Origin of the sequence: Bacillus sp. F56, from assembly GCF_001748205.1 — a bacterium.
Classification (GTDB): Bacteria; Bacillota; Bacilli; order Bacillales; family Bacillaceae; genus Bacillus; species Bacillus stercoris.
Genome location: NZ_BDFC01000005.1, coordinates 1 through 230,686, shown reverse-complemented (window position 1 = coordinate 230,686; position 230,686 = coordinate 1). Strand labels below are relative to the sequence as shown.

The following is a 230,686-nucleotide window of genomic DNA, read 5'->3' as shown; positions in this document are numbered from 1 at the left end:
GAACAGTTGAATGATACGGATTCCGGTGACCAGAAAGAAGATAAAGCGGATGACCAGACTGATAAAAGTGATAAAGATAAAAATGTAAAGGAATCAGATGAAAACACAAATACCGAAAAAGATGGGGACGATGAGCAAACCCCAATACAAGATCCTCAAGATAAAGGAAATGAAAATAACAGCGCTGACAAAGGTCAAAGCCAATACCACAGGGACTGGAACAATGGTGAACAAGGCAAGAATCGTTCTTCATCCAGAAGGGATAACGCTTCAGACCGCCGTAATCCAAACGGCTACAGCAGTGATAATAATTCAGCTCAAAATGAAGATTCGCCGAGTGCCCCCGGCGAATAAAGACCTGAATTTATTTAGTTGTGCCGTTTAACTGAGATTGTGCTTGCTGCACCAGCCGCTTTGTCATTTCTCCGCCTACAGAGCCGTTAGCGCGTGCGACTGTATCAGAACCAAGGTTCACACCGAATTCTTGAGCCACTTCGAGTTTAAATTGGTCTAGTGCCTGCTCCACCCCTGGAACAACGAGTTTATTTCTGCTCGCCATCTTTTTCATCTCCTTTTTCTATAAAGAAATTCTTAACGCGTATTTAGTTTGAAATATACGGGGATTATTTATGCTGGCAATTGTTGTGGAGAAAAATAAACCCCCGGCCTCTGAGCCGGGGGTGCGCAGACTATAAAATGTCTGCTGTCATTTTATGAGCGGTTGCCTGAATATGGAACGTTAAAATGGAGAGGACTGTAATGGCGATAATCTGTCTGATTTTAAGCCATTGGCCGTCATTCAGTTCTTCAAAACGGTAGCGGAGACGTTCTGTCTCCTGTTCGACGATCACCTGCAGATTTGATTCTTTCATAGAAGGAGTATCTTGGTGATGAACGGCATCAAGCACATATGCACAACTTTCATAATAAGCAATCGGGCTAATGACATCATCAGATCTGTCTGAGATTGTGTTAAAGGCCACTTTTAAAATAGCACGTATGTGTTCAAAGTCATAAATGGATTTTAAATCACGTACAATTAAAAGAATAACTGCTTGTTCAACTGAGTATTTTTTGCCCAGCTCAGGGTGTCCGATCAGATCCTTGATATCACGCTTTACCCAGTTTTGAATCGCGGTTGACTTTAATGAAGTCAGTTCGCATAAGTTGCCGAGCTCTACGATTTCATTTGTAGAGAGGCCGTATTCTTTTTTCTGTTTTTTTCGTTCGTATCTTGTAAGAAATTCAGGAATTTCAAGATGATTGGCTGCTTTTTCTGCTGACATGTTCGCTGATTGGACGAGAATGTCGAGCGGGCTATGTTCTCCTTGTCCTTTTAGGGAATAGAGCAGCCGCACCATATCGGTTCGAGAAAGTTTAAAAATGTTCATTGTTCACCTCTTTAAACAATTTGACGCGGATAAGCGGTTTATGTATAAGTTCAAAATTGAAGCGTCAGCAAATTACATTAACATCATACGTCGAATTCCTTGCATTTTCAAATGGATGTTTTATAATTTAAATATACAGGTTCTTTTGAACTTAAAATAACGGAGGTTGTTATGGCGAAAAGAATTTTTCTGTTTATTTTAACGAATATTTTGGTGCTTACAACAATCGGGATTGTTTTGTCTATTTTGAGCTCTGTTACCGGAGTAGGGACATACTTTACAGCTGATGGCGGTATCGATCTAATGGCGCTTCTTGTGTTCAGTTTAGTCGTTGGCTTTGTCGGTTCCTTTACGTCTCTTGCGATGTCCAGATGGATGGCAAAGACGATGATGGGCGTGAGAGTGCTGAATCCGAAAAAACACTCACTCAGCTACGAGGAACAGCAATTGGTTGATCGTGTCCATAGATTAAGCCGTTCTGCAGGGTTAACGAAAATGCCGGAAGTCGGGATTTACCGTTCACCTGAAGTAAACGCGTTTGCGACTGGACCGTCTAAACGCCGTTCTCTTGTCGCAGTATCGTCTGGGCTCTTGGAGCAGATGGATGATGCGGCGGTTGAAGGAGTGCTTGCCCACGAGGTCGCGCATATCGCTAATGGTGATATGGTAACAATGACGCTTTTACAAGGTATCGTCAATACCTTTGTCGTCTTTCTATCACGCATCGCAGCTTGGATTGCAAGCCGTTTTGTCAAAGAAGATCTAGCGCCGATCGTACATTTTATTGCAATGATTGTCTTTCAGATTATCTTTTCGATACTTGGCAGCCTGGTTGTGTTTGCGTATTCACGCCATCGTGAATTCCATGCTGACAGGGGAGGAGCGGATCTTGCCGGCAAGGATAAGATGATTCATGCGCTTCGGACGCTTAAAGGCTACTCTTCCCGAATGATGGAAGACGATCAGACAGCTGTCCAAACGTTAAAGATCAATGGCAAGAAGCGCTCTTCACTTTTCTCTACTCACCCTGATTTAGATGAGCGTATCAGACGGCTGGAAGCTAAGTAATACAAACACATTGTTCCTCTGAGGAAATTCTCAGAGGTTTTTTTATTTTATCCATTGATTAAAAACATAAAAAAATAAGCAAGTTAAGAAAATGTTACGTAAAAGCCTTTAAAAATGGACCTAATATCTTTAGAATAATTACCGTACTTAAAAAGAGAGGCAGAAGGATTTTACATGAAATTAAAGTTTGGAAAATTGATACAGGCCCTGTCACCGGCCCAGCTAATCGCATTATATTATTTTCTTGCAGTTACTGTGGCCGTTATATTGCTGAGTTTGCCGGCGGGCCATAAACCGGGGGCGGACTGGACGTTCATTGATGCGCTGTTTACCGCCGTCAGTTCAGTCAGCGTAACAGGGCTGACGGTCGTTGATACAGCTGATACATTCAGTACAACAGGCATTTTTATATTGGCATTTGTTCTGCAATTTGGCGGAATCGGGATTATGACGCTCGGAACGTTCATTTGGCTGATCATGGGAAAACGAATCGGGCTGAAAGAACGGAAATTGATTATGGTTGACCAAAACCAATCCCAGTTTTCCGGGATTGTCAATCTGATGAAGCAGGTTCTTTTTCTGATCTTGTGGATTGAATTTTTTGGCGGGCTTATACTCGGCACTTATTTCTTAACCTACTATGATTCCTTTCAGGAAGCTTATTTACACGGGTTTTTTGCCAGTATCAGCGCAACGACAAATGGCGGATTTGATATTACCGGTAATTCGATGATTCCATTTCGTCACGATTACTTTGTGCAGTTTATTACAATGCTTTTAATTATATTTGGAGCGATTGGATTTCCTGTGCTGGTTGAAGTAAAGGATTTCCTGTTTTCAAAGCATCGCCGTTATCCATTTACGCTTTTTACGAAGATCACAACGATTACGTTCGGCTCGCTTGTCTTGTTTGGAGCCATAGGCATCTTTGCCCTGGAAGCAAACCATGCGTTCGCAGGAAAATCATGGCATGATATTTTGTTTCTGTCCCTGTTTCAATCAACGGCAACCCGAAGCGGGGGTCTTGCCACAATCGATATCAGCCAATTATCAGATCCCACACTCTTTTTTATTTGTGCGCTGATGTTTATCGGAGCGTCGCCAAGTTCAGTCGGGGGAGGCATACGGACAACGACTTTTGCCTTGAATCTTCTTGCGCTGTTTCATTTCGCCCGCGGTAATAAGTCCGTAAAGGTATTCAAACGGGAGCTGCATCCTGCTGACCTGATGAAGTCGCTTGTTGTCACAATGATGGCGATCTTGCTCGTTTTTGGCTCGACACTCATTCTGACCATTACAGAAAAGCATTCCCTGCTGGAGCTTTTGTTTGAAGTGTGCTCGGCATTCGGTACAACCGGTCTGTCACTTGGAATTACGGCTGATTTGAGCAGTGTTGGAAAATGCGTCATTATGATTGTTATGTTTATCGGGCGAATCGGCATCCTGACCTTCCTGTATCTGATCGGTAGAAAGGAAATTGAAGCGAATTATCATTATCCGAAGGAAAGAGTGATTATCGGATAGACAAAACACCGCCAATTTAGCGGTGTTTTTTGATTGCCAAAAAAAAGATGTGTGCCTCCTGTTCAGTTGGAGAACCTAACTTCGACAGGTGCAGTTTAATGCCCCTGCATCTTTAGCCGAAATGTGTGAAAACTGGCGAGGAGGATTCGAATGAAGCGTAAAGCTGAAGTAAATGAAGCCATTAAAAATAACAATACACCTACTGAGAGCATGGACCCAAATTCATATAAGACACAATATCATGACGACCCCAATTTTAGAGGGGCAAACCGCAATTCCAAACAGGGTAAGCAGGGAGGCATGTGATTGTGAAGAAACACCGTCATAGCAGAGATATGCAAAATCATAAAAAGCCTATGAATAAGAAGGTGCTGGAGGAAGAATTCTCAAGTGAATTTGGGGATTACAATGCCGGAAAGATCATCGAAACGCTGGAAGTTACAAAGCCTGAAAAGAAAAATGAAAAAAACAAAAACAATAAACAGAAATAAAAAAGACCTCTTAGGCGGTGTCCCGCTTAAGAGGTGCTTTTCTATTTTAAATAAGCATTTTTGCCCGTTCCTCTGACAAATTGCAATAAGCTGGTCATCCTCAGCTCAATGAAAGGCTGAGCGACTGTCTTAACAAAGTTGCTGGAGAGTACTGATGTCAGTGCTGCTGTTAAAAGCAAGAGGATCACTAAGCTTTGATAGTCAGTAAGCCAATCCTCAAGACCGACCTGCCGCAGCGTTTTAATAATAAACCCGTGAAGCAAATACACGTAAAATGTCCGGGTCCCCCATTTGGTAAAGAAATACCGTTTTTGCGGAACGAGCGCTAAAAAGCTAAAGGTTGCCGCAAAGGCGAGTACATACCAGCCGATTCGGGATAGTCCGCTTACCAGGGTAACGTCTCCAAATGAAGAATACGGTTTTGAACCAAACAGAAATGAATAGTCAAAATCGATGCCCCAGCAGATGACGAATACGGCGGCAAGCACTCCGAGCGCAATTTGTTTGCCTCGTTTTGATCTCAATAAATCAAAATGATGTTTATTTAAATAAAAACCGACAAGGAACATCGGTAAGAATACGAATGTCCGTGACAAACTCAGCGTGCTGCTGACAAAGTCCAGATAACCGATCAGCACGGCGAATCCGCAGCTGACAAACAGCGCTCCCAGCTTTGAAAGCTTTGAAAAAGGATATAGAAGCAGGTTCCAAAAGAATAAGCTTACAAGAAACCATAACGACCATTGCGGATCAATCGGGTTCACATTTGCCATGCTTTCATCTTGCATAATGTAATAAAAGACGGAATAAATGATTTGGAAAATCAAATACGGAATAATCAGCTTGGCCGCCAGCTTTTTTACATATCCCTCCCGTTTAAAGCCTTTTGCGAAATAACCGGATACAAGAATAAATGCAGGCATATGGAATGTGTAAATGAACTTGTAGAGGTAGAGCATAAAGTGATTATCATTAATAAAGGAACGAAGAATATGACCGAATACAACAAGGAATATCAATAAAAATTTTGCGTTATCGAAATAACTGTCCCGCGATTTACTCATAGCATCACCTTCTCTTTCATCAGTCACTAAGAGATTATTCCCTGCTGGTACATATTTTAAAATAAAAGATGAAAAAGGAATCTAAAAAAATGCTGATTGTTAGGACGATGTAAAGTGGCGGTAAGGATCGTAGAAAATGTCTTCGGAATGTAATGGCGCTGAAATTTTCTGAAATTTATAGGGCAAATGAAGGAAGTTCCCGCATTTTGTAGAAATATTGAGGGATAGGTTTTGAAGAAGGAGTGTACATGCATGGAAACTCTTGATGTCCAGACAAACTCGGAGCTGCGAGAGGAACTGAATCGCCTCAAAGAAGAAAACGCGCGACTGAAAAAGGAATTGAATCAGCATCAAGTGATTGTCAACAATACGCTCGATGCTATTTTTATTTGTGATAACGAAATGCGAATCGTTAAGGCGAATGAAGCAACAGAAAGGATGCTTCAAGTTGATTCGGAAGATTTAAAAGAACGTTCTGTTTTGGATTTTTTGTTTTCAATCCCAAAGGATGAACTGAATCTTGCCGTAAAGAAGTTTTTTAAAAAAGGTTTTCTGTGGAAGGAGGTCCCGATCAGGCTTGATTGCGGGGCGACAAAATACATAGAATTTCTGGCCAAAAGAGGCATTGGCGAGGATTTCTTTTTTGTTGTCATGAGAGACATATCTTCTAAGAAGATTTTGGAGCGGGAATTCTCTATGAATGAACAGCTTTTTAAGGACTTGTTTGACAGAGCGGTTGATGGAATCGTCCTGTTTGATAAAGATGGCGGTTTTATTGATGCCAATTTGTCCTTTTGTAAAAGCTTCGAAATCAATCATAATGAGCTGTCTCATTTATCGTTGTATGAGTTTATAGACAGCGGCTCAAGAAAAGATTTCGACAATATCTGGAAGACGCTCAACCGCAAGGGAAAAGCGAAGGGGGAGCTGCCTGTCAAGCTTCGTTCAGGAGTCCAAAAGCTATTTGAATTCACGATTACATCAAACATCATCAGCGGTTTTTATATGTCTATTATGAGGGATATCACAGAGAAGCGGTCTATGGAGCTTCAGCTCTTTAAAAGTGAGGAGCGGTTCAGAGAAATCTTTGAAAATGCGATGGACGCCATCATCATTTGGTCGAATGACGGAAGAATCGTTAAGGCGAATCAATCAGCCTGCAAAATCTTTGAGCTGCCGATGAACTTGCTGTTGAAAAGAAAGCTGTGTGATTTTCTCGTCGACTCGCAGCAGAAATACAGCATAACGAAAAGGAAATATGCAAAATACGGAGAGATCAGAGAAGAGCTGCTGTTTCAAATGGGGAATGGGCAGTTCAAAGAGCTCGAATTCACTTCAAAGCGGACCATACTTGAAAACCAGCATTTGACGATCTTAAGAAATGTCAGCGACAGAAAGCGGATGGAGAAGGAGCTTCGGGAAAGCGAGCTGAAATTCAGAAAAGTGTTCAACGGCTCAATGGACGGCAATGTATTGTTCGACAATCAATACAGGATTATCGACGCCAACCCATTAGCAAGCCATATTTTGGGGCTGTCACATGAAGAGATCAAACAGCACAGCCTGCTAGATATTATTTCTGCTTATCAAATTGAAAATCTGGCATCACCGGCAAGGCAGATTAATTTTGATGAAATGGACAACGAAATTCCATTTTTGCTAAGCAGCAGTGACAATCGAAAACTCGAATTCTCATTTAAACGGAATATTATTCAAAATATGAACTTGGCTATCTTTAAAGACGTTACAGAGCGAAAAGAATTGGAGGAACGCCTGCGCAAATCAGATACCCTTCATGTTGTCGGCGAACTCGCAGCCGGCATTGCCCATGAAATCAGAAATCCGATGACTGCTCTTAAAGGCTTCATTCAGCTCCTGAAAGGAAGTGTCGAGGGAGACTACGCCCTTTACTTCAACGTGATCACCTCAGAACTAAAGCGCATCGAATCCATCATCACCGAATTTTTGATTTTAGCCAAGCCCCAGGCCATTATGTATGAGGAAAAACATGTTACCCAAATTATGAGAGACACGATAGACCTTCTAAACGCGCAAGCCAATCTCAGCAATGTACAAATGCAGCTTGATTTAATGGACGACATTCCCCCGATCTACTGTGAACCGAATCAGCTGAAACAGGTTTTTATCAACATATTAAAAAACGCCATCGAAGTGATGCCTGACGGCGGAAACATTTTTGTGACGATAAGGGTACTGGATCAAGATCATGTCCTCATCTCCTTAAAAGACGAGGGGATTGGAATGACAGAAGATAAATTAAAGCGCCTTGGTGAACCATTTTATACGACAAAGGAACGGGGAACTGGACTTGGTCTTATGGTAAGCTATAAAATTATTGAAGAACATCAAGGCGAGATTATGGTCGAAAGTGAAGAAGGAAAGGGCACCGTTTTTCATATTACGCTTCCCGTCAGACAGAATGCTGAAGAAAGAAGGAATGATGAGTGAATTACTATATGACAGCTGAAACGCCGCTCGGTGAATTTATCATTGCCGAAGAGGAGGGCAGGATCACCCGTCTATTTCTCAGTCAGGAAGATTGGATGGATTGGAAAGAAACCGTTCAGAAGACAGAACACAAGGAAACACCTCTTCTTGCAGAAGCGAAAAAACAGCTTCATGAATATTTCGCCGGAGAAAGAAAGACATTCTCCCTGCCGCTCAGCCAAAAGGGCACACCTTTTCAGAAAAAAGTGTGGGAGGCGCTGGAGAGGATCCCATATGGTGAATCCCGAAGCTATGCTGATATTGCCGCTGCGGTCGGGAGTCCGAAGGCGGTGCGCGCTGTCGGACAGGCTAATAAACGTAACGACCTGCCGATTTTTGTTCCGTGTCACAGAGTGATTGGCAAAAACAGTGCGTTAACAGGCTACGCCGGAAGCAAAACTGATATCAAAGCATTTTTGCTGAACATCGAGCAAATCTCCTATAAAGAAAAATAAAACATATGGCACGTTCCCTTTTTTCACTGACGACATATCATTTTATTAAGTTAAAAAAGTTGGTCTGATGAAAAAGGAGGACAAAGTAATTGAAGCCGAGCCGCTCTGAGAAAATTGCCGTTTTTGCCAAACTGTTTGTAAAACTGCATATCATATCAAGCGCTCAAAAAGATGAAATCATCAATGTTAACAAAAAGAAACAAAAAAACCGCTGACTCAGCTCCAAATGAGCAAAGTCCAGCGGTTTTTTAATGCACCTTTTCACCTTTAAACAACTGTTCAATCTCTTCTGCATAGTTACCGGTCATAATCCCTTTTTCTGTGATGATTCCTGAAATGAGATCATGAGGTGTAATGTCAAAAGCGGGATTAAAGACAGGCACATCTGATGGAGCGGTCCGTACTCCGGAAATCTGCCTGACTTCGTCGGGATCCCGCTCCTCTATCGGGATATCAGCGCCGCATTTGACCTTCGTATCAAATGTAGATAAAGGTGCGGCGACAAAAAACGGAATATCAAAGGCGTTTGCTAAAATAGCAAGGCCGTATGTGCCGATTTTATTTGCCGTATCACCGTTCTTTGCAATTCGGTCAGCTCCGACGATAACAGCGGAAATTTGTTTTTCCTTCATCGTATGGGCGGCCATGCTGTCTGTAATTAGCGTGACATCAATGCCTCCCTGCATCAGCTCCCAAGCAGTAAGGCGTGATCCTTGCAGGACAGGCCTTGTTTCGCAGGCATAAATGTGCAATCCCAAATCTTTTTGTTTGGCCAAGTAAAACGGAGCTAGCGCCGTTCCATAGCGGCTTGTCGCGATTGAGCCGGCATTGCAGATCGTCATGATCCTGTCGCCTTTTTTGAAAAGCTGCAGGGCGTTTTGGCCGATCAACCGGCACGTTTCCTCATCCTCGACCTGAATCTGAATTGCTTCATGGACAAGGTTTGTTTTTGCTTCATTTACGGAAATCGCGTTTTCGACCGAATGACTCAGTCTCTCAAGTGCCCATGACAAATTAATGGCTGTAGGCCGTGAGCTGTTTAAATATTGTTTGATGTCTTCCAGTCTGCGCCGGAATTCTGTGACATTCTCTGTTTCAATGTCTTTAGCAGCAAGCGCTAGTCCGAAGGCAGCCGTAATGCCGATCGCCGGAGCACCCCTTACTTTGAGTGTGACAATCGCATCAAATACATCCTCTTTCGTCGTCAGCTCCAAATTTTCCGTCTCATCAGGAAGCTTTTGCTGATTTAAAATGGTAATAGCTGTTTCTTTCCATTCAACAGAACGTGGAACAGCAAATGAATGGGTCATGAATGGATCATTCCTTTACAAGTAACTTAAATAATTCAATCACATCTGTTATCGTTTTGAATTCCGAACGTTTTTCGATAAAGGCTGTGCCGGTTTCGAGCGCCAAGCGTTTTCTGCCGATTCGTTTATCAACCGGCACGATCGTATCCAGGTCAGCTACATGGGCAAGGCCGATCGTGCGTCGTATCAGCTCACAGCCCGCAAATCCGATTGCTTCTTCAAAAATATGGCTGAGCGTATCAGTGAGGTAACCGTCGATGTTGGCGTAAACATCCAGACTGTCCTTCTGCCAGGCTTCACTAAACGTCTCTTCAAACGTTTCCCAGACCTGGTTGACATGTTCATATAACGGCTCTCTGTCAGCTCCGTCACGGCTGAGTGCGTTCAAAAATAAGTTGGCGATAAATTGCCCTACATCAAAGCCGATCGGTCCGTAAAAAGCAAACTCAGGATCAATCACCTTTGTTTCGTGCTCATTTGCGAAAATGCTTCCTGTATGCAAATCACCATGAATCAACGTTTCCGCAGACGTTAAAAATGACTTTTTCAGCTTAGCGGCTTCGATTTTAACGTTGTCATTATTCCAAAGCTTCTCGACAAAAGGACGAAGCTCTTCTTCAAAATCATTTGTGTCATGGTCGAAGAAAGGATCTGTAAAAACAAGTCTTTCCGTAATGTCGCATAGCTCAGGGTTTGTAAACTGTTTAACAAGCTGTTTTTTCACCTTAGGTTCAAGCGCGTAATCTGATGAGTAGAAAAGTGTTTTTCCTAAAAATTCACCGATGTGCCGTGACAGGTGCGGATAATTTTCACCCTCAATGAGTCCTTTTCTTGCGATTTTCAGGTGAGAGAGATCCTCCATGACGGTAACCGCCATTTCCGTATCAGAGTAAAACACTCTTGGAACCAAGTGAGGCACATGCTCGCCCTGACGGATGAGAGCGCTGCTTTCGATTCTTGCACGATCGATTGTGAGCGGCCAGCTTTCTCCCACCACTTTTGCATAAGGAACCGCCTGTTTAATGATCAATGCTTTGTCATGTTCTTGATCATAAATATGAAAAACGTAATTTAAGTTGCCATCGCCGATCTCCTGACATGTCAGGGTGCTTTTGCTTGGAAATAAGCCGAGCTTCACAGCCAATGCCACAGCGGAACTTTCATTTAACGTTTCGTATAAAGGTGTTTTTGTGACTGCCATCATCATAACCTCCAATTATGTAATCACTTAATATGTGGCCGTAAAAAAGCCTCCTTCTCAGAGAGAAGGAGGCTTAACATCTATGTCCGCCTCTCTTATCTCTCAGATCAGATCTGAATGGAATTAGCACCGTGCCTTAAGAGACAAGCGTCTCGGCGCGAAAAAGATGCGCCCCATTTCACAATGGAATTACGGTCGGTTGCTGTTGGGGTCAAAAGGCCAAATCCCTCGCCCAACTCTCGATAAGAGAATATATTCATTTGTTAAACAATTCTAATTTATCAGTTGATGAACATACTAACAGGTGTTTTAATAAGTTGTCAATATATTTTTTAATATAAATCTTTTCTGATATCATCGAAAACAGGGATGCTCTCCCGTACTTCGACGCTTTTATGAAGGTCGATTTCCGCACGGACTATGCCTTCCTCACGGCCGCCTTCAGCAAGTACACGCCCCCATGGATCAATAATCAGGCTATGGCCTGCAAATTCATTATCTGGATTTGAACCAGTGCAATTGCAGGCTGCGACAAAGCATTGATTTTCAATGGCACGGGCAATAAGCAGGCTTTTCCAATGATCGAGTCGGGGGAGAGGCCATTCCGCGGAAATAAACAGCACGTTGGCACCTTTTGTCGTATGTTTTCTGATCCACTCCGGAAAACGGATATCATAGCAGATGAATCCTGCGCTTTTGACGCCGTCAAGCTCAAAGCATCCATCTTCGGAACCGGCTGATAAATACAAATGCTCATCCATCAGCTGAAAAAGATGGGCTTTTCTGTACTCTTTAATGATTTGCCCTTCCTTATCCGCGATGTACATTGTATTATAAACATCAGAATCCTTTCTGGCAGCGACCGATCCGGCGACAATATGGACTCCATGTTTTTTTGCCGTTTTCTTCAGCCAGCTCTGAACAAAATGGCCGTCTTCATCAGCGAGTTCATCAAGATTGGCCAGATCATATCCGGTCGTCCATAATTCAGGCAGAACAAGAACATCAGCATGTTTGCTTTCTTTTTCGATCAAAAATTCAGCCTTTTTTATGTTTTCCGAAGGTTTACCATATGAAATATCAAATTGAAGACAAGATATCGTCCATTTCATCTTTTTAACACCCCAAATTTTTCTTTACTTTTTTCATTTAACCATATATGATGATGGACTATCATTTCAAGATTTTTTTAGAAGGTGAGAATAGATGAAATTTGAACAGTCTCATGTATTGAAGACATTGCCTAAACAATTCTTCGCTTCGCTGGTGCAGAAAGTGAACCGAAAGCTCGCAGAGGGACACGACGTTATCAATCTAGGACAGGGAAATCCAGATCAGCCGACTCCGGAACATATCGTCGAGGAAATGAAACGAGCTGTTGCTGATCCTGAGAATCATAAATATTCGTCTTTTCGCGGCTCATACAGCCTAAAGTCAGCGGCTGCTGCATTTTACAAAAGAGAGTACGGCATTGATCTGGATCCGGAAACCGAAGTCGCTGTATTATTTGGCGGAAAAGCCGGCCTTGTCGAGCTCCCGCAATGCTTGTTGAATCCCGGTGATACGATCTTAGTTCCCGATCCGGGCTACCCTGATTACTGGTCTGGTGTCACACTCGCGAAAGCGAAGATGGAAATGATGCCGCTCGTAAAGGACAGGGCGTTTCTTCCCGATTACAGCAGCATCCCCGCTCAGGTGAGAGAACAAGCGAAATTGATGTATTTAAATTATCCGAATAATCCGACTGGAGCTGTTGCTACCTCTAAATTCTTTGAAGAAACCGTGAGCTTTGCAAAAGAAAACGGAATCTGCGTCGTTCATGATTTTGCTTACGGCGCTGTAGGGTTTGACGGCTGTAAGCCTTTAAGCTTTTTGCAGACTGAAGGTGCAAAGGATATTGGAATTGAAATTTACACGCTGTCAAAAACGTATAACATGGCAGGATGGCGGGTTGGCTTTGCCGTCGGAAACGCTTCGGTCATTGAAGCAATCAATCTTTATCAAGACCATATGTTTGTCAGTCTTTTCAGAGCGACTCAGGAGGCTGCAGCAGAGGCACTGTTAGCTGATCAGAGGTGTGTGGCAGAGCAAAATGCCCGATATGAGAGCAGGCGAAACGCTTGGATTGCTGCATGCCGTGAAATTGGCTGGGATGTGACAGCTCCGGCAGGGTCATTTTTTGCATGGCTGCCTGTACCTGAAGGCTATACTTCTGAGAAGTTCTCAGACCTTTTGCTGGAAAAAGCGAATGTGGCGGTTGCGGCTGGAAACGGCTTCGGTGAATACGGAGAGGGCTACGTCAGAGTCGGACTTTTAACAAGTGAAGAAAGGCTCAAGGAAGCCGCTTATCGAATTGGCAAACTAAACCTGTTTACCCAAAAAACCATTGACAAGACCCTATAACGATGGGATAATTCAAAATAATTTATAAAATCTATATTTTCTTATCAAGAGCAGGCAGAGGGACGAGCCCGATGAAGCCCGGCAACCGACTTATAAAGCACGGTGCTAATTCTTGCAGCTAGCGGCTGAGAGATAAGATTCGGACGAGAAACGAAACCTCTTCAGACGCGATTGCAGTTTGAAGAGGTTTTTTGATATGGATGAAAATGAAAGGAGCTCTGGGATGAGTGAGTTATTAGCAACATATCTTCTAACAGAACCGGGAGCTGATACAGAGAAGAAAGCAGAACAAATTGCAACAGGATTGACAGTAGGCTCCTGGACTGATCTCCCCCTTGTAAAGCAGGAGCAAATGCAAAAGCACAAGGGGCGGGTGATAAATGTTGAGGAGAGAGAGGGATCTTCTGTATCAGAAAAACAAGCCGTCATCACAATTGCCTATCCTGAAATCAATTTCTCTCAGGATATTCCGGCTTTGCTGACAACAGTGTTTGGCAAGCTGTCCTTGGACGGAAAAATCAAATTAATCGATCTTCACTTCTCTGAAGCATTTAAGCGTGTACTTCCGGGACCAAAGTTTGGCGTATACGGCATCCGGAAGCTGCTGGGAGAGTTTGAAAGGCCGCTGTTAATGAGCATATTTAAAGGTGTAATCGGAAGGGACCTGAGTGATATTAAAGAACAGCTTCGACAGCAGGCGCTTGGCGGAGTTGACTTGATTAAAGACGATGAAATTTTCTTTGAGACAGGTCTAGCGCCTTTTGAAACAAGAATTACAGAAGGAAAGCAAATATTAAAAGAAACGTATGAGCAAACCGGACATAAAACGCTGTATGCGGTGAATTTGACTGGACGCACGGCCGATCTGAAAGACAAAGCGAGACGTGCTGCCGAATTGGGGGCTGATGCGCTTTTGTTTAATGTCTTCGCTTACGGCTTGGACGTTATGCAAAGCCTTGCGGAAGATCCTGAAATCGCAATTCCGATTATGGCGCATCCAGCGGTCAGCGGGGCCTTTACATCTTCTCCGTTTTACGGATTTTCTCATGCACTTTTACTCGGGAAATTAAACCGATATTGCGGTGCTGACTTCAGCCTCTTTCCGTCTCCATATGGTTCGGTTGCGCTGCCAAGAGCTGATGCGCTGGCCATTCATGAAGAATGTGTGAGAGAGGATGCTTTTAACCAAACATTTGCCGTTCCGTCAGCAGGCATTCACCCCGGCATGGTTCCGCTATTAATGCGTGATTTCGGCATAGATCATATCATTAACGCCGGAGGAGGCGTACATGGACATCCAAACGGTGCCCAAGGCGGGGGGCGTGCGTTCAGAGCCATTATTGATGCGGTCTTAGAAGCCCAGCCGATTGATGAAAAAGCCGAACAATGCAAGGATCTTAAGCTTGCGCTAGACAAATGGGGAAAGGCTGAAGCCGTATGACGACTCGAAAACCTTTGATTATATGTGATTTTGACGGAACCATCACGATGAACGACAACATTATAAATATCATGAAAACATTCGCTCCGCCGGAGTGGGTGGCATTAAAAGACGGCGTACTTTCCAAAAAGCTGTCGATCAAGGAAGGTGTCGGGCGGATGTTCGGCCTTCTGCCCAGCCGTTTAAAAGAAGAGATTACAAGTTTTGTATTGGAAGATGCAAAAATCAGGGAAGGCTTTCGGGAATTTGTAGCGTTTATCAATGAGAATGAGATTCCGTTTTATGTCATAAGCGGAGGAATGGACTTTTTTGTATATCCTTTGCTTGAAGGCATCGTGGAGAAAGATCGCGTTTATTGCAATCATGCGTCATTTGACAACGACTATATTCATATTGACTGGCCTCATTCTTGCAAGGGAACATGCAGCAATCAATGCGGGTGCTGTAAGCCGTCGGTTATCCATGAACTTTCTGAACCAAACCAATATATCATCATGATCGGTGATTCGGTTACAGATGTGGAGGCAGCAAAGCTGTCTGACTTATGCTTTGCAAGAGATTATTTATTAAACGAATGCCAGGAGCAAAACCTCAATCATCTCCCGTATCAAGATTTTTATGAGATAATAAAAGAAATTGAGAATGTAACGGAGGTACAGGAATGGCTGCAAAACAAGAACGATGGCGAGAGCTCGCTGAAGTAAAACGGGAATTGGCAGAGAGAGATTGGTTTCCGGCGACTAGCGGCAATCTGTCCATTAAGGTTACTGATAAGCCTTTAACATTTCTCGTCACTGCAAGCGGAAAAGATAAACGCAAAGAGACGGATGAGGATTTTCTTTTGGTCGACCAAAATGGAGAGCCCGCTGAAAGCGGGCATTCTCTGAAACCGTCAGCGGAAACACTGCTTCATACACATTTGTACAATAAAACCAATGCCGGATGCTGCCTGCATGTCCATACGGTAAACAATAATGTGATTTCAGAGATATACGGAGACCAAAAGAAAATCACATTCAGAGGCCAGGAAATTATAAAAGCACTCGGCTTATGGGAAGAGAATGCAGAAGTGACCATTCCGATCATTGAAAATCCGGCTCATATTCCGACGCTCGCGGCACTGTTTGAGAAAGAAGTTTCAGAAGATTCAGGAGCTGTTCTGATCCGCAATCACGGTATTACCGCATGGGGGAGAACAGCATTTGAAGCAAAAAGAGTGCTTGAAGCGTTTGAATTTTTGTTCAGCTACCATTTAAAATTGAAAACCCTTCAGCATCAGCTGGTTAAATAAAAGGAGGAATTGAAATGGCTACAATTCGAATTCATGATGAGGCAAATACAACGATTGAACATCAAGAGGAAGTAGCAAACTTTCTGGACAGTCAAGAGGTTATTTATGAGCAATGGAATATCGCGAAGCTTCCGGAACATCTCTCAGAGAAATATGATTTGACAGAAGAAGAAAAACAGCAAATTCTTGATACCTTTGAAACTGAAATTAAAGACATCTCAACCCGCCGGGGCTACAAAGCACAGGATGTTATTTCATTGTCAGACAGCAACCCGAAACTTGATGAACTGCTTGAAAATTTTAAAAGAGAGCATCACCATACAGACGATGAGGTTCGTTTTATCGTAAGCGGACACGGTATTTTTGTCATTCAAGGCAAGGACGGCACGTTTTTTGATGTCCGTTTGAACCCTGGAGATTTAATCTCCGTGCCTGAGAATATCCGCCATTACTTCACGCTTCAGGAGGACCGCAAAGTTGTCGCGGTGAGAATTTTTGTCACAACTGAAGGCTGGGTTCCGATTTATGAAAAAAACAGCGTGAGTCAATAAGCATGAGAAAGCCCCGTTCACCGAACGGGGCTTTTTATATTTATTGCAAACGCCACTTTTCATACTGTGACAGTTCTTTTTTAATTAGCATCCAAATGAAACCTAAGACAGCTGCATCGTCAATAAATCCAAGACCTAGTATAACGTCTGGAATGATATCGAGCGGCATGACGATATACAAGATGGCAGCAGTTAGCAGCAAAAGTGTTTTAACCTGTGAACGAGGGTAATTGCCATTTCGCCAATCGCGAAGCATCTGAAAAAAAGTAGTGATGTGCTGGATACATTTTTTTCGGTTTTTCCTCTTTAAAATCGCTTTTCCGCCTGCGGCTCCGAGCATTATTGCTTTCTTTTTCTTCATTGGGCATACCTCCTGCCTGGCGGCGTGTTTAAGATATTCTTCACCTGGGTATTGTTCTTCTAATCCTATCAATATATCTATTATACCTGAAAAATTAACTTATTTAATGAAAATATGTTTACAAATAAAGTATAATCTGTAATAATGCACAATAACCCAATCAAACTTGTTTCCTATTTCTTAGCGGCGAGGGGTGAAGTGAATGGGCGGTTCTTCTGAACAAGAAAGATTGTTGGTGTCTATTGATGAAAAAAGAAAGTTAATGATAGATGCCGCTAGAAAGCAGGGATTTACAGGGCATGACACGATCAGGCACAGTCAGGAGCTGGATTGTTTAATAAATGAATATCACCAGCTTATGCAAGAAAACGAACATTCCCAAGGGATTCAAGGTCTTGTAAAGAAATTAGGCTTGTGGCCCCGCAGAGATGTTATGCCAGCATATGATGCAAATAAATAGCGGCCTATCAGATGCATATATAAAGAGAGAGAGCTTTTCAGAAGCGCTCTTTTTTTCTGGAAAATTTCATATGAAAGAGGGAACTAATGAAAGAACTGGCGATTCTTATTACTGAAATGGTCAATGAATTTCATGATGCTTTTATTTCTATATGTGGAATATTCGGCATTCATTTAACTGACAAAGAAATGCATTTTTGGGTGATCGGCATTTTTGGCATTCTTTTTTTCGGTTTCACTCATGTTGTGTTTACGTGGCTTTCTAAATGGAGTATAACAGCCTTGTCCTTTATCTATACTGTTACAGTTATCATTGTGATCGTATTTGCGATTGAGATTCAGCAAAAAGTGACGGGGAGAGGGAATATGGAATTTTTAGATGCCACAGAAGGCATAAAGGGTTTTTTAGTATTTTTTATGTTTTTTTGGCTTCTGAAAATGCTGCTGCGTTTCATCAAAATCCTTTTTTCCGGCAGTCCAGCAGGCAAGTCGAATGGCAATGCCCGGTCGCGAAGATAAAAAAACCCTCCTGACAAGGTCAGGGGGGTTATGAAGCGGACACGGGGAGGGTAATTGTCACCTCTGTGCCTCTTCGCACTTCACTTTCAATATGAATAGAGCCTCCGTACATCAGCACGATCCGTTTACAAACGACAAGGCCGAGACCGGTTCCTTTTTCTTTAGAAGTAACAAAGGGAAGGAAGATGTGATCCAGCATTTCCTGAGAAATCCCTTCACCGTTATCCACAACTTTGATTATGGCTTTTTTATCTAAAGCTCCTAGGGAGATCGTCAGTTTGCCTCCTTCAGGCATTGACTCGAGTCCATTTTTTGCCACATTTAAAATCACTTGTTTAATATGGTCTTTTGTACATTTTACGAGTAAGGGCTGCTCGGTTAAATACTGTAATTCGACTTCAACATTGTATAGGTTCCCCTCAGAATAGATGATCGGCATAATTTCTCCGATAATGTCCTGAAGCGAGTTCAGTTCCCATTTTTCAGCTGTCGGCTTGCCGAGAACGAGAAACTCACTCACAATTTGATTGATGCGCTTGATCTCCTGTTCGATAATGGAGAAGTAAAGCTGATCTTCCTCACCTTTATATTTCTTCTGCAACAGCTGAATAAAGCCGCTTATCCCTGTGAGAGGGTTACGGATTTCATGGGCTGTGCTGGCAGCAAGCGTCCCGATCAGCTCTAATTTTTGCGCCTCATTTTCTGAGCGCTCCAGCTGGGTCTGGCGCTTCAGCAAATAATACAGCACGAGAATAAAAAGGATATTCAGCAGCACAATACTGCATGAAAGCGGAAGTACAAGGCTTTTTGTCAATTCTTCTATTGTGACAGGGTTCGGATATACTTTCATATTCCAGCTAATATCATCCAGATATCCGCTGACAGGTTTCTGATCTTTTACACGGGAGGCCTGTCCGCTCGCAAAAATCATTTTCCCGTCTTGGTTCACGACTTCAATATAAACATCAGGGCTCAGCAAGTTAATGAGATTTTTCAAATAATCAATTTGAATAGCTGCGACAAGATAATCTGTCACATTTTGTTTTGAGTCCAAAACAGGGACACAAATTGTAAAAATGGGCTGGCCTGTAATTCTGCTCGAATAACTATCTGAAATGACTGTCTTTTTTGTTTCCTTTGCTTTTGTAAAAAAAGATCTGTCGGCCAGGTTTACTTTCGTTTTTAATTCGGTTGTGCTTGCGGTGACGTCTCCTTTGGCATTTAGAAAATAGAGGCCGGAAAATCTCGGCTCTGAATCAAAGGTCTTTTCCAAAATCGACTGCATTTTCTTTATATCAACCGGTCTGTCAATGGCGATGGACAAGGAGGTCATTCGTGCCATCGTTTCTCCGATTAAATAATTGATTTTATTGCGGTGAAGGTTTAGCAGGACACTTGCTTCTTGCTTATGTTCTGCAGCTATTGTATCTTTTTCTTTTTCATATACGAAAAAGCTGATGACGATTGCCGGAATCACGACTAGTATGATATAAAGTTTGACTCTCCCGCAGGCGCCTTTTAGTATTTTCAATTTGCATCGCTCCAACATACACCTGATTAGAGGTATTATATCATTGTTTCTTCTTCTTTAATAAGAAAAAATAACCAAAAAAATTAGAAAAAGATGTTGAGCAGCTAACATTTTAAAAAAGAAGAGAAATATTGGAAAGATTTTTATTGACATTTTGGTCTTTGTTTATTAATGTTTCTCTGTAACGGTTTCTAAAAGGATGATTGAGACATGACAGAAAAATCACTGAAGTTATTTATCGTGCTGTCGCGCGCGTATCGGTCTATTAATGATCATATGAATAAGCATATTCATAAGCACGGGCTGAATCCGACTGAATTTGCTGTACTAGAGCTTTTATATCATAAAGGCGATCAGCCGCTGCAGCAGATAGGGGATAAAATTCTATTGGCTAGCGGGAGCATCACATACGTTGTAGATAAGCTGGAGCAAAAAGAACTTCTCATTCGGAAAGCTTCTCCTACAGACAGACGGGTGACATTTGCACAAATTACTGAAAAAGGCATCGGTCTTTTGAACGATATTTTCCCTGATCACGCTGCTGAAATTGATGAAATGATCAGCGTATTAAGCGAAGAAGAGGTAGAGATGTGCACTGAAATGTTAAAAAGAGTAGGGTTAAACGCAAAACAGTTTCACAATAAGTAAAAAAAGGAAGCCTGATATGTCACAGGGCTTCCTTTTTTTCTATTTTTCATTTGTTTCCGCTGCGCCTCTTGGCAGGATGAGAACTTCAACCCGCCGGTTTTTGCTTCGGCCTTCCGCAGTTTTGTTGGAAGCCACCGGTTTGTACTCGCCATAACCCTTGGCACTGAACACTTTAGCATCGAGCTTGGGGTTTTCAATCAAAAGCCCCATAAAGTTTACCGCTCTCATGACGCTTAAATGCCAGTTTGATTGGAATTCAGAATTTTTAATTGGCATATTATCAGTATGTCCGCTGATAATGATATTTCTTGGCGGGTTAATCACAAGAAGATTTGAAATCTCCTTTGCAAGCGGTACGTCTTCCTTACGAATGGTCGCTTTTCCAGAGTCAAAGAAAATGCTGTCTTTAATCGTAATCAGGAGGCCTTCACTAGTCATCTTCGTCTCAAGCTGATGTTCCAGCTTTTTATCTTTGATGAATTTTTCCACCTGGCTCTTCACATTTTTAAGTTCTTCTTGATCAGCTGCTTTTTCTTTTTCTTTCTTGTTTTTCTCTTTCTCTTCTTTTTCCTTTTTCACTTCATCGATGCCGTCTGACTCGTTTTCAGGAGGAGTGACACTGGAGTAGTCCAGTACGCCGGTGCCGCCTGTAAAGACTTCATTAAATGATTTTGAAAGCATTTGAAACTTAGCTGCGTCAATTGAGCTGCTCGCGTACAGCACAATAAACAATGCCAGGAGAAGAGTAAGGATGTCGGCGTAAGGCACGAGCCATGATTCATCAACGTGCTCGTCCTCATGCTTCTTCTTCTTTTTTCTCGCCATTTTGCGCCTCTCCTTGTTCTGCAAATTTCAAGCGGTCCTTCGCAGGAAGATACATTAAAAGCTTTTGTTCGATGACTTTCGGTGCCTGTCCTTCTAAAACGGATAACACACCCTCAATCATGACTTCACGCAGTTTTACTTCTTGTTTTGATTTTCGCTTTAATTTATTTGCGAAGGGATGCCATAACACATATCCTGTGAAGATACCAAGAAGTGTGGCAACAAAGGCAGCACTGATGGCGTGTCCAAGCTCATCTGTGTTATCCATATGAGAGAGGGCGGCAATTAGCCCGATTACAGCGCCGAGTACTCCAAGTGTTGGCGCGTACGTTCCCGCTTGTGTAAAGATAGCGGCTCCGGCTTGGTGCCTGTCCTCCATTGCTTCGACTTCCTCTGTCATGATATCTCTGATAAATTCCGCGCTTTGCCCGTCAACAGCCATGCTGAGCCCGTTTTTCAAGAAAGCATCATCTACATCCTCAATGCTTGCTTCTAAAGCAAGCAGACCTTCACGGCGTGCAAGCTGGGCCCATTCAGAGAACATAGGAATGAGTTCCTCTATTGTCAGCTGTTTATTTTCCTTAAATAGCACTCGGAACAGCGCAGGCACTTTTTTAATTTCTTTTGTTGGGAACGCAATAACGACTGCTGAGATTGTCCCGGCGATAATAATTAAAATGGCGGCGGGGTTTGCAAGCGCGTTGAAGCTGACGCCTTTCAGAACCATTCCCACACTCAATGCCACAAAAGCAAGAATAATACCGATTAACGAAGTTTTATCCATAGTTTTCACCAAATCCTTTTTTACTAGCTTGTCTATGGTTAATATCGGTTTTGGTGCCCGGAACTTTAGGGACATTGTGAATTTGTTCATGAAATATTCAAGGAAGAGGCATAGAAGGGAGAAATAAACAAAAACGGACTTTTCAAAATTGAAAAGCCCGGGGGTTTAATGAAATTGGCAGTTTGTTTGCAAGCTGTCCTTCAGACTGTATTCATATAATAGTAGAAATACATATTCACTATATATAAACATGTTCCATCCCTCCTTAAGAAAAGTGTAAAGGATGAAAGGAATCAGCGCTTCAGGGGAAGGGACTGTATTTTCTCAGTCAAGAGTATGAATGCATAAAAAAGCGGCTTCCTAAAAGGAAACCGCTAATTGTTATTTCGCTTGCACTTTGATTTTATCATCTTCTAAAATGACGTGGAAACTTGTGATCTCGCTGTTATCAAGCAGCAGATCAGTCATTTCATCCTCAATCCATTCTTGGATGGTTCTTCTAAGCGGACGTGCACCGAATGAAGGGTGGTAGCCCAGCTCAGCGATTTTTTCTTTCGCTTCAGCTGTCACATGCAAGCTGATGCCCCGTTCAGCCAATGTATCTTCAAGTTCTCCAAGAAGAAGGCTGACGATTTTGACCAGATGTTCTTTTTCCAATGAGCGGAACTCAATAATGCTGTCAAAACGGTTGAGGAACTCAGGTTTAAAGTACATGCTCAGTGAATCAATCAATGTTTGTTCTTCGATGACACTGTCATCTGATTGGAAACCGACTTTCGTTTGTTTCTCGCCAGCACCCGCATTGCTTGTCATAATGATCACAGTGTCTTTAAAGCTTACGGTTCTGCCTTGGCTGTCTGTCAGACGGCCATCTTCCATAATTTGCAGGAACATATGCTGAACGTCTGGGTGTGCTTTTTCAATCTCATCCAGCAACACAATGCTGTAAGGATTGCGGCGCACTTTTTCAGTTAATTGTCCAGCTTCCTCATGGCCGACATATCCAGGAGGTGAACCGATAATCTTAGATACGGCGTGTTTTTCCATGTATTCGCTCATATCGAGACGGATAATAGCGTCTTTTGTGCCGAACAATTCATCCGCCAGTGTTTTAGAGAGCTCTGTTTTCCCTACGCCGGTAGGACCGACAAAGAGGAAGGAGCCGACTGGTCTGTTTTTGGATTTTAATCCGGCGCGGCTTCGTCTTACCGCTTTTGCCACTTTTTGAACAGCGGATTCTTGTCCGATCACGCGTTCATGAAGTTTTGCTTCAAGCTCTTTCATTTTTGTTTGTTCGTCTGCCTGCAGTTTGCCGACAGGAATGCCTGTTTTTTGTTCAACCATTTCCTGAATGTGCTCAGCTTCCACAGTGACAGCGGTTTGAGCGGAGGAGCTGTTCAGTTTTTTCTCCAATGCGATTTCTTCATCACGGAGTTTTGCCGCCAGTTCGTAATTTTCTTCTTCAAGGGCTTTGGTTTTTTCGGCTTCAATTGCAGTTAAGCGTTCAGCCGCATCCTCATCATTCAGTTCATCGATTAACAGGTTGGCTTTTGAACCTGCTTCATCTAATAAATCAATTGCTTTATCCGGCAGGTGTCTGTCCTGAATGTAGCGGGATGATAACGTGACACATGCTTTGATTGCTTCATCACTGAATGTCACGCCATGGTACGCCTCATATTTGTCTTTAATCCCTTGCAGAATGAGGATAGCTTGTTCAATTGAAGGCTCCTGCACCATGACAGGCTGAAAACGTCTTTCCAGCGCAGCATCTTTTTCGATTTGACGGTATTCTTTCAGTGTTGTCGCCCCAATGACTTGCAGTTCGCCTCTGGCTAGGGCCGGTTTGAGAATATTGCCGGCGTCCATTGATCCTTCTGCAGAGCCTGCGCCGACGAGAAGATGAATTTCATCAATGAAGAGAATGACATTTTTTCGTTCCTTCAGCTCAGTGATCAGCTGTTTCATTCTCTCCTCAAATTGGCCTCTGATACCTGTATTTGCAACAAGGGATGCAACATCAAGCAAGTATAGCTCTTTGTTTTTCAGTTTGTTTGGAACATCGCCTTCAGCAATTTTTAAAGCGAGTCCTTCAGCGATGGCAGTTTTCCCTACACCCGGCTCCCCAATAAGAACCGGATTGTTTTTGTTGCGGCGGTTTAGAATTTCGATCACTCGTGCCACTTCATCATCACGGCCGATGACGGGATCGATGAGACCGGCTTTAGCACCGTTTGTAATATTTTGAGCCAGCTCATCAAGCAGCCCTTTTTTTTCGCTTTGTTTTGCTGCGCTCTGTTCTTTCGGCTGGAATGCCTGTTCAAAAGGAAATCCGAAAGATTGAGGACCCATACTCATTGAAGGTTTACGGGTCAGTTCGTTATAACAAGTTTCACATAGAACCATCTGTTTATGAACGGAATTTATTTGCATGTTAAGGCGAATCGTCGCCTCGTTTTGATGACAATGTTGACAACGCATTTGCCAAAACCTCCTTAATAATTTGATCTTCTTTGACCAATAAAAGTGAATAAAAAGGTCTATTGAATTTGACCTTCTTTGACTATTAGTATATGGCAAACGTAACGGCATTCAAAACAATATGCTCAAAGCAACTTTACTTTTTGACTATCTTTGACCAAATGTTTTTTAAAAAAGGCCGGTTTGTTTGACCAACTTTGATTAATAGTATACTCTGACCATCTTTGACTTTCAAGTCTTTTGCACAATATTTTTTAATTTGTTACAAAGTAAAACATGTTTTCTTCGTCTTTTCAAGGAACTTGTCTCATAGGTTATAAAAAGGCATCTATGGACAAAACTGCGGTTCGTTCGGAGGGGAGAAATGGAACAATCAAAAGGGTCTGCAGGTCAGCTTGCTTTTGTGTATGTCGGCACAGTAGTCGGAGCTGGATTTGCGACTGGCAGAGAAATTGTTGAGTTTTTTCTGAAGTTCGGCTGGTTCGGTTTATTCGGCATTCTCGTCAGCGGCGGAATGTTTACGTTACTGGGCGCCAAGCTGATGATCATTTCAAAGCGAATCAATGCCAAGTCATATCAAGAAATGAACATCTTTTTGTTCGGGGCGACGGCTGGGCGGATTATCAATGTATTTATGCTGTTTGTTCTCCTCGGAGTTACATCTGTTATGCTCTCAGGAGCAGGGGCGCTTTTTGAGGAACAATTGGGGATGTCCGCTCAGATTGGGATGCTCATTACAATCGGTCTGAGCTTAATTGTGATGACCAGAGGAGTAAAAGGCATTTTCGGTGTCAATGTGTTTGTTGTTCCCCTTTTAATCATCTTTTCAATGATTGTAGTGGCCGACTCTTTTATATTCAGTGAATCACGAAACGCAGCTCAGTGGGTCTGGCCGCATCGCTGGGATTGGCTGTTATCAGCCTTTTCTTACGGGGCTTTGAATTTATCGCTTGCCCAAGCGGTTTTGGTTCCTCTGGCGAATGAAATGTCTTCGGAGAAAGTGATCAAAAAAGGCGCTTTAATCGGAGGCACGATGCTGACGATTGTGCTGTCCGCGAGCTTTCTGTCTTTGTCGACTCTTCCGGATGTATTTTTGTATGATATACCGATGGCGCAAGTGGTTTATCTTTTTGCAAGATCTGTCCATTTGATTTATTTACTCATTATTTTCGGAGAAGTGTTCACATCAGTTATCGGTAATTTATATGGATTAGAAAAACAAGTACAGAGTTTTCTTCCAATAAAAAGCAAATATATCTTTGCAGCCATTATGATCACGGCTTATATCACGAGCCAAATAGGGTACGGAAAGCTCATTTCAACTATTTATCCTTTGTTTGGCTATGTGAGTCTGGCCTTCATAGGCGCCTTGATTTGTAAAAAGGCTCCTCGGCGGCGCAGTTTATAACTATATATAATGAAGCGAACCGTCACAATAGATCTTGAAGCGGGGACTGACTTTTTTATTGTCAAGAAAAACAACATTATGGTAAGATAGCAGAAGTGAAAAAATTGAAGAAAATCCGTGCGGTATGCGGGAGAGGTTCTAGCTACACCCTCTATAAAAAACTAAGGACGAGCTGTATCCTTGGATACGGCCTTTTTTATGTTTTTCTAGAGCACCTTCCGAAAAGGTGTTTTTTTGCGTAAATCAGCTGTAGCGATGTCTCTCGCCGATGTGTTTATTGCGGAGAAGGAGAGGAATCATGAAAAAAGAAAAAGCAATTGTCGTATTTAGCGGCGGTCAAGACAGCACCACATGCTTACTGTGGGCTTTAAAAGAATTCGAAGAAGTCGAAACGGTGACTTTTCATTATAATCAGCGGCATTCGCAGGAAATTGAAGTGGCAAAATCCATTGCGGAAAAGCTTGGTGTGAAAAATCATTTGCTTGATATGTCACTTTTAAATCAGCTTGCACCGAATGCCCTGACTAGAAATGATATTGAGATAGAAGCAAAAGACGGCGAACTGCCATCCACATTCGTTCCAGGCCGCAATTTGGTATTCTTATCCTTTGCGTCTATCCTGGCATACCAAATTGGCGCGCGCCACATTATTACAGGAGTTTGCGAGACAGACTTCAGCGGTTATCCTGACTGTCGTGACGAATTCGTGAAATCTTGCAATGTAACGGTAAATCTGGCGATGGAGAAGCCGTTTGTGATCCACACGCCTCTCATGTGGCTCAATAAGGCGGAAACATGGAAGCTTGCAGATGAGCTTGGCGCGCTTGATTTTGTGAAAAACAACACGCTGACATGCTATAACGGCATCATCGCAGACGGCTGCGGCAAATGTCCGGCATGCCATCTTCGTTCAAGAGGTTATGAAGAATATATGGTGATGAAAGGAGAGCGTGCATAAATTGTTATCTCAAATTTATCCGCAGGTCCAGCATCCTTATTCGTTTGAACTGAATAAGGACATGCACATCTCAGCCGCTCATTTTATCCCTCGGGAAAGTGCGGGAGCGTGCAGCAGGATTCACGGGCATACGTATACCGTAAATATAACCGTTGCCGGCGACGAACTTGACGACTCCGGCTTCCTTGTCAATTTCAGCGTGCTCAAAAAACTGGTGCATGGAAATTATGATCATACGCTATTAAATGATCATGAAGATTTTTCTCAGGACGACCGGTATTCGCTGCCGACAACTGAAGTCGTGGCGAAAACGATTTATGACAACGTACAGGCTTATTTAGACACTTTGGAGAATAAGCCGGCCTGTGTACAGGTGTTTGTCCGTGAAACACCGACAAGCTACTGTGTCTACCGTCCGAAAAAGGGTGGTTTGAATGGCTAAAGGGATTCCTGTATTAGAAATTTTCGGCCCGACGATTCAAGGAGAAGGCATGGTGATTGGACAGAAAACGATGTTCGTCCGGACAGCCGGCTGTGATTATTCCTGCAGCTGGTGTGACTCCGCCTTCACTTGGGACGGGTCTGCTAAAAAAGATATTCGCTGGATGACGGCAGAAGAAATTTTTGCAGAGCTTAAGGGCATTGGGGGAGACGCGTTTTCCCACGTGACCATCTCAGGCGGTAACCCGGCTCTGTTAAAACAGCTGGATGCTTTTATTGAACTGCTGAAGGAAAATAACATCCGTGCAGCGCTTGAAACTCAAGGGACCGTTTATCAGGATTGGTTTACGCTGATTGATGATTTGACAATTTCTCCAAAACCGCCAAGCTCAAAAATGGTGACGAACTTTCAAAAGCTTGATCACATTTTGACTTCACTTCAAGAGAATGATAGACAGCATGCTGTCAGCTTGAAGGTTGTCATCTTTAATGATGAAGATTTGGAATTTGCCAAAACGGTGCACAAGCGGTACCCCGGGATTCCGTTTTATTTACAAGTCGGCAATGATGACGTGCATACGACAGATGACCAGTCACTGATTGCACATTTACTTGGAAAATATGAAGCGCTTGTTGATAAGGTAGCTGCCGATGCGGAGCTGAATCTCGTCAGAGTGCTCCCGCAGCTGCACACCCTGTTATGGGGCAACAAACGCGGAGTATAATAGAAAGGAAGATGAACATGACGACAAGAAAAGAATCAGAATTAGAAGGTGTAACACTGCTAGGCAACCAAGGCACAAATTATTTGTTCGAATATGCGCCGGACGTGCTGGAATCCTTCCCGAATAAACACGTAAACCGTGATTACTTTGTAAAATTTAATTGTCCTGAATTCACATCTCTATGTCCAAAAACAGGACAGCCTGACTTTGCAACAATCTACATCAGCTACATTCCTGATGAAAAAATGGTTGAAAGCAAATCATTAAAGCTGTACTTGTTCAGTTTCAGAAATCATGGTGACTTCCACGAAGACTGCATGAATATCATCATGAACGACTTGATTGAATTAATGGACCCGCGCTACATCGAAGTATGGGGCAAATTCACGCCAAGAGGCGGAATATCCATTGATCCGTACACAAACTACGGAAAGCCTGGCACCAAATATGAAAAAATGGCCGAATACCGTATGATGAACCATGATTTGTATCCGGAGACGATTGATAATCGTTAATTATTCCGTTGTGTGAAACGGAGTGTGAGACGAAGTGCAGTCACGGTAAAATCCGAACATTAAGCGTCAGTTTTAAGCGAAAATGTGACCCGGTCACAATTTGGCGGCCCTCTTGTGACCACGATCCTTGTCTTTTTAGACGGGGATTTTTTAATGCGTTCGTTTTAGTTTTTCAACAAGATTACATGAGGTGATGTTTAGTTATTGTGCGATATTTGCGGCGCGATTTGATTCGTTAACTCCTCGGTAGCGTCTTCGTGCGTTAGTTCGTCGTATTGTTAGTGAATAGCTTCGTTCGTGTTTCGTTAAAATTAGTAATATTATACTGTTTTTTATTCGTGTTTTAGATATAAAAGGCAACTTTTCTTTAGTTATATCAATTTAATTTTCGTGTTTTTGTTGAAAATGATTATTTGAATGCCTATCCTTTCTAATGAAAGGAGTGTTTGAAAGTGACAAAAAAGAAGGATATTTTCACTGTCAAAGAGGATTTAACTGAGTTATCTAATTTAATACATAAATTGAGTTCATCCAATTCTTTTAAGGGCCGTACAAAGATTGAAAAAGCTCTTATTACTGTATTGAGGCAAATGGAGGTTGCGGGGAGTAGGAAGCGGACCATGAGTGATTATCGTCTTCACGTAACAGACTTCATGAAATCAGAAGGCCTGACGTTTTTAGACGAAATAACTACGGAATCAATTTATTTATGGCTTGAAAAAATGGATGTCAGCTCACAAACAAGACTAATACGTCTAAAGTGTCTTAAGGCTTTTTTGACCCGCTGTTTTGATAATGGATGGCTTGAAACGAAGTTTTGGAAGAGCATTAATATAAAAGTTGACAAACAAATTAAAGAAGGGGCGACAGAGCAGGATATAAAAATACTTTTATCCGTACTAGATTTAAAAGACTTTGTCCATTTGCGCGATGCTACGGCTGTTCTCCTTATGTATAAAACGGGGATTCGCGTAAGTACCCTGACAAACCTCGAGGAAAAACACATTGATCTCTCGGATAAATTACTAAGATTGAACGGAGATATTCTTAAGAGTCGCGAATCTTTATTGCTACCGTTCGATGATGTACTTACACGCATGCTAGACGTTTTAATGAAGCAAAACAAAGCCATCAGATATCAGTACAAAAGGATAATAACTTCGTTTTTATTACGAAACAAGGTGGACCTATCGCGAGGGGACCATCAAACAACAACATACAGAAGCGTTTAAATAAGTACGCTCGTGAGTATGGATTGAAAAATATTAATCCGTATTCTTTACGAAGGGGTTTCGCTAAATCATTACTTGATAAAGGCGCTAGATTAACAGATATATCAAAAGCGCTCGGCCATAGCGATCTTTCCGTAACAACACAGTATTTGTCTCTAGATAAGAACGAAGTAGTAGAAAATCTACGGGAATTTTTATAAAAAGACGCCGATTTATTCAGCGCCCTCTTCCGTTTCTTTTACTTCGAATAATTCTTCGTATTTGGCTCCGGTTGTTTTCATTATCGATGCGACATGCCAGTCGTAGTGCCTTTCGGAATTATCAAACCGAGATATCGACGCCTGTGGAACACCAGATCTCCGCGATAATTCGGATTGCGACCAGTTTAACTGCGAAAGAACCGCACCAAGACGAGGCTTTACCGTAAGTTTCATTTCGATCACCTCGTGATAATTATAACGGAAAAACTGTCCGAAATGTCAGCTTTCGCAACCTCACGTGCGCCCTCCAAACGCTTTACAAAACTAAATAAAGTCATTATGTTGGGAGAATACCGAATAAAGATAGCCTATAAAAAAAGAGAAGGAGGCGGGGGAGGGGGAGGTTGGAGCCAGAACCGGCATTCCAGACGGTATTTAATTGCGTATATCAAAAAATCACTTTGACTCTATGAAAAAAAGACGCCGATTATTCAGCGTCTTCTTCCGTAGCTGCTTTTATTTCGAATAACTCGTCTACTTCTACCTCGAGCGCCTTCGCAATAGAGAAAACATGCCAATCTTCGTGGCGGCTGTTTTTATCGAATCGCGAAATCGAACCTTGCGGAACGCCCGATGCTTCAGCGAGCCTCACTTGCGTCCACCCTTTGTCCTTCATAACGGCGTGTAGGCGTGGTGTAGCGTTTAACTTCATTTCGATCACCTCTGCGATGTTAAATTTTAAGTTACTCAATTTATCTCTTCACTAGAGCTGCTTTGTGTGTTAATCCTAGAGAAAGATTTTCTTGAAATTATAACAAAAATAATTGAACTTGAAAGTAATACAAATAGAGCTACTATTAAAAATCGTATCTTGTAGGAAAAAACTAATACGGAAAGAGATATCAACATAATAAGTAAGGGTGTAACAGATCTTTTATTAACAATGAAGTGTTTCTTTTCAATCAAATCATCCATACTCGCTATGAATAAGAAGAACCATAATACAAATGAAATGAGTTTAGTTATTTGCCAGAAATTATGTGCTGAATTTGTAACTATGAAGAAAATCCATAAACCCAATACACTCATAAAGGATAAAAAAGGAGGTTTTACAATAGCCAAAAATTTTCCCCCATAGTACTCCATAGTTCCTGATAAAGTTACGTTATTCAAAGGTCGCTCTGATAATTTAATAAGATTGGTCGATTTTAAAATCTCTTCTTCAATCTTTTTAGCCATCTCATTATTTTCTATGTTTTTTCTATTCAAATATTTATTAACTTCTATGTAAGTTTTTGAATCTAATAAAGGCAATTTAGTATAAACAAAATTAATAAAATCTTGTTTATCTGTATTACTATAGTAATTCTGTAATATATCAGAATAAAGTTGAAGAAATGCTTTCATTTCTTCCTTTTTGTATGCTTGTTCATTATCTAGAGTAGATTTAAATTGTCTGTTAAACCATATAAAAATAAATAAAGATATCAACAAGCTTAGAAATAATAAAGGTTGTCCTTCAAAATATTTATCCATTATTTGAATTATATGATCAACTATTTTATCCAAATAACCACTCCTTACTGTGAAATCGGTTCAACTTATAAAGATTATCATTTTTATAGAATTAGATTGATAATTAAAGTGGCTTTTTATCTCGTTTTAAAGCTATTAACGAATGTTTCTCCGTCGTTCTCGGCGTTAACGACAAGCTGGGCACTTTCACTAATCCGCTGAGCGAGTGCTTTTTGCGCTTTTCCCTCGAAGCTGTATAAAAGGGCTGAATAAACATCATTTAATTCTTCCTGTAGCGAATTCATTTCGAACTTAGGTTTAAGATTTTTTCGAACCGTCTCTAGCTTAGTATTTGCCACTTGCGTCATACCTGATTTTAACATTTGACGCTGCAGCTGTTTTCGCATTGGATCATCTTTATGTTCTAAAAGGTTATCTAACGTTGGCATTGCTTTGTCACTCCTATAATCTCAGCCAATTGGCAAGCATCTGATCTTTTTCTTCAAAATCGTCGGCGATTTTATTCAAGAAGCCGCCTATTTCTTCAAGGTCTGTAATCGCTGCTTGTAGTGAATCTATGAATGATTGTTCAGCTTGTGTGTCGTAAAATATCGGTCCTTTATCGTAAGACTGGGCTAAATCTTCTAACGTATTGGTTACATCCTGCGAATTAAGCTGATCATAAAAGCCATGCCCAACTTGACCGTAAAATTCCGTTTTTAGTTCAGCAACTTTTTCGTCGTGCTCTTGATAGGCATTCTGCGCTTCTTTTTTCATCGTTCTGAGATCCTCGACCATCGCGTCAACTTTTTCGGCAAGTTTTTTTGCACTTTTTGGCGTTACTTTAATGGCATCCCCGCCTCCGATCGCGCCAGCCGGCAGCATTGCGTTTAAGTTTTTATCGTACACAAGCTCATCGCCGTTTACGTTCGTGATATTTCCGTTTTCATCAAATGTAAAGTTGGCTTCATTTAGACCGTGTGTATCAGGATTACGAAGAATAACAGTATCTATAAAGTAGACGAGGTTCTTTTCGATTTGGTCACCCCATCTTCCACTCAGTCTTTGTTTGCGATTGATCTGTGAAAGTACAGGGTTTTTTGTGTAAATTGTGGTCCCGTTGTGGCGGTCATATTCGTTCCAATAACCAGCTCCGACCATATCATCCGGGTTGATAATAGACCTCACGTAAGGGTCGTACAAGCCATCGTTTATTTCTTCTTGCTTATTATCAGTATGTAGTTTGACGACAGAAGGGCTGTTAAACGCGACCCCATAAATATCATTGTTTACCGCACTGTATTCAGCCTCTGCGCCTCCGAGTGAATGACCTGTTGTTGAAACAATCGTCGATGTTCCGTTATACTTTCTTTTAACTTCTTTAATGAGTTGGTCTGCTTGGTCGATTTGCGTTGTTTTCGTAATGAGTTTATAGTTTCCGGTTGTAAGCATCGCGTCTTGGGAAGGTGTACCGTTGTATTCTCCGAGTGTTTTAGACGTGTCTTTCGCGTCCTTTTTAACGATATAATGAGCTTCTTTTTTGGGGTCGCTTCCAAAAACAATGTTGCCGCCGTCAGCTTTTGCGCCATCATTGATCGGGTCTTTTCCGATATCCGTTCCCGCAAAGGATACGACAACATTTTCTGGATTTTTGGATTTCACCCATTTGCCGTTTTTCTGTTCCGCTTGCACTAATACAACCGCGTCAAGCCCTGTGTCATCGTCTGATTTTATTTTGTCGACGTACCAATAAGTAGGATTTGAAATGGAAGAATTAATACGTATATAATCGTTGTTCTTTAATTTCTTTTTGAGATAATCATAGTTATAAGCACGCTGACTCATCCTATAATATGTTTCATCCGTAAGGCTTGAAGTCCTAATTTTCTTGCTCAAGATATACAACACCTTTCATGTCATGTAAAATAATGAAGGGAAAGGGATGATCTTTTTTTGAAAAAATACCTTATTATTCTACTATTGTTAATTATAACTGTTGGGGGACTGATTATGAAGCATCAATATGATGTGAAAAAGGAAGAAAGTGCTCTTTTTGAAAAAGCTAAAAGTAAAATGACTGAATACCTTCATAGTGAATACAAGGGTATAGAGAAAATTTCTTATTCCGAGGAATATTTTATTGATCCAACTGGTGGAATTACCGTTGAGGGATATCTTAATGGCGATAAAACAAAAGAGTTTGATGGTTTATATGATCCTGTTAGTGACAAAATAGGAAGCTCTTCTGTGGACGCAGAAGAAAAATCTTAAGACGCCACGCTGGCGTCTTTACTTTTGTGTTATACCTTCACTTGCCTCAGATAACGTGGACCATTTTTCTAAACCGCGAGCTACATGCGTACCTTTGTCTGCTATTGTCGCGTATGCTTCATATATTATGGCTTCAAACACTCTAACCGATAGATCCTTCTCTTTAAAGAATAGTCATACTTGTTTTTCTCTTTCAGTTAACATTTTCGGAATGGAAATATCAGTTCTTACCGTGCGTTGCGACGAGATCTTGGGGCTTGGGTGGTCAGACGTCGATTTCGAGCGGAAGATCCTAACGATTCGCCAAACCCTTTCGAAGATAGCCGATAAAGCTAATTACGGACTGGTTCCGGAAGCCAAGACGATAAACGCGTTTTGTACCGTTAATTTGCCGGATCGTTAGGTGGTATCACTTATTGCGCATAAGGGATAATCGATCATGAGCGGATCGTGCTCGGTGATAAATACGACGACAACGACCTGGTCGTATGTACGAAAAACGGAAGCTGGGTGCATCCGAATAATTTCCGGAGTTCATTTAACGTAACCCGCGATGGTTTAGGCTTACCGAAAATACCGTTAAAAGGACTACGCCACATTCACGTGACATATCTCGTTAGTATAAGAACGGTTGGGTCACGCGAATATTAAAACGACGCTCGGATCGTATAGTCACGTCTTGCCTTCTGCAGCGCTGAGTAGTCGAAAAGCGAGATCGTTTGATTGCGGAGTGTGACCGCAGTGTGACCGTAGGATTGACGCGGAATTTAAGCCCCATATATCCACGAAGACTGCATGAATATCAACATGAATGACTTGATTGAGTTAATGGACCCGCGCTACATCGAAGTTTGGGGCAATTTCACGCCAAGAGGCGGAATTTCCATTGATCCGTACACAAACTACGGAAAGCCTGGCACGAAATATGAAAAAATGGCCGAATACCGTATGATGAACCATGATTTGTATCCGGAGACTATTGATAATCGTTAAAGGTACAAGATGTCCTTACATAGACGTGGGTAACACTACGTCTATTTTTTGTTTTTTAAAGCATCTTAGTTACTCGTTCTACACATCCTGATTATATAAAAAAGACGAGCGAATCCGGGGGGAATTCCACTCGCCGCTTTCTAATGAAAAGACGGGATGCTGGATGGCAGCTCGTCTGTTTTATTATAATTTAACGAACGTATGTTTGTAAAGGTGTCTTTTCTAAAGAAATGGTGAACATAACGATCAGAACAGATTTATTGTGAAAGTTCGTTAAGGTATGCTAAGATGCATGAACCGTAAAGGAGCTGATAAGAAGTGAAGACACTGCGATTAAACAATGTAACATTAGAAATAGCAGCATATCAAGAAGAAAACGAGCCGAAGCGCAAAATTGCATGTACCCTAAACGTTACGAGTGAGACTTACCATGATATCGCCGTCCTGTTGTATGAAAAAACGTTTAATGTCGAGGTTCCGGAACGCGATCTTGCTTTCCGAGGTGAAATGACAAATTATTCAACGTCATTGACCAACCTGTACGAACCAGGGGCCGTCAGCGAGTTCTATATAGAAATAACGGAAATAGACCAAAACGCCGATTCATAAATCGGTGTTTTTTTATGTAAAAAAGCTGCCGGCCGGCAGCTTTTGAGAAAGCGAATTTCATATGTAAGGTGTTTAATTGTCCGTCTTGCAGTTTTTTTGAATCAATGTGGAAATAAGGAGGTTTTAATAGGAGTCTCTGATGATCTTATAATTTTTATGATTAACAACTGTCAATGAATCTAACTCAAGATCCCGATAGTTATCCATGATCGTCACATCAACGATAACAGAATTCTCATTTACTTTTTCAACAACACCGGTTAATCCGTTTTTAAATTCAATGACATTCCCAACCTTAGCGATTTTCACAAGCTTCCTCTCCTTTAAACATAATAATGCCTTTTGAAAGTATTTTGCAGTATTTTCATTGAGAAGTAAAGCGATAAGGAGTTTTATCTCCCTTATGAATTGTCCTGTCGCATTAAAGATGATATATTGATTTTCGTCAATAGAAAGAAAAGGGGGGGAATTTTCGTTGCATCCCGAAGAGATCACAGAAATGATTGAACAGCTGCGCACCGGCGCCATAAACGAACTGAGAGTCCAAAAAGAGCATTTCCTTGATTTCAGGGCTGTGTTATCTAAACAAGATGATTTTAAACATTTCCGAGGAATTGCCCAGCAAGGCGGAGATGTCATATTTCAATACTTAGAACAGCCAAGAAGCTGAAGGTTTCTCATATGTGAGAAGCCTTTTTATCATATATGACAGAATACAAGCCTTTTATTACATCCGTCTGTAACAGATGTAAATAAAATGTAAAGTGTTATAAATGGATAAACATGTATCAATTTGACAAGATTTATAGAATTTCAGGCTGTTTTTCTGCCAGTAAGCAGTGAGTCATCCTCTTTATTCCATCCTGATGCCTCCTTGGGAGAGTTGGAAAATCTTTTTCCGTGAAAATGAATGGATCTCTTGTTAAGGTAATGAAGTGTTTTTTTGAGCACTTTAAGGAGGAAATTGTATGACAACGAAATTCACTGCTCTGGCTGTTTTTCTTCTTTGTTTCATGCCTGCAGCCAAAATTGAGCATACACAAGCTTCACTACTGAGCGCAAAGAAGACAAAACATGAAGAAGCGAAATGGCTTACACATATAGATCGAAATACGAATGAATCTTTCCCTTCACTGTCTGCTGATAAGGACAAGAAAATAAAACCGATTAAGCTATCAGCACACACTGAAAAGAAAGAGAAAGATAAACCGGACAAAACAAATGATGAGAAAGAAACGTATACACAGTCTGAAAAAGAGTTGCTGTCCCGTCTCGTTCACGCAGAGGCCAAAGGAGAATCATATAAAGGCAAAGTCGCTGTAGCAAGCGTTGTACTGAACAGAACGGAGAAAAAAGGTTTTCCTGATACGATTAGAGGAGTTATCTATCAGAAAAACGCCTTTGAACCGGTCGCAAACGGCAGCATTAATCAAAAGCCTGACAAAGAATCGATTGAAGCTGCCGAAGAAGCACTGTCCTCAAAAAATAGAGAAACAGATGCCATCTTCTTTTATAATCCGAAAACAGCGTCAGATAATTGGATTCGTTCAAGAAAAATCGTCGAAAAAATCGGCAGACACGTTTTTGCCGTTTAAGCATAGAAGAGACAATAGGTCTCAACTGTGCTTTTTTTCATATAAAGAGTAAAAATAAAATAATTTTTTGACTTGTCTCATATGATGTTGGTAGTACAAGAGACAAGGAGAGACATCATGAATCGATTTGTGAAAGGGATCATTCTTCTATCCATTGCCGCCTTTTTCGCTGAATGCCTTGAATTTGTCGTAAATATGATTTTGGCACGGGAGCTTGGCGAGCATGGGATGGGGCTTTACATGAGTATTTTGCCCACGATCTTTTTAATTATTGTCATCGCGAGCCTGGAACTGCCGATATCCATTTCTAAATTCATTGCCGAGTCAAATCCTAAGCTTCATGAAAGCATGCTAAGGCACGCTTTTAGAATGACAGCCATTTTCACCGCTTTTTCTACTGCCGCCGCTAGTATTGCGCTTCCGTTTATTCCGGTATTTGATACATACCACCCGTTTATTAAAGGGATTGTCATCGGCTTAATTCCTGTAGTCGCCTTTACTTCGATCGCCAGAGGCTACTTTATGGGTGTGCAGAAAATGGGGAAAATCGCAATTGCCAATGTGCTGAAAAAAATCATTCAGCTCTTGTGCTTATTCATCTTCTTTCAATGGTACTCATTTGAATTGGACATGGCTGTGCTGATTTCCTTGTTTGTTTTAGTCGTGAGTGATGTGGTCGTGCTTGTTTATTTATATTCACAATTTATTATGGCAAGGCGTGCGGTATCCGGCCAGCAGCACATTCATTTGCGCGGAAAGGATGTAAGAAAAAGGCTGCTTGCCGTTTCAATTCCTACTACAGGATTGCGCATTTTTCATGCCGTTGTCAACGCAATTGAACCCTTTTTAGTGAAAGGAGCGCTTTTGGCTGCGGGCGTTGCCGGGACAGCGGCGATCGATCAATACGGAATGCTGGCTGGAGTGGCTGTGACGATAGGTTCGTTCCCTGCATTTATTGCCCATTCGTTAATGGTTGTCATGATACCAAGTATTTCGGAAGCTTATGCACTTTCACAGTATGACATCGTGTTAAAAAGGCTGAAGCAGTCGATTTTCATTACATTAGGTTACGGTATACCGGCTGTCTGGATCATGTTCCAGTTTGCGGGACCTCTCACACATTTGTTTTTTCACTCTCCTGAAGCGCAGTATTACTTGCAGCTGTTGTGGCCTTACTTTCTCTTTCATCTGTTTGTCATGCCGCTGCAGGCATGCTTAATCGGAATGGGCTTTGTGAAAGAGGCTTTTTATCACAATGTGTGGAGCCATATCGTTGCGCTGAGTATGATGTATGTACTGGGGTCAATGGAGAATCTGCAAATGCTCGGGATTATCCTCGGGATGAACACTGGCATGATTCTTTTGACGAGCCTGCACTATGCCACGATCTGCAAAGCACTGCAAGTATCTGTATTGCTTACGGGAGGGAACAGGGCGCCGCGAATTGAAGGATGATAAAGGAACAGCAGGGGCAAGCTAATTGAAAAGCATGAAAGGAAGATTCCATGTTGACGAAGCGCTTGCTTACTATATACATTGTGTTATTAGGGTTGATTGCATGGTTTCCAGGTTCGGCACAAGCCGAGGGAAAACAGCCTGCTGTTCCCGCTGTTTTTCTTATGAAAACGATAGAAGGGGAGGACATCTCGATTCCGAATAAAGGGCAAAAAACAATTCTCCATTTTTGGACATCATGGTGTCCGCCCTGCAAAAAGGAGCTTCCACAGTTTCAGTCGTTTTATGATGCCCATCCATCCGATAGCGTAAAGCTGGTCACGGTGAATTTAGTGAATTCGGAACAAAATCAGCAAGCCGTTGAAGACTTTATTAAAGCAAATAAGCTGACGTTTCCGATTGTCCTTGACTCAAAAGGGGAATTGATGAAGGAGTATCATATCATCACGATCCCAACATCATTTTTGCTGAATGAAAAGGGAGAAATTGAAAAAACAAAAATTGGCCCGATGACGGCGGAACAACTGAAGGAATGGACGGAAGAATAGCTGAGAGCATAGACTCTCAGCTTTTTTCATTAAGGGAAGAATTGAGAATGCTAATGATAATTATTATCAAAAAGAAATTAAAATAATTATAATTGAAATTCTATTCTTACGTGCTATAATAAAGGAAGACATCAAGAAATAACTGACGATAAAGCTGCCTTTTGGGCGGCGATTTTGTTTTTTATAAGAGAAATGAAGATGATTTACGTTCTCAATTAGAGAGGAGAATTCGATATGAATGAACAAGTTATCGTTCAACGCGATCCGCACGAGCCATTGAAAACAGACAAGAGAGAAAAAAACTGGGCGCAGCACGCAGAGCTTATTGCAGCACTTGTATCAGGCGCCCTTATCTTGGCTGGCTGGCTCTTATCCGGCCATCAAGTATTATCTGTAACACTTTTCTTGCTGGCTTTTGTGATCGGCGGATTCGCTAAAGCAAAGGAAGGAATCGAAGAAACGCTCGAATCCAAAACGCTGAATGTAGAACTTTTAATGATTTTCGCTGCTATTGGCTCCGCCTTGATTGGATACTGGGCAGAGGGTGCTATTTTAATATTTATTTTTTCCTTAAGCGGAGCTTTAGAAACATACACAATGAATAAAAGCAGCAGAGATTTAACGTCTTTAATGCAGCTTGAACCTGAAGAAGCAACATTGCTGATCGATGATGAAACCAAAAGGGTTCCAGTTTCAGACTTGCAGGCCGGTGATATGATTGTGATCAAACCTGGAGAACGAGTAGCAGCAGACGGTATCATTGAATCGGGCTCGACAAGCCTTGACGAGTCGGCATTAACAGGTGAATCAATGCCTGTAGAAAAAAACACAGGCGACGCTGTATTCACAGGGACGGTGAATCGCAATGGATCCTTGACTGTTCGTGTCACGAAAGCAAATGAAGATTCGTTATTCAGAAAAATTATCAAACTGGTTGAATCAGCGCAAAACAGTGTATCACCCGCACAGGCTTTCATCGAACGATTTGAAAATGCTTATGTGAAAGGTGTGTTAATTGCGGTGGGGCTCCTGTTATTCATCCCGCACTTTGCGTTGGGCTGGAGCTGGAGTGAAACCTTCTACCGCGCAATGGTGTTTATGGTTGTCGCGTCACCTTGTGCGCTTGTCGCCTCTATTATGCCGGCGGCGTTGTCCCTGATTTCAAATGGCGCCCGCAACGGTATGCTTGTGAAAGGAAGCGTCTTTCTTGAACAGCTGGGCTCTGTGCAAATGATCGCCTTTGATAAAACCGGTACTGTAACAAAAGGCCAGCCGGCAGTTGAGACGATCAGAATAGCAGAAGGGTTCAATGAAGCGGAAGTTCTTGAGGCTGTCTATGCCATCGAAACGCAATCAAGCCATCCGCTTGCCCAAGCCATAACGGCGTACGCTGAAAGTCGCGGCGTGAATCAGTCCGGCTACATATCTATAGAAGAAACATCAGGGTTTGGCGTTATGGCAGAAGTGTCGGGCGCGAAATGGAAGGTCGGTAAAGCAGGTTTTATCGGCGAGGAAATGGCAGCACAATTTATGAAACAGACAGCATCAGATATCATTCAAAGCGGCCATACGATTGTATTTGTGAAAAAGGATGATCAAATAGCGGGCTGTATTGCACTGAAGGACCAAATTAGGCCTGAAGCAAAAGAGGTCATGGAGGAACTGAACCGACTTGGGATTAAAACGGCCATGCTGACAGGAGATCACGTGGACACGGCTCAAGCGATTGCCAAGGAAGCCGGCATGACAACTGTTGCGGCAGAATGCCTGCCTGACCAAAAAGTGAATGAAATCAAACGATTAAAAGAAGAATTTGGAACGATAGCAATGGTTGGTGACGGAATCAATGATGCGCCGGCGCTCAAAGCGGCGGATGTCGGCATTGCGATGGGCGGCGGAACAGATGTAGCACTTGAGACCGCTGATATGGTCCTCATGAAAAACGACTTGAAAAAGCTCGTAAACATGTGCCGCTTGTCACGGAAAATGAACAGGATCATTAAACAAAATATCGTGTTTTCTCTAGCTGTAATCTGCCTGCTGATTTGTGCAAACTTTTTGCAGGTGATGGAATTGCCATTTGGCGTGATTGGTCATGAGGGAAGTACGATTTTGGTCATACTAAACGGATTAAGACTCCTAAAATAAAACCAGCAGACCCATCAGGCTGCTGGTTTTTTATGTATCAAGCTTTCCCTTCATTTTTGTCTTTGGCAGATCTTTTCGTAACCAGGATGAGAGCGAGAATGCAGCAAAGAAAACCCGCTGCACAGCCTATAATTGAGCTGTAATAATAAAAGCCCACCATCTTCATTCCGATAAAAGGAGCGGAAATTCCCAAAATCGTTAAGAGCATAACTGCTTTTCGCCTGAAAAAATTCATCAGCAAACGGAACAACCCCCTGCGATTGAACGTTACTGTCAGTATACAGGAAGCGAAGCAGGAAATAAAATGCATCGGAAAATGAAGGCTTTGTGAAAGGCAAACATCTGCAAAACCTGATACAATGAAGGGTAGAACAATGCATTGCAAATGGCGGGGAGGAACAAGAAGTGAATAGAATACAACGCGTCTCTTCATGGCTGAAGGAAGCGGGGCATACTGCCGCATTTATTCATACGAAAGAAAATGTTTTTTACTTAACCGATTTTTACACAGAGCCGCATGAAAGATTAATGGGGTTATTTATTTTTCAAGAAGAGGAGCCTTTCTTTATTTGTCCAGGAATGGAAGCAGGGCAGGCCCGCAACGCAGGCTGGAATTATGAAATCATTGGCTATGCGGATCACGAAAATCCGTGGGAGCTGATAGAGAAAGCCTTGAAAAAGCGAAATATCAGCATACATACGCTTGCGGTAGAAAAGGATTCCATCTCGCTATCACGCGCTGAACAGCTGAAGCATTCGACGGGCGGGGCTCAATTTGTTTCAGCAGAAGAAACACTCAACCAATTTCGCCTGATTAAAGACGACAATGAAGTTCGTTTGCTGAAAGAGGCGGCAAAGCTTGCGGATTACGGTGTTGAAGTCGGTACAGCCGCTTTGCGTGAAGGCATTAGTGAAGTGGAAGTGCTCGCTCAAATTGAGTATGAGCTGAAGAAAAAAGGAATTCAGGGCATGTCTTTTTCGACAATGGTTTTATTCGGAGAAAAATCAGGCCAGCCTCACGGAAATCCTGGTACAGCCACGTTAAAGAAAGGTGATTTTGTTTTATTTGATCTTGGTGTTATTCTTGACGGCTATTGCTCTGATATTACAAGAACATTTGCATACAAAACCATCAATCCGAAGCAGGAGGCGATTTACGAGACTGTGCTTCAAGCGGAAAAAGCCGCGATTGAGGCAAGCAAACCCGGTGTCAGAATCGGAGATCTGGATTTGACAGCCCGCGGAATCATTGAAAAAGCGGGATACGGCGACTATTTTCCTCATCGGCTTGGACACGGACTCGGAATTTCTGTCCATGAGTACCCATCAATGAGCCAGGCTAACGATACGCTTCTGCAGGAAGGCATGGTCTACACGATCGAACCGGGAATTTATGTGCCTGAAATCGGCGGCGTGCGCATTGAGGATGACGTTCATGTAACTAAGGACGGGGCAGTTGCTCTGACACAATATCCGAAGGAATTAATCATACTGCCGTAACAGGAAGTAAAAAAGGACTTTGTTCGAGACATCGTCCTTTTTTATCTGCATTAAATAAAAAAATCATCAAAAGTTCGAAATGGTTTAATTTCATGTTTTTGGTTGAGAGGTTTTACAGCAAGACAGCTGCCGCCGAGAACAGTGAGACATAATCCAATTAAAATGAAAAAACCCATGTGATCTTCTCCTTTCAGCAAAAAACATAAAATATGTCTGGTACGTACCTATCATATTGTATGAAACGCATTCCAGATCAAGGGATTTAGAAAGAAGGGAATCTATGGCTAATATTAAAGACATTGCAGAAAAAGCCGGTGTCTCCGTTACAACGGTTTCCCGGGTGATAAACAATCATCCGTACGTTAGTGAAGACAAAAGAAAAAGAGTGCTTGAAGCGATGGAGGCATTGGAGTACACGAGAAATATTCACGCTGTCCATTTGTCGAAAGGATTTTCAAACATGATTGGTGTTGTCTTGCCGACGGTTAGCCTGCCATATTTTGCAGAGCTGATTGCAGGAATAGCTGACGCAGCCGTGGAATCCGGGATTCACCTCTCTTTATTTCAAACAAACTATGAGGTCCAAAAAGAAATCTTTGCGCTGTCTCAATTAAAACAGCGACAGGTTGACGGCCTGATTTTTTGTTCAAAGGCACTTGCTGATGAGAAACTCATGGAATGGGAGGGCCCGATATTGCTATGCCAGAATTCAGATATTGGCCGTTTCCCAACCATCAGCATTCCACACCAAGAAGCATTCCGGAACGGCTTGGACTATTTAATTGCCAAAGGGCACAAAAAAATAGCGATCTGTTTGGCAAGAAAAAAAGGCATGAACAGCCATTTTCGAATCAAAGCCTATAAAGAAGCATTGGAAGAGATCGGGGAGGCATTTCGTGAAGACTGGGTAGTTGAGAAAGCGATTACAATCAATGATGGGAAAGCGCTTTTTCATAAATGGAAAACGTGGAAGGAAAAGCCGACGGCTATTTTTGTTGCCAATGACCAAGTTTCAGCAGGGCTTTTTCTTGAAGCAAAGAATCAGCAGGTATCAGTACCGGATGAGCTTGCGATCTTAAGTGTTGATAACCACGAAATCAGCCAAGCCCTTGGAATCACAACGATCGATATTCAAACAAAGGAAATGGGAAAGCAGGCATTTGCCATGCTGGAAAAAAGAATTCAAGGGAAGCCGATTGAAAGGAAGGTTTTGGATTACCAACTCATCGAAAGATCGACTGTTTAGTGAAAGCATCGAAAAAAGGTTTGACGTGCATTCCGTTCGTTATGTACGATATGAGGTATTGAATGACAAAGGAGCTGAGGATCGTGAATGGGTCCTTCACAGTGAAAAAGGTACTGAATAATAATGTATTAATTGCTTCTCATCATAAATACAGCGAAGTCGTTTTAATCGGAAAAGGTATTGGTTTCGGAAAAAAACAAGATGATTTCATTGAAGATAAAGGCTACGATAAAATGTTCATTTTAAAAGACGAGAAGGAACAAAAGCAGTTTAAAAAGCTCCTTGACTATGTTGATGAAAAGCTCGTTGATATTTCGAACGATGTCATCTATCACATCAGCAATAGGACTAATCACTCATTAAATGAACATATTCATATTGCGCTGACAGACCATATCGCATTTTCGATCAAAAGGCAGCAGCAGGGATTTGATATGAAGAATCCATTTTTAATGGAGACTCAGTCACTATACCCTGAGGAGTACCAAATAGCTAAAGAAGTCATAGAGATGATCAATGAAAAAGCGGGAATCTGCCTTCCTGAAGGGGAGATTGGTTTTATCGCTTTGCATATCCATTCAGCGCTGACAAACCGCCCGTTGTCTGAGGTCAATCAGCACTCGCAGCTCATGGCGCAGCTTGTCGAAGTGATTGAAGACTCATTTCAAATGAAAGTAAATAAGGAAAGTGTCAACTATTTGCGGCTGATCAGGCATATCAGATTTACAATAGAAAGAATTAAAAAAGAAGAACCGACTAAAGAACCAGAAAAATTAATGTTCTTATTGAAAAATGAATATCCGCTATGCTACAATACAGCTTGGAAATTGATTAAAATCTTGCAGCAAACATTGAAGAAACCAGTTCATGAGGCGGAAGCGGTTTACCTAACGCTTCATCTGTACCGATTAACCAATAAAATTTCATAAATTCAGTTTAACCTTATAACGTGTTACTGATCCGATCAGGCATGAGTGATTGAGGGGAAAAAACGGGAAGTTATTCTCGTTCTTTTGCGCACCCAATTTTGCTCATGCCCTTTTTGTTGTGTAAAAGGGCAAATGTAAACGGTTAAACTGGAAGACTTACGCCTGTGAATTCGTTGTCATGATTTTTAGCTGTAAGGTCAGACTAGTAAAAAGAGGAGGTCAATTCTTATGTTTAAAGCATTATTCGGCGTTCTTCAAAAAATTGGGCGTGCGCTTATGCTTCCAGTTGCGATCCTTCCGGCTGCGGGTATTTTGCTTGCGATTGGGAATGCGATGCAAAATAAGGACATGATTCAAGTCCTGCATTTCTTAAGCAATGACAATGTTCAGCTCGTAGCGAGTGTTATGGAAAGCGCTGGGCAAATTGTTTTCGATAACCTTCCGCTTCTATTCGCAGTCGGTGTAGCCATCGGGCTTGCCAACGGTGATGGAGTTGCAGGGATCGCGGCGATTATCGGTTATCTGGTAATGAACGTATCCATGAGTGCGGTTCTTCTTGCAAACGGAACCATTCCTTCCGATTCAATTGAAAGAGCCAAGTTCTTCACGGAAAACCATCCTGCATATGTAAACATGCTTGGTATACCTACCTTGGCGACAGGTGTGTTCGGCGGTATTATCGTCGGTGTGTTAGCTGCACTATTGTTTAACAAATTTTACACAATTGAACTTCCGCAATACCTTGGTTTCTTTGCGGGTAAACGTTTCGTTCCAATTGTTACGTCAATTTCTGCACTGATTCTGGGTCTTATTATGTTAGTGATCTGGCCTCCGATCCAGCATGGATTGAATGCCTTTTCAACAGGATTAGTGGAAGCGAATCCAACCCTTGCTGCATTTATCTTCGGGGTGATTGAGCGTTCGCTTATTCCATTCGGATTGCACCACATTTTCTATTCACCGTTCTGGTACGAATTCTTCAGCTATAAGAGTGCAGCAGGAGAAATCATCCGCGGGGATCAGCGTATCTTTATGGCGCAGATTAAAGACGGCGTACAGTTAACAGCAGGTACGTTCATGACAGGTAAATATCCGTTTATGATGTTCGGTCTGCCTGCTGCGGCGCTTGCCATTTATCATGAAGCAAAGCCGCAAAACAAAAAACTCGTTGCAGGTATTATGGGTTCAGCAGCCTTGACATCCTTCTTAACAGGGATTACAGAGCCATTGGAATTTTCATTCTTATTCGTTGCACCAGTCCTGTTTGCGATTCACTGTGTGTTTGCGGGGCTTTCATTCATGGTCATGCAGCTGTTGAATGTTAAGATTGGTATGACATTCTCCGGCGGTTTAATTGACTACTTCCTATTCGGTATTTTGCCGAACCGGACGGCATGGTGGCTTGTCATCCCTGTCGGCTTAGGGTTAGCGGTCATTTACTACTTTGGATTCCGATTTGCCATCCGCAAATTCAATCTGAAAACACCTGGACGCGAGGATGCTGCGGAAGAAACAGCAGCAACTGGGAAAACAGGTGAAGCAGGAGATCTTCCTTATGAGATCCTGCAGGCAATGGGTGACCAGGGAAACATCAAACACCTTGATGCTTGTATCACTCGTCTCCGTGTGACTGTAAACGATCAGAAAAAGGTTGATAAAGACCGTCTGAAACAGCTTGGCGCTTCTGGAGTGCTGGAAGTCGGCAACAATATTCAGGCTATTTTCGGACCGCGTTCTGACGGGTTAAAAACACAAATGCAAGACATTATTGCGGGACGCAAGCCTAGACCTGAACCGAAAACATCTGCTCAAGAGGAAGTAGGCCAGCAGGTTGAGGAAGTGATTGCAGAACCGCTGCAAAATGAAATCGGCGAGGAAGTTTTCGTTTCTCCGATTGCCGGGGAAATTCACCCGATTACAGATGTTCCTGACCAAGTCTTCTCAGGAAAAATGATGGGTGACGGTTTTGCGATTCTCCCTTCTGAAGGAATTGTCGTATCACCGGTTCGAGGAAAAATTCTAAATGTGTTCCCGACAAAACATGCGATCGGCCTGCAATCCGACGGCGGAAGAGAAATTTTGATCCACTTTGGTATTGATACTGTCAGCCTGAAGGGCGAAGGATTTACGTCTTTCGTATCAGAAGGAGACCGCGTTGAGCCTGGACAAAAACTTCTTGAAGTTGATCTGGACGCAGTCAAACCGAATGTACCATCTCTTATGACACCGATTATATTTACAAACCTTGCTGACGGAGAAACAGTTAGCATTAAAGCAAGCGGTTCAGTCAACAGAGAACAAGAAGATATTGTGAAGATTGAAAAATAAGGGTGTTAGTACGCCGTGCTTGTCAGATGACAAGTACGGTTGTATGATATAATATTGTGAAGTAATATAGCTTTAAGTTAAAAGGAGAATGATAAAAATGGCACAAAAAACATTTAAAGTAACTGCAGATTCTGGAATCCACGCTCGTCCTGCGACAGTTCTTGTACAAACTGCTAGCAAATACGACGCTGACGTTAATTTAGAATATAACGGCAAAACAGTTAACCTTAAATCTATCATGGGTGTTATGTCTCTAGGTATCGCTAAAGGCGCTGAGATCACAATCTCTGCTAGTGGAGCTGACGAAAACGATGCTCTTAACGCTTTAGAAGAAACAATGAAAAGCGAAGGACTCGGCGAGTAATGCAAGAGTTAAAAGGGATTGGCGCTTCAGCCGGCATCGCGATTGCAAAAGCGTACCGGCTTGAAGAGCCAGATTTAACGGTTGAAAAGAAAAGCATCTCTGATTCTGAAGCGGAAGTAAGCCGTTTTGATGAAGCGATTGCACGTTCAAAAGAAGAGCTCGAAAAAATCAAAGAGCACGCTTTGAAGGAACTGGGTCAGGATAAAGCTGATATTTTTTCTGCTCACCTTTTAGTTCTCAGTGACCCTGAGCTTCTGAACCCTGTGAAAGAAAAAATCAGCACTGATTCAGTGAACGCTGAATTCGCTTTAAAAGAAACGTCTTCTATGTTCGTTACCATGTTTGAGTCTATGGACAACGAATATATGAAAGAGCGTGCGGCAGATATCCGCGATGTAACAAAACGCGTAACTGGCCACCTGCTTGGCGTCGAAATTCCAAACCCAAGCATGATCTCAGAAGAGGTTATTATTGTAGCTGAAGACTTAACACCGTCTGACACAGCTCAATTAAACCGTGAGTTCGTAAAAGGATTCACAACTGATATTGGCGGACGCACATCTCACTCCGCCATCATGGCGCGTTCTCTTGAGATTCCAGCAGTTGTTGGAACGAAAGCGGCTACAGGCACGATCCAAAACGGCGTGACTGTTATCGTTGACGGTATCAATGGTGATGTCATTATTGACCCATCTGCTGAAACTGTAAAAGAGTATGAAGAAAAACATAATGCTTATTTGGCTCAAAAGGCTGAGTGGGCGAAGCTTGTCAATGAACCGACTGTCTCAAAAGACGGACATCATGTAGAGCTCGCAGCGAACATCGGTACTCCTGATGATGTAAAAGGCGTTCTTGAAAACGGCGGCGAAGCAGTTGGCCTTTACCGTACAGAATTCCTTTACATGGGAAGAGATCAGCTGCCTACAGAAGATGAGCAGTTTGATGCTTACAAAACGGTTCTTGAGCGTATGGAAGGAAAATCAGTTGTCGTGCGGACACTTGATATCGGCGGAGACAAAGAGCTTCCTTACCTGCAGCTTCCTAAAGAAATGAACCCGTTCTTGGGATACAGAGCGATTCGCCTTTGCCTGGAAGAGCAAGAAATCTTCAGAACACAGCTTCGCGCGCTGCTTCGTGCAAGTACATACGGAAACTTGAAAATCATGTTCCCTATGATTGCGACAGTTAACGAATTCAAAGAAGCAAAAGCGATCCTTCTTGAAGAGAAAGAAAAGCTCGTAAAAGCGGGACAGGCTGTATCTGATGATATTGAAGTCGGTATGATGGTTGAAATTCCGTCAACTGCAGTCATCGCTGATCAGTTTGCTAAAGAGGTTGATTTCTTCAGTATCGGAACAAACGATTTGATCCAATACACAATGGCAGCTGACCGTATGAATGAACGTGTATCTTACCTGTATCAGCCATACAACCCGGCTATCCTTCGCCTGATTACACTTGTAATTGAAGCGGCACATAAAGAAGGAAAATGGGTTGGCATGTGCGGAGAAATGGCAGGAGACGAGATTGCGATTCCGATCCTTCTCGGCTTAGGCTTAGATGAGTTCTCAATGAGCGCAACGTCTATCCTTCCGGCAAGAACACAAATCAGCAAATTGTCTAAACAAGAAGCTGAGTCATTCAAAGAGAAAATCTTATCTATGAGCACGACAGAAGAAGTTGTCGCGTTCGTAAAAGAAACTTTCAAATAATGTACAAAAACCAGACGGCCTTCGGCCTGTCTGGTTTTTTTCATAAGTAAGGGTATAGAAGGACACAATAACATGGCTAGGAGGGATAGTATGTCAAACCAATTTAACGCAGGAGATACTGTTTACGTGATCTACAGAAATCCGCACGCCGCCAATGTTGCTCACATCAAGGAAGCCGAAATTGTGCACCACCCATACCATGAAGGCGAGCTATCTCTGTTTATTTATGAAACCTATCATCCGTTTGCAGAGGACGACGCTGTGTTTGCAAGCTATGAAGAAGCTAAATCACTTTACAAAGAATTATTTGATATTGATCCGTATGAGTAACAAGGAAATCATTACAACTCATATCCTTTCCGTCTGGTGAGAAAAGTAACAGTAGTAAAGGAAAAGGATGTGGCATCATGCAGAACCCATTTGTTCCGCAGCTTGTGTATATAGAACCAAGAGCGCTGGAATATCCGCTGGCTCAAGAATTACAAGATAAGTTTGAGAAAATGGGCATTGAAATCAGAGAAACGACATCCCACAATCAGGTGCGTAATATTCCTGGGAAAAATCATCTTCAGCAATATCGCAATGCGAAATCAACTTTAGTTATCGGTGTTCGGAAAACATTAAAGTTTGATTCATCCAAACCCTCAGCCGAATATGCCATCCCGTTTGCAACAGGCTGCATGGGGCACTGTCATTATTGCTACCTGCAAACAACCATGGGATCAAAGCCGTATATCAGAACATATGTAAATGTCGAAGAGATATTAGACCAGGCGGATAAGTATATGAAAGAGCGCGCGCCAGAGTTCACAAGGTTCGAAGCCTCATGTACCTCAGATATCGTAGGAATTGATCATCTGACACACACGCTGAAGCGCGCCATTGAACATTTTGGTCAAAGTGATCTCGGAAAGCTTAGATTTGTAACGAAATTTCATCATGTCGATCACCTATTAGATGCAAAGCATAACGGGAAAACGAGATTCAGGTTCAGTATTAATGCCGACTATGTGATTAAAAACTTTGAGCCGGGAACATCACCTCTTGATAAGCGGATAGAAGCGGCTGTTAAAGTTGCAAAAGCAGGATACCCGCTAGGCTTTATTGTTGCACCGATTTATATTCATGAAGGCTGGGAAGAAGGGTACAAACATCTATTTGAAAAGCTTGATGCTGCTTTGCCGCAGGATGTTAGACATGATATTACGTTTGAATTAATTCAGCACCGTTTTACAAAACCGGCCAAACGAGTGATAGAGAAGAATTATCCGAAAACGAAGCTTGAATTAGATGAGGAAAAGCGCCGTTATAAATGGGGCCGTTACGGGATCGGAAAATATATATATCAGAAAGATGAAGAGCACGCACTTCGAGAAGCGCTTGAATCCTATATTGATGCTTATTTCCCTAATGCGAAAATCGAATATTTCACTTAACCGGGCTGTTGTGATGAACAGCTCGCTTTTTTATAGAAAGGATTTTTCCATTCCATCAAAACGCCGTAATTCAATGATTCTGTATCCTCTAAATAATTATTGACTACACAAATAGGTGAACGCCCGCAACGGAGGAGAAAGGACAGCACAGGGTCGTTTTTTCTGCCTTCCATCACATCTTCAACGTACTGAACAGCGCTGATCTCGTGTGCGTATTTATGATATAAAGGAAGGCGTCCGCCTCCGAGAAGGCGCTCCAGCCTTTTATCAACAGTAAGCTCATACATCGTATTCATCAGCCATTTTCCGATTCCAAGCTTTCGATAACGTGGAGAAACAGAAATATCCACTACATATAAGGTATTTCCATGAGGGTCATGATTCTTAATTGATCCGTTGTCTGTTGCTTGCGCCCAGGTATGGTCAGGAGATTCATGCTCAAATTGTACAATAAGAGCCGTCATGGAACCAATAATTCTGCCATTGATGAGCGCGCATAAAGCGCCTTCCGGAAAGGTTTTGATATGACTGTCGAGCTGGCTTTCAGACCACAGTAATTCTTGGGGAAATGGGGGAGGGAAACATTCTCTTTGAAGAGAAATCAGCCCCTTGATGTCAGTCTCATTGTAGTTTCTGATGGTTAGAGCTTCAAATTTTCTTCCGTTATGCACATATATTTGTTTCAGTATGATCATCACTCTCCTTATGTTGTTTTATTATAACGAAGATTGAATTTTCAGTAAATATATTCCGATATTCTTGTAATTTATTTTTTGATTATTCATTTTTCAAACGAAAGGGCCGATATAGAAATTAGGAGGGGATTGGTTTGTTTAAAAAACTTCACATGAAGATTGCTGTTTTTGTTTCGATTATGTTAATCGCCACAGTTGTTCTTTTAATGCTGTCTTCTTATTTAACGCTAAAACCGATGATTACAGAGGATGGGAAAAATACAACTCAAAACGTGACGCAGTCACTTGAACAAAATATTGAATTGCAATTAAAGAGTTATGCCATTTCGTTATCAAGGCTGGCTAATGGGAAATTAACGCATACATTTGTAACGAAACCAAGTAAAGAAGCTGCTCGGCTGTTTAACGATGACATTAAGCAAATCAAAGATAATGATGATTATGTTGCGATGGCTTACATAGGCACCGCAAAAAAAGAAATGTTTACATATCCAAAAGCGGATTTCGCTGAGGATTATGATCCAACATCAAGACCATGGTATAAGCTTGCAGCTGAAGCCCCGGATCAAGTTGTTTGGACGGAACCTTATAAAGATGTCGTGACAGGAGACATGATTGTTACTGCATCGAAAGCGATCTTAGACAGGCAAAAAGTGATAGGGGTTGCCAGCTATGACTTGAAACTCTCTGCTATCCAAAGTATGGTCAATAAACAAAAGGTGCCTTACAATGGATTTGCCTTTTTAGCTGATGCGAGCGGCAATCTTTTAGCCCATCCGTCAAATCAAGGGAAAAATATATCCAAGGATCAAACACTGAAAACCATTGCGTCCGAGAAAAAAGGGATACAGGATGTGAATGGGAAAATGGTTGTGTATCAAACGATTGGTGAAACGGGCTGGAAGGTCGGAACGCAATTTGATACCGATCAATTAATGTGGATTTCAGATAAAATGAATCGGGCAAATCTTTGGATATCATTGATTGCGCTTATCATCACAATTATTCTCAGCTACTTCCTGGCCAAAACGATAACCGGTCCGATACAGCAGCTGATCGCTAAAACGAAAGCCGTTTCCGCAGGCGATTTAACAGTGCACGCGGAATCAAAATCTAAGGATGAAGTCGGTATTTTAACAAGGGACTTCAATCTGATGGTTGAAAATATGAAAGAAATGGTTGAGCAAGTGAGGATCTCTTCAGGAAAGGTATCTGATACCACTGAGCAATTAACGGCTGTCTCTGCAGAAACAAATGAAACAAGCGGACAAATTGCAAAAGCGATTGAAGAAGTATCTGCAGGGGCATCGGAACAAGCTTCTGAAGTTGAAACCATTAATGAAAAATCAGAAAGCCTGTCAATGAAAATCAGACAAATCGCTGAGGAGGCAGGCGGAATAAAAGAACGCTCAAAATCGTCCGAGGATGCAAGCTATAAAGGACTTGACGCACTCGGCCAGCTGCTGATGAAGTCAAACGAAGCCAACATGGAAACAAAAAAGGTTGAAACGATGCTGCTGGATTTAGAAAATCAAACTAAGAATATTGAAGAAGTCGTTACGGCGATTTCAAACATATCTGATCAAACCAATTTGCTTGCTTTAAATGCCAGCATTGAGGCAGCCAGAGCGGGAGAAAGCGGCCGCGGTTTTGCCGTTGTAGCTGATGAAGTGAGGAAGCTAGCTGAGCAATCAGCCCTCTCTACAAAGCATATCAGTGAGACTGTAAAGCTTATCCAGCTTGAGACAAAAGAGGCCTCTCATGCAATGATTGAGGCAAGCAGAATGAACGATGAACAAAACAGTGCCATTCACGAGACTGGAGAGGTATTAAACACGATAACTTCGGAAATGCAGTCACTGGTGCAAGGCATTGATCACATTTACGCAGAAATTCAAAGAATGAGTGAAGAACAGCTCGCGATTTCTGAAGCGATTCAAAGCATTTCAGCCATATCACAGGAATCAGCTGCCGCAGCAGAGGAAGTGAACGCATCAACTGATGAACAGCTGATCACTCTTGATAAAGTCAAACACTCAACAGACACGTTAAAACATGCAAGCCAAGAGCTTATGAAAACAATCACAAAATTCACATTATAATCCAATAAAACCCTAAAACATGGTATGTTTTGGGGTTTTTTTATTTTAGAGTCTACTCTATGATGTATAGTTATGGTAGTCTAGAAAATGAAGGAAAAATGATAAATTTTAACTAAAATCTAAACGAAACATCTGGGAGGAATGACCTTGAAAAAAACAATTGGTTTTATCGGTCTTGGAGTAATGGGAAAAAGCATGGCAACACATATTCTCAATGACGGCCATCCTGTATTGGTATACACCCGGACAAAAGAAAAAGCAGACAGCATCCTGCAAAAAGGCGCGGTATGGAAAGAAACGGTCAAAGATCTTTCGAAAGAAGCGGATGTTATCATTACAATGGTCGGCTATCCCAGTGATGTTGAAGAAGTGTATTTCGGAACAAGCGGAATTATTGAAAACGCAAAAGAAGGAGCATATCTTATTGATATGACGACATCTAAGCCCTCGCTTGCGAAGAAGATTGCTGAAGCGGCCAAAGAAAAAGCATTATTCGCTTTAGACGCTCCTGTTTCAGGCGGAGATGTCGGTGCACAAAACGGAACACTCGCGATTATGGTTGGTGGAGAAAAAGAAGCTTTTGAAGCCTGCATGCCGATTTTCTCTTTAATGGGAGAGAATATTCAGTACCAAGGACCGGCTGGAAGCGGACAGCATACCAAGATGTGCAATCAGATTGCAATTGCAGCTGGTATGATCGGTGTTGCTGAAGCAATGGCATACGCTCAAAAATCAGGCCTAGAGCCGGAAAATGTCCTGAAAAGCATCACAACGGGCGCAGCGGGAAGCTGGTCATTGTCAAATCTTGCTCCCCGTATGCTGCAAGGCAACTTTGAACCAGGATTTTATGTAAAGCATTTTATTAAAGATATGGGAATTGCGCTAGAGGAAGCAGAACTAATGGGAGAAGAAATGCCAGGCTTATCGCTTGCTAAATCCTTATATGACAAGCTTGCTGCACAAGGTGAAGAAAACAGCGGAACACAGAGTATATATAAACTTTGGGTGAAATAAAAAGACTGCCTGTATCCTACAGGCAACCATCAGGCTGTCGTGATAATCTCGACAGCCTTTTTCTGGGTTCTAGGTGGTAAAACAGAAAAATACCACTTGGAAATGCTTATTTGTTTTGTTTATTATGAGATAGGATTATGGTGTAATGTTTTTATTTATGACGAAAGCGGCGCCTATTTAGGTATGAACGGTAAGCATTGCCTCCTATTACAGAACAGTGAGAATAGGAGGCTTTTTTGCAGATTATATTGAAGGGGGGAATTAAGTTATGAAGCTTGAACAGCAAGAAATAAGTATTTTACATTCTGATTCTGGCCCATACGGGATAGCCATTTCACACGAGGGAAAAGTATGGTTTACCCAACATAAAGCTAACAAAATAAGCTGTATTGATAAGAAGGGAAAAATTCAAGCGTATACGATTCCGACACCTGATGCTGGGGCCATGTGTTTAACGGTGTCTTCAAAAGGTGATATCTGGTTTACAGAAAATAGAGCTAATAAGATAGGAAAACTGACCGAAAAAGGGCAATTTAGAGAATATCCATTACCGCATCAACATTCAGCCCCGTATGGGATTACGGAAGGTCCAAACGGCGATATCTGGTTTACTGAGATGAATGGAAATCGTATTGGAAAATTGACGGTAGAGGGTAAGATTTATGAATATGAACTGCCTAATGAAGGATCATACCCTTCTTTTATTACATTGGGTTCAGATGATTCGCTTTGGTTCACTGAAAACCAGAATAATGCTATCGGCAAAATAACTGAATCAGGAGAGGTAACGGAGTTTCCAATTCCGACACCGGGAGCAGGACCAGTTGGTATTACAAAAGGGCATGATGATGCACTTTGGTTTGTAGAAATCATGGGGAATAAGATAGGTAGGATTACAGTTTCAGGTGACATAACTGAATATGATATTCCAACACCAAATGCACGTCCTCACGCTATTGCTGCAGGGCGAAAATCCGATTTATGGTTTACCGAATGGGGAGGAAATAAAATCGGAAGGCTGACAAGTGATCACAAAATTGAAGAATATACAATCAACACACCTCATGCTGAGCCTCATGGAATTGGATGCGATAATGATGGGACAGTATGGTTTGCATTAGAATGTAACAAAATAGGAAAGCTAAGATTAACCACATAATAGAATAGAGGCCGCCCTTTGTACCTCAGGCTGTCGAGAAACCTCGGACAGTCTCTATTTCCCTATCATATAATCAAAGAAAGGCTTTAAAGAATGATGTCTTTCTCTGTTCCTCACAAAAAACTGCGACGAAGCCTATATTGCTAAGACTGAAAATTTTTCCTTAATTACAGAAAAGGTCAATTCTATCAAAGGCATATTTGCTATGGAAGATGGAAAACAAAACGGATTGTGAGTGAACAAATTCCCCTTACAATCGGGTTCCAGAATGTAAAGAAGGATGCCGCATCCTATCCTTGCTTGGCTGGCGGCTTTTTCTATTTCTGCATCAAAAATATGAATACAGCAAAAAAGCTTGCAGAAAAAACATGGTTTTTTCTGCAAGCTGAAGATTACCTGTATCGTACAGGAAATTTTTTATTATTTACCGATGAATTGTTGTGTCCAGATGCTTCCAGACTCAACGTAGCCAACACCGATGTGAGTAAAGTTAGGGTTTAGAATGTTTTTTCTGTGACCTTCACTGTTCATCCAGGCTTTTACTACTTCTTCAGGTGTCTTTTGGCCCTTCGCAATGTTTTCACCTGCTGTTTTGTAGCTGATTCCGAAAGATTTCATCATATCAAACGGTGAGCCATAAGTTGGGCTTTGGTGATCAAAGTAGTTTTTGTCTTTCATATCCTGAGATTTTGCGCGTGCAGATTTGCTTAACGTTTCATCAATTTGAAGCGGTTTTAAGCCTTGTTTTTGTCTTTCTGCATTTGTAAGCTCAACAACTTTTTTCTCATATGCACTTACAGATGAAGGTGCAGATGTTGTTGTGTTTGTTTTTTCAGCAGTTGCAGGTGCTTTAGAAGCGGTGTTTTGATCAGCAGCTGCTTTTTCAGTAGTCTTTTGCGCCGGTTTTGCCGTTTCTGTCTTTTGAACATCCTGAACCTTCATGTTAGATTGCTTCGCATGTTTTTGAAGAAGCTGCTTAATCTCTTTTTCGTTTGCAGCGTTTAACGTTTTGATATTTGTGTTAATATGCAGTTTTTTCACTGCATCGTTAAGTGACATGTTTTGTACTGTGTTCCCCGTTTTTACTGTTACCACAGACTGGCAGGAGAGTTCTTTCGCAGATGCTTGCTGTACGCCTCCGAATGTGAATAATCCAACCGCAGCGGCAGCAGATAAAATAAATGCTTTCTTCATTAGTTCGTAACCTCCTAGAGTTGTTTGTTTCTACAAAAAAATCATAACATAGCTTTTTTGTCATAAAGACTCCAACACTTTCCTTTGACAAATAAAGATTGTCATTTTCGTAAAGTAAATCCGCTGAATCGCATGAATAAAGAAACCAGCGGCATTTATGGTTTTATCGTACTGTTACATATCTTCCTTTTTTTTGAATGGTTAGTTATATTTTAATGTGTTTTTATGTTGACAGCTTTTTTTACTCCTTTTCGCTGTAACAACTATTACAAAGGTGTTACAATTAATCTCAGTATATGTAAATATATTGAATGATTTGAGAGGGGTAACCAGAAGTGACTGAAATAGGACGTGAACCAAAGAAAAAGAGCAAAGGAAACAGAGCAATCAGAATGAACCTTTTTTTCCTAGCTGTCTTTGTTCTATTCACTGCATTAATTTTTAAGCTCGGGGTCGTTCAAATTGTTGAAGGCGAACAGCATGAAGAAGACGCTGAGAAATCAAATGCAAAAACAGCTTACTATCCTGCGCCTCGCGGGAAGATGTACGACAGAAACCAGAAAGTTGCTGTCGACAACCAGAGCGTTCCAGAAATTGTGTATGTATCAACATCTAGCACAAAAACCGAAGATAAGATCAAAACAGCGAAGAGGCTTGCTTCTTTCATTCATATTGATACCGAATTTTTGAAGGAAAGGGATTTGCGTGATTACTGGATCGCAGCTCATCCGAAAAAAGCCGCCGCCCTGCTTAAGGAATCGGAAAGCAATCTGAAAGGAGCCCAGGCTTACAAGCTTCAACTAGAGCGTGTTCCGGATCAAGAATTGAAGGCTATTCAGCAAGATGACGAAGAAATGGAAACGGCTGCGATATATACAAGGTTCTCAAGCGGAAATGCCTACGAACCTCAAATCGTAAAGGCAATGAATCCAAATGAAAGCAATAGCAATGGAAAAAACGGAGCGCTGCTTGATGAGAAGAAAAACTCCTCGCAGAGACCCAAAAATGACTTAACATATGATGAAATTTCAATTGTTTCTGAGCATTTAGAAGAGCTTCCGGGAATCGACATTGTAAACGATTGGACACGAAAATATCCTTATGACAAAACCCTTTATTCCGTTTTCGGGGGCGTCACGACACCTGATCAGGGCCTGCTGAGCGACCGGAAAGATTTCTATTTAACAAGAGGCTATGCGAATAATGACAGGGTGGGAAAAAGTTATTTAGAGTATCAATATGAAGATTACTTAAATTCGCATAAAGAAAAAGTGGAATACATAGAAGACAATAAAGGAAATGTCGTCAGCCAAAAAACCATTGATAAAGGCAGCAGGGGATACGATCTTCAGCTTTCCTTTGACATGGAGCTTCAAGCAAAGATGGAAAAGATCATTGAAGAAGAAGTGAGAAACAGCCGCGCACGCGGAAATTACATGCTGGACAGAGCTTTTGCCGTAATGATGGACCCGAATAACGGCGATATTTTATCGATGGCAGGGAAAAAGATAGACTTAAAAACCAACAAAATTGAAGATTATGCGATAGGGGCATTTACCACCCAATATGAAATGGGCTCAGCAGTGAAGGGCGCCACCGTGCTGGCCGGCTATCAGGACGGAATTCCGCATTATAAATATTTTGTGGATACACCTCTTTATTTGGCTGGGTACGGTAACAAACCAAAGAAATCCTACATGAACATGGGAACCATCAATGAATTAACAGCTTTGCAAAAAAGCTCAAACGTATACATGTTTAATGTCGCCATGCATATTGCCGGTGTTACATACAAGCCGCATGGACCTCTTCCCGCTGACCAGAAGGATTTAAACAAGATGAGAAATTACTACAGCCAATTTGGCCTGGGTGTAAAGACAGGTATTGATCTTCCGCAGGAATCAGCCGGCATGCAAACTACACCTGATGCGGTGGGGGGGTTAATTTTAGACCTGGCCATTGGACAATACGATACATATACCCCCCTTCAAATGGCGCAGTACATCTCTTCCATTGCCAATGGGGGCTACCGTGTTCAGCCAAGAATTGTTACAAGTATCCATGAGCCCAACAATAAAGGGGGCCTTGGGAAGACCATCGAACAAAGAAAGCCAAACATTCTCAATAAAATTAACAACTCAGAAAGTGACATACAGCAAGTAAAGACCGGAATGAAGCTCGTTACAACCTCAGGGACAGCTAGAAATACGTTTGCAGAGGATGTTTCCGGGAAAACAGGAACTGCTCAAACATTTTATTACGGAACAAATCGTAATTGGTGGGGAAAAAGCACGTACAATCTAACATTTGTCGGCTATTATCCATCTGAAAATCCCAAAGTGGCATTTAGTGTTGTTGTGCCTTCTGTAGCGAACGACCACGACCCGATCAACAAACTCATTGCCAAAAGAGCTATCCACGCCTACGCAGAGCTCGAAAAAAAACATAGTAAAAAATAAAAAACAGGGTGCACAATAGAAAGATTGTGTGCCCTTTCTTTTATTCAAAAATTGACGTTCACCATAAGAATAGAAGGAGAATACTCATTTTCTAGCGAATCATACTAGGTAAAAGTCAATCTGTATATGTCGAAACACGATGATCATGCAAAGGAGGGATTCTGTGGAACAGGATACGCAGCATGTTAAACCGTTTCAAACGAAAACCGATATTCATGCAGTCTTGGCCTCTAATGGACGCATCATTTATATATCAGCCAACTCCAAACTGCATTTGGGCTATCTCCAAGGAGAGATGATCGGATCATTCCTCAAAACGTTTTTACATGAGGAAGACCAATTTTTAGTTGAAAGCTATTTTTATAATGAACATCATCTGATGCCGTGCACCTTTCGTTTTATTAAAAAAGATCATACGATTGTGTGGGTGGAGGCTGCAGTAGAAATTGTTACGACAAGAGCTGAGCGGACAGATCGGGAAATCATTTTGAAAATGAAAGTTCTTGAAGAAGAAACAGGCCATCAATCTCTAAACTGCGAAAAACATGAAATCGAGCCTGCAAGCCCGGAATCGACTACATATATAACGGATGATTATGAACGGTTGGTTGAAAATCTCCCGAGTCCGCTATGCATCAGTGTCAAAGGTAAGATCGTCTATGTAAACAGCGCGATGCTTTCAATGCTGGGAGCAAAAAGCAAGGATGCTATTATTGGCAAATGGTCCTATGAATTTATTGAGGAAGAATATCATGATATCGTGAAAAACAGGATTATACGAATGCAAAAAGGAATGGAAGTCGGAATGATTGAACAGACGTGGAAAAGGCTTGATGGCTCACCTGTTCATTTAGAAGTGAAAGCATCCCCGACCGTCTACAAAAACCAGCAGGCTGAGCTGCTGCTGCTGATCGATATCTCTTCAAGAAAAAAATTCCAAACCATCCTGCAAAAAAGCCGTGAACGATATCAGCTGCTGATTCAAAATTCAATTGATACCATTGCGGTGATTCACAATGGAAAATGGGTGTTTATGAATGAATCGGGAATTTCCCTGTTTGAAGCGGCTACCTATGAGGATTTAATTGGCAAAAACATATACGATCAGCTGCATCCTTGTGATCACGAGGATGTAAAAGAGAGAATCCAAAACATTGCCGAGCAAAAAACAGAATCAGAAATTGTCAAGCAATCCTGGTTCACCTTTCAGAACAGGGTCATCTATACGGAGATGGTCTGCATTCCGACGACCTTTTTTGGTGAAGCGGCCGTCCAAGTCATTCTTCGGGACATCTCAGAGAGAAAGCAAACAGAAGAATTGATGCTGAAATCGGAAAAATTATCAATCGCAGGCCAGCTCGCGGCGGGAATCGCCCACGAGATCCGCAACCCGCTTACAGCGATCAAAGGATTTTTACAGCTGATGAAGCCGACAATGGAAGGAAACGAGCATTACTTTGATATTGTGTTTTCTGAACTCAGCCGCATTGAATTAATACTCAGTGAACTGCTCATGCTTGCGAAACCTCAGCAAAATGCTGTCAAAGAATATTTGAACTTGAAAAAATTAATTGGTGAGGTCTCAGCCCTGTTAGAAACACAGGCAAATTTAAATGGCATTTTTATCAGAACCAGCTATGAAAAAGACAGCATTTATATAAATGGGGATCAAAACCAATTAAAGCAGGTATTCATTAATTTAATCAAAAATGCAGTTGAATCAATGCCTGATGGGGGAACAGTAGACATTATCATCACCGAGGATGAGCATTCTGTTCATGTCACTGTCAAAGACGAGGGGGAAGGTATACCTGAAAAAGTGCTAAACCGGATTGGAGAGCCATTTTTAACAACAAAAGAAAAAGGTACGGGGCTTGGATTGATGGTGACATTTAATATCATTGAAAACCATCAGGGAGTCATACATGTGGACAGCCATCCTGAAAAAGGCACAGCGTTTAAAATTTCATTTCCAAAAAAATAAAAACAACGGCTTAAACGCCGTTGTTTATCGTCTGCATTGATTCCCGTTTTTTTAATACAAATAATTCTAAACGATCCAAGCCTTCTCTCAGCGTGTCCATTGAGCATGCAAAAGACAGCCTTACATATCCTTCACCATATGTTGAGAACGAGCTGCCCGGCACGAGTGCCACGCCAGCGTCTTCCAAAAGAGCCATACTAAAATCAAATGAACTCATTCCAAAGGATTTAATAGAAGGGAAGATATAAAACGCACCGGACGGTTTAACAACGTCAATTCCCATGGAAACCAGACGGTCATATACATAATCCAGACGTTTTTTGTATTGTTCTCTCATAATTAGTGCATCATCAAAGCCGTTTGTGACAGCTTCAAGCGCGGCTTTTTGAGAAATGGATGAGGCACATGACACATTGTATTGATGAACCTTTAAAATGTGCTTTGCGATGTCTTTCGGTGCGAATAAAAATCCAATTCTCCAACCGGTCATGCTGTGCGATTTTGACAACCCGTTAATGACAATCGTTTGATCCCGCAAATAGGTTGCGATGGAGTAATGCGGTCTGTCATATGTTAATTCACTGTATATTTCATCAGACAATACGAAGACATTTCTGCCTTTTAAAAGAGCTGCAATACTTTTCAGCTCTTCTTCAGATAAAGTCACGCCAGTAGGATTTGACGGATAAGGAAGCACGACACACTTAGTGTTCGGTGTCAGCGCATCTTCAATCAGCCGGGCAGTAAGCTTAAAGCCGTGTGACGTAGTATCAACAATAACAGGCTTGGCCCCGCATAAATTGATAATAGGTTCATAGCCTGGATAAATAGGCCCTGGCATAATCACTTCATCACCAGGAGACAAAATCGTCCGGAATGCAGCATCAATGGCTTGGCTTGCACCTGTTGTGATGATAATTTCAGATTCAGCATCATAGTTGAAATCCGCTTTTTTCTTCATATAAAGCTGCACAGCTTGTCTCAGCTCTAGGTAGCCGGCATTCGGTGTATATGACGTCACGTTTTCATCAATGGCTTTTTTTGCGGCAGCTTTCACATGATGCGGCGTGAAAAAATCAGGCTGGCCGATTGTAAGCGAAATGACGTCTTCGTGTTGGGCTACAAGATTCGAGAATTTGCGTATTCCTGAAATTTCAATCTCTCTTGCTTTCGGATTCAGCAAATGTTCCATAATTCATCACCTTAACAAATATAATGAGTTTATCCTATTTTACCACTAGCTGATTATTTGTCACCTTTTTAACTGATATATTTCGATTGTATGCGCCTTATTTCTAAACATACCTTTCTTTTCAGAAAAAAAGAAGACAACCAGCGATTTGATTGTCTTTATTGTATCATGTTCTATTATTGTTTATATGTGCCAATTTCATTAATAGCCATAATCAAAATGAAGGTCTTCGTGCCAAATCAGATACGGGGGATGCTCTTCTTGAAGGTCAGCTGATTCTTTCTTCATATTCAGGTAAGTTTCTTCACTGATATCTTCTAAAACAGTCATTTCGTTTTCTTTAAATATTACTAAGGTACCCATTATTTACACCCTTCTTTGGAAAAATCCTTGACTATTTTATCACTGTTAGTTGGAAAGTCAATGGTTATTAGGAAAAAAGTTTCTTTTTTGAGGAACGCGGCTTAATTGCTCTTGGAATTCGATTTTGAAGAGTCGCCATTCACTTTTTACAAATTCCGCCGATATATACAGTACAATACTGAATGCGAATAGCGAGGGATTGAATTGTCGTTACAACAATACGAAATTTTATTGGATTCTGGTACAAATGAATTGGAAATTGTGAAGTTTGGCGTGGGTGAAAATGCTTTCGGGATTAACGTCATGAAAGTAAGAGAAATTATTCAGCCTGTCGAGGTGACATCAGTGCCTCACTCCCATCAGCATGTAGAAGGAATGATTAAACTCAGAGGAGAAATCCTCCCAGTGATCAGCCTTTTCTCGTTTTTTGGAGTAGAGCCTGAAGGGTCAAAAGATGAGAAATATATCGTAACGGAATTTAATAAACGGAAAATTGTTTTTCATGTCGGCTCTGTATCTCAAATTCACAGAGTATCCTGGGAAGCGATTGAAAAGCCGACATCGTTAAATCAAGGAATGGAGCGGCATCTTACCGGAATTATTAAGCTTGAAGACCTGATGATCTTTTTGCCTGATTATGAAAAAATTATTTATGACATCGAATCAGATTCAGGTGTGGACACGTACAATATGCATACCGAGGGCTTTGATGAAAGAAGAACTGAGAAAAAGCTTATCATTGTAGAGGACTCACCGCTTTTGATGCGACTCTTGCAGGATGAATTAAAAGAAGCAGGTTACAACAATATCGCTTCGTTTGAAAACGGAAAAGAGGCATATGACTACATTATGAACCTTGCTGAAAACGAAACTGATTTATCAGAACAGATTGATATGATCATCACGGATATTGAAATGCCAAAAATGGACGGACACAGGCTCACAAAGCTGCTGAAGGAAAATCCGAAAAGCTCAAATGTGCCCGTTATGATTTTCTCATCTTTAATTACGGATGATCTGCGCCACCGCGGCGAAGTTGTAGGCGCAGATGAGCAAATCAGCAAGCCTGAAATCAGTGATTTGATTAAAAAAGTGGATACGTATGTTATCGAATAAATAAAAACAGCCGGTGCCCGGAAGAGGCACGGCTGTTTTTATTTTAAAAGTAACTCTCGCCAAGCTTTTTAAAGACAGGTTTGTGATAAGCTGGCTGCTGGCGATTTGGCACTAGCGGCTTTTCTTTCATGCCGACATATTCTTGCAATAGGTGTTTTGCTTTTGTTAAAGACATTTGAGCTTTAGGATTTCGGTACGATTGATTAAGTGTACCTAAATGCGGAAGATGTTCGAAGTCTTCTTTAGTTGGAGGCATGTGAAAATAGTAGTCTCCGATTGAGATAAGCACGTCCGATTGCTGTTGGCTGAACCTTGGATTTTTTGAAAAATGAAGCCCTATTTTCTTTCCTTTACCTTCTTTGACGAGCTTTTGCAAAGCACGTTTTTTCAGCAGATATAGGTATTTAGGGTTGGGGGCGGTTTTTGCATGGCGGTTCACAGTGTAAACTGCTTTTGAAAGATTTTCTACGGTTGGCTGCAGATCTTTCGTATATGCATGGTCGTCCATTATTTCTCTCCTTTGCTCTTATCAATTTCTATATGTTTAGATTATACTTTTTTAAAGTTGAAATGCAAATATTGAATGTAAAAATGCGATTTTTTCTGAGAAAAAATCGCATTTTTAACCTGCATTATACAGATCTTGCCTTCTTTTTCGGCTGTTCTTGAAATGCTTCCTGAACATTCACTTCCACAGCTTGTGCACTGTATTTTGGCAGTGTAATAAAATAAAAAATAAAAACGATCAGGATGATAACACCCATGCCGTAATAAAGATAATCAATGTTTGGAACGAACTTAGGGAATAACAGCGCCACTAAGCCGAGTGTCAAAGACTGTGCAAACATCATAAAAGGGTCCTGCATTCCGCTTACACGTCCCATCAGTTTTGGATGGACTATTTTTGGCATCCATCCTCCGATTGCAATGTTGATCGGTCCGATGCACATTCCCAGTGCAAAAGCTGCCGCGTAATACACCCATAAAATATTTGTGTAGCCAAGGACGAAGATCAGCAAACCTGCAATAAAAATCGGTATAGACATTAAAAAGTGGGGCTTCACTTTTTTAGAGATAATCGTGCCGATTACACTTCCTGCAAGCAGCCCAAACCCGAGTGCGATCGTAAATACAGACGTATGCCACTCATAGCGGTCAGGCGCCAATCCGTATTTCATTGTAAACATTGGCAATACGGCGAATCCTCCATTGACAAACCCAAAAATGAAGAAGCCGAAAATAAGAGATGCCAGCAATTTATTTTTTAAAATATAGAGAATGCCTTCTTTAAAGTCATTTATTGAATCTTTAACAGAAGTCTTTCTCCAGCTGAATGCACCGTTTGGCTGTCGGGCTTCTTTTGGAATCCGGCAGCTGCGGATCAGCAGTCCGGAAATGATGAAGCTGACAAAATCAAGAATAATGGCGCCTTCAATCCCGATTGTCTTGTACATAAAAGCGCCAATTCCGACTCCGAACACCATAAAAATGCTAAAAAGCATCTGGTTAAGACCGGCCGCTTTCGCATAATGCTCCTTCGGCAGAATGGCTTGTACCAAACTGTTTTCTGCCGGAAAGAAAAACTTCGTGACAGCGCTTCTGACAAATAAAATACAAAAAACAAGAGGAATATTGCCGGTAAATAATGTGAAAAAAAGAACGACAGTCAGGCCTGCTCTGATCCAATCACAGTTTTCTGCTACCTTTTTTCTGTCGAACCGGTCCGCGACGACTCCGACGATCAGAAATACAAAAATGGTCGGAAGAGAATACATCAGCTCCGCCAAGGTCGTATATGAAGGCTGGCTGCTGAAGCGGTCCAGCAAGAAAAAAGCAAAGGCCATGTTGCCTACTGTCGTGCCCATTTGAGAAGCGAGTGCTGCGAAAAATAGATGAACAAAATTACGATTTTTAAATATATCCATAAAAACGCTCCTTACCCTAAAGGTCCCACTTTATCATATTATAAACCGCCTGTTTTTGAAACAAATAAGAAAACATTACCGGTTAATCAAGACTCTTGTTCCGTTTGGCACAATTGAAGCAAGTTCGATCACGTCTTTGTTTTGCATGCGAATGCAGCCTTTAGAAACAGCCTTGCCAATCGAAGCGGGATTATTCGTTCCGTGTATTCCGTAGTGCTGCTTTGAAAGGCTTAGCCAATAAGCCCCGAATGGGCCGCCAGGATTGCGCTGGCGGTTAATAATGTAAAACTCGCCTGTAGGCGTTTGCGTAAGTATTTTGCCAACGGCGATAGGATAGGTTTTTATTACCCGATTATTTTGGAACAGCGTTAGGGTCTTCGCTCCGATTGAGACTGCGATATGATACGGAATTGAATAAGGGTCAGGCAGTCCGGGGATGACGATGGTCTGTCCTGCGGTGAGCCCTGCCTGCAGTGACGGATTAACCTGGAGTAACGCAGCCGTGCTGATTCTGAAATCAGCCGCGATGCTGTTAAGTGTATCACCTTGCTTCACCTGGTACGTAAGCAGTTTCCTCATCCTCCTTTTTTTACTTATAAGTATTGATGAGGAGCCTATCCTGCTACATTAATTTGTGCTTTTTAAGGTAAAGACAGTGATTTCAGGCTTGGCCAGAAACCGCAAAGGCAGCCTGGTCATCCCGAGGCCGCGGTTGACGTAAATATGAGTGCTACCCGTTTGATACATTCCCTCTGTGTAGACTTTTCCATATGGAGGCGTAATAATCGGTCCGTAAAAAGGCAGCTGAATCTGGCCGCCGTGTGTATGGCCGGAAAGCTGAAGATTTACAGGATAATCTGTTATTTTCAAGGCTGCATCAGGTTCATGGACGAGAAGAATGGAAAAAAGTCTGTCACTCAGCCTTGAAAGGATTCCTTCGTAATCTGGGTTACCCAGCATTAAGTCATCAAGCGATGCAATCTCGATTTCGCTGCCATCTGCGAGCGATAATGTTTGATAGCCATTCCGGTATACCGTAAAACCGCCAGCCGACATCAGGCTTTTGTAAACAGCAGTTCCATAGCCGCCGTGATCATGATTGCCGTAAATACAAAGTTTGCCGAAGGGGGCATTAAGCTTTCTCAACAATGGAATGACTGCCTGGTGGTTCTGATACGTATCAGGATTATCGATGATATCACCTGTAAAAACAATGAGATCAGGTTTCGATTCATTAATTGTAAGAATGACTGTTTTTAAATCTTCGAGTGTAAAGTAATCACTCAAGTGTGTATCACTGAACTGCACGATTTTAAAACCGTCAAATCCGTGCGGGATGAGAGAACTTTTTATTGTGTGTTCGGTTGTCTCAATCATATGCGGCTCTAAATATCTGGCATAGTCATAGCCTCCGCCGGCCGTTAAAGCCCCGGCAGCAAGAGCACCGAACATTCCTTTGAGAAATTGTCTTCTGGACATCTTTTTCATTTCAAACCAACCTTTAATAGAGTTTTTCTATTATATCATCTGTATCTGATAAAAATCTCATATCAGCATGTACTGACAGAGGAAGGGGTATAATGATAGAATAATATTGAATGAATACTCATTCACAACAGGAGGGGAGAAACATGGAAAAAAAGGCGGTTATTATTACCGGCGGGTCAAGCGGTATGGGAAAAGCGATGGCAAAAAAACAGGCTGAATTAGGATGGCACGTTATGGTGACAGGCAGAAACCATGAAGCACTTGAAGAAACAAAAAAAGAAATTGAGACCTTTGAGGGGCAGGTCGCCTGTTTTCAAATGGATGTCCGTTCTGATTCCGCCGCTTCAGACATGATTACAGAAGCGGTAAAAGTCTTTGGCCGGCTTGATGCGCTGATTAACAATGCGGCCGGTAATTTTATTTGTCCGGCAGAAAAGCTAACGCCCAATGGGTGGAAAGCCGTTATTGATATTGTTTTAAACGGTACATTTTTTTGCAGCCAAGCCGCGGCAAGGCATTGGATTGACCAGAAGCAGCAGGGTGTCATTTTAAATATGGCAGCCACGTACGCTTGGGGAGCGGGAGCAGGGGTCGTTCATTCCGCTGCAGCTAAAGCGGGGGTATTGTCACTGACAAGAACGCTGGCCGTTGAGTGGGGGAGTCAATACGGCATCCGAACAAACGCGATAGCTCCCGGCCCGATTGAACGAACAGGCGGTGCTGAGAAACTATTTGAATCGGAAAAAGCAAAGGCCCGCACTATAAACAGTGTGCCGCTCGGCCGGCTGGGGACACCGGAAGAAATCGCCGCTCTGGCAGCATTTTTGCTTTCAGATGAAGCATCCTATATAAACGGGGATTGTATCACAATGGACGGGGGGCAATGGCTGAATCCTTATCCGTTTTAAGAATATTAATCTTTGGATTCAATGTGGTATAATCAGACAAAGATAGAGAAGCAGGTGATAACATGTTGGATCCACTTGATATTTTAACGAACATTGATGATGTCCTTCCATATTACCAGGCGATTTTCAGTGCCGAGGAACAGAAGATCGTCGGATATGAGGTGCTTGGACGAATTTTGGCAGATTCAGAAATCCAAAGTCTCGGGCCCTTCTTTTTAGACGCGGGGATACCCGAAGAATATAAATTAGAGGTTGATAACAGAATTATCCGCCAGGCTCTTGACCGCTTTTTAGAGGCCGATTCTGATCTGCTGATTTTTATGAATCAGGATGCCAATCTGCTGATGCTGGATCATGGTGAAAGCTTTCTGGAGCTTCTGAAAGAATATGAAGCAAAGGGAATCGAACTCCACCGTTTTGTGCTAGAAATTACAGAGCACAATTTTGAAGGGGATATTGAGCAGCTCTACCATATGCTTGCATACTATCGTACATACGGAATCAAAATCGCAGTTGACAATATCGGAAAAGAAAGCAGCAACTTGGACAGAATCGCGCTGCTCTCACCAGATCTGTTAAAAATCGATTTGCAGGCGCTGAAAGTATCACAGCCATCACCGTCATATGAGCATGTGCTGTACAGCATCTCTTTATTAGCAAGAAAAATCGGGGCGGCGCTGCTGTATGAAGATATTGAGGCGAACTTCCAGCTTCAGTACGCCTGGAGAAACGGAGGCCGCTACTTTCAGGGCTATTACTTGGTGTCTCCATCTGAAACGTTTCTAGAGAGAGATGTATTGAAACATAGACTTAAAACTGAATTTCACCAATTTATCACACATGAGAAAAAGAAGCTGGAAACCGTCTATGAGCATTCCGAACAGTTTTACAAACGAGTGCATCAAGCTGTGACCTCTTTGAGAAAAAACAATTTGTCTTCTGATGATGATTTTATTAAAAAACTGGCGGAAGAGCTGACAGATTGCAGCTTTAGAATTTACATGTGTGATGGGGAAGGCGATCAGCTGACGGGAAATGTGTTTAAGCAAGATGGAGAATGGATTTATCAGCCGGAATATACGGAGAAAAACTGGAGCTGGCGTCCTTATTTTTTGGAGAACATTATGCGAATGAGAAATCTCAGAAAAGGTTTTTTCAGTGATCTGTACAGTGATTTGGAAACAGGTGAAATGATTAGAACGTTTTCATATCCGATGGATGATCAAATGTATTTATTTATAGACTTGCCATATTCTTATTTATATGAGCAGGACGGACTGATTTAACGGCTGAAAGGCCGTTTTTTTTATGAATTGAAAAAAATATCAAAAAACGATTGACATTGATACTGAGAATCATTATCATTTAATTATAGAGAGAAGCTACTCTCTGTTCCCCAACCCCTCTATCAGATCAAGATCCGAAAAAACTTGGCGCTACCCCCGCCAAGTTTTTTTATTTGTCAAAGCATAGGACAATCCACTGAAACAATAAACCTAACTAGTGGTAAACGGTTAACACAGAAAGGAACATTCAGTGCCGAATACCTCTGACACTGCTGCACCAGGTTAGGCGGAAAATTCTCTGTGGAATGATTACGTATTTCATTCAAATTGTTTTATCACTTCTATCCAATATAACTGCCAAGAGGTATGGCCGCGTGGAATTTCACCTGCACATCAAAAAGAAGGTTTTGACAAAGTTGCAAAAAGGTATTGTTATGCTGGAAGAATTCGAAAAAAATCTTAATTGTGTGCATGACATTCAAAAAAAGCCTCAAACTAAAGAAAAATCGTTTTTTTCGTTTTTTTTCTTTACTTAAATTCGACAGTGAAAATGCCATCCTGTCCGACTTTATGGTATGATGCTCAATAGAACTTGTATTATAATAAATACTTGTTGATTTGAAGTTGCTTTTTGAAAGGAGTCTTTTTTTAGAATGTCACAATTAATGGGTATCATCACACGGCTGCAAAGTCTGCAAGAAACAGCGGAAGCGGCTAACGAGCCAATGCAGCGTTATTTCGAAGTGAATGGTGAGAAAATATGCAGTGTTAAATATTTCGAAAAAAATCAAACGTTTGAACTGACGGTTTTCCAAAAAGGTGAAAAACCTAACACATATCCGTTTGATAATATCGACATGGTTTCAATCGAAATTTTTGAACTTCTTCAGTAAGATTCCTGAAATAGGAGGAAGGAAGCTTCCGCCTTTGCAAAAGTAATCGAAATAAACATGTAAGGAACATACTTGTTTCATGGTTGTAAATCCTTGAAAAGGAGTGTCGTGATGGCTGATTCTTTTCTGTTTTATAATCTTTCAGAAGCACAGATGACCTTTCAAGATGTGATGGAACGGCTTAAATCCTTTGTTCAAAAGGATCCCCGTTCTTCTTATGTGTTATCGATCGGAACCGATTCACAGGTTTACCGTGATTACACAAAGTTTATTACCGCATTGCATTTGCATCGTACAGGCAAGGGAGCTTGGGGCTGCTTGAAAAATCATACAGTCAACAGACCCATACATAGCCTTCGGGAAAAGATTTCGTTAGAAACGGCCTACAGCCAAGAAACGGCCGCTCATATTCTTGATGGACACTTAATGGATATTACCGATCTGCTCCTGCCCTTTGCCGGTGAGGGGGCGGATCTTACCTTTGAAGTCCACTTGGATATTGGGAAAAAAGGGCTTACAAAAGATCTGATCCAAGAAATGACAGGACGTATCACTTCCATGGGGATTGAGGCCAAAATAAAGCCGGATTCATACACTGCATTCAGCTATGCAAATCGTTTCACAAAATAATTCTGGCTGAAATGCCAAGGGGAATGTCGAATTATGCGGTTGACGTTTGTTTTCTGATTACTTATTCTAGCGGTAGAGCTGAAAGTAAGTTGTCTTGCTTTCAGAGGTATTCAGTATAAAACAGGGGGCCTGATTGCGAATGAGTCTTATCGGTGAACGATTTACAGAAGAAGAACAAAAACTTCTGCTGAATATCCTGATCAACCATGAGTATGCCATCGAGCTATTAAGCAGTGAGATCAACGATATAGAGACAGGGACCAAAAACGTTGACGGAACCACCTACAAAAAACTTGTAACGCTTTACGACCGATTTCGATTTGAAAATTAATGGAACACCCTATAATTGATACTCCACAAAGAGTATCTTTTTTATTGAAAGGAAACTTTTCGACAAATACTGATAAAGTTTATATTATTGCAATATAGGGAATGTATTGATGATGAAAATGAAAAGGGGTCGAAAACATGATAAGCTTACAATCAGATCAGCTTCTTGAGGCAACAGTCGGACAATTTATGATTGAGGCGGACAAAGTAGCGCACGTGCAAGTCGGAAATAACCTTGAGCACGCATTATTAGTACTGACAAAAACCGGATACACAGCCATCCCGGTTCTGGATCCTTCCTATCGTTTACATGGATTAATCGGGACAAATATGATCATGAACAGTATTTTTGGACTTGAAAGAATTGAGTTTGAAAAGCTTGACCAAATTACTGTTGAGGAAGTCATGCTGACTGATATTTCGCGCCTTCATATCAATGATCCGATTATGAAGGGATTCGGCATGGTCATTAATAACGGATTTGTTTGTGTTGAAAATGACGAGCAGGTGTTTGAAGGAATTTTTACGAGAAGAGTCGTTTTAAAGGAATTGAATAAGCACATACGCTCATTGAATAAGTAGGCTTCAAGGCCTATTTTTATTATATTGACAGAGCAAAAAAGAAAGCGCATACATAATTTAAATGAGAATAGGGCTTGAATCAGAAACTAAGGTTTTATTAGAATGGGAGATAAGAAAAACTTATTGATAATAAAAAGGAGGACGACATGCAGCTTCAAGAGCTTCATATGCTCGTAGTTTTAGCTGAGGAATTAAACATGAGAAAGGCGGCGGAACGGCTTTTCGTATCTCAGCCGGCTTTATCTCAGCGCTTACAAACCATTGAAAAGGCGTGGGGCACAAAAATCTTTTTAAGATCCCAAAAAGGATTAACGGTAACGCCGGCCGGGGAGAAAATCATTCAGTTTGCGAATGATGTAACATTAGAGCAGGAAAGAATAAGAGAAAATATTGATGAACTTGAAGGTGAAATTCACGGCACATTGAAGCTTGCCGTCGCCTCTATAATCGGTCAGCATTGGCTCCCTAAAGTCCTGAAGACGTATGTTGAAAAGTATCCGAATGCAAAGATCTCGCTCATAACCGGGTGGAGCAGCGAAATGCTGAAAAGCTTATATGAGGATCAGGTTCATATCGGCATAATAAGAGGCAACCCTGAGTGGAAGGGCCGCAAAGATTACTTAATGACAGATCATCTGTATTTAGTAGATACTGAAATTTCCTGCATCGAAGATATTGCCCATACAGAACGACCGTTTATCCAGTTTAAAAGTGACAGTACTTATTTTCAGGAAATACAGCACTGGTGGCACCAAAAATTTAAAACGTCGCCAAAACAGACGATATTGGTTGATCAGATTGAAACGTGCAAACAGATGGCGCTGCACGGAATCGGTTATGCCATTTTGCCGTCTGTTACCCTTCAAAATGAAGATAAAGTGAATAAAATGCCTCTGTTAGACCTGAAAGGGCATCCGATCGGTCGGGATACATGGTTATTAGGCTATGAGCCTGCCTTTGAACTGAAACAAGTCCAAGCTTTTGTACAAGTAATAAAGGATATGCTGGATCAGGAAAATCCATTTTAAAGACAGCGATGTGCTGTCTTTTTTTATTTATATGTTGACAGTGAGAATCATTATCATTTAAAGTGATACATATGATATTGAAAATCATTATCAATTAATGGGGTGATAACATGGCTAAAGCCTTGATTACATATGCCAGCATGTCAGGAAATACAGAAGACATTGCCTTCATAATAAAAGAAACGCTTCAGGAATATGAGTTGGATATCGATTGTGTCGAGATAGACGATGCGGATGCGTCGGCTTTAACATCCTATGATTATGTACTGATTGGCACTTATACATGGGGGGACGGCGATTTGCCCTACGAGGCGGAGGATTTCTTCGAAGAGGTCAAACAGCTTCAGCTTAATGGTTTAAAAACAGCCTGCTTCGGATCTGGCGATTATTCTTATCCAAAGTTTTGCGAAGCGGTGAATTTGTTCAGTGCCATGCTGCAAGAGTCCGGAGCTGCTGTGTACCAGGAAACACTAAAAATCGAATTAGCGCCTGAAACAGATGAAGATGTGGAAAGCTGCCGAGCGTTTGCGAGAGGTTTTCTTGCATGGGCAGATTTTATAAGCAAGGAAAAAAGCCATGTTTCATAAAGGAGCAACTGCTGTCACGGCATCGGCGTTTTCTGGATATTTTGTGGCGGTACAAAGAGAAGGCATTTTTCATTATTCTATGGAGCAGGGCTGGAGAAAGCTTTTTCGTTTGAAAAGTAAGATACACTGTATTAGTTATATAGGGCCTTACTTATTTGGAGTCGGTGAAAAGGGAATGGTCATTCGTTCAGCTGATGAAGGGAATACCTGGACGATGTCAAGCTTTCCGACAAATGCAACAGTGTGGGCGATTACCGGCAGAAACAACGGATTTGTCTGCGCCCATGGTAAGCATTGTATTTATGTATCGGATGATTTTGGTGTCTCATGGCGCGTAGCCAAACCTTTTGCTGAATGTGATAATCCTCCTGTTATCAGGTCGTTATGCCTGCATGGGGACAATCTTTTCATCGGCACGCAAATACACGAATATTTTGGCGGCATTTGGGCTTATGACATTAAGTGTGACACTGTCCGAATTGTCAAAAAAGAAAAAAAACGGATGACGGCATCCATGCTCGTGTTCAATGAAAATTGGCTGGTGGCGGCGATGGGTTCTGTGAAAGGGAAGCACGGAGCTGTCACTATACGGAATCTTTTGACTGATGAAGAATTCACCATACAATCCAGTATGATCAGAAAAGAAGAATCATTTCTTGATCTTTCAGAGGATGATGGCATTATATATGTCACTACAACACAAGATGAAAACGGTTTTTCGAGAATTTACCAGGTTGATCTCGAAGCCCGGTCGTTAAAATGGTTCGATACCATTAAGGGGCATGGATGGAGAGTGGCCAATCAGAAAGAGAATTTCTTTTGTGCAGGCTTGTATGAATGCAAATTTGTCCAGCCTTACGAAGTTTCTGCAATGATTCATTAGAGGAGGAATAAAGAATTGGCGAAGATTTTGCTCGTTTATGCAACAATGTCAGGCAACACTGAAGCAATGGCAGATTTGATTGAGAAGGGGCTTCAGGAGGCGGAAGCAGAAGTAGACCGTTTCGAAGCAATGGATATTAGTGATGCCCAGCTGTTTAACGATTATGACCATATTATAATGGGAACCTATACGTGGGGAGACGGCGATCTGCCTGATGAATTTTTAGATCTGGCTGAAGACATGGATGAGATTGATTTTTCCGGCAAAACATGCGCTGTATTCGGTTCCGGTGATACAGCATATGAATTTTTCTGTGGAGCGGTTGATACGCTTGAGGCAAAAATAAAAGAACGCGGTGGCGACATTGTGCTCCCTTCGGTAAAAATCGAAAATAATCCAGAAGGTGAAGAAGAGGATGAATTAATAAACTTCGGGAAACAATTCGCTAAGAAAAGCGGGTGCGCTGTCTGATCGCCCACCGGGAACTGCTAAAGCGGCTGTTCCTTTTTTTCTTGTCTTTGTATCTTTCCTTTGATACAGTAATGAGGTAGAAAATCAGGAGGAGGACTATACATATGAAAATGATGGACGCAAATGAAATTATTTCATTTATTCAAAATAGCACAAAATCTACACCTGTAAAGGTTTACGTGAAAGGTGAGCTGGAAGGCATCAATTTCGGCGAAGCTGCGAAAGCTTTTATCAACGGAAACACTGGTGTCGTTTTCGGTGAGTGGAGCGAAATTCAAACAGCAATTGAAGAAAACCAAAGCAAGATCGAAGACTATGTGGTTGAAAATGACCGCCGCAATTCTGCGATCCCAATGCTTGATCTTAAAAATATCAAAGCGCGTATCGAGCCGGGCGCGATCATCCGCGACCAAGTTGAAATTGGTGATAACGCAGTCATCATGATGGGCGCTTCTATTAATATCGGTTCAGTTATCGGCGAAGGCACAATGATTGATATGAACGTTGTGCTTGGCGGACGAGCTACTGTCGGGAAAAACTGCCATATCGGCGCGGGTTCTGTACTTGCGGGTGTTATTGAGCCGCCATCCGCTAAACCGGTTGTGATTGAAGACGATGTTGTCATCGGCGCAAATGCTGTTGTGCTTGAAGGCGTAACGGTAGGTAAAGGAGCTGTTGTTGCTGCTGGAGCGATCGTGGTAAACGACGTTGAGCCATACACTGTTGTAGCAGGCACACCAGCTAAGAAAATCAAAGACATTGATGAAAAAACAAAAGGCAAAACTGAAATCAAGCAGGAATTACGCCAGCTGTAAGGAAAGTTTGATAAAAAAGGCGTGGATAATATATCCACGCCTTATTCGTATAGCCAGGAGGAATGAAAAATGAAGAAAGAGGAGCTCATCGCAATCCGCAGAGATTTGCACCGGATACCGGAGCTTGGGTTTCAGGAGTTCAAAACCCAGCAGTATTTATTACAAGTCTTAGAACAATATCCCGAAGACAGAATTGAAATTGAAAAATGGCGAACAGGGCTTTTTGTAAAGGTGAACGGGACGGCGCCGGAAAAAATGCTGGCGTACAGAGCGGATATCGACGCGCTCTCCATTGAAGAGCAAACAGGTCTTCCATTCGCATCAGAGCATCCCGGCAACATGCACGCCTGCGGACATGATTTGCATATGACGATTGCGCTCGGCATTATTGATCATTTTGTTCACCATCCAGTCAAACATGATTTGCTTTTTCTGTTCCAGCCGGCAGAGGAAGGGCCTGGCGGTGCGGAACCAATGCTTGAGAGCGATGTATTAAAAAAGTGGCAGCCTGATTTCATCACTGCGCTTCATATTGCACCAGAGATTCCGGTAGGCACCATTGCGACAAAAAGCGGCCTTCTATTTGCGAATACATCAGAGCTTGTCATTGATCTGGAAGGCAAAGGGGGACATGCGGCATATCCGCATTTGGCTGAGGATATGGTTGTAGCGGCAAGTACACTTGTCACCCAGCTGCAAACGATCATCTCTAGAAACACAGATCCGCTAGACAGCGCTGTTATTACAGTTGGTACCATTACCGGAGGCTCGGCACAAAATATCATTGCCGAAACGGCCCACCTGGAAGGCACGATTCGCACGCTTTCTGAAGAATCGATGAAACAGGTAAAGGAACGGATTGAAGATATAGTGAAAGGAATCGAAATTGGATTCCGATGCAAAGGAAAAGTGACTTATCCGTCTGTATATCACCAAGTTTACAATACGAGCGGACTGACAGAAGAATTTATGTCTTTTGTTGCTGAACATCAACTGGCAACAGTAATAGAAGCAAAAGAAGCAATGACGGGAGAGGATTTTGGCTACATGCTGAAAAAATATCCCGGCTTTATGTTCTGGCTCGGCGCTGATTCTGAACACGGGCTTCATCACGCTAAGCTGAACCCCGATGAAAATGCGATAGAAACAGCGGTTAATGTCATGACCGGTTATTTTTCTGTTTATGCCAATTAAGTACAAATGAAAGAATAAAATTCCATAAAATGAGCACTCTAGTAAACGGAGGTGTTCAATAATGGCTAAAAAAATTGGAATTGAACAATCGTTATCAGATGTAGAAGCTGCTTTAAAAGAAAAAGGATATGACGTTGTAATGATGAAAAGCCCTGCCGATGCACAAGGCTGTGACTGCTGTGTCGTAACGGGTCTTGATAATAATGTGCAAGGGATAGCCGATACGGTAACACAAGCACCTGTCATTACAGCTTCCGGGATGACGGCTGAAGAAATTTGCAGCGAAGTTGAAAGCAGAATTCAGTAACATAAAAACCGAAGCAAAGAGCTTCGGTTCTTTTATTATTCAGTTTCTTTAGGAAAAGCGCGGTCAAACGCAGTTTTTATTTCCTTTCTAAGCATTCGCTCGACTCGCCACTGTTCCATATTTTCTGTTTTTGCAATGACTCTGATCACAATTTCAGAAGTCCCCAGTTCTTGAATCCCGATGACATTTGGGCCTTCTTTTATTTGCGGAAGAGCGGCTGCCGTTTCATCACATACTTGCTGTAAAATGTGAATCATTTCATCAATGTTTCTTTCAGCTGGCACTTTAATGTCAACAAGTGCCTGCATGGTTCCCCGTGAATGATTGCTCACGTTTGTAATATTTCTGTTGGGGATGTAATGCAGTGTTCCGTCAAAGCTGCGGATTTGAGTTGTTCTTAAGCCAACCTGTTCGACAATTCCGTCAAAGGTAGAAACCGTAATATAATCTCCGACATCCAATTGTTTCTCAAGCAAAATAAAAAAACCTGTCACGATGTCACTGACAAGTCCTTGGGCGCCAAATCCGACAGCCAGGCCGACGATTCCTGCCCCCGCTAAAAGAGCGCTTGGATCGTAATGAAACAAATCAAGAACCATGACGAAGAATATGAAAATCAATGTATAGGCAAATATGTTAAGAGTCAGGCTTCGGAGCGTATGTGCACGTCCGATAGACAAACTATTCTGCTCCTCGAATTTTGCAAATAGATGTTTAATGATTTTTATGCCTAATGATCGAACGATAAAATAGAGCAATATCATAATAGCAAGTTTAATGAGCAGAACACCGGCATTTGTAATAAGTCCTGCCCAATCATATTGATTAATAAAGTCCATGTTGAGCTCCTTTTCTGAATTGATTGCTGCACATTGAGACTAGATACCCTGTACATGACCATGTTAAACGTTTTATTCAAAAATGTCGAAGCCAAAGACATACATGATTTGTTAAAAATTGACTTAGGAAATCTGAATTTATATAATGGTGTTGCAATATAACAAAATATGGTTAATAAACCTTTGTTTTTATGAAATGTCGACGTTAAAGCCAAACAATAAATTGGAGGGATACATATGGCAGAACGTATGGTAGGTAAACAAGCTCCTCGTTTTGAAATGGAAGCAGTCCTTGCAAGCAAAGAATTTGGCAAAGTAAGTCTTGAGGAAAACATGAAAAACGACAAATGGACGGTGTTGTTTTTCTATCCAATGGACTTCACTTTTGTTTGTCCGACAGAAATTACAGCAATGTCTGACCGCTATGACGAGTTCGAAGATCTTGATGCAGAAGTCATCGGGGTTTCAACTGATACGATCCATACTCATTTAGCTTGGATCAATACAGACCGCAAAGAAAACGGTCTTGGCCAGCTGAAATATCCGCTTGCTGCTGATACAAACCATGAGGTATCCCGGGAATATGGTGTTTTAATCGAAGAAGAAGGTGTGGCTTTACGCGGATTGTTTATTATGAATCCTGAAGGGGAGCTTCAATATCAAACTGTTTTCCATAACAACATAGGGCGTGATGTGGATGAAACGCTTCGTGTTCTTCAGGCGCTGCAGACTGGCGGACTCTGTCCGGCTAACTGGAAACCAGGCCAAAAAACACTGTAAATCTTTCTAAGAACGAAAGGTTTAGCATATCCGTTAGGCTTTTCTGTTTAATAGGAGGGAAATGCAATGAAATTACGTCAGCCAATGCCTGAATTGGCGGGAGAAAAAGCTTGGTTAAATGGTGAAGTGACGAGAGAGCAATTGATCGGGGAAAAACCGACGCTTATTCATTTCTGGTCCATCAGCTGTCACTTGTGTAAAGAAGCAATGCCGCAAGTGAATGAATTTCGTGATAAATATAAAGATCAACTGAATGTTGTAGCTGTGCATATGCCCCGTTCCGAAGATGATCTTGACCTTGGTAAAATTAAAGAAACAGCTGCTGAACACGATATCACTCAGCCGATTTTTGTTGACAGTGACCATGCTTTAACCGATGCATTTGAAAATGAATATGTACCTGCGTATTATGTGTTTGATAAAACAGGACAGCTCCGTCACTTCCAAGCCGGCGGTAGCGGTATGAAAATGCTTGAGAAACGTGTGAACCGTGTTTTGGCTGAAACGGAGCAAGTATCTGAATAGTTTTTCCTAAAAACCTGATCTCATCAGGTTTTTATTTGTGCAAAAAAGTAATGGAAGAAGAGTAAGAAGCTTATTTTTCCAGATTTGGGCATAGGAAATGATGATTTGTTTCATTCATACGCTAAAAAAACAGCTAATTTTTGATGTTTTTCCTCAATTTTAGATAAATCACATATCTCATAACTCGAAAATTGTAGATATTACACTAAATTTCTTTAAAGAAGTAAGTAAAATATATATTTTCAACATTATACCAAATAAACTAGAAAGACCCTTGATCCCTTGAGAATAAAGGACTCTTTTGAAAAATAAAACATTTTCAGAAAATAAGGAATTTTTCATAGAGTAAATATAATAGTAAAATGCTAAAATAATAGTTGATAAAATTACTTTTGTAATCTAATATCTTAATTAAAGATGTTAATTTTGATAGGGGGTACATTGAGGAATGTTTAATGAAAGAGAAGCTTTGCGCTTGCGGTTAGAACAATTAAATGAAGCTGAAGTGAAAGTCATTCGTGAATATCAAATTGAACGTGATAAAATATACGCAAAATTAAGAGAGCTGGACAGAAATGGAAGCCCTTCCGAAATCAAAAAGGATTTCCGTTCTGAAAAAAAACCTGACTCTCTGCCTGTTCTCGCTGAGCTTGCGGCTCAGGAAATCAGAAGCTATCAGCCGCAATCACAGCAGCAGTCTGTGCAGCCTCAGCTTCAATCTATTTCCTCTCTTCCTGCCGGTATACCAGACGGAACAACACGAAGAAGAAGAGGAACGGCAAGACCGGGATCAAAAGCAGCTAAGCTGCGTGAAGCTGCCATTAAAACATTAAAACGCCATAACGCGGCGATTAAAAGCTCCGAGCTTCAAAAAGAGATTGAAAAAGAAAGCGGTCTTGAAATCCCTAATATGACAACGTTTATGCAAAGCTTAATTAAAATGTACCCGGAAGTGAAAAAGCCGTATCGCGGCCAGTACATTTTAGAAGGTGAAATCGAAACTGCAGAATCAGCCGAATCTGCAAATGAATAAATATACAGAAAAACTGCTTGGCATTGCTCAAGCAGTTTTTTATTTGGTTTTTTTCTGTGAAGGTTTGTTTTCTTTTTCAAGATTAAGTTTATACACCCACTTTTGATATGGCTTTTCTTCAGCGGCCCTGTTTTTCAGCCCCTCGATTGTTTGGCTCATGGCCTGGTCTGATGATTGGGCGCGGGTAAGCTGTTTTTGAAGCACATGTATCTGTTTGGTGACATCTTCAAGGATGGTTTCTACATGATTTGGCTGCGCGTAGACCACTGGAGCTTCTTCTGTTTTTTCTTTTTGTTTCGTGTTGCCATCAATATCGGCAAAATGAGAAGCAATCCAGGCATCGCTTTCATCAAGCTGCCGTTTATACGATATAATAGTTTCGTGAAATAATTTTTCTTTCGTTTTTTCGATGTCTAGCAATCTTTCTTTCGTTTCTATGATTCGATCTTTCATATGATCAACTTCTATTTTAATATGTTGTAGCTGATATTCTTTTTCTACCATTTGCTCTTTTAGACGCCCGTTTTCAGTTTTTATCAATTCGGCTTGCTGTTTTGCCTGAAGCAGTGCATTTTGCTCCTGCTCAATAGAGGCCTGAAGTTGACTGATACGTTTATGAAGATTTTTATTTTCTTCTTCGATTTTGATTTTAGCAATATGAAGCTTATGTTTTTCTTCGATTTCGGCTCTGCGTTTATAGGTTTCAGCAGATAGAAGCTCCTGTAAAACAACGATTTTATCAAGCAGTTCAGCTCTTATTTGGTGCAGAGATTGGCTGGTGTGGGAGGCATGTTTTTCTTTTGTTGACATTTGTGTTAATTCGGCAGTCATTTGCTGGAGTTTTTCTTTCATATCGTTATTTTCTTTGAGCAATTTGTTATTTTTCTGGTGAAAGTAGCTTGCTTCAAGTTCAGAGATCAGCTTATGGCACCTTGAAAGCTCGGATTTTAAATAAAGGTTCTCCTGAGACACGTCGTGGAAAAAAGGACCTGATCTTTTCATTCGAACCATCTCCCTCATGATGTTAACACTACAATATGCAAATACTGAACAGCTATTCCTCTTTAATAAACAGACAAGCAGTAGCGTTGAGCCTTTGCTTTTGCTATGCTTTTAACGAACTAGAGGTGAGATGACATGAAGCATGTAAACGTACTGCTGGCAGGGGGAGCCTCGCGGCGATTTGGAGAACCGAAAGCGTTTGTCAAATGGAAGGGCAGGATGCTTTACGAATGCGCTAAAGAGGCACTTGGAGAACATACGGTTATCATCAGCCGTCCCGAATTTATTGATAGATTTCAAGAAAACGGTGAAAATGAAGTGTATCAAGATGCTGAGCCATTTCAAGGCATGGGGCCATTGGCTGGTATATATACCGCTTTTAAAAAGACTGACGGTGATCTTTATACTGTTCTTTCCTGTGACACACCGCTGATACAAAGAAGGACGATGCTGGAGCTCAAACGTCTGATGACTGCCGATACGGACGCGGTAGTCCCGATTTCAGACGGACAAATGCAGCCATTGATTGCGATTTACCACAAACGTATCATGCCGGTTCTATACGATCAGCTTTCTGAGAAAAGGCTGAGAATATCAGATTTATTAGGCAGAATGTCGGTTTGTTACGTACAGGCTGAAGATATCGGAGCAAGTCCGGCAGAGTTTATCAATATTAATACACGCGATGATTTTAGCTGTTTGGACGATAAGTTGAACTCCTTCAGACGGGACTGACGGAGCAATAACATGATAAGATGACATAAAAGATAAGGAGAACAGGTTTGATGGAGGAACGTTATTCACGGCAGATCAGATTTAAGCAAATTGGGGAAGATGGCCAGAAAAGGCTGGCAGACAGCCATGTGCTGGTTGTCGGAGCGGGAGCGCTCGGCACTGCAAGCGCTGAAGGGCTTTCGAGAGCGGGAATCGGTACTGTTACCATTATTGACCGTGACTATGTGGAGTGGAGTAATCTTCAAAGGCAGCAGCTTTATACAGAAAGCGATGCCAAACTCCGCATGCCGAAAGCCATGGCTGCCAAAGAGCATCTATCAGCAATTAACAGCGACATACATATTGAAGCATATGTTACCGAAGGAACAGCCGAAACGCTAGAGCCGCTGATTGAAAAAGCAGATGTCGTGATCGACGCGACAGATAATTTTGAAACCCGCATGCTGATAAACGATCTTGCCCAGAAAACAAAGACACCGTGGGTCTATGGCGCCTGTGTAAGCAGCCAGGGAATGTTCATGACGGTCATTCCCGGAGAAACCCCTTGCCTGTCTTGTTTGTTTGAGCAAATTCCAGTCGGCGGGGCGACGTGTGATACGGCCGGCATTATTCCGCCGGCTGTGCATATCGTTTCAGCATATCAGCAAGCTGAGGCATTAAAGCTGTTAACAGGCCAAATAGAAGCAATACAGCGCGGTTTTGTGACATTTGATGTCTGGAACAATTCGCATATGAAGATTAACGTTGATCATGTACGCCGTGAGGATTGCCCGTCTTGCGGAACAAATGCGGTATATCCCTATCTTCAGGATTGGAACACACCGAAAGCCGCTGTACTATGCGGCCGTGATACAGTACAGGTAAGGTCGGAATCATTAAAAAGAATCCCGAAACAGGAACTCGTTAAGCGGCTGAAGAAAATCGGCAAGGTTGAGGCTAATTCGTTTTTGCTGCATATTTTTTACGAGGATTACAGAATTGTCATTTTCAATGACGGACGGGCACTGGTGCATGGAACAAATGATGTGAAAGAAGCCAATTCCGTGTTGGCAAGAGTGATTGGATTGTAACAACAGGAGGGGTCAGAATGCTGGAGAAAAGAACACCGATACCGGTAGACGAGGCAGTTCGGCGTGTCTGCCATTTTCAAAAACAAGGTGAAACAGAATGGGTGGCGCTTGAAGACAGCCTTCATCGATTTTTAGCCGAAGATATAACTGCGGATCACCACGTACCCGCGTTTGACCGTTCGCCATACGATGGTTTTGCAGTCAGAGCGTGCGATACGGCAGAAGCTTCACGTGAAAACCTAGTTCGGTTTGAAGTCATTGACCATATTGGAGCGGGGTCAGTATCTGAAAAAGAACTTGGCCCGTTTCAGGCCGTGCGGATTATGACCGGCGCGCAAATCCCTGAAGGGGCAGATGCAGTCGTCATGATTGAACTGACTCAAACCTTTGAGGAGAATGGGAAGGCGTTTATGTCTTTAAAGCGCCGCTTTCAGCCGGGAGATAATATTTCAAAAACAGGTGAGGACGCTCAAAAAGGGAGTGTTTTACTAAGAAAGGGCACCCGGGTGACACCAGGAGTGACTGCTCTATTGGCAACTTTCGGATACGCTTCGGTGCCTGTGGTGAGAAAGCCTGTTGTCGGGATTATCGCAACAGGTACCGAATTGCTGAATGTCAGTGATCCGCTGGAACCGGGGAAAATCCGCAACAGCAATGCGAGTATGGTATATGCACAAGTGATAGAAGCTGGCGCAACACCGCTTTATTTAGGGAAAATCTCTGATGAGCTGGATAAAAGCTTTGCTGCAGTGAAAGAAGCGATGAAAAAGGTGGATTTCCTGATCACAACTGGCGGTGTGTCAGTCGGTGATTTTGACTTTTTGCCTGCGATCTATGAAAAACTCGGAGCAGACGTGCTGTTTAATAAAGTTGCCATGCGCCCGGGCAGCGTGACAACGGTGGCGCATGCAAACGATATGCTGCTGTTTGGCCTCTCAGGTAACCCGTCGGCATGCTATGTCGGTTTTGAACTGTTTGTCAAGCCAATGATCCAGACATGGCTGTTTAATGAAACACCGCATTCGATTTGTGCGGAAGCTATTCTGGCTAAAGATTTTCCGAAGCCGAACCCGTTTACCCGATTTGTTCGTGCGCTTGTGCACCACCAGGAAGGGCAGCTGTTGGCGACACCCGTCGGGTTAGATAAGTCGAGCTCTGTCACGTCACTAGCAGAAGCCAATGCTTTCATTATCCTGCCAGGCGGGACGAGAGGCTACGAATCTGGCAGAACGGTTCAAGTGCTGCTCATCAGAGAAGAGAATGGAAGTGAGTGGCCTTGGTCCGTCCTTTCCCAATCGTCCAAGTTGTAGGATTTCAAAACAGCGGGAAAACAACGTTTATCGAGCGTATTCTTGAAAAAGCCTCTGAACAGGGGGCTCATTTGGGCTGCCTGAAGCATCATGGTCACGGCGGTGAACCGCAAACGTTCACGGAAGGAAAAGACACGGACCGTTACAAGGCGGCAGGTGCTGATGTGACAGCGGTAGAAGGTGCTGGTGTGTTACAGCTGACAGTCCGCCGCAATTGGGATTTGGCACGGCTGATCGAGTTATATCAATTTCTCGAAACAGACTGTCTACTGATTGAAGGCTTTAAAAAAGCCCCTTATCCTAAAGTGGTCATCCTACGTGAAAAGGAAGATCTGGAAGCGCTGCAGGCAGTAAATATAATCGCCATCATCTATAGGAAAAAAGAGCATATGACAGAGCATCAGGGATTGCCCGTTTTTCATGCGGATGATCCGGTTGCCGTGGATTTTGTGCTTTCACAGCTGAAGGGGGAATCTGCATAATGAAACGGTTTGAGATTACGAAAACACCTATTATTACTGAAGACATCATTAAAAAAGTGGAGAAACGGGAAGCAGGGGCAATTACCACATTTATTGGCACGGTTCGGGAATGGACAAACGGAAAAAGAACGGTTCGGCTTGAATATGAGGCATATGAACCGATGGCCGTGCAAATGCTTGCTCAAATCGGAGCTGAAATCGAAGAAAAATGGGAAGGCGCTTCCGCTGCAATCACGCACCGTATAGGTGTGCTGGATATCGGTGAAGCAGCGGTCGTGATCGCTGTATCTTCTCCCCATCGCAAAGCTGCTTATGAAGCCAATGAGTATGCGATCGAACGAATTAAACAGATTGTGCCGATTTGGAAAAAAGAAATTTGGGAAGACGGTGAGCAATGGATCGGCGACCAGCTTGAAACAACAGCTTATCCGAATGGAAAACCAGACCTAAGCGAGGGAGAGCAGCATGATTAAAATACTTTTATTTGCAGGGCTTGCTGAACAGGCCGGCACACAAGCACTAGAAATAGATATGGAACAAGCAACCATAGATGAAATAAAAGCGAGCCTAAAAGAACAATATGGTCTTGAATCCCTTGATACGGCTATGATTGCCGTAAACGAAAGCTATGTAAAAGAAAATACCTCTGTATCTTCAGGTGACACGGTGGCCATCATACCGCCGGTCAGCGGGGGATGAAAACCGGACGGCATTTCAGCCATCCGGTTTTTCTGTATGTCATTGGCATATCCCCAAGTATCCCTAGCATACAATGATTTTCTGTAAGCGTTTATTCTACATATATTACTCCCTATAAAGTAAGAGACTCACTCCATAATTAGACTGAATTTTTGAAAAATAATAGAATTTTATTTCGGGTATCGATATAGTAAAGATGATAAATGTTGGAAAGGTGCTGGATATGGAGACATTTAAAAGATTAAAAATGTATTATTGGCCGTACCGAAAAGTGTTTTTGTGGTCGTTTCTAGCCATGCTTTTAATGACTGCGGTTACTGTCGTTTATCCGATTATCCTGCAAATTACGATTGATGAGATCGTACTGGGAAGGCAGTATCAGCTTGCAGCATGGGTCAGCTTGGGATTTATTGCGGTAATGGCCTTGAAAGGAACCGCTACCTTTTTTCACCAATATTTAGGTGATATGTTTGGAATCAAATCCGTTTATCGACTGAGAAATAGCCTGTATGAAAAACTGCAGCGGCTTTCTTTTTCTTATTATGATAACGCGAAAACAGGAGATTTGATGTCCAGGCTGACAGCTGATGTTGAAGGGCTTCGTTTTTTCTTATCATACGGCCTCGCTGAGCTCATTCGCTTCGGCCTGCTGGTCGCCATCAGCTTTACGGTTATGTTTTACTATTCTGTTCCCCTCACGCTCGTGACAATAGCAGTTCTGCCATTTCTCGCTGTTGCGGTATATCGGTTTGACAAAAGAGTCCATCCTGCCTTCAGAGGCATCCGCAAATCGTTTGCAAAGCTCAATACAAAAGTGCAGGAAAATATCAGTGGCATCAATACGGTTAAATCTCTTTCCAGAGAAGATTTCCAAGTCAGTATTTTCAATAAAGCCAATGCGGAATACAGAGCACAATATTTACAAACATCCTCCATCTGGTCTGCGTATTTCCCTTTAATGGAGTTCATCGGTAACATTTGTATTGTAGCTCTCCTCTCATACGGCGGATACTTGGTTATGCAAAATCAGCTCAATCCCGGTGAACTTGTTGCTTTCTTCAGCCTTGTCAATTATATGATGTGGCCGATTATGAACTTAGGCTTTGTCATTAATATGTTCTCTCAAGCAAAAGCATCAGGTGAACGCCTGCTCGACATTCTGGAAAAAGAAGAAGACATTACAGATCATCCTCTTGCTTTATGTAAACAAAAATTAACTGGAGATGTCCATTTCAAAAATGTTTCTCTTGCATACGGAAAAGAACAAACAAACGCGCTGTGCAATGTAAGCTTTGAGGCAAACAGCGGGAAGGTAATCGGACTGTTGGGCCCGACGGGTTCGGGAAAAAGTTCAGTGACACAGCTTCTGACCAGATTTTACAGCCCTGTTAGCGGAACGATTACCATTGATCACAAACCCATCACAAATTATTCATTAAAAACGCTTCGCTCCAATATCGGAGTCGTACTTCAAGAATCCTTCCTGTTTTCATCCACGATCCGATCAAATATTTCGTATGGGCGGCCGGGTGCTTCAATGGAAGAAATCATCGAAGCAGCAAAAAGGGCGCAGGCCCATAACTTTATCATGGAGCTTCCTGATGGGTATGACACCATGCTGGGAGAGAGGGGAATGGGGCTTTCCGGCGGACAGAAACAGCGTATTGCTATTGCGAGAGCCATCTGTTTGAACCCGAGCGTTTTAATATTGGATGATGCCACAAGTGCAGTAGATATGCAAACGGAGCACAGCATACAGCTTGCCTTAAAAGAAGTCATGAAAAACCGCACAACTTTTATCGTCGCTCACCGCATATCTTCACTGAAACACGCCGATGAAATTCTCGTTTTTAATAAAGGACGCATTTGTGAAAGGGGAACACATCATGAGCTTCTTGAAAAAGGCGGCTACTATAAAAAGATTTACGATTTGCAATACCGTGATGTCAAAATGATGAATGAGCCGCATGAGGTCGGATAGGGAGGGGCCAAATGAAACAAGCGAAAAAACAGGGGATTTTAGAGCGTTTCTATTACTCTTCAGATGAAATCATTGAAAAGCCGTTTAACTGGGCTCAAATGTGGCGGCTGCTGAGCTATGTCAAACCATATCGAAAAACCATTTTGCCGCTTTCTTTTCTCACCGTATTGATTGGTACTGCTGTGAAGCTTGTGATCCCCATTCTGATCGGTGTTTATGTTCTTGATCAGGCGATTACGGCGAGAAACCCGGAGCTGTTGATTCAGCTCATTTTAGTCATTAGCGGTTTATATGTCCTTAATTACGCCGCCAATGTGTTAAGAATCAGGTGGATGAATCAGCTTGGCCAGCATGTCATTTTCGATTTGCGGCAGCATTTATTTACACATGTGCAGCGCTTATCCCACCGATTTTTTGATCAGCGGTCGGCGGGATCGATCTTAGTCAGGATCATGAATGATATTAACTCTCTTCAGGAGCTATTTACAAGCGGAGTCATCAATTTATTGACCGACTTGCTTCTCCTGGCCGGCGTGATTATTATTTTGTTTACGCTCAGCCCTGAGCTGACTATAGCCATCATGGTGACATTGCCGATTATGTTTTTTATTTCAACAAGTCTCAGAAAAAAAATACGCCGATCCTGGCAAACGGTACGGTTCAAGCAATCAAAGCTCAACTCTCATCTAAACGAAAGCATTCAAGGTATTCGGGTCACACAGGCATTTACGCAGGAAGAAGAAAACATGGCGTATTTTGACGGTGTCAATCAGGAGAACTACCAATCATGGCGGGAAGCAACTAAAAAAAATGCCATGTTCCGTCCGCTGGTGGAAATGACGAACGCGATTGGGACGGCAGTCTTGATTTGGTATGGCGCCACACTCATTATGAATGAAACCATTACGATTGGCGTCTTCGTTTCTTTCGCTTTCTACCTGGGGATGTTTTGGGAACCTATTTCGAGACTGGGCCAGGTCTATAATCAGCTGTTAATGGGAATGGCATCATCAGAACGGATTTTTGAGTTTCTGGACGAACAGCCAAATGTCAAGGAGAAGCCCAATGCCATTCATAATGAAAAGATAAATGGGGAGATCAGTTTTGAAGAGGTTGAATTTTCGTATGATGAAAAACGAAAAGCCCTTCATGCCGTTTCCTTTTCTATTCCTGCTGGCTCGAGGCTTGCGCTTGTCGGGCATACAGGGAGCGGAAAGACGACGATTGCCAATTTAATCAGCCGTTTTTATGATGCGACCGGAGGCACCATTAAAATAGACGGTATACCGATTAAGGATCTCTCTATTGCCAGTCTGCGCTCTCAAATCAGCATTGTCCTGCAAGATACATTTATTTTTTCCGGGACCATCATGGAAAATATCCGTTTTGGAAGGCCGAATGCTTCGGATGAAGAGGTGATGAAAGCATCCCAAGCGGTCGGAGCGGATGAGTTTATTTCCGATTTAGCAGAAGGATATGCAACAGAGGTGGAGGAAAGGGGCAGCGTACTGTCTGCTGGTCAGCGTCAACTCATTTCCTTTGCAAGAGCATTGCTCGCCGATCCGGCTATTATCATCCTTGACGAAGCAACGGCAAGCATTGATACAGAGACGGAAGTGAAAATTCAGCAGGCCCTAAAAACGCTACTGAAAGGGCGCACGGCAGTGATGATTGCCCACAGATTGTCTACGATCCGCGATGCCGACCGCATCATTGTTCTTGATCACGGCAAGAAAATAGAAGAAGGAAACCATGAGCAGCTGCTCGCTAAAGAAGGCGTGTATGCCGGGCTTATGAAAGCGCAATACAGCACAGCGATAGAATAATATGAAAAGCCTTCAGTATAAATTGAAGGCTTTTGGAAATTTATTAGAAAAACATGAAACTTTTTAATATCCTTCCCGTACTATTGGATAGATATTCTCAAGGAGGTTTTGAAATGGAAACGAATGTAGAAAAAAACAGCGGAACGTCGGCTGAAAAGCCTTCACTTTTCGGAGTGATCACAAGTCCATCTGTTCAATTTGAAAGAATAAGAGAAAGGCCGGCTGTATGGGGACCGCTTTTGATTGTCGCAGCAATTATCATCGTCGGTGCCGTGCTGCAATCACTCGGTACGGATTATAGTGAGCTTTTGAAAAGCCAGGATACGCAAGGGCTATCAGCTGAACAAATGGAGGCTGTCGCAACAATAACCAAATTTGGCGGAATGGCAGGCGCAATTATCGGAGGTATCGCAGCATTATTTATTGCCCCTCTTATTTATTGGCTCTGTGTAAAAGCATCAGGCGGTGTTACGACATACAAAAAAATGCTTTCTCTCGGTTTGTTTGTCTCTTTAATTAGCAGTCTCGGATTATTGGTGAACGGAATCGTTGCTTTTACGACTGACGTGAATCCTCTTTACAGCACGACGTCACTGGCAGGGATTATCCAATCTGACGGGGCTCTTGCCAGCGTGTTAAATACCTTTGAAATTTTCAGCATCTGGAGCTTTGTATTATTAGCAATCGGACTTCACAAAACGGGAGGCATCTCGAAAAAAGCCGGATGGATTTCAGCAATCATTCTATTCGGAATTTTAGTTGTATTTTCGCTCTTTTCAGGTTTAATTAATTCTGTGGCGGGTGCATAAGTTCATGAAAAAAGTCTGGATCGGAATTGGCATCGCCGTTATAGTCGCTCTTTTTATTGGAATAAATGTATACCGGTCTGCCGCTCCAACAAGCGGAAGCGCCGGCCAGAAGATACAGACGGGAATCCTTGAAGAAAACGAAATCTCGTCAACGGTTATGGTTCCCGGCACACTAAAATTTTCAAATGAACAGTATGTCTTTTATGAAGCTGATAAGGGGACATTAGAAGACATTAAAGTGAAGGAAGGCGACAAAGTTAAAAAGGGCACGACTTTAGTCACCTATACAAATGAGCAGCTGAGTCTGGAAAAAGAACAGAACCAGTTGACCGCTGAATCGAACCAGCTTCAAATTGAACAAACTCAAGAAAAGATAAAAGCGTTAGACGATAAAGAAAAAGATCTGGCGAAACAGGTTGGGAAAAAAGAAGCAGAAAAACAAATTGAGTCTGAACGGACAGAGCTTCAAATGCAGAAAAAAACAGCTGAGATCGAATTAAAACAAACCGAGCTTCAGCGGCAGTCACTTGCCAGCCGGGTGTCAGATTTAGAAGTGAAAAGTGAAATCGAAGGCATCGTTATTTCTGTCAACCAAGAAGCGGCATCCAAAAAGTCAGATATTCAAGAGCCTGTCATACATATTGGCAACCCCAAAGACCTCGTCGTCTCAGGGAAATTGTCTGAATACGATACACTGAAAGTTAAAAAAGGCCAGAAGGTCACACTCACTTCAGATGTTATCCAGGATAAAACATGGAAAGGCACGGTTTCCGCAGTCGGACTTGTTCCTGATCAGCAGGAAAGCGCTGCGGCACAAGGAACAGAACAGGCGGTCCAATACCCGCTTCAAGTGAAAATAAAAGGAAATCTTCCAGAAGGAAAGCCAGGCTTTAAATTTATCATGAATATTGAAACCGATAAGCGAAAAGCAAATACGCTTCCTTCAAAGGCAGTCAAAAAAGAAGATGACCAATATTATGTGTATACAGCAAAAGACGGAAAAGCAAAGCGAGTTGATGTCAAAATCGGCGAAGTGACAGATGATCTGACAGAAATTAAAGAGGGGCTTTCCCAAGATGATCAAGTCATTTTGAATCCATCTGATCAGGTGACTGATGGAATGGAAGTGAAATCTTAAATGATTCAGCTTTCTAATGTGCGAAAAAGCTACCAGATCGGCAGGGAAACGTTTGATGTTCTCCATTCTATTCATTTGGACATTCATCAAGGAGAATATGTCTCGATTATGGGGCCGTCAGGATCAGGGAAATCGACGATCATGAATATTATCGGCTGTCTTGACCGACCGACTTCCGGTACGTATAAATTGGATGGCGAGGACGTTTCTTCATATAAAGATAAAGAACTGGCGGCAGTCCGTAACCGGTCAATCGGATTTGTATTTCAGCAATTTCAGCTTCTTCCGCGGCTGAACGCAAAAAAAAATGTTGAGCTGCCGATGATTTATTCCGGGATAGGCAAAAAAGAACGTCAAGAAAGGGCTGAGAGAGCATTGGAAAAGGTCGGGTTAGCCGATCGAATGGTCCACATGCCCAATGAGCTGTCGGGCGGGCAGAAGCAGCGGGTGGCGATTGCGAGGGCGATCGTGAATGAGCCCAAATTAATTTTAGCAGATGAACCGACTGGCGCGCTGGATACGAAAACAAGCGTAGCGATTATGGATCAATTTACAGCATTAAATGCCGAAGGAACGACAATCGTTCTTGTTACACACGAGCCCGAAGTTGCAGATTGCACGAACCGGATTGTTATGGTGCGTGACGGCAATATTGTTCCTGCCAGCTCCGGCCAAAGGAGTGTGGGAGAATGAGCCTGTTAGAAAACATCAGAATGGCTCTAAGCTCTGTTCTTGCCCATAAAATGCGTTCGATCTTAACAATGCTCGGCATTATCATTGGTGTAGGCTCTGTCATCGTTGTCGTTGCGGTAGGGCAGGGCGGTGAGCAAATGCTGAAGCAGTCGATCAGCGGACCGGGAAATACAGTGGAGCTATACTATATGCCAAGCGACGAAGAGCTTGCAAGCAATCCGAACGCTGCAGCTGAATCTACGTTTACAGAAAACGATATTAAAGGTTTAAAAGGGGTAGAAGGCATTAAACAAGTCGTTGCCTCGACTTCTGAAAGTATGACAGCGCGTTATCATGAAGAGGAAACCGATGCTACGGTTAACGGAATAAATGATGGATACATGAATGTCAATTCTTTGAAAATCGAAAGCGGCAGAACCTTTACAGACAATGACTTTCTCGCGGGGAATAGAGCCGGAATCATCTCTCAAAAGATGGCTGAAGAGCTGTTCGATAAAAACTCCCCTTTAGGTGAAGTTGTCTGGATAAACGGACAGCCCGTTGAAATTATCGGCGTGCTGAAAAAAGAAACAGGCTTGCTTTCTTTCGATTTAAGTCAAATGTATGTACCGTTTAATATGATGAAATCCTCTTTTGGTACAAGTGATTTCAGTAACGTATCATTGCAGGTTGAATCAGCAGACGATATAAAATCGGCTGGGAAAGAAGCGGCACAGCTGGTAAATGACAATCATGGCACAGAGGATTCGTATCAAGTGATGAACATGGAAGAGATTGCGGCCGGGATTGGCAAAGTAACGGCAATAATGACGACGATTATCGGCTCAATTGCTGGCATCTCTCTATTGGTCGGCGGAATCGGTGTCATGAATATTATGCTTGTATCAGTCACAGAACGGACGCGGGAAATCGGAATCAGAAAATCACTCGGTGCGACAAGGGGACAGATCCTGACTCAGTTTTTAATTGAGTCAGTCGTATTGACGCTGATTGGCGGCCTGATCGGGATTGGTATTGGGTACGGAGGGGCCGCGCTTGTTTCAGCCATTGCGGGCTGGCCGTCACTCATATCCTGGGAGGTTGTATGCGGGGGCGTGCTGTTCAGTATGCTCATTGGTGTTATTTTCGGCATGCTTCCTGCAAATAAAGCCGCAAAGCTTGATCCGATTGAAGCGCTGCGTTATGAGTAGCCTCATGCAACATGCATGAGGTTTTTTTATGTGTAGTGATTTCTACTATGAATATAAAAGACTTTTTTCATTAAAATAAGAAGAAAATGTCGTACAATTGTCCTTATTTTTGTCGAATTTACAGTTTACAAACCCTATAGACATACGTTAATATGGATAAACGTGAAAGATTTTGATAGTTATTGAATGAATTTGAATGATTTTAGTTGCCTAAACTGAAAATAGCGTTTACAATGAAATTGTATTCAAAATGAATACGTTTTCATTAGGAGGTGAAGCATGCTAACTCCTGAACGGCATCAATTGATTATTGATCAAATAGAAAAGCATGATGTGGTAAAGATTCAAGAGCTCATAAATCTGACAAATGCTTCTGAATCAACAATCAGAAGAGATTTATCGACACTTGAAGAACGCGGTTTTTTAAAGCGTGTTCATGGGGGAGCGGCCAAGCTTTCCGATATCAGACTTGAACCCGATATGCTTGAAAAATCATCCAAAAACCTTCACGACAAATTGAAGATTGCTGAAAAAGCTGCTTCTCTTTTAGAAGAAGGGGATTGCATTTACCTTGATGCAGGCACGACGACTTTGCACATGATTGATTTTATGGATAAAACCAAAGATATTGTCGTTGTCACAAACGGGGTGATGCATATCGAAGCATTAATAAGGAAAGAAATTTCTTTTTATCTGCTTGGAGGATACGTAAAGCACAGAACGGGCGCGGTTATTGGAGGCGCTTCACTGATTGCTATGGACCAGTACAGATTCGACAAGAGCTTTCTGGGGACAAACGGTGTGCATACAGAGGCTGGATTCACAACGCCGGACCCTGATGAGGCCCTTTTAAAACAGAAAGCGATCAAACAGGCAAAACACGCTTACGTCTTAGCAGACCCTTCGAAGTTCGGAGAAATTTCATTTTCGGCATTTGCCGGAATAGGCGACGCAACAATCATTACGACTGACGCTGAAGAGCTTACATTCGATAATTACCAAGAAAAAACTGTCGTAAAGGTAGTGAAACCATGATTTACACTGTAACACTTAATCCATCTGTCGATTATATTGTTCACGTTGAAGATTTTACTGTAGGAGGCCTGAATCGTTCTGCATATGATACCAAGTATCCAGGGGGCAAAGGCATCAACGTATCGAGACTGCTGAAAAGACATCATGTACCGTCTAAAGCGCTCGGATTCGTCGGCGGATTTACCGGAGAATATATCAAAACATTTTTGCGGGAAGAAAATTTGGAAACAGCTTTTTCTGAAGTAAAAGGGGATACCCGTATCAATGTAAAGCTGAAAACGGGTGATGAAACTGAAATTAACGGGCAGGGACCGACAATTTCGGATGAAGATTTCAAAGCCTTTTTAGAGCAGTTCCAATCTTTAGAAGAGGGAGACATCGTTGTTCTTGCAGGAAGTATTCCATCTTCACTTCCTCACGATACGTATGAAAAAATCGCAGAGGCCTGCAAACAGCAGAACGCACGAGTTGTTCTGGATATCTCAGGAGAGGCTCTTTTGAAAGCGACAGAAATGAAACCGTTTTTGATGAAGCCAAACCATCATGAGCTTGGAGAAATGTTCGGCACGACCATTACCTCTGTTGAGGAAGCTGTTCCTTATGGGAAGAAGCTGGTAGAACAGGGCGCTGAACATGTAATCGTTTCAATGGCAGGAGACGGAGCGCTTTTGTTTGCGAACGAACAAGTTTATTTTGCTAACGTGCCAAAGGGGAAATTGGTAAACTCAGTCGGAGCAGGAGATTCCGTTGTAGCAGGCTTCCTTGCCGGAATTTCCAAACAGCTGCCGCTTGAAGAAGCATTCCGCTTAGGGGTTACTTCAGGCAGTGCTACCGCGTTCTCTGAAGAACTTGGAACAGAAGAATTTGTCCAGCAGCTTCTTCCTGAAGTTAAGGTCACACGTCTATAGAGGAGGAAACACAAGTGAAAATAACTGAGCTTTTAACAAAGCATACGATAAAGCTTAATATTGAGAGCAAAGAAAAAGAAAATGTGATTGACGAAATGGTCACTGTTCTTGATAAGGCTGGTAAGTTAAATGACCGACAAGCCTATAAAGAAGCCATTTTAAACCGCGAAAGCCAAAGCTCAACGGGTATTGGTGAAGGAATCGCTATCCCTCATGCGAAAACGGCTAGCGTTATCAACCCGGCGATCGCGTTCGGACGTTCTAAAGACGGTGTCGATTATGAATCATTAGACGGCCAGCCGGCTCACTTAGTCTTCATGATTGCGGCGACTGAAGGCGCAAACAATACTCACCTTGAAGCATTGTCAAGACTTTCCACGCTGTTAATGCGTGAAGAAATCCGCAAGCAGCTCCTTGAAGCTGAGTCAGAAGATGCCATCATCGACATTATTAATCAGCACGATAAAGATGATGACGAAGAGGAAGAGGAAGAAGAAGCGGCACCAGCACCTGCCGGAAAAGGAAAGATTTTAGCGGTTACTGCATGCCCGACAGGTATTGCCCATACATTCATGGCTGCGGATGCCCTTAAAGAAAAAGCGAAAGAGCTTGGCGTGGACATTAAGGTCGAAACAAATGGTTCAAGCGGCATTAAGCACAAGCTGACTGCCCAAGAAATTGAAGATGCACCTGCAATCATTGTCGCAGCGGACAAGCAGGTTGAAATGGAACGCTTTAAAGGTAAGCGCGTACTTCAAGTTCCTGTAACGGCAGGTATCAGACGCCCTCAGGAACTGATCGAAAAAGCGATGAACCAAGATGCCCCGATTTATCAAGGCAGCGGCGGTTCTTCAGCTTCAAACGATGAAGGTGAAGCGAGAGGCAAGTCTGGAAGCGGAATCGGAAACGCGTTTTATAAGCATTTGATGAGCGGTGTCAGCAACATGCTTCCGTTCGTAGTCGGCGGCGGTATCCTCGTTGCGATTTCATTCTTCTGGGGAATTCATTCTGCTGATCCAAAAGATCCTACTTACAACGCGTTTGCCGCAGCTCTTAAGTTTATCGGCGGTGACAACGCATTAGGATTAATTGTGGCTGTTCTTGCTGGATTTATCGCAATGAGTATTGCAGATCGTCCTGGTTTTGCGCCTGGTATGGTCGGTGGATTTATGGCAACTCAAGCGAATGCTGGATTCTTAGGCGGCTTAATTGCCGGATTCCTTGCCGGTTATGTCGTGATTTTACTGAAAAAAGTATTTACGTTTATCCCTCAGTCACTTGATGGATTAAAACCTGTTTTGATTTACCCGCTGTTCGGTATTTTTATCACTGGCGTATTAATGCAATTTGTCATCAATACACCTGTAGCAGCATTTATGAATTTCTTAACAAACTGGCTTGAAAGCCTTGGTACTGGAAACCTAGTATTGATGGGGATTATCTTGGGCGGTATGATGGCGATCGATATGGGCGGTCCGCTTAATAAAGCAGCCTTTACGTTCGGTATCGCGATGATCGATGCAGGCAACTATGCGCCTCATGCGGCGATCATGGCCGGCGGTATGGTTCCTCCGCTAGGTATCGCACTTGCTACAACCATTTTCCGAAACAAATTCACTCAGCGTGACCGTGAAGCTGGTATTACATGCTACTTCATGGGTGCTGCTTTCGTAACAGAGGGAGCGATCCCGTTTGCTGCGGCTGATCCGCTTCGCGTCATTCCAGCTGCTGTAATCGGTGCAGCTGTTGCCGGCGGATTGACTGAATTCTTCCGTGTAACGCTTCCGGCGCCTCATGGAGGAGTATTCGTAGCTTTCATTACAAACCATCCGATGCTTTACCTATTAAGTATCGTAATCGGTGCTGTTGTGATGGCAATTATCCTCGGTATTGTCAAAAAACCTGTTACAGAGAAATAAGAAAAAAAGCGTCCTTGATTCGAAAGGACGCTTTTTCTTATCCGACAGGCAGCGAGCGGGTTAAGTTATGTAATTTATTCTTTTTTATGATAAAGTAAAAGAAGAGAAACAACTGATATAGCAATCGTCTAGGAGGAAACACTTTGACCGAGGAAAAAAATACGAATACTGAGAAAACGGCGAAGAAAAAAACCAATACGTACCTGGAATGGGGTAAAGCGATTGTCATCGCTGTTCTGCTGGCTCTCCTGATCCGTCACTTTTTGTTTGAACCGTATTTAGTTGAAGGTTCATCTATGTATCCCACATTACATGACGGAGAAAGGCTGTTTGTGAATAAAACAGTCAACTATATCGGCGAGCTGAAGCGCGGAGATATCGTTATTATCAACGGTGAGACTTCTAAAATCCATTATGTAAAAAGATTGATCGGAAAGCCTGGAGAAACCGTTCAAATGAAGGATGACACGCTTTATATAAACGGCAAAAAAGTAGCCGAGCCTTACTTGTCTAAAAACAAGAAGGAAGCAGAAAAACTCGGTGTCAGTCTGACAGGCGATTTTGGGCCGGTTAAGGTTCCGAAAGGCAAATATTTTGTCATGGGAGATAACCGGTTGAATTCTATGGACAGCCGAAACGGATTGGGACTGATTGCGGAAGATCGAATTGTCGGCACATCGAAGTTTGTCTTTTTCCCGTTTAACGAAATGCGTCAAACAAAATAAAAACGCCTTGCTGGCCTTTGGACAGCAGGCGTTTTTATTTTGAAAAAGAAGCGACCAATGCAATGCATAAAACTGTAATGAACACTGAACCGATAATGGCCAGCACACTGAAGAAAAGGTGAACCTGTTTGTTCTCTTTTCCGCGCTTTTCTAAAAGTCGTTTAGAAAAAATGTGCGAAAATATGTAAATAAGGGCTATGCCTATGTATAAGCCGATATCCTTGGCGGTAAAGCCTGTTACGGCAAGGTAAAAGCCCGTAAAAAAGATCAATAAGCAATATTCAGTAAGTGTTAAAAGCCTCAACGTGTTCCTCCATGAGAGTGTGTAATTTTCCAGGCGGATGCATTCTCTCTCTTTAATTGTAACACAGCTGGCAGGATTGGGTGTATAAGTGTTTTCTCTCTGTTTTATCAGGGAATCATTTCTCTTGCTCTGTATTCATGGTATACTTTTATTGATGATAGACATGATGGAGGATAATAAATGATTGCTGTAAATAATGTAAGCTTGCGGTTTGCGGATCGTAAGTTATTTGAAGATGTTAATATTAAATTTACCCCAGGCAACTGCTATGGGTTAATTGGTGCAAATGGTGCCGGTAAATCAACGTTTCTAAAGGTGCTTTCAGGCGAAATCGAGCCTCAGACAGGCGACGTGCATATGAGTCCTGGCGAACGTCTTGCCGTCTTGAAGCAGAACCATTTTGAGTACGAAGAGTATGAAGTGCTGAAAGTGGTCATCATGGGTCACAAGCGCCTCTATGAAGTTATGCAGGAGAAAGACGCTATTTACATGAAGCCTGATTTCTCAGATGAGGATGGGATTCGCGCTGCCGAGCTAGAAGGTGAATTTGCGGAACTGAACGGATGGGAAGCGGAAAGTGAAGCGGCGATCCTTTTAAAAGGTCTTGGTATCTCAGAAGACCTGCACACAAAGAAGATGGAAGACCTTGGCGGTTCGGAGAAGGTAAAAGTTCTCTTGGCACAGGCATTATTCGGCAAGCCGGATGTTCTGCTGCTCGATGAGCCGACGAACCACTTGGACCTTCAGGCAATCCAGTGGCTTGAAGAGTTTCTGATTAACTTTGAAAATACAGTTATTGTCGTATCCCATGACCGTCACTTCTTAAATAAAGTGTGTACGCACATTGCCGACCTTGATTTTAACAAAATTCAAATCTATGTCGGAAACTATGATTTCTGGTACGAGTCAAGCCAGCTGGCGTTAAAGCTTTCTCAAGAAGCGAACAAGAAAAAAGAAGAGCAGATTAAACAGCTTCAAGAGTTTGTGGCTAGATTCAGCGCCAATGCGTCTAAATCTAAGCAGGCCACATCAAGGAAGAAACTTCTCGAAAAAATTACGCTGGATGATATTAAACCGTCTTCCCGACGCTATCCTTACGTTAACTTCACGCCGGAACGGGAAATCGGAAATGATGTACTTCAGGTGGAAGGATTAACAAAAACGATCGATGGCGTAAAGGTGCTTGACAATGTCAGCTTCATTATGAATCGAGAAGATAAAATTGCTTTCACTGGCCGGAACGAACTTGCTGTTACTACACTGTTTAAAATCATTTCCGGGGAAATGGAAGCTGACAGCGGAACGTTTAAATGGGGTGTTACCACATCACAAGCGTATTTTCCAAAAGACAACAGCGAATATTTCGAAGGCAGTGATCTGAATCTTGTAGACTGGCTTCGCCAATATTCTCCGCACGACCAAAGTGAGAGCTTTTTACGCGGGTTCTTAGGACGTATGCTGTTCTCCGGAGAAGAAGTCCACAAAAAAGCAAATGTACTTTCCGGGGGAGAAAAGGTGCGCTGTATGCTGTCAAAAGCGATGCTTTCTGGAGCCAATATTTTAATTTTGGATGAGCCGACTAACCATTTAGACCTAGAATCTATTACAGCGCTCAATAACGGCTTAATCAGTTTTAAAGGCGCTATGCTGTTTACTTCGCATGACCATCAGTTTGTGCAGACCATTGCCAACAGAATTATAGAAATTACACCTAATGGCATCGTTGATAAGCAAATGAGCTATGACGAGTTCCTTGAAAATACTGATGTGCAGAAAAAATTGGCTGAACTATACGCGGAATAAAAAAGCAGAGATTTCTCTGCTTTTTTTGATACATCATTATGAAAGGGGACCACAACATGAAATTTTTAGTCGTCGGAGCAGGCGGAGTAGGTGGGTATATTGGCGGACGGCTTGCAGAGAAAGGAAATGATGTGACATTTCTCGTGCGCCAAAAACGAGCTCAGCAGCTTAAAGAAACCGGGCTTGTCATCCACAGTGAAAAAGGGGATGCATCATTTCAGCCCGTATTAATCAGTGCCGGAGAAACCGGGCAATTTGATGTCGTTATCATTGCTTCTAAAGCATACTCGCTTGATCAGGTGATAAATGATGTCAAGCCGTTTATCCATCAGGAATCTGTCATTATCCCTTTCTTAAACGGGTACCGCCACTATGAGCAGCTGTTCGCGGCATTTTCAAAAGAACGGGTGCTGGGCGGCCTGTGTTTTATAGAAAGTGCTTTAGACAACAGAGGAGAAATTCACCATACGAGTGCATCGCATCGTTTTGTATTTGGAGAATGGAACGGAGAGCGTACGGATCGAATAAAAGCGCTTGAAGAGGCATTTTCAGGCGTGAAGGCTGAAGTCATCATTAGCGGGCATATCGAGAAGGACATTTGGAAAAAGTATCTCTTTATTGCAGCACAAGCGGGGATTACAACGTTATTTCAACGACCGCTTGGCCCGATCCTTGACACAGAAGGCGGACGTCATACGGCCCAAACTCTTATTGGGGAAATTGGCGCTGTTTTACGAAAAGAAGGCGTTCCGGCTGATCCGGATCTTGAGGAAGAGAGCTTTCGTACGATGACAAGCATGTCTTATCATATGAAGTCCTCCATGCTTCGGGATATGGAAAACGGCCAAACGACTGAAGGTGACCACCTGCATGGATTTTTGCTTGAAAAAGCAAAACGTTTATCTCTCACGGCACCCGTATTAGAAACCGTTTATGCTAATCTGCAAATGTATGAAGCAGTAAAATAAAAAAAGGAGGCGAAAAGCCTCCTTTTATTTATTTAAAAAGCCCAATTTCCGTTTCGGAAAATAGGTTCTCTTTTTCCATCATCCGTAATTCCGTCAATATTCATATCCTTTGAACCGATCATAAAGTCGACGTGTGTAATGCTTTCATTTAAGCCTTCTTTGACAAGCTCTTCACGAGACATCTGCTTTCCGCCTTCAATATTAAAGGCATAGGCACTTCCGATCGCCAAATGATTTGACGCGTTTTCATCAAACAACGTGTTATAGAAAAGAATGTTTGATTGTGATATAGGCGAATTGTAAGGAACAAGTGCCACTTCACCTAAATAGTGAGAACCTTCATCTGCTTCCACCAGTTCTTTTAAAATGTCTTCACCTTTTTCAGCTTTAATGTCGATTATACGGCCATTTTTAAACGTGAGAGTGAAATTTTCAATAATATTTCCGCCGTAGCTTAATGGTTTTGTGCTTGATACTACTCCGTCAACCCCGTCTTTTTGAGGCAGCGTGAATACTTCTTCTGTCGGCATATTAGCCATAAATTCATGGCCGCTTTCATTCACGCTTCCTGCACCTGCCCAAACATGCTTTCTAGGCAGCTTAATTGTTAAATCAGTTCCTTCTGCTTGATAATGTAAGGCAGCGTAATGTCTCTCGTTCAAATGATCAACTTTTTCATGAAGATTTTGGTCATGCTTGATCCACGCCTTAACTGGATTGTCTTCGTTTACGCGCGTCGCTTTAAAAATTTCTTCCCACAGAAGGTGAATGGCTTCCTCCTTTGATTTGCCAGGAAACACCTTCTGAGCCCAGCCCTCTGATGCCGCACCTACGAGAGTCCAACTGACTTTGTTTGATTGAATATATTGTCTGTATGTATGTAATGCTTTTCCTGCAGCTTTTTGGAATGCCGCAATCCGTTTAGAATCTATACCCTTTAGCAAGTCTGGATTTGACGACACAACAGAAATGAAAGCAGCTCCATTTTTGGCAAGCTCTTCTCTGCCTTTTGCTTCCCATTCAGGATATTCTTCAAATGCCTCAAACGGCGCAAGCTCGTATTTTAATTTGGCGACTTCGTCATCCTGCCAATTCACTGTGACGTTTTTTGCACCCTTTTCATATGCGTATTTTACAATTAAGCGGACAAAATCCCGGACGTCTGTTGAAGCATTTACGACTACATGCTGGCCTTTTTGGACATTTACACCGACTTCTACTGCCAGTTGTGCATATGTATTTAACTTCTGTGAAAATGAATCCATAAACCATTCCTCCTCAAGCTTTTTTCTCATCATATCAAATATGATCCTATAAAGGAAAGAAGAAGGCCAAAGTGAAAAACCCAAAACGACATGTCTTGGGTTTTTCAATACTATGGATGATTCAGTTTTACAGTGCCGCCTGCAGGCGAATGGGGCATATTTGCCAAAGAAATGCTCATGCCCCCAAGAATAATTCCGCTTAAAATGGCTGCGATCGCTACTCTTCTTCCTAAATCTCTTAGCATCGGTTTCCTCCTTAACGTTTCTCCATTTCCCACAATATGAAGGAAGTGAGGAAAAAAGAAGCAAGAAATTTGCCGCGTGTGAGATTTATGCGGGGGAAGACTATTTAATTGCCTTTTGCAGCTTATCAATCACTTCTAAAGAACGGCCTGTGCCGATTGCTACAGATTCAAGCGGGTTTTGCGCCACGTGTACAGGCACGACAATCTCTTCTGTAAGCCATTCTTTAATTCCATTAAGAAGCGCGCCGCCTCCTGTTAAAATAACGCCGCGGTCGACAATATCTCCGCTTAATTCAGGCGGGCAGTCCTCAAGTGTCGCTCTGATGGCTTCAAGAATATGCAGGAGAGATTCGCGCATTGCATCTTGAATTTCGTTGGATTGAAGCATAATGGTTTTTGGAAGGCCCGTCACGAGGTCGCGTCCCCGAATTTCCATTGCCTCAGGTATATGTTCAATCAGAGCATGGCCGATTTCCATTTTTACCTGCTCAGCCGTACGTTCGCCGATCAGTAAATTGTATTTTTTCCGGACGAAAGAAACGATATCCTCATCAAGCTGGTCTCCTCCGATTCTAATAGAATGGCAGGAAACAACGCCACCGAAGGAAATGATAGCGACTTCTGTCGTCCCTCCGCCGATATCTACGACCACATTGGCAACCGGCTCGTCAACCGGTAAATCCGCTCCGATGGCGGCTGCTACTGGCTCTTCGATTAAATGAACGTTTTTCGCGCCGCAATTTTTCACCGCATCACTGATGGCACGGCGCTCTACCGCTGTTGAGCCTGACGGTGTGCAAACGACTACGTTCGGCTTTCTGAACGACATGCCGATGCTTTTTGCGGCTTTTTTCATAATGTGCTTTAGCAGATCAGTTGTCATATCATAGTCTGCGATCACGCCATCTTTCATCGGTCTGACAGCGACAATTTTTCCCGGTGTTTTACCGATCATGTTTTTGGCGTCAGCTCCGATTGCAAGCACTGCTTTTGTCGTTGTATCCACTGCGACAACAGATGGTTCATTTAGGATAATCCCTTTATTTTTGCTGTAAACAAGTATATTAGCTGTTCCTAAGTCAATCCCGATTTCAGTTGATTGAAACATGTTTTCACCCAATCTCTATCCTAATTTAATATGATTCTACATTTAAAGTTTCTCAGAAATACTGCGATTTTTGGGGGTGTGTGTCGGTAAAGAAATGTTTTTGTAAAAAATCAAGGAGCTGTGTAACAGAAGTAATACATTTTTCGGTTTTATGGAAAAAATATCTTGTGATTCTTATAGAAAGCGGGAAACTTTTTTTGAGTTTCATTCGTCTACGATATATTGAGGTGCATCCTTAAACATTACATGAGAAAAGAAACATTTAAAGGAAGAAGGGTTTTTATGAAATCAATAGGTGTTGTGAGAAAAGTAGATGAATTAGGCCGCATTGTTATGCCGATAGAGTTAAGACGGGCACTGGATATTGCCATAAAAGACAGCATTGAGTTTTTTGTTGACGGAGATAAAATTATCTTGAAAAAGTACAAACCTCATGGCGTTTGTTTAATGACTGGAGAAATCACTTCAGAAAATAAAGATTACGGCAACGGCAAAATTACGCTAAGCCCTGAGGGTGCACAGCTGCTTCTCGAAGAAATTCAAGCCGCTTTAAAAGAATAAAATTATGTTGAAAAAGGCGGAGCGATATCATCTCCGCCTTTTTTGCGTGCCAATTTTTGATTACCGCCGCCTAAGATAAGACATCAAGAATATTTGGTAATGAATGATTTGGGATACTTTACATATTTTACTCAATTATTTGTCGAAGAATGGTACAATAAGTAGAGAAACACAAGCGGCAGGTGGTCATATGAGAAAATATCAAGCTCGTATCATTTCCATCATTTTGGCAATGATTTTTATAATGTTTTGGGATTATTTATTTTATTTTATAGGCAAAAACCCGATTAATTGGCCTGTTGATATTGTGTATACTGCAGTCACGCTGGTGAGTGTCTGGATGCTGGCTTATTATATTGATGAGAAACAGCAGCTGGTTAAGAAAATGAAGGATAACGAATGGAAGTATAAGCAGCTTTCTGAAGAAAAAAACCGTATCATGGATAATTTGCAGGAAATCGTATTTCAAACGAATGCAAAAGGCGAAATTACATATTTAAACCAAGCGTGGGCATCAATAACCGGCTTTTCAATCAGTGAATGTATGGGAACGATGTATAATGATTACTTCATAAAAGAAAAGCACGTAGCGGACCACATTAACACACAAATCCAAAACAAGGCGTCTTCTGGCATGTTTACGGCAAAATACGTGACAAAGAACGGCACGATTTTTTGGGGAGAAGTTCATTATAAACTTTACTATGACCGGGATGACCAATTTACAGGCAGCCTGGGTACAATGTCAGATATCACTGAGCGGAAAGAGGCTGAAGATGAGCTCATTGAGATTAATGAACGGCTGGCGAGGGAATCCCAGAAACTATCAATCACAAGTGAACTTGCCGCCGGTATTGCTCATGAGGTCAGAAACCCTTTAACATCTGTCAGCGGTTTCCTCCAGATTATGAAAACACAATATCCGGACAGAAAAGACTATTTTGACATCATCTTTTCAGAGATTAAAAGAATCGATTTAGTTCTCAGCGAGCTGTTGCTGCTTGCAAAACCGCAGGCGATAACATTCAAAACGCACCAGCTTAATGAGATTTTGAAACAAGTCACGACATTGCTTGATACCAATGCTATTCTGTCCAATATCGTCATAGAGAAACATTTCAAAGAGACAGATGGCTGTATGATTAACGGGGACGAAAATCAGCTAAAGCAGGTTTTTATCAATATCATTAAAAACGGAATTGAGGCAATGCCACAGGGCGGTGTCGTAACCATTTCAACTGCAAAAACCGCCTCTCATGCAGTGATAAGCGTAAAGGATGAAGGAAGCGGTATGCCGCAGGAAAAACTGAAGCAGATTGGCAAACCTTTTTATTCCACAAAAGAAAAGGGTACCGGATTGGGACTTCCCATTTGTTTGAGAATCTTGAAGGAACATGACGGGGAATTGAAAATCGAAAGCGAAGCTGGAAAAGGCAGTGTCTTTCAAGTGGTTTTGCCTTTAAAATCAGACAGCTGAGAGGAGAAAAATAAAATGAACTCGCTTCTGTTTGTATACGGGACACTAAGAAAGCATGAAAAAAACCATCATTTGCTGGCACAATCGGCATGTATCAATGAGCAGGCCAGAACAAAGGGAAGTATGTTTGCTGCCAAAGAGGGGCCCACAGCCGTTTTAAATGGTGAAGGCTATATATACGGCGAAGTATATGAAGCAGACGAATTGTGTATACATAAGCTTGATCAATTTTTTCAAGGATATCATAAACAAATGGTGTTTATAAAAACCGATGTCGGAATTAAAAATGCGCTTATTTATTTTATGAACAAAGACGAGTGTGCCGGTTTTACGAAAATAAGCATTGGCGACTGGAAAGAACATCAGATGATCAGCAAATCGAAAAATCCCGTTTATTATTTTGCCTATGGATCATGCATGGATCATGCCCGCTTTCAAAAGGCGGGAGTCAGTCACTATTTTCAAGATCCAGTGGGAAGAGCTGTTTTAAAAGGATACACGACCCGCTTTACGTTAAAAAGGGAAGACGGCTCAAGAGCGGATATGCTGGAAGACGGAGGAATAACAGAAGGCGTTTTATATCGGATCCCTTATTCTGCTCTCTCCTATCTATATAAAAGAGAGGGCGTTGAATCACTTACGTATCGGCCGGCATTTGTGGACGTTGAAGCAGGCGGAAGGCACTATACAGACTGCTTAACCTTTCTCGTCCTCCAAAAAGAAGCGGAAATTGCTCCGCCTCAGCACTATCAGATTGAAATTGAACGCGGAGCGGAGCTGTATTTGTCGCCTGAATTTACTGAAAAGCTTAAGCAGCATATGAATTCGCTGCCAAAAGGATAACACTGTAACAAAAGATTATGATAAAATTTGATCAATATGATGTTATATAAAGGAGCACCACTATGAAAAAAGAATTTGCGGTAATTGGGCTGGGCCGTTTTGGCGGCAGTATTTGCAAAGCATTAAGCGAAGAAGGCGTCGAGGTTATGGCAATGGATATCGATGAAGATAAAGTCAACGAGTATGCCAAGATAGCATCTCACGCCGTTATCGGTGATTCAACAGACGAATCTGTCCTGAAAAATTTAGGCCTGCGAAATTTTGACCACGTGATTGTAGCCATCGGGGAAAATATTCAAGCGAGTATTTTAACAACACTCATTCTGAAAGAACTCGGCGTTCATACGATTACAGTTAAAGCACAGAACGATTATCACGAAAAAGTGCTGTCTAAAATCGGTGCGGATCACATTGTCCACCCGGAACGCGATATGGCAAAACGAATTGCACATAATATCGTGTCCAACAATGTACTTGACTATTTGGAGCTGTCTGAAGAGCATAGTCTTGTTGAAATCGTAGCTAACAGCCGCCTGGCTGGAAATACACTTCTTGACTTAGATATTCGTGCAAAATACGGTATTAACATTGTAGCCATTAAAAGGGGCAAGGAAGTCATCGTATCACCGCTTGCAACCGAGGTCATCCACCAAGAAGATATACTTATTGTTATTGGGTCAGTCACAGACATCTCCCGTTTTGAAAAAAGAGTTCTTCATACAAAATAGCAGTAAAAAAACCGTCCACAGAGGGCGGTTTTAATATTATCAGAATATAACAACTTTAATGAACCGAGCGTCAATTTCTTAACAATTTATTGACTAAGCATAGGCGATCCGATAGCATATTGTACCATATAATAAAAAAGAGGAGGGGCCTATTTGAATAAAGAAGCGCTAGTCAATAGGCTGAATGCTTCAGCCCGAAGACAAAAAGCTGATATCGTCATTAAGAACGGAAAAATGATGGATGTATATAATCAAGAGTGGATATATGAAGATATTGCAATTACAGACGGGGTTATTGTAGGCCTTGGCGACTATGAAGGCGAAAATATCATTGATGCAGAGGGACAAATGATTGTTCCGGGTTTTATTGATGGACATGTACATATTGAGTCATCAATGGTTACACCGATAGAGTTTGCTAAAGCAGTATTGCCTCATGGCGTGACGACCGTTGTTACAGACCCGCATGAGATCGCGAATGTGTCCGGGGAAAAAGGGATTGCGTTTATGCTTGAACAAGCTCGGCATACACCGCTGAACATTTATTTTATGCTTCCTTCCAGTGTGCCTGCCGCAAGTTTTGAGCGATCAGGCGCAATTCTCAAAGCTGCCGATCTCAAGCCTTTTTATGAAGAAGAAGAAGTATTAGGGCTGGCTGAAGTTATGGATTATGTGTCGGTTCAGCAGGCTGAAGAAGATATGGTTCAGAAACTGCTTGATGCACGTGTTGCAGGAAAACGGATAGACGGCCATTTAGCCGGTTTATCAACAGACCTCATTAACATTTATAAAACCGCATTTGTTTCAAACGATCATGAAGTAACATCGAAGGAAGAAGCTCTTGATCGTATCAGAAGGGGCATGTATGTCATGATGCGTGAGGGTTCAGTCGCAAAAAATACTCTCAATGTGCTGCCGGCGGTGAATGAAAAGAACGCACGCCGTTTCTTTTTCTGTACAGATGATAAGCATGTGGATGATTTGCTGTCAGAGGGAAGTGTGAATCATCAGGTGAAAATGGCGATTCAAGCCGGTCTTGATCCGTTTATAGCTTATCAATTAGGAAGCCTCAATGCAGCCGAATGCTACGGACTAGATACAAAGGGAGCGATTGCCCCGGGTTTTGACGCTGATTTGCTCTTTGTATCTGATCTGGAAAATGTCATTGTCACAAGGACGATGATAAAAGGACAGACTGTTGCTGAAGACAGCAAAGCAGTCTATCAGGAGCATGCTTCTACTGCAGCATCAGAACCGGCACTGCTTGATTCAGTTAAGCTTGCTGCTCCTCTTAACAAACAGGATTTTCTTATGCCAATTGATTCAGAGCAGCAGCTCAATGTCATTCAAATCATTCCAAACCAGCTTGAAACACGATTAGTACATGTTCCGGCTTCTGGTGCCCGCAACTTTGAGTCTGACACTGAGCTCGATTTGTTAAAGATTGCAGTTGTTGAGCGGCATAAAGGATTAAAAGAAATCGGGCTTGGTGTTGTGAAAGGATTTGGATTCAAGAGCGGAGCAATCGCCACAACCATTTCACACGACTCCCATAATATTATTGCCGTCGGAACGAATGATGAGGATATTGCGGCGGCAGTAAATAAACTGCAGGAAATTGGCGGAGGATTAACGATTATAAAAAATGGGGAAGAGCTCCATTCAGTACCGCTGCCGATTGCAGGGTTATTATCCGACCAATCCGCGGAGCAAGTGAATCAAAGCTTGCTGACGCTGCATGATCAATTGTCGTTAGTCGGTTTCACAGGCGGATTTAATCCATTTTTGACATTGTCGTTTTTAGCTTTGCCTGTTATTCCTGATATCAAAATGACGACAACAGGATTATTTGATGTAAAATCATTTCAACATATATCACTGCAATAAAAAAGATGCACTCCCTAAGTGAGTGCATCTTTTTTTTAAACCTCCATAATGATCGGCAGGATCATCGGACGGCGCTTTGTTTTTTCGTACAAGAAAGGTGCAAGAGTGTCTGTAATCTCGTTTTTGATTTCAGACCATTGAGTCGTTTTTCGTTCCATGACTTTTTGTAAGTGATTTGAAATGAGCTCTTGAGCGTCGTTGATCAAGTCGCCAGATTCTCTCATGTATACAAATCCTCTGGAAATCAAATCAGGACCCGCTGAAATCTTGAAGTCGTCCATGTCAATGCTGACAACAACGATGACAAGGCCTTCTTCAGAAAGAATTCTGCGATCACGAAGTACGATATTGCCAATATCACCGATACCGCTTCCGTCAATGTATACTGAACCGGACGGGATTTTTCCTGCAACCGAAGCCTCATCGCCTTTAAGCGCTAATACTTCACCGTTATCCATGATAAAGCAGTTTTCCTCTGGGATGCCGCAATCTGTTGCAAGCTTGACATGCATCTTTTGCATTCTGTACTCACCGTGAATCGGCATGAAGAATTTAGGCTTGATTAAACGGAGCATCAGCTTCTGTTCTTCCTGTCCGCCGTGACCAGATGTATGGATATCGTTAAGAGGGCCGTGAATAACCTCAGCACCCGCGCGATACAGCTGGTTGATCGTCCGACTCACACTGATTGTGTTGCCTGGGATAGGGGATGAAGAAAATACGACTGTATCTCCAGGATTGATTGAAATTTGGCGGTGTGTGCCATTTGCAATTCTTGATAACGCCGCCATTGGTTCCCCTTGGCTTCCTGTACATAAAATCGTTACTTTATTAGCAGGCATACGATTGATTTCGTTATGCTCAATAAACGTATTTTTAGGACAGTTAATATAACCGAGTGTCTGTCCAATTTCGATAGCCGATTCCATACTGCGTCCAAATACGGCAACTTTTCTTCCATTTTGTACAGCAGCCTCGATTACCTGCTGCAAGCGGTGAATATTCGACGCAAATGTAGCGAAGATAATTCGGCCGTCCACCTTGCGGAAAATGTCATGAATGCTTTCTCCTACACGGCGCTCAGACATGGTGAACTCAGGGTTTTCACTGTTTGTGCTGTCTGAAAGAAGGCATAAAACGCCTTCTTTTCCGATTTCGGCCATTTTCGTTAAGTTTGCTGGCTCTCCGACTGGAGTAAAGTCGAATTTGAAATCCCCAGTATGTACGATGTTTCCAGGTGGCGTTTTTACAACAATGCCGTAGGAATCCGGAATACTGTGTGTCGTTCTGAAGAAAGACACGGCCGTTTTGCGGAACTTTACGATATCATCCTCGCCGATAATGTTTAGTTTCGTTTGTCTTAATAATCCATGCTCTTCAAGTTTATTCCGAAGTAAGCCGATCGCGAGTTTTCCGCCGTATACAGGAATATTCACTTGTCTGAGCAGGTATGGAATACCGCCGATGTGGTCTTCGTGACCGTGGGTGATAAAAAGCCCTTTAATTTTATCTTCGTTTTTGACTAAATACGTATAATCAGGGATAACGTAGTCAATTCCGAGCAGTTCGTCCTCGGGAAACTTGATCCCCGCATCAATCAGCACAATTTCATCTTGGAATTGCACTGCGTACGTATTTTTACCGATTTCGCCCAAACCTCCGAGGGCGAAAACAGCAGTCTGATCATTTTTTACAAATTTCATACCGCTCATAACTCCAATACTTTAAAATTTTCGCTCTGTTGTTCATATTCTAAGAATGCACCATCTACAGGTGTAATAAACTCAATATTAAATTTCTTTTCTTTCAGCTTTGTTCTGACGTCACGCTCAGATACGCCTTCAATATAAAGTGAATCTGTCTTTTCCCGTACAGGTACTTCGTCAGCCTTTTCTTGATAAAATACCTTATAAATCATTCCAAATCTCTCCTTAAATGCCGTATGTTAGACTCGCTCATTCTATTATATTCGAAAACGGAATATAAGGAAAGCCTTGAGCAAAATAAGGACCTCTCAAAAAGTGAAAGATCCCTTGTCAGGCAATGGCTTTCTTGCGGAGCATTCCGTTCCATTGTCTTCTGAGTTTCTTTCTTAATTTACGCAGCATTAGCCAGTCCCTCCTTTAATAAAAAATTTGTCCCAGAGTTCTTTTATACTAATAGTATACGGAGATTAAGGAAGACTTTTCGTGGTTATTAATGGAATTTAATATGATTTTTGAACGAAATTGTTTGCTGAATGACAAACTTTTTGTATGATGAGGGTGGGAATTGCAGAACTAGACGATAAAGGGGAAGTTGCGATGGATTCAAAATTAATCTTTTTTGATATTGACGGCACGTTATATGATCATGATAAGAATATACCGGAAAGTACGAGAAAAACCGTGGCGGAGCTGCAGCGCCAAGGGCATCATGTGTTTATTGCCAGCGGCCGGTCGCCGTTTATGGTTAAGCCGATTTTGGAGGAGCTTGGGATCAACTCATTTATTTCCTACAATGGACAGTATGTTGTCTTTGAAAATCAAGTGATTTATAAAAATCCGCTGCCTGAAGATGCAATCAGACGATTATTAAAACAGGCGGGGAAAGACAAACATCCTGTTGTGTTTATGGCTGAAGACACGATGAAAGCCACAGTTGCGGATCACCCTCATATTCTCGAGGGAATCGGCAGCCTTAAAACCGATTATCCGGAGACCGATGACCTTTTTTATGAAGGAAAAGAAATTTTTCAGCTTCTTTTATTCTGTCAGGATGAAGAAGAAAAAGCTTATGCCGCTTTTCCTGAGTTTGATCTAGTGCGCTGGCATGAGCTATCGACTGATGTTTTGCCTCACGGAGGCTCGAAGGCAGAAGGGATCAAAAAAGTCATCGAGCGTCTTCCGTTTGATGTCGGAGATACATATGCTTTCGGCGACGGATTAAATGATCTGCAAATGATTGAATATGTTGGAACAGGCGTTGCTATGGGAAACGCTGTTCCTGAATTGAAGGAAATCGCGGACTTTGTAACAAAGCCGGTGGACGAGGATGGGATTGCATACGCTGTCAAAGAATTGGGCCTTTTAAAATAAAGAGACGGCTGGCATTATGCCAGCCGTTTTTTCTTTTAGCGTTCAATTGCGATTGCATTTTCAGGCTCTTGAAAAGGATTTTCTTTATCAATATGATCATAGAACATAACGCCGTTCAAATGATCGATCTCATGCTGAAACACAATAGCCGGAAACCCTTTTAAACGAATATCAATGTTTTCGCCTTCTAGTGTTGTTCCTTTTACTCTGATGCGAGCATAGCGGGGAACATAACCGGGAATCGCTTCATCCACAGACAGGCAGCCCTCGCCGCTTGTTAAGTAGCTTTTTTCAACTGAATGGCTGACGATCTTAGGATTAAACAGTGCATAACTGTACAACTTGCCGGAAGCATCTTCCGCATGAACGGCGATCATTCGTTTTTTGATATTAATTTGAGGAGCTGCGAGTCCTACGCCAGGGCGCAGCTTGTATTTTTCGGCTAATTCCGGATTTTGGCTGTTTTTAACAAATTCGATCATGTCGGCCAGCTGCTGTTTTTCTGCATCAGTTGGAGGCAGCTCAACTGGTTCTGCAGTCTCTCTGAGGGCTGGATGGCCGTCACGTACGATGTTTTCCATAGTAATCAAGAAACTCACTCCTAAAGCTTAATATGTAAATTATATCGGATTTCTTCACAAAGGTGCAACGAACGAATGACCAGCCGTATATGGCTGGTCAAGTTCATGCTGTGTGGTTAGCAACAGCCTCCGCCTAAATAAGCAGCTCCGACAATGATTAACAGAATGAATAAAACAACGATTAGCGCAAAGGTGCGGCCGTAGCCATATCCGTAGCCACCATATCCGTAACCACCATAACCGCAGCAGCCTCCGCCGAAACCATATCCATACATATTACATAACCTCCTCTTTTAATTACGCCAGAGCCTTATTAAGTAGGCATAGCGTCTACTATAACCTATGTAAAAACTAAAAAGTTGTATGGTCATCTGTCCTGATTTTTCACTTTTTGATTTAATTTCAGTATGCATTTATACAGCACAGCTATTGCCAAATGTCCCCATGGATTCTATAGTAGAAATTGTCAAGATTGGGGGATTCAACGTGATAGACGCAATAAAATGGCGGCCTGTAATAATGATTGGAGCTTTTTGTTCTATGCTACTGATATTAACAGGATGCATGGAGCAGGACCCGGTTGATTCACTTCATCATTCATTAGAAAAAGCCGCAGAGTCGGAAAAACCGTTTCAAGAAGAACAAAAAACACTCAAAGAGTTAGAGGCAAAAGAAAATCAGCTTTACGATAGTGTGATGAAGCTCAATATGGATGATTATAAAAAAATTGTAGCTTTATCTAATGAGGCGCTTGAAAATGTCAGCAAGCGCGAAGAACATCTGAAGCTTGAAAATGACAGCATGAAAAAATCGGAATCGGAATTTGAAGAAGCAAAAACGTCAGCAGAACATATTAAGGAAAAAGACATAAAAGAAAAGGCCTATGCCGCAGCAAACCACATGGAGAAAAGGTATACATCATATGGCTCCATGTATGAAGAGTATCAAAAAGCGCTTAAGCTTAATAAAAAGCTGTATATGCAGCTAAAAAACAAAGACTTGACAAGAGATGATCTGGATCAGCAGATCGATAAAGTTAATGTTTCTTATGAAAAGATCCATAAATATAACGGAGAATTTAATGTGCAAACGCAAAAATATAATAAAGCCCGTGAAGATTTATATGCTGCTGCAGGCTATCATGTGAAAAAGAGCTGACTCGATCAGCTCTTTTTTTAAATAAATGCGATGCAGATTTTGTTCAAAATTTTCATTTCTATTGTAGTACAGCATAGTGAGGTATACTAGTACAGTTTTGGGTGCAGTTGACATCTGTTTTTTCAATGAAAATGTAAAGCGAATACATTTATTGAAAATCAGCGATGAAAACGATTGACGGCTCTTCTTTATTTGGTGTAAACTAATCCATGTTAAGCGGTGTTGTATTAGTTTTTTACAACTTCGAAATAATACAGTTCAAAGCAGAGTGTAACTATCCTACATAAAAGGTTTTGGCAAACTGGGGATCGGCTAAAATATATACGACTTACTGCTGATACTTTAGGGTACCCTAAGTTTGTATGTATAAAAGGAATGCACGTCTAATGACTGTTTAAAAGAAAGGAAGAGGTGACTTAGTATGGCTGCAAAAACGAAAAAAGCTATCGTTGACAGTAAGAAGCAATTTGATGCCATTAAAAAGCAGTTCGAAACGTTCCAAATTTTAAATGAAAAGGGAGAAGTCGTGAATGAAGCGGCGATGCCTGATTTAACTGATGATCAATTAAAAGAGCTAATGCGCCGCATGGTATTTACGCGTGTGCTTGATCAGCGCTCTATCTCATTAAACCGTCAAGGACGTCTCGGATTTTACGCTCCTACTGCGGGTCAAGAAGCTTCTCAGATTGCAACGCATTTCGCGCTTGAAAAAGAAGACTTTGTTCTTCCTGGATACCGTGATGTGCCTCAGTTAATTTGGCACGGCCTTCCATTATATCAAGCGTTTCTTTTCTCTCGCGGACATTTCAGAGGAAACCAAATGCCTGATGATGTGAATGCCCTTTCTCCACAAATCATTATCGGTGCTCAATACATTCAAACTGCCGGTGTTGCGCTAGGTCTTAAAAAACGCGGTAAGAAAGCTGTTGCAATCACTTACACTGGTGACGGCGGAGCTTCTCAAGGGGACTTCTACGAAGGAATTAACTTTGCCGGCGCTTATAAAGCACCTGCAATCTTCGTGGTGCAAAACAACCGTTACGCGATTTCAACTCCTGTTGAAAAACAATCTGCAGCTGAAACAATTGCACAAAAAGCTGTAGCTGCCGGTATTGTTGGCGTACAAGTAGACGGAATGGATCCGCTTGCTGTATACGCAGCAACTGCTGAAGCACGTGAGCGTGCAATCAACGGCGAAGGTCCGACACTAATTGAAACACTTACATTCCGTTATGGCCCGCACACAATGGCTGGTGACGATCCTACTAAATATCGTACAAAAGAAATCGAAAATGAGTGGGAGCAAAAAGATCCGCTTGTACGCTTCCGTGCGTTCCTTGAAAACAAAGGCTTATGGTCTGAAGAAGAAGAAGCAAAAGTAATTGAGGATGCGAAAGAAGAAATTAAGCAAGCGATCAAAAAAGCTGATGCTGAACCGAAGCAAAAAGTAACTGATTTAATGAAAATCATGTACGAAAAAATGCCTCACAACCTTGAGGAGCAATTTGAAATTTATACACAGAAGGAGTCGAAGTAAGCCATGGCGCAAATGACAATGATTCAAGCAATCACGGATGCGTTACGCACAGAACTGAAAAATGACGAAAATGTCTTAGTTTTCGGAGAAGACGTTGGTGTAAACGGCGGCGTATTCCGTGCGACAGAAGGATTGCAAAAAGAATTCGGTGAAGACCGTGTGTTTGACACGCCACTTGCTGAATCTGGTATCGGCGGTCTTGCCCTTGGTTTAGGCTTAAACGGCTTCCGTCCGGTAATGGAAATCCAATTCTTCGGATTTGTTTACGAAGTAATGGATTCAGTTTCTGGCCAAATGGCTCGTATGCGCTACCGTTCTGGCGGACGCTGGACTTCACCTGTAACAATTCGTTCTCCATTCGGCGGCGGTGTTCATACGCCTGAACTTCACGCTGACAGCTTAGAAGGTCTTGTTGCACAACAGCCTGGTATCAAAGTTGTTATTCCATCAACTCCTTACGATGCCAAAGGACTTTTAATTTCTGCGATCAGAGACAACGATCCTGTTGTTTTCTTAGAGCACATGAAGCTTTACCGTTCTTTCCGTCAGGAAGTTCCTGAAGAAGAATACACAATTGAGCTTGGAAAAGCTGACGTGAAACGTGAAGGTACTGATCTTTCAATCATCACTTACGGCGCAATGGTTCATGAATCATTAAAAGCTGCTGAGGAGCTTGAAAAAGACGGCATTTCTGCTGAAGTTGTCGACCTTCGTACTGTAAGCCCGCTTGATATCGATACAATCATCGCATCTGTAGAAAAAACAGGACGCGCGATTGTCGTTCAAGAAGCGCAAAAACAAGCCGGTATTGCTGCAAACGTAGTAGCAGAAATTAATGACCGTGCAATCTTGAGCTTGGAAGCACCTGTACTTCGCGTAGCTGCGCCTGATACAGTATTTCCTTTCTCTCAAGCTGAGAGCGTATGGCTTCCAAACCATAAAGACGTTCTTGAAACAGCAAGAAAAGTACTTGAATTTTAATCAAACTGCATAATCAAGAGGGAAGATGACGTTTTCCCTCTATTATATATCTGTTTTCAATGCTTACGATGTAACTTTAAAATTGCTTAATCAAACTAGGAGGTCGAGAACTGTGGCATTTGAATTTAAACTTCCAGATATCGGGGAAGGTATCCACGAAGGCGAAATCGTAAAATGGTTTGTCAAGCCTAACGACGAGGTAGACGAAGATGATGTACTGGCTGAAGTCCAAAATGATAAAGCAGTAGTAGAAATTCCTTCACCTGTTAAAGGAAAAGTATTAGAATTAAAAGTTGAAGAGGGAACGGTTGCAACTGTTGGACAAACGATCATTACGTTTGATGCACCTGGTTACGAAGATCTTCAATTTAAAGGCAGCGATGAGTCTGACGAAGCGAAAACTGAAGCACAAGTTCAGTCAACTGCAGAAGCTGGACAAGACGTTGCGAAAGAAGAGCAAGCTAAAGAGCCTGCAAAAGCTACTGGTGCAGGACAGCAAGACCAAGCTGAAGTTGACCCGAACAAACGCGTGATCGCTATGCCTTCTGTACGCAAATATGCTCGTGAAAAAGGCGTAGACATCCGTAAAGTAACTGGTTCTGGCAACAACGGACGTGTTGTCAAAGAGGATATCGACAGCTTTGTAAACGGAGGAGCGCAAGAAGCTGCGCCGCAAGAAACGGCTGCACCACAAGAAACAGCTGCTAAACCGGCTGCTGCACCAGCTCCTGAGGGCGAATTCCCAGAAACACGCGAAAAAATGAGCGGTATCCGTAAAGCAATTGCGAAAGCGATGGTTAACTCTAAACACACTGCTCCTCACGTAACGTTAATGGACGAAGTGGACGTAACAAACCTTGTTGCACATCGTAAACAGTTCAAACAAGTTGCTGCTGATCAAGGAATCAAGCTGACTTACTTGCCTTACGTTGTAAAAGCTCTTACATCTGCACTGAAAAAATTCCCTGTTTTAAACACGTCAATTGACGATAAAACAGATGAAGTTATCCAAAAACATTACTTCAACATCGGTATCGCTGCTGACACTGAAAAAGGCTTGCTTGTACCGGTTGTGAAAAATGCAGATCGTAAATCTGTCTTTGAAATTTCTGATGAAATCAATGGCCTTGCAACAAAAGCTCGTGAAGGCAAGCTTGCTCCAGCTGAAATGAAAGGCGCATCTTGCACAATTACAAACATCGGTTCTGCCGGCGGACAATGGTTCACTCCGGTTATCAACCATCCAGAAGTTGCGATTCTTGGTATCGGACGCATTGCAGAAAAAGCGATTGTTCGTGATGGCGAAATCGTAGCAGCTCCAGTCTTAGCTCTTTCTCTCAGCTTCGACCACCGTATGATCGACGGAGCAACTGCGCAAAATGCATTAAATCACATCAAGCGTTTACTGAACGATCCACAATTAATTTTAATGGAGGCGTAATGTTATGGTAGTAGGAGATTTCCCTATTGAAACAGATACTCTTGTAATTGGTGCGGGACCTGGCGGCTATGTAGCTGCCATCCGCGCTGCACAGCTTGGACAAAAAGTAACAGTCGTTGAAAAAGCAACTCTTGGAGGCGTTTGTCTGAACGTTGGATGTATCCCTTCAAAAGCGCTGATCAACGCAGGTCATCGTTATGAGAATGCAAAGCATTCTGATGACATGGGAATCACTGCTGAGAACGTAACAGTTGATTTCACAAAAGTTCAAGAATGGAAAGCTTCTGTTGTCAACAAACTTACTGGCGGTGTAGCAGGTCTTCTTAAAGGAAACAAAGTAGATGTTGTAAAAGGTGAAGCTTACTTTGTAGACAGCAATTCAGTTCGTGTGATGGATGAGAACTCTGCTCAAACATACACGTTCAAAAACGCAATCATTGCTACTGGTTCTCGTCCTATCGAATTGCCAAACTTCAAATATAGTGAGCGTGTCCTGAATTCAACAGGCGCTTTAGCTCTTAAAGAAATTCCTAAAAAGCTTGTTGTTATCGGTGGCGGATACATCGGTACTGAGCTTGGAACTGCGTATGCTAACTTCGGTACTGAGCTTGTTATTCTTGAAGGCGGAGAAGAAATTCTTCCTGGCTTCGAAAAACAAATGAGTTCTCTTGTTACACGCAGACTGAAGAAAAAAGGAAACGTTGAAATCCATACAAATGCGATGGCTAAAGGCGTTGAAGAAAGACCAGACGGCGTAACAGTTACTTTCGAAGTAAAAGGCGAAGAAAAAACGGTTGATGCTGATTACGTATTGATTACAGTAGGACGCCGTCCAAACACTGATGAGCTTGGTCTTGAGCAAGTCGGTATTGAAATGACAGACCGCGGTGTCGTGAAAACTGACAAACAGTGCCGCACAAACGTACCTAACATTTATGCAATCGGTGATATCATCGAAGGACCGCCGCTTGCTCATAAAGCATCTTACGAAGGTAAAATCGCTGCAGAAGCTATCGCTGGAGAGCCTGCAGAAATCGATTACCTTGGTATTCCTGCGGTTGTTTTCTCTGAGCCTGAACTTGCATCAGTTGGTTACACTGAAGCACAGGCGAAAGAAGAAGGTCTTGACATTGTTGCTGCTAAATTCCCATTTGCAGCAAACGGACGCGCGCTTTCTCTTAACGAAACAGACGGCTTCATGAAGCTGATCACTCGTAAAGAAGACGGTCTTGTGATCGGTGCGCAAATCGCCGGAGCAAGTGCTTCTGATATGATCTCTGAATTAAGCTTAGCGATCGAAGGCGGCATGACTGCTGAAGATATCGCGATGACAATTCACGCTCACCCAACATTGGGCGAAATCACAATGGAAGCAGCTGAAGTGGCAATCGGAAGTCCGATCCATATCGTAAAATAAATTGAACATCAAAAACAGCCCTTGCTCAAAGCGGGGCTGTTTTTTTATTTTGACAGCACGTGCTGTAATGGTTTAATGATGTCTTCTTTCTTTTTCACACATCCCTCGATTTTCACCACGACATGACGCTGATCAACAACCATAAGGGTAGGAACAGTTTCAATCTCATCTTCCCAGCCTTCTTTTTTATCATAAACCTTCATTTTATCTATTTGCTCGGGATAATCTTTTTCTAGATCAAGCAGTGCGTCGTAATAAGGCGCTTCCTGGTCTATTTGGTTCTCATCAGAAAAAAACAGGATTTGTGTATGATGAATGTTGTCAATCCGGCTTTTTTTCATCGGATTGATGGTGGAAAGCGTACAGCCCGATAAAGCAAGTACTATTATCAGCATGGGGAATACCGCGCGATATCGCATCTATCTTCTCCTCTGTATAAACAGTAGTTAACTAGCTTTAGTTTATCACGAGAGGCGGCTTAAACTGCTTCTTGTTACCTAATTGTTATATAATTGAAACCGTTTTTAAAGTGAGATTACATATGATATCAATCGTTTAAAATAGCAACCTGGGGGTATTTTGAATTTTGCTGCATTCTTTAATGAAAGTTCAAGAAAACGAGATATTACCTTATGTGTTGCGGCATATATATCGGATAAAGCTGCTGTATGAATAAGAAATTGTAAAAATGAAAAAACACGATGTATATGATGAATTAAAATTAAATGTGTTATACAGTTTATTGTTGACATTTTAAATGTGTCATATTAATATAATAACAACAAAAGAAATTAAGCGTTTTCAAATTTCAAAGAAATGGGGAATAAGAGATGGGAACGATTGTTTGTCAAGATTGCAACGAAGCCATTCATTACTTTGAAGATGAGAAAGTGACAACGTTATACGGAACATGCTGCGGACAATGCCAGTGTCCTGTTGATGAAGAGTAAAAAAAGCATGCGGCTTTAAGCCGCATGCTTTTTATTTTTTATTGAATTGCTTTTTGCTCTTTGATGACCCGGATCATATGTAAAGTCGAGTCCTCGGGTCCTTGAACAGGAAGGCCTGCGTCAAGGTTTTTAAAAATGTAGCTGATGTTTTCTTCTGTAATAATTTCTCCTGGAATGAAGATTGGAATACCAGGCGGATATACCATGACAAATTCAGCGATAATCCGTCCGGATGCTTCTTTCAATGGGATGACTTCCGTATTTGCATAGAAAGCATCACGCGGAGTCATTGCCAATAAAGGTATTTCCGGAAGCAATACCTCAGTTTGCTGATGTGTGACATCTTGTTCTGACATTTGCTGTGCTATGCTTGTTAAAGCCTCTACAAGCCGGTCTGCATCATTTTGGCTGTCACCAGGAGTGAAAATACACAAAATATTGTACAGATCAGAAAGCTCAACCTCAATATTAAAGGATTCACGAAGCCATTTTTCAACGTCATGTCCTGTCAGTCCAAGATTTTTCACAGAGATAATCAATTTTGTCGGATCATAGCTGTAAGCTGCTTTCGAACCAAGAATTTCAGAACCGACACAATAAATGCCTCCAATCTGGTTGAGGCGATCTCTCGTCTGATTGGCAAGCTTGAGTGTCTCCTCAGCAAGCTCGCGGCCTTCTGTTGCAAGGCGTTTTCTGGCAACATCCAAAGAAGCGAGAAGCAAGTAAGAAGTTGACGTCGTTGTCAGCATGCTCAGGATGGATTGCACTCGGTCTTTAGATACAAGGCCCTCTCTCATGTTTAAAATCGAACTTTGCGTGAGTGATCCGCCCAGCTTGTGTACACTTGTCGCTGCGATATCAGCTCCTGCCTGCATGGCCGATAGCGGCAATTCGTCGTGAAAGTGAATGTGAACGCCGTGTGCTTCATCAACAAGCACTGGCACATCAAACGAATGAGCGAGTTCCACAATGCTTTTTAAGTCGGCTGCAACCCCGAAATATGTCGGGTTGATGACGAGAAGCCCTTTTGCATCAGGATGTTCGGTAAGCGCCCGTTTTGCAGATTCAAGTGTAATGCCGTGCGAGATGCCCAATTCATTGTCAATTTCAGGATGAATAAAAATTGGAACCGCTCCGGAAAATACAATAGCTGTCATAATTGATTTATGAACATTTCTTGGAATAATAATTTTATCGCCAGGTCCGCAAACAGCCATTACCATTGTCATAATGGCGCCGCTTGTTCCTTGAACAGAAAAAAATGTGTGATCCGCGCCAAATGCTTCAGCAGCAAGATCCTGTGCTTGTTTAATAATGCCTTTAGGCGCGTGCAGATCGTCTAATGGTTCAATATTAATTAAATCTATGCTTAACGCGTTTTCACCGATGAATTGTCTGAATTCCGGGTCCATTCCTGCCCCTTTTTTGTGGCCGGGAATGTGGAATTGAACAGGCTGTCTGCTTGCATGCTTTTTCAGTCCTGTATATAAGGGTGTTTCATGTTGCGACAATTGTTTTCCCACCTTTGTAATCATACCTATGCATAATAGTGTGTATTAAAATCAGTTTCTCAACCGTTTTTTAGACGTAAAACAAATGAATTATATTATGAACTTGAAAGAATGTAAAGAACAATTTATGATCTAATGAAGATGCTTTCTCTTAAAGGAAGTAATTTTATAAGGAGTGAAGAAAATGGAGTACCAATATCCGATGAACGAAGACTGGACAACCGAAGAAGCAGTAGATGTGATTGCATTTTTCCAGCAGGTTGAGCTAGCATATGAAAAAGGGGCAGACCGCGAAGAACTGCTTAAAGCTTACCGCCGTTTCAAGGAAATTGTGCCGGGGAAGGCAGAGGAAAAAAAGCTATGCGGCGAGTTTGAGGAACAAAGTACATATTCTCCATATCGCACGGTCAAACAGGCGAGAGAATCTGATCAGGCGAAGATTAAAATGTAGGAAAAAGAGCCGGGGGATAGCCCGGCTCTTTTTTATGCTTGTGATACTTTTTGGGTGAGACGATACAGAAAAGCAAGCTGCTTAAAGGCGTCCTCGATATGCTGAAGGAATTCCTGGTTATTCATATTCAGCACTTCTTCTTTTTGAAGCTGTATGCCGCATAACAGCTCGGCTTTCTTTACAGTCTGCAAACGCTCAAACAGAGTCTTCAGCTGTTCCTTGTCCATTTCAGACTGTTTATGTACTCCCGGTTTTGTGTGATCCGCGGACCAAACGAAGCTGTCAGGAATATTTTTCGTAATGGTTTCCTGATTTGCTTCAAGCAATTTGCCGTATTCTTCTTTGATAGGGGATTCATAAATAATTGCGAACCACACAAAGACGTGGCTTTCCCATAAACCAATCTGGAAATGCGGCAGTTTTTTATAGCCTCTTTTGCTGTTTGCGAACGCCACCCAGCTGTCAGCAGGGGGATTGACGGATCTTCTTGCATGCTTTGCCACATGCGGAAACATTTCATCTCCGGTTAAAGCTGATAAAGTTGGGGCAAAATGTTCGCCTAGAGCTGTAAGCTTCGGACGGACCGTCTCTTTTAATACTTCCATGCGCGCGTCTAAGCCTTCTATTGTAAATGTATTAAAGTCTTCTTCAGTGAAACGCATTTGTGTCATGATTTTCCTCCTTCATGCTAAGTATACATATTTTATCACAGTTCATACGAGCTTCAAAAAGATTGAGCGCGTTTGAAGTAAGGGGAAATGTGGTAATAAACGAATAGGTAAACACACAATTTTCAGAATCATGTTGCGCGTAAATAGAACAATCATACGATATAAGAAGTAATCATTGTTGAATGGCAAAATGGGATGCTTTCTTACAAACAAATGATCTCTGGAAGGGGCGAAAGACAATGAGGCAAGTTGTAAAAGAGGGATTTAAGGAAGAGAAAAACAATCGTGTTGCTGTCTGGAGACTAGAGGTTGATTATGAATTGGCAACCCTATATGAAGCAATGCAAAAAGAAAATGAAGAGCAGATTGAACAAAGCAAAAACAAACTTGAGCGACTTAGAAAAGAATGGATTCGTCTTAACGGGTAAAAAGCGATAGTGAAAACGAACCGCATGAATGGTTCGTTTTTACATGAGAAGGGATATTTTTCATTTTCCTTGCTTTTTCACCGCCGTTATCAGTATCCTATAAAATAAAGGTCTACATAGAAGAGAGGTACGCACGAATGACAAATTGGACGGAAATTGATGAGATTGCAAAAAAATGGATAAGAGAAGCAGGCGCGAGAATTAAACAATCTATGCATGAAAGCCTGACAATTGAAACGAAATCAAATCCGAATGATTTAGTCACCAATATTGACAAAGAAACCGAAAAGTTTTTCATTGATCGAATTCAAGAAACGTTTCCGGGACACCGCATACTCGGTGAAGAAGGGCAAGGAGACAAACTCCACTCACTGGAGGGAGTCGTCTGGATTATCGACCCGATTGATGGGACGATGAATTTTGTGCACCAGCAAAGAAATTTTGCGATTTCAATTGGGATTTTTGAAAACGGTGAAGGAAAAATCGGTTTAATTTATGATGTGGTGCACGATGAGCTGTATCACGCATTTAGCGGCAGAGGAGCTTACATGAATGAAACGAAGCTGGCTCCTTTAAAAGAAACCGTCATTGAAGAAGCGATTCTTGCCATTAATGCAACATGGGTAACGGAAAACAGAAGAATTGATCAAAATGTGTTAGCGCCACTTGTGAAAAGAGTCAGAGGCACACGCTCCTACGGTTCTGCCGCTTTAGAGCTGGCAAATGTCGCGGCAGGAAGGATAGATGCTTACATTACAATGCGGCTTGCGCCATGGGATTATGCAGCAGGCTGTGTGCTGTTAAATGAAGTAGGGGGCATCTATACGACCATCGAAGGATCGGCGTTTACCTTTTTAGAAAACCACAGTGTGCTAGCCGGAAACCCATCTATACATAAAACGATATTTGAAGAGTATCTTGATGCTGGGAAGTAGGCCATTTGAGCAGGATGATCTCAGCTTGTTTGAAAAGCTCGCGGAGGCTCATCCTGTATGGAGAGAGGAGGAGTTTGGGGATAAAAATGCAGAAGACTATATCATCTCCTACTCCATGTACAACGGGTCATGGCTTGTGTGGGAAAAAGACGGTCTGCCTGTTGCCGTCAGCTACCATCTCGAGTGGTCTCCTTCAAACGGTAAGCCGTGGCTCGGAACGGTGCTGATTGACCCGGCTGAAGAAAAAAAGGGATATGCGAAGATGATCATTGAACAGATCAGCAAATTGCTTAGAGCGAAACATAAAGCGATGTTTGCGGGAGTTCCCATTGAGCGCAGGGAATGGATATTGTTTTTAAGCCAATGTGGCTTTGAACAGCTGAAAACGGAAAAAGATGAGAAAGGCAAATCGTTTATGATCCTGGTGAAGCCTTTAGCATAAGCTGCGTGCGGGTACCATCAAAAGCCTCTCAAGCATTGAGAGGCTTTTAATGATTTAAAAATTATTTTTTTACCGCATGTATATAATGAATCGTTTCAAACGCTGACAAATTGTCTTTTCGATTGCCAAAGAAATGGTCATTAATGTCGTCTGGTGATAGATGTTCATAGATCAGTAAACCAGATGATGCTAACAGGTGTTCAATCTCCTGATAAGCGAAACATGATTTCATCGGTTCTCCGCCTGCGGCAGCCATTTTCACCATATGTTCCACTCGATTCGACGTTCCTTTTGCTGTAAAGAGTGTTTCGTCCGCATAATCAAAAACAATAGAGCTTCCAGCCGGGACATGAGAAAATAAATTGCTGATGAGGCTCGCAATTTCTTCATGCGTTAAATAATAAGTCACTCCCAGAAGACTGAAAAATGTTTTTGTGTTCTCAAATCCGTTTTCTATGAGAGGTTCATATGAAAACGTGTTGCTAAAATCCATAGGAACTAAATGAAGATGACCCGGAATTGCCAGATTTGCATCCTTTAGCTTATTTTTTTTGAATTGCTGTGTAGCTGGATGATCCACTTCGAAAACCTGTAAGCTGTTTTCTAATTCTGGATGCCGGAAACAGAAAGTATCCAGTCCTGCTCCAAGAATGACATACTGTTTTGCTCCCAGCATTAATTCATTGTGCAAAACTTTTTCACAATAAGATGCACGTGCCAGGGGCGTGGGCGACAGCTGGATTTGTACAACCCATTTTAATATTTTTTCAGGATCATTTTGAAGACGTTCGGCGATCTCTTTGTTGAAAAACGATATTCCTTGAATCATATTTTCACTGATATTTGCAAACTCTTTTTCATTAATGAGTTCTTTTGCCATAAAATCATCAAAAATAAGAGGGGTGTCATATCGGCTGTGATATGCACGGGCAAAAGCTGAAACCAAAGACGTTAAGCTGGACTCATTTTTCCTCATGAAATGATCCTCCCACAAAAAAATAAGATTCCCCTGGCCAGGAGAATCTTATTATACACACAAATATATTAATAGTAAATTTTAGCACAAATAAATTTTTTTGTCAATGTTTTTGCTCTTTACTGGACGCGAAATCTTCACATAACAAGTGTCGCTAGAAGAATTTCTCTATCAATTTTGTGCGTTGAATCAGGGAGGATCGACTGCTGCTTTCCCTATGCTGCACACTTGCGGCTGTACTCCCTCTTTGTTTGCAAAACAGAAACAATTTCTGATTTTTTAACATCATCCTTTCATGCTGAAGAGAGAATGAATACATGTAACAAAAAAAGCCTGAGGGATCTCAGGCTTTTCCTAATATTACAATCCAACAGCATTCCAGGCTGCTTCAACTTTAGCAGCATCAGTAGAGCCGTAAAGGTCACGGGCGGACTGAATGAGAGCTGCCTTGGCATCTTTGAACGTTGAAGAAGGCGTGAGGTACGTTGTTAATGCACGGTAATAGATTTGCTGTGATTTAGATACACCAAGCTTTGTAATTGTGTTGTAAGCGGCTTTGTTTGGGATTCCGCTGTTTGTGTGTACGCCGCCGTAATCGCCTTCATCTGTGTTTGGAAGGTTTTGATAATCGGCGTAATTATCAGGCTGATCGTATTTTGTCGGATTGGAGAGGCTGCGGAGAGCAGGCTGGCTGACTGTAATGTCTTCACCGATGTCCCAGTCCTCTGTATCGTTAAAGTAACCGAATACGTCAGAGAATGATTCGTTTAGTGCTCCCGGCTGATTTTCATAAATCAAGTTGGCCGTTTCTTGAGTGACGCCATGAGTCATTTCATGTGCAGTCACATCTAATGAACCGGAAAGCGGAGAGAAGAATGAACCATCGCCGTCACCGTAAATCATTTGGTCTCCTATCCAGGCAGCATTGTTGTACTTAGTGCCATAATGAACGGAAGAAACAATTTTACTGCCTTTGTTATCATAGCTGTTTCGTTTAAAGTTTGAATAAAAATAATCGTACACTTTTCCGAGGTTATAGTGTGCGTCAACGGCTGCCCGCTGTGATGAAGAAGTAAATGTTTTCGTTGTGCTTGAGACAAGCGTGCCCGGAAGGCGGCTTTGTCTGTTTTGTAAGTCATATGTGATGATTTGGGTGCCTGTTGGTTTTGAAAGATCTCTTAGAACGTATTTTCCGCTTTCATAAGAGATGTTCAAAGGAACAGTTGCTCCCTTTAGAGTTGTTCCGCTTCCAGTGGCGGCGGCATGTTCTACTTTATTTTGCTGTTTTAAAATGCTGCCTGTTTCGGCGTCAACTAAGACTTCCCAGTTTGCAGGTTCAGGCTCGACATAGCGAATCGTCACGTCGTAAGCAAGACGATAGCTGCCGTCCTTTGTTTCTACAGCTTTTAATTCAGCTTTGTCGCTGTTTTTGGCCGCTCCGTTAGAGACAGCGTCTGGTGATTTGCCGATAGCTTTGAAAGCAAGTGCCAGTGCTTTTTCAGAGGAGACTTTTTGGCTGTTTTCTGTTTTTGCAGCAGATTGATTGTGTAATTCACCATTGATCGCATAGACATTGTCGGATTTATCGACGTGAACGATCACTTGCGAATCTTTAATCGGCACTCCGTTAACGACAGGCGCATATCGGAAGTGCTTGTACCCAAGAGCATCAGTCGTGCTTTCAACAAGCTTCAGCCTTTTAGCAGGATCACCTTTAAAAATGTTGCTGTTCTTTTTCAAAAATTGTTTGACAGCCTTGTCATTTGGTGCAGATAGTTCTGATTGAGCAATTGCGTTTTTGGAGAGGAAATTTGTTTGATTCTCTTTAAGCTGATGACCTTCAGCAGCCTGAACACCTGGAAGGCTGATTGATAAACTCATAAACGAAGCAGCGACAGCAACAGACAATTTCTTACCTAAACCCACAATAAATCCCCCTTTTTGAAAATACTGAAAACTTTATATTGTTATATTAAACTAGCATTCTGGAATACTCAACAAAAACTAACATAACTAGACAAAATTGATAGTATTGTCCTGTGTTTGTTTTTGTTGAATAATATCAAGATGAGTCAAGTGTCATGTGATGGTTCATTCAAGAGTTATGTTTTTTACATATCAAGGGGAAGATGAGATATTTTTATTTTTTATTGAAACTTTTTGAAAAGTCCGCTGTCTAACCGAATGAGGCCTTAATAAGAAGTAAAGGATTGTTGTTTGTGTTGGAGTTATTCAGTCATTATGTATTGCATTTCGAACGTTATTTTATATTAAGCAGACAAAGCACGCTGCTGATTCAATGGTCAATTGTTGTTCTGGCGGGCTTATATCTTTTGGTGCATCATCCCAAAATAAACCGGCAGCGCACAATGTTCTTGGCGGGTGTTATATTGCGGATTGTGCTGCTGGCAGGGGTGTCTGTTGAACTTATTCACCAGGTGCAATCAACAAACTTCACGAGCGTGTACTTAAGAGAGGACGGAAATGAACTGCTGCCGCTGCTGCATTTTTTGTTATACGGTTATGTGCTGCTAACGGCTTTTCACTACATGTTGATGCTTCGTGATCATGGCGGAAAGGGTATGTTTTATACGTTCGACCTTGCCGTTGTCAGTTTGCCGATCGTACAAATGATTTTTAGTTTCTTTTCGTATTGGAAGGAATACCCGGATGGGATGGAGCCGATTGCATTCGTGTTTCTGTTCTTCATCATCACTCTTCCCATTGTGTTGAATGTAGTGTTTTTCAAGCTGTATTGGAGAACGAATAAGATCTTACTAGGTTTATTTTATACGTTGATTATCGGACTGCTTGTCTTGCTGCTTGCGCCGTATCCCAATCAAATCTCAAAAGATTATGGTGCAGTAATGCCATATACGATTTATTTGACAATGGCGGGATTTTTGATGAGCTATCATCTGTTCCAAAAGTCAGGAAAGGTTTATGTGCGTGTGAATAAGTGGCTGCCGATGGCTGTCATGGTGTTTTTTGTCCTCCTCTTAAATCCGATATATAACATAGGAACGGCTGCTTTCGCTGTATCAAAACCGATAAATGTCCATGATTCATTCAATTATGTCGGGGAGCACATTTCATCAGAAAAAGCGGAACAGATACTAAAGTCATTTTTTCCTACGGATGAAACACTTTATTTGCACGATACGAACATGGATGTGCATTATTTCTACTCATTTGAAAGCAAGAGTTATAAAGCTGAGGTAGATGAAGTATCGCAGCTGATTCGCAATTATGAATACTTGGAAAAAGCGCATGGGAAAAAGCTAACGAATCAGGAGTACAAGCGGAAGTCTATCGCTTTCCTTGAGCGACACGGACGTGTGTTACATAAGGATCATATCGAAACAAAGGTATCTAATGAGGACGGCCAGACAGTCGTACGTATATACCTCAAAAATCAACTTCATCAAAAAGATCATGCTGATGATGGCGCGGTATTTTATTGGGAAAAGGAAACCTTAATGGGTTTTAGTGAAGATCCTTCGATTTATCAGCTTGACTCTCTTTTGCATGTTCATTTAACAGAACAAGACATTCACGACAAAGTGGAACAAATGTTTACAGCGCTGAACATATCAAAACAGCCTTATCAGATCACTGGTATTGAAAGCGACAGCCTGCTCGGAAGTATGGTGCGTGTTGAAACAAAAGATGGAATTATATTGGAATTTGATGGAGAATCCGGTAGTTTACACAGTCTCTCGATTCCAATGAAAAAGGAAATTTCACTGACTAACAGCCGGCTGCAGCGGCAGGTATTAACGGTCTTTGATGCTGATGTATCAAAAATGAAGAAAAAAAGCAGGAAGAGTGACTTGGTAATGTATACTGATTCTTCTAAAACATATGAGTTTTTTGAAGATCAAGGTCAGCTAAATGTTTATGTATACAGCGATACACCTGATCAGGCATTCCCATATACGTATCGTAATGGAACATTGGCTTACGAAAAAGTAGCTTCTGCATATAAGGATGTCATTTACAAAAAGCGTATGCGTCCGATTATCGTTCAAAGAGGGGATGAACGGCATTATGCATGGCTGATCATTATTCAGCCGTTTGGTTCAAATCGCCATGATGCCTATGTAGTGGATGGAGAAACACAAGAGGTGAAAAGTCTTTATGAATCATAAAGAAAAAGAGTCCGTTTTTTTAGACTTATACGACTTGTATAAAGAAGGAGAGTTAGAGGATGAATCAATGGAATGGATGAAACAGCATGAGTCCCTATTTGAAAAGAATGCGGAAGACTTAAAGAGTAAAACTTGTTTAAAGAGAAGTCCTGGTGCTGAGGAAGAAAGCCAAATGAGATATATGAAAGTATACCTGTCTTCCATGTATATCTGTTTCATTTTATTGGCCATTTGGATGACGGTGTGGTTTTACTTTTAATGAAGCATAGGGATTCCATTGAGGACTTGTATCGGCAGTATTATCAAGAAATTTTAAATTATTTATTCAGAAGGACTCATCACCTTGAAACAGCCAAGGACTTAGCGCAAGACACGTTTGTGAAAGCTCTTAACGGTCTGGCCTCGTTTAGGGGGCATTCTTCCATCAGAACATGGCTTTACACCATTGCCCATCACACCTTTATCAATTGGTACCGCAGGGATGTCAAATACCAATTTACTGATATCAGCAAAAATGAAGGGTTAACGCAAACAACTTATGAGCAGCCTGAACAGTATCTGTCACGGACGGTAAAAAGCGAAACGCTGCGGCAGGAGCTCCTGAAGTTAAAAGATCAGCATCAATCCGTTTTGATTTTAAGAGAATTCCAAGAGCTTTCTTATGAAGAAATCGCTGAGATATTAGGATGGAGTCTTTCTAAGGTGAAAACCACATTGCACCGGGCTAGATTAGAGCTGAAGAAAAACATGACGAAAAGGAAAGAGGAGGGGCGGATATGACGTGTTTTCTAGTAAGAGACCTGCTTCCTCTGTATCTTGAGGGTGATTGTAAAAGAGAAACGGAACACATCATAGAAGAGCATTTAAAAATATGCAGCGACTGCAGAGATATGTATGACACGATGGCTGAGCCATTTGAATTGGAAAGTGAGCAGGCTGTTGAGGAGGCTTTTCTGCCGGAAGAAGAAATGCGTTTTAAACAGAGGTACTATGGTTTACTGATCATAAAAGCTGCCTGCTGGTTTGGAGCGGCATTTGCCGTGATGCTGATCATCAAACTGCTAATATAAAGCAAAGCGCTTGTCCGTCTGACAAGCGCTTTTTTAGATTAAGCCTGGGGATGAATCATATCGTAGATAGCGGCAAGCTGTTCTTGTGACAGGGCACTGAAGAGTTTTTCATAAACGTCAGCTTGCATTGGCGTTGCGCCTGCTTGTACCGCTGCATCTTTATCATAGCTGTATACATCATCTTGCAGCACAATGGCTGCTTGAAGAATGTGAATCTTTAAGGAAACAGCGGAGAAAAATTGTTCAAGTGCAAGTGCTTCTTTTTCTGTGAAGCCAAGTTCAACTGCTTTTTCTGTATCGAATTTATAATCTCCATCCTCGAGATACACACATTGTGAAACAATGCTGAAAAATTCTGATGTCGATTCCCACAATTTTGCGATGACTTGAGCCTCTTCTTTTGTCATTCCTAACTCGACAGCTTTTTCGCTGTCGAAATAATATACACCGTCTTGTTCGTATATACACTGATTTAGAATATCAATAAATGCATTGATATCTTCGTTTGTGACTGTCTGATGCTGAACATAAACATCAGTGTGATCAGCCGGTGTTTTTGCGCTGGCTGCATCAGGGCCGAACGTTAATAGAGCAGCTGAGGTCATTGCGGCAGTCGTTAGCATCGCTTTTTTTACAAATGTGTTCTTCATGTTTCTTCTCTCCCTTTTATGAATTGTGCTACAAATTCCATTATAGGGAGTGATTACCGGTAGAGAAATAGGCGCTATGGTATTTTATGTGTATCGTTGTCGAACTACTTTTTGAAGGCTGCGTGTGTGATCGTTAGAACGATTGTCTATGTATGAAGGATGATTTGCTTCTTCCTGACTAAGAAACAGGGGAGATAAGGCTTAAAGAAATGAAAAAACACCGCTTTCTTTGCGGTGTTTTTTGATTACAATGTCGCGGGCGGGGCAATGCTTTTAATCAAGCAAACCCTGTTCGCGCATTTTCTTTTTCAATGTAAATCCGCCGCCCATAACGGCGCAAACAAGTACAATGCTGGCGATAATGCCAATAGCGCTTTTTTCAGCGATAAAGACGCCGATCAGCATAATGCTGAAAACCGCTGCAAATGCAAATAATAGTAAAAGCCAATTCGTTTTTTTCATATTTTCCATCCCCTTTTACGTCTTATATTAAGTTTACTGAAAAACGTGACGCTTTTAAAGAGGATGTGTGGTATAATATGAAAGTTATCTAATTTTTTTAGGAGATGAAAAAGTGAAACTTCGAAATGATCTTCGCAACATCGCGATTATTGCCCACGTTGACCATGGGAAAACGACTTTAGTCGATCAGCTTTTACATCAGGCTGGAACGTTCCGTGCCAACGAACAGGTTGCTGAACGCGCAATGGACTCTAATGATCTTGAACGCGAACGCGGCATTACAATTTTGGCGAAAAATACTGCGATTAACTATAAAGATACACGTATCAATATTTTGGACACCCCTGGACACGCAGACTTTGGGGGAGAAGTAGAACGGATTATGAAAATGGTTGACGGCGTAGTGCTTGTCGTTGACGCATATGAAGGCTGTATGCCTCAAACTCGGTTCGTTCTGAAAAAAGCTCTTGAGCAAAACCTGAACCCGGTTGTTGTTGTAAACAAAATTGACCGTGACTTTGCCCGTCCTGAGGAAGTAATCGATGAAGTTCTTGATCTGTTCATTGAGCTTGATGCCAATGAAGAGCAGCTCGAGTTCCCAGTAGTATATGCTTCCGCGATTAATGGAACAGCGAGTCTTGATCCGAAACAACAGGATGAAAACATGGAAGCTTTATATGAAACAATTATTAAGCATGTTCCGGCACCTGTTGATAATGCAGAGGAGCCGCTTCAATTCCAAGTTGCCCTTCTTGACTACAACGACTATGTAGGCCGTATCGGAATCGGACGCGTATTCCGCGGCACGATGAAAGTCGGACAGCAGGTTTCTCTTATGAAGCTTGACGGAACGGCTAAGTCATTCCGTGTAACAAAGATTTTTGGTTTCCAAGGCTTAAAGCGTGTGGAAATTGAAGAAGCAAAAGCGGGAGACCTCGTTGCGGTATCCGGGATGGAAGATATCAACGTTGGTGAAACGGTATGCCCTGTAGACCATCAAGATCCGCTCCCGGTGCTTCGCATTGATGAGCCGACACTTCAAATGACATTTGTCGTGAATAACAGTCCGTTTGCAGGCCGTGAAGGCAAATATGTAACGGCTCGTAAAATCGAAGAGCGTCTTCAATCACAGCTTCAGACGGATGTGAGCTTGCGTGTAGAGCCAACAGCTTCACCTGATGCTTGGGTTGTCTCCGGACGCGGTGAGCTGCACTTGTCAATTTTAATTGAAAATATGCGCCGTGAGGGCTATGAGCTTCAAGTGTCAAAACCTGAAGTTATCATCAAAGAAATTGACGGCGTACGCTGTGAGCCTGTTGAGCGTGTGCAAATTGATGTGCCTGAAGAGCATACTGGCTCTGTCATGGAATCAATGGGAGCACGCAAAGGCGAAATGGTGGATATGATCAACAATGGAAACGGCCAAGTCCGTCTTATCTTTACAGTTCCTTCCCGCGGATTGATCGGTTACTCTACTGAGTTCCTATCATTAACACGCGGATTCGGTATTCTGAACCATACGTTTGACAGCTACCAGCCGATGCAGGCGGGCCAAGTCGGCGGACGCCGTCAAGGTGTGCTTGTGTCAATGGAAAACGGAAAAGCGACATCTTATGGTATTCAAGGAATTGAAGACCGCGGTGTTATCTTCGTTGAGCCGGGAACTGAAGTATACGAAGGAATGATCGTTGGAGAGCATAACCGTGACAATGACCTTGTTGTTAACGTCAGCAAAATGAAACAGCAAACAAACGTCCGGTCTGCGACAAAGGATCAGACAACTACAATTAAAAAAGCGCGCATCATGTCTCTTGAGGAGTCTCTAGAGTACTTAAACGAAGATGAATATTGTGAAGTAACACCTGAATCCATCCGTTTAAGAAAGAAAATCCTCAATAAGAATGAACGTGAAAAAGCGGCTAAAAAGAAAAAAACAGCAGGATTGTCTTAAGCTCGTGCAGAATTTGAAAAGATAGAACCCGTACGTTTACAGGGGAGGGAATCTTTTTGAATGACGTAAGCGAACGCCTGTCGTTCTTCGCCGCTCTATATCAAGTAGACCGGCAGCCTGCGGCAGGCATGTGGCTGCTGTACGGCACGATTTTTGTGTTGGCCGTTATTGTATTTAAGCTTGGATTTGCTAAACGGCTTCCTGTGTTAAAATCAGCGGTGGTGTATGTATTTCTTGCTTTAGGTTGCACTGTTTTGACTTTTTTAGGAGTGTTTTTGCCCGTGGCAGAAGGATTGGTTGTCGCTGCGCTGATTTTAATCATTTACAAAATTCGGCTGTATCAGTCGAAAAAGGGACAGTCTGCAAAATCATAAAAGACTCAGCTTTCAGCTGAGTCTTTTTTTGTTCTGTATGTTAAGCGGCCGCTTTATTTTTTGACTTTTTCTTTTTTCTGCTGTCCCGGGTGAAACGTAAATTTTCCCGTTTTCAGCCGTTCTTCTGTTTTTTTGGCAATCCGATCGTGGCATTCCTGGCACATATATGTATGGATCGGGCGGTTTCGAAGCCGTTTCGCGATCAGGGTATCATCATCAATTGTTTCAATTTTATCGCAAATAGAACATTTGACCCTCATCATATCACCTCTTTCACTAACATGTATTATAGCACGGATCAGAAGCTGTCCAAAATAAGAAAAAGCTAAAGCGCAAGGCTATAGCTTAATCATTGTTGTTCTTTTTCATATGATGATCTGATTGATCGTTTTGTTCCTTCTCCATTTCCTGCTGCTGTTTTCTATTTAATTGATCATTTTGCTGCTTTGTTTGCGGCTCGTCTTCATTGTCAATCACATCGTTAGGCACTTCGGGAAGCACTCTGCCGACAATCGCAGCTAATTCATCCAGTATGCCTGTTACCGGATGGCCCTCACTGATTTCTCTGCTCATTTCACGCAGGCGGCTGACCGTATCGGGATCTGCAATAACAACTGCGTTGGCGCCATATCGATCATTTTTTAGAGCCTGTGCTACAGAGTATTTGATGGTTTCCACTTTGCTTCTATCCAAAGTGTCATCGACATCAATCCCAACAACAGCATAACCTCCCAGCACAACAGCTGTTGCATCCTTGACGTCGGGGTTTCTATCAGCAACGCTGACCAGATGCTTGGCTATATCCGCTCTAGTTCCATTGTCTTTTGTTTCCTGAGTTGTGTCCTTTACATGAATCGGTTTAGTCTCCTGCTGTCTTGTTGATTCTTTTTCAACATTCTGGTCCTGTTTACCTTGTTGATAGGCACAAGCGGACAGAATAAGCGTCAGCTGTATGATAATGAAAAGAATTCGCACTTGCGGGTCCCTCCTTGAAATGCTTTCATTAATTTTATTGTTGAATTAACCTTCTATCTTTATGCACAAAAACATATATTTTAGCAGGCATTCACCTTTTTCATCAAAAGAGAAGCAGGAAGAACTTTGACCCTTATATCAGGAGGCTGAGACTTGAGTAAAATTTATGTGTTAGATACGAATGTGTTATTACAGGATCCTAACGCGATATTTTCTTTTGAAGAAAACGAGGTTGTCATCCCTGCTGTCGTTTTAGAAGAGGTTGATTCAAAAAAACGGTATATGGACGAAGTTGGGAGGAATGCAAGGCACGTATCTAAGCTGATCGATGCGCTAAGGCAGAAGGGCAGGCTGCATGAGCATGTGCCGCTTGACACCGGCGGCACACTGAGAATTGAACTGAATCATCGTTCGTTTCACCAGTTGCAAGAGATCTTTATTGAAAAGACGAACGATAATCGCATATTAGCTGTTGCGAAAAACCTAAGCCTAGAGGAAGAAACAAAGGAAAATGGCAGGCCGGTTATCCTCGTCAGCAAGGATGTACTTGTCAGGGTTAAAGCGGACGCAATTGGACTTCTTGCCGAAGATTTCTTAAATGACAGGGTTGTGGACAATGATGAAATGTACAGCGGCTATAAAGATATATATATCAGCCAGCAGCTGTTCAGCTCTTTCTACGGAAAAAATCAAATTTCAGTAAACGACGTGAAGCAGCATGCGTTTTATCCGAATCAATTTGCTTTAATGAAGGATGAGCTGGGAGGGTCCTCCTCGGCTGTTGGGATTGCAGATAAAACCGGAACGGTATTAAAAAGACTCGTATTTGATGATGAACATATATGGGGGATCAGGCCGAAAAATGTGCAGCAGACAATGGCGTTAGAGCTTTTGCTGCGGGAAGATATTCCGCTTGTTACCCTGATCGGAAAAGCGGGGACCGGCAAGACGCTCTTAGCCTTGGCGGCAGGGCTATTACAGACAGAAGACTTGGGGATATATAAAAAGCTGGTCGTCGCAAGGCCAATTGTTCCTGTTGGCAAAGACATCGGATATTTGCCAGGCGAAAAAGAGGAAAAGCTAAAACCTTGGATGCAGCCAATTTTTGACAACTTAGAGTTTCTGTTCAATGCGAAAAAACCAGGGGAGCTTGAGGCTATTTTGGCGGGAATTGGCTCAATTCAGGTAGAGGCGCTGACCTATATCAGAGGGAGAAGCATTCCGGATCAATTTATTATCATTGATGAAGCGCAAAATTTGACCAGGCATGAGGTAAAAACATTGCTAACGAGAGTCGGTGAGGGCAGTAAAATAGTCTTAATGGGCGATCCTGAACAAATTGATCACCCATATTTAGACAGTCTGAACAATGGCTTGGCCTATGTGGTCGAGCGGTTTAAAGGACAACCCATCTCAGGCAGCGTGAAGCTGTTAAAAGGTGAGAGATCAGGTCTCGCCCAGCTTGCCGCTGACTTGCTGTAACATTAAATGATTTCGATTTCTTTTAAATCGGTAATCGGCTGTTTATGATGAACCGGATCTTCAAAGTAAATATGCACGGGGCCGCCTTCTTGAATCGGCTTGCCTGCCTCACTGAAATGGACAACACTGTTCAAAGCGGTTTCCAGAGAAACGGCGGCCTTTCCTGAACTTGTGACAAATACACATTGTGTCGCAGAGCTGTTCGGCTCGGCATTTTTCAGCACAGTCCCAAGTCTCATTGCAAAACTTCCGTTCATCAGTTTTTGCTTCTCGTATTGTTTTTCGGTCTTTAAAGTCGGCGGCGCAATCTGGCCCTCTCTGATGACGCGTTCTGAATCAAGCTCGGATTCATCCCCGGTAGATTGTAATGTGTCTTGACTGTCCCCTTTGCGGTCAAACGAAAATTTGCGATCATCAAAAATCCATACGCTTGGATCAATGGTAATCGGATATGTAACATTGCCTTTTACTTGGATAACGCTCATAATATGACCCCCTTCTCTCAAAATTATAAAAGTTTTCGCATGAATTGTCACTTTGTGTACAAATTATGTGTATTGAAATGCTGAGGGAACGAGGGTGTTTGCATGGTATGCCGGCATAATGATGAGCTTGAAGCCTTAGTGAAAAAGGCGAAAAAAGTAACGGACAAGGGGGAGGTAGCCAGTTATATTCCTGCCTTGGCAAAAGCTGATAAACACGATCTGTCAGTGGCGATTTATTATTCCAATAATGTTTGCCTGTCAGCAGGTGACGTAGAAAAAACATTTACGCTTCAAAGTATATCGAAAGTCCTTGCACTTGCTTTGGTATTAATGGAATACGGCAAAGATAAGGTCTTCAGTTATGTTGGACAGGAGCCCACCGGTGATCCGTTTAATTCAATTATCAAGCTGGAAACAGTAAATCCAAGCAAGCCGTTAAACCCTATGATTAATGCCGGGGCATTGGTAGTAACAAGTCTGATTAGAGGAAGAACGGTGAAAGAGAGACTTGATTATTTGCTTTCTTTTATTAGAAGGCTGACAAACAACCAAGAGATTACATACTGCCGGGAAGTGGCTGAATCCGAATACAGCACTTCAATGATTAATCGGGCAATGTGTTATTATATGAAGCAGTACGGTATTTTTGAGGATGATGTAGAAGCAGTAATGGATTTATACACGAAGCAATGCGCGATTGAGATGAGCAGCTTGGATTTAGCGAAAATCGGATCTGTATTTGCATTGAACGGCAGAAATCCTGAGACTGGGGAGCAGGTCATCTCAAAAGATGTCGCAAGAATTTGCAAAACATTTATGGTGACGTGCGGAATGTACAATGCAAGCGGGGAATTCGCAATTAAGGTCGGAATCCCTGCGAAAAGCGGCGTATCCGGCGGGATTATGGGCATTTCACCTTATGATTTCGGGATCGGTATTTTCGGTCCGGCATTGGACGGAAAAGGCAACAGCATTGCAGGTGTAAAGCTATTGGAAATCATGTCTGAGATGTACAGGCTGAGTATTTTTTAATTTATGTCATCTGCTTAAATCCTCTTGCATTTTCTGCTGATACCCTTTATGATAAATAGAAGAATTAGGTACTCGCCTGGGGAACGGAGGGATACTTTTGGCTTCAGAGATGATAGTTGACCATCGGCAAAAAGCTTTTGAACTCTTAAAAGTTGACGCTGAGAAGATTTTGAAGCTGATCCGAGTACAAATGGATAACTTAACGATGCCTCAATGTCCTCTATATGAAGAGGTCTTAGATACTCAAATGTTCGGGCTTTCGAGGGAAATCGATTTTGCTGTCCGCCTGGGATTGGTTGATGAAAAAGACGGTAAAGACCTTTTATACACATTGGAACGTGAATTGTCTGCATTGCATGACGCGTTTACAAGTAAATAAATGATAAAACTCAAACTTATTAACAGTTTGGGTTTTTTTATAACCGCTATTTTTCTCTCTTAAAGACGGTCTTTTTTTACACATTCCTTCCGAATCGTATAGAGATTCTTCGTCTCGTTTGATAAATTGTAGTAAAATAAAAAAGATAAATACATAAAAACCATAGTTAATGGAAGTTAGAAGCAGGGAAGAGGATGTTATGTTAAAAAAAATGCTAAAATCTTATGATTACTCACTGATATTCGCAATTGTTTTACTGTGCGGATTCGGTTTAGTGATGGTATACAGCTCAAGCATGATTACGGCTGTCTCCCGGTATGGAGTAAGCAGTAATTTTTTCTTCATGCGGCAGCTGTTTGCTTTAATTGCGGGTGGCGCTCTATTTATTCTCATGGCGTTGTTTCCTTACAAGGCACTGGCCCATCAAAAGTTTCAGAAGGGGATACTGCTTGTATCTGTTCTTGCGCTTATCTCACTGTTTGTTTTCGGGCATGTTGCCGGAAACGCGCAGAGCTGGTTTAAAATCGGCGGAATGAGTATCCAGCCGGGGGAATTTGTGAAACTGGTCGTGATTTTATATCTTGCAGCCGTATATGCAAAAAAACAAAGTTATATCGACCATCTGTTAACGGGAGTAGCCCCTCCGGTAGTCATGACGCTTGTGATTTGCGGGTTAATTGCCATGCAGCCTGATTTCGGTACAGCCATGATTATCGGGTTAATTGCGACGTGCATGATCTTGTGCTCCGGCTTCAGCGGAAAGACACTGATGAGGCTTGTCATACTGGGCGGAATTGTTTTGATTTTAGTCAGCCCGATTATCTATTTGAATCAGGATAAAATTTTAACTGAAGGCCGTTTAGCGCGTTTTGAGAGTCTTGAAGACCCATTTAAGTATGCAAATTCATCAGGTTTGCAAGTGATCAATTCTTATTATGCGATCGGCTCAGGCGGCATTTTCGGTCTGGGGCTCGGTGAAAGTATCCAAAAATACGGATATCTGCCTGAATCACACACTGACTTTATTATGGCTGTCATTGCTGAAGAGCTCGGCATTTTTGGGGTATTGTTTGTGATTTTCTTATTGGGTTTTGTCGTCATAAAAGGTTTTTATATTGCCAGAAAATGCGAGGACCCGTTTGGAAGTCTTCTAGCGATCGGCATTTCAAGCATGATTGCCATCCAGTCGTTTATTAACCTTGGCGGTGTCAGCGGATTAATTCCGATTACAGGGGTTACCCTGCCATTTATCAGTTACGGGGGCTCTTCTTTGGTGCTGCTGCTGGGGAGTATGGGGATATTAGCGAATATCAGCATGTTTGTAAAATATTCAGAGAATAAGAAAAAGAGAGAACCCTTGGCGACGAAGGGACTGAAAAAGAAACAGCTTAAAAAAACTGTTTATCAGTAAAAAACAAGTGTGTACAGGGGAAGGATATTCCGCTATGATAGATTATATTCCATTCGGGTAAGGGGGAAAAAAGTTTGTCTCAGCAATCGATACAAAAAGTATTAGTAGCAAACAGGGGAGAAATTGCAATCCGAATATTCCGGGCGTGTACCGAGTTGAATATTCGTACAGTTGCGGTCTATTCAAAAGAAGATTCCGGTTCCTACCATCGGTACAAAGCGGATGAAGCATACTTGGTCGGTGAAGGGAAAAAACCGATTGATGCTTACCTGGATATTGAAGGGATCATTGATATTGCGAAAAGAAACAAAGTCGATGCAATTCATCCGGGATACGGTTTCTTATCTGAAAATATTCATTTTGCGAGACGATGTGAAGAAGAAGGCATCGTATTCATTGGTCCAAAATCCGAGCATCTCGATATGTTTGGTGACAAGGTAAAAGCGCGTGAGCAGGCAGAAAAAGCCGGAATCCCCGTGATTCCCGGAAGCGACGGTCCTGCAGAAACGCTTGAAGCTGTTGAACAATTTGGACAAGCTAACGGTTATCCGATTATCATTAAAGCTTCGCTTGGCGGCGGCGGCCGCGGTATGCGGATTGTCAGAGCTGAAAGTGAAGTCAAAGAAGCATATGAACGTGCAAAATCAGAGGCGAAAGCAGCCTTTGGCAATGATGAAGTTTATGTAGAAAAATTAATTGAAAATCCGAAACATATTGAAGTTCAGGTGATTGGAGACAAGCAGGGCAATGTCGTCCATCTTTTTGAAAGGGATTGTTCCGTTCAACGACGCCACCAAAAGGTCATTGAAGTGGCGCCAAGTGTGTCGCTGTCACCTGAATTAAGGGATCAAATTTGTGAGGCGGCTGTTGCGCTTGCGAAAAATGTAAACTATATAAATGCGGGGACGGTCGAATTCCTTGTTGCAAACAACGAGTTCTACTTTATTGAAGTAAATCCTCGCGTGCAAGTTGAACACACGATAACAGAAATGATTACGGGTGTCGATATTGTTCAAACACAGATCCTTGTTGCCCAAGGGCACAGTCTTCACAGCAAAAAAGTAAATATTCCTGAGCAAAAGGACATTTTTACAATCGGCTATGCCATTCAGTCACGGGTTACGACTGAGGATCCGCAAAATGATTTCATGCCTGATACAGGAAAAATTATGGCTTACCGTTCAGGCGGCGGTTTTGGTGTCCGTCTTGATACCGGAAACAGCTTCCAAGGCGCCGTGATCACACCATACTATGATTCACTGCTCGTTAAGCTTTCAACTTGGGCTTTAACGTTTGAACAGGCGGCTGCCAAAATGGTACGAAACCTTCAGGAGTTTAGAATCAGAGGCATAAAAACGAACATTCCGTTCCTTGAGAACGTTGCAAAACATGAGAAGTTCCTGACAGGGCAATATGATACGTCTTTCATTGATACAACGCCTGAATTATTTATTTTCCCTAAACAAAAAGACCGCGGAACGAAGATGCTCACTTACATCGGCAATGTGACAGTGAACGGCTTCCCTGGAATCGGGAAAAAAGAAAAACCGGCGTTTGACAAGCCGTTAACCGTAAAGATAGACGCTGATCAGCAGCCCGCCAGAGGAACAAAGCAAATTCTCGATGAAAAAGGTGCAGAAGGGCTTGCAAATTGGGTTAAGGAGCAGAAATCTGTCCTTTTAACTGATACAACATTCAGGGATGCCCACCAATCGTTATTGGCAACTAGAATCAGATCGCATGATTTGAAAAAAATCGCAAATCCAACGGCTGCATTATGGCCTGAACTGTTCAGTATGGAAATGTGGGGAGGCGCGACCTTCGATGTAGCCTACCGATTCCTAAAAGAGGATCCGTGGAAACGTTTGGAAGACCTTCGTGAAGAAGTGCCGAATACCTTATTTCAGATGCTGCTTCGCTCATCAAATGCGGTCGGCTATACGAATTATCCGGACAATGTGATTAAACAATTTGTGAAGCAATCAGCTCAATCGGGCATTGATGTGTTCCGTATTTTCGACAGCTTAAACTGGGTAAAAGGAATGACGTTAGCCATTGATGCCGTTCGGGATACCGGCAAAGTGGCAGAAGCGGCGATTTGTTATACGGGAGATATCCTTGACAAGAACCGGACGAAGTACGATCTTGCTTATTATACATCGATGGCGAAGGAGCTTGAGGCGGCCGGTGCCCATATTCTCGGGATTAAAGATATGGCAGGGCTGTTAAAACCGCAGGCTGCATATGAACTCGTTTCAACGTTGAAAGAAAAGATCGACATTCCGGTTCACCTTCATACACATGATACGAGCGGAAACGGTATTTATATGTATGCAAAAGCTGTGGAAGCCGGTGTTGATATCATAGATGTGGCGGTCAGCTCAATGGCGGGATTAACGTCACAGCCTAGCGCGAGCGGATTTTATCATGCGATGGAAGGCAACAACCGCCGTCCGGAAATGAATGTCCAAAACGTTGAATTGCTGTCCCAATATTGGGAGTCAGTGCGTAAATATTATAGTGAATTTGAAAGCGGAATGAAGTCTCCGCATACTGAAATTTATGAGCACGAGATGCCAGGGGGCCAATACAGCAACCTGCAGCAGCAGGCCAAGGGAGTAGGCCTTGGCGACCGCTGGAATGAAGTCAAGGAAATGTACAGACGCGTGAACGATATGTTCGGTGACATCGTCAAGGTAACGCCTTCTTCAAAAGTAGTCGGAGATATGGCACTCTATATGGTGCAAAACAACCTGACTGAAAAAGACATTTACGAAAAAGGCGAATCATTAGATTTCCCTGATTCTGTTGTGGAGCTTTTCAAAGGGAATATCGGGCAGCCTCATGGCGGATTCCCGGAAAAACTGCAAAAGCTGATCTTAAAAGGGCAGGAGCCGATTACGGTCAGACCGGGCGAACTGCTTGAGCCGGTATCATTTGAAGCGATCAAACAGGAATTTAAAGAGCAGCATAACTTGGAAATTTCAGATCAGGACGCTGTGGCGTATGCCCTTTATCCTAAAGTTTTCACTGATTATGTGAAAACGACAGAAAGCTACGGAGACATCTCGGTATTAGATACACCGACATTCTTCTACGGCATGACATTAGGTGAAGAGATAGAAGTTGAAATTGAGCGCGGCAAAACGCTGATCGTTAAGCTGATTTCAATCGGTGAGCCTCAGCCTGACGCCACTCGCGTCGTTTATTTCGAACTGAACGGGCAGCCGCGTGAAGTAGTCATTAAAGATGAAAGCATTAAGTCTTCCGTTCAGGAAAGGCTGAAAGCAGACCGGACAAATCCGAGCCATATCGCAGCTTCCATGCCTGGAACCGTTATTAAGGTATTGACTGAAGCAGGTACAAAAGTCAATAAAGGTGATCATTTGATGATTAATGAAGCGATGAAAATGGAAACAACGGTTCAAGCCCCTTTCTCAGGAACAGTCAAGCAGGTTCATGTGAAAAATGGCGAGCCGATTCAAACGGGAGATCTGCTCCTCGAAATTGAAAAAGCATAAAAAACAAAGAGTGTATATCATTTGATATACACTCTTGTTTTTTATGGAAAATGCGGAGTGAAACTGTTTAGAAGAGATGTAAGCGGCCTTCAAAGATTATACAGTAGTGCTGTCACAAGCCAATTCCTTTTCAAAATCAAACAGGCTTTTATACCGGCGATCTTTTAGATACTTTATTACTCTAGGCTCTATCTGATTATCCATGGTCAAAAGGGTTTATTTTCATGAAGTGATACTAATACAAAGGCTGGCCATTGAAACAATAAAGCGCCAAAACAAGACATAAAAAAAGACCAAAGCCGCTTAAGGCTTTGGTCTAGAGTCTTTATGACTGTCTGGATTCGTAACGGAAGCGAGCAATCAATAATAAGAAGTAGCATAAAACGCCAAACAGACAGGCAATAAAGAACGAGTGGGCAAGTGCAAAGCCCAGTGCCAGTTCAGTGTATACGATCATAATACCTGACAGTGCTTGTAATGTGATGAACATAAGACACGAGATCCATCCCCAAAAAATCTGTTTTTGATCTTTATAGGAAGTGATAGCATGAACAGCGGCAACAATAATCCATACAAATAATAGTAAGGCTGCTGCTCTGTGGCCCATTTGCACCCATTCATGGAATTGGGTCGGAAGTCCATTGTTCAGCGGGCTGCACAGCGGCACATCAGGACATGCCAGACTTGATTCGGTGTGTCTTACATATGCGCCTGTATACACAACGATATAGGAATATATTAAAATTCCTATCATGTGAAATTGCATCTTTTTGCCGATTTGAAGCGGCTTAACCAGTTTTCTGACTGATTTATCAGCTTCAAATATGAGTAATGTCAAAATAAGCACTGAAGCAAAAGAAATTAATGAGATGCCGAAGTGAAGCGCCATTATCAGCGCGTTCGAACCGAAAACGACAGCCAATGCGCCAAGCAATGCCTGTAGAAATAAAAAGATAATAGACATGATCGCGAGAAACGTTGTTTCACGGAAAATCGGCGTGATTTTTCTCCATGACCAAAACGCAAGGCTTAACACAAGGATAATAGAGATCCCGCTTGCAAATCTGTGGCTCCATTCAATAATTGAGGCCGGATTCAGTTCAGGGAAAAAACGGCCGTGACACAGCGGCCACTGTCTGCCACATCCTTGGCCGGAACCTGTTTTTGTAACGAGAGCACCCCCGATTAAAACAATAAGCATGACAAATGTCGTCAAGACACCGAGAGCTTTTAATGCTTTATTCATACAATATTCACCTTCTCAACATACTGCTGCAATTTTATATACGTTCCAAGTGTAAGCGAATATGTGTTTTGTGGCAATTCCCAGAGGCTTTTGTTCACAAAAATATAATAGAATGACGGCTTCTGGAAAATGTACACTTGATTATTCGTGCCGGGTCTGATAGAAATAAGGTAAACACAATGCCAATTTGGCGGTTGCCTGCATCTTTGGTAAAATTCATAAAAAGTTCACAAATAAATTCCTGTTTGTCGTTTAATATTTAATAGGATGTTTTTTTACAAGATGTTATCTTGTATGATAGAGTTGCAGGTTTTTTTATTCTCCTGCGTTAGGTTTGTAAGGGAGGTTTACGTTATGGCTAACTCCAGAATCTTAAATGATACAGCTATAGACGGACAAATTGAAGAAACAACGGCATGGAAAGATTTTCTGTCCCTTATAAAAATAGGGATCGTCAATTCTAACCTCATCACGACTTTCACTGGAATGTGGCTTGCACTACATATTTCCGGTTTAAGTTTTTTAGGCAATATAAACACCGTTCTTCTTACACTAATCGGTTCATCTCTGATTATTGCGGGTTCTTGCGCAATCAATAACTGGTATGACCGGGATATTGACCATCTTATGGAGCGCACGAAAGTAAGACCTACGGTTACGGGTAAAATTCAGCCGAGTCAGGCGTTATGGTCAGGAATTTTGCTGGTTGCTTTAGGATTGATTATGCTGCTGATGACAACTGTCATGGCTGCTGTCATCGGTTTTATCGGAGTCTTTACGTATGTTGTATTGTACACAATGTGGACGAAACGCCGCTATACGATTAACACTGTAGTGGGAAGCGTTTCAGGTGCAGTGCCGCCGCTTATCGGGTGGACGGCAGTGGAAGGGAATATCGGTGTCGTAGCATGGGTGTTATTCATGATTTTATTTATTTGGCAGATTCCTCACTTCTTAGCATTGGCTATTAAGAAAACTGAGGATTACAGAGCTGCAAATATTCCGATGCTTCCTGTCGTATACGGATTTGAAGTGACAAAAAGACAAATTATTGTGTGGGTTGCGTGCCTGATGCCGCTTCCGTTTTTCCTTGGTAGCCTAGGGCTTCCAATTGTCATCCTCGGTTTGCTGTTAAATATCGGCTGGCTGATTCTTGGCTTAATGGGATTCCGCTCCAAGAATATTATGAAGTGGGCAACGCAGATGTTCGTATACTCACTTAACTACATGACTATCTATTTCGTTGCCATGGTTGTCTTAACTCTTTTCTAAAAAATAGATATGCTGCTTGTTTTATCGCTTCAAAATAAACGATGACAACTAGTAAATGCCGCCTTGACCTCTTGTTTAATCAGGCGGCTTTACTTTTATACATAGATGGCATTTTGAGTAAAAAAACTCATAATTTAAGAGAAGAGGAAATGTAAGTGCTTTATTGGTGATAGGCTGGAGGCGATGGTTTTCGATCTGCTTTCCGCCTTTGTATTGACCAGAAAAGGGGTTGGGTGAAATGGTAAAGCATTGGCGTCTTATTTTATTATTAGCCTTAGTGCCGCTTCTATTAAGCGGATGTGGAAAACCTTTTTTATCCACGCTCAAGCCTGCTGGCGAGGTGGCTGATAAACAGTATGACCTGACAGTGCTCAGCACATTGATTATGGTGGTTGTTGTTGCAGTAGTATCTGTTATCTTCTTTTATGTGATTGTGAGATTCAGAAGATCACGGGTTGGTGAGAACACGATACCGAAACAGGTAGAGGGGAATAAATTTTTAGAAATCACATGGACCGTGATCCCGATTTTGCTGCTCATTATTCTTGTGATTCCTGTTGTATTATATACGCTGGAGCTAGCAGACACATCACCAATGGATAAGAAAGGCCGCAAAGCTGAGGATGCTCTTGTAGTCAATGTCCGGGCAAATTTATACTGGTGGGAGTTTGAATACCCCGATTACGGCATTATCACAAGCCAGGAGCTGATTGTGCCGACAGACCAGCGTGTATATTTTAATTTAAAAGCTTCTGATGTGAAACATTCCTTCTGGATTCCTTCAGTTGGAGGAAAACTCGATACGAATACGGATAATGAAAATAAGTTCTTCCTGACATTTGATTCGAAACGAAGCAAAGAGGCAGGAGATATGTTTTTTGGAAAGTGTGCAGAGCTTTGCGGCCCTTCACATGCGCTGATGGATTTTAAAGTGAAGACAATGTCTGCAAAGGAATTTCAGGGCTGGACAAAAGAAATGAAAAACTATAAATCTACAGTAGAGAGTGATTTGGCTAAGCAGGGTGAAGAACTGTTTAAAGAGAAAAACTGCCTGAGCTGCCATGCGGTAGAGCCGAATGATAAGCGTGCAGAAGCCGCTAGAACGGCACCAAACTTGGCGACCTTCGGTGAGAGGACAAAAGTGGCAGGGGTGAAAGAGGCCAACAAAGAAAATGTGAAGGCCTGGCTGAAGGACCCTGACAGCATAAAGCCGGGGAACAAAATGACAGGAACATATCCAAAGCTCTCAGACAACGAAACAGATGCGCTTTATGAATACTTAAAAGGCTTAAAAGCGGAAAGCAAGTAGGGAAGAAAGGGAGATATTGGGGGAGGTCACATATGTTGAATGCGCTTACAGAAAAGCGGACGCGCGGATCTATGCTTTGGGATTATTTGACGACGGTGGACCATAAAAAAATCGCGATTCTTTATTTAGCGGCAGGAGGATTCTTCTTTCTTGTCGGGGGAATTGAAGCGATGTTTATCAGAATTCAGCTTGCAAAGCCGGAAAATGCGTTTCTCAGTGCTCAAGCGTACAATGAAGTAATGACTATGCACGGAACGACGATGATCTTTCTGGCTGCGATGCCGCTTTTATTTGCCTTGATGAATGCGGTTGTGCCATTGCAGATCGGGGCTCGGGACGTTTCGTTTCCATTTTTAAATGCGCTTGGTTTTTGGCTCTTCTTTTTCGGAGGCATTTTCTTAAATCTAAGCTGGTTTTTGGGCGGAGCGCCAGATGCGGGCTGGACGTCATATGCCTCTCTTTCGCTTCATTCAAAAGGGCACGGCATAGACTTTTTCGTCCTCGGACTCCAAATATCGGGGCTCGGGACGCTGATAGCCGGGATTAACTTTTTGGCCACGATTATCAATATGAGGGCTCCGGGCATGACGTACATGAGGCTGCCTTTGTTTACATGGACGACATTCGTGGCCTCGGCATTGATCTTGTTTGCCTTTCCGCCGCTTACGGTCGGATTGGCTCTTATGATGCTGGATCGGCTGTTCGGAACCAATTTCTTTAATCCCGAGCTTGGAGGGAATACGGTCATTTGGGAGCATTTATTTTGGATTTTCGGCCATCCGGAGGTTTATATCCTAATTTTGCCTGCATTCGGTATTTTTTCCGAGGTCATCCCTGTGTTCGCCAGAAAGCGTTTGTTTGGCTATTCTTCAATGGTTTTTGCAATCGTGCTCATCGGCTTTCTGGGCTTTATGGTTTGGGTGCACCACATGTTCACGACTGGTCTCGGCCCGATTGCAAATGCAATTTTTGCGGTTGCCACAATGGCTATCGCGATTCCGACCGGGATTAAGATTTTTAACTGGCTGTTGACGATTTGGGGAGGAAATGTGAAGTATACAACCGCAATGCTGTATGCTGTCTCATTTATTCCATCTTTTGTGCTTGGCGGTGTGACGGGAGTCATGCTGGCAGCGGCCGCTGCTGATTATCAGTTCCATGATACGTATTTTGTGGTGGCGCACTTCCACTACGTCATCATTGGCGGCGTGGTATTCGGCCTATTAGCCGGTGTTCATTTCTGGTGGCCGAAAATGTTCGGTAAAATTCTGCATGAGACGATGGGGAAAATTTCATTTGTACTGTTTTTTATCGGTTTTCACCTCACGTTTTTCATTCAGCATTTTGTCGGTTTAATGGGGATGCCGCGCCGGGTTTATACGTTTTTGCCAGGCCAGGGTCTTGAAACCGGCAACTTGATCAGTACAATCGGGGCGTTTTTTATGGCGGCAGCTGTTATTCTTCTGCTGGTCAATGTCATTTGGACATCGGTAAAAGGCGAGTATGTAGGCGATGATCCATGGCATGACGGACGTACGCTTGAATGGGCCGTTTCTTCGCCGCCGCCGGAGTATAACTTTAAACAGCTTCCTTTTGTCAGAGGACTTGATCCGCTTTGGATCGAGAAGCAGGCAGGTCACAAATCAATGACACCGGCGGAACCGGTTGATGATATTCATATGCCAAACGGCTCAATCCTGCCGCTCATCATTTCCTTCGGCCTTTTTGTCGCAGCGTTCGGGCTGCTGTACAGAAGCGATTACGCTTGGGGCTTGCCAGTGATCTTTATCGGACTCGGCATCACCTTTATTACGATGCTGCTCCGCTCAGTCATTGATGATCACGGCTATCATATTCATAAAGAGGAACTGCCGAACGATGATAAAGGGGTGAAGGCATAATGCAAATTCAAGAAAAATTCACCGCAGAAACCTTTCCAGCTTCTCCTGAAAAAGTAACACTGGAAGGGAAAAATAAATTTCTAGGCTTTTGGCTTTTTCTTGGCGGAGAGACTGTTCTGTTTGCGTCTCTCTTCGCCACGTTTCTGGCGCTTCGGAATTCAAACGCCAGTGATCCGCCTACAACCGAAATGTTCGACGTAACACTTGTATTCATTGCGACAATGCTGTTATTAACGAGCAGTTTAACGAGTGTGTACGCGATGTACCACATGAAGAACTTTTCCTTCGGCAAGATGCAGCTTTGGCTGGGAATTACGGTTTTATTGGGGGCGGGCTTTTTAGGACTGGAAATCTATGAGTTTAAGCACTACACCCATGAATTTGGCTTTACCATCACAAGCTCTGCGCTCGGTTCTGCGTTTTACACGCTTGTCGGTACACACGGCGCCCACGTGGCGTTTGGGCTGATGTGGATCAGCACGCTGATGATCCGCAATGCCAAGAGAGGGCTGAACCTGTATACGGCGCCTAAGTTTTACGTTGCCAGCCTTTATTGGCACTTTATTGATGTCGTGTGGGTCTTCATCTTTACCGTTGTATATTTAATGGGGATGGTGGGATAAACATGGTCGGTAAAAAAAGCAGAGGGCATATCAACAGCGACCTTGAATTTAAGAAAAAAAAGCACGCCCAGGAGATGAAATATCAGGTTTTGTCTTTTGGTTTAATGATCGGTCTTACGATTGTTGCATTTCTGACTGTGGCAACAGATGGTGTTGCAAGCTGGTTTACGATTCCTTTCATTATTTTGCTTGCTGCAATTCAAGTCATCTTTCAGCTGTATTATTTCATGCATATGAATCAAAAAGGGCATGAGGCGCCGGCATTGTTTTTGTATTCAGGGGTGTTTGTCGCGTTTATCACTGTGCTTGCGTTTGTCACAATTATATGGTGGTAATTTGAACAGCCGCCGGAGGTGAAGAAATGAATCAGTTGGAGATATTTGGGTTTCGCGCCATGTGGAGCCCTTATCTTTTTTGTATCCTGTTAGGCATTACGGCGATTTATCTCTATTTTTACAGGCGAATGTTTTCAAAGCCGAATCGAATAACTGGAAAAGAGATGGTGTGTTTTCTGTCGGCAATGCTGTTTTTATATGCGGCCGAGGGAAGCCCTGTTGATTTGCTCGGACATATTATGTTTAGCGCGCATATGGTACAGATGGCTGTCCTGTATTTGGTTGTACCGCCGCTGTTGATCGCTGGAATTCCTGCATGGCTCTGGGAGAACATCATTTTCAGGCCTGCCATCAAACCGGTTTTTTCCTTTTTCACGAAGCCCTTAATTGCTTTGCTTTTGTTTAATGGCATTTTTTCTTTATATCATGTACCGCTTATATTTGATACTGTCAAAACTGATTCGTTTTACCATACATTCATCACTTGGCTTATCTTTGTGCTTGCATTCTTCATGTGGTGGCCGCTTGTTCATAAGGTGGGGCGTCTACGTCAGCTCAACGGCTTGATGAAGCTGGGGTATATTATGGCGGACGGTATGCTGCTCACACCTGCTTGCGCCTTAATCATGTTCAGCGGTGCGCCGTTATACGCCACCTATACAGATCCGTCTGCATGGGCCGAGGCAATGAGCCTTTGCGTGCCTGCGGATATGATGGGGCAGGTCCCATTAACAGGACCGGAGATGTTGAATACACTGCCTTTGTTAGAGGATCAGCAGCTCGGGGCCGTCATGATGAAAATCATTCAGGAAATTGTGTACGGTACTTTTTTGGCGATTATTTTTTTCCAATGGGTGAAGAAAGAAAGGGAAAAGGACGGGCAGGAGGAGCCGCCGTATATTCAGCAGACGATATCATAAAAGGTACAGCGGAATATGCTGTACCTTTTCGTTACATTTGAACTGTTTTTAACATGTCGGATATGTCCTGAATCAGTGCTTTGCTTTTTGTCACAACCTGTACGGGAAACTCTTCCGTTTCTCCATACTCTACTCCGTGCGGGTAGTAATGCTTGCCTAGGAGAGGGGACATTAATTGAATCACCGCGCGTCCGCTTCCGACATCACCCTCTGCCGCAATTCCTTGTATCCGCAGGTAAAACGTGCCCTCAATCGTCGAAAACTTCTTGTCATAGGTGACTCTCTCGTAATCCCATTGGCCTGCTCTGATGAGACCTTTGCTTTCCATTAAGTCGTCTAGCAAGCTGAGTTCAGCCTTAACCCCTTCAAGTCCGCTTTCAGTAAACTTCAACACCGACCCCTCCTTATAAAAATTACCTTTCCTGACAATCATAGTATGAAAGCGTTAAACTTTCAATGAATCTTCTTCTTTTGAAAGTATGCAAAAATTAAATTTTGACGACAATAGCACTAGACTAAAGGAGGTTAAACGGATGACAAAAATAAAAGATCTGATGACAGCCGACTTGCAATATTGCACGGTATTAGATAATGTATATGAAGCTGCAGTAAAGATGAAGGACGCGAATGTAGGAGCGATTCCAGTGGTTGATGAGGATGGGGAAACATTGGTCGGCATCGTGACCGACCGTGATCTCGTGTTAAGAGGAATCGCCATCAAAAAACCGAACTCGCAAAAAATCACTGACGCAATGACCGAAAAACCTGTCAGTGTGGAGGAAGATGCTTCAGTTGATGAGGTTCTTCATTTGATGGCATCGCATCAGCTCAGAAGGATACCAGTTACAAAAAATAAAAAACTGACTGGAATTGTCACGCTTGGTGATCTTTCTTTATCAGAGCAAACAAATGAACGTGCCGGCAGCGCCTTATCGGATATTTCCGAAGGTGATAATCGAGAAGAAGGCTTTTTTCATTAACACATAAATCTTTGACATGTTAAATAGGCTGTATTGTAATGGGTTGTAAGGCAAGACATTGTGAATCGCCATGGGGGTGATAGATTGAAAAATATATTGAGAGCAATGGTTATCCTCTTGATTATTTGCGGAACTTATGTTCTGTTTATTCAATATGGATCTGTTCCTGAAAAGAAATCAAATGACAGCGAGCCTCAGGTGTCAAATGAGGAAGCACAAAGCGGCAAACGAATACATATGCCGACTTCAGGATTATTGTCCTTCATGGGCAAGTCCGCCGATGAAGTAACGAAAAAGCTTGGGGAACCTGAACGCATTGACCCTTCAGCTTATGATTACGATTGGTGGGTATACAATCAAGGTAAGGACCAATATATCCAAATCGGGGTATTAAACAATAAAGTGGTCACATTATTCGCTGCTGGGAATGATATTAACGCCAAGCCTTTCAAAATTGGCGAATCAACCGGAGATGTGTTCAAGACGACCCAGGTGGCGCCATTTGTGAATGTAGAGTATAAAGGAAATTCCTATCGGTTTGAGTTTTCTGAAGAGGATATCAATACAAGACCGACTGTAAAGGTAGGAAAAATGTATGTCCAGCTGTATATGGACAAATTTGAAGGGAAGCTATCCAGCATCAGGGCGTTTGATGCGCAGACCTTTGTAAAGCAAAGGCCTTATGAGGTTGTATACCGCGGCGAATTAATCAAACCTAAAACCGTTTCAGATGAGAAGTGGAAAAAGATCCAAACAACGAGCGAAAAGCAAATACTTGATTTGACGAATGTCATACGCGTCAAACATGGACTTGCGAAGCTTGAGTGGGATCAGCCGACGGCGGAAGTCGCCTTTGGGCATAGCGAGGATATGAAGGAAAATAATTATTTCTCACATGTTTCTAAGAAATACGGCTCACTGAAAGACCGCTTAGAAGAAGGGCATGTTGACTTTCAGCAAGCGGGAGAAAATATCGCATACAATTATGTGGACGGTCCGGCCGCTGTAGAAGGCTGGCTGAATAGCGAAGGCCATCGAAAAGCGCTTCTGAATTCAGATTATACGCATCTTGGTGTCGGAGTAGACCGAAAATATTACACCCAAAATTTTATTAAGCGATGGTAATGAAAGCCGCGGACGAATGGTTCCGGGCTTTTTCTAATTTCACACAAGCTGGTCTTGCGCTAAGAGAAGTGTAAACACAGACGGTTCCATATGTTACTTTTCTTGCTGTTGCTGAGGAGCCGATTCGCCCTTCTTCTTAAGGCTTTTCACCAGTGTTTAGGGACAGCGCTAAAAATTCATTTGTGAATGAATATAGGCGAACACAATGCCCGACAAAACGATACATTGTAGTAGGTAACGATTTTCGGAGGGGGTGAGGATTGTGGCGAATCAACATGCCAATCATTCAATCAATGACTTTAAACAATTCGTCAAAAAGCATCCCAAGCTGATAAAAGAAGTGCGAAAAGAACAAAGAAGCTGGCAGGACGTATATGAAAATTGGGTTCTCTTCGGGGAGGGCGACCCGATTTGGGATCCGTATCGGGAACCGGAAGAAGCTGCAGAGGCTGTGCCCGAAACACCGCAAAAAAATGATTTTGTCACGAAAATGGTGACTGCGGTGAAAAAGATGGATGTCAATCAAATGAACGAACAAATCAATAAAATGAGCCAGTCAATCTCATCGTTGCAAAGCCTTCTTAATACATTTTCCGGGAACAGCCAGAAGCAATCTCAGCCAGGCTCTGGACAGCATCCTTTTTCTTTTCGAAAGGATTAAAAAAGGGGATCTCATATGCGCAAAGAGGTGCAGGAATATATTTTCGCAAACGAAGAACGGAAACGATTCATCAGAGAGCAGCCGATATGGTACCGCAGGCTTTCGAGAAAACCGGATGATCTGTCCACCTTTCAGCTTGAGATGATGAATTTTTATGAAAAAACCATTCCGCATCGGGTGAATCAGTTTACAAACGGGATTCAAATGGCGCAAATGATGATGCAAATGTTCCAAGCGATGCGGACAAAAGATTAAAAGGCCCGGGAAAGGGTCTTTTTCGTGCGTCCATACGGAGTTTGTTTTCGGCTGTGGTTAAGCATTTTCCAATTGGCTGGTTTCATGGTAAACTAACAACTGGAGGTGCATGTTATGTATGCGACGATGGAATCCGTGCGGCTTCAAAGTGAAGCTCAGCAGCTTGCCGAGATGATTCTGCAGTCGGAGACGGCTGAGAACTACCGCAATTGTTACAAGCGTCTCCAGGAAGATGAAGAGGCAGGGCGGATTATTCGTTCTTTTATCAAAATAAAAGAGCAGTATGAGGATGTACAGCGTTTTGGCAAATATCATCCTGACTATAGAGAAATATCCCGGAAAATGAGGGAGATCAAACGTGAGCTGGACCTGAACGACAAGGTGGCTGACTTCAAGAGAGCTGAAAATGAACTCCAGTCCATTCTTGATGAGGTCAGCGTCGAGATTGGGACAGCTGTTTCGGAGCATGTGAAAGTTCCGACTGGGAACCCTTATTTTGACGGTTTGTCTTCATGCGGAGGCGGCTGCGGTTCAGGCGGAAGCTGCGGATGTAAAGTGTCCTGACGAGACTGGCCGTCTCGTCTTTTACATATAAAAGAAATCAGGCAGGTGATTGTATTGGAGAATAGGCGCCAGGGCATGGTTGTGTATCTGCACTCCCTAAAGCAAAGCAAAATGCTGAGAAAGTTCGGGAATGTGCACTATGTATCAAAACGATTAAAATATGTCGTACTGTACTGTGATATGGACCAAATTGAAAAAACAATGGACAAGATTGCGTCTTACTCTTTTGTGAAAAAAGTAGAGCCTTCTTATAAACCGTTTTTAAAATTGGAATTCGAGTCAAAGCTTGATAAGGCAAAAGAATACGATTATAAAATCGGAATATAGCAATAAAAAAAACCCCCGCAGACATCTGCGGGGTCCTTCTATTCCTTAATATGTTAAGGAGAAGGCAAAGGGAGAGGAGAAACCGGAGGAAGAACTTATGGGGAAACGTAAGTCTTCTCCGCGGTTGGCAACAACATCCTCTAGATGCTGTTGCTTATAGTATGGACAAGGATCATGCTGCCTATACACCTGTTTATCAAGATTAGCGTTCATTGTTTGGGAGAATGCTTTATGTTAAGATAGGATTGATTTTTTTCTATGTACATAGCGGCGTCCGGCCGAATAAAGAAACAAAATAGCTTTTAGAAAAAGTGGTGTGGAACATGAGAGTAATTTCTGGATCAAAAAAAGGCCGTTCACTAAAGGCTGTGCCGGGAACATCAACAAGACCGACAACCGACAAAGTGAAGGAATCCATTTTCAATATGATCGGCCCTTATTTTGATGGGGGCAGGGGACTAGACTTATTCGCAGGGAGCGGAGGTCTTGGAATCGAAGCGCTTTCACGCGGGTTTGAGCATTGTATATTCGTTGACCGTGATTTTAAGGCCATTCAAACGGTAAAATCTAATTTGAAAACGCTGGAGCTTACAAAACATGCACAGGTATACCGCAATGAAGCGGAACGTGCTTTGCACGCTGCTGCAAAGAGAGAAACCGGCTTTCGCGGCATTTTTCTCGATCCGCCGTATAAGGAACAAAAGCTGAAAGCACTTTTAACTTTGATTGACGAATATCAAATGCTGGAAGAAGACGGCTTTATCGTCGCTGAGCATGACAGAGAGGTCGAGCTTCCCGAAACCGTAGGAGATCTTGTGATGACAAGAAAAGAAACCTATGGGCTTACAGGTGTGGCGATTTATAAAAAGAGGGGGTAGTGAGGTGGCGAGTATAGCTGTCTGTCCCGGCAGTTTTGATCCGGTGACCTACGGGCATCTGGACATCATCAAACGCGGGGCGCATATTTTTGAACAAGTGTATGTATGTGTGCTGAATAATTCTTCAAAAAAGCCTTTGTTCAGTGTAGAGGAACGGTGTGAGCTTCTGAGAGAAGTGACAAAAGACATTCCGAACATAACAGTTGAAACATCACAAGGACTGTTAATTGATTATGCAAAAAGAAAAAATGCCAAAGCGATATTAAGAGGCTTGAGAGCTGTATCAGATTTTGAATACGAGATGCAGGGAACGTCAGTAAACCGTGTGCTTGATGAATCCATTGAGACATTTTTCATGATGACAAACAATCAGTATTCGTTTTTAAGTTCAAGTATCGTAAAAGAAGTGGCGAGATACAACGGCTCGGTATCAGAATTTGTACCGCCGGAAGTAGAGCTTGCGCTTCAGCAAAAATACAGACAAGGATGAGGGGGTTGACTCATCCTTTTTTTGTGCCGTTTGTCAGTCTGTAAGAAAAAATGATAATGTACGTAAACAGCGCGCATAGTGTGACAGCAGGTCCGATCTGCACAAGCAGATTCCAGCCGTTTATAAATGCAGTCGGCATGTCACTGCTATTAAAAGATTTAAACACATACTGATAAGGATCATGCCACGCCGTGTAAAGCGGTTTCCATAAAAGCATGACGAAGACAGCGGCATAAACGCCCTGCAGCAAACGTGCGATAAAGAATGGTTTAAATCTAATATCAGTTTCCGATAAAATACCTGCCACTTGAGCTTGTACGGAAAAGCCGCTAAACCCGAGAATAAAGCTGACGATAATCGCTTTTTGCAGAAGAGAAACATCTGTCTCGCTGACAAGCTTGCTGCCTAACGTGATTTCAAACATCCCCGATAAAAGCGGAATGTCCAATTGAGCCGGAAGCTGGAACAAAGTCAGCGCGCCTTTTGTGAAAACAGACAAAATATCAGTCAGCTGAACCACGGACAACAGCCGATTGAAGACAGAAAATAAAATAATAAAGCCGCCTACCATAAGAAGCGTTTGAACAGAAGACGTCACGGCGTCGCCTAAAATTTTGCCCAAAGGCCGTTTTTCCGCAAGTCTGGCGGTATGAAGGGCGTGTAACGCATCTTTGATCGATGGAAAGGGTATCGTTTTCTTTCTTCTGAGATGCTGCTCTTCCTTGCGGCCGTAGGAACGCATCGTTAAACCGACAGCCAGATTCCCCAAATAGTGTGCAGAAGCCAATAAAATGCCTAGTGACGCATTTTGAAAGAAACCGACAGCAACAGCGCCGAAAATAAAGAGCGGGTTTGAAGAATTGGTAAACGACGCAAGCCGTTCTGCCTCTACTCTTGAAATTTGTTTTTCCTGCCGCAGACGGGCAGTGAGTTTTGCTCCCGCTGGGTTTCCTGATGCCATTCCCATAGCAAGAACGAAGCCGCCGACACCCGGCACGCGAAAGATCGGCCGCATAAAAGGCTCAAGCAAAACACCGACAAACCGTACAATGCCAAAGCCGATTAAGAGTTCGGACAGAATAAAAAATGGCAGCAATGACGGAAACACAACCTCCCACCACATAGAAAGCCCGGTTTTAGAGGCTTCGAATGAGGCCTGTGGATGTGAGATGACAGTCGCTGTTAAAAAAAGAAAAAACGAGGCAATCAAAAGTGTATTGATCTTCGACAAGTTCATTCTTACCTCCCCGATGCTAAAAATGCCCAATGACATGTATATCATGATAAAATAATGTATGACATGAAACGGCCAAGCAGTACCTGTCCTCTTGATTCTTTGTACTAATATACGAGCATAGGGGTTCAGTTTAGACCATAGAATTCGGTATACAGGGAATTCAGGCAGGAGGTTAACGCTTTGGCCAAACCTAAAATCGGGTTAGCGTTAGGATCGGGAGGGGCCAGAGGGCTTGCTCATCTCGGTGTGCTTTCCAGTTTACATAAGCATCAAATTCATGTGGATATGATTGCAGGAAGCAGCATGGGCGCTTTGGTGGGCAGTTTTTATGCCGCCGGCCATGACGTGGCAACGATGAAAAAAGTAGCCAAAGCCTTTAAACGGAGGCTTTATGCTGATTATACGGTGCCGAAGCTCGGTTTTCTAAAAGGTGACCGCGTCAGACAGCTTGTGCATGCTTATACATTCGGAAAACCGATTGAAGAGCTCCAAATTCCGCTGGGCATTGTTGCATGTGATTTACAGACGGGAGAAAAGATTGTGTTCCGCAAAGGATCAGTGTCAGATGCAGTGAGGGCCAGCATCAGCATACCGGGTATCTTTATTCCGCAGAGGCTGGACGGACGCCTTCTTGTAGACGGCGCGGTCGTCGATCGAATTCCGGTTTCTGTTGTAAAAGACATGGGAGCTGATATTATCATCGCTTCGGATGTATCCAGGGTTCGAAAAACTGAAACAGCAGTGCATATTTTTGATGTGATTATGCAAAGTATGGATATCCTGCAAAATGAATTGGTGCGGCATCAAACGATTGCCGCAGATATCATGATTCGCCCTTCTCTTGAAACATACAGCTCAAGCTCGTTTGCCAATATTGAAGAAATGATATCGGCAGGCGAAGAGGCGACAAACCGAATGATCAGCAAGATAAGAAAAGAAATAGAGAATTGGGAGGGCTCATAATTTGCTACGTAAAAAACATTTTAGCTGGATGCTCGTCATCCTCATACTGATCGCCGTTTTATCATTTATAAAACTTCCATACTATATTACAAAACCGGGAGAAGCGACAGAGCTTGCTCCATTGATAAAAGTGGAGGGAGGCTACCCGGAAAAAGGAAGCTTGTCCTTAATGACTGTCAAAGTGGGACCGGCTAATCCGTTTACATATGTGTGGGCAAAGATGCACCCTTATTATGAAATTGTTCCTGATGAGAGCATTAAGGAAGAAGGCGAGTCAGATAAGGAGTATATGAAAAGGCAGCTCCAAATGATGAAAAGCTCGCAAGAAAACGCGGTTATAGCCGCCTATCAAAAAGCAGGAAAAAAAGTCAGCTACTCCTTTAACGGCATATATGCAAGCTCAGTTGTAGAAAACATGCCGGCAAAAGGGAAAATAGAGGTCGGTGATAAAATCATCAGTGCAGACGGCAAAAACTATCAGTCAGCTGAAAAGCTGATTGATTATATTAGCAGCAAAAACGCAGGCGATAAAGTGACGTTAAAGATCGAAAGAGAAGAAAAAGAAAAGCGTGTCACTCTTACGTTAAAACAATTCCCTGATGAGCCGCAACGGGCTGGGATCGGTGTTTCACTTTATACGGACAGAAACGTCAAAGTGGAGCCGGATATTGATTTTGAAATCGAGAATATTGGCGGCCCTTCTGCCGGGTTAATGATGTCTCTTGAAATCTATAATCAGCTGACAAAAACAGACGAAACAAAAGGTTATGATATTGCGGGAACAGGTACCATTGATGTTGACGGAAAAGTAGGCCCGATTGGCGGAATTGATCAAAAAGTCGTCGCCGCAGACAAAGCCGGAAAAGACATTTTCTTCGCGCCAAATCAAAACGGCGCCAGCAATTCCGATTATGAAAATGCTGTAAAAACAGCAAAAGATATTGATTCAGATATGAAGATTGTGCCTGTTGATACCATGCAGGATGCGATTGACTATTTGAATAAGCTGAAAGCGAAAAGCACCTGATTCTCAGGTGCTTTTTCTATACATTTAAAAAGTGTTGTCCATCTTCGTCATAGCGAATCGGTGTATGTCCGTATTCCTGCAGGTCAAACTCGGTTCTCAGCGGCTCTTCTATCGGCAGGCTGTAAATTCTGCTTGCTTTTATGTCCAGATCGAGAGCTGGATGAGAGAAAGAGGACAGTTTGCTGACAAGCGGAACAGACAGTGCTTTTTTCTTTTCGGATAAATAAGCCTGTCCTTTTTTCGTCATGCCGAGAAGCCTGATATATGGCACCTTATCGTCGTCAAGCAGCTTTTTTATATCCTGTTTTTTTGTTCTGGTTAAAATGTGCGTATTCATCCGCTGGAGCCTTGTCCATGTATAACGTTTCGTTTTCAGCAGCTCCATATATTCCAGATAGGAGCTGGCCTTTCTGATCGAACGAAGAATTCTGTGCTCTAAACCTTCCTCCACCTCGTATATTTGCTGTAATTCCTGTGCTGTTACTGTTGAAAGGCTGTATTTCAAGTAAGAAAAGTAGCGCTCAGGTGTATGCCACAATCCGAAAGATTTGCGGTAAGCTGCTAATTCTCGTGCAGATGCAGCAGGGAGAAAACGAAGGCAGGCTTCGAGACTCTGGCCAGTCATCGCTTTTCTGATGCTTGTGGCGCTTGCGATAGGGTTTTCACCTTCAGGGAGATCGGCATCATGATAGTCCGAAGAGATGCGTGCCGTGGTATAAGGTTTCATAGGATATCCCCCGGTTAGAATCGAAGTCACATACTGGTATCCCAAAATGTTATTTGGTTTTGACAAGTCAAGTGCACTTTCGGAATGCAAAATGGAGCTGAAGGCGCTAGCCGCCGCTGCTGGATAACTCGTCCCCGTTTTAAGTTCTTCTTTAATTCGGTCATCAAATGTATGTTTATGCTCATTAATAAGCTGTGCTGTTTCTAAAAACGGCTTGATATCCCCATTCTCACTCCCGAAAAACAGCGCCTCACATTCAATTTCGTTTAGGATGGAAACACTGCCGCGTGCAAAAATGTCCGCTTTTTGCACGGCATAAAGATAAGGCAGCTCAATAACAAGATCAACTCCGCTTTGCAGCGCCATTTTTGTTCGGGCCCATTTTGACACAACAGCCGGTTCCCCACGCTGTAAAAAATGCCCGCTCATCACCGCGACAGCCGTGTCGCATCCGGTTTGCCGCTTTGCTGTTTGGGCATGATAAAGGTGACCGTTATGAAAGGGGTTATATTCAACCACCAATCCGACAGCATTCATATTTTTTCCGCCTTTCTTGCTATGTTTAAAAACGTATGGTACATTTGCAAATGAAAACTCTTACGCCTTATTTTTGTTTTAAGTGTATGCATAGCATATTCCGCTGTCAACGATACTTGGATGGCAGCATTATGCTGTAAAGAAAAAATATTGACAAAAACAATCTTAAAAGCTATAATCATGTTTGTTGCTTTCCTGAGGTGATACAAATGAAATGGACGATTTATCAGCTGCATCAAATGCCAAAACAAAGTTTTGAATTTGATGAAACAGTTGAGTTAAATGAGCTGACAAAGCTGAATTCTGACATTCGCCGCATTTCTCCCGTCCGGGTGAAGGGCAGAGCGGATATCAAATCCAAACAGGTTTCGTTTGATTTTACAATTTCAGGCGAAATGATTTTGCCATGCTCAAGAACACTCGTTGATGTCCCGTATCCATTTGAAATTTCAACAAAAGAACTGTTTATATTTCATCACACGGATGATATAGAAGATGATGACGTTCACATTGTTGAGGACGATACTATCGACTTAACTCCGATCGTGAAAGAAGAAATTCTTTTAGAAATCCCTATGCAAATCTTTTGTGAATCTGAACAAGAAAAAGGAGCTGCTCCTCAAGAAGGAAAGGACTGGCAAGTCATTTCGGAAGAAGACAAGAAGAAACAAGTTGATCCGAGACTTGCAGCCCTCGAAAAGCTCTTAAAACAAGATGATGAATCTTAACTCTTTAAGGAGGTGGGAATAATGGCTGTACCTTTTAGAAGAACTTCTAAAATGAAGAAAAGATTGCGCCGTACACATTTCAAACTTAATGTACCTGGTATGACAGAATGTCCGTCATGCGGAGAGATGAAGTTGTCTCACCGTGTATGCAAAGCATGCGGATCATACAACGGCAAAGACATAAATGTAAAAAGTAACTAATGAGAAAAGCGCAGGGTGAAAGCCCTGCGCTTTTTCTTTTTCTCTTCCTGTCAGCTTGCGGAAAATTTGTGAGTGCAAATAGTCTATCTAATCTATTACCGGCATATGTATGAGATAAATAAGCTGACATGGAGGGAGATTGAATTTGACCATTACAAGACAAGATGCTTGGACTCAGGATGAGGATTTGCTGCTGGCAGAAGTGGTGCTTCGTCATATTCGAGAGGGAGGAACACAGCTTTCCGCCTTTGAGGAGGTAGGAAGGGCGCTGACCAGAACCGCGGCAGCCTGCGGTTTCAGGTGGAACTCATATGTAAGAAAACAATACCAGTCAGGTATAGAGCTTGCGAAAAAGCAGAGGAAAGAACTGAGAAAGCAAATCGGCGTTCATTCGGTCAATATGCCGAATTCCGTGAAGCAGACTGCCTCGGCATCGTCAGAAGGAAAACGAGACTTGTCCATTCAGGATGTCATTCAATTTCTCGAACAATTTAAAGAAGCACCTTCTGCACAAGAATTTCAGCTCGAAAGGGAAAAATTGAAGGAGCAAATCCAATCGCTGCAAAAAGAGCTTGAGGATTTGCGGAGTGAAAATCAAACATTGCGGAATCAGCTAGAGATGACAGAAGAGGATTACAAGGCACTGATCGACATTATGGATCGGGCCAGAAAAATGGTTGTATCCAAGGAAGACGGAAGAATGAAAAAAGCGGCTCAAGAAACGTAAAGAAACGCTTGAAATGAACCGGCCCTATAGGAAGAATAGGCCGGTTGTTTTTATGTCTATGCGGACTCTCCCGGTGTCATTTCGCGATCCATATCAGGATGCCAGATGAGCGGATTTTCCCCTTTGTCCCGCGCCATATCATACTTAACAGTTTTAAAGTTCATTTTGTTCCAAAATTCTGCTGATTTCATTCGCGGATTTGTCCGGATTGGCATTTTGAATGATTTTGCAAATTCAACCAAGGCTCTCCCATATCCCCTGTTCTGGTAGCCTGGAAGAACCTCAAGCTTCCACAGCTCCAAATAATCCTGGCGATTGTCAAAATAGGAATTCGATTTGCCGTTAACTTGATACAGACTCATTCGTGCTACAAGTTTGTCGCCGAAATAAATCCCGTAAAAAGGCGAAGTGCTGTCATTTTCAATAATATTATCCTGAAGATCTTCAAGCATTGAAAGCTCCTGGATGCCGTATTCTTTAAATTTCTTGAATTCTTCCAGCGTTTTATAGTTGATAAGCAGACGTTCTACCTTTGTCAAACCAATCTCCCCCTTTGTTGTTTCTATATATATATTGTAAACGCTTTATTTAAAAAATCCAAATATTTAAACTTTAATTTTAAGCACATGGGATCTTTGAGAAGTAATTTCTTCATACTTCTGCTATGATAATACGTAAAAGCTAAATTGGGTGTGACATCATGAAAATTGGAATTATCGGCGGAGGCTCCGTCGGTCTTTTATGCGCCTATTATTTGTCACTTGATCACGACGTGACTGTTGTGACGAGGCGGCAGGAACAGGCTGCGGCCATTCAGTCTGAAGGAATCCGGCTTTATAAAGGCGGGGAGGAATTCAGCGCTGATTGCAGTGCAGACACGAGTATCAATTCGGATTTCGATCTGCTTGTCGTGACAGTGAAGCAGCATCAGCTTCAGTCTGTTTTTCCGTCGCTTGAACGGATCAGAAAAACGAATATATTATTTTTGCAAAACGGCATGGGGCATATCCACAACCTAAAAGACTGGCACGTTGGCCACTCTATTTATGTTGGAATCGTTGAGCACGGGGCTGTAAGAAAATCGGATACAGCTGTTGATCATACAGGCCTAGGTGCGATAAAATGGAGCGCGTTCGATGCTGAACCAGATCGGCTGAACATCTTGTTTCAGCATAACCACTCGGATTTTCCGATTTGTTATGAGACAGATTGGTACCGTCTGCTAACGGGCAAGCTGATTGTAAATGCGTGTATTAATCCTTTAACTGCGTTATTGCAGGTGAAAAATGGAGACCTGCTGACAACGCCAGCTTATCTGGCTTTTATGAAGCTGGTATTTCAGGAGGCGTGCCGCATTTTAAGGCTTGAAAACGAAGAAGAGGCTTGGGAGCGGGTTCAGGCCGTTTGCAGACTAACGAAAGAAAATCGCTCTTCAATGCTGGTTGATGTCATTGAAGGCCGGGAGACGGAAGCTGACGCCATCATCGGATACTTATTGAAGGAAGCAAGTCTTCACGGAATTGATGCCGTCCATCTAGCGTTTTTATACGGCAGCATCAAAGCATTTGAGCGAAATACAAACAAAGTCTTTTGAGCTTTTTCGGTAACATGCTATACTCATTTCGGATAACTAACTATTTATTGGAGAAAGGAAGTTCTAGAAGATGCAGCTAACTGAACTTTCCATCAAAAATCAGAATGTGTTTGTACAGCACTATATAGATGGCAAAGAAGAAATGTCTTCTTTTTTTGATTACAGCATTCATCATAAGGACATGTGGCGTGAAAGACTGCAAGACTTATCCTCCCGGTTTTTCGCAAGAGAGGAATTGGCGGCGTACTTATCCTCGTACCATAATAAATTCGGTTCAAGTGCGATGCAGTCCGCTATTGAGAAGCTGAAGGACCCGTCAAGTGCCGCTGTAGTCGGCGGACAGCAGGCAGGACTTTTAACAGGGCCGCTTTACACCATACATAAAATCATTTCAATCATTGTTTTAGCAAAGCAACAAGAAAAGGAACTGCAAGTGCCTGTCATACCGATCTTCTGGGTGGCCGGAGAAGACCACGATTTGGATGAGATTAATTTTGTTCATATTTCTGAAGAGAATGGTCCTGTGAAAAAAAAGCTATCTCAGTCATATTGGAAGAAGTCATCAGCAGCGAGCACAACGCTTGATCAGGAAAAGTGTTCCGCGTGGATAGATGATGTGTTTGCCGCTTTTGAAGAAACAGACCACACGAATTCACTTCTTGACAATGTGAAACGATGTTTACGAGAATCTGTTACGTTTACTGACTTCTTTGAGCTGCTGATCGCGGATCTGTTCCAAGAGGAGGGCTTAGTTTTATTAAATTCTGGAGATCCTGGGATTAAAAAGCTGGAAACGGCCATGTTCCAAAAGATTCTTCGAGAAAATGATGAACTCGCCCGCGCTGTATCAGATCAGCAGGCCTTCATGCGCCAAGCAGGCTACAAACCGATTATCGAGTCCGGAAAAGAGCAGGCAAATCTGTTTTATGAATATGAAGAAGAACGTTTTTTAATTGAAAAAGATAACGGCCGATTTGTTGTCAATGAGCTTGATCTAGGATGGACGATGGATGAACTTCATACGCATATGGAAGAACATCCGGAGCGCTTCAGCAACAATGTTGTAACGAGACCTTTAATGCAGGAATTTCTCATTCCGACTTTAGCATTTATTGCAGGCCCTGGAGAAATCAACTATTGGGGTGAGCTCAAACAGGCTTTTGCGGTGATGGGTTTTAAAATGCCTCCTGTCATGCCAAGGCTGAACATTACGATACTTGAGCGGCATATTGAGAAAAAACTGGCTGAACGGAATATCTCGTTACAAGATGCGATTGAGCGCGGAACGGAGAATCAAAGAGAGACATACTTCGAGCGCCAGATTCCGGAAGAGTTTACGGCGGTGATGGATCAAGCGAGAAGCCAAATTGAAGCGATTCACAAAACGGTCCGGCAGGAGGCGTTAAAGGTCGATCAAAGCATGGAACCTTTACTCCTGAAAAATGCCGCTTTTATTCAGGATCAGCTTCAATTCTTAGAGCGCACGGTGACGAAGCGAATTGAGGAAAAAGAAGGCTACGTATTGAAGGATTATGAGAGAATTCAAAATAGCATTAAGCCGCTTCTTGCGCCGCAAGAACGGATTTGGAATATCATGTATTATTTGAACAGGTACGGTCCAAAATTCTTCATGACATTCAAGAATCTGCCATTTTCTTTTCAAAATCAACATCAAGTTGTCAAACTTTGAAATAAAGTTTTAAAGAACCCTGAATAGTTCAGGGTTTTTTTTTATGGGTAAACAGTGTAAAATGAAGTTGTGGAGCGAAGTGGTGAATAGTGGTGAGTTAAGGAGAGAAAGTGGGGCAAGAGATCATGTTTATGGGTGAATATCAGCATACCATCGATGCGAAAGGCCGCATGATCGTACCCGCTAAATTTAGAGATGGCCTAGGTGAGCAATTTGTGCTGACCAGAGGGCTTGACCAATGTCTCTTCGGCTACCCTATGCACGAATGGAAACAAATTGAAGAAAAACTGAAAGCTCTTCCTCTCACAAAGAAAGATGCCCGCGCGTTTACCCGTTTCTTCTTTTCAGGGGCGACCGAATGCGAACTGGACAAGCAAGGCAGGGTAAATATTGCATCATCTCTATTGAATTACGCCAAACTGGAAAAAGAATGTGTTGTTATCGGGGTTTCTAATCGAATTGAATTGTGGAGTAAAGTAATTTGGGAACAATACACAGAAGAGCAAGAAGATTCATTTGCTGAAATTGCTGAAAACATGATTGGGTTTGATATATAATGATTCTTCGTGTATAACACTCTAAAAACAATTTCAATTCATCCTGATAAAAGGTGGGACCAACACAAAATGTTTCAACACAAGACAGTACTTCTTCGTGAAACCGTAGACGGACTCAATATTAAACCGGACGGTACATATGTAGACTGCACACTCGGCGGAGCTGGGCACAGTACATACTTATTGCAGCAGTTATCCGAGAAGGGGCGTTTAATCGCTTTTGACCAAGATGATATGGCATTACAGCATGCGAAAGAAGCGTTGTCCGATTATAAAGGGCAGCTTATTCTGATTAAAAGCAATTTCAGGTATTTAAAAGAATGTTTGAATGAACAAGGTATTACAGAAGTAGACGGTATTTTATTTGATTTAGGGGTGTCCTCTCCGCAGCTGGATACACCGGAGCGCGGATTCAGTTACCATCATGACGCACCGTTGGACATGAGGATGGACCAGTCGGCTACGCTTACGGCGAAAGAAGTCGTTAATGAGTGGCGCTATGAGGATCTCGTCCGTATTTTCTTTAAATACGGAGAAGAGAAGTTCAGTAAACAGATCGCCAGAAAAATTGAGGAGGCAAGAATGAAGTCTCCTATTCAAACTACGGGCCAACTGGTCGATCTAATAAAAGACGCGATTCCCGCTCCAGCGAGAAGGAGCGGGGGACATCCCGCTAAACGCGTGTTTCAGGCAATCAGAATTGCCGTAAACGATGAACTTAGGGTGTTTGAAGAAGCTTTGGAGCAGGCAATTGAGGTTCTGAAGCCAGGGGGCAGGGTATCGGTCATTACCTTCCACTCGCTAGAAGACAGAATTTGCAAAACCACTTTTAAAGAAAAGTCGTCGCTTCCGGAACTTCCTCCGGGTCTTCCTGTTATACCGGAAGAGTTTGAGCCGGAGCTGAAGCTCATCACACGAAAACCGATTACGGCATCTCAAGAAGAGCTTGAAGAGAACAACAGGGCCCGTTCTGCCAAGCTTCGGATTGCTGAAAAAAGAAAATAACGAAACGCGAATGCAAAATTAAAAGGAGGTCATCAGCCTATGAGCAATTTAGCTTACCAACCAGAGAAACAGCAGCGGCATGCGATCAATCCTGAGAAAAAAGTGATTGTCAAAAAAAGGGCTTCCATTACTCTCGGAGAAAAAGTGCTTCTTGTCCTCTTTGCTGCGGCGGTGCTCAGCGTATCGCTTTTGATCGTATCGAAGGCATATGCGGCATATCAAACCAATATTGAGGTGCAAAAGCTTGAGGAGCAAATTTCATCCGAAAATAAGCAAATTGGTGACCTCGAAAAAAGCGTTGCTGATTTAAGCAAACCGCAGCGCATTATGGACATTGCGAAAAAGAACGGCTTGAATTTAAAAGATAAAAAAGTGAAAAACATACAGGAATGATTCAAATGCCAAAAAAGAATAAATTTATGAATAGAGGAGCAGCGATTCTAAGTATTTGTTTCGCTCTCTTTTTCTTTGTCATCCTAGGGAGAATGGCATATATTCAAATAACCGGAAAAGCGGACGGCGAAGTGCTTGCGACAAAAGCGACAGAGCAGCATGAAAAGAAACGGACCATCGAGGCAAGCCGCGGCTCGATTTTAGATCGAAACGGAAAAGTGATTGCTGAGGACACGGCGACGTATAAGCTGATTGCGATTCTCGATAAAAAAATGACCACTGATGTCAAGCATCCTCAGCATGTCGTAGACAAAGAAAAAACGGCGGAAGCATTGTCTAAAGTGATAAACTTGGACAAGGCCGACATCCTTGATATCTTAAATAAAGATGCAAAACAAGTCGAGTTTGGCTCAGCTGGCCGGGATATTACGTATTCACAAAAGCAAAAAATCGAAAAAATGAAACTCCCGGGCATTTCATTTTTACGGGATACAAAACGCTACTATCCAAACGGTATATTTGCATCTAATCTAATCGGCTATGCCGAGGTTGATCAGGACACAAATGAAATTTCCGGCGCGATGGGATTAGAGAAAGTGCTGGATAAGTATTTGAAGGAGCGGGACGGATATGTGACATATGAAAGCGACAAATCCGGCTGGGAGCTCCCAAACAGCAAAAATAAAATTACCGCGCCAAAAAATGGTGACAATGTATATTTAACCATTGACCAGAAAATTCAAACCTTTTTGGAAGACAGCATGACAAAAGTGGCGCAAAAGTATAATCCGAAAAAAATTATGGCCGCAGTCGTCGATCCGAAAACAGGCAAAGTCCTTGCCATGGGACAGCGGCCAAGCTTTGATCCGAACAAGCGCGATGTGACAAACTACTATAATGATTTGATTTCATATGCGTATGAACCCGGATCAACGATGAAGATCTTTACACTCGCTGCTGCGATGCAGGAAAACGTGTTTAATGCGAACGAAAAATATAAATCAGGTACGTTTGAAGTTGGCGGGGAACCTGTCAGGGACCATAATGGAGGCGTTGGCTGGGGGCCGACAACCTATCATGACGGCGTCCTAAGATCGTCGAATGTTGCATTTGCGAAACTGGCGAAAGAAAAGCTGGGATATGACCGCCTCAATCAATATTTGCACAAATTCAATCTTTACCAGAAAACAGGTATTGATTTGCCAGGAGAAGTCTCCAGCAAAATTAACTTTAAATATGAATTTGATAAGGCGTCAACCGCATATGGACAAGCGTCTGCAGTCACACCAATTCAGCAGCTTCAGGCCGCAACGGCAATTGCGAATAACGGCAAAATGATGAAGCCTTATGTGATTGACCATATCGTTGATCCCGATAAAGATAAAACTATTTATCAAAATAAGCCGGAATCAGCCGGAACTCCGATTTCTGCAAGCACTGCGAAAAAGGTGCGGGATATATTGGGAGAAGTCGTTACATCGAAGATCGGGACAGGGCAAGCCTATAAAATCGAAGGTTTTGATGTTGCCGGGAAAACAGGTACTGCGCAAATAGCTGGAAAAGGCGGATATTTAGACGGAACAGATGACTATATCTTTTCGTTTATGGGTATGGCACCAAAAGATGATCCTGAGCTTTTGATTTATGTTGCTGTACAGCAGCCGCAACTAAAAGCAGGACAAAGCAGTTCAGATCCAGTATCAGAAATCTTCAACCCAACAATGAAAAACAGCCTGCATTACCTAAACATAGAGCCAACTGAAAAATCTGACTCAGATAAGGAAGAAACAAAAGCGCAGACAATGCCTGATTTAACAGATCAAACGGTTACTGCTGCTCAAAAGAAAGCAAAAGAAGAGAATCTCACACCGATTGTCATCGGCAGTGATGTCGCTGTAAAAGAACAGTATCCGAAAGCGGATGAGGAAGTTCTCACCAATCAGAAGGTTTTCCTGAAAACGGGCGGCAAAATCAAAATGCCTGATATGACAGGGTGGTCGAGAAGAGAGGTTCTTCAGTACGGCGAGCTCGCGGGAATTCATATTGAAGTAAACGGCCAAGGCTACGCTGTCAGCCAAAGCGTCAAGAAAGACAAAGAAATAAAAGATAAAACCGTAATCAAGGTTAAGTTTAAAAATCCTGATTAAAAAGAAAGCTTGCGTTATGCAGGCTTTCTTTTTTTATGCCTTCAGAGGAGCCTCGTTCTACCTGTCCAATTTCAGGCATAAAATAAAACAAGCCTAAATAAGGAGTGAACGGTCTCTTGCGCGTCTCGAATGTAACGGTTAGAAAACGTTTATTATTTGTTTTGCTTTTTGGCGTGATCGTGTTTCTGATCATTGATACAAGGCTGGGGTATGTTCAGTTTGTGATGGGCGAAAAACTGACTTCGCTGGCGAAAGATTCCTGGAGCCGTAACTTGCCGTTTGAGCCGGAGAGAGGCGAGATTCTGGACCGGAACGGCGTGAAACTCGCAACAAACAAAAGTGCGCCGACCGTATTCGTCGTGCCGCGCCAAGTACAGAATCCGATGAAAACGAGCAAGCAGCTTGCGGCGGTGCTCAACATGTCAGAAGAAAAAGTATATAAACATGTGACAAAAAAAGCGTCAATCGAAAAGATCACTCCTGAGGGGAGAAAAATTTCAAATGAGAAGGCGAAGGAAATCAAAGCGCTTGATTTAAAAGGTGTGTATGTTGCGGAGGACAGTATCCGTCATTACCCGTTCGGCAGCTTTTTATCTCATGTGCTTGGATTTGCAGGAATTGACAACCAAGGGCTCCTTGGACTGGAAGCCTATTACGACGATGATCTAAAAGGGGAAAAAGGTTCTGTTAAGTTTTATACAGATGCCAAGGGAAAGAAGATGCCTGATGAAGCGGACGACTATACGCCGCCTAAGGATGGGCTTGATATGAAGCTGACAGTTGATTCAAAGGTTCAGACGATACTGGAAAGAGAGCTTGATAACGCTGAGGCCAAATATCATCCGGACGGTATGATTGCCGTAGCCATGAATCCGAAAAACGGAGAAATCTTGGGGATGTCTAGCAGGCCTGACTTTGACCCTGCTGATTACCAATCAGTCGATCCGTCCGTCTACAATCGAAATCTGCCAGTATGGAGCACGTATGAACCGGGATCTACCTTTAAAATCATTACGCTTGCAGCAGCCCTTGAAGAGCAAAAAGTTAATTTAAAACGGGATCAATTTTATGATAAGGGGCATGCGGAAGTGGACGGAGCGAGACTGCGGTGCTGGAAAAGAGGCGGGCACGGGCTGCAGACGTATCTAGAAGTTGTACAGAACTCCTGCAACCCGGGGTTTGTTGAATTGGGCGAGCGCTTAGGAAAAGAAAAGCTTTTCAAATATATCAAAGACTTTGGTTTTGGACAAAAAACGGGAATTGACCTTCAAGGCGAGGGAACAGGCATCTTGTTCCCGCTTGACAGAGTGGGTCCGGTGGAGCAAGCAACTACAGCTTTCGGACAGGGAGTATCCGTCACGCCGATTCAGCAGGTTGCAGCCGTATCTGCCGCTGTAAACGGAGGGACGCTCTACACACCTTATATTGCAAAGGAATGGATCGATCCTGTTACGAAGAAAACGGTCAAAAAACAATCTCCAATCGCAAAGAAACAAGTCATTTCTGAAGAAACATCCAAACAAATCCGCTATGCTCTAGAAAGCGTTGTCGCAGAAGGCACCGGCCGCAATGCATTTGTGGAAGGATATCGTGTCGGAGGAAAAACGGGAACGGCACAAAAGGTTAAAGATGGAAAATACCTCGAAAACAACCATATTGTATCATTTATCGGTTTCGCGCCCGCCGATGATCCGAGTCTGGTTGTCTACGTTGCGGTGGATAACCCGAAAGGCACGATTCAGTTTGGCGGAACGGTTGCAGCGCCTATTGTCGGGAATATTATGAGAGACAGCCTGCCGGAACTTGGTGTGAAGCCCCGGAAAAATCAAATCGAGAAAAAATACCAATGGAACGACACAAAAACAATAGAAGTTCCGAATGTTGTAGGGATGTCTGTCTCAGATCTTGAGTCACTATTGGTGAATCTCAATGTAGATGCTTCCGGGAAAGGAAGCAAAATCGTTAAACAATCGCCAGCTGCCGGAACGAAAGTAAAAGAGGGTTCGAAGATACGCGTGTATTTGACTGAAGAAGATGAAAAGGAGGCAGCCGATTGATTCGGGCTGCCTATTCTTTTATTGCAGAAAAAATGCTGATATCTTTCAAGATTAGCTGGATGTATCCTTTTATTTACGCTAAAATATGAACTGTATGCTTAAAATCATTACCACATCCTTTGATGTGACTTCAATGATAAAAAGAACGAATTAGAATGTTGAGAGGTTTGATACGATGAAACTTACAAAGCTGCTTACATACTTAACAACCGAACCTTCTGTAAACGACTCACAAGACCCTGAAATAACTTCAATTGAGATGGACTCCAGAGAAGTAAAGAAAGGGAGTCTTTTTGTATGTGTAAAAGGGTATACGGTGGATGGCCACGATTTTGCGCAAAAAGCAGTAGAAAACGGCGCAGCGGCTATTGTGGCAGAACGAGAGGTCGATGTGGATGTTCCTGTTATTATTGTCCGGCAGTCACTTCGCGCGCTCAGCGTTTTGTCTGATGCGTTTTACGGACAGCCGACGAAGAAGCTCCAACTGATCGGGATAACGGGGACAAACGGCAAAACTTCAACGACCCATATGGTCGATGAGATCTTGAAAAAAGCGGGAAAACGCACAGGCTTGATCGGTACAATGTACATGAAAATCGGAGACGAAACACTTCCAGTGAAAAACACGACTCCGGAAAGCGTCACGCTGCAGAAAACGTTTAAGAAAATGAATGACAAGCACGTCGACACTGCTATCATGGAGGTTTCTTCCCACGCCTTGTCTTTAGGACGCGTTCATGGCTGTGATTATGATATTGCCGTGTTTACGAATTTAACGCAGGACCATTTGGACTATCATAAAACGATGGATGAGTACCGGCATGCAAAAAGCCTGCTCTTTTCCCAACTTGGCGGGGCTTTCAACCATGAACATCCTAAGCGTGCCGTACTGAATGCTGACGATGAGGCGAGCGCTTATTTTGAAAAGGTAACAGCAGCGCATATCTCTACATACGGAATTAAAAACAATGCTGACGTGATGGCGAAGAACATCAATATCACTGCACAGGGCACAAGCTTTGATCTCGTGACAAACAAAGGCACGAAGCACATCACGATGTCTCTCGTCGGACAATTTAATGTGTATAACGTGCTGGCCGCTGTTGCGACATGTATTGCAGCAGGCATACCATTTGAAATCATCACTGAGGCTGTTGAAGAATTGCGTGGTGTAAGAGGACGTTTTGAATTGGTCAATCAGCAGCAGGAGTTTCCAGTCATTGTAGACTACGCGCACACACCTGACAGCCTTGAAAATGTGCTGCAGACCTGCAGAGACATGACAGAAGGAAAGCTATTTGTCGTTGTCGGCTGCGGTGGAGACAGAGATAAGACGAAACGCCCGAAAATGGCTAAAATTGCTGTGGAGCTGGCTGACGAGCCAATTTTTACTTCAGATAACCCGAGAAGCGAAGACCCTCGCGCGATTTTAAGAGATATGGAAGCCGGGGTAGAGAACGCATACTATCACAGTATTGCAAACCGCGAACAGGCGATCTTTTTCGCGATTGCCAATGCCAAAAAAGGCGACGTTGTCCTCATTGCAGGAAAAGGACATGAAACCTATCAGCAGATCGGAAATGAAACCTTCGATTTTGATGATGCTGAAGTAGCGGCGAGAGCCATTGTTGAACTCAATAAGAATAAGACGAATTCATAGGAAAGAGATGTTATTGAATAATGGAGCTTGAAAAGATTTTTCATATGGAAAAAAATCATGAATATGATAACTACGTATGTCGTTTGAAAGAAACAGGAGGAGAAAAGGACAATGCTTGAGCAAGTCATTCTGTTTACAATTTTAATGGGTTTTTTAATTAGTGTTCTGCTCTCTCCGATTCTTATTCCGTTTTTAAGAAGATTAAAATTCGGCCAGAGTATTAGAGAAGAAGGACCGAAATCACATCAGAAAAAATCAGGGACACCGACAATGGGCGGGGTCATGATTATACTTTCTATCATAGTGACAACTATTGTGATGACACAGAAGTTTTCAGAAATAAGCCCCGAAATGGTGCTGCTTCTGTTTGTTACGCTCGGCTATGGATTGCTTGGCTTTTTAGATGATTACATCAAGGTTGTCATGAAGCGCAACCTTGGATTGACATCAAAGCAAAAGCTGATCGGCCAAATTATTATTGCAGTTGTATTTTATGCGGTGTACCATTACTACAATTTTGCGACAGATATTCGCGTTCCTGGAACTGACTTATCATTTGATCTAGGCTGGGCTTACTTTATTCTGGTGCTCTTTATGCTTGTCGGCGGATCAAATGCAGTTAACCTGACTGACGGCCTTGACGGCTTATTATCCGGTACTGCGGCGATTGCTTTTGGCGCCTTTGCCATTCTGGCATGGAATCAGTCTCAATATGACGTAGCGATTTTCTCAGTGGCCGTTGTCGGCGCAGTTCTGGGCTTCCTTGTATTTAATGCTCATCCGGCCAAAGTGTTTATGGGAGATACGGGATCGCTTGCATTGGGAGGAGCCATCGTTACCATTGCCATTTTAACGAAATTAGAGATCCTGCTGGTTATCATTGGCGGTGTATTCGTTATTGAGACATTATCTGTTATTCTGCAGGTCATCAGCTTTAAAACGACAGGTAAACGAATTTTCAAAATGAGTCCGCTTCATCACCATTACGAGCTTGTTGGCTGGTCTGAATGGAGAGTAGTCGTGACGTTTTGGGCTGCGGGACTGTTGCTTGCCGTTTTAGGAATTTACATCGAGGTGTGGTTATAAGTGGAAAATGATCAATTTTTACAGAATCAGCATTTTTTAATCCTTGGGCTTGCGAAAAGCGGGTATGCGGCGGCCTCCATTCTTCATGAAAAAGGCAGTTATGTTGCAGTCAATGACCAAAAGCCTTTTGAAGAAAACGAACCGGCACAAAAGCTCTCTGAAAAAGGAATCGAAGTGGTTTGCGGAGAGCATCCAGTTTCTCTGTTCGATCAGCATCAAATCACGATTCTGATCAAAAACCCGGGAATTCCTTATGAAAACATTATGGTTCAGGAAGCGGAGAAAAGAGGCATTCCGGTTTGGACGGAAATTGAGCTCGCTTACTACCTGACAAACGCCAAGTTTATCGGAATTACCGGATCGAACGGTAAAACAACCACGACAACACTGATTTACGAAATGCTCAAAGCTGACTCGCAAAAAGCACTGATTGCCGGAAACATCGGCACAGTCGCAAGTGAGGTTGCCTATCATGCTGATGGGGACGAATGGATCGTTACTGAACTGTCTTCGTTCCAGCTGATGGGAACACACGCTTTCAGACCGGAAATCAGCCTGATTTTAAATGTATTTGACGCCCATTTGGATTATCACCATACACGGGAAAACTATGAAAAAGCGAAACAGAAAGTGTATCTTCATCAGACTGCCTCAGATAAAGCCATTGTCAACCAAGATGATGACACGGTTGTGCGTCTTGCTGAAGCTGGAAAAGCCGAAACAGTCCCATTTTCAGTCAGCAAAACGCTTGAACAGGGCGCTTACGTAAAAGACAGTATGATTATGTTTAACGGCGAAGCCATTCTTCCTCTGGAAGAGGTTGTCCTGCCCGGCGCTCATAACCTGGAGAACATTTTAGCAGCGATTGCAGTTGTGAAAACGGCAGGTGCATCCAATGAGGCGGTTAAAAAAGTGCTGACAAGCTTTACTGGCGTGAAGCACCGCCTCCAATATGTGACGACAGTGAATGGCCGCAAATTTTATAACGACAGTAAAGCAACAAACATTTTGGCGACAAGCAAGGCGCTATCAGCTTTCGATAAGCCGGTCATTCTGCTTGCGGGCGGACTGGATCGCGGAAATGGTTTTGATGACTTGAAACCTTATATGAAGCATGTCAAAGCAGTGCTTACATTTGGCCAGACGGCGCCAAAACTTGAGAAACTCGGCAATGAGCTGGGAATACAACATGTCAAACGTGTCGATAATGTTGAACAAGCAGTATCTGCGGCGTTTGCGATCTCAAATGAAGGAGATGTCATCCTGCTGTCACCCGCGTGTGCGAGCTGGGATCAATTCAAAACATTTGAAGAACGCGGTGACATGTTTATAGATGCCGTGCATATGCTTAAGTAAGGGCTTGTCTTGAAGTGAATCGGCAGCCCTAATGACTTTAAGCTTGGGGTGTCGATTGCTTTGACTACTAAAAAAACATCGCCTGATTTGTTATTGGTCATCATTACGTTATTATTATTAACAATCGGATTAATTATGGTGTACAGTGCGAGTGCGGTATGGGCGGATTATAAATTTGATGACTCATTCTTTTTTGCGAAACGGCAGCTTTTATTTGCGGGAATCGGCGTCATAGCTATGTTTTTTATCATGAATGTCGATTATTGGACTTGGAGGACATGGTCCAAATTGCTGATGGTTATCTGCTTTTTCCTTCTGGTGCTTGTTTTAATACCGGGCGTCGGAATGGTGCGGAACGGTTCAAGAAGCTGGATCGGAGTCGGAGCATTCAGCATACAGCCTTCAGAGTTTATGAAGCTTGCGATGATTGCATTCCTTGCTAAATTTCTCTCTGAAAAACAAAAAAACATCACATCGTTCAGACGGGGGTTCATCCCTGCACTTGGCATCGTGTTTTCAGCATTTTTGATTATTATGTGCCAGCCTGACCTCGGAACGGGGACAGTAATGGTCGGAACTTGTATTGTCATGATTTTTGTAGCCGGCGCGCGGATCGCCCATTTCGTCTTTCTCGGGCTGATCGGCCTCAGCGGATTTGTCGGGCTCGTCCTATCGGCTCCATATCGGATTAAGCGGATTACCTCATACTTAAATCCATGGGAAGATCCGCTCGGAAGCGGATTTCAGATCATTCAATCGCTTTATGCAGTGGGGCCCGGCGGATTGTTCGGAATGGGACTCGGACAAAGCAGACAGAAGTTTTTTTATCTGCCTGAGCCGCAAACAGACTTTATTTTCGCCATCTTGTCAGAGGAGCTGGGCTTTATCGGGGGAACACTTATTTTGCTCCTCTTCAGCGTCCTGCTTTGGAGAGGAATCAGAATTGCGCTTGGTGCGCCTGATCTGTACGGAAGCTTTGTCGCAGTCGGTATTATTTCAATGATTGCTATTCAAGTCATGATCAATATCGGCGTAGTCACGGGCCTGATTCCGGTAACGGGCATCACGCTCCCGTTTCTGAGCTACGGAGGCTCTTCATTGACTCTGATGCTGATGGCAGTCGGGGTGCTGCTGAATGTAAGCCGCTACTCGAGGTATTAACGAATGTTTTGCCAAGCGCCCTGTCTAACAGGAAGCTAGGAAACAATTGATGCGATAACCCTGTCCAACAAAACAGGGTTATCGTTATGTTATAGAGAAACTTAGACTGGGGGAAAAGATATGCGAATTGCAATAAGCGGAGGCGGTACAGGGGGACATATTTATCCCGCGCTTGCTTTTATTAAAGAAGTGCAAAGACGTCATCCTAATGTAGAATTTTTATATATCGGAACAGAAAACGGGCTGGAGAAAAAAATCGTTGAGCGGGAGAATATACCGTTTCGGTCAATTGAAATTACAGGATTTAAAAGAAAGCTGTCATTTGAAAACGTCAAGACTGTGATGCGTTTTCTAAAGGGCGTCAAAAAGAGCAAATCATATTTAGCGGAATTTAAGCCCGATGCCGTGATTGGAACGGGCGGTTATGTATGCGGGCCGGTGGTCTATGCCGCTGCGAAAATGGGAATTCCGACTATTGTCCATGAGCAAAACAGCCTGCCGGGCATCACAAATAAGTTTCTTTCAAAATATGTTAATAAGGTAGCGATTTGTTTTGAAGAAGCAAAATCACATTTTCCTAGAGAGAAAGTTGTATTTACGGGAAACCCGAGAGCTTCTGAAGTCGTCTCAATAAAGACGGGCCGATCAATGGCTGAATTTGGGCTTTCTGAAGAGAAAAAAACCGTTTTAATCTTTGGCGGAAGCAGGGGTGCAGCACCGATTAACCGCGCTGTCATTGAGATGCAGGATGAGTTAAAAACAAGAGACTACCAAGTGCTGTATATCACCGGTGAAGTTCACTATGAAAAAGTAATGAATGAGCTGAAAAGCAATGGTGCAGCTGATAATATGGTCACAAAGCCGTTTCTTCATCAAATGCCGGAGTATTTAAAGGCCATTGATGTCATTGTGGCCAGAGCCGGTGCGACTACGATTGCCGAAATTACTGCTCTTGGAATTCCAAGTGTTCTGATCCCGAGCCCATACGTGACAGCGAACCACCAGGAGGTCAATGCGAGATCTCTCGGCCAGCATGATGCGGCGATTGTACTGAAAGAAACAGAGCTCAGCGGGGAGAAGCTGATTGAAGCGCTAGACCGGATTGTACTGAATGAGCAAACGTTAAAGGAAATGAGCGAACGAACAAAGTCACTCGGTGTTCCTGACGCGGCTGCCCGTCTATACAGCGTACTCGAGGAATTGAAAAAATAATAGAAAAGCAAATGGAATGCGGAGGTTTACGATGGAGAAAGTGATACAGGAATTAAAAGAACGCGAAGTCGGCAAGGTTCTTGCAAATGAACCGCTCGCGAATCATACAACAATGAAAATCGGCGGACCTGCGGATGTATTGGTCATTCCAAGCAGTGTAGATGCTGTTAAAGACATCATGGACGTGATTAAAAAATATGATGTGAAGTGGACAGTCATCGGACGCGGATCAAATCTTCTTGTTTTAGACGAAGGAATAAGAGGCGTAGTGATTAAGCTGGGCGCGGGTCTTGACCACTTGGAGCTTGAAGGGGAACAAGTAACAGTCGGAGGCGGTTATTCAGTGGTCCGCCTTGCTACATCATTGAGCAAAAAAGGCCTGTCCGGTTTGGAATTTGCTGCCGGTATTCCAGGATCAGTCGGCGGCGCGGTTTATATGAATGCCGGCGCTCACGGTTCTGATATGAGCGAGATCCTCGTCAAAGCGCACATTTTATTTGAAGACGGCACGATTGAGTGGCTGACAAATGAACAGATGGATTTCAGCTACAGGACATCTGTATTGCAAAAGAAACGCCCGGGCGTTTGCCTTGAAGCTGTTTTGAAGCTGGAGCAGAAGGATAAGGAATCAATCGTTCAGCAAATGCAAAGCAATAAAGACTATAGAAAAAATACACAGCCGTATTCAAGCCCATGTGCGGGAAGCATCTTTAGAAATCCGCTTCCGAATCATGCCGGGAACCTTGTTGAAAAAGCAGGCTTGAAAGGATATCAAATCGGCGGTGCAAAGATATCGGAGATGCACGGAAACTTTATCGTCAATGCGGGGGGAGCATCAGCAAAAGATGTACTTGATCTTATTGACCATGTGAAAAAGACAATCCGTGAAAAATACGAGATTGATATGCACACAGAGGTTGAAATCATCGGCGAAAATCACTGATTCAAGTTCTGACTGAAGCTGTTCATATGATATACTGTAAGCAAACGACAAACGGCATCATAGCATGCCGTTTGTTTTGGAATAGACAGACTTTTAACAGCTGTTTCATTTGAATGAGGTGAACAGGCAATGAACCCGGGTCAAGACCGAGAAAAAATCGTTAACATTGAAGAGCGGATCCCTAAAATTAAAGAGCAGAGGAAACAGAAGGCAAACCGCCGTCTCATTTCATTTATTATGCTCTTTTTTATTATGGTGCTGGTCATTGTGTACCTGCAAACGCCAATCAGTAAAGTATCAACAATCTCTGTTACTGGGAATGAAAATGTATCTAAAAAGGAAATTATCGACCTTTCCGATATTAACAGCGGAGATACTGAGTTTTGGAGTTTGGACAAGCAAAAAACAGAAAAGAAGATTCAGCAAAATAAATTAGTGAAAAAAGCGGAGATCAGCAAATCGCTTCCTAATAAAATCAACATTGCAATCGAAGAATATAAAGCGATTGCTTATTTAGAAAAAGACGATGTGTACTACGAAGTGCTTGAAAACGGCTCAGTTCTGCCAAATGAAGTAACACCGGATGATGCCGGGCCGATTTTGGTGAATTGGACAAACGCGAAGAAACGCTCTCAAATGGCCAAGCAGCTTGATGAGCTGTCAAATTCGCTAAAACAGTCGATTTCAGAAATTTATTATACGCCTGTAAAAATGGATGAAAACCGTATTAAGTTGTACATGAACGACGGTTATGTTGTCACCGCGTCTATTAAAACCTTTGCAGACCGAATGAAGACGTATCCTTCTATCATTTCACAGCTTAGCAGCAATAAAAAAGGAATTATTCATTTAGAAGTTGCCACCTATTTTGAAGAGTTCGGAAAAAACGATAAAGCTGCCAAAAAGGAAGATGAAAATTGAGGGGCAAATCAGCAGTCCTTCTTTCCTTGATTATGCTTATTGCAGGCTTTTTGATTTCATTTTCTTTTCAAATGACAAAAGAAAACAACAAAAGCGCGGCTGAGACGGAAGAGTGGAAAAAAGAATATGCACTAAGAGATGAACTTCTGAAACAAGAGAAAGAAAATAGGAAGCTTGAAAAAGAATTATATCAAAAGCAAAACAAAGTCCGCCAGGCGGAAAATAAGCTGAAGAAAGAGAAGACGGAATACTATAACGTCCTCGAAGATACAGAAAAATACAGGATGTATATTGGGGAAGTCGGTGTGCAGGGAGAAGGCGTTGAGGTGACATTGGAAGATGCGTCATACATACCGGAAGGGGAGAATGTGAACAGTTATATCGTTCACGAAAGCCATATCTTCCAAGTGGTAAACGAACTGTATATCTCGGGAGCAGCTGCCGTCGCCGTAAATGGACAGCGGTTGACGCATGATTCTTATATCAAGTGCAATGGTCCTGTTGTAACGGTAGACGGGGTGCAGCATCCCGCTCCGTTTACGATATCTGCTATTGGAGATCCGGATGTCCTTCTGCCTTCGTTAAATATCGCAGGAGGCCTGATCGATCAGCTGTCACTGGATCATATTTCTGTTTCGGCAGAAAAAGAGAAAAACGTACAAATGAAACCGATTCTGAAAACGAAGGAATGACTGAAAAAGCGGGTGAAACAGATTGAAAATAAAGCGTTCCTTCATAAGCATCAGTGTGCTTATGGTCATCTTCGGCCTGATGATTTCTGTTCAGTTTAATTCATTAAAACACCCTCAAGTCCGGGATACAAGAGATATGTGGGACATTAGGGAAGAGCTGACATCAGAGCAGAAGAAGCAGGAAAAGCTGCTGGCTGAAATAAACAAATATGATAAACTGCTGAATAGCTATTCGCAAACGAAAGAAATGACAAAAGAAACCGCGCTCAATAATACCTTGCAAACCTTAAAAAAAACAGCCGGTATGACCGATATAACAGGTAGCGGAATTGTCATCACTATTTCCCCGCTTTTTTCTGAAAGCTTAACAGGAGAGGCGATCGAAAATCCGCCTCCGGATTTGCTGAAAAAGCTGATGAATGAACTCAACTTCTTCGGTGCAGAGCATATCTCAATTAACGAGCGAAGAGTTGTGAATCATACAGTCATCAGAGATATCAACGGCACAACAAAAATAGACGGGTACGCTCTTGACGATTATCCTTTAACAGTAAAAGTGCTTGCCAAAGATCCGGACATGTTGTACAGCAGAGTGAAGGGGTCAGGCCTTGAGGATCTTTTTGCATCTGAAAATTTAGCATTAAAAGCCGGTAAATCTGAAAGCAAACTAACATTAAAAGCATATGACAGACCATTAGACGTACAACAGCTGAAACTGCTTAAAGACTGAAAAGGAGGAGAATTGTCATGTGGCTGCCCGTATTGGGACTGGTGCTCGGAATAGCGATTGGACTGATGACAAACTTAACGATACCGAGTGAATACTCAAACTATTTATCGCTTGCGGTGCTTGCAGCACTTGATACATTAATCGGCGGAATCAGGGCGCATTTACAAGGTACATATGATGAAATGGTATTTGTTTCCGGTTTCTTTTTTAATATTATATTGGCAATAAGTTTAGCTTTTCTGGGAGTCCATCTTGGTGTAGACTTGTATTTAGCAGGTATATTCGCTTTTGGAGTCAGATTATTTCAGAATATAGCCGTTATCAGAAGAAATCTACTAACAAAGTGGACTCTTTCTAAAAAAAATAAAAAAAATGTGATATAAAAGAGGATATACATAGGATATAACGAATATTTTCAATAAACATAAAATGTGAATAGCACATAAAAATATTCTGTTGTTATTTTTTGTTACACACTTGTAAAGCCACATTCATTGTATTGTTGTTCCGCAAATAATAGAATAGAAATGATCGAAATGTGAGGAGGTGCCATAGAATGAACAACAATGAACTTTACGTCAGTCTTGACATCGGTACGTCCAATACAAAAGTGATCGTCGGAGAAATGACAGATGATTCCCTTAATATTATCGGTGTGGGAAATGTACCGTCTGAAGGGTTGAAAAAAGGCTCAATCGTTGATATAGATGAGACCGTTCATTCTATAAGAAAAGCGTTTGACCAAGCTGAAAGAATGGTAGGTTTTCCGCTTAGAAAAGCTATTGTCGGCGTTAATGGAAATTATATCAATATTCAAGATACTAACGGTGTTGTAGCAGTTTCCAGTGAAAATAAAGAAATTCAGGTTGAAGATGTACGCCGTGTCATGGAGGCGGCACAGGTTGTTTCAGTACCGCACGAACAGCTGATTGTCGACGTCATTCCTAAACAGTTTATCGTAGATGGAAGAGATGAAATCACCGACCCGAAAAAAATGCTGGGTGTGCGTTTAGAAGTAGAGGGCACCTTGATCACCGGTTCAAAAACAATCTTACATAATTTACTCCGCTGTGTTGAAAGAGCTGGTATTGAAATAACTGATATTTGTCTTCAGCCGCTGGCAGCCGGTTCTGCTGCATTATCAAAGGACGAGAAAAACCTTGGTGTGGCTCTCATTGATATAGGGGGAGGGTCAACAACCATTGCCGTATTCCAGAACGGACATCTCACTTCTACCCGTGTCATTCCTCTCGGAGGCGAAAATATCACCAAAGATATCTCCATCGGATTGAGAACGTCAACAGAAGAAGCAGAACGCGTGAAAAAACAATTTGGACATGCCTACTATGACGAAGCCTCGGAGGATGAAGTATTTGAGGTAACCGTTATAGGCACCAATCAAAAACAAACATTCACACAGCAAGAAGCAGCGAATATCATTGAAGCGAGAGTAGAAGAAATTCTTGAAATTGTTTCAGAAGAGCTTCGCAGTATGGGAATTACCGATCTGCCGGGAGGCTTCGTGCTGACAGGAGGACAAGCGGCAATGCCGGGTGTCATGTCTTTGGCACAGGATGTGCTGCAAAACAATGTCAGGGTGGCAAGCCCGAATTATATCGGTGTAAGAGATCCTCAATACATGACGGGAGTGGGCCTGATCCAATTCGCCTGCCGGAATGCAAGAATCCAAGGCAGAAAAATAGGCTTTAAGATGCCTGAAGAAGCGATACAGGAAATCGCAGTCTCATCATCTGAGGAACAAGAGCAGCATCATCATCAAAATGAGGTGCAGCAGCGGCCAAAAGGAAAACAAAAAACACAAGCCGAACATAATAAACAGAGCAAAATGAAAAAACTATTAAGCATGTTTTGGGAATAGATAGATAGTCATTCGGCAGATTAGGAGGATTTAGCATGTTGGAGTTCGAAACAAACATAGACGGCTTAGCATCAATTAAAGTAATCGGAGTAGGAGGCGGCGGTAACAACGCCGTTAACCGAATGATTGAAAATGAAGTGCAAGGAGTAGAGTACATCGCGGTAAATACGGACGCTCAAGCTCTTAACCTGTCAAAAGCAGAAGTGAAAATGCAAATCGGCGCAAAGCTGACTAGAGGATTGGGAGCAGGTGCGAATCCAGAAGTCGGAAAAAAAGCCGCTGAAGAAAGCAAAGAACAGATTGAAGAAGCGTTAAAAGGCGCTGACATGGTATTCGTGACAGCTGGTATGGGCGGCGGAACAGGAACAGGTGCCGCACCGGTTATCGCACAAATCGCTAAAGACTTAGGCGCATTAACAGTCGGAGTTGTAACAAGACCGTTTACCTTCGAAGGACGCAAAAGACAGCTTCAGGCTGCAGGCGGAATCTCGGCAATGAAAGAAGCGGTGGATACACTGATTGTGATCCCGAACGACCGTATCCTTGAAATTGTTGATAAAAACACACCGATGCTTGAAGCATTCCGTGAAGCGGATAACGTACTCCGCCAAGGGGTCCAAGGTATTTCTGACTTGATTGCTACACCTGGTCTTATCAACCTTGACTTTGCTGATGTGAAAACGATCATGTCAAACAAAGGATCTGCTTTGATGGGTATCGGTATTGCTACCGGGGAAAACCGTGCGGCAGAGGCAGCGAAAAAAGCCATTTCCAGCCCGCTTCTTGAAGCGGCCATTGACGGTGCGCAAGGCGTTCTCATGAACATCACTGGGGGAACAAACCTCAGCCTATATGAAGTTCAGGAAGCAGCAGACATTGTCGCTTCGGCGTCTGATCAAGACGTAAACATGATTTTCGGTTCTGTTATTAATGAAAATCTAAAAGATGAGATTGTGGTGACAGTGATTGCAACGGGCTTTATTGAACAAGAAAAGGACGTGACGAAGCCTCAGCGCCCAGGCTTAAATCAAAGCATCAAAACACACAATCAAAGTGTTCCAAAGCGTGAGCCCAAACGTGAGGAGCCTCAGCAGCAGAACACAGTAAGCCGTCATACTTCACAGCCGGCTGATGATACGCTTGACATCCCGACATTCTTAAGAAACCGTAATAAACGCGGCTAATGTAAAGGACAAAATCGTTTTCGATTTTGTCCTTTTTGTTTTTCTCATCAAACTTTCTTCTTATATAGCCTTTTTCCCTATTACCTCCTTCGTTTAGTAATGAAATAGATGAATAGACCTATTTATTTTCGTGACAATTTTATCATTTTCATATATATGGAAATTAGCTGACATGAAACGACAATATCTGTAATTTAGATTGTCTACAGTTAACATACAGCGATGTTCTGACAAACCATTCATTTTTAAAAGGAGGGACGACATATTTTTTACAAAGCATGTTGAAAAAGGGGGATGAAAATGAGGAAAAAAACGAAAAACAGACTCATCAGCTCTGTTTTAAGTACGGTTGTCATTAGTTCACTGCTGTTTCCGGGAGCAGCCGGGGCAAGCAGCAAAGTCACCTCAGCTTCTGTTAAAAAGGAGCTTCAATCTGCGGAATCCATTCAAAACAAGATCTCGAGTTCATTAAAGAAAAGCTTTAAAAAGAAAGACAAAACGACCTTTCTGATTAAATTTAAAGATCAGGCCGACACAGAAAAAGCGGCAAAAGCGGCTGTTAAAAAAGCGAAATCGAAGAAGCTGTCTGCGGCTAAAACGGAATATCAAAAGCGCTCTGCCGTTGTGTCATCTTTAAAAGTCACAGCCGATGTATCCCAGCAAGACGTCCTAACATACTTGAACACCCAGAAAAATAAAGGAAATGCAGACCAGATTCATTCTTATTATGTGGTGAACGGGATTGCTGTTCATGCCTCAAAAGAGGTTATGGAAAAAGTGGCACAGTTTCCTGAAGTGGAAAAAGTGCTTCCTAATGAGAAACGGCAGCTTTTTAAGTCATCCTCCCCATTTAATATGAAAAAAGCGCAAAAAGCAGTTAAAGCAACTGACGGTGTGGAATGGAATGTCGACCAAATCGATGCTCCAAAAGCCTGGGCGCTTGGATACGATGGAACTGGTACAGTTGTTGCCTCTATTGATACCGGTGTGGAATGGAACCATCCGGCATTAAAAGAGAAATATCGCGGATATAACCCGGAAAATCCCGATGAGCCTGAAAATGAAATGAACTGGTATGATGCTGTAGCAGGCGGGGCAAGCCCTTATGATGATTTGGCTCACGGAACCCATATGACAGGTACGATGGTGGGATCTGAACCTGATGAAACAAATCAAATCGGTGTAGCGCCTGGCGCAAAATGGATCGCTGTTAAAGCGTTCTCGGAAGATGGCGGCACTGATGCTGACATTTTGGAAGCTGGTGAATGGGTTTTAGCACCAAAGGACGCAGAGGGCAACCCTCACCCGGAAATGGCTCCTGATGTTGTCAATAACTCATGGGGCGGAGGCTCAGGACTTGATGAATGGTATAGAGACATGGTCAATGCCTGGCGTGCGGCCGACATTTTCCCTGAGTTTTCTGCGGGGAATACAGATCTCTTTATTCCTGGCGGGCCTGGATCTATCGCAAACCCTGCAAACTATCCGGAATCGTTTGCAACTGGAGCGACTGATATCAATAAAAAGCTCGCTGACTTTTCTCTTCAAGGGCCATCTCCATATGATGAAATAAAGCCGGAAATTTCTGCACCGGGCGTAAATATTCGTTCATCCGTTCCCGGTCAGACATATGAGGACGGATGGGACGGCACATCAATGGCAGGGCCGCATGTATCCGCTGTTGCTGCACTGCTGAAACAGGCGGATGCCTCACTTTCTGTCGATGAGATGGAGGATATATTAACCAGCACGGCTGAACCGCTGACAGATTCAACATTCCCTGATTCTCCGAATAACGGATATGGCCATGGTTTGGTGAACGCTTTTGATGCTGTATCCGCTGTCACAGATGGGTTAGGCAAAGCAGAAGGACAAGTTTCTGTAGAGGGGGATGATCAAGAGCCTCCTGTCTTCCAGCATGAGAAAGTTACAGAAGCGTATGAAGGTGGCAGCCTGCCGCTGACTATAACAGCTGAAGACAATGTGAGTGTGACATCTGTAAAACTGTCCTACAAGCTTGATCAAGGTGAATGGACAGAAGTAACGGCTAAACGAATCAGTGGTGATCATCTAAAAGGAACGTATCAGGCAGAGATTCCAGACATCAAAGGAACTAAGCTAAGCTATAAGTGGATCATTCAGGATTTTGGCGGACATATGGTTTCGTCTGATATATATGATATAACAGTGAAACCAAGTATTACGGTGGGATATAAGCAGGATTTTGAAACTGCAGCCGGCGGCTGGCTTGCAAGCGGAACAAATAATAACTGGGAATGGGGCGTTCCGTCAACTGGCCCAAATACAGCAGCATCCGGAGAAAAAGTATATGGAACAAATCTGGCGGGGAATTATGCCAACTCGGCAAACATGAACCTTGTTATGCCTCCTGTTAAAGTTCCTGATTCAGGAAATCTGTTTCTTCAATTTAAAAGCTGGCACAATTTAGAGGATGCCTTTGATTACGGCTACGTTTTTGTTCTGCCTGAGGGAGAAAAGAATTGGGAGCAGGCCGGTGTTTATAATGGAAAGACATCAAGCTGGACGGATGAAGAAATTGATTTATCGGCTTATAAAGGCCAAAACATTCAAGTGATGTTTAACCTACAATCAGATGAAAGTATTAACAAAGAGGGCTGGTACATTGATGATGTAGCGCTTTCTGACAAATCAGCCGGAAAAACAGCCAAAAAGAATAAGCTGGGCGTCGAAAAGCCGTCTGGAAAACAAAAGAAAAAGGCAGTAAATCCGAAAAAAGCAAAGCCATCTCAACATACAGCTTTAAAAAACGAGAGTAAAGCTATACAGCCGCAAGTTTTGCCGCTCAGGGCACAAGTCAGTGTAGTGGAAACAGGAAAATCAACATATTCCGATCAATCCACAGGGCGGTACACGCTGACGCACAAAGCGGGAGACTATACGCTTATTGCAGAAGCATACGGTTATCAATCGAAAACACAAAAAGTGTCTCTGCAGGCGGACCAGACGACACAAGCTAATTTTACGTTAGAAGAAATGAAGAAGGGCACATTAAAAGGTACGGTTATCAATAAAACGACAAAAGAGCCGGTAAAAGGCGCTTCCATTTATGTTGTAGAGGATGCTGCGGTTGAACCGGCTACGACGAACGACAAAGGTGAATATACGCTCGAGGCCTATGAAGGCTCTTATACGATTAAAGTCGCTGCACCGGGTTATTACAGCGATGAATTTTCCGTTGAGTTAAAAGGTAATGTTACAAAAGAAACTGCATTGAAGCCTTTCGTTGGTTATCCAGGTGAAATTGCATATGATGACGGGACAGCCGAGAATGCCAATTCTTATTTTGCTGCCGGTAACGGATGGGCGGTAAAAATGACGCTGGCTGACGGCAAGGACAAAGGCATGCTTACAGGAGGACTGTTTAGATTCTGGGATACAGAGTTCCCAGATCCAGGCGGTACAGAGTTTAAGGTTGAGGTATACGATGCTACAGGAAAAGACGGAGCACCGGGCAAGAAAATTGCCGGGCCATTTAACGCTGAAGCTCTTCGCAATGGCGAGTGGACTAAGGTAGATCTCAGTTCAAAAGGGATTATGGTCGATAAAGACTTTTATCTCGTATATATCCAGTCGAAACCTGACCCGTATTCACCTGGACTGGCAATGGATGAAACCGGCAAGAATTCCGGCCGCAACTGGCAGTATATAGGTGGAAAATGGGAGCCGGGTGACGAAGCAGACGGCAACTATATGATTCGCGCATTAGTTGATTACGAAGCTGCTGTGCCTGAGATTACTTCACCGACAGACAAGTCATACACAAATAAGGAGAACGTCACTGTAAAAGGAAAAGCTTCACCTGGTACAACGGTACACATTTATAATGAAGAGAAAGAAGCAGGAGAAACAAAAACTGCCGCGGACGGCACGTTCCAGACAGGCATCACACTCAGCAAGGGCGAAAATAAGCTGACAGCAACTGCATCAACAGATAACGGAGCAACGGATGCCTCCAGCCCAATCACGGTCACGCTTGATCAAGAAAAGCCTGAATTAACACTGGACAATCCAAAGGATGGCGAGAAAACAAATAAAGAAACGCTGACTGTCAAAGGGGCTGTATCCGATGACAATCTGAAAGACGTCAAGGTGAATGGCAAAAAAGCAACAGTAGCTGATGGTTCATACTCAGCCCGTATTCTTTTGGATAATGGAAGAAATGAAATCAAGGTGATTGCTACAGACCTTGCAGGCAACAAAACGACGAAAAAGACAGTCATTGATGTCAACTTTGACAAGCCTGTCATTTCCGGCTTAATTCCGGGAGAGGATAAAAACTTAAAAGCCGGTGAATCTGTGAAAATCGCTTTCTCAAGCGCTGAGGATTTAGATGCAACGTTTATCATTCGTATGCCGTTGACAAATGCAAGAGTGAGTGTGCAAAACGCCACCGAGCTCCCGTTAAGAGAAATTTCTCCGGGAAGATATGAAGGCTATTGGACAGCCACTTCTTCTATTAAAGCAAAAGGAGCAAAAGTAGAAGTGATCGTACGAGATGATTATGGAAATGAAACAAGAAAAACTGCGAATGGAAAACTTAATATCAACACAGAAAATTAAGTGGAAAAAAGCTGCCGTCACTGGCAGCTTTTTTTATATCCTCTCATTACACTTCCTCGACAAATTAAGCAGATTTCCCTGAAAAATTGTATTTTCCTCTCAACATTAATTGACAGACTTTCCCACAGAGCTTGCTTTATACTTATGAAGCAAGAAGAGGAACAGCGTGAGGCAAGAAAGAAAGGAGTCAGATGTGAAAATCTATTTAGATGTCATTTGGCTGTTAAACTTTTGTTTTGATGCACTTTTGCTTTTGCTCACGGCATTTATTTTAAAACGGCATGTGAAAAAAAGAAGACTGATAGGCGGGGCGTTCATCGGTTCAAGTATTGTCCTTTTGATGTTTACTCCTTTCTCGCCGATTGTTGACCATCCAGCTGGGAAGCTAGCTTTTTCAGTTGTGATTGTACTGGTGACATTTGGCTTTAAAAGATTTCGCTTTTTCTTTCAAAATTTGTTTTCCTTTTATTTTGCCACTTTTTTAATGGGAGGAGGAATTATTGGAGCTCATTCTTTGCTGCAGTCAAATTCTATTGTTCGAAACGGTGTCATGATTACCAATCAAACAGGGTTTGGAGATCCGATCAGCTGGTTGTTTATTGTTGCTGGCTTTCCAGCATTATGGTTTTTTTCTAAAAGAAGAATAGAAGATATTGAAACAAAAAACATTCAATATGAGGAACGAGTCAGCGTGCAGGCCGATTTGGGCAACCAAACACTTCATGTCAGAGGCCTGATTGATTCGGGCAATCAGCTGTACGATCCTCTTACAAAAACACCGGTTATGATCATTTACGTTGATAAATTGGAGCCGATTTTCGGAGCAGCCGAAACGATGATCATTCGAAACACAGACCCGCTGGAAGCCATCGAACAGCTTGATGATTCATTTCGCTTTTTAGATAAAATGAGGTTGATTCCATACAGGGGAGTTGGTCAGCAAAATCAATTTTTATTATGCGTTAAACCGGATCACGTAACGATTATGACAAAAGAAGAAATGATTTGTGCAGATAAATGCTTAATCGGTATCAGCACAACAAAGCTTTCAGCAGATGGAGAGTTTGATGCGATTATTCATCCGAAAATGCTTTCGGGCAAGGCTGTCAAACACGTTTCATAAAGTTCGCAAATGTCCGTTACTTATCATACTCAAACGGCGGTACATTTAGAAGGGAGAGGAAGATGAAAAAACTAAAATTACGGTTGACGCACCTCTGGTATAAGCTGCTGATGAAACTTGGGCTGAAAAGTGATGAAGTCTACTACATAGGCGGGAGTGAAGCCCTGCCGCCTCCATTGTCTAAAGATGAGGAGCAGGTGTTGTTAATGAAGCTCCCAAACGGCGATCAGGCGGCACGTGCCATTTTAATTGAACGCAATTTGCGCCTGGTCGTTTATATCGCCCGTAAATTTGAAAATACGGGAATTAATATAGAGGATTTAATCAGCATCGGTACCATCGGATTGATCAAAGCTGTGAATACATTCAATCCAGAAAAGAAAATTAAGCTGGCGACCTATGCCTCCCGCTGTATAGAAAATGAAATTCTGATGTATCTGAGGAGAAACAACAAAATCCGTTCAGAGGTTTCCTTTGATGAACCGCTTAATATTGATTGGGACGGCAATGAACTTTTGCTTTCTGATGTGCTTGGCACAGACGATGACATCATCACTAAAGACATAGAAGCTAACGTAGATAAAAAGCTTTTGAAAAAAGCGCTTGAACAGCTTAATGAGAGGGAAAAGCAAATTATGGAGCTGCGGTTTGGGCTTGTCGGTGAAGAAGAAAAAACCCAAAAGGATGTAGCGGATATGATGGGGATTTCACAGTCCTATATTTCACGGCTTGAGAAACGAATTATAAAAAGATTGAGAAAAGAGTTCAACAAAATGGTGTAAAAAATTTTATGGGTAGAACCCCTTGATTTTACAGGGATTTCCTGATTTCGACAGTTTTTCGGCCTGATTGCAGTGCATATTTTTCCCACCCAAGGAGATACTTAACGGTGTACAGCAGCTCCTGTAGGGAGGGAAAAAAGTGTCGAGAAATAAAGTCGAAATCTGCGGGGTGGATACCTCCAAATTACCAGTACTCAAGAATGAAGAGATGAGAAAGCTGTTTAGGCAGCTGCAGGATGAAGGCGATGATTCAGCAAGAGAAAAGCTTGTAAATGGGAACTTGCGTCTTGTCTTAAGTGTCATTCAACGATTTAATAACAGAGGGGAGTATGTTGATGACTTATTTCAAGTCGGCTGCATCGGACTAATGAAATCCATTGATAATTTTGACCTAAGCCACAATGTTAAGTTTTCAACATACGCTGTACCTATGATTATCGGAGAGATCCGCAGGTATTTACGCGATAATAACCCGATCCGTGTCTCAAGATCACTCCGGGACATCGCTTACAAGGCGCTTCAGGTAAGAGAGCGGTTAATCAGTGAGACAAGCAAGGAGCCGACTGCAGAAGACATCGCAAAAGTTCTTGAAGTACCGCATGAGGAAATTGTATTTGCGCTTGATGCCATTCAGGATCCGGTTTCTCTATTTGAACCGATCTATAACGACGGCGGAGACCCGATTTATGTGATGGACCAAATCAGTGATGAGCGCAATACAGATACACAATGGATTGAAGAGCTGGCTTTAAAAGAGGGCATGAGAAGGCTAAACGATAGGGAAAAAATGATTTTGAGAAAGCGATTCTTCCAAGGGAAAACCCAAATGGAAGTCGCCGAGGAAATCGGAATATCCCAAGCACAGGTGTCCAGACTTGAAAAAGCGGCTATCAAACAAATGAATAAAAATATTCATCAATAATGAAAAGCCTTTAAAACGATTTTGTTTTAAAGGCTTTTCTATTGTTTGCCGACGGTTTACGTTTTGGAAAAAATAAGGTATCCTAGTTTGTACGAAGTTTTAAGAAAATTAAAACAATTACAAAAGGCAATCAAGAGGAGGACCACGATGATTTTGCAGCTTGACAATGTCTCATTAAAACGGAATGGGAAATGGATATTGAGGGATATTCATTGGAAGGTGGAAGAAAAGGAAAATTGGGTGCTTTACGGCCTAAATGGCGCCGGGAAGACAGCACTGTTAAATATGCTTTGCTCTTATTATTTTCCAACATCAGGCGAGATGCAGGTGCTTGGCCATGAATTTGGCAAGACAGAGCTTGGGGAAAAACTCAGACGTAAAATTGGCCTCGTCTCAGCAGCTCTTCAGCAAAAATTGTACCCGGCAGATTCAGCCTTTGAAATTGCTTTGAGCGGAGCTTACGCTTCGATTGGATTATATGAAACACCAAGTAAGAAAATAAGGGAAAAAGCGATTGGTTTGTTAGAGGACTTGGGAGCAATTGAATATGCCGACCGTCGCTATGAAACCCTTTCTCAAGGGGAAAAACAAAGAGCATTGATTGCAAGAGCACTAATGGCCGATCCGGAGCTGCTGATACTGGATGAACCAGTCACAGGGCTGGATTTTATTGCCCGGGAAAAGTTGTTAGATACGATTACATACATTGCAAACAAAGAAAATGCACCATCTATCCTTTATGTGACTCATCATGCTGAGGAAATTTTGCCTGTCTTTGATAAAGCTCTTTTATTAAAGCAGGGAGAGGTCTTTGGAGCCGGAGAAATAAAGGAAATGCTTACTGATCAAATACTTTCCGCTTTTTTTGATACGCCAATCCATGTATTATGGAACCAAGATCGGCCGTTTTTAACAAGAGCTGAGCCGATAACGAATGCCTGACAAACACATAGATTCATCCTAGGGGTGCTTTGCGAAGCTGAGAGAGACTTTGTCTCAACCCTTTTGACCTGATCTGGATCATGCCAGCGGAGGGAAGCGGTGAAGAAACAGAGTGCATAGGACTCTGTTTGTTTTTATTGAGCCGTTTCATAACTTGAAGCGGCTTTTTATTTTTGAAGAATAGGAGCGGATTAGATTGGAACAACAAATAGACTCTTTGCTCAAAAAAGTGGAAGAACAAAAGGAGGAGCTTATTCAGCTGGCAAAAGCGCTGATTTTTTATCAAACACCTGCTCCGCCTGCAAGAAATACAGAGGGGATTCAGTCATGGATTTCGGGATTTTTAAATGAATTAGGATTTTCGATCGACAAATGGGATGTGTACCCTGGAGACCCCAATGTTGTAGGCCAGCTAAAGGGAACAGGTTCAGCAGATTATCATAGCCTGATCATCAATGGCCATGTAGATGTGGCAGAGGTAAAGGAGGATGAGGAATGGGAGCACGATCCATTTCATCCAATTGAAAAAAACGGTCTCTTAATCGGACGAGGCGCTTCCGATATGAAGGGCGGAATGGCATGTGTGCTGTTTGCTGTCAAATTAATTCGTGAAGCAGGCATTGAACTTCCGGGTGATCTGATTCTGCAATCGGTTATCGGGGAGGAAGTTGGAGAAGCCGGAACGCTTGAATGCTGCAAGAGGGGCTACCACGCTGATTTTGCAATTGTCGCGGATACGAGCGATATGCATATTCAAGGCCAAGGCGGTGTCATTACAGGCTGGATCGAAATCAAAAGCAGTCAAACATTTCATGATGGAACGAGACGAAATATGATTCACGCAGGCGGAGGAACATTCGGAGCAAGCGCAATTGAAAAAATGGCGAAAATCATTGCGGGGCTCGGTGAGCTTGAGCGCCACTGGTCCATTATGAAACGTTATCCCGGTTTTAAACCTGGAACAAATACAATTAACCCGGCTGTTATAGAAGGCGGCAGACATGCGGCTTTTATAGCGGACGAATGCCGGCTGTGGATCACAGTTCATTTTTATCCGAATGAAACCCATGACCAAGTGGCAGCGGAAATAGAAGATTACGTCAATCGGCTGAGTGACAGTGATATTTGGCTTAGGGAAAACCGCCCCGTATTTAAGTGGGGAGGCTCATCGATGATTGAAGACAGAGGAGAAATTTTTCCGGCATTGGAAGTTGATCCTGGCCACCCAGGCGTCTTAGCGCTTACTGCCTCTCATGAGAAAGTGAAGCGGGAGAGTCCAATTATTGACGTTTCTCAATCGGTTACAGATGGTGGGTGGCTGTATGATGCCGGTATTCCATGCGTGATATACGGTCCTGGCGATCTGCACAATGCACACTCCGTGAATGAGAAGGTATCGATTGAGCAACTAGTAGAGTATACAAAAATCATCCTCGATTTTATCATGAGCTGGTGCAGCCGGAAAAAAGAACAGTGACATGAAAATTTCTTCTTGCTGACAAGGTTCAGCCTGCCCGTTCATATACTTGAAAAAAGGACGGGAAAAGGACGTGATGGAATGATCAGCATTTCAGAATTTCAGGTGAAGGATGTCGTCAATGTCTCAAACGGAAAAAAGCTGGGGAGTATTGGGGATATTGATATCAATGTGACCACTGGTAAAATTCAGGCGATCATACTAGGAGGAAATGGGAAAGTGCTCGGATTTTTCGGAAAAGAAGAGGAATTGGTCATTCCATGGCGAAATATAGTAAAAATCGGGGAAGATGTAATCTTGGTCCGATTAAGTGAACCGCATGCATAAACCTGCTTTTCTGCCGCGGATTGGCAAATGCCGGAAGTCTCGTTTCTTCCGGCACATTTCATTTAGAAATATGCAAATCGGCGCTCAACGAATGCAGAAAGATGTGGTAAAATAAGTGGGAAATTCCGCTTTTTTAAATGTTTGTCGAAAGGTTGGATCATCATGAATACATATCACCCATTTAGTCTTACCACACCCTCGACACTCATGATACAAGACTGGGCTCAAACGAATCAAAACAACAAAGAAGTCATTGCCGGATTTACGACGAAAAACGGCGGTGTCAGCCAAAAACCTTTTGAATCGTTAAATACAGGATTGCACGTTCATGACAAAGATGCAGATGTAGTTAAAAATCGTGAATATATTGCCGATATGTTTAATACTGATTTGCAGTCTTGGGTATTCGCTGATCAGACACATGATAATCGCGTTCAGAAAGTGACGCAGAGGGATAGGGGAAAAGGCGCCCGTGAGTATCACACAGCGCTAAAAGCAACGGACGGGCTCTATACAAACGAAAAAAATGTATTTTTAGCATTATGCTTTGCTGATTGTGTGCCTCTTTTCTTTTATGATCCGGTTAAATCACTTGTCGGAGTTGCCCATGCCGGGTGGAAGGGCACTGTCAAACAGATTGGCAGAGAAATGGTGAAGCAATGGACTGAGAAGGAAGGTTCAAATCCTTCAGATATTCAGGCTGTTATTGGCCCATCTATCAGCGGAGCATGCTATAAGGTAGATGACCGTGTCATGGATGCTGTCCGCGCATTGCCGGTTTCAGCAGACCGTGCCGTTAATCAGACGGCAATGGCACAATATCAGCTTGATTTGAAAGAGCTGAACCGCCTCATACTGATAGACAGCGGTTTGGCAAATGAACAGATTTCTGTCAGCGGTTTATGCACGGAAAGCGAGCCGTCTCTTTTCTATTCTCACCGCCGCGATCAGGGGAAAACTGGACGGATGATGTCCTTTATCGGAATGAAGGAGGCATAAAGATCTTGCGTGTTGTTGATAATTTACGACATATAAACGAACGAATAAACGAAGCATGTAACAGATCGGGCCGCAGCTCCGATGAAGTTACGGTTATTGCAGTCACAAAATATGTATCGCCTGAAAGAGCACAGGAGGCAGTAGATGCTGGCATCACCTGCCTCGGAGAGAATCGGGATGCGGAACTGCTCCGCAAACAGGAATTGATGAAAGGGAATCCGGAATGGCATTTTATCGGCAGTCTGCAATCAAGAAAAGCAAAATCTGTCGTCAATGCGGTTTCTTATATCCATTCCCTAGACCGGCTCTCATTAGCGAAAGAAATTGAAAAACGGGCTGAAGGTACTGTCCGATGCTTTGTGCAGGTCAATACCTCTCTTGAGCCTTCTAAACACGGCATGAAAAAAGAAGAAGTCATTCCATTCATACAGGAGCTTTCCGGTTTCGAACATATCCAAGTGGCCGGACTGATGACAATGGCTCCGCTGACTGATGATCAAGATCAGATCAGAAGCTGTTTCAGGTCGCTGAGAGAACTCCGTGACCAGGTTCAGAAACTGAAGCAGCCGAACGCTCCGTGTACTGAACTGTCGATGGGCATGTCAAATGATTTTGAAATTGCAATTGAAGAAGGGGCTACTTATATTAGAATCGGCTCATCGTTAGTCGGAAATGAAACAGGGGGTGTACAGCAATGAGTATGAAAAATAAACTGAAAAACTTTTTCTCGATGGAAGATGAAGAATATGAATATGAATATATTGAGACAGAGCGGGAATCGCATGAGGAGCATGAGCAAAAAGAAAAGCCGGCTTATACCGGGAATAAACCTGCGGGCAAACAGAATGTAGTGAGCTTGCAAAGTGTTCAGAAATCCTCTAAAGTGGTGTTGAGTGAGCCGCGCGTGTATGCGGAGGCGCAGGAAATAGCCGACCATTTGAAGAACCGGCGGGCAGTTGTCGTCAATCTTCAGCGGATACAGCATGACCAGGCGAAGCGGATTGTTGACTTTTTAAGCGGAACCGTCTATGCCATCGGCGGAGATATTCAAAGAATCGGCTCAGATATCTTTCTCTGCACGCCTGATAACGTAGATGTATCAGGCACGATTTCTGAGCTCATATCTGAAGACGAACATCAGAGGTGGTAAAGCGAGATGATCCTTTATCAAGTTTTTTCGGTTTTAAGCTTATTAATCACAATATACTCATTTGCCCTGATCATATACATTTTTATGTCATGGGTGCCGAGTACGAGGGAAACAGCAGTCGGGCGTTTTTTAGCATCGATTTGTGAACCATATCTCGAACCATTCAGAAAAATCATCCCTCCGATTGCAATGCTGGATATTTCACCAATCGTAGCAATCCTTGTGCTTCGATTTGCGACTACTGGCTTGTGGGGACTTTACCGCATGATTGCGTTTTAATGTGACAGTTTGATAGGGGCTTGGCAGCAGCCAAGCCTCTTTACATAGAAGGGAAAGACGATGAGCGATATCTATCAGCACTTCAGAAAAGACGAGCGGGCCTTTATTGATCAGGCGCTCGAATGGAAAAGAATTGTCCAAGAGCAGTACAGAATGAAGCTGACCGACTTTTTAGACCCTCGAGAGCAGGTCATCCTCACTGCTGTTACGGGACAGACAGACGTCGGGCTTGCTTTTTCCGGCGGCTATGACAGAGCGGAGCGGAAACGGGCGATTCTGTATCCAGAATACATTACTCCAGAAGAATCGGATTTTGAACTGCAGGCGTTTAACGTCCGTTATGCTGACAAGTTTGTCTCAGTAGATCACCGTTCTCTGCTTGGTGCATTAATGGGCATAGGATTAAAGCGGCAAAAATTCGGTGACATCGTGTTTTCTGAATCAGCTGTGCAATTGATTGTATCAGCCGATACCGCTGATTTTGTGGCCGCACAGCTGACTCAAGCAGGCAAAGCGACGGTCAGCCTTGAGAAAATTGGCTTGTCAGACCTTAACATTCCGGCTATTGATGTCGAAATAAGAGATGACACGGTTTCTTCTTTAAGGCTTGACGCTGTCTGCGCCTCTATGAGCAGGCAATCCCGCCAGAAATCACAGACACTTGTGAAAAACGGGCTCGTAAAAGTGAACTGGAAGGTAGTTGAAGATCCTTCCTACATAGTGGCAGAAGGGGACATGCTGTCTATCAGAGGCTTTGGCCGCTGCAGTTTATCCAAAATCGAAGGAAAAACCAAAAAAGACAAATGGAGAGTTACGTTTGAACGACAAAAATAGTCGGTTTTTCAGTTTTTTTCTCCATCTGTGCGAAATTTGTTTTATAATGTGAACTAGATAACCGTACTGAAATGTAAAAATGGAGGTGGCATCATGCCATTAACGCCAAATGATATTCACAACAAGACGTTTACAAAAAGTTTTCGCGGATATGATGAAGATGAAGTAAATGAATTTCTAGCGCAAGTCAGAAAAGATTACGAAATTGTTCTCCGGAAGAAAACGGAACTAGAAGCGAAAGTCAATGAGCTAGATGAAAGAATCGGACACTTTGCCAATATTGAAGAAACATTGAATAAATCGATTTTAGTTGCCCAAGAAGCAGCTGAAGACGTAAAACGCAATTCTCAAAAAGAGGCAAAGCTGATCGTACGGGAAGCGGAGAAAAATGCTGATCGCATTATCAACGAATCGTTATCAAAATCAAGAAAAATCGCCATGGAAATCGAAGAGCTGAAAAAACAGTCTAAAGTGTTCAGAACACGTTTCCAAATGCTGATTGAGGCTCAGCTCGATCTTCTGAAAAATGACGATTGGGATCATCTCCTTGAGTATGAAGTCGACGCTGTATTTGAGGAAAAGGAATAAATTCTCTGATTGTCTTGACATTTTCTTAGCTTGTCGAATATAATACGTTCATAAATTCAGATGAAAAAACGGTTGAAAGGGACAGTCATGTTTCCTTCAGGCCTTCATAGCGACCCGGAGATGGTGAGAGTCCGGGATGGCCGGAATCATGTAGATCAGCCCTTAAGTTTCCTTTCTGAACTCACAGTAGGTTAGGACGTTCATCACGTTACGATGCTCAAGAGGAAAAAGCGTATGCTGGCTTTTTCTAAAAGGGTGGTACCGCGAGATAAGCTTTCTCGTCCCTTATGGGATGAGAGGGCTTTTTTTATTTTCTGAAAAAATGCAGTGGAGGAATGAAAATGGATTTTAAAGACACGCTCTTAATGCCAAAAACAGATTTCCCGATGCGTGGAAATTTGCCAAACCGTGAGCCTGACATTCAAAAGAAATGGGAGGAAGAGGATATCTATCGTCTTGTGCAGGAACGGACGAAAGACCGCCCGAAATTTGTTTTACATGACGGACCTCCGTATGCTAACGGCGACATCCATATGGGCCACGCGCTTAACAAGATTTTGAAGGATTTCATTGTCCGCTTTAAATCAATGAGCGGCTACAACGCACCGTATGTACCAGGCTGGGATACACACGGATTGCCAATTGAAACAGCTCTGACAAAAAACAAAAAAGTCAACCGCAAAGAAATGTCCGTAGCGGAATTCCGCAAACTGTGCGAAGAGTACGCTTGGAAGCAAATCGAGGGACAGCGTGAGCAATTTAAACGTCTTGGTGTCCGCGGCGATTGGGAAAACCCATATGTGACATTAAAACCGGAATACGAAGCGCAGCAAATCCGCGTATTTGGTGAAATGGCAAAACGAGGCTACATTTACAAAGGTCTTAAACCGGTTAACTGGTCACCTTCAAGTGAGTCTGCTTTGGCTGAAGCCGAAATCGAATATCAAGACAAACGTTCAGCATCTATTTATGTCGCTTTTGGTGTAAAAGACGGAAAAGGCGTTCTTGAAAATGGTGAACGTATCATCATCTGGACAACAACACCTTGGACAATTCCGGCGAACCTCGGAATCTCAGTGCATCCTGATCTTGAGTACAGCGTGATTGCAGTAGGCGAAGACCGCTTTGTCGTAGCAAGTGCTTTAGTCGAAAATGTTGCGTCTGCATGCGGATTTGATCAGTATGAAGTAACAAGAACGGTCAAAGGGAAGGACCTTGAGAACATTATCGCTGAACACCCGCTATATGGCAGGGATTCTCTCGTTATGCTAGGTGAACACGTAACAACTGATGCCGGAACGGGCTGTGTTCATACAGCGCCAGGGCATGGGGAAGATGACTTTATCATCGGCCAAAAATACGGTTTAGACGTACTTTGCCCAGTTGATGCAAAAGGTGTCATGACAAGCGAAGCTCCTGGCTTTGAAGGCATGTTCTATGACGATGCAAACAAAGCGATCACACAGCAGCTTGATGAAAAAGGCGCACTTGTGAAGCTTGAATTCATTACTCATTCTTATCCGCACGATTGGAGAACAAAAAAACCAACTATTTTCAGAGCGACAGCGCAATGGTTTGCTTCAATTAAAGATTTCAGATCAGACCTGCTGGACGCCATCAAAGAAACCAAGTGGGTTCCTGAATGGGGCGAGCAGCGTTTGCACAACATGGTTCGGGACCGCGGAGACTGGTGTATTTCCAGACAGCGTGCGTGGGGTGTGCCGATTCCGGTCTTTTATGCCGAAAATGGAGAACCGGTTATTACGGATGAAACCATTGAACATGTTTCTGAATTGTTCAGACAGCACGGATCAAACATTTGGTTTGAAAAAGAAGCAAAGGATCTTCTTCCAGAAGGCTTTACACATCCTGGAAGCCCGAACGGCACATTTACAAAAGAACAGGATATCATGGATGTTTGGTTTGATTCAGGCTCTTCACATCAAGCAGTACTTGAAGAACGTGATGACCTCGTTCGTCCGGCTGATTTATACCTAGAGGGATCTGACCAATATCGCGGCTGGTTTAACTCTTCTCTTTCTACAGCAGTAGCCGTAACAGGAAAAGCGCCGTATAAAGGTGTGCTCAGCCATGGGTTCGCACTGGATGGAGAAGGACGCAAGATGAGTAAATCAATCGGTAACGTTGTTGTTCCGGCTAAAGTTATGAAACAGCTTGGTGCCGACATCTTAAGATTATGGGTATCTTCAGTGGATTATCAGGCGGATGTTCGCGTGTCTGACGCCATTCTGAAGCAGGTTGCGGAAGTATATCGTAAAATCCGTAACACGTTCCGTTTCCTTCACGGCAACCTTTTCGATTTTGATCCAAAAACAAATGCGGTGGCTGTTGAAGAACTTCGTGAAGTGGATCAGTATATGCTGATTAAGCTGAACAAACTGATTGATAAAGTGAAAAAAGCGTATGATGAGTACGAATTTGCGGTTGTGTATCACAGCATCCATAATTTCTGCACAATCGAATTAAGCTCATTCTATCTCGATTTTGCAAAGGATATTGTTTACATCGAGCATGCGGATCATCCGGATAGACGCAGCATGCAGACAGTATTCTACGAAACGCTTCTTGCATTAGTGAAGCTTTCAGCGCCTATCCTTCCGCATACGGCTGACGAATTATGGTCTCATTTAACATTTGTTGAAGAGCAGAGCGTTCAGCTGACAGATATGCCGGAAACAATCGCAGTTCCAAACAGTGAAGCGACTGAAGAAAAATTTGACCGCTTTATGGCTCTTCGTGATGACGTGCTAAAAGCATTAGAAACTGCGCGGAATGAAAAAATTATCGGTAAATCATTGGAAGCTAACCTGAAATTGTATCCAAATAAAGAAAACAAAGAGCTCTTGGCTTCCATTAAAGAAAATCTTTCTCAGCTGTTTATTGTGTCAGAACTGACAATCAGTGAAGAACAGGAAGCGCCGAACGATGCGCAAAGCTTTCCGACAGGTAAAATCGCTGTCGAAAAAGCGGAAGGCGAAATGTGTGAGAGATCACGTGTGATTTCAAAAGATGTAGGGGCAAATCCGAAATATCCTACACTTTCATTACGCAACGCTGAAATTGTTGAAAAATACTATGAAAAATAATACAAAAGGGGCCCGGCGTAAAAGCCGGGCTTTTTTTGTGCCAAGAGTGACATCCTTTAGAACGGCAGGAAAAATCTTATGGGCTTTAGATCATCATTCATAGGCAACAATAAAGGTACTACGTTAAGAGCAGGAGTTGTGAAGAATGAATGATCAACTGACCGCAATTTACACGGAACTTCTTCTGATGAAAGAAGAATTACAGTCGAGATTATTTGAGTATTCTTGCTTTCAGGTTTCTACAAGCCCGCAAGCAGCAATCAATCATAAACAAAAAGCAACTCTGATCTATCACATTAAAGAAGAGCTTCAAGACGTTCTCCTTGCATTGTCGAAAATCGAAAACGGCACATTCGGATACTGTGAAGAAACCGGGGCCCCCATTCCTCTTTCAAAGCTGGCGGTGCTGCCGACGGCCCGAACAGCAAACGATTTTCTTTATTCTGTCCAATTCGAAAAAAAAACGCTTCCGATATGGAGATCAACGGATATCGAATATGGTCAGGCACTGTATGAATAAACAGTGTCTGACCAGTTAATATGCCTGATATTTCTTTACTCCAGTGCTTTTTATTGATAAAATGCATAATGGATTAAAGTAACCGTAAACTGGAGGAACGTTTGTGCTGTATTATATAATTGCACTACTTATTATTGCAGCCGATCAATTGACAAAATGGCTAGTCGTTAAGAACATGGAACTTGGCCAAAGCATTCCGATCATTGATCAGGTATTCTATATCACCTCCCATCGCAATACGGGTGCTGCATGGGGGATATTAGCGGGTCAGATGTGGTTTTTCTACCTCATAACAACCGCTGTTATTATTGGTATTGTTTATTACATACAGCGTTATACAAAAGGACAAAGGCTTCTTGGCGTTGCCCTTGGGCTTATGCTTGGCGGTGCCATCGGCAACTTTATCGATCGGGCTGTCAGACAAGAAGTTGTGGATTTTATCCATGTTATAATTGTGAATTACAATTACCCGATTTTTAACATCGCGGACTCTTCACTATGTGTCGGCGTCATGCTTTTATTTATACAAATGCTGTTGGACAGCGGGAAAAAGAAAAAGGAGCAATAGCATGAATCAAATTGATATAACCGCTTCAGAAGAACAAAAAAGTGAGCGGATTGATAAATTTTTGGCATCAACTGAGAATGATTGGTCAAGAACCCAGGTTCAGCAATGGGTAAAAGACGGACAGGTTGTCGTGAACGGGAGCGCGGTGAAAGCAAATTATAAAATTCAGCCGGGTGATCAGGTGACCGTCACTGTACCCGAACCGGAAGCGCTCGACGTCCTGGCAGAACCTATGGATCTTGATATTTATTATGAAGATCAGGATGTGCTGGTTGTCAATAAGCCGCGCGGAATGGTTGTACACCCAGCACCCGGTCATCTTACGGGCACACTTGTAAACGGCCTTATGGCTCATTGCACAGACCTTTCCGGAATCAATGGTGTGATGCGTCCGGGGATTGTTCACAGAATCGATAAGGACACGTCCGGTTTATTAATGGTGGCGAAAAATGATATGGCACACGAGTCACTTGTAAACCAATTGGTCAACAAAACGGTCACGCGAAAGTATACGGCTGTTGTCCACGGGCTTATTTCTCATGATGACGGCACAATTGACGCGCCGATCGGGCGGGATAAAAAAGACCGTCAAAGCATGACTGTGACACGTGATGGCAAAAACGCTGTCACTCATTTTCATGTGCTTGAGCGTTTTCAGGACTTTACGTTAGTGGAATGCCAGCTTGAAACAGGGAGAACCCATCAAATTCGTGTTCATATGAAATATATCGGATTCCCATTAGCGGGCGACCCGAAATATGGTCCTAGAAAAACAATCGACTTTAACGGCCAGGCGCTTCACGCGGGCGTTTTAGGTTTTGACCACCCGCGAACAGGAGAATATGTCGAATTTGAAGCGCCGCTTCCTGAGGATATGGCAGAATTAATCGAAACCCTCAGAAAAAACGGTTGACAGAGTGTTTCATTTCTGAAATAATAAACGAAGCTGAATAGATTCTTTAAAACAGTCCAGAGAGGCTGAGAAGGATAACGGATAGACGGGATGCGTGTATAGTGCGCACCTTGTCCTAAAACCCCTCTATGCTCTGGCAGGAGGGGTTTTTTCTTCTATATAAACTGTGAGGTGTCACACATTGAATCAAAAAGCTGTCATTCTCGACGAACAGGCAATCAGACGGGCCTTGACCAGGATTGCGCACGAAATGATCGAACGCAATAAAGGAATGAATAACTGCATTCTTGTCGGCATTAAGACAAGAGGGATTTACCTGGCAAAACGCCTTGCGGAACGAATTGAACAGATTGAAGGAAATCCTGTTACAGTCGGTGAAATTGATATTACCCTTTACAGAGACGATCTTTCTAAAAAAACGAGCAACGAAGAACCGCTTGTGAAAGGTGCAGATATTCCGGTAGATATCACAGATCAAAAAGTCATTCTCGTTGATGATGTCCTGTATACCGGAAGAACAGTCAGAGCAGGTATGGATGCGCTTGTTGATGTAGGCAGACCTTCCTCCATTCAGCTGGCTGTGCTTGTTGACAGGGGACACCGGGAGCTGCCGATACGAGCGGATTATATTGGGAAAAACATCCCGACATCAAAGGCTGAAAAGGTTATGGTTCAGCTTGATGAGGTAGATCAAAACGATCTCGTCGCCATTTATGAAAATGAATAATAGATCACCTTTTTAAGGGCAATCCAGAGAGGTTGCAAAGAGGTGCACAACAAAGACCCGAAAAGTATTCGGCAGGTCTTTGTATGCCTCTTTGCGTAAAAATAGCAAAGAGGTTTTTTTATACAGCCATTGAGTCATCCTAAAATGAAAGTCAACAATCAGGGGGAAATCATCATGAGTAAGAAAAAAGTAAATTTAGGGGTCAGGGATGTCCCGACACCTTTCTCTTGGGTTTCATTCAGCCTTCAGCATCTGTTTGCCATGTTCGGCTCAACCATTTTGGTTCCGAAGCTCGTCGGAATGAGTCCTGCTGTGGCGTTGGTGACAAGCGGCATCGGAACACTGGCGTACCTTCTTATTACGAAAGGGCAAATTCCGGCGTATCTCGGTTCATCCTTCGCCTTTATTTCTCCGATCATACTGGTAAAAGCGACCGGCGGGCCGGGAGCTGCAATGGTCGGGGCGTTTCTTGCAGGGCTGGTATACGGGCTGATTGCCTTATTGATCAGGCAGCTTGGCACAGGATGGCTGATGAAGATTCTCCCGCCTGTAGTCGTAGGACCTGTTATTATCGTCATCGGGCTGGGACTTGCAAGCACTGCGGTAAACATGGCGATGTATGCTGATCCAAATGCGAGTGAATTGGTTTACAGCTTAAAGCACTTCAGTGTTGCAGGCGTTACGCTGGCCATCACGATTATTTGCGCGATTTTCTTGCGAGGATTCTTAAGCCTGATTCCGGTTTTGATCGGAATCATCGGCGGATACCTGTTCGCCCTTACTCAAGGGATTGTCAACTTCCAGCCGGTGCTTGACGCGAAATGGTTCGCAGTGCCTGAATTTATCATCCCGTTCAAAGACTATTCGCCGTCAGTAACACTCGGCATCGCGGCTGCAATGGTACCGGTCGCGTTTGTGACAATGTCGGAGCATATCGGCCATCAAATGGTGCTGAGTAAGGTTGTTGGACAAGATTTCATTAAAAAACCGGGACTGCATCGCTCTATTATGGGTGACAGCGTGGCGACAATTCTTGCTTCCCTGATCGGCGGCCCGCCGACGACGACTTATGGAGAAAACATTGGCGTGCTGGCCATCACAAGAGTATTCAGCGTCTTTGTCATCGGAGGCGCGGCAGTGATTGCCCTTTGCTTCGGCTTTATCGGCAAAATTTCAGCGCTGATCAGTTCAGTGCCGTCAGCGGTCATGGGAGGCGTCTCCTTCCTGCTGTTCGGAATCATTGCTTCAAGCGGTCTGAGAATGCTGATTGACAACAAAATTGATTATGAAAATAACCGAAACCTCATTATCACATCGGTGATCCTTGTGATCGGTGTAGGAGGCGCATTTATCCAAGTATCACAAGGCGGATTCCAAGTGTCAGGGATGGCGCTTGCCGCAATAGTCGGTGTCATCTTAAACCTGATTCTTCCGGAAGCGAAGGAAGAGCAGGCTGACACATCTGAACAACATCATATTTAAAACCTTTTAATGAAAGTCCAGAGAGGCTTGGAAGGGTTATGAAGAGAAGGAAGCTTCAATGCTGCCCTCTATTTAACCATACCCCGAGTCTATCCTAGACCCGGGGTTTTTTCAGCCTTAAGTTGAAAATGAGAGGGGAAAGAACATGAAGCATATAACGACGATGAGTGAACTCAGCACTGAGGAAATCAAAGATTTGCTTCACACAGCACAAGATCTCAAAAACGGAAAAACAGACAATCAGCTTACAGGAAAGTTTGCAGCAAACCTGTTTTTCGAACCGAGCACGAGAACGCGGTTCAGCTTCGAGGTCGCAGAAAAAAAGCTGGGCATGAATGTGCTGAACCTTGATGGAACAAGCACAAGCGTACAAAAAGGCGAAACCTTATATGATACGATTCGGACGCTCGAATCAATCGGTGTGGACGTGTGCGTCATCAGGCACAGTGAAGATGAGTATTATCAAGAGCTTGTCAGCCAGGTGAGCATTCCGATTCTGAATGCGGGAGACGGATGCGGCCAGCATCCGACACAATCACTGCTTGATTTAATGACCATTTATGAAGAGTTCAATACGTTCAAAGGGCTTACCGTCTCCATTCACGGTGACATCAAGCATAGCAGAGTGGCAAGGTCAAATGCGGAAGTGTTGACAAGATTGGGTGCCCGGGTCCTGTTTTCCGGTCCTGCGGAATGGCAGGATGAAGAAAATACATTCGGCACGTATGTCTCAATGGATGAAGCAGTGGAGTCTTCCGATGTCGTCATGCTGCTGCGCATTCAAAATGAACGGCATCAGTCCGCTGTCAGCCAGGAAGGCTATTTAAACAAATACGGCTTGACCGTAGAACGGGCTGAGCGTATGAAGCAGCATGCGATCATCATGCATCCTGCTCCGGTAAACAGAGGAGTGGAGATTGATGACAGCTTAGTAGAAAGCGAAAAATCAAGAATCTTCAAGCAAATGCAAAATGGCGTATTTATCAGAATGGCAGTGATACAGCGTGCCTTACAAACCAATATGAAAAGAGGAGAAGCATCTTATGTCATATCTCATTAAAAACGGCTGGATACTTAACGAAAATGGTGAAAAAACAGAAGCGGATATCCGAGTGACTGGAGAAACCATTACTGCAATCGGCAAGCTTGATGCAACGGATAATGAAACTGTAATTGATGCGAAAGGTTTGCTCGTTTCACCTGGGTTTGTTGATCTCCACGTCCATTTCAGAGAGCCGGGCGGAGAGAAAAAAGAAACAATTGAAACCGGGGCGAAAGCAGCGGCGCGCGGCGGCTATACAACAGTAGCAGCAATGCCGAATACGCGGCCGGTTCCCGATACAAAGGAGCAGATGGAATGGGTGCAAAACAGAATTAAAGAAACATCATGTGTCAGAGTTCTTCCATATGCATCCATTACGATCAGGCAAATCGGCGATGAAATGACAAACTTTGAAGCGTTAAAAGAAGCCGGGGCATTTGCCTTTACAGATGACGGCGTTGGGATACAGACAGCAGGCATGATGTATGAAGCGATGAAACGGGCAGCCGCAATTGACAAAGCGATTGTTGCACATTGCGAGGACAACTCTTTAATTTACGGAGGAAGCGTACATGAGGGGACATTCTCTAAAGCGAACGGGCTAAACGGCATACCTTCTGTCTGTGAATCGGTTCATATTGCCCGCGATGTGCTGCTGGCTGAGGCGGCAAACTGTCATTATCATGTATGCCATATCAGCACGAAAGAATCTGTCAGGGTTGTACGCGATGCGAAAAAAGCGGGCATTAGAGTGACAGCAGAAGTGTCGCCGCATCATTTGCTGCTTTGTGATGAGGACATCCCGGGGCTGGACACAAACTATAAAATGAATCCTCCGCTCCGCAGCGCAGAAGACAGGGCTGCTTTAATTGAAGGTCTTTTAGACGGAACAATTGATTTTATCGCAACAGACCATGCACCGCATACGGAAGAAGAGAAAAACACGGAAATGAAGCTGGCGCCATTCGGAATTGTCGGCTTAGAAACAGCATTCCCGCTTCTTTACACACACTTTGTCAAAAATGGCAGCTGGTCATTGAAGCAGCTCATTGACTACATGACAATCAAGCCATGCGAAGCGTTCGGTCTCCCATATGGAACATTACAAACGGGGCAAGTTGCTGACATGACATTAATTGATTTAGAAAAAGAAGCAGTTATAGACAAAGAGACATTTTTATCAAAAGGAAAAAATACACCATTCAATGGCATCAGCTGCACCGGCTGGCCGGTCGCTACAATTGCGGCAGGGAAGCTTGCTTATGAAGAAGGGAGACTTGTCAAATGAAGAGACGATTAGTACTGGAAAACGGAGCGGTATTCGAAGGAGAAGCCTTCGGGAGCTTAGAACACAACATGGGAGAAGTCGTTTTTAATACTGGGATGACAGGCTATCAGGAAATTTTATCTGACCCTTCTTACTGCGGGCAGATCGTAACATTGACATACCCGCTTATCGGAAATTATGGCATTAACCGTGATGATTTTGAATCCATTACCCCTTTTGTCAAAGGGCTGATCATCAAGGAATTATGTGAACTGCCTTCCAACTGGCGTTCAGCATACACATTAGACGAGTATTTAAAAATGAAAAACATTCCCGGACTCCAGGGGATTGATACAAGGAAGCTGACAAGAATGATCCGCACGGCAGGCGCGCTAAAAGGAACATTCGCTTCATCTGATGAAGACATCGAAGCTGTGCTGAAAAGACTGAACGAAACGGAATTGCCAAGAAATCAAGTATCACAAGTATCAGCCAAAACAGCATATCCGAGCCCGGGAAGAGGCAAACGCATTGTCTTGGTTGACTTCGGCATGAAGCACGGGATTCTAAGGGAGCTGAACAAACGGAAATGTGACGTCATCGTTGTGCCTTACAACATTACAGCAGAAGAAGTGCTTCAGCTGAAACCGGACGGCATCATGCTTTCTAACGGACCTGGAGACCCGAAGGATGTGCCTGAAGCGATTGAAATGATTAAAGGTGTTCTTGGAAAAGTGCCTTTATTTGGAATATGTCTCGGCCACCAATTATTCGCGCTGGCGTGCGGGGCGAATACTGAAAAAATGAAATTCGGCCACAGAGGTTCAAACCACCCGGTAAAAGAGCTGGCTACAGGGAAAGTTGCCTTAACATCTCAAAACCATGGTTATACAGTTTCATCTATCAGTGAAACAGAACTTGAAGTGACGCATATCGCAATCAACGACGATACGATTGAAGGGCTGAAGCATAAAACATTGCCGGCATTTACGGTTCAATATCATCCCGAAGCCTCACCTGGTCCTGAGGATGCTAACCATCTATTTGACAGATTCATCGAAATGATCGAAACAACAGAGAAAGAAGGGGAAGCGGTATGCCAAAACGCGTAGACATTAACAAAATTTTAGTAATCGGATCTGGGCCGATCATCATCGGCCAAGCAGCAGAATTTGATTATGCGGGAACGCAAGCCTGTCTTGCTTTGAAAGAAGAAGGCTATGAAGTCATCCTTGTCAACTCAAACCCTGCCACGATCATGACAGATACAGAAATGGCTGATCGGGTTTACATCGAACCGCTCACACCTGAATTCCTGACACGAATTATCAGAAAAGAGCGTCCAGATGCCATTCTTCCTACGCTCGGAGGCCAAACAGGTTTGAATCTTGCGGTTGAGCTTTCTGAAAGAGGCGTTTTGGCAGAATGCGGCGTCGAAGTGCTTGGCACGAAACTGTCTGCGATTCAGCAAGCTGAAGACCGTGACTTGTTCAGAACATTAATGAATGAACTGAATGAACCGGTGCCTGAAAGTGAGATTATCCATTCCCTCGAAGAAGCGGAAAAATTCGTCAGCCAAATTGGATTCCCTGTCATTGTCCGTCCGGCATATACATTAGGCGGAACAGGCGGAGGCATCTGCTCGAATGAAACAGAGCTAAAAGAAATTGTTGAGAACGGCTTGAAATTAAGCCCGGTACACCAATGTCTGCTTGAAAAGAGCATTGCCGGCTATAAAGAAATCGAGTATGAAGTCATGAGAGACAGCCAGGATCACGCCATTGTTGTTTGTAACATGGAAAACATTGATCCGGTTGGAATCCATACTGGAGACAGTATTGTTGTCGCGCCGAGCCAAACGCTCAGCGATCGCGAATATCAGCTCCTGCGGAATGTATCGTTAAAACTGATTCGCGCGCTTGGAATCGAAGGCGGATGTAACGTCCAGCTCGCCTTAGATCCAGACAGCTTCCAATATTACATCATTGAAGTAAATCCGCGTGTCAGCCGTTCATCTGCCCTTGCATCAAAAGCAACGGGATACCCGATAGCAAAGCTCGCTGCTAAAATTGCAGTAGGCCTTTCATTAGATGAAATGATGAACCCGGTAACAGGAAAAACATATGCAGCATTTGAACCTGCTCTTGACTATGTCGTATCCAAAATTCCGCGCTGGCCGTTTGATAAATTTGAATCAGCAAACAGAAAGCTCGGCACGCAAATGAAAGCAACTGGTGAAGTCATGGCGATCGGCCGCACACTTGAAGAATCATTGCTGAAGGCTGTGCGTTCACTGGAAGCTGATGTGTATCATCTTGAATTGAAGGACGCCGCTGACATTTCAGATGAACTTCTTGAAAAGCGAATTAAAAAGGCCGGTGATGAACGCTTATTCTACCTAGCTGAAGCGTACAGAAGAGGTTACACGGTAGAAGACCTTCATGAATTTTCCGCTATCGATGTCTTCTTCTTGCATAAGCTGTTCGGAATCGTACAGTTTGAAAAAGAATTGAAGGCGAATGTGGGCGATACAGATGTGCTGAGACGGGCAAAAGAACTCGGCTTCTCTGATCAGTACATCAGCCGCGAGTGGAAAATGAAAGAATCCGATCTATACAACTTGAGAAAACAAGCGGGGATTGCGCCGGTATTCAAGATGGTAGATACGTGCGCGGCGGAATTTGAGTCGGAAACACCTTACTTCTATAGCACATATGAAGAAGAAAATGAATCTGTCGTTACAGATAAGAAAAGTGTGATGGTGCTTGGTTCGGGTCCGATTCGAATCGGTCAGGGTGTCGAGTTCGACTATGCGACTGTTCACTCTGTATGGGCAATTAAACAAGCAGGCTATGAAGCCATTATTGTCAATAACAACCCGGAAACCGTTTCAACAGACTTCAGCATCTCAGACAAGCTGTATTTTGAGCCGCTTACGATTGAAGATGTTATGCACATCATTGACCTCGAACAGCCGATGGGCGTTGTCGTACAATTTGGCGGACAAACTGCGATTAACCTTGCTGATGAGCTTTCTGCACGCGGAGTGAAAATCCTTGGAACTTCATTAGAAGATTTAGACCGTGCGGAAGACCGGGATAAATTTGAACAAGCGCTTGGAGAACTTGGTGTTCCGCAGCCGCTTGGCAAAACAGCGACATCAGTTGATCAGGCAGTAAGCATCGCGAGCGATATCGGTTACCCGGTATTGGTGCGCCCTTCCTATGTACTTGGCGGCCGGGCGATGGAGATTGTGTATCATGAAGAAGAGCTGCTTCATTACATGAAAAACGCAGTCAAAATCAATCCGCAGCACCCTGTATTAATTGACAGATATTTGACTGGGAAAGAAATTGAAGTTGATGCAGTATCTGACGGTGAAACAGTCGTCATTCCGGGAATTATGGAGCACATTGAACGTGCGGGCGTTCACTCCGGAGACTCGATCGCTGTCTATCCGCCTCAATCGCTCACTGAGGACATTAAGAAAAAAATTGAACAATACACGATCGCACTTGCTAAAGGGCTGAACATTGTCGGTTTGCTCAATATTCAATTCGTCTTATCACAAGGCGAGGTGTACGTGCTCGAAGTGAACCCGAGATCAAGCAGAACCGTACCGTTCTTAAGCAAAATTACGGGTATCCCAATGGCGAATCTCGCAACAAAAATCATTCTCGGTCAAAAGCTGGCTGCGTTTGGCTATACAGAGGGCCTTCAGCCTGAGCAGCAAGGTGTATTTGTAAAAGCGCCGGTCTTCTCCTTCGCCAAGCTGAGAAGAGTGGACATTACGTTAGGGCCTGAAATGAAATCAACAGGTGAAGTCATGGGGAAAGATTCGACCCTTGAAAAGGCGCTCTATAAAGCCTTGATTGCTTCAGGTATTCAAATCCCGAACTACGGTTCCGTGCTTTTAACAGTAGCTGATAAGGACAAAGAAGAAGGGCTTGCCATTGCTAAGAGGTTCCACGCGATTGGCTACAACATTTTAGCGACGGAAGGAACGGCAGGCTACCTGAAAGAAGCTTCTATTCCAGCGAAGGTCGTCGGAAAAATCGGCCAGGATGGTCCGAACCTGCTTGATGTCATCAGAAACGGTGAAGCACAGTTTGTCATCAATACGCTGACAAAAGGAAAGCAGCCGGCAAGAGACGGATTTAGAATCAGACGTGAATCAGTAGAAAATGGTGTTGCCTGCTTAACATCGTTAGATACGGCAGAGGCGATATTGCGAGTGCTGGAAAGCATGACATTCCGCGCTGATCAAATGCCGGCAGTCAACACAAATCAGGAGGCGGCAGTCACTATATGAAAAAAGCGTATTTGACAGTATGTTCTAACCAGCAAATTGCAGACCGGGTGTATCAAATGGTTCTGAAAGGGGAGCTTGTCCAAGGGTTTACAACCCCGGGGCAGTTCCTCCATCTTAAAGTGAGCGAAGCGATCACACCTCTTTTGAGGAGGCCAATCAGCATCGCCGACGTCAATTTTGAAAAAAGTGAAGTCACCATCATTTATCGAGTAGATGGGGAAGGTACAAGGCTATTGTCTCTGAAACAGCAGGGAGAGCTTGTGGATGTCCTCGGGCCTTTGGGAAATGGCTTTCCTGTCAATGAAGTCCAACCCGGAAAGACGGCTTTGCTGGTAGGAGGCGGTGTAGGTGTGCCGCCTCTCCAAGAGCTGTCGAAACGCTTGAATGAAAAAGGGGTAAATGTCATCCACGTTTTAGGATTCCAATCGGCAAAGGATGTTTTTTACGAGAAAGAATGCCGGCAGTATGGAGACACGTTTGTGGCAACAGCTGACGGAAGCTACGGGGAAACCGGATTTGTCACAGATGTGATTAAACGGAAACATCTAGAGTTTGATATCCTTCTCAGCTGCGGGCCGACACCGATGCTCAAGGCGCTAAAACAGGAATATGCCCATAAAGAAGTATATTTGTCCATGGAGGAACGAATGGGCTGTGGAATCGGCGCATGCTTCGCGTGTGTGTGCCATACAAACGAAAGTGAGACATCCTATGTAAAAGTATGTCTCGACGGGCCTGTATTTAAAGCTCAGGAGGTGGCGCTGTAATGCTCAAGGTGAAATTGCCGGGACTTGATTTGAAAAATCCAATCATTCCTGCATCAGGCTGCTTCGGTTTTGGAAAAGAATTTTCACGTTTTTATGATTTGTCTTGTCTAGGAGCCATCATGATTAAGGCTACGACAAAGGAGCCTCGCTTCGGGAATCCGACGCCGCGGGTAGCTGAGACTGGTGCTGGAATGCTTAATGCGATCGGTCTCCAAAATCCGGGGCTGGATAGCGTTTTGCATCATGAGCTGCCGTGGCTTGAGCAGTTTGATACACCGATCATCGCCAATGTCGCGGGTTCTCAAGTCGAGGATTATGTTGAAGTCGCAGAGCAAATCAGCAAAGCGCCTAATGTACATGCACTTGAATTGAATATTTCCTGCCCGAATGTGAAAACAGGCGGGATCGCTTTTGGCACGAACCCTGAAATGGCTGCCGATTTGACAAAAGCGGTGAAAGAGGTTTCAAATGTACCCGTTTATGTGAAGCTTTCCCCGAACGTGGCTAATATCACAGAGATTGCGTTAGCAATCGAGGAAGCGGGAGCGGACGGCCTTACGATGATCAACACACTAATCGGCATGAGACTCGATTTAAAAACCGGCAAACCGATATTAGCGAATAAAACAGGGGGACTTTCCGGCCCTGCTGTGAAGCCGGTTGCCATTCGCATGGTGTATGAAGTCAGCCAGGCGGTCAACATCCCGATTATCGGAATGGGAGGCGTGCAGTCGGCCGAAGATGCCCTGGAATTTCTTCTCGCTGGAGCAAGCGCGGTCGCTGTCGGAACAGCAAATTTTGTGAATCCTTTTGCATGTCCAGAGATTATTGAACAGCTCCCATCTGTTTTGCGCCAATACGGCTATCAATCAATTGAAGAATGCATCGGAAGGAGCTGGAATCATGAAAAACAACCTGCCCATCATCGCGCTTGATTTTGCATCAGCTGAAGAAACACTTGCGTTCTTAACGCCTTTTCAGCAAGAACCGTTATTTGTAAAGGTTGGAATGGAGCTTTTTTACCAAGAAGGGCCATCTATCGTGAAACAGCTAAAAGAAAGAAACTGCGAGCTGTTTTTGGATCTAAAGCTTCATGACATTCCGACCACTGTAAACAAGGCGATGAAGCGTCTTGCCAGTCTCGGCGTAGACCTCGTCAATGTTCATGCGGCCGGGGGCAAAAAAATGATGCAAGCAGCTCTTGAAGGCTTAGAAGAAGGTACGCCGGCGGGGAAAAAACGCCCGTCACTTATTGCGGTAACCCAGCTGACAAGCACATCTGAACAAATCATGAAGGATGAACTGCTGATCGAAAAGCCTCTGATCGATACGGTTGTGCACTACAGCAAACAGGCGGAAGAAAGCGGACTGGATGGAGTGGTCTGCTCTGTTCATGAAGCAAACGCCATTTACCAAGCAGTGTCGCCTTCATTTCTGACTGTCACTCCAGGGATCAGAATGTCAGATGACGCTGCGAATGACCAAGTCCGCGTGGCGACACCTGCAATTGCAAGAGAAAAAGGTTCATCAGCGATTGTAGTAGGACGCTCGATTACAAAAGCGGAAGATCCGGTAAAAGCCTATAAGGCTGTCAGACTTGAATGGGAGGGAATCAAATCTTGAAACAAATCATCGCAAAACATCTATTAGACATCCAAGCTGTATTTTTACGTCCGAACGAGCCGTTCACATGGGCAAGCGGCATTTTATCACCAATCTACTGTGACAACCGCCTGACGCTATCTTTCCCAGAGGTCAGAAATGATGTCGCCTCAGGCATCAGCAAGCTTGTTAAAGAGCATTTTCCCGAAGCTGAAATGATAGCAGGAACAGCAACTGCGGGTATTCCTCATGCTGCTCTGGCGGCTGACCGTTTGAATCTTCCGATGTGTTATGTGAGGAGCAAGCCGAAAGCGCACGGAAAAGGCAATCAGATTGAGGGAGCTGTGCAGAAAGGGCAAAAAACGGTCGTTATTGAAGACTTAATCTCCACAGGAGGCAGCGTGCTTGAAGCTTGTGCAGCTTTACAAGCGGCTGGCTGTGAGGTGCTTGGTGTCGTCTCAATCTTTACGTACGGACTTCCCAAAGCAGAAGAAGCCTTCGCAAAGGCAGAACTGCCATACTACTCATTAACTGATTACGATACGCTCACAGAGGTCGCACTTGAGAACGGAAATATTCATTCAGATGATCTAAAAAAGCTGAAAACATGGAAACGAAATCCCGAGTCAAAAGATTGGTTTAAAAAATAAAAAATAAATTCCAACGATGTAAAGAGGCTTCAAAGCCTTGCTGTACTTAAAAACAGGCCATGAGGCCTGTTTTTTTATTAATCCTATAAAAAAAGTCGGGTTGACTTATGTTAGAATTGTGCTAAAATTTACTACAAATCTGAAAAACTTATCAAGAGCGGCTGAGGGACTGGACCTATGAAGCCCGGCAACCTGCATAGTTTGTAAGGTGCTACTTCCAGCAAAATGAATTCCATTTTGAAAGATAAGGGCTACATGCTGTTCCTGTCTTTCTTTCCGCCGGATTGAAAGTTTTTTATTTTAAGAGGCAAAAAGGCTGTTTGAAATCACCAGCCAAGAATCACATTACAATTGGGAAAGACAACCGGCAGGAAGCTACTGTTTGTTTGTCTCCGAAAGGAGGAAAGAAGAAATGTTAACGTATGATAATTGGGAAGAACCAACGATTACATTTCCGGAAGACGATCCTTATAAAGGAGCGCTGTCAGTTTTAAAGTGGGCATACGGCCATTACGGCAACCAGCTTGTTTATGCCTGCAGTTTCGGAATTGAGGGAATCGTTTTGATTGACTTAATTTATAAAGTGAAAAAAGACGCAGAGATTGTGTTTCTTGATACAGGACTTCATTTTAAAGAGACCTATGAAACAATTGAACGAGTGAAAGAGCGTTATCCAGGTCTTAATATCATCCTGAAAAAACCAGACCTCACCCTTGAGGAACAAGCCGAGGAATATGGTGACAAACTGTGGGAAAGAGAGCCGAATCAGTGCTGCTACCTTAGAAAGGTCGTTCCTTTAAGAGAGGCGCTTTCAGGACATCCAGCCTGGCTTTCCGGTCTGCGCCGTGATCAAGGGCCAAGCCGTGCCAATACGAATTTCTTAAACAAAGATGAAAAATTCAAGTCAGTAAAAGTTTGCCCGCTTATCCATTGGACTTGGAAAGACATTTGGAGATACACATCACGGAATGAACTGGACTACAATCCGCTTCATGACCAAGGATACCCAAGTATTGGCTGTGCGCCTTGCACTGCTCCCGCTTTTACCGCAGAGGATCTGCGTTCAGGCAGATGGAATGGTATGGCGAAAACAGAATGCGGACTGCATGAATAAGGAGCTGCAAAATGGAACTAGCCGCTATTTTATTTAGCTTGTTTTTTGCGATGAATATTGGTGCAAGCGGCGCTGCAGCTTCGATGGGAGTTGCTTACGGCTCTGGAGCCATCAAAAAGAAAACTTACGCTTTGATCCTATGCGCAGTCGGTGTCTTGGCCGGGGCGGTCATTGGCGGAGGCGAGGTCGTAAAAACAATCAGCTCTGGCATTATCCCCGAACAGACGATTACACTGACGATTGTTTGCATCATTATTGGAGCTGCTGCGCTGTCGCTCTTTACGGCAAATCTGCTCGGCATTCCTTTATCGACAAGTGAAGTGACGGTCGGCGCGGTTGTCGGCGTGGGAGTGGCTTATAAAGTATTGTTTGTGAATAATCTTCTGATCATTGTGACATTTTGGGTTTTTGTCCCGCTGTTCGCTTTTGGCTTCACCTATTTCGTATCTAAGCTGTTTCGTTATTTTAAGATTGAAGTGAAATCTTCTAAACAGCAAAAAATCCTCGGCATTGTTTTGTTAGTTGCCGGATTTTTCGAAGCATTCTCTGCCGGCATGAATAATGTGGCGAATGCCGTTGGCCCGTTAGTGGCTGCCGGTGTGCTTGATGTCGTAAAAGGAACCTTGTACGGAGGAGCTTTTGTTGCGCTCGGCGCACTGTTATTAGGCAGGCGTGTGTTAGAAACAAACGGGAAGAAAATTACGAGATTTTCAAAGGGAGAAGGCATTCTCTTATCCGGCACAGGAGCGGGACTGGTAATAATCAGTTCTGTATTTGGGATGCCGGTGCCCTTGGCGCAAGTCACGTCATCGTCTATTATCGGCATAGGCATGGCAAAAAACGGTCCGAACGTGTTCCATAAACAAGTTGTTCAAACGATGCTGAAGGTATGGATCGTATCGCCGTTTTTATCTTTATCGATTTCTTATCTGCTTGTATCCTTGTTTTTAAAAGCGGATTATTATTCGATCTTTATCATGGTAAGTGTGCTTTTAGCGGCGGGCGGTGCCGTCAGCCTGACAAAGGCCATTCGTAAAGAGAGACGCTCAGTCCACGAACAAGGCGGGGGAATCTGAACATTAATCTGAGTAATTTTATAAGTTAACTAGGAGGAGATGGATGTTATGAGCTTAGCACCACATGGAGGAACATTAGTAAACAGAGTAAATGAATCATATGATGTGAGCAGCATTCAAAAAGAAATTGAACTTGATTTAATTTCTTTCGCGGATTTGGAATTGATCGGTATCGGCGCATACAGCCCGATTGAAGGTTTCTTTAATGAAAAAGATTACGAATCTGTTGTCGAAAACATGCGTCTTTCTTCCGGCGTTGTCTGGTCTCTTCCAATCACACTTCCGGTCGATGCGCAAAAAGCAGCGGAACTGTCAGTTGGCGAAACGGTAAAGTTAACGTATGAAGGAGACGCATACGGCGTTATCCAAATCGAAGACCTGTATGTGCCTGACAAACAAAAAGAAGCTATCAATGTGTACAAAACGGATGAGCAGGAGCATCCGGGTGTTAAAAAACTGTTCAGCCGCGGCAATACATATGTCGGCGGACCGATCACGTTGATTAAAAAAGCTTCAAAACAGTTCCCTGAGTTTACTTTTGAACCGGCAGAAACAAGACGCCAGTTTGCTGAAAAAGGCTGGGAAACGATTGTCGGCTTCCAAACAAGAAACCCTGTTCACAGAGCGCATGAATACATTCAAAAAACGGCTCTTGAAACAGTAGACGGCTTGTTCTTGAATCCGTTAGTAGGTGAAACAAAATCCGATGACATCCCAGCTGATGTACGGATGGAAAGCTACCAAGTTCTTCTTGATCATTATTACCCGAAAGATCGCGTGTTCCTTGGTGTCTTTTTGGCGGCGATGCGTTATGCAGGCCCGAGAGAAGCAATTTTCCACGCGCTTGTCAGAAAGAACTACGGATGCACACATTTCATCGTTGGCCGTGATCATGCAGGTGTAGGTGACTATTACGGAACATACGAAGCACAAGAGCTGTTTGACACATTCAAACCTGAAGAACTCGGGATTACACCGCTTAAATTCGAGCACAGCTTCTTCTGTAAAAAATGCGGAAATATGGGAACAGCGAAAACATGCCCTCATGGCAGAGAGCATCACGTCATTTTATCAGGCACTAAGGTAAGGGGTATGCTGAGAGACGGTGTGCTGCCTCCTGCCGAATTCAGCCGAAAAGAAGTCGTAGAAGTGTTAATCAAAGGGATGAAGAAAAAAGAAGAAGTAGGCGTATCTTAAGGAGGACTGGCAGTGACAAATCGCGATATTGTATGGCATGAAGCCTCTATCACAAAAGAAGAGTACCAGCAAAAAAACAAGCATAAAAGCTCCATTCTCTGGCTGACAGGGTTAAGCGGCTCAGGCAAATCAACCATTGCCAACGCCGCTGCGAGAGAATTATTTGAGCAAGGCTACCAAGTCATTGTGCTGGACGGGGATAATATCCGTCACGGCTTAAATAAGGATCTCGGTTTTTCTGATGAAGACCGGAAAGAAAACATCCGCCGAATTGGAGAGGTGGCAAAACTTTTTGTTCAGCAGGGAACCATTGTCATTACTGCTTTTATCTCTCCTTTCCGCGAGGACAGACAGCAGGTTCGCGAGCTTGTGGAAGCTGGCGAATTCAATGAAGTATACATTAAATGCGACCTTGATATTTGTGAACAAAGAGATCCGAAAGGGCTCTACAAAAAAGCAAGAAACGGAGAGATCCCGTTTTTTACAGGAATTGATTCTCCTTATGAAGAACCGGAAGCGCCAGAGCTCGTTCTTGATTCAGGACAGCATGACCGTGAAGCGTGTAAAAATCAGCTGATCGAGTTTGTCAAGCAAAAATTGAGCTGAATATGATCTGCTGCGTTCTTCTCAGATACCGGAATGCAAGCGAGAACAACATCACAGCGAATGTTCTGGAAGAACTCGAATAGATCGGGGGAAATACGATGGGAAAAGTATATATTGTAGGAGCGGGTCCCGGTGATCCTGATCTGCTGACGATTAAAGCGCTGAAAGCCATTGAAAAAGCTGATGTTATCTTATATGACAGATTAGTAAATAAAGAGATTTTACAATATGCCAAAGAGCAAGCAGACCTGATCTACTGCGGGAAGCTTCCAGATTTTCATACGATGAAGCAGGAAACCATCAATCGATTTCTTGTGAAGTATGCGCAAAAAGGGAAAATAGTTGTCAGACTGAAAGGCGGTGACCCTTTTGTGTTCGGCAGGGGAGGGGAAGAAGCGGAATGCCTCTCTGAAAATGGCATACCATTTGAAATCATCCCTGGCATTACGTCAGGAATCGCGGCAGCCGCTTATGCCGGGATTCCTGTTACTCATCGGGATGCGGGCTCTAACGTCGCATTTGTAACGGGTCATTATAAAAGTGATGAAGATTTTGAGGAAAAGTGGAAAGCGCTGGCTACAGGAATTGATACACTTGTCATCTATATGGGTATCAAAAACGTGCAGCAGATTGAAAGAAAACTCCTTGAAAACGGCCGGGACGGTTCTACGCCGGCAGCCTTTATTCATTGGGGAACAACGGACAAGCAAAAATCTGTTTTTTGTACAGTTGACACCCTTTCAGAAACAGTGATAAAAGAAAACATTACAAATCCGAGTTTAATTGTCATTGGAAATGTTGTAAATTATCACTATAAGCTGGAATGGTTTGAATCTGAACTGAAAAAACAAGATTTAAGCGAGGCGTTGTAAAATGAAACAAGCAATTTTATATGTCGGCCACGGCAGCCGGGTCAAAAAAGCTCAGCGAGAAGCAGCAGCCTTTTTGGAAGGGTGTAAGGCACACATCTCTGTGCCAGTACAAGAAATCAGCTTTTTAGAGCTTCAGGAGCCGACAATTGAGACAGGATTTGAAGCATGTGTGAAGCAAGGCGCCACTCATATCGCAGTGGTGCCTCTGCTTCTTTTAACAGCTGCGCATGCAAAACATGATATTCCGGAAGAAATTGCGCGTGCTGCATCCCGATTTCCGTCAGTCCATATTTCATACGGAAAGCCGATCGGGATTGACGAAGAAGTAGTCAAGGCCGTATATCATCGAATGAAAGACATTGGTGTTCCGTATGAAAATGCCAGAGTGGTGCTCATCGGAAGGGGAAGTTCAGATCCAGATGTCAAAAGAGACGTGACTGGTATTGCTCATCTTCTTCAGGAAATGGTTCCAGTCAAGGAAGTCATTCCGTGCTTTTTGACAGCATGCGGCCGGAATTACAAAGAGGTTTTTTCAGAACTTGAAAAAGATGACGGCACAACAACCTTTATCGTTCCGTATTTGCTCTTTACGGGTATGCTGATGAATGAAATCGAACGAGAGGTTCAGAAATTAAAAGCTCATAATCCGAATGTCTATCTTTCTTCTTATATCGGTTTCCACCCTCATGTGAAAAGCGCATTTTTAAACCGTGTGAAAGAAACTGCGGCAAATCCTGAGGGACAATTTGATTTTGATGGAGGTTCATATGCTTCCGCTGCACATTAGCCTGGAAAAGAAGAAGGTTGTCATTGCGGGGGGCGGCAGCATCGCTCTCAGAAGACTGAAAACGGTGATTTCTGAAGGAGCTGATATAACGCTTGTCAGTCCGGATGTTGAACCGGAAATCAAGCAAATGGCAGAAGATCAACGCATCAAATGGAAAAAGCGGACGATCGAAAAAGAAGATTATCTCAATGCTTTTTTCATTATTGCCGCGACGGATGATGCAGCAGTGAACAAAGAAATTGCCCAATCCGCTTCGCCTTTTCAGCTTGTCAATTGTGTCAGTGACGCTGAGCTTGGCAATGTATATATGCCGAAAATCGTAAAAAGAGGACATGTCACGGTGTCCGTTTCTACAAGCGGAGCCAGTCCAAAGCACACAAAAGAGCTTGCTGAAAACGTGGATAAGCTGATTGACGGCGATTTTGTTGCTGAAGTGGATAGGCTTTATCAAGTGAGAAGAAAGAAATAAGCCAGAGCATACAAATGCTCTGGCTTTTCTTTATGCGGCTCAGCTTTTTTTGAGCTTGATGACAGTATCAGCATCAGGCGTGACAAAGACGGTATGCTGGCTGTCATAGGTGACGAAACCGGGTTTCGCGCCGTTTGGTTTTTTGACATGCCTGATTTTTGTATAATCTACAGGCACGGAGCTTGAATCTTTAGCTTTTGAAAAATAAGCTGCAATTGTCGCGGCTTCAATGATTGTTTGCTCATCCGGTTCGCTGCTTCTGATCACAACGTGGGAGCCAGGGATGTCCTTCGTGTGAAGCCAAATATCATCTCTGGCAGCCGCTCTTGTCGTTAAATATTCATTTTGGCGATTATTCTTACCCACTAAAATCGTCAGTCCTGAGGAGGATTCGTATGTTTCTAACACCGGGTTGTGCGTTTTTTGCTTTTTCTGGCCTTTTTGCTGCTTAGGGCGTAAATATTTGCCCTCCACAAGCTCTTCCCTGATTTCACTGATATCCCGGGGAGAAGCGGAGGAAAGCTGCTGAATCAGCTGGTCAAAGTATTCGATCTCTTCCTGTGCCAGCCTGATTTGCTCCTCTACAACCGCGACCGAATTTTTCGCTTTCTGATACTTCGTGAAGTAGGCCTGGGCGTTTTCGGAAGGTGTTTTGTTCGGGTTTAAAGGAATCGTGATGGTCGGACTTTCTTCATCATAATAGTTGATGACCTCAGCCTGTTTATCACCTTTTTTCAGCATATATAAATTAGCGGTTAAAAGCTCCCCGTAAAGCTGGAATTCCTTCGCATTTTCCGAATACTCCAGTGTTTTCTCTAATTTTTTGATTTTGTTGGCATTTTTCTTCCGTTCGTTGACAACAAACCGCTCAAGATCTTGAGCCTGCTGTTTGACCCGGTCTCGTTCTGCTTTTCCGAAATAAAAACGGTCGAGCAGGTCGCTTAATGAATCAAAACGGCGCGCTTCGCCTTTTAGATGAGTCAGCTCCAGCAGATAAAAATATTCCTTTCCGTTTACAGTCGTAATGTTGGGAATGAAACGGTGCTCTTTTACTTCGGCAAACAGTGCCAGCAACGCTTTTGGCAGTGTGACTTTGTTGGCGAGGCCAGCTCTGTGAACCGCTTCTTTGGCGAAAAGCGGAGACACCCCTGAAAAGTGGTCGACAATTTGTTTATCAAGCCGTCCTTCTTGAAAACTGAGGTGACGCAAAATATCATCTTCTGACGCCTCAAGCGGTGATATTTTGTCCTGGGCAGGCGGAAGCTTATAATCTTGGCCGGGCAGTACTGTACGGTAGCTGTTCATTGACGGCGATAAATGCTTAAGTCCGTCGATGATCACATTTTCTGCAGCGTCGGTCAAAATAATATTGCTGTGGCGGCCCATAATTTCTACATAAAGCTTTCGCACGGTTTCATCGCCAATTTCGTTTCGGCTTTTGATATGAAAAATCATAATGCGGTCTAAGCCCGCTTGTTCGATTTTCTCAATGAATCCGCCTTCGATATGCTTTCTCAGCAGCATGCAAAACATTGGCGGTTCACTTGGATTTTCATAGGCTTGTGTCGTGATATGCACCCGTGAATAGCTCGGATGTGCCGATAATAATAGTTTTTGGTTTTTTCCCTTGGCACGGATGTGGAAAATCACATCGTGCTTATATGGCTGATGGACTTTTGTAATTCGTCCGCCCATTATTTTCTCGTTAAGTTCGTGTGTCATTCCGTATGTAAACATGCCATCAAACGACATATGCAATACACCCTCTCATTCTTCCTGCATTCGATAATTATAGCATGAAATGGGACGAGTCAGAATAAGCATGCTTATAGAGTGATATCTCTATAAGAGAGCAGGGGAGTGGACGAGCGGAATGAAGTTTCATGAAATGGGACAAACAGATTTACTAGAGGCAACCAATACGTCCATGAAACAAGGATTAACAGAAAAAGAAGTGAAAAAACGCCTTGACAAGCATGGGCCAAACGAGCTGCAAGAAGGGAAAAAAACGTCAGCGCTTCTCTTGTTTTTCGCGCAGTTCAAAGATTTTATGGTGCTTGTGCTTCTGGCGGCAACGTTAATCTCGGGATTTCTTGGTGAATATGTAGATGCGGTTGCGATTATTGCGATTGTGTTTGTGAATGGCATACTCGGTTTCTTTCAAGAAAGGCGAGCTGAGCAATCTCTTCAAGCTTTAAAAGAGCTTTCAACACCGCATGTCATGGCACTCAGGGAAGGAAGCTGGACAAAGATTCCTTCTAAGGAACTTGTGCCGGGGGATATTGTGAAATTTACGAGCGGGGACAGGATTGGCGCGGACGTTCGAATTGTTGAAGCGAGAAGCCTTGAAATAGAAGAATCAGCGCTGACCGGGGAATCAATTCCGGTTGTGAAGCACGCTGATAAACTGAAAAAACCGGATGTTTCACTCGGTGATATTACCAATATGGCATTTATGGGAACCATTGTGACCCGCGGCAGCGGTGTCGGGGTTGTCGTCGGGACAGGGATGAATACGGCAATGGGGAAAATTGCTGACATGCTTGAATCGGCTGGGACATTGTCAACCCCGCTGCAAAGAAGACTGGAGCAGCTCGGGAAGATTTTGATTGTTGTTGCATTGCTTCTGACCGTTCTTGTTGTTGCTGTCGGTGTTATTCAGGGTCATGATCTGTACAGCATGTTTTTAGCGGGTGTCTCATTAGCGGTAGCCGCCATTCCAGAGGGGCTGCCGGCGATTGTCACAGTGGCGCTGTCGCTTGGTGTACAGCGGATGATTAAACAAAAATCCATTGTTAGAAAGCTTCCTGCTGTTGAAACGCTTGGGTGTGCGTCTATCATTTGTTCAGATAAAACAGGGACAATGACCCAAAACAAAATGACGGTGACACATGTGTGGTCCGGAGGGAAAACATGGAGAGTGACAGGGGCCGGGTATGAACCGAAAGGAAGCTTCACACTGAACGAAAAAGAGGTCAGTATCAATGAACATAAGCCGCTTCAGCAGATGCTTTTGTTCGGAGCGCTCTGTAACAACTCCAATATTGAGAAAAGAGACGGTGAATATGTGCTTGACGGAGACCCGACAGAGGGGGCGCTGCTCACCGCGGCAAGAAAAGGCGGTTTTTCAAAGGAGTTTGTAGAATCAAACTACAGGGTGATTGAAGAATTTCCTTTTGATTCTGCACGGAAAATGATGACTGTCATCGTAGAGGATCAGGACAGAAAGCGCTATATCATTACAAAAGGTGCACCGGATGTACTGATGCAGCGATCTTCCCGTATTTATTATGACGGCTCAGCCGCTCTTTTTTCAAATGAAAGAAGAGCAGAAACAGAGGCGGTATTAAGACATTTGGCATCTCAGGCGCTTAGAACGATAGCGGTCGCCTACAGGCCGATAAAAGCAGGCGAAACACCGTCAATGGAGCAGGCGGAAAAAGATCTGACGATGCTCGGCCTTTCAGGTATCATTGACCCGCCGCGACCGGAAGTCAGACAGGCGATTAAAGAGTGCCGTGAAGCGGGAATTAAGACCGTCATGATTACAGGTGATCATGTGGAGACCGCTAAAGCGATAGCGAAAGATCTGCGCCTCCTTCCGAAAAGCGGAAAAATTATGGATGGGAAAATGCTGAATGAACTTTCTCAAGAAGAGCTTTCTAATGTAGTAGAGGATGTGTATGTATTTGCCCGCGTTTCTCCTGAGCATAAACTGAAAATCGTAAAAGCCTATCAGGAGAACGGGCATATCGTGGCGATGACGGGAGACGGCGTCAATGATGCCCCTGCCATTAAACAAGCTGATATCGGCGTCTCTATGGGCATTACCGGGACAGATGTGGCTAAAGAAGCGTCATCTCTTGTGCTCGTGGATGATAATTTTGCGACGATTAAATCAGCGATAAAAGAAGGCAGGAACATCTACGAAAATATCAGAAAGTTTATTAGATACCTGTTGGCTTCTAATGTCGGAGAAATCCTTGTCATGCTGTTTGCGATGCTCCTCGCCCTTCCTTTGCCGCTTGTTCCGATTCAGATTTTGTGGGTCAACTTGGTGACGGACGGATTGCCGGCAATGGCGCTCGGCATGGATCAGCCGGAAGGAGACGTAATGAAGCGCAAGCCCCGTCATCCGAAAGAAGGGGTATTTGCCCGCAAGCTAGGGTGGAAGGTCGTCTCCAGAGGATTTTTAATCGGAGCTGCCACTATTTTAGCATTTATCATTGTGTACCACCGCAACCCGGAAAATTTGGCTTATGCCCAGACGATCGCATTTGCAACATTGGTGCTGGCTCAGCTTATTCACGTTTTTGACTGCCGAAGCGAGACTTCTGTTTTCTCCAGAAATCCGTTTCAAAACCTGTATTTAATCGGTGCGGTATTGTCATCCATTTTGCTGATGCTTGTCGTGATCTACTATCCGCCGCTTCAGCCGATTTTCCATACCGTAGCCATCACCCCGGGAGACTGGATGCTCGTCATCGGTATGTCCGCCATCCCTACTTTTTTGCTGGCGGGGTCACTTTTAACAAGAAAAAAATAAATCCATATGATATAATCTTAGGGGTAATAGCATGTCTATTGCCCTTTTATTATGAGAACAGGGAAGAATTGGGTGTTTTAAAATGATACGAAGTATGACAGGCTTCGGCAGTGCAAGCAAAACACAAGATGATCTCTCTGTAAGCGTAGAACTTAAATCCGTGAACTACAGATTTAAGGAAGTGAACGCTCGTTTGCCAAGGCCTTTGCTATATTTTGAAGATAAGCTGAAACAGACCATTCTGCAGCATATCCAGCGCGGAAGAATTGAGCTTTTCGTATCTGTTGACAGTGATATGCTTGTTGAGAAAAAGCTTGAGATTGATTGGCCGCTGCTCGATGAGTTTGTCGCAGCTGCGAGAGATATGAAGAAGCGGTATCAATTGTCTGCTGAGCCCGATGTGATGGATTTCTTTAAGCTTGATCACGTCGTCCAGGTTCATGAAGAACAGACGCAAAATGACAAGCTGGAGGCATTGATCACCGATGCTGCAGAGGAAGCGGTAAAAGGCCTCTGTGAAATGCGTGAAAAAGAAGGGCTGCTCTTAGCGAAAGACTGCCTGATGCATATTGATCAGCTTGATGAGCTGGTGAGAGAAACTGAATTGCTTGCTGCAGATGTCGTATCTCGTTACCGGGAACGGCTGTACGCCAGAATCAAAGAATGGACTGAAGATGTATTAGACGAGAGCCGGCTTGTAACAGAATGCGCTATTTTTGCAGACCGCTCTGATATTACTGAAGAGATTACCAGGCTGAAGAGCCACTTCGCCCAGTTTCGTGATATATTAGCTAGTGGTGGAGCTGTCGGGCGCAAACTCGACTTTCTCGTTCAGGAGCTCAATCGGGAAGCAAATACGATCGGCTCAAAAGCAAATGATCATCAGATCACAAAGCTTGTCGTTGAAATGAAAAGTTCTATTGAAAAAATAAAAGAACAAGTGCAAAATATAGAATAGTGACTGTGCGTATTGTTTACAGACGGTCTTACTAGGCTAAACTAGAGACGTCTATTTTACAGGGGGAACGTAGAAGATGACGATTAAACTGATTAATATCGGATTTGGCAATATAATCTCCGCCAATCGGATGATTTCGATTGTCAGCCCGGAGTCTGCGCCAATCAAACGGATGATCCAGGATGCAAGAGACCGCGGAATGCTAATTGACGCTACATACGGACGAAGAACCCGTGCAGTTGTCGTCATGGATAGTGATCACATTATCTTATCTGCCGTCCAGCCTGAGACAGTTGCACACAGACTTTCTGTTAAAGAAGAAATTATGGATGAAGGGCAGGGGTAATTGCCGCATGAAAGAAAGAGGGTTATTAATCGTTCTCTCAGGTCCCTCAGGAGTTGGTAAAGGAACGGTTCGGCAAGCGATTTTTTCGCAGGAAGACACAAAATTTGAATATTCGATTTCAGTAACCACTAGAAGTCCAAGAGAGGGCGAAGTGAACGGAGTCGATTATTTTTTCAAAACAAGAGACGAATTCGAGCAAATGATTGCGGACAACAAGCTGCTTGAATGGGCAGAGTATGTCGGCAATTATTACGGCACGCCTGTCGATTATGTTGAACAGACGCTTCAAGATGGAAAAGACGTCTTTTTAGAAATTGAAGTCCAAGGGGCTCTTCAAGTGAGAAATGCTTTCCCGGAAGGCCTGTTTATTTTCCTTGCGCCTCCAAGCCTTTCTGAACTGAAGAACAGAATCGTGACACGAGGCACAGAAACAGACGCTCTGATTGAAAATCGAATGAAAGCCGCAAAAGCTGAGATTGAAATGATGGATGCTTATGATTATGTTGTTGAAAACGATAATGTAGAAACGGCTTGCGATAAAATCAAAGCAATCGTTCTTGCTGAACATTTGAAGCGTGAACGTGTTGCACCAAGATATAAGAAAATGCTGGAGGTTGAATAATCAATGTTAGATCCGTCAATTGATTCTTTAATGAATAAATTAGATTCCAAATACACGCTCGTGACTGTTTCTGCGAGACGTGCCCGTGAAATGCAAATCAAAAAAGACCAAATGATTGAACATACGATTTCACACAAATATGTAGGCAAAGCTTTAGAAGAAATTGATGCAGGCCTGCTTTCGTTTGAAAAGGAAGACCGCGAATAGTAGCACAAGTAGCAACCTATATCATGTAGGTTGTTATTTTTTTCCGTGCGGTTTTGTAAAGTGCAGAGGGGGAGAATTCATTGCTTAACAATCGAAATGTGTTACTTTGCGTGAGCGGAGGCATCGCTGTTTATAAAGCCTGTGCGTTAACGAGCAAGCTGGTTCAGGCAGGAGCAAATGTGAAAGTGATTATGACTGAATCAGCTTGCCGATTCGTTTCACCGCTGACATTTCAGGCATTGAGCCGCCACGAAGTCTATACAGATACATTTAAAGAACAAAATCCAAGTGTCATTTCCCATATTGACGCCGCAGACTGGGCCGACTTGATTATCGTTGCGCCGGCTACGGCTAATGTGATCGGAAAACTGGCTAACGGCATCGCTGATGATATGCTGACAACAACATTGTTGGCAGCGACGGCTCCCGTTTGGATCGCGCCGGCGATGAACGTTCATATGTATGACCACCCGGCAGTCAAACGAAATATTTCTGTATTGTATCAGGACGGTTATCGTTTTATTGAGCCGAGTGAGGGCTATTTAGCATGCGGTTACGTCGGAAAAGGAAGATTGGAAGAGCCTGAAAATATCGTAAAACTGGCCGAAAAACATTTTGCTGATGAAACATCCGCCCCTTTAGAAGGCAAACGTGTGGTCATTACAGCCGGCCCAACACGGGAAGTGGTTGATCCTGTCCGGTTTTTCACCAATAAATCGACGGGCAAAATGGGCTACGCATTAGCGGAGGCTGCAGTCCGGCTTGGTGCACGGGTAACTTTAATTTCTGGGCCTGTTTCACTTGATCAGCCCAAAGGACTTGCTCAGTTTATCCCTGTTCAATCGGCTGCCGATATGCACGAAGCTGTGCTCTCCGTGTATGAAGCAAGTGATATTGTCATCAAAACAGCTGCGGTAGCCGATTTTACGCCAAAAACAGTATTTGACCATAAAATGAAAAAACAAGACGGCGGTATGACCTTAGAACTGAAAAGAACGGTCGATATTTTGAAAGAATTGGGCGAGAAAAAGAAAGAGCAGATTTTAGTCGGATTTGCCGCTGAAACACAAGACATTGAACACTATGCACGTAAAAAGCTCGCTGCCAAAAATCTTGATATGATTGTGGCAAATGATGTGAAAGCAAATGGGGCCGGTTTTGGTGCTGATACGAATATCGTGACAATCTTTTTCAAAGACGGGCATAAACGCGAACTTCCGATCATGTCTAAGCTCGATGTTTCGTTTGAAATTCTTCAGGAGATCGCAGCCCTCTCAAAACAAACCGGAGAAAGAACATGAATTTTGCAGAGGTCATCGTGGATGTCAGCACCAAAAATATAGACAGGCCTTTTGATTATAAAATCCCAGACCATCTCAAGGGTATGATCAAAACGGGGATGCGGGTCATTGTTCCGTTTGGCCCCCGTAAGATTCAGGGGTTTGTAACAGCAGTCAAAGAAGCATCTGACCTATCGGGGAAATCTGTCAAGGAAGTAGAGGATTTATTAGATCTTACACCTGTTCTGACAGAGGAGCTTATGGATCTGTCATCATGGCTGTCCGACAAAACGCTGTCTTTTAAAATAACGGCACTTCAAGCAATGCTGCCTGCCGCATTAAAGGCAAAATATGAAAAAGAATTAAAAATTGCAAACGGAGCTGAGCTTCCGCCGCAAGTGGAGCGGCTGTTTTCTGAAACAAAGACGCTGCTGTATTCAGATATACCCGATCATAATACGTTGAAACTGATTCAAAAGCATGTTCAAAAAGGGAGCATAGACGTAACCTATAAAGTCGCGCAAAAAACAAATAAAAAAATGGTGAGGCATATTCAGGCAAATGCGAGTAAAGAAGAGCTTGCTAAGCAGGCTGAGGGATTGTCCCGTCAAGCAGCCAAGCAGCAGGCGATTCTTCACTTTTTCATCTCTGAGCCAGAAGGTGTGAAAATCCCTGCGGCGGACTTGTGCAAAAGAACGGACGCGAGTTCTGCGACCATCAAAACCCTTATCCAAAAAGGGCTTTTGAGGGAAAGCTATGAAGAGGTCTACAGAGATCCCTATCAGGATAAAATGTTCAAAAAAACAGAGCCGCTGCCACTGACAGACGAACAGAGAGCTGCCTTTGAGCCCATACGCGAGACATTGGATAAGGATGAGCATAAAGTGTTCCTCCTTCA

235 protein-coding genes, 2 pseudogenes, 5 riboswitches and 1 other annotated feature (1 of these 243 cut by a window edge) are annotated in these 230,686 nt (G+C 42.9%); of the genes and pseudogenes, 184 read left to right on the top strand and 53 right to left on the bottom strand.

Annotation, left to right across the window (positions count from 1 at the left end):
* Positions 1 to 354, top strand: partial view of an anti-sigma-I factor RsgI gene (rsgI, locus tag BFW96_RS05715; protein WP_069838882.1) — the 3' portion only. The gene continues 792 nt to the left of window position 1, outside the view; only the last 354 of its 1,146 coding nucleotides appear in the window; its start codon lies beyond the left edge, outside the window; the stop codon is at positions 352 to 354.
* Positions 355 to 364: 10 nt separating this feature from the next.
* On the opposite strand, the gene sspD is transcribed toward rsgI, so the two are convergent.
* Positions 365 to 559 carry an acid-soluble spore protein SspD gene (gene sspD / locus BFW96_RS05710; RefSeq protein WP_003218568.1) on the bottom strand — a complete coding sequence of 65 codons (195 nt, stop codon included), beginning with the start codon at positions 557 to 559 and terminating at the stop codon, positions 365 to 367.
* Between the two features lie 130 nt (positions 560 to 689).
* Positions 690 to 1,391, bottom strand: a complete 702-nt coding sequence (htpK, locus tag BFW96_RS05705) for a transcriptional regulator HtpK (protein ID WP_040083317.1) — start codon at positions 1,389 to 1,391, stop codon at positions 690 to 692.
* Between the two features lie 171 nt (positions 1,392 to 1,562).
* Between htpK and htpX the strand changes: the two genes are divergently transcribed.
* The 4 genes from htpX (at position 1,563) to BFW96_RS05685 (ending at position 4,474) form a co-directional block, all read left to right on the top strand.
* Positions 1,563 to 2,459, top strand: a complete 897-nt coding sequence (gene htpX, locus BFW96_RS05700; RefSeq protein ID WP_069838881.1) for a protease HtpX — start codon at positions 1,563 to 1,565, stop codon at positions 2,457 to 2,459.
* Positions 2,460 to 2,633: 174 nt separating this feature from the next.
* Positions 2,634 to 3,983, top strand: a complete 1,350-nt coding sequence (gene ktrD, locus BFW96_RS05695) for a Ktr system potassium transporter KtrD (protein WP_069149490.1) — start codon at positions 2,634 to 2,636, stop codon at positions 3,981 to 3,983.
* Between the two features lie 150 nt (positions 3,984 to 4,133).
* Positions 4,134 to 4,289: a hypothetical protein gene (locus tag BFW96_RS05690; RefSeq protein WP_014663734.1), complete on the top strand. Its 156-nt coding sequence runs from the start codon at positions 4,134 to 4,136 to the stop codon at positions 4,287 to 4,289.
* 2 nt (positions 4,290 to 4,291) lie between these two features.
* Entirely contained in the window at positions 4,292 to 4,474 is a 183-nt protein-coding gene (locus BFW96_RS05685) for a hypothetical protein (protein WP_041521312.1), read from the top strand.
* Between the two features lie 41 nt (positions 4,475 to 4,515).
* Here the strand turns inward: BFW96_RS05685 and BFW96_RS05680 are convergent, their stop codons facing one another.
* On the bottom strand, positions 4,516 to 5,538 hold the full coding sequence (locus tag BFW96_RS05680; RefSeq protein ID WP_041521313.1) for an acyltransferase family protein: 1,023 nt from the start codon (positions 5,536 to 5,538) through the stop codon (positions 4,516 to 4,518).
* 252 nt (positions 5,539 to 5,790) lie between these two features.
* On the opposite strand from BFW96_RS05680, the gene kinE reads away from it, so the two are divergent.
* The 3 genes from kinE (at position 5,791) to BFW96_RS21390 (ending at position 8,716) form a co-directional block, all read left to right on the top strand.
* Positions 5,791 to 8,007 (top strand): sporulation two-component system sensor histidine kinase KinE, encoded by a 2,217-nt coding sequence (gene kinE, locus BFW96_RS05675; protein ID WP_069838880.1) that lies wholly within the window; start codon positions 5,791 to 5,793, stop codon positions 8,005 to 8,007.
* Complete coding sequence (locus BFW96_RS05670) at positions 8,004 to 8,501, top strand: methylated-DNA--[protein]-cysteine S-methyltransferase (RefSeq protein ID WP_069838879.1); 498 nt, start codon at positions 8,004 to 8,006, stop codon at positions 8,499 to 8,501. The genes kinE and BFW96_RS05670 overlap by 4 nt, the downstream gene beginning before the upstream one ends.
* Before the next feature lie 89 nt (positions 8,502 to 8,590).
* Positions 8,591 to 8,716 (top strand): hypothetical protein, encoded by a 126-nt coding sequence (locus BFW96_RS21390; RefSeq protein ID WP_014663738.1) that lies wholly within the window; start codon positions 8,591 to 8,593, stop codon positions 8,714 to 8,716.
* A gap of 33 nt (positions 8,717 to 8,749) precedes the next feature.
* Here BFW96_RS21390 and mtnA read toward each other — a convergent pair whose 3' ends face one another.
* From mtnA to BFW96_RS05650, 3 genes are all read right to left on the bottom strand, one after another.
* Positions 8,750 to 9,811, bottom strand: coding sequence for an S-methyl-5-thioribose-1-phosphate isomerase (gene mtnA / locus BFW96_RS05660; protein WP_069838878.1), 1,062 nt, complete (start codon positions 9,809 to 9,811; stop codon positions 8,750 to 8,752).
* A gap of 7 nt (positions 9,812 to 9,818) precedes the next feature.
* Positions 9,819 to 11,012 (bottom strand): S-methyl-5-thioribose kinase, encoded by a 1,194-nt coding sequence (gene mtnK / locus BFW96_RS05655; RefSeq protein ID WP_069838877.1) that lies wholly within the window; start codon positions 11,010 to 11,012, stop codon positions 9,819 to 9,821.
* 92 nt (positions 11,013 to 11,104) lie between these two features.
* Positions 11,105 to 11,261: riboswitch (SAM riboswitch) on the bottom strand.
* 83 nt (positions 11,262 to 11,344) lie between these two features.
* Positions 11,345 to 12,124: a carbon-nitrogen family hydrolase gene (locus tag BFW96_RS05650; RefSeq protein WP_069838876.1), complete on the bottom strand. Its 780-nt coding sequence runs from the start codon at positions 12,122 to 12,124 to the stop codon at positions 11,345 to 11,347.
* Positions 12,125 to 12,218: 94 nt separating this feature from the next.
* Between BFW96_RS05650 and mtnE the strand changes: the two genes are divergently transcribed.
* The 5 genes from mtnE (at position 12,219) to mtnD (ending at position 16,698) form a co-directional block, all read left to right on the top strand.
* Positions 12,219 to 13,415: a methionine-glutamine aminotransferase gene (mtnE, locus tag BFW96_RS05645; RefSeq protein WP_069838875.1), complete on the top strand. Its 1,197-nt coding sequence runs from the start codon at positions 12,219 to 12,221 to the stop codon at positions 13,413 to 13,415.
* A 38-nt stretch (positions 13,416 to 13,453) separates the two neighbouring features.
* Positions 13,454 to 13,554, top strand: a riboswitch (SAM riboswitch).
* An 84-nt stretch (positions 13,555 to 13,638) separates the two neighbouring features.
* On the top strand, positions 13,639 to 14,856 hold the full coding sequence (mtnW, locus tag BFW96_RS05640) for a 2,3-diketo-5-methylthiopentyl-1-phosphate enolase (protein ID WP_041521503.1): 1,218 nt from the start codon (positions 13,639 to 13,641) through the stop codon (positions 14,854 to 14,856).
* Positions 14,853 to 15,560, top strand: coding sequence for a 2-hydroxy-3-keto-5-methylthiopentenyl-1-phosphate phosphatase (gene mtnX, locus BFW96_RS05635; RefSeq protein WP_069838874.1), 708 nt, complete (start codon positions 14,853 to 14,855; stop codon positions 15,558 to 15,560). Before mtnW ends, mtnX begins: the two co-directional genes overlap by 4 nt.
* Entirely contained in the window at positions 15,518 to 16,147 is a 630-nt protein-coding gene (locus BFW96_RS05630) for a methylthioribulose 1-phosphate dehydratase (RefSeq protein WP_069838873.1), read from the top strand. The genes mtnX and BFW96_RS05630 overlap by 43 nt, the downstream gene beginning before the upstream one ends.
* A 14-nt stretch (positions 16,148 to 16,161) precedes the next feature.
* The gene (gene mtnD, locus BFW96_RS05625; protein WP_069838872.1) at positions 16,162 to 16,698 is read left to right on the top strand and encodes an acireductone dioxygenase; all 537 of its coding nucleotides are present in this window, start codon (positions 16,162 to 16,164) and stop codon (positions 16,696 to 16,698) included.
* 40 nt (positions 16,699 to 16,738) lie between these two features.
* On the opposite strand, the gene BFW96_RS05620 is transcribed toward mtnD, so the two are convergent.
* Positions 16,739 to 17,059 carry a YkvA family protein gene (locus tag BFW96_RS05620; RefSeq protein ID WP_014663747.1) on the bottom strand — a complete coding sequence of 107 codons (321 nt, stop codon included), beginning with the start codon at positions 17,057 to 17,059 and terminating at the stop codon, positions 16,739 to 16,741.
* Positions 17,060 to 17,261: 202 nt separating this feature from the next.
* On the opposite strand from BFW96_RS05620, the gene spo0E reads away from it, so the two are divergent.
* Both spo0E and BFW96_RS05610 read left to right on the top strand, forming a co-directional pair.
* Entirely contained in the window at positions 17,262 to 17,519 is a 258-nt protein-coding gene (gene spo0E / locus BFW96_RS05615; RefSeq protein ID WP_003218598.1) for an aspartyl-phosphate phosphatase Spo0E, read from the top strand.
* Between the two features lie 86 nt (positions 17,520 to 17,605).
* A complete protein-coding gene (locus tag BFW96_RS05610; RefSeq protein ID WP_069838871.1) occupies positions 17,606 to 18,037 on the top strand; it encodes a hypothetical protein in 432 nt (143 codons plus the stop codon).
* 28 nt (positions 18,038 to 18,065) lie between these two features.
* On the opposite strand, the gene kinD is transcribed toward BFW96_RS05610, so the two are convergent.
* Positions 18,066 to 19,586 (bottom strand): sporulation kinase KinD, encoded by a 1,521-nt coding sequence (kinD, locus tag BFW96_RS05605; protein WP_080478213.1) that lies wholly within the window; start codon positions 19,584 to 19,586, stop codon positions 18,066 to 18,068.
* Positions 19,587 to 19,778: 192 nt separating this feature from the next.
* Between kinD and mhqR the strand changes: the two genes are divergently transcribed.
* Positions 19,779 to 20,216: a MarR family transcriptional regulator MhqR gene (mhqR, locus tag BFW96_RS05600; RefSeq protein ID WP_003232475.1), complete on the top strand. Its 438-nt coding sequence runs from the start codon at positions 19,779 to 19,781 to the stop codon at positions 20,214 to 20,216.
* Between the two features lie 39 nt (positions 20,217 to 20,255).
* On the opposite strand, the gene motB is transcribed toward mhqR, so the two are convergent.
* From motB to clpE, 3 genes are all read right to left on the bottom strand, one after another.
* Positions 20,256 to 21,041: a flagellar motor protein MotB gene (gene motB / locus BFW96_RS05595; RefSeq protein WP_014663750.1), complete on the bottom strand. Its 786-nt coding sequence runs from the start codon at positions 21,039 to 21,041 to the stop codon at positions 20,256 to 20,258.
* The gene (motA, locus tag BFW96_RS05590) at positions 21,013 to 21,825 is read right to left on the bottom strand and encodes a flagellar motor stator protein MotA (protein WP_014663751.1); all 813 of its coding nucleotides are present in this window, start codon (positions 21,823 to 21,825) and stop codon (positions 21,013 to 21,015) included. The genes motB and motA overlap by 29 nt, the downstream gene beginning before the upstream one ends.
* A 381-nt stretch (positions 21,826 to 22,206) precedes the next feature.
* Positions 22,207 to 24,306, bottom strand: a complete 2,100-nt coding sequence (clpE, locus tag BFW96_RS05585; protein ID WP_069838870.1) for an ATP-dependent protease ATP-binding subunit ClpE — start codon at positions 24,304 to 24,306, stop codon at positions 22,207 to 22,209.
* A gap of 364 nt (positions 24,307 to 24,670) precedes the next feature.
* Here clpE and BFW96_RS05580 point away from each other — a divergent pair, with 364 nt between their 5' ends.
* From BFW96_RS05580 to BFW96_RS05555, 6 genes and pseudogenes are all read left to right on the top strand, one after another.
* The gene (locus BFW96_RS05580) at positions 24,671 to 25,714 is read left to right on the top strand and encodes a YkvI family membrane protein (protein ID WP_069838869.1); all 1,044 of its coding nucleotides are present in this window, start codon (positions 24,671 to 24,673) and stop codon (positions 25,712 to 25,714) included.
* Positions 25,715 to 25,840: 126 nt separating this feature from the next.
* Positions 25,841 to 25,885: riboswitch (PreQ1 riboswitch) on the top strand.
* 127 nt (positions 25,886 to 26,012) lie between these two features.
* Positions 26,013 to 26,672: a 7-cyano-7-deazaguanine synthase QueC gene (queC, locus tag BFW96_RS05575; protein WP_069838868.1), complete on the top strand. Its 660-nt coding sequence runs from the start codon at positions 26,013 to 26,015 to the stop codon at positions 26,670 to 26,672.
* Positions 26,665 to 27,114, top strand: coding sequence for a 6-carboxytetrahydropterin synthase QueD (gene queD / locus BFW96_RS05570; protein ID WP_014663755.1), 450 nt, complete (start codon positions 26,665 to 26,667; stop codon positions 27,112 to 27,114). The genes queC and queD overlap by 8 nt, the downstream gene beginning before the upstream one ends.
* On the top strand, positions 27,107 to 27,838 hold the full coding sequence (queE, locus tag BFW96_RS05565; RefSeq protein ID WP_014663756.1) for a 7-carboxy-7-deazaguanine synthase QueE: 732 nt from the start codon (positions 27,107 to 27,109) through the stop codon (positions 27,836 to 27,838). The genes queD and queE overlap by 8 nt, the downstream gene beginning before the upstream one ends.
* A gap of 17 nt (positions 27,839 to 27,855) precedes the next feature.
* The gene (gene queF, locus BFW96_RS05560; RefSeq protein WP_003218613.1) at positions 27,856 to 28,353 is read left to right on the top strand and encodes a preQ(1) synthase; all 498 of its coding nucleotides are present in this window, start codon (positions 27,856 to 27,858) and stop codon (positions 28,351 to 28,353) included.
* 452 nt (positions 28,354 to 28,805) lie between these two features.
* Positions 28,806 to 29,785, top strand: a pseudogene (locus BFW96_RS05555) (tyrosine-type recombinase/integrase).
* Positions 29,786 to 29,797: 12 nt separating this feature from the next.
* On the opposite strand, the gene BFW96_RS05550 reads toward BFW96_RS05555, so the two are convergent.
* The 5 genes from BFW96_RS05550 to BFW96_RS05530 all read right to left on the bottom strand — a co-directional run bounded on the left by BFW96_RS05550 (position 29,798) and on the right by BFW96_RS05530 (position 33,196).
* Positions 29,798 to 30,019, bottom strand: a complete 222-nt coding sequence (locus BFW96_RS05550; RefSeq protein ID WP_069838867.1) for a helix-turn-helix domain-containing protein — start codon at positions 30,017 to 30,019, stop codon at positions 29,798 to 29,800.
* A 253-nt stretch (positions 30,020 to 30,272) separates the two neighbouring features.
* On the bottom strand, positions 30,273 to 30,497 hold the full coding sequence (locus BFW96_RS05545; RefSeq protein WP_069839160.1) for a helix-turn-helix domain-containing protein: 225 nt from the start codon (positions 30,495 to 30,497) through the stop codon (positions 30,273 to 30,275).
* Between the two features lie 35 nt (positions 30,498 to 30,532).
* On the bottom strand, positions 30,533 to 31,354 hold the full coding sequence (locus tag BFW96_RS05540) for a hypothetical protein (RefSeq protein ID WP_069838866.1): 822 nt from the start codon (positions 31,352 to 31,354) through the stop codon (positions 30,533 to 30,535).
* A gap of 83 nt (positions 31,355 to 31,437) precedes the next feature.
* Entirely contained in the window at positions 31,438 to 31,749 is a 312-nt protein-coding gene (locus BFW96_RS05535; protein WP_069838865.1) for a hypothetical protein, read from the bottom strand.
* Positions 31,750 to 31,762: 13 nt separating this feature from the next.
* Positions 31,763 to 33,196 (bottom strand): lipase, encoded by a 1,434-nt coding sequence (locus BFW96_RS05530; protein ID WP_069838864.1) that lies wholly within the window; start codon positions 33,194 to 33,196, stop codon positions 31,763 to 31,765.
* 57 nt (positions 33,197 to 33,253) lie between these two features.
* Here BFW96_RS05530 and BFW96_RS05525 point away from each other — a divergent pair, with 57 nt between their 5' ends.
* The 3 genes and pseudogenes from BFW96_RS05525 to BFW96_RS05515 all read left to right on the top strand — a co-directional run bounded on the left by BFW96_RS05525 (position 33,254) and on the right by BFW96_RS05515 (position 35,173).
* Entirely contained in the window at positions 33,254 to 33,571 is a 318-nt protein-coding gene (locus BFW96_RS05525) for a DUF1433 domain-containing protein (protein ID WP_024716279.1), read from the top strand.
* Between the two features lie 783 nt (positions 33,572 to 34,354).
* Positions 34,355 to 34,564 (top strand): annotated as a pseudogene (locus tag BFW96_RS05520) (tunnelling fold family protein); the annotation flags it as partial.
* Between the two features lie 318 nt (positions 34,565 to 34,882).
* Positions 34,883 to 35,173 carry a YkvR family protein gene (locus tag BFW96_RS05515; protein ID WP_014663762.1) on the top strand — a complete coding sequence of 97 codons (291 nt, stop codon included), beginning with the start codon at positions 34,883 to 34,885 and terminating at the stop codon, positions 35,171 to 35,173.
* Between the two features lie 123 nt (positions 35,174 to 35,296).
* On the opposite strand, the gene BFW96_RS05510 is transcribed toward BFW96_RS05515, so the two are convergent.
* Complete coding sequence (locus BFW96_RS05510; RefSeq protein ID WP_003232446.1) at positions 35,297 to 35,482, bottom strand: YkvS family protein; 186 nt, start codon at positions 35,480 to 35,482, stop codon at positions 35,297 to 35,299.
* Positions 35,483 to 35,648: 166 nt separating this feature from the next.
* Between BFW96_RS05510 and BFW96_RS05505 the strand changes: the two genes are divergently transcribed.
* The 5 genes from BFW96_RS05505 to pfeT all read left to right on the top strand — a co-directional run bounded on the left by BFW96_RS05505 (position 35,649) and on the right by pfeT (position 40,919).
* Positions 35,649 to 35,843, top strand: a complete 195-nt coding sequence (locus tag BFW96_RS05505; protein ID WP_014663763.1) for a hypothetical protein — start codon at positions 35,649 to 35,651, stop codon at positions 35,841 to 35,843.
* Positions 35,844 to 36,141: 298 nt separating this feature from the next.
* A complete protein-coding gene (locus BFW96_RS05495; RefSeq protein WP_003232442.1) occupies positions 36,142 to 36,768 on the top strand; it encodes a cell wall hydrolase in 627 nt (208 codons plus the stop codon).
* 117 nt (positions 36,769 to 36,885) lie between these two features.
* A complete protein-coding gene (gene ykvU, locus BFW96_RS05490; RefSeq protein ID WP_014663764.1) occupies positions 36,886 to 38,223 on the top strand; it encodes a sporulation protein YkvU in 1,338 nt (445 codons plus the stop codon).
* A 50-nt stretch (positions 38,224 to 38,273) separates the two neighbouring features.
* On the top strand, positions 38,274 to 38,771 hold the full coding sequence (gene stoA, locus BFW96_RS05485) for a sporulation thiol-disulfide oxidoreductase StoA (protein WP_014663765.1): 498 nt from the start codon (positions 38,274 to 38,276) through the stop codon (positions 38,769 to 38,771).
* A gap of 234 nt (positions 38,772 to 39,005) precedes the next feature.
* Positions 39,006 to 40,919 (top strand): metal-transporting ATPase PfeT, encoded by a 1,914-nt coding sequence (gene pfeT / locus BFW96_RS05480; RefSeq protein WP_069838863.1) that lies wholly within the window; start codon positions 39,006 to 39,008, stop codon positions 40,917 to 40,919.
* Between the two features lie 37 nt (positions 40,920 to 40,956).
* On the opposite strand, the gene BFW96_RS05475 is transcribed toward pfeT, so the two are convergent.
* Positions 40,957 to 41,160 (bottom strand): hypothetical protein, encoded by a 204-nt coding sequence (locus tag BFW96_RS05475; RefSeq protein ID WP_014663767.1) that lies wholly within the window; start codon positions 41,158 to 41,160, stop codon positions 40,957 to 40,959.
* A gap of 164 nt (positions 41,161 to 41,324) precedes the next feature.
* Between BFW96_RS05475 and papB the strand changes: the two genes are divergently transcribed.
* The 8 genes from papB to splB all read left to right on the top strand — a co-directional run bounded on the left by papB (position 41,325) and on the right by splB (position 50,434).
* The gene (papB, locus tag BFW96_RS05470) at positions 41,325 to 42,419 is read left to right on the top strand and encodes a di/tri-peptidase (RefSeq protein WP_040083293.1); all 1,095 of its coding nucleotides are present in this window, start codon (positions 41,325 to 41,327) and stop codon (positions 42,417 to 42,419) included.
* Positions 42,420 to 42,699: 280 nt separating this feature from the next.
* Positions 42,700 to 43,665 (top strand): LacI family DNA-binding transcriptional regulator, encoded by a 966-nt coding sequence (locus BFW96_RS05460; protein ID WP_069838862.1) that lies wholly within the window; start codon positions 42,700 to 42,702, stop codon positions 43,663 to 43,665.
* Positions 43,666 to 43,727: 62 nt separating this feature from the next.
* Positions 43,728 to 44,594: a glucose PTS transporter transcription antiterminator GlcT gene (gene glcT, locus BFW96_RS05455; RefSeq protein ID WP_069838861.1), complete on the top strand. Its 867-nt coding sequence runs from the start codon at positions 43,728 to 43,730 to the stop codon at positions 44,592 to 44,594.
* Between the two features lie 228 nt (positions 44,595 to 44,822).
* A complete protein-coding gene (gene ptsG / locus BFW96_RS05450) occupies positions 44,823 to 46,922 on the top strand; it encodes a PTS glucose transporter subunit IIABC (protein WP_069838860.1) in 2,100 nt (699 codons plus the stop codon).
* A gap of 97 nt (positions 46,923 to 47,019) precedes the next feature.
* Positions 47,020 to 47,286 carry a phosphocarrier protein HPr gene (locus BFW96_RS05445; protein ID WP_003154654.1) on the top strand — a complete coding sequence of 89 codons (267 nt, stop codon included), beginning with the start codon at positions 47,020 to 47,022 and terminating at the stop codon, positions 47,284 to 47,286.
* Positions 47,286 to 48,998 carry a phosphoenolpyruvate--protein phosphotransferase gene (ptsP, locus tag BFW96_RS05440; RefSeq protein ID WP_014663773.1) on the top strand — a complete coding sequence of 571 codons (1,713 nt, stop codon included), beginning with the start codon at positions 47,286 to 47,288 and terminating at the stop codon, positions 48,996 to 48,998. The genes BFW96_RS05445 and ptsP overlap by 1 nt, the downstream gene beginning before the upstream one ends.
* 90 nt (positions 48,999 to 49,088) lie before the next feature.
* Positions 49,089 to 49,328, top strand: a complete 240-nt coding sequence (gene splA, locus BFW96_RS05435) for a splAB operon transcriptional regulator SplA (protein WP_003218644.1) — start codon at positions 49,089 to 49,091, stop codon at positions 49,326 to 49,328.
* 77 nt (positions 49,329 to 49,405) lie between these two features.
* The gene (gene splB, locus BFW96_RS05430; protein WP_014663774.1) at positions 49,406 to 50,434 is read left to right on the top strand and encodes a spore photoproduct lyase; all 1,029 of its coding nucleotides are present in this window, start codon (positions 49,406 to 49,408) and stop codon (positions 50,432 to 50,434) included.
* On the opposite strand, the gene BFW96_RS05425 is transcribed toward splB, so the two are convergent.
* Complete coding sequence (locus BFW96_RS05425; protein WP_069838859.1) at positions 50,431 to 51,129, bottom strand: GNAT family N-acetyltransferase; 699 nt, start codon at positions 51,127 to 51,129, stop codon at positions 50,431 to 50,433. The genes splB and BFW96_RS05425 overlap by 4 nt on opposite strands.
* Before the next feature lie 134 nt (positions 51,130 to 51,263).
* Here BFW96_RS05425 and mcpC point away from each other — a divergent pair, with 134 nt between their 5' ends.
* The 3 genes from mcpC (at position 51,264) to BFW96_RS05410 (ending at position 55,404) form a co-directional block, all read left to right on the top strand.
* The gene (mcpC, locus tag BFW96_RS05420; RefSeq protein WP_069838858.1) at positions 51,264 to 53,231 is read left to right on the top strand and encodes a methyl-accepting chemotaxis protein McpC; all 1,968 of its coding nucleotides are present in this window, start codon (positions 51,264 to 51,266) and stop codon (positions 53,229 to 53,231) included.
* A 147-nt stretch (positions 53,232 to 53,378) separates the two neighbouring features.
* On the top strand, positions 53,379 to 54,245 hold the full coding sequence (locus BFW96_RS05415; RefSeq protein ID WP_069149512.1) for an NAD(P)-dependent oxidoreductase: 867 nt from the start codon (positions 53,379 to 53,381) through the stop codon (positions 54,243 to 54,245).
* A gap of 268 nt (positions 54,246 to 54,513) precedes the next feature.
* Positions 54,514 to 55,404, top strand: a complete 891-nt coding sequence (locus tag BFW96_RS05410; protein ID WP_069838857.1) for a Vgb family protein — start codon at positions 54,514 to 54,516, stop codon at positions 55,402 to 55,404.
* 420 nt (positions 55,405 to 55,824) lie between these two features.
* Here the strand turns inward: BFW96_RS05410 and BFW96_RS05405 are convergent, their stop codons facing one another.
* Positions 55,825 to 56,598 carry a CAP domain-containing protein gene (locus BFW96_RS05405; RefSeq protein ID WP_014663779.1) on the bottom strand — a complete coding sequence of 258 codons (774 nt, stop codon included), beginning with the start codon at positions 56,596 to 56,598 and terminating at the stop codon, positions 55,825 to 55,827.
* A gap of 335 nt (positions 56,599 to 56,933) precedes the next feature.
* Here BFW96_RS05405 and BFW96_RS05400 point away from each other — a divergent pair, with 335 nt between their 5' ends.
* Both BFW96_RS05400 and kinA read left to right on the top strand, forming a co-directional pair.
* Positions 56,934 to 59,057 carry a peptidoglycan D,D-transpeptidase FtsI family protein gene (locus tag BFW96_RS05400; protein WP_069838856.1) on the top strand — a complete coding sequence of 708 codons (2,124 nt, stop codon included), beginning with the start codon at positions 56,934 to 56,936 and terminating at the stop codon, positions 59,055 to 59,057.
* A 163-nt stretch (positions 59,058 to 59,220) separates the two neighbouring features.
* On the top strand, positions 59,221 to 61,041 hold the full coding sequence (gene kinA, locus BFW96_RS05395; RefSeq protein WP_014663782.1) for a sporulation histidine kinase KinA: 1,821 nt from the start codon (positions 59,221 to 59,223) through the stop codon (positions 61,039 to 61,041).
* Between the two features lie 10 nt (positions 61,042 to 61,051).
* On the opposite strand, the gene BFW96_RS05390 is transcribed toward kinA, so the two are convergent.
* Positions 61,052 to 62,233, bottom strand: coding sequence for an aminotransferase A (locus BFW96_RS05390; RefSeq protein WP_069838855.1), 1,182 nt, complete (start codon positions 62,231 to 62,233; stop codon positions 61,052 to 61,054).
* Between the two features lie 201 nt (positions 62,234 to 62,434).
* Positions 62,435 to 62,596 carry a hypothetical protein gene (locus tag BFW96_RS05385; protein ID WP_003245246.1) on the bottom strand — a complete coding sequence of 54 codons (162 nt, stop codon included), beginning with the start codon at positions 62,594 to 62,596 and terminating at the stop codon, positions 62,435 to 62,437.
* A 204-nt stretch (positions 62,597 to 62,800) separates the two neighbouring features.
* Here BFW96_RS05385 and cheV point away from each other — a divergent pair, with 204 nt between their 5' ends.
* Entirely contained in the window at positions 62,801 to 63,712 is a 912-nt protein-coding gene (cheV, locus tag BFW96_RS05380) for a chemotaxis protein CheV (RefSeq protein ID WP_014663784.1), read from the top strand.
* A gap of 43 nt (positions 63,713 to 63,755) precedes the next feature.
* On the opposite strand, the gene BFW96_RS05375 is transcribed toward cheV, so the two are convergent.
* The 4 genes from BFW96_RS05375 to BFW96_RS05360 form a co-directional block, all read right to left on the bottom strand.
* On the bottom strand, positions 63,756 to 64,220 hold the full coding sequence (locus tag BFW96_RS05375) for a YkyB family protein (RefSeq protein WP_003232406.1): 465 nt from the start codon (positions 64,218 to 64,220) through the stop codon (positions 63,756 to 63,758).
* Between the two features lie 124 nt (positions 64,221 to 64,344).
* Positions 64,345 to 65,637 (bottom strand): MFS transporter, encoded by a 1,293-nt coding sequence (locus BFW96_RS05370; RefSeq protein WP_069838854.1) that lies wholly within the window; start codon positions 65,635 to 65,637, stop codon positions 64,345 to 64,347.
* A 75-nt stretch (positions 65,638 to 65,712) separates the two neighbouring features.
* Positions 65,713 to 66,207, bottom strand: coding sequence for a L,D-transpeptidase family protein (locus BFW96_RS05365; protein ID WP_083252832.1), 495 nt, complete (start codon positions 66,205 to 66,207; stop codon positions 65,713 to 65,715).
* A gap of 57 nt (positions 66,208 to 66,264) precedes the next feature.
* On the bottom strand, positions 66,265 to 67,125 hold the full coding sequence (locus BFW96_RS05360; protein ID WP_069838852.1) for a metallophosphoesterase: 861 nt from the start codon (positions 67,123 to 67,125) through the stop codon (positions 66,265 to 66,267).
* 143 nt (positions 67,126 to 67,268) lie between these two features.
* Here BFW96_RS05360 and fadH point away from each other — a divergent pair, with 143 nt between their 5' ends.
* The 13 genes from fadH to BFW96_RS05290 all read left to right on the top strand — a co-directional run bounded on the left by fadH (position 67,269) and on the right by BFW96_RS05290 (position 77,039).
* On the top strand, positions 67,269 to 68,033 hold the full coding sequence (gene fadH, locus BFW96_RS05355) for a 2,4-dienoyl-CoA reductase (RefSeq protein ID WP_014663789.1): 765 nt from the start codon (positions 67,269 to 67,271) through the stop codon (positions 68,031 to 68,033).
* A gap of 62 nt (positions 68,034 to 68,095) precedes the next feature.
* Positions 68,096 to 69,319: an EAL domain-containing protein gene (locus BFW96_RS05350; RefSeq protein ID WP_069838851.1), complete on the top strand. Its 1,224-nt coding sequence runs from the start codon at positions 68,096 to 68,098 to the stop codon at positions 69,317 to 69,319.
* A 653-nt stretch (positions 69,320 to 69,972) separates the two neighbouring features.
* Positions 69,973 to 70,212, top strand: coding sequence for a YkuJ family protein (locus tag BFW96_RS05340; RefSeq protein WP_003218671.1), 240 nt, complete (start codon positions 69,973 to 69,975; stop codon positions 70,210 to 70,212).
* 111 nt (positions 70,213 to 70,323) lie between these two features.
* A complete protein-coding gene (locus BFW96_RS05335) occupies positions 70,324 to 70,842 on the top strand; it encodes a ribonuclease H-like YkuK family protein (protein ID WP_014663792.1) in 519 nt (172 codons plus the stop codon).
* A 133-nt stretch (positions 70,843 to 70,975) separates the two neighbouring features.
* Positions 70,976 to 71,173 (top strand): AbrB antirepressor AbbA, encoded by a 198-nt coding sequence (gene abbA, locus BFW96_RS05330; RefSeq protein WP_010886502.1) that lies wholly within the window; start codon positions 70,976 to 70,978, stop codon positions 71,171 to 71,173.
* A gap of 137 nt (positions 71,174 to 71,310) precedes the next feature.
* Entirely contained in the window at positions 71,311 to 71,754 is a 444-nt protein-coding gene (cbpB, locus tag BFW96_RS05325) for a cyclic-di-AMP-binding protein CbpB (protein WP_069838849.1), read from the top strand.
* A gap of 146 nt (positions 71,755 to 71,900) precedes the next feature.
* The gene (ccpC, locus tag BFW96_RS05320; protein WP_014663793.1) at positions 71,901 to 72,782 is read left to right on the top strand and encodes a transcriptional regulator CcpC; all 882 of its coding nucleotides are present in this window, start codon (positions 71,901 to 71,903) and stop codon (positions 72,780 to 72,782) included.
* A gap of 110 nt (positions 72,783 to 72,892) precedes the next feature.
* Positions 72,893 to 73,369: a flavodoxin gene (locus BFW96_RS05315; protein ID WP_014663794.1), complete on the top strand. Its 477-nt coding sequence runs from the start codon at positions 72,893 to 72,895 to the stop codon at positions 73,367 to 73,369.
* Positions 73,359 to 74,252, top strand: coding sequence for a WD40/YVTN/BNR-like repeat-containing protein (locus tag BFW96_RS05310; protein WP_069838848.1), 894 nt, complete (start codon positions 73,359 to 73,361; stop codon positions 74,250 to 74,252). The genes BFW96_RS05315 and BFW96_RS05310 overlap by 11 nt, the downstream gene beginning before the upstream one ends.
* A gap of 15 nt (positions 74,253 to 74,267) precedes the next feature.
* Positions 74,268 to 74,723, top strand: coding sequence for a flavodoxin (locus BFW96_RS05305; RefSeq protein ID WP_069838847.1), 456 nt, complete (start codon positions 74,268 to 74,270; stop codon positions 74,721 to 74,723).
* Positions 74,724 to 74,827: 104 nt separating this feature from the next.
* On the top strand, positions 74,828 to 75,538 hold the full coding sequence (gene dapD, locus BFW96_RS05300; RefSeq protein ID WP_014663797.1) for a 2,3,4,5-tetrahydropyridine-2,6-dicarboxylate N-acetyltransferase: 711 nt from the start codon (positions 74,828 to 74,830) through the stop codon (positions 75,536 to 75,538).
* A 69-nt stretch (positions 75,539 to 75,607) separates the two neighbouring features.
* Entirely contained in the window at positions 75,608 to 76,732 is a 1,125-nt protein-coding gene (locus BFW96_RS05295) for an N-acetyldiaminopimelate deacetylase (protein ID WP_069838846.1), read from the top strand.
* Between the two features lie 61 nt (positions 76,733 to 76,793).
* On the top strand, positions 76,794 to 77,039 hold the full coding sequence (locus tag BFW96_RS05290) for a YkuS family protein (protein ID WP_003232382.1): 246 nt from the start codon (positions 76,794 to 76,796) through the stop codon (positions 77,037 to 77,039).
* A 35-nt stretch (positions 77,040 to 77,074) separates the two neighbouring features.
* Here BFW96_RS05290 and mscT read toward each other — a convergent pair whose 3' ends face one another.
* The gene (gene mscT / locus BFW96_RS05285) at positions 77,075 to 77,878 is read right to left on the bottom strand and encodes a small-conductance mechanosensitive channel protein MscT (protein WP_069838845.1); all 804 of its coding nucleotides are present in this window, start codon (positions 77,876 to 77,878) and stop codon (positions 77,075 to 77,077) included.
* Positions 77,879 to 78,115: 237 nt separating this feature from the next.
* Here mscT and ahpA point away from each other — a divergent pair, with 237 nt between their 5' ends.
* The 3 genes from ahpA (at position 78,116) to rok (ending at position 80,216) form a co-directional block, all read left to right on the top strand.
* Entirely contained in the window at positions 78,116 to 78,658 is a 543-nt protein-coding gene (gene ahpA / locus BFW96_RS05280) for a biofilm-specific peroxidase AhpA (protein WP_014663800.1), read from the top strand.
* A gap of 66 nt (positions 78,659 to 78,724) precedes the next feature.
* The gene (gene ykuV, locus BFW96_RS05275; protein ID WP_069838844.1) at positions 78,725 to 79,183 is read left to right on the top strand and encodes a thiol-disulfide oxidoreductase YkuV; all 459 of its coding nucleotides are present in this window, start codon (positions 78,725 to 78,727) and stop codon (positions 79,181 to 79,183) included.
* Positions 79,184 to 79,631: 448 nt separating this feature from the next.
* Positions 79,632 to 80,216: a transcriptional regulator Rok gene (rok, locus tag BFW96_RS05270; protein ID WP_014663802.1), complete on the top strand. Its 585-nt coding sequence runs from the start codon at positions 79,632 to 79,634 to the stop codon at positions 80,214 to 80,216.
* Between the two features lie 39 nt (positions 80,217 to 80,255).
* Here the strand turns inward: rok and cse15 are convergent, their stop codons facing one another.
* Positions 80,256 to 81,218: a spore protein Cse15 gene (cse15, locus tag BFW96_RS05265; RefSeq protein ID WP_069838843.1), complete on the bottom strand. Its 963-nt coding sequence runs from the start codon at positions 81,216 to 81,218 to the stop codon at positions 80,256 to 80,258.
* Positions 81,219 to 81,353: 135 nt separating this feature from the next.
* Here cse15 and BFW96_RS05260 point away from each other — a divergent pair, with 135 nt between their 5' ends.
* The 16 genes from BFW96_RS05260 (at position 81,354) to sipT (ending at position 97,738) form a co-directional block, all read left to right on the top strand.
* The gene (locus BFW96_RS05260) at positions 81,354 to 81,953 is read left to right on the top strand and encodes a molybdenum cofactor guanylyltransferase (RefSeq protein WP_069838842.1); all 600 of its coding nucleotides are present in this window, start codon (positions 81,354 to 81,356) and stop codon (positions 81,951 to 81,953) included.
* 50 nt (positions 81,954 to 82,003) lie between these two features.
* The gene (locus BFW96_RS05255) at positions 82,004 to 83,023 is read left to right on the top strand and encodes a molybdopterin-synthase adenylyltransferase MoeB (protein ID WP_069838841.1); all 1,020 of its coding nucleotides are present in this window, start codon (positions 82,004 to 82,006) and stop codon (positions 83,021 to 83,023) included.
* Between the two features lie 17 nt (positions 83,024 to 83,040).
* Complete coding sequence (locus tag BFW96_RS05250) at positions 83,041 to 84,333, top strand: molybdopterin molybdotransferase MoeA (RefSeq protein WP_069838840.1); 1,293 nt, start codon at positions 83,041 to 83,043, stop codon at positions 84,331 to 84,333.
* Positions 84,294 to 84,815, top strand: coding sequence for a molybdopterin-guanine dinucleotide biosynthesis protein B (mobB, locus tag BFW96_RS05245; RefSeq protein WP_069838839.1), 522 nt, complete (start codon positions 84,294 to 84,296; stop codon positions 84,813 to 84,815). The genes BFW96_RS05250 and mobB overlap by 40 nt, the downstream gene beginning before the upstream one ends.
* Positions 84,815 to 85,288, top strand: coding sequence for a molybdenum cofactor biosynthesis protein MoaE (locus tag BFW96_RS05240; protein WP_014663808.1), 474 nt, complete (start codon positions 84,815 to 84,817; stop codon positions 85,286 to 85,288). The genes mobB and BFW96_RS05240 overlap by 1 nt, the downstream gene beginning before the upstream one ends.
* Complete coding sequence (gene moaD, locus BFW96_RS05235) at positions 85,281 to 85,514, top strand: molybdopterin converting factor subunit 1 (protein ID WP_069838838.1); 234 nt, start codon at positions 85,281 to 85,283, stop codon at positions 85,512 to 85,514. The genes BFW96_RS05240 and moaD overlap by 8 nt, the downstream gene beginning before the upstream one ends.
* Positions 85,515 to 85,737: 223 nt before the next feature.
* Positions 85,738 to 87,495: an ABC transporter ATP-binding protein gene (locus tag BFW96_RS05230; RefSeq protein ID WP_069838837.1), complete on the top strand. Its 1,758-nt coding sequence runs from the start codon at positions 85,738 to 85,740 to the stop codon at positions 87,493 to 87,495.
* An 11-nt stretch (positions 87,496 to 87,506) separates the two neighbouring features.
* On the top strand, positions 87,507 to 89,321 hold the full coding sequence (locus tag BFW96_RS05225) for an ABC transporter ATP-binding protein (protein ID WP_069838836.1): 1,815 nt from the start codon (positions 87,507 to 87,509) through the stop codon (positions 89,319 to 89,321).
* A 113-nt stretch (positions 89,322 to 89,434) separates the two neighbouring features.
* The gene (gene yknW / locus BFW96_RS05220; protein WP_014663812.1) at positions 89,435 to 90,130 is read left to right on the top strand and encodes a YknW family membrane protein; all 696 of its coding nucleotides are present in this window, start codon (positions 89,435 to 89,437) and stop codon (positions 90,128 to 90,130) included.
* Positions 90,131 to 90,134: 4 nt separating this feature from the next.
* The gene (locus BFW96_RS05215; protein WP_069838835.1) at positions 90,135 to 91,268 is read left to right on the top strand and encodes an efflux RND transporter periplasmic adaptor subunit; all 1,134 of its coding nucleotides are present in this window, start codon (positions 90,135 to 90,137) and stop codon (positions 91,266 to 91,268) included.
* Entirely contained in the window at positions 91,269 to 91,961 is a 693-nt protein-coding gene (gene yknY / locus BFW96_RS05210; RefSeq protein ID WP_069838834.1) for an ABC transporter ATP-binding protein YknY, read from the top strand.
* Complete coding sequence (gene skiZ, locus BFW96_RS05205) at positions 91,958 to 93,151, top strand: sporulation-delaying-protein transporter subunit SkiZ (RefSeq protein WP_069838833.1); 1,194 nt, start codon at positions 91,958 to 91,960, stop codon at positions 93,149 to 93,151. The genes yknY and skiZ overlap by 4 nt, the downstream gene beginning before the upstream one ends.
* 279 nt (positions 93,152 to 93,430) lie before the next feature.
* Entirely contained in the window at positions 93,431 to 94,186 is a 756-nt protein-coding gene (locus BFW96_RS05200) for a DeoR/GlpR family DNA-binding transcription regulator (protein ID WP_014663816.1), read from the top strand.
* Positions 94,183 to 95,094: a 1-phosphofructokinase gene (gene pfkB / locus BFW96_RS05195; protein ID WP_014663817.1), complete on the top strand. Its 912-nt coding sequence runs from the start codon at positions 94,183 to 94,185 to the stop codon at positions 95,092 to 95,094. The genes BFW96_RS05200 and pfkB overlap by 4 nt, the downstream gene beginning before the upstream one ends.
* A gap of 14 nt (positions 95,095 to 95,108) precedes the next feature.
* A complete protein-coding gene (locus BFW96_RS05190; RefSeq protein ID WP_069838832.1) occupies positions 95,109 to 97,013 on the top strand; it encodes a PTS fructose transporter subunit IIABC in 1,905 nt (634 codons plus the stop codon).
* 143 nt (positions 97,014 to 97,156) lie between these two features.
* A complete protein-coding gene (sipT, locus tag BFW96_RS05185; RefSeq protein WP_003232348.1) occupies positions 97,157 to 97,738 on the top strand; it encodes a signal peptidase I sipT in 582 nt (193 codons plus the stop codon).
* A 34-nt stretch (positions 97,739 to 97,772) separates the two neighbouring features.
* On the opposite strand, the gene BFW96_RS05180 is transcribed toward sipT, so the two are convergent.
* Entirely contained in the window at positions 97,773 to 98,042 is a 270-nt protein-coding gene (locus BFW96_RS05180) for a hypothetical protein (protein ID WP_003232345.1), read from the bottom strand.
* Positions 98,043 to 98,222: 180 nt separating this feature from the next.
* On the opposite strand from BFW96_RS05180, the gene BFW96_RS05175 reads away from it, so the two are divergent.
* Together BFW96_RS05175 and BFW96_RS05170 are read left to right on the top strand one after the other, a co-directional pair.
* On the top strand, positions 98,223 to 99,845 hold the full coding sequence (locus BFW96_RS05175; RefSeq protein WP_014663819.1) for an ABC-F family ATP-binding cassette domain-containing protein: 1,623 nt from the start codon (positions 98,223 to 98,225) through the stop codon (positions 99,843 to 99,845).
* A 56-nt stretch (positions 99,846 to 99,901) separates the two neighbouring features.
* Positions 99,902 to 100,813, top strand: coding sequence for a ketopantoate reductase family protein (locus BFW96_RS05170; RefSeq protein WP_069838831.1), 912 nt, complete (start codon positions 99,902 to 99,904; stop codon positions 100,811 to 100,813).
* A 32-nt stretch (positions 100,814 to 100,845) separates the two neighbouring features.
* Here the strand turns inward: BFW96_RS05170 and BFW96_RS05165 are convergent, their stop codons facing one another.
* The 3 genes from BFW96_RS05165 to mreBH all read right to left on the bottom strand — a co-directional run bounded on the left by BFW96_RS05165 (position 100,846) and on the right by mreBH (position 103,431).
* Entirely contained in the window at positions 100,846 to 102,078 is a 1,233-nt protein-coding gene (locus BFW96_RS05165; protein ID WP_069838830.1) for an aminopeptidase, read from the bottom strand.
* A 110-nt stretch (positions 102,079 to 102,188) separates the two neighbouring features.
* Positions 102,189 to 102,323 carry a protein YkpC gene (locus BFW96_RS05160; protein ID WP_003238865.1) on the bottom strand — a complete coding sequence of 45 codons (135 nt, stop codon included), beginning with the start codon at positions 102,321 to 102,323 and terminating at the stop codon, positions 102,189 to 102,191.
* Between the two features lie 100 nt (positions 102,324 to 102,423).
* On the bottom strand, positions 102,424 to 103,431 hold the full coding sequence (gene mreBH, locus BFW96_RS05155) for a cell shape-determining protein MreBH (protein ID WP_003245743.1): 1,008 nt from the start codon (positions 103,429 to 103,431) through the stop codon (positions 102,424 to 102,426).
* Between the two features lie 282 nt (positions 103,432 to 103,713).
* On the opposite strand from mreBH, the gene abhA reads away from it, so the two are divergent.
* The 5 genes from abhA (at position 103,714) to ade (ending at position 108,927) form a co-directional block, all read left to right on the top strand.
* Positions 103,714 to 103,992, top strand: a complete 279-nt coding sequence (gene abhA, locus BFW96_RS05150) for a transcriptional regulator AbhA (RefSeq protein ID WP_014663823.1) — start codon at positions 103,714 to 103,716, stop codon at positions 103,990 to 103,992.
* Positions 103,993 to 104,182: 190 nt separating this feature from the next.
* A complete protein-coding gene (gene kinC / locus BFW96_RS05145; protein ID WP_040083258.1) occupies positions 104,183 to 105,469 on the top strand; it encodes a two-component sensor histidine kinase KinC in 1,287 nt (428 codons plus the stop codon).
* Positions 105,470 to 105,484: 15 nt separating this feature from the next.
* Positions 105,485 to 106,312 carry a gamma-glutamylcyclotransferase family protein gene (locus BFW96_RS05140; RefSeq protein WP_069838829.1) on the top strand — a complete coding sequence of 276 codons (828 nt, stop codon included), beginning with the start codon at positions 105,485 to 105,487 and terminating at the stop codon, positions 106,310 to 106,312.
* Between the two features lie 62 nt (positions 106,313 to 106,374).
* Positions 106,375 to 107,040: a Ktr system potassium transporter KtrC gene (ktrC, locus tag BFW96_RS05135; protein ID WP_003222311.1), complete on the top strand. Its 666-nt coding sequence runs from the start codon at positions 106,375 to 106,377 to the stop codon at positions 107,038 to 107,040.
* A 153-nt stretch (positions 107,041 to 107,193) separates the two neighbouring features.
* A complete protein-coding gene (gene ade, locus BFW96_RS05130) occupies positions 107,194 to 108,927 on the top strand; it encodes an adenine deaminase (protein ID WP_069838828.1) in 1,734 nt (577 codons plus the stop codon).
* A gap of 35 nt (positions 108,928 to 108,962) precedes the next feature.
* Here the strand turns inward: ade and rnjA are convergent, their stop codons facing one another.
* Positions 108,963 to 110,630, bottom strand: a complete 1,668-nt coding sequence (gene rnjA, locus BFW96_RS05125) for a ribonuclease J1 (RefSeq protein ID WP_003245660.1) — start codon at positions 110,628 to 110,630, stop codon at positions 108,963 to 108,965.
* A 5-nt stretch (positions 110,631 to 110,635) separates the two neighbouring features.
* Positions 110,636 to 110,845 (bottom strand): RNA polymerase subunit omega 1, encoded by a 210-nt coding sequence (gene rnpZA / locus BFW96_RS05120; protein ID WP_003222303.1) that lies wholly within the window; start codon positions 110,843 to 110,845, stop codon positions 110,636 to 110,638.
* 385 nt (positions 110,846 to 111,230) lie between these two features.
* Between rnpZA and BFW96_RS05115 the strand changes: the two genes are divergently transcribed.
* Positions 111,231 to 112,004, top strand: coding sequence for a Cof-type HAD-IIB family hydrolase (locus tag BFW96_RS05115; protein WP_069838827.1), 774 nt, complete (start codon positions 111,231 to 111,233; stop codon positions 112,002 to 112,004).
* A 35-nt stretch (positions 112,005 to 112,039) separates the two neighbouring features.
* Here the strand turns inward: BFW96_RS05115 and def are convergent, their stop codons facing one another.
* Both def and BFW96_RS05105 read right to left on the bottom strand, forming a co-directional pair.
* On the bottom strand, positions 112,040 to 112,594 hold the full coding sequence (gene def / locus BFW96_RS05110; RefSeq protein WP_069149536.1) for a peptide deformylase: 555 nt from the start codon (positions 112,592 to 112,594) through the stop codon (positions 112,040 to 112,042).
* A 107-nt stretch (positions 112,595 to 112,701) separates the two neighbouring features.
* Positions 112,702 to 112,860 carry a YjcZ family sporulation protein gene (locus tag BFW96_RS05105; RefSeq protein WP_014663830.1) on the bottom strand — a complete coding sequence of 53 codons (159 nt, stop codon included), beginning with the start codon at positions 112,858 to 112,860 and terminating at the stop codon, positions 112,702 to 112,704.
* 211 nt (positions 112,861 to 113,071) lie between these two features.
* Here BFW96_RS05105 and BFW96_RS05100 point away from each other — a divergent pair, with 211 nt between their 5' ends.
* From BFW96_RS05100 to lpdA, 5 genes are all read left to right on the top strand, one after another.
* Positions 113,072 to 113,743 (top strand): YkyA family protein, encoded by a 672-nt coding sequence (locus BFW96_RS05100; protein WP_069838826.1) that lies wholly within the window; start codon positions 113,072 to 113,074, stop codon positions 113,741 to 113,743.
* Positions 113,744 to 114,164: 421 nt separating this feature from the next.
* Entirely contained in the window at positions 114,165 to 115,280 is a 1,116-nt protein-coding gene (gene pdhA / locus BFW96_RS05095) for a pyruvate dehydrogenase (acetyl-transferring) E1 component subunit alpha (RefSeq protein WP_003222294.1), read from the top strand.
* A 3-nt stretch (positions 115,281 to 115,283) separates the two neighbouring features.
* Positions 115,284 to 116,261, top strand: coding sequence for a pyruvate dehydrogenase complex E1 component subunit beta (gene pdhB, locus BFW96_RS05090; RefSeq protein WP_014113660.1), 978 nt, complete (start codon positions 115,284 to 115,286; stop codon positions 116,259 to 116,261).
* Positions 116,262 to 116,373: 112 nt separating this feature from the next.
* Complete coding sequence (gene pdhC, locus BFW96_RS05085; protein ID WP_014663833.1) at positions 116,374 to 117,702, top strand: pyruvate dehydrogenase complex dihydrolipoyllysine-residue acetyltransferase; 1,329 nt, start codon at positions 116,374 to 116,376, stop codon at positions 117,700 to 117,702.
* Between the two features lie 4 nt (positions 117,703 to 117,706).
* Positions 117,707 to 119,119 (top strand): dihydrolipoyl dehydrogenase, encoded by a 1,413-nt coding sequence (lpdA, locus tag BFW96_RS05080; RefSeq protein WP_014663834.1) that lies wholly within the window; start codon positions 117,707 to 117,709, stop codon positions 119,117 to 119,119.
* 44 nt (positions 119,120 to 119,163) lie between these two features.
* Here the strand turns inward: lpdA and slp are convergent, their stop codons facing one another.
* Positions 119,164 to 119,538 carry a peptidoglycan-associated lipoprotein Slp gene (gene slp / locus BFW96_RS05075; RefSeq protein WP_040083253.1) on the bottom strand — a complete coding sequence of 125 codons (375 nt, stop codon included), beginning with the start codon at positions 119,536 to 119,538 and terminating at the stop codon, positions 119,164 to 119,166.
* Between the two features lie 411 nt (positions 119,539 to 119,949).
* Between slp and BFW96_RS20955 the strand changes: the two genes are divergently transcribed.
* On the top strand, positions 119,950 to 120,069 hold the full coding sequence (locus BFW96_RS20955) for a GapA-binding peptide SR1P (protein ID WP_003232305.1): 120 nt from the start codon (positions 119,950 to 119,952) through the stop codon (positions 120,067 to 120,069).
* Between the two features lie 38 nt (positions 120,070 to 120,107).
* Here BFW96_RS20955 and speA read toward each other — a convergent pair whose 3' ends face one another.
* Positions 120,108 to 121,580, bottom strand: a complete 1,473-nt coding sequence (gene speA, locus BFW96_RS05070; RefSeq protein WP_069838825.1) for an arginine decarboxylase — start codon at positions 121,578 to 121,580, stop codon at positions 120,108 to 120,110.
* Positions 121,581 to 121,764: 184 nt separating this feature from the next.
* On the opposite strand from speA, the gene BFW96_RS05065 reads away from it, so the two are divergent.
* Positions 121,765 to 122,031, top strand: coding sequence for a UPF0223 family protein (locus BFW96_RS05065; protein WP_014663837.1), 267 nt, complete (start codon positions 121,765 to 121,767; stop codon positions 122,029 to 122,031).
* 32 nt (positions 122,032 to 122,063) lie between these two features.
* On the opposite strand, the gene BFW96_RS05060 is transcribed toward BFW96_RS05065, so the two are convergent.
* Positions 122,064 to 122,702 (bottom strand): YktB family protein, encoded by a 639-nt coding sequence (locus BFW96_RS05060; RefSeq protein ID WP_069838824.1) that lies wholly within the window; start codon positions 122,700 to 122,702, stop codon positions 122,064 to 122,066.
* A 239-nt stretch (positions 122,703 to 122,941) separates the two neighbouring features.
* Here BFW96_RS05060 and BFW96_RS05055 point away from each other — a divergent pair, with 239 nt between their 5' ends.
* The 3 genes from BFW96_RS05055 (at position 122,942) to BFW96_RS05045 (ending at position 124,507) form a co-directional block, all read left to right on the top strand.
* On the top strand, positions 122,942 to 123,130 hold the full coding sequence (locus tag BFW96_RS05055) for a hypothetical protein (RefSeq protein ID WP_009967148.1): 189 nt from the start codon (positions 122,942 to 122,944) through the stop codon (positions 123,128 to 123,130).
* A 137-nt stretch (positions 123,131 to 123,267) separates the two neighbouring features.
* Positions 123,268 to 124,065, top strand: a complete 798-nt coding sequence (gene suhB / locus BFW96_RS05050) for an inositol-1-monophosphatase (protein ID WP_069838823.1) — start codon at positions 123,268 to 123,270, stop codon at positions 124,063 to 124,065.
* Positions 124,066 to 124,090: 25 nt separating this feature from the next.
* Positions 124,091 to 124,507 (top strand): GNAT family N-acetyltransferase, encoded by a 417-nt coding sequence (locus tag BFW96_RS05045; protein ID WP_083252831.1) that lies wholly within the window; start codon positions 124,091 to 124,093, stop codon positions 124,505 to 124,507.
* 61 nt (positions 124,508 to 124,568) lie between these two features.
* Here BFW96_RS05045 and BFW96_RS05040 read toward each other — a convergent pair whose 3' ends face one another.
* Together BFW96_RS05040 and nprE are read right to left on the bottom strand one after the other, a co-directional pair.
* Positions 124,569 to 125,483, bottom strand: a complete 915-nt coding sequence (locus BFW96_RS05040) for a class I SAM-dependent methyltransferase (protein ID WP_069838821.1) — start codon at positions 125,481 to 125,483, stop codon at positions 124,569 to 124,571.
* Positions 125,484 to 125,843: 360 nt separating this feature from the next.
* Entirely contained in the window at positions 125,844 to 127,409 is a 1,566-nt protein-coding gene (nprE, locus tag BFW96_RS05035) for a neutral metalloprotease NprE (RefSeq protein WP_069838820.1), read from the bottom strand.
* A 284-nt stretch (positions 127,410 to 127,693) separates the two neighbouring features.
* Between nprE and BFW96_RS05030 the strand changes: the two genes are divergently transcribed.
* From BFW96_RS05030 to BFW96_RS05015, 4 genes are read left to right on the top strand one after another with little or no spacing between them, the layout of a single operon-like run.
* Positions 127,694 to 129,634, top strand: coding sequence for a hypothetical protein (locus BFW96_RS05030; RefSeq protein WP_080488000.1), 1,941 nt, complete (start codon positions 127,694 to 127,696; stop codon positions 129,632 to 129,634).
* Positions 129,624 to 129,893: a hypothetical protein gene (locus BFW96_RS05025; protein WP_069838818.1), complete on the top strand. Its 270-nt coding sequence runs from the start codon at positions 129,624 to 129,626 to the stop codon at positions 129,891 to 129,893. The genes BFW96_RS05030 and BFW96_RS05025 overlap by 11 nt, the downstream gene beginning before the upstream one ends.
* Positions 129,893 to 130,414 carry an RNA polymerase sigma factor YlaC gene (gene ylaC, locus BFW96_RS05020; RefSeq protein WP_069839159.1) on the top strand — a complete coding sequence of 174 codons (522 nt, stop codon included), beginning with the start codon at positions 129,893 to 129,895 and terminating at the stop codon, positions 130,412 to 130,414. Before BFW96_RS05025 ends, ylaC begins: the two co-directional genes overlap by 1 nt.
* On the top strand, positions 130,411 to 130,704 hold the full coding sequence (locus BFW96_RS05015) for an anti-sigma factor family protein (RefSeq protein ID WP_040083247.1): 294 nt from the start codon (positions 130,411 to 130,413) through the stop codon (positions 130,702 to 130,704). The genes ylaC and BFW96_RS05015 overlap by 4 nt, the downstream gene beginning before the upstream one ends.
* A 38-nt stretch (positions 130,705 to 130,742) precedes the next feature.
* Here the strand turns inward: BFW96_RS05015 and BFW96_RS05010 are convergent, their stop codons facing one another.
* Positions 130,743 to 131,354: a hypothetical protein gene (locus BFW96_RS05010; RefSeq protein WP_014663847.1), complete on the bottom strand. Its 612-nt coding sequence runs from the start codon at positions 131,352 to 131,354 to the stop codon at positions 130,743 to 130,745.
* Positions 131,355 to 131,627: 273 nt separating this feature from the next.
* On the bottom strand, positions 131,628 to 131,816 hold the full coding sequence (locus BFW96_RS05005) for a YlaF family protein (protein WP_040083245.1): 189 nt from the start codon (positions 131,814 to 131,816) through the stop codon (positions 131,628 to 131,630).
* A gap of 112 nt (positions 131,817 to 131,928) precedes the next feature.
* Between BFW96_RS05005 and typA the strand changes: the two genes are divergently transcribed.
* Positions 131,929 to 133,767 (top strand): translational GTPase TypA, encoded by a 1,839-nt coding sequence (gene typA, locus BFW96_RS05000; protein ID WP_003232278.1) that lies wholly within the window; start codon positions 131,929 to 131,931, stop codon positions 133,765 to 133,767.
* A 56-nt stretch (positions 133,768 to 133,823) separates the two neighbouring features.
* The gene (locus BFW96_RS04995) at positions 133,824 to 134,141 is read left to right on the top strand and encodes a YlaH-like family protein (RefSeq protein ID WP_003232274.1); all 318 of its coding nucleotides are present in this window, start codon (positions 133,824 to 133,826) and stop codon (positions 134,139 to 134,141) included.
* A 53-nt stretch (positions 134,142 to 134,194) separates the two neighbouring features.
* Here the strand turns inward: BFW96_RS04995 and BFW96_RS04990 are convergent, their stop codons facing one another.
* Both BFW96_RS04990 and BFW96_RS04985 read right to left on the bottom strand, forming a co-directional pair.
* A complete protein-coding gene (locus tag BFW96_RS04990; protein WP_003232271.1) occupies positions 134,195 to 134,404 on the bottom strand; it encodes a YlaI family protein in 210 nt (69 codons plus the stop codon).
* An 82-nt stretch (positions 134,405 to 134,486) separates the two neighbouring features.
* On the bottom strand, positions 134,487 to 135,116 hold the full coding sequence (locus BFW96_RS04985) for a YhcN/YlaJ family sporulation lipoprotein (protein WP_014663849.1): 630 nt from the start codon (positions 135,114 to 135,116) through the stop codon (positions 134,487 to 134,489).
* A gap of 153 nt (positions 135,117 to 135,269) precedes the next feature.
* On the opposite strand from BFW96_RS04985, the gene BFW96_RS04980 reads away from it, so the two are divergent.
* Complete coding sequence (locus BFW96_RS04980) at positions 135,270 to 136,598, top strand: PhoH family protein (RefSeq protein WP_014663850.1); 1,329 nt, start codon at positions 135,270 to 135,272, stop codon at positions 136,596 to 136,598.
* Positions 136,599 to 136,600: 2 nt separating this feature from the next.
* On the opposite strand, the gene BFW96_RS04975 is transcribed toward BFW96_RS04980, so the two are convergent.
* On the bottom strand, positions 136,601 to 137,083 hold the full coding sequence (locus BFW96_RS04975; protein ID WP_069838817.1) for a hypothetical protein: 483 nt from the start codon (positions 137,081 to 137,083) through the stop codon (positions 136,601 to 136,603).
* Between the two features lie 102 nt (positions 137,084 to 137,185).
* On the opposite strand from BFW96_RS04975, the gene glsA reads away from it, so the two are divergent.
* The 4 genes from glsA to pyc all read left to right on the top strand — a co-directional run bounded on the left by glsA (position 137,186) and on the right by pyc (position 143,426).
* Positions 137,186 to 138,115 (top strand): glutaminase A, encoded by a 930-nt coding sequence (glsA, locus tag BFW96_RS04970; RefSeq protein WP_069838816.1) that lies wholly within the window; start codon positions 137,186 to 137,188, stop codon positions 138,113 to 138,115.
* A 97-nt stretch (positions 138,116 to 138,212) separates the two neighbouring features.
* Positions 138,213 to 138,494, top strand: coding sequence for an Fpa/YlaN family protein (locus BFW96_RS04965; RefSeq protein WP_014663853.1), 282 nt, complete (start codon positions 138,213 to 138,215; stop codon positions 138,492 to 138,494).
* A 199-nt stretch (positions 138,495 to 138,693) separates the two neighbouring features.
* Complete coding sequence (ftsW, locus tag BFW96_RS04960) at positions 138,694 to 139,905, top strand: cell division protein FtsW (RefSeq protein ID WP_014663854.1); 1,212 nt, start codon at positions 138,694 to 138,696, stop codon at positions 139,903 to 139,905.
* Positions 139,906 to 139,979: 74 nt separating this feature from the next.
* Positions 139,980 to 143,426, top strand: coding sequence for a pyruvate carboxylase (pyc, locus tag BFW96_RS04955; protein WP_069838815.1), 3,447 nt, complete (start codon positions 139,980 to 139,982; stop codon positions 143,424 to 143,426).
* Between the two features lie 325 nt (positions 143,427 to 143,751).
* Here pyc and ctaA read toward each other — a convergent pair whose 3' ends face one another.
* Complete coding sequence (ctaA, locus tag BFW96_RS04950) at positions 143,752 to 144,672, bottom strand: heme A synthase CtaA (RefSeq protein ID WP_069838814.1); 921 nt, start codon at positions 144,670 to 144,672, stop codon at positions 143,752 to 143,754.
* Positions 144,673 to 145,026: 354 nt separating this feature from the next.
* Here ctaA and cyoE point away from each other — a divergent pair, with 354 nt between their 5' ends.
* The 6 genes from cyoE to ctaG all read left to right on the top strand — a co-directional run bounded on the left by cyoE (position 145,027) and on the right by ctaG (position 151,032).
* Complete coding sequence (gene cyoE / locus BFW96_RS04945) at positions 145,027 to 145,944, top strand: heme o synthase (protein WP_003232250.1); 918 nt, start codon at positions 145,027 to 145,029, stop codon at positions 145,942 to 145,944.
* Positions 145,945 to 146,182: 238 nt separating this feature from the next.
* Positions 146,183 to 147,253: a cytochrome c oxidase subunit II gene (coxB, locus tag BFW96_RS04940; RefSeq protein ID WP_069838813.1), complete on the top strand. Its 1,071-nt coding sequence runs from the start codon at positions 146,183 to 146,185 to the stop codon at positions 147,251 to 147,253.
* 32 nt (positions 147,254 to 147,285) lie between these two features.
* Positions 147,286 to 149,154, top strand: a complete 1,869-nt coding sequence (gene ctaD, locus BFW96_RS04935) for a cytochrome c oxidase subunit I (RefSeq protein WP_014663860.1) — start codon at positions 147,286 to 147,288, stop codon at positions 149,152 to 149,154.
* The gene (ctaE, locus tag BFW96_RS04930) at positions 149,154 to 149,777 is read left to right on the top strand and encodes a cytochrome c oxidase subunit III (protein WP_014663861.1); all 624 of its coding nucleotides are present in this window, start codon (positions 149,154 to 149,156) and stop codon (positions 149,775 to 149,777) included. Before ctaD ends, ctaE begins: the two co-directional genes overlap by 1 nt.
* Before the next feature lie 2 nt (positions 149,778 to 149,779).
* Positions 149,780 to 150,112, top strand: a complete 333-nt coding sequence (gene ctaF, locus BFW96_RS04925) for a cytochrome c oxidase subunit IVB (RefSeq protein WP_014663862.1) — start codon at positions 149,780 to 149,782, stop codon at positions 150,110 to 150,112.
* Between the two features lie 26 nt (positions 150,113 to 150,138).
* Complete coding sequence (gene ctaG / locus BFW96_RS04920) at positions 150,139 to 151,032, top strand: cytochrome c oxidase assembly factor CtaG (protein ID WP_069838812.1); 894 nt, start codon at positions 150,139 to 150,141, stop codon at positions 151,030 to 151,032.
* A gap of 31 nt (positions 151,033 to 151,063) precedes the next feature.
* Here the strand turns inward: ctaG and BFW96_RS04915 are convergent, their stop codons facing one another.
* Positions 151,064 to 151,426, bottom strand: a complete 363-nt coding sequence (locus BFW96_RS04915; protein WP_014663864.1) for a YugN family protein — start codon at positions 151,424 to 151,426, stop codon at positions 151,064 to 151,066.
* A gap of 139 nt (positions 151,427 to 151,565) precedes the next feature.
* On the opposite strand from BFW96_RS04915, the gene BFW96_RS04910 reads away from it, so the two are divergent.
* The 8 genes from BFW96_RS04910 (at position 151,566) to coaD (ending at position 156,312) form a co-directional block, all read left to right on the top strand.
* A complete protein-coding gene (locus BFW96_RS04910; RefSeq protein WP_003221362.1) occupies positions 151,566 to 152,012 on the top strand; it encodes a CBS domain-containing protein in 447 nt (148 codons plus the stop codon).
* An 84-nt stretch (positions 152,013 to 152,096) separates the two neighbouring features.
* Positions 152,097 to 153,137 (top strand): CAP domain-containing protein, encoded by a 1,041-nt coding sequence (locus BFW96_RS04905; RefSeq protein ID WP_069149550.1) that lies wholly within the window; start codon positions 152,097 to 152,099, stop codon positions 153,135 to 153,137.
* A 262-nt stretch (positions 153,138 to 153,399) separates the two neighbouring features.
* Positions 153,400 to 153,798 (top strand): YlbD family protein, encoded by a 399-nt coding sequence (ylbD, locus tag BFW96_RS04900; RefSeq protein WP_069838811.1) that lies wholly within the window; start codon positions 153,400 to 153,402, stop codon positions 153,796 to 153,798.
* 15 nt (positions 153,799 to 153,813) lie between these two features.
* Positions 153,814 to 154,053: a YlbE-like family protein gene (locus BFW96_RS04895; protein WP_014663867.1), complete on the top strand. Its 240-nt coding sequence runs from the start codon at positions 153,814 to 153,816 to the stop codon at positions 154,051 to 154,053.
* A gap of 114 nt (positions 154,054 to 154,167) precedes the next feature.
* Entirely contained in the window at positions 154,168 to 154,617 is a 450-nt protein-coding gene (gene ricF / locus BFW96_RS04890; RefSeq protein WP_003221370.1) for a regulatory iron-sulfur-containing complex subunit RicF, read from the top strand.
* 54 nt (positions 154,618 to 154,671) lie between these two features.
* The gene (locus tag BFW96_RS04885) at positions 154,672 to 154,944 is read left to right on the top strand and encodes a YlbG family protein (RefSeq protein ID WP_009967171.1); all 273 of its coding nucleotides are present in this window, start codon (positions 154,672 to 154,674) and stop codon (positions 154,942 to 154,944) included.
* 323 nt (positions 154,945 to 155,267) lie between these two features.
* Positions 155,268 to 155,822 (top strand): 16S rRNA (guanine(966)-N(2))-methyltransferase RsmD, encoded by a 555-nt coding sequence (gene rsmD, locus BFW96_RS04880; protein ID WP_069838810.1) that lies wholly within the window; start codon positions 155,268 to 155,270, stop codon positions 155,820 to 155,822.
* 4 nt (positions 155,823 to 155,826) lie between these two features.
* Positions 155,827 to 156,312, top strand: coding sequence for a pantetheine-phosphate adenylyltransferase (gene coaD / locus BFW96_RS04875; protein WP_014663869.1), 486 nt, complete (start codon positions 155,827 to 155,829; stop codon positions 156,310 to 156,312).
* Between the two features lie 10 nt (positions 156,313 to 156,322).
* Here the strand turns inward: coaD and spoVV are convergent, their stop codons facing one another.
* Positions 156,323 to 157,549: a dipicolinic acid transporter SpoVV gene (gene spoVV, locus BFW96_RS04870; RefSeq protein WP_069838809.1), complete on the bottom strand. Its 1,227-nt coding sequence runs from the start codon at positions 157,547 to 157,549 to the stop codon at positions 156,323 to 156,325.
* A gap of 180 nt (positions 157,550 to 157,729) precedes the next feature.
* Between spoVV and BFW96_RS04865 the strand changes: the two genes are divergently transcribed.
* Positions 157,730 to 158,512, top strand: a complete 783-nt coding sequence (locus tag BFW96_RS04865; protein ID WP_069149551.1) for a patatin family protein — start codon at positions 157,730 to 157,732, stop codon at positions 158,510 to 158,512.
* Between the two features lies 1 nt (position 158,513).
* Positions 158,514 to 159,539: a protease DdcP gene (gene ddcP / locus BFW96_RS04860; RefSeq protein WP_069838808.1), complete on the top strand. Its 1,026-nt coding sequence runs from the start codon at positions 158,514 to 158,516 to the stop codon at positions 159,537 to 159,539.
* Between the two features lie 16 nt (positions 159,540 to 159,555).
* Here the strand turns inward: ddcP and BFW96_RS04855 are convergent, their stop codons facing one another.
* Positions 159,556 to 160,803, bottom strand: a complete 1,248-nt coding sequence (locus BFW96_RS04855) for a nucleotidyltransferase (RefSeq protein WP_069838807.1) — start codon at positions 160,801 to 160,803, stop codon at positions 159,556 to 159,558.
* Positions 160,800 to 160,985 (bottom strand): hypothetical protein, encoded by a 186-nt coding sequence (locus tag BFW96_RS04850; protein WP_014663874.1) that lies wholly within the window; start codon positions 160,983 to 160,985, stop codon positions 160,800 to 160,802. Before BFW96_RS04850 ends, BFW96_RS04855 begins: the two co-directional genes overlap by 4 nt.
* Before the next feature lie 27 nt (positions 160,986 to 161,012).
* Here BFW96_RS04850 and BFW96_RS04845 point away from each other — a divergent pair, with 27 nt between their 5' ends.
* The 3 genes from BFW96_RS04845 to gerR all read left to right on the top strand — a co-directional run bounded on the left by BFW96_RS04845 (position 161,013) and on the right by gerR (position 162,459).
* Positions 161,013 to 161,531: a YceD family protein gene (locus BFW96_RS04845; RefSeq protein WP_069837491.1), complete on the top strand. Its 519-nt coding sequence runs from the start codon at positions 161,013 to 161,015 to the stop codon at positions 161,529 to 161,531.
* Positions 161,532 to 161,552: 21 nt separating this feature from the next.
* A complete protein-coding gene (gene rpmF / locus BFW96_RS04840) occupies positions 161,553 to 161,732 on the top strand; it encodes a 50S ribosomal protein L32 (protein ID WP_003154457.1) in 180 nt (59 codons plus the stop codon).
* A gap of 145 nt (positions 161,733 to 161,877) precedes the next feature.
* Complete coding sequence (gene gerR / locus BFW96_RS04835) at positions 161,878 to 162,459, top strand: sporulation-specific transcriptional regulator GerR (RefSeq protein WP_014663876.1); 582 nt, start codon at positions 161,878 to 161,880, stop codon at positions 162,457 to 162,459.
* 56 nt (positions 162,460 to 162,515) lie between these two features.
* Here the strand turns inward: gerR and BFW96_RS04830 are convergent, their stop codons facing one another.
* Positions 162,516 to 162,998 (bottom strand): N-acetyltransferase, encoded by a 483-nt coding sequence (locus BFW96_RS04830; protein ID WP_014663877.1) that lies wholly within the window; start codon positions 162,996 to 162,998, stop codon positions 162,516 to 162,518.
* Positions 162,999 to 163,159: 161 nt separating this feature from the next.
* Here BFW96_RS04830 and BFW96_RS04825 point away from each other — a divergent pair, with 161 nt between their 5' ends.
* The 53 genes from BFW96_RS04825 to sirC all read left to right on the top strand — a co-directional run bounded on the left by BFW96_RS04825 (position 163,160) and on the right by sirC (position 221,829).
* Positions 163,160 to 164,053, top strand: a complete 894-nt coding sequence (locus BFW96_RS04825; RefSeq protein ID WP_069838806.1) for a 2-dehydropantoate 2-reductase — start codon at positions 163,160 to 163,162, stop codon at positions 164,051 to 164,053.
* Positions 164,054 to 164,123: 70 nt separating this feature from the next.
* Positions 164,124 to 165,743: a bacillithiol biosynthesis cysteine-adding enzyme BshC gene (bshC, locus tag BFW96_RS04820; protein WP_069838805.1), complete on the top strand. Its 1,620-nt coding sequence runs from the start codon at positions 164,124 to 164,126 to the stop codon at positions 165,741 to 165,743.
* 125 nt (positions 165,744 to 165,868) lie between these two features.
* On the top strand, positions 165,869 to 166,300 hold the full coding sequence (gene mraZ / locus BFW96_RS04815; protein ID WP_010328053.1) for a division/cell wall cluster transcriptional repressor MraZ: 432 nt from the start codon (positions 165,869 to 165,871) through the stop codon (positions 166,298 to 166,300).
* 69 nt (positions 166,301 to 166,369) lie between these two features.
* Positions 166,370 to 167,305: a 16S rRNA (cytosine(1402)-N(4))-methyltransferase RsmH gene (gene rsmH / locus BFW96_RS04810; protein WP_014663880.1), complete on the top strand. Its 936-nt coding sequence runs from the start codon at positions 166,370 to 166,372 to the stop codon at positions 167,303 to 167,305.
* Positions 167,306 to 167,344: 39 nt separating this feature from the next.
* Positions 167,345 to 167,698, top strand: a complete 354-nt coding sequence (gene ftsL / locus BFW96_RS04805) for a cell division protein FtsL (RefSeq protein WP_040083221.1) — start codon at positions 167,345 to 167,347, stop codon at positions 167,696 to 167,698.
* Positions 167,699 to 167,703: 5 nt separating this feature from the next.
* A complete protein-coding gene (gene pbpB, locus BFW96_RS04800) occupies positions 167,704 to 169,845 on the top strand; it encodes a penicillin-binding protein 2B (RefSeq protein WP_069838804.1) in 2,142 nt (713 codons plus the stop codon).
* Between the two features lie 116 nt (positions 169,846 to 169,961).
* On the top strand, positions 169,962 to 171,902 hold the full coding sequence (locus BFW96_RS04790; protein ID WP_014663883.1) for a stage V sporulation protein D: 1,941 nt from the start codon (positions 169,962 to 169,964) through the stop codon (positions 171,900 to 171,902).
* 175 nt (positions 171,903 to 172,077) lie between these two features.
* A complete protein-coding gene (locus tag BFW96_RS04780) occupies positions 172,078 to 173,562 on the top strand; it encodes a UDP-N-acetylmuramoyl-L-alanyl-D-glutamate--2,6-diaminopimelate ligase (protein ID WP_069838802.1) in 1,485 nt (494 codons plus the stop codon).
* Between the two features lie 111 nt (positions 173,563 to 173,673).
* A complete protein-coding gene (gene mraY / locus BFW96_RS04770; protein WP_003238695.1) occupies positions 173,674 to 174,648 on the top strand; it encodes a phospho-N-acetylmuramoyl-pentapeptide-transferase in 975 nt (324 codons plus the stop codon).
* Positions 174,649 to 176,004, top strand: a complete 1,356-nt coding sequence (murD, locus tag BFW96_RS04765) for a UDP-N-acetylmuramoyl-L-alanine--D-glutamate ligase (protein ID WP_069149558.1) — start codon at positions 174,649 to 174,651, stop codon at positions 176,002 to 176,004.
* Positions 176,005 to 176,064: 60 nt separating this feature from the next.
* On the top strand, positions 176,065 to 177,165 hold the full coding sequence (gene spoVE / locus BFW96_RS04760; RefSeq protein WP_014663887.1) for a stage V sporulation protein E: 1,101 nt from the start codon (positions 176,065 to 176,067) through the stop codon (positions 177,163 to 177,165).
* A 120-nt stretch (positions 177,166 to 177,285) separates the two neighbouring features.
* The gene (gene murG / locus BFW96_RS04755) at positions 177,286 to 178,377 is read left to right on the top strand and encodes an undecaprenyldiphospho-muramoylpentapeptide beta-N-acetylglucosaminyltransferase (RefSeq protein ID WP_069838801.1); all 1,092 of its coding nucleotides are present in this window, start codon (positions 177,286 to 177,288) and stop codon (positions 178,375 to 178,377) included.
* 31 nt (positions 178,378 to 178,408) lie between these two features.
* Positions 178,409 to 179,320 carry a UDP-N-acetylmuramate dehydrogenase gene (murB, locus tag BFW96_RS04750; protein WP_069838800.1) on the top strand — a complete coding sequence of 304 codons (912 nt, stop codon included), beginning with the start codon at positions 178,409 to 178,411 and terminating at the stop codon, positions 179,318 to 179,320.
* 129 nt (positions 179,321 to 179,449) lie between these two features.
* Positions 179,450 to 180,241, top strand: a complete 792-nt coding sequence (gene divIB / locus BFW96_RS04745; RefSeq protein WP_014663890.1) for a cell division protein DivIB — start codon at positions 179,450 to 179,452, stop codon at positions 180,239 to 180,241.
* Positions 180,238 to 180,933 carry a DUF881 domain-containing protein gene (locus BFW96_RS04740; RefSeq protein ID WP_014663891.1) on the top strand — a complete coding sequence of 232 codons (696 nt, stop codon included), beginning with the start codon at positions 180,238 to 180,240 and terminating at the stop codon, positions 180,931 to 180,933. Before divIB ends, BFW96_RS04740 begins: the two co-directional genes overlap by 4 nt.
* 22 nt (positions 180,934 to 180,955) lie before the next feature.
* Entirely contained in the window at positions 180,956 to 181,663 is a 708-nt protein-coding gene (locus BFW96_RS04735) for a DUF881 domain-containing protein (RefSeq protein WP_041521328.1), read from the top strand.
* Positions 181,664 to 181,680: 17 nt separating this feature from the next.
* Positions 181,681 to 182,046 (top strand): small basic family protein, encoded by a 366-nt coding sequence (locus tag BFW96_RS04730; RefSeq protein WP_003238683.1) that lies wholly within the window; start codon positions 181,681 to 181,683, stop codon positions 182,044 to 182,046.
* Between the two features lie 173 nt (positions 182,047 to 182,219).
* Entirely contained in the window at positions 182,220 to 183,542 is a 1,323-nt protein-coding gene (ftsA, locus tag BFW96_RS04725; RefSeq protein WP_003238682.1) for a cell division protein FtsA, read from the top strand.
* 35 nt (positions 183,543 to 183,577) lie between these two features.
* Positions 183,578 to 184,726 (top strand): cell division protein FtsZ, encoded by a 1,149-nt coding sequence (gene ftsZ / locus BFW96_RS04720; protein ID WP_014663893.1) that lies wholly within the window; start codon positions 183,578 to 183,580, stop codon positions 184,724 to 184,726.
* A gap of 300 nt (positions 184,727 to 185,026) precedes the next feature.
* On the top strand, positions 185,027 to 189,328 hold the full coding sequence (locus tag BFW96_RS04715; protein WP_069838799.1) for a bacillopeptidase F: 4,302 nt from the start codon (positions 185,027 to 185,029) through the stop codon (positions 189,326 to 189,328).
* 193 nt (positions 189,329 to 189,521) lie between these two features.
* The gene (gene spoIIGA, locus BFW96_RS04710) at positions 189,522 to 190,451 is read left to right on the top strand and encodes a sigma-E processing peptidase SpoIIGA (RefSeq protein ID WP_040083797.1); all 930 of its coding nucleotides are present in this window, start codon (positions 189,522 to 189,524) and stop codon (positions 190,449 to 190,451) included.
* Between the two features lie 62 nt (positions 190,452 to 190,513).
* Positions 190,514 to 191,233, top strand: coding sequence for an RNA polymerase sporulation sigma factor SigE (gene sigE / locus BFW96_RS04705; RefSeq protein WP_003221446.1), 720 nt, complete (start codon positions 190,514 to 190,516; stop codon positions 191,231 to 191,233).
* Between the two features lie 139 nt (positions 191,234 to 191,372).
* Positions 191,373 to 192,155, top strand: a complete 783-nt coding sequence (gene sigG, locus BFW96_RS04700; RefSeq protein WP_014663896.1) for an RNA polymerase sporulation sigma factor SigG — start codon at positions 191,373 to 191,375, stop codon at positions 192,153 to 192,155.
* A 147-nt stretch (positions 192,156 to 192,302) separates the two neighbouring features.
* Positions 192,303 to 193,097, top strand: coding sequence for an ABC transporter ATP-binding protein (locus BFW96_RS04695; RefSeq protein WP_040083214.1), 795 nt, complete (start codon positions 192,303 to 192,305; stop codon positions 193,095 to 193,097).
* A gap of 10 nt (positions 193,098 to 193,107) precedes the next feature.
* A riboswitch (TPP riboswitch) is annotated at positions 193,108 to 193,209 on the top strand.
* Positions 193,210 to 193,293: 84 nt separating this feature from the next.
* A complete protein-coding gene (ylmB, locus tag BFW96_RS04690) occupies positions 193,294 to 194,574 on the top strand; it encodes an N-formyl-4-amino-5-aminomethyl-2-methylpyrimidine deformylase (RefSeq protein ID WP_069838798.1) in 1,281 nt (426 codons plus the stop codon).
* A gap of 81 nt (positions 194,575 to 194,655) precedes the next feature.
* A complete protein-coding gene (locus tag BFW96_RS04685; protein WP_003232153.1) occupies positions 194,656 to 194,901 on the top strand; it encodes a YlmC/YmxH family sporulation protein in 246 nt (81 codons plus the stop codon).
* Positions 194,902 to 195,063: 162 nt separating this feature from the next.
* Complete coding sequence (gene pgeF / locus BFW96_RS04680; RefSeq protein ID WP_069838797.1) at positions 195,064 to 195,900, top strand: peptidoglycan editing factor PgeF; 837 nt, start codon at positions 195,064 to 195,066, stop codon at positions 195,898 to 195,900.
* 5 nt (positions 195,901 to 195,905) lie between these two features.
* Complete coding sequence (locus BFW96_RS04675; protein ID WP_014663902.1) at positions 195,906 to 196,598, top strand: YggS family pyridoxal phosphate-dependent enzyme; 693 nt, start codon at positions 195,906 to 195,908, stop codon at positions 196,596 to 196,598.
* Positions 196,595 to 197,050: a cell division protein SepF gene (gene sepF / locus BFW96_RS04670; protein ID WP_014476753.1), complete on the top strand. Its 456-nt coding sequence runs from the start codon at positions 196,595 to 196,597 to the stop codon at positions 197,048 to 197,050. The genes BFW96_RS04675 and sepF overlap by 4 nt, the downstream gene beginning before the upstream one ends.
* A 6-nt stretch (positions 197,051 to 197,056) precedes the next feature.
* Positions 197,057 to 197,329: a YggT family protein gene (locus tag BFW96_RS04665; protein ID WP_003221463.1), complete on the top strand. Its 273-nt coding sequence runs from the start codon at positions 197,057 to 197,059 to the stop codon at positions 197,327 to 197,329.
* Between the two features lie 60 nt (positions 197,330 to 197,389).
* Entirely contained in the window at positions 197,390 to 198,163 is a 774-nt protein-coding gene (locus BFW96_RS04660) for a YlmH family RNA-binding protein (RefSeq protein ID WP_040083211.1), read from the top strand.
* Between the two features lie 93 nt (positions 198,164 to 198,256).
* On the top strand, positions 198,257 to 198,751 hold the full coding sequence (divIVA, locus tag BFW96_RS04655) for a septum site-determining protein DivIVA (protein ID WP_003221468.1): 495 nt from the start codon (positions 198,257 to 198,259) through the stop codon (positions 198,749 to 198,751).
* 62 nt (positions 198,752 to 198,813) lie between these two features.
* Positions 198,814 to 199,040: a binding site (T-box leader), on the top strand.
* A gap of 52 nt (positions 199,041 to 199,092) precedes the next feature.
* Complete coding sequence (gene ileS, locus BFW96_RS04650; protein WP_069838796.1) at positions 199,093 to 201,858, top strand: isoleucine--tRNA ligase; 2,766 nt, start codon at positions 199,093 to 199,095, stop codon at positions 201,856 to 201,858.
* A 145-nt stretch (positions 201,859 to 202,003) separates the two neighbouring features.
* Positions 202,004 to 202,378, top strand: a complete 375-nt coding sequence (ylyA, locus tag BFW96_RS04645; RefSeq protein ID WP_069838795.1) for a sporulation-related RNA polymerase-binding protein YlyA — start codon at positions 202,004 to 202,006, stop codon at positions 202,376 to 202,378.
* Positions 202,379 to 202,481: 103 nt separating this feature from the next.
* Positions 202,482 to 202,946: a signal peptidase II gene (gene lspA, locus BFW96_RS04640; protein WP_014663906.1), complete on the top strand. Its 465-nt coding sequence runs from the start codon at positions 202,482 to 202,484 to the stop codon at positions 202,944 to 202,946.
* Between the two features lies 1 nt (position 202,947).
* Positions 202,948 to 203,859 carry an RluA family pseudouridine synthase gene (locus BFW96_RS04635; RefSeq protein ID WP_014476756.1) on the top strand — a complete coding sequence of 304 codons (912 nt, stop codon included), beginning with the start codon at positions 202,948 to 202,950 and terminating at the stop codon, positions 203,857 to 203,859.
* Positions 203,860 to 204,040: 181 nt separating this feature from the next.
* Complete coding sequence (gene pyrR, locus BFW96_RS04630; protein ID WP_003221477.1) at positions 204,041 to 204,586, top strand: bifunctional pyrimidine operon transcriptional regulator/uracil phosphoribosyltransferase; 546 nt, start codon at positions 204,041 to 204,043, stop codon at positions 204,584 to 204,586.
* A 174-nt stretch (positions 204,587 to 204,760) separates the two neighbouring features.
* Positions 204,761 to 206,068 carry a uracil permease PyrP gene (pyrP, locus tag BFW96_RS04625; protein WP_040083209.1) on the top strand — a complete coding sequence of 436 codons (1,308 nt, stop codon included), beginning with the start codon at positions 204,761 to 204,763 and terminating at the stop codon, positions 206,066 to 206,068.
* Positions 206,069 to 206,213: 145 nt separating this feature from the next.
* Positions 206,214 to 207,128, top strand: a complete 915-nt coding sequence (locus tag BFW96_RS04620; protein ID WP_069838794.1) for an aspartate carbamoyltransferase catalytic subunit — start codon at positions 206,214 to 206,216, stop codon at positions 207,126 to 207,128.
* Positions 207,112 to 208,398 (top strand): dihydroorotase, encoded by a 1,287-nt coding sequence (locus tag BFW96_RS04615; protein WP_040083207.1) that lies wholly within the window; start codon positions 207,112 to 207,114, stop codon positions 208,396 to 208,398. Before BFW96_RS04620 ends, BFW96_RS04615 begins: the two co-directional genes overlap by 17 nt.
* Positions 208,395 to 209,489 (top strand): carbamoyl phosphate synthase small subunit, encoded by a 1,095-nt coding sequence (locus BFW96_RS04610; protein ID WP_014663911.1) that lies wholly within the window; start codon positions 208,395 to 208,397, stop codon positions 209,487 to 209,489. The genes BFW96_RS04615 and BFW96_RS04610 overlap by 4 nt, the downstream gene beginning before the upstream one ends.
* Complete coding sequence (carB, locus tag BFW96_RS04605) at positions 209,474 to 212,689, top strand: carbamoyl-phosphate synthase (glutamine-hydrolyzing) large subunit (RefSeq protein WP_040083206.1); 3,216 nt, start codon at positions 209,474 to 209,476, stop codon at positions 212,687 to 212,689. Before BFW96_RS04610 ends, carB begins: the two co-directional genes overlap by 16 nt.
* Positions 212,686 to 213,456, top strand: a complete 771-nt coding sequence (pyrK, locus tag BFW96_RS04600; RefSeq protein WP_069838793.1) for a dihydroorotate oxidase B electron transfer subunit — start codon at positions 212,686 to 212,688, stop codon at positions 213,454 to 213,456. Before carB ends, pyrK begins: the two co-directional genes overlap by 4 nt.
* Complete coding sequence (locus BFW96_RS04595) at positions 213,456 to 214,391, top strand: dihydroorotate dehydrogenase (protein WP_069838792.1); 936 nt, start codon at positions 213,456 to 213,458, stop codon at positions 214,389 to 214,391. The genes pyrK and BFW96_RS04595 overlap by 1 nt, the downstream gene beginning before the upstream one ends.
* A complete protein-coding gene (gene pyrF / locus BFW96_RS04590; RefSeq protein ID WP_014663915.1) occupies positions 214,360 to 215,079 on the top strand; it encodes an orotidine-5'-phosphate decarboxylase in 720 nt (239 codons plus the stop codon). Before BFW96_RS04595 ends, pyrF begins: the two co-directional genes overlap by 32 nt.
* On the top strand, positions 215,076 to 215,708 hold the full coding sequence (gene pyrE, locus BFW96_RS04585; RefSeq protein WP_040083202.1) for an orotate phosphoribosyltransferase: 633 nt from the start codon (positions 215,076 to 215,078) through the stop codon (positions 215,706 to 215,708). The genes pyrF and pyrE overlap by 4 nt, the downstream gene beginning before the upstream one ends.
* A 145-nt stretch (positions 215,709 to 215,853) precedes the next feature.
* Positions 215,854 to 215,959: riboswitch (SAM riboswitch) on the top strand.
* 161 nt (positions 215,960 to 216,120) lie between these two features.
* Entirely contained in the window at positions 216,121 to 216,822 is a 702-nt protein-coding gene (locus tag BFW96_RS04580) for a phosphoadenylyl-sulfate reductase (RefSeq protein WP_003238646.1), read from the top strand.
* 11 nt (positions 216,823 to 216,833) lie between these two features.
* On the top strand, positions 216,834 to 217,898 hold the full coding sequence (cysP, locus tag BFW96_RS04575; protein ID WP_040083201.1) for a sulfate permease: 1,065 nt from the start codon (positions 216,834 to 216,836) through the stop codon (positions 217,896 to 217,898).
* A 48-nt stretch (positions 217,899 to 217,946) separates the two neighbouring features.
* On the top strand, positions 217,947 to 219,095 hold the full coding sequence (gene sat, locus BFW96_RS04570; RefSeq protein WP_069838791.1) for a sulfate adenylyltransferase: 1,149 nt from the start codon (positions 217,947 to 217,949) through the stop codon (positions 219,093 to 219,095).
* A 12-nt stretch (positions 219,096 to 219,107) separates the two neighbouring features.
* Positions 219,108 to 219,701, top strand: coding sequence for an adenylyl-sulfate kinase (gene cysC, locus BFW96_RS04565; RefSeq protein ID WP_015252120.1), 594 nt, complete (start codon positions 219,108 to 219,110; stop codon positions 219,699 to 219,701).
* A 98-nt stretch (positions 219,702 to 219,799) separates the two neighbouring features.
* A complete protein-coding gene (gene cobA, locus BFW96_RS04560) occupies positions 219,800 to 220,573 on the top strand; it encodes a uroporphyrinogen-III C-methyltransferase (RefSeq protein ID WP_014663921.1) in 774 nt (257 codons plus the stop codon).
* Between the two features lies 1 nt (position 220,574).
* Positions 220,575 to 221,360, top strand: coding sequence for a sirohydrochlorin chelatase (sirB, locus tag BFW96_RS04555; RefSeq protein WP_069838790.1), 786 nt, complete (start codon positions 220,575 to 220,577; stop codon positions 221,358 to 221,360).
* Positions 221,341 to 221,829, top strand: coding sequence for a precorrin-2 dehydrogenase (gene sirC / locus BFW96_RS04550; protein ID WP_069838789.1), 489 nt, complete (start codon positions 221,341 to 221,343; stop codon positions 221,827 to 221,829). The genes sirB and sirC overlap by 20 nt, the downstream gene beginning before the upstream one ends.
* 39 nt (positions 221,830 to 221,868) lie before the next feature.
* On the opposite strand, the gene rqcH is transcribed toward sirC, so the two are convergent.
* Positions 221,869 to 223,581 carry a tRNA modification protein RqcH gene (gene rqcH / locus BFW96_RS04545; RefSeq protein WP_069838788.1) on the bottom strand — a complete coding sequence of 571 codons (1,713 nt, stop codon included), beginning with the start codon at positions 223,579 to 223,581 and terminating at the stop codon, positions 221,869 to 221,871.
* Between the two features lie 121 nt (positions 223,582 to 223,702).
* Here rqcH and BFW96_RS04540 point away from each other — a divergent pair, with 121 nt between their 5' ends.
* The 7 genes from BFW96_RS04540 to BFW96_RS04510 form a co-directional block, all read left to right on the top strand.
* Positions 223,703 to 226,375 carry a calcium-translocating P-type ATPase, SERCA-type gene (locus BFW96_RS04540; protein ID WP_040083196.1) on the top strand — a complete coding sequence of 891 codons (2,673 nt, stop codon included), beginning with the start codon at positions 223,703 to 223,705 and terminating at the stop codon, positions 226,373 to 226,375.
* An 82-nt stretch (positions 226,376 to 226,457) separates the two neighbouring features.
* Positions 226,458 to 227,333 (top strand): YicC/YloC family endoribonuclease, encoded by an 876-nt coding sequence (locus BFW96_RS04535; protein ID WP_069838787.1) that lies wholly within the window; start codon positions 226,458 to 226,460, stop codon positions 227,331 to 227,333.
* 76 nt (positions 227,334 to 227,409) lie between these two features.
* Positions 227,410 to 227,679 (top strand): extracellular matrix/biofilm regulator RemA, encoded by a 270-nt coding sequence (gene remA / locus BFW96_RS04530; RefSeq protein ID WP_003154355.1) that lies wholly within the window; start codon positions 227,410 to 227,412, stop codon positions 227,677 to 227,679.
* Positions 227,680 to 227,686: 7 nt separating this feature from the next.
* Positions 227,687 to 228,301, top strand: coding sequence for a guanylate kinase (gmk, locus tag BFW96_RS04525; RefSeq protein WP_003232083.1), 615 nt, complete (start codon positions 227,687 to 227,689; stop codon positions 228,299 to 228,301).
* Positions 228,302 to 228,304: 3 nt separating this feature from the next.
* Entirely contained in the window at positions 228,305 to 228,508 is a 204-nt protein-coding gene (rpoZ, locus tag BFW96_RS04520; protein ID WP_003221520.1) for a DNA-directed RNA polymerase subunit omega, read from the top strand.
* An 80-nt stretch (positions 228,509 to 228,588) separates the two neighbouring features.
* Entirely contained in the window at positions 228,589 to 229,809 is a 1,221-nt protein-coding gene (gene coaBC, locus BFW96_RS04515; RefSeq protein ID WP_069838786.1) for a bifunctional phosphopantothenoylcysteine decarboxylase/phosphopantothenate--cysteine ligase CoaBC, read from the top strand.
* The coding region (locus tag BFW96_RS04510) for a primosomal protein N' family DNA-binding protein (RefSeq protein WP_483294921.1) at positions 229,806 to 230,686 on the top strand (881 nt) is incomplete at its 3' end. The genes coaBC and BFW96_RS04510, both read left to right, overlap by 4 nt.

Excerpts from the sequence above, each read along its gene's own strand:
- sspD (WP_003218568.1), bottom strand. The coding sequence starts at position 559 with ATGGCGAGCAGAAATAAACTCGTTGTTCCAGGGGTGGAGCAGGCACTA.
- htpK (WP_040083317.1), bottom strand. The coding sequence starts at position 1,391 with ATGAACATTTTTAAACTTTCTCGAACCGATATGGTGCGGCTGCTCTAT.
- htpX (WP_069838881.1), top strand. The coding sequence starts at position 1,563 with ATGGCGAAAAGAATTTTTCTGTTTATTTTAACGAATATTTTGGTGCTT.
- ktrD (WP_069149490.1), top strand. The coding sequence starts at position 2,634 with ATGAAATTAAAGTTTGGAAAATTGATACAGGCCCTGTCACCGGCCCAG.
- BFW96_RS05690 (WP_014663734.1), top strand. The coding sequence starts at position 4,134 with ATGAAGCGTAAAGCTGAAGTAAATGAAGCCATTAAAAATAACAATACA.
- BFW96_RS05680 (WP_041521313.1), bottom strand. The coding sequence starts at position 5,538 with ATGAGTAAATCGCGGGACAGTTATTTCGATAACGCAAAATTTTTATTG.
- kinE (WP_069838880.1), top strand. The coding sequence starts at position 5,791 with ATGGAAACTCTTGATGTCCAGACAAACTCGGAGCTGCGAGAGGAACTG.
- mtnA (WP_069838878.1), bottom strand. The coding sequence starts at position 9,811 with ATGACCCATTCATTTGCTGTTCCACGTTCTGTTGAATGGAAAGAAACA.
- mtnK (WP_069838877.1), bottom strand. The coding sequence starts at position 11,012 with ATGGCAGTCACAAAAACACCTTTATACGAAACGTTAAATGAAAGTTCC.
- BFW96_RS05650 (WP_069838876.1), bottom strand. The coding sequence starts at position 12,124 with ATGAAATGGACGATATCTTGTCTTCAATTTGATATTTCATATGGTAAA.
- mtnE (WP_069838875.1), top strand. The coding sequence starts at position 12,219 with ATGAAATTTGAACAGTCTCATGTATTGAAGACATTGCCTAAACAATTC.
- mtnW (WP_041521503.1), top strand. The coding sequence starts at position 13,639 with ATGAGTGAGTTATTAGCAACATATCTTCTAACAGAACCGGGAGCTGAT.
- mtnX (WP_069838874.1), top strand. The coding sequence starts at position 14,853 with ATGACGACTCGAAAACCTTTGATTATATGTGATTTTGACGGAACCATC.
- BFW96_RS05630 (WP_069838873.1), top strand. The coding sequence starts at position 15,518 with ATGGCTGCAAAACAAGAACGATGGCGAGAGCTCGCTGAAGTAAAACGG.
- mtnD (WP_069838872.1), top strand. The coding sequence starts at position 16,162 with ATGGCTACAATTCGAATTCATGATGAGGCAAATACAACGATTGAACAT.
- BFW96_RS05620 (WP_014663747.1), bottom strand. The coding sequence starts at position 17,059 with ATGAAGAAAAAGAAAGCAATAATGCTCGGAGCCGCAGGCGGAAAAGCG.
- spo0E (WP_003218598.1), top strand. The coding sequence starts at position 17,262 with ATGGGCGGTTCTTCTGAACAAGAAAGATTGTTGGTGTCTATTGATGAA.
- BFW96_RS05610 (WP_069838871.1), top strand. The coding sequence starts at position 17,606 with ATGAAAGAACTGGCGATTCTTATTACTGAAATGGTCAATGAATTTCAT.
- kinD (WP_080478213.1), bottom strand. The coding sequence starts at position 19,586 with ATGTTGGAGCGATGCAAATTGAAAATACTAAAAGGCGCCTGCGGGAGA.
- mhqR (WP_003232475.1), top strand. The coding sequence starts at position 19,779 with ATGACAGAAAAATCACTGAAGTTATTTATCGTGCTGTCGCGCGCGTAT.
- motB (WP_014663750.1), bottom strand. The coding sequence starts at position 21,041 with ATGGCGAGAAAAAAGAAGAAGAAGCATGAGGACGAGCACGTTGATGAA.
- motA (WP_014663751.1), bottom strand. The coding sequence starts at position 21,825 with ATGGATAAAACTTCGTTAATCGGTATTATTCTTGCTTTTGTGGCATTG.
- clpE (WP_069838870.1), bottom strand. The coding sequence starts at position 24,306 with ATGCGTTGTCAACATTGTCATCAAAACGAGGCGACGATTCGCCTTAAC.
- BFW96_RS05580 (WP_069838869.1), top strand. The coding sequence starts at position 24,671 with ATGGAACAATCAAAAGGGTCTGCAGGTCAGCTTGCTTTTGTGTATGTC.
- queC (WP_069838868.1), top strand. The coding sequence starts at position 26,013 with ATGAAAAAAGAAAAAGCAATTGTCGTATTTAGCGGCGGTCAAGACAGC.
- queE (WP_014663756.1), top strand. The coding sequence starts at position 27,107 with ATGGCTAAAGGGATTCCTGTATTAGAAATTTTCGGCCCGACGATTCAA.
- queF (WP_003218613.1), top strand. The coding sequence starts at position 27,856 with ATGACGACAAGAAAAGAATCAGAATTAGAAGGTGTAACACTGCTAGGC.
- BFW96_RS05550 (WP_069838867.1), bottom strand. The coding sequence starts at position 30,019 with ATGAAACTTACGGTAAAGCCTCGTCTTGGTGCGGTTCTTTCGCAGTTA.
- BFW96_RS05545 (WP_069839160.1), bottom strand. The coding sequence starts at position 30,497 with ATGAAGTTAAACGCTACACCACGCCTACACGCCGTTATGAAGGACAAA.
- BFW96_RS05535 (WP_069838865.1), bottom strand. The coding sequence starts at position 31,749 with ATGCCAACGTTAGATAACCTTTTAGAACATAAAGATGATCCAATGCGA.
- BFW96_RS05495 (WP_003232442.1), top strand. The coding sequence starts at position 36,142 with ATGACAACGAAATTCACTGCTCTGGCTGTTTTTCTTCTTTGTTTCATG.
- ykvU (WP_014663764.1), top strand. The coding sequence starts at position 36,886 with ATGAATCGATTTGTGAAAGGGATCATTCTTCTATCCATTGCCGCCTTT.
- stoA (WP_014663765.1), top strand. The coding sequence starts at position 38,274 with ATGTTGACGAAGCGCTTGCTTACTATATACATTGTGTTATTAGGGTTG.
- pfeT (WP_069838863.1), top strand. The coding sequence starts at position 39,006 with ATGAATGAACAAGTTATCGTTCAACGCGATCCGCACGAGCCATTGAAA.
- BFW96_RS05460 (WP_069838862.1), top strand. The coding sequence starts at position 42,700 with ATGGCTAATATTAAAGACATTGCAGAAAAAGCCGGTGTCTCCGTTACA.
- glcT (WP_069838861.1), top strand. The coding sequence starts at position 43,728 with ATGACAAAGGAGCTGAGGATCGTGAATGGGTCCTTCACAGTGAAAAAG.
- ptsG (WP_069838860.1), top strand. The coding sequence starts at position 44,823 with ATGTTTAAAGCATTATTCGGCGTTCTTCAAAAAATTGGGCGTGCGCTT.
- BFW96_RS05445 (WP_003154654.1), top strand. The coding sequence starts at position 47,020 with ATGGCACAAAAAACATTTAAAGTAACTGCAGATTCTGGAATCCACGCT.
- ptsP (WP_014663773.1), top strand. The coding sequence starts at position 47,286 with ATGCAAGAGTTAAAAGGGATTGGCGCTTCAGCCGGCATCGCGATTGCA.
- splA (WP_003218644.1), top strand. The coding sequence starts at position 49,089 with ATGTCAAACCAATTTAACGCAGGAGATACTGTTTACGTGATCTACAGA.
- splB (WP_014663774.1), top strand. The coding sequence starts at position 49,406 with ATGCAGAACCCATTTGTTCCGCAGCTTGTGTATATAGAACCAAGAGCG.
- BFW96_RS05425 (WP_069838859.1), bottom strand. The coding sequence starts at position 51,129 with ATGATCATACTGAAACAAATATATGTGCATAACGGAAGAAAATTTGAA.
- BFW96_RS05410 (WP_069838857.1), top strand. The coding sequence starts at position 54,514 with ATGAAGCTTGAACAGCAAGAAATAAGTATTTTACATTCTGATTCTGGC.
- BFW96_RS05405 (WP_014663779.1), bottom strand. The coding sequence starts at position 56,598 with ATGAAGAAAGCATTTATTTTATCTGCTGCCGCTGCGGTTGGATTATTC.
- BFW96_RS05390 (WP_069838855.1), bottom strand. The coding sequence starts at position 62,233 with ATGGAACATTTGCTGAATCCGAAAGCAAGAGAGATTGAAATTTCAGGA.
- BFW96_RS05385 (WP_003245246.1), bottom strand. The coding sequence starts at position 62,596 with ATGGGTACCTTAGTAATATTTAAAGAAAACGAAATGACTGTTTTAGAA.
- BFW96_RS05375 (WP_003232406.1), bottom strand. The coding sequence starts at position 64,220 with ATGGACGACCATGCATATACGAAAGATCTGCAGCCAACCGTAGAAAAT.
- BFW96_RS05370 (WP_069838854.1), bottom strand. The coding sequence starts at position 65,637 with ATGGATATATTTAAAAATCGTAATTTTGTTCATCTATTTTTCGCAGCA.
- BFW96_RS05360 (WP_069838852.1), bottom strand. The coding sequence starts at position 67,125 with ATGAAAAAGATGTCCAGAAGACAATTTCTCAAAGGAATGTTCGGTGCT.
- fadH (WP_014663789.1), top strand. The coding sequence starts at position 67,269 with ATGGAAAAAAAGGCGGTTATTATTACCGGCGGGTCAAGCGGTATGGGA.
- BFW96_RS05350 (WP_069838851.1), top strand. The coding sequence starts at position 68,096 with ATGTTGGATCCACTTGATATTTTAACGAACATTGATGATGTCCTTCCA.
- BFW96_RS05340 (WP_003218671.1), top strand. The coding sequence starts at position 69,973 with ATGTCACAATTAATGGGTATCATCACACGGCTGCAAAGTCTGCAAGAA.
- BFW96_RS05335 (WP_014663792.1), top strand. The coding sequence starts at position 70,324 with ATGGCTGATTCTTTTCTGTTTTATAATCTTTCAGAAGCACAGATGACC.
- cbpB (WP_069838849.1), top strand. The coding sequence starts at position 71,311 with ATGATAAGCTTACAATCAGATCAGCTTCTTGAGGCAACAGTCGGACAA.
- ccpC (WP_014663793.1), top strand. The coding sequence starts at position 71,901 with ATGCAGCTTCAAGAGCTTCATATGCTCGTAGTTTTAGCTGAGGAATTA.
- BFW96_RS05315 (WP_014663794.1), top strand. The coding sequence starts at position 72,893 with ATGGCTAAAGCCTTGATTACATATGCCAGCATGTCAGGAAATACAGAA.
- BFW96_RS05310 (WP_069838848.1), top strand. The coding sequence starts at position 73,359 with ATGTTTCATAAAGGAGCAACTGCTGTCACGGCATCGGCGTTTTCTGGA.
- dapD (WP_014663797.1), top strand. The coding sequence starts at position 74,828 with ATGAAAATGATGGACGCAAATGAAATTATTTCATTTATTCAAAATAGC.
- BFW96_RS05295 (WP_069838846.1), top strand. The coding sequence starts at position 75,608 with ATGAAGAAAGAGGAGCTCATCGCAATCCGCAGAGATTTGCACCGGATA.
- BFW96_RS05290 (WP_003232382.1), top strand. The coding sequence starts at position 76,794 with ATGGCTAAAAAAATTGGAATTGAACAATCGTTATCAGATGTAGAAGCT.
- mscT (WP_069838845.1), bottom strand. The coding sequence starts at position 77,878 with ATGGACTTTATTAATCAATATGATTGGGCAGGACTTATTACAAATGCC.
- ahpA (WP_014663800.1), top strand. The coding sequence starts at position 78,116 with ATGGCAGAACGTATGGTAGGTAAACAAGCTCCTCGTTTTGAAATGGAA.
- ykuV (WP_069838844.1), top strand. The coding sequence starts at position 78,725 with ATGAAATTACGTCAGCCAATGCCTGAATTGGCGGGAGAAAAAGCTTGG.
- rok (WP_014663802.1), top strand. The coding sequence starts at position 79,632 with ATGTTTAATGAAAGAGAAGCTTTGCGCTTGCGGTTAGAACAATTAAAT.
- cse15 (WP_069838843.1), bottom strand. The coding sequence starts at position 81,218 with ATGAAAAGATCAGGTCCTTTTTTCCACGACGTGTCTCAGGAGAACCTT.
- BFW96_RS05260 (WP_069838842.1), top strand. The coding sequence starts at position 81,354 with ATGAAGCATGTAAACGTACTGCTGGCAGGGGGAGCCTCGCGGCGATTT.
- BFW96_RS05255 (WP_069838841.1), top strand. The coding sequence starts at position 82,004 with ATGGAGGAACGTTATTCACGGCAGATCAGATTTAAGCAAATTGGGGAA.
- BFW96_RS05250 (WP_069838840.1), top strand. The coding sequence starts at position 83,041 with ATGCTGGAGAAAAGAACACCGATACCGGTAGACGAGGCAGTTCGGCGT.
- BFW96_RS05240 (WP_014663808.1), top strand. The coding sequence starts at position 84,815 with ATGAAACGGTTTGAGATTACGAAAACACCTATTATTACTGAAGACATC.
- moaD (WP_069838838.1), top strand. The coding sequence starts at position 85,281 with ATGATTAAAATACTTTTATTTGCAGGGCTTGCTGAACAGGCCGGCACA.
- BFW96_RS05230 (WP_069838837.1), top strand. The coding sequence starts at position 85,738 with ATGGAGACATTTAAAAGATTAAAAATGTATTATTGGCCGTACCGAAAA.
- BFW96_RS05225 (WP_069838836.1), top strand. The coding sequence starts at position 87,507 with ATGAAACAAGCGAAAAAACAGGGGATTTTAGAGCGTTTCTATTACTCT.
- yknW (WP_014663812.1), top strand. The coding sequence starts at position 89,435 with ATGGAAACGAATGTAGAAAAAAACAGCGGAACGTCGGCTGAAAAGCCT.
- BFW96_RS05215 (WP_069838835.1), top strand. The coding sequence starts at position 90,135 with ATGAAAAAAGTCTGGATCGGAATTGGCATCGCCGTTATAGTCGCTCTT.
- yknY (WP_069838834.1), top strand. The coding sequence starts at position 91,269 with ATGATTCAGCTTTCTAATGTGCGAAAAAGCTACCAGATCGGCAGGGAA.
- skiZ (WP_069838833.1), top strand. The coding sequence starts at position 91,958 with ATGAGCCTGTTAGAAAACATCAGAATGGCTCTAAGCTCTGTTCTTGCC.
- BFW96_RS05200 (WP_014663816.1), top strand. The coding sequence starts at position 93,431 with ATGCTAACTCCTGAACGGCATCAATTGATTATTGATCAAATAGAAAAG.
- pfkB (WP_014663817.1), top strand. The coding sequence starts at position 94,183 with ATGATTTACACTGTAACACTTAATCCATCTGTCGATTATATTGTTCAC.
- BFW96_RS05175 (WP_014663819.1), top strand. The coding sequence starts at position 98,223 with ATGATTGCTGTAAATAATGTAAGCTTGCGGTTTGCGGATCGTAAGTTA.
- BFW96_RS05170 (WP_069838831.1), top strand. The coding sequence starts at position 99,902 with ATGAAATTTTTAGTCGTCGGAGCAGGCGGAGTAGGTGGGTATATTGGC.
- BFW96_RS05165 (WP_069838830.1), bottom strand. The coding sequence starts at position 102,078 with ATGGATTCATTTTCACAGAAGTTAAATACATATGCACAACTGGCAGTA.
- BFW96_RS05160 (WP_003238865.1), bottom strand. The coding sequence starts at position 102,323 with ATGCTAAGAGATTTAGGAAGAAGAGTAGCGATCGCAGCCATTTTAAGC.
- mreBH (WP_003245743.1), bottom strand. The coding sequence starts at position 103,431 with ATGTTTCAATCAACTGAAATCGGGATTGACTTAGGAACAGCTAATATA.
- abhA (WP_014663823.1), top strand. The coding sequence starts at position 103,714 with ATGAAATCAATAGGTGTTGTGAGAAAAGTAGATGAATTAGGCCGCATT.
- kinC (WP_040083258.1), top strand. The coding sequence starts at position 104,183 with ATGAGAAAATATCAAGCTCGTATCATTTCCATCATTTTGGCAATGATT.
- BFW96_RS05140 (WP_069838829.1), top strand. The coding sequence starts at position 105,485 with ATGAACTCGCTTCTGTTTGTATACGGGACACTAAGAAAGCATGAAAAA.
- ktrC (WP_003222311.1), top strand. The coding sequence starts at position 106,375 with ATGAAAAAAGAATTTGCGGTAATTGGGCTGGGCCGTTTTGGCGGCAGT.
- rnjA (WP_003245660.1), bottom strand. The coding sequence starts at position 110,630 with ATGAAATTTGTAAAAAATGATCAGACTGCTGTTTTCGCCCTCGGAGGT.
- rnpZA (WP_003222303.1), bottom strand. The coding sequence starts at position 110,845 with ATGATTTATAAGGTATTTTATCAAGAAAAGGCTGACGAAGTACCTGTA.
- BFW96_RS05115 (WP_069838827.1), top strand. The coding sequence starts at position 111,231 with ATGGATTCAAAATTAATCTTTTTTGATATTGACGGCACGTTATATGAT.
- BFW96_RS05105 (WP_014663830.1), bottom strand. The coding sequence starts at position 112,860 with ATGTATGGATATGGTTTCGGCGGAGGCTGCTGCGGTTATGGTGGTTAC.
- pdhA (WP_003222294.1), top strand. The coding sequence starts at position 114,165 with ATGGCTGCAAAAACGAAAAAAGCTATCGTTGACAGTAAGAAGCAATTT.
- pdhB (WP_014113660.1), top strand. The coding sequence starts at position 115,284 with ATGGCGCAAATGACAATGATTCAAGCAATCACGGATGCGTTACGCACA.
- lpdA (WP_014663834.1), top strand. The coding sequence starts at position 117,707 with ATGGTAGTAGGAGATTTCCCTATTGAAACAGATACTCTTGTAATTGGT.
- slp (WP_040083253.1), bottom strand. The coding sequence starts at position 119,538 with ATGCGATATCGCGCGGTATTCCCCATGCTGATAATAGTACTTGCTTTA.
- BFW96_RS20955 (WP_003232305.1), top strand. The coding sequence starts at position 119,950 with ATGGGAACGATTGTTTGTCAAGATTGCAACGAAGCCATTCATTACTTT.
- BFW96_RS05065 (WP_014663837.1), top strand. The coding sequence starts at position 121,765 with ATGGAGTACCAATATCCGATGAACGAAGACTGGACAACCGAAGAAGCA.
- BFW96_RS05060 (WP_069838824.1), bottom strand. The coding sequence starts at position 122,702 with ATGACACAAATGCGTTTCACTGAAGAAGACTTTAATACATTTACAATA.
- BFW96_RS05055 (WP_009967148.1), top strand. The coding sequence starts at position 122,942 with ATGAGGCAAGTTGTAAAAGAGGGATTTAAGGAAGAGAAAAACAATCGT.
- suhB (WP_069838823.1), top strand. The coding sequence starts at position 123,268 with ATGACAAATTGGACGGAAATTGATGAGATTGCAAAAAAATGGATAAGA.
- BFW96_RS05040 (WP_069838821.1), bottom strand. The coding sequence starts at position 125,483 with ATGAGGAAAAATGAGTCCAGCTTAACGTCTTTGGTTTCAGCTTTTGCC.
- BFW96_RS05025 (WP_069838818.1), top strand. The coding sequence starts at position 129,624 with ATGAATCATAAAGAAAAAGAGTCCGTTTTTTTAGACTTATACGACTTG.
- ylaC (WP_069839159.1), top strand. The coding sequence starts at position 129,893 with ATGAAGCATAGGGATTCCATTGAGGACTTGTATCGGCAGTATTATCAA.
- BFW96_RS05015 (WP_040083247.1), top strand. The coding sequence starts at position 130,411 with ATGACGTGTTTTCTAGTAAGAGACCTGCTTCCTCTGTATCTTGAGGGT.
- BFW96_RS05010 (WP_014663847.1), bottom strand. The coding sequence starts at position 131,354 with ATGAAGAACACATTTGTAAAAAAAGCGATGCTAACGACTGCCGCAATG.
- BFW96_RS05005 (WP_040083245.1), bottom strand. The coding sequence starts at position 131,816 with ATGAAAAAAACGAATTGGCTTTTACTATTATTTGCATTTGCAGCGGTT.
- BFW96_RS04990 (WP_003232271.1), bottom strand. The coding sequence starts at position 134,404 with ATGATGAGGGTCAAATGTTCTATTTGCGATAAAATTGAAACAATTGAT.
- BFW96_RS04975 (WP_069838817.1), bottom strand. The coding sequence starts at position 137,083 with ATGAGCGTTATCCAAGTAAAAGGCAATGTTACATATCCGATTACCATT.
- glsA (WP_069838816.1), top strand. The coding sequence starts at position 137,186 with ATGGTATGCCGGCATAATGATGAGCTTGAAGCCTTAGTGAAAAAGGCG.
- ftsW (WP_014663854.1), top strand. The coding sequence starts at position 138,694 with ATGTTAAAAAAAATGCTAAAATCTTATGATTACTCACTGATATTCGCA.
- ctaA (WP_069838814.1), bottom strand. The coding sequence starts at position 144,672 with ATGAATAAAGCATTAAAAGCTCTCGGTGTCTTGACGACATTTGTCATG.
- cyoE (WP_003232250.1), top strand. The coding sequence starts at position 145,027 with ATGGCTAACTCCAGAATCTTAAATGATACAGCTATAGACGGACAAATT.
- coxB (WP_069838813.1), top strand. The coding sequence starts at position 146,183 with ATGGTAAAGCATTGGCGTCTTATTTTATTATTAGCCTTAGTGCCGCTT.
- ctaD (WP_014663860.1), top strand. The coding sequence starts at position 147,286 with ATGTTGAATGCGCTTACAGAAAAGCGGACGCGCGGATCTATGCTTTGG.
- ctaE (WP_014663861.1), top strand. The coding sequence starts at position 149,154 with ATGCAAATTCAAGAAAAATTCACCGCAGAAACCTTTCCAGCTTCTCCT.
- ctaF (WP_014663862.1), top strand. The coding sequence starts at position 149,780 with ATGGTCGGTAAAAAAAGCAGAGGGCATATCAACAGCGACCTTGAATTT.
- ctaG (WP_069838812.1), top strand. The coding sequence starts at position 150,139 with ATGAATCAGTTGGAGATATTTGGGTTTCGCGCCATGTGGAGCCCTTAT.
- BFW96_RS04910 (WP_003221362.1), top strand. The coding sequence starts at position 151,566 with ATGACAAAAATAAAAGATCTGATGACAGCCGACTTGCAATATTGCACG.
- BFW96_RS04895 (WP_014663867.1), top strand. The coding sequence starts at position 153,814 with ATGCGCAAAGAGGTGCAGGAATATATTTTCGCAAACGAAGAACGGAAA.
- ricF (WP_003221370.1), top strand. The coding sequence starts at position 154,168 with ATGTATGCGACGATGGAATCCGTGCGGCTTCAAAGTGAAGCTCAGCAG.
- rsmD (WP_069838810.1), top strand. The coding sequence starts at position 155,268 with ATGAGAGTAATTTCTGGATCAAAAAAAGGCCGTTCACTAAAGGCTGTG.
- spoVV (WP_069838809.1), bottom strand. The coding sequence starts at position 157,549 with ATGAACTTGTCGAAGATCAATACACTTTTGATTGCCTCGTTTTTTCTT.
- BFW96_RS04855 (WP_069838807.1), bottom strand. The coding sequence starts at position 160,803 with ATGAATGCTGTCGGATTGGTGGTTGAATATAACCCCTTTCATAACGGT.
- BFW96_RS04850 (WP_014663874.1), bottom strand. The coding sequence starts at position 160,985 with ATGATTATAGCTTTTAAGATTGTTTTTGTCAATATTTTTTCTTTACAG.
- BFW96_RS04845 (WP_069837491.1), top strand. The coding sequence starts at position 161,013 with ATGAAATGGACGATTTATCAGCTGCATCAAATGCCAAAACAAAGTTTT.
- rpmF (WP_003154457.1), top strand. The coding sequence starts at position 161,553 with ATGGCTGTACCTTTTAGAAGAACTTCTAAAATGAAGAAAAGATTGCGC.
- BFW96_RS04825 (WP_069838806.1), top strand. The coding sequence starts at position 163,160 with ATGAAAATTGGAATTATCGGCGGAGGCTCCGTCGGTCTTTTATGCGCC.
- bshC (WP_069838805.1), top strand. The coding sequence starts at position 164,124 with ATGCAGCTAACTGAACTTTCCATCAAAAATCAGAATGTGTTTGTACAG.
- mraZ (WP_010328053.1), top strand. The coding sequence starts at position 165,869 with ATGTTTATGGGTGAATATCAGCATACCATCGATGCGAAAGGCCGCATG.
- rsmH (WP_014663880.1), top strand. The coding sequence starts at position 166,370 with ATGTTTCAACACAAGACAGTACTTCTTCGTGAAACCGTAGACGGACTC.
- ftsL (WP_040083221.1), top strand. The coding sequence starts at position 167,345 with ATGAGCAATTTAGCTTACCAACCAGAGAAACAGCAGCGGCATGCGATC.
- pbpB (WP_069838804.1), top strand. The coding sequence starts at position 167,704 with ATGCCAAAAAAGAATAAATTTATGAATAGAGGAGCAGCGATTCTAAGT.
- BFW96_RS04780 (WP_069838802.1), top strand. The coding sequence starts at position 172,078 with ATGAAACTTACAAAGCTGCTTACATACTTAACAACCGAACCTTCTGTA.
- mraY (WP_003238695.1), top strand. The coding sequence starts at position 173,674 with ATGCTTGAGCAAGTCATTCTGTTTACAATTTTAATGGGTTTTTTAATT.
- murG (WP_069838801.1), top strand. The coding sequence starts at position 177,286 with ATGCGAATTGCAATAAGCGGAGGCGGTACAGGGGGACATATTTATCCC.
- murB (WP_069838800.1), top strand. The coding sequence starts at position 178,409 with ATGGAGAAAGTGATACAGGAATTAAAAGAACGCGAAGTCGGCAAGGTT.
- divIB (WP_014663890.1), top strand. The coding sequence starts at position 179,450 with ATGAACCCGGGTCAAGACCGAGAAAAAATCGTTAACATTGAAGAGCGG.
- BFW96_RS04730 (WP_003238683.1), top strand. The coding sequence starts at position 181,681 with ATGTGGCTGCCCGTATTGGGACTGGTGCTCGGAATAGCGATTGGACTG.
- ftsA (WP_003238682.1), top strand. The coding sequence starts at position 182,220 with ATGAACAACAATGAACTTTACGTCAGTCTTGACATCGGTACGTCCAAT.
- ftsZ (WP_014663893.1), top strand. The coding sequence starts at position 183,578 with ATGTTGGAGTTCGAAACAAACATAGACGGCTTAGCATCAATTAAAGTA.
- BFW96_RS04715 (WP_069838799.1), top strand. The coding sequence starts at position 185,027 with ATGAGGAAAAAAACGAAAAACAGACTCATCAGCTCTGTTTTAAGTACG.
- sigE (WP_003221446.1), top strand. The coding sequence starts at position 190,514 with ATGAAAAAACTAAAATTACGGTTGACGCACCTCTGGTATAAGCTGCTG.
- BFW96_RS04695 (WP_040083214.1), top strand. The coding sequence starts at position 192,303 with ATGATTTTGCAGCTTGACAATGTCTCATTAAAACGGAATGGGAAATGG.
- BFW96_RS04685 (WP_003232153.1), top strand. The coding sequence starts at position 194,656 with ATGATCAGCATTTCAGAATTTCAGGTGAAGGATGTCGTCAATGTCTCA.
- pgeF (WP_069838797.1), top strand. The coding sequence starts at position 195,064 with ATGAATACATATCACCCATTTAGTCTTACCACACCCTCGACACTCATG.
- sepF (WP_014476753.1), top strand. The coding sequence starts at position 196,595 with ATGAGTATGAAAAATAAACTGAAAAACTTTTTCTCGATGGAAGATGAA.
- BFW96_RS04665 (WP_003221463.1), top strand. The coding sequence starts at position 197,057 with ATGATCCTTTATCAAGTTTTTTCGGTTTTAAGCTTATTAATCACAATA.
- BFW96_RS04660 (WP_040083211.1), top strand. The coding sequence starts at position 197,390 with ATGAGCGATATCTATCAGCACTTCAGAAAAGACGAGCGGGCCTTTATT.
- divIVA (WP_003221468.1), top strand. The coding sequence starts at position 198,257 with ATGCCATTAACGCCAAATGATATTCACAACAAGACGTTTACAAAAAGT.
- ileS (WP_069838796.1), top strand. The coding sequence starts at position 199,093 with ATGGATTTTAAAGACACGCTCTTAATGCCAAAAACAGATTTCCCGATG.
- ylyA (WP_069838795.1), top strand. The coding sequence starts at position 202,004 with ATGAATGATCAACTGACCGCAATTTACACGGAACTTCTTCTGATGAAA.
- BFW96_RS04635 (WP_014476756.1), top strand. The coding sequence starts at position 202,948 with ATGAATCAAATTGATATAACCGCTTCAGAAGAACAAAAAAGTGAGCGG.
- pyrP (WP_040083209.1), top strand. The coding sequence starts at position 204,761 with ATGAGTAAGAAAAAAGTAAATTTAGGGGTCAGGGATGTCCCGACACCT.
- BFW96_RS04620 (WP_069838794.1), top strand. The coding sequence starts at position 206,214 with ATGAAGCATATAACGACGATGAGTGAACTCAGCACTGAGGAAATCAAA.
- BFW96_RS04615 (WP_040083207.1), top strand. The coding sequence starts at position 207,112 with ATGTCATATCTCATTAAAAACGGCTGGATACTTAACGAAAATGGTGAA.
- BFW96_RS04610 (WP_014663911.1), top strand. The coding sequence starts at position 208,395 with ATGAAGAGACGATTAGTACTGGAAAACGGAGCGGTATTCGAAGGAGAA.
- carB (WP_040083206.1), top strand. The coding sequence starts at position 209,474 with ATGCCAAAACGCGTAGACATTAACAAAATTTTAGTAATCGGATCTGGG.
- pyrK (WP_069838793.1), top strand. The coding sequence starts at position 212,686 with ATGAAAAAAGCGTATTTGACAGTATGTTCTAACCAGCAAATTGCAGAC.
- BFW96_RS04595 (WP_069838792.1), top strand. The coding sequence starts at position 213,456 with ATGCTCAAGGTGAAATTGCCGGGACTTGATTTGAAAAATCCAATCATT.
- pyrF (WP_014663915.1), top strand. The coding sequence starts at position 214,360 with ATGAAAAACAACCTGCCCATCATCGCGCTTGATTTTGCATCAGCTGAA.
- BFW96_RS04580 (WP_003238646.1), top strand. The coding sequence starts at position 216,121 with ATGTTAACGTATGATAATTGGGAAGAACCAACGATTACATTTCCGGAA.
- cysP (WP_040083201.1), top strand. The coding sequence starts at position 216,834 with ATGGAACTAGCCGCTATTTTATTTAGCTTGTTTTTTGCGATGAATATT.
- sat (WP_069838791.1), top strand. The coding sequence starts at position 217,947 with ATGAGCTTAGCACCACATGGAGGAACATTAGTAAACAGAGTAAATGAA.
- cobA (WP_014663921.1), top strand. The coding sequence starts at position 219,800 with ATGGGAAAAGTATATATTGTAGGAGCGGGTCCCGGTGATCCTGATCTG.
- sirB (WP_069838790.1), top strand. The coding sequence starts at position 220,575 with ATGAAACAAGCAATTTTATATGTCGGCCACGGCAGCCGGGTCAAAAAA.
- sirC (WP_069838789.1), top strand. The coding sequence starts at position 221,341 with ATGCTTCCGCTGCACATTAGCCTGGAAAAGAAGAAGGTTGTCATTGCG.
- rqcH (WP_069838788.1), bottom strand. The coding sequence starts at position 223,581 with ATGTCGTTTGATGGCATGTTTACATACGGAATGACACACGAACTTAAC.
- BFW96_RS04540 (WP_040083196.1), top strand. The coding sequence starts at position 223,703 with ATGAAGTTTCATGAAATGGGACAAACAGATTTACTAGAGGCAACCAAT.
- BFW96_RS04535 (WP_069838787.1), top strand. The coding sequence starts at position 226,458 with ATGATACGAAGTATGACAGGCTTCGGCAGTGCAAGCAAAACACAAGAT.
- remA (WP_003154355.1), top strand. The coding sequence starts at position 227,410 with ATGACGATTAAACTGATTAATATCGGATTTGGCAATATAATCTCCGCC.
- gmk (WP_003232083.1), top strand. The coding sequence starts at position 227,687 with ATGAAAGAAAGAGGGTTATTAATCGTTCTCTCAGGTCCCTCAGGAGTT.
- rpoZ (WP_003221520.1), top strand. The coding sequence starts at position 228,305 with ATGTTAGATCCGTCAATTGATTCTTTAATGAATAAATTAGATTCCAAA.